Raw genomic sequence first — 223469 nt, 5'->3', positions numbered from 1 at the left:
ACCAGTTTCATTTTTGCGGCACCTCGTCGGCAAAGACATGTTCGGGCGCGGGAAAGCTCCGCGCGCGCACTTCGGCGGCGTATGCCTTGATCGCTTCCTCGCCGTCTACCCCCAATGTGCCAAAGCGTTTGACGAATTTGGGTTTGAAGGCGGTGAACAGCCCCAACATGTCGTCGACAACCAGGACCTGGCCGTCGCAACCCGCGCTGGCGCCGATGCCGATGGTGGGGATGGTGAGGGCCTGGGTGATCTCGTCCGACAGGCCCTCGGGGGTTTTCTCCAGCACGACCGAGAAGGCACCGGCCTCTTCCACGGCTTTCGCATCGGCCATGACACGGTCGCGGTCCTCGCCCCGACCTTGCACCTTGTAGCCGCCCAGCGTGTTGATCGCCTGGGGGGTCAGGCCGATATGGGCCATGACGGGGATGGAGCGCGAGGTGAGGAAGGCGATGGTTTCCGCCATGGTCACGCCACCTTCAAGCTTGACCGCATCCGCGCCGGTTTCACGCATGATCCGGGCGGCGTTGCGGAAGGCTTGCTGGGGGCTTTCTTCGTAGCTGCCGAAAGGCATGTCGATGACCAGCAGAGGCTTTTTCAGCCCGCGACGCACGGCGGCGCCATGCAGGCACATCATCTCCATCGTCACGCCCAGCGTGTCGGGCAACCCGTGCAGCACCATGCCGACACTATCGCCGACCAACACGATGTCGACGTGATCCTCCATCATCTGCGCCATGGGCGTGGTATAGGCGGTCAGCGTGACCAGCGGTTCGCCGCCTTTGCGGGCGCGGATATCGGATGGCGTCAGGGCCGTGATCCGGTTCGAAGCGCTCATGTTTGTCCCTCCCATGGTGCTCTGGGAGCCCTTTATATGCTGCGCTGCGGCAAAAATCAAAGGGACGTTGCGTCAGAGCTTCCCCCTTGCCATGTCGAGCGCGGGGGCGTTTCATACGGGCATACCCGCATGACGGGAACCTGGAGGGAGAGATCATGAAACAGCTGAAACTCACCGCCGCCGCGTTGGCGCTGATTGCGGGCCCGATGTTGGCTGGACCGGTCTGGGCGCAGGACAGCCTGACCCTGGGCATGGTGCTGGAGCCGCCAAACCTGGACCCGACCGGTGGCGCGGCGGCGGCCATCGACGAGGTGGTCTATGCCAACATCTTCGAGGGGCTGACACGGTTTGGACCCGATGGATCGGTGCTGCCCGGGCTGGCGGAAAGCTGGGAGGTCTCGGAGGACGGGCTGACCTATACGTTCCATCTGCGCGAGGGGGTGAGTTTCCACGATGGCACCACGATGGATGCCGAGGACGTGGTCTTTACGCTCGATCGCGCCCGGGCCGAGGACTCGACCAACGCGCAGAAGGCGTTGTTTTCAGGGATAGAATCCGTCACCGCGGTGGATGCGACCACCGTGGCGGTGACGCTGTCCGCGCCCAACGGGAACTTCCCCTTCAACATGGCCTGGGGCGACGCGGTCATCGTCGCACCCGAAAGCATCGGCGATGCGGCGACCAAGCCGATTGGCACCGGGCCCTTCGTCTTTGCAGAATGGGTGCAGGGCGACCATGTGCGCATCACCCGCAATGATGCCTATTGGGGCGAGGCCCCGGCGCTGGCCGAGGCAACGTTCAAGTTCATCTCGGACCCGAACGCGGCCTTTGCGGCGATGATGGCGGGCGATATTCAGGCCTTCCCCAACTTCCCCGCGCCCGAGACCCTGTCGCAGTTCGAGGCCGATCCGCGCTTTGCGGTGATCGTCGGCTCGACCGAGGGGGAAACCATTCTGTCGACCAACAACAAGGCGCCAAACCTGGACGATATTCGCATCCGCAAGGCCATCGCACATGCGATAAATCGACAGGAGATCATAGACGGCGCCATGTTCGGCTATGGCACGCCGATCGGCAGCCACTTTGCGCCGCACAACCCGGACTATGTCGATCTGACCGGCAACTCCGCCCATGACCCGGAGATGGCCAAGGCGCTGTTGGCGGAGGCCGCGCCGGACGGGCTGAGCCTGCGCCTGATGCTGCCGCCTCCGGCTTACGCGCGGCGCGGGGGTGAGATCGTCGCGGCCCAGCTGCGCGCGGTTGGGATCGAGGTGGAGATCAGCAATCTGGAATGGGCGCAATGGCTGGAACAGGTGTTCAAGGGCAAGGATTTCGACCTGACCATCGTCAGCCACACCGAACCCGCCGACATCAATATCTACGCCCGGCCGGAGTATTATTTCCAGTATGACCGGCCCGAGTTCCAGGCGCTGAACGAGACGCTGACGGCAACCTCGGACCCGGCGCAGCGGTCGGCACTGCTGGCCGAGATGCAGCAGATCATCGCCGAGGATTACGTGAACGGCTATCTGTTCCAGCTGGCCAAGACCGGCGTGGCGGATGCGCGAATCCAGGGGCTTTGGGCCAATTCGCCGACCCAGGCGAATGACCTGACCGGGGTGAGCTGGGGGCAGTGAGCTCTGCGGAGAAGGATTAGAGGGGCGCCTGCGGGCGCCCCTTTTGTTTGAGAAGAGGCCGGGCGGCGCCCGACCCTGGGTGGGCGCATTCACAACCTTTGAAGGGCGCAGCCGCTCCGCACAAATCGCAACGGAGGTGTGAGGCGTAAGGGTGGAAAAGCGCCCTCCCGTGGGGAGGGTCGGGCGCCGCCCGGCTTCGCCGTGCGAGGGGGTGCGTGTTACCCCCGCGCCGCATCCCCCGTGCTCGGCGTCACCTGCCGCCGCTTGATCACCGCCTCGCGCCAGGCGATGAAACTGACCGCCGCCATGATCACCACGCCGCCCAGAACCACCCAGCCATCCACCGGCTCGCCAAACACCAGCGCGCCCAGGGTCACGGACCAGACCAGTTGCAGGAAGGTGACCGGCTGGGTCACCGAGACCGGCGCCACGGCAAAGGCGCGGGACATGGAATAATGCCCGGCGGTGGCGAAGGCCGCGACCAGGAACAGCCAGGAGAGTTGCTCCACCGTGGGCGGCACCCAGACCGCGATGGCGAAGGGCGCAAGGCCGATGGTCACGGTGATCGACAACATGGCGACGATCACGGTGGGGCTGGCCTCGGACGCCATGCGCTTGGCGAAGAGATACGAGCCCGCGAAGCTGAAGGCGGTGGCCACCATCGCCAGGTGCCCCGCGTTCAGCTCGCGCACCCCGGGGCGCAGGATGATCAGCGCGCCGACCAGGGCCGCGGCGATCGCCAACAACCGCCGCGCCGCCAGCTTCTCGCCCAGGAAAAGCGCGGCTCCGATGGTGACATAGATCGGCGACATGTAATTCATCGCCGTCACCTCGGCGATGGTAATGCGCGTCATCGCATAGAACCACAGGATCACCCCGCCCGTATGCACAACCCCGCGCAGGGTAAAGAGCCACACGGCCCGTTTGCTCAGATTGGCCTGCATCAGAGGCCGGATCATCGGCACCAGAAACACCACGCCCAACGCATAGCGCAAGAACGCCGCCTGCGCCGCCGGAACCCCAGTGCCAACATGTTTCACCACCGCCGTAACCCCGACAAAGCAGAGACCGGTCACCAGCATCCAGGCGACCCCGTGTAAGGGGCGTTGATTGTCCATTGGGGGACTTGAGCGGATGGGGTGGGGAAAGGCAAGGGGGGTTAGCGACCACCAACTCCGCTAAAGCAGCATCCCTGTTTCTACGATCGCAACACAAGACATCATACCTATACCGACTGGTGGGTCCTTTTCACCGCCCGTTGCTGACTAACAATTAGGGGGCCAACGCTTTCAGTCACATTTTCTGTGCGGAAGTTCTGCATCTTCCGCACCTTTCCCTTGAGCCAGGGAAAGCGGTGTGTGCCGAATACTAAATTCTCAGCAGCTTTGATAATTTCATCATTGATTGCCTCGATCTTCCTATCACCAACCTCTACAAATCTGTGCTTTACCACCTCATTTGCTTCGCTTGCAGTTTCAGTGTGAAAAACCATCCCCAGTTTTGGAGAAAGTGGCAAAAAACGCTGAGCAAATTTTCCCTGTCGGTATCCAAGAACTATTGATGGAAAATCGCTTGTGAGAAACCGCATTCTACCCTTGGGCCTCAGAACCGTGACATCGCTTGAGGCCAAATTCTCCGTTATCCGAAGTAGCTGTGTCGTCGCCATTGCCTGCGGCATTCGCAGATTGATTTCGAGGTCTAGCTTGCCTTCAGATTGGAGCTGCGAGAGACATTTGCCGTCCCAATCTGGTATTTCTGGGCACTTAAAGGGCGTTAGCTCACCCTCCTCCTCAAGTAAGGAGATAGTCCGCTCCAACACGGCGCGAACCATAGGCTCAAACAAACGAAAAGCAGTCGGTGAATAGGTCTGAATGTAGGCTAGGAAACCCGCGAATACCTGGCGTGAATTCAGATCAACTTCACCGCCCTCAATCCGGGACAAACATGGCTCATAAGCTGGCTCAATGCCTTTGAGGAAATCCTCGACTACTCGGTTTTCGGTGAGGAAGTCATTCGTACTGCCTTCCTCTACTCTACAAACGTCCATTGTCCTCGTAGGAAACTCGCAGATATCTGATTTTCGCGTGGCGAGCAGCAACCTTCCATCGGATTGCCGCAAGAACTGTTTCAGATGGACTTGTGATACATAGTGATCAAGTGCCAAGGGCGACTACCTCAGAGAATGCATGGGCTACTGTCGTGAATATCAAGTCTTTCTCTCTTACTGGAATGGGACATAGTCTCACTTGGGCTACCTTTCAAAGCCCAAAAACAAAAAACCCCGACCAACGGCCGGGGTTCTCCATCCTTCCTGACACGCCCGTTCAGAGCTGCGCCAGCACCTCGTCGGAGGCTTCGAAATTGGCCGTGACGCGCTGGATGTCGTCGTCGTCTTCCAGGGCGTCGATCAGGCGCATCAGTTTCTGCATGCCGTCCAGGTCCAGCTCGGTGGTGGTGGTCGGCTGCCAGATGAGCTTGGTCGAGTCCGACTCGCCCAGGGTGGCTTCCAGCGCGGTGGAGACCTCGTTCAGGTCGGTGTCGGCGCAGGTGATGACGTGGCCCTCTTCGGAGCTTTCGCAATCCTCGGCGCCTGCCTCGATGGCGGCCTCGAACACGGTGTCGGCGTCGCCGGCGTCGGCCTTGTAGGTCACCTCGCCCTTGCGTTCGAACATGAAGCCGACCGAGCCGGTTTCGCCCAGGTTGCCGCCGTTCTTCGAGAAGGTCGAGCGCACGGTGGAGGCGGTGCGGTTCTTGTTGTCGGTCATCGCCTCGACGATGACGGCGACGCCGCCGGGGCCGTAGCCTTCGTAGCGGATCTCGTCATAGTTTTCGGCGTCGCCGCCTTGCGATTTCTTGATCGCGCGGTCGATCACGTCCTTGGGCACGGATTGCGATTTGGCTTCCTTGACCGCCAGGCGCAGGCGCGGGTTCTTTTCCGGGTCCGGGTCGCCCATCTTGGCGGCCACGGTGATTTCCTTGGCGAGTTTCGAGAAGAGCTTCGAGCGCGCGGCATCCTGGCGACCCTTGCGGTGCTGGATGTTTGCCCATTTTGAGTGGCCAGCCATGGCGACCTCCGGTTTGTTCCAGTTCGAGCGGTTCAATAGCGCAGGCGGCGGGGGCGGGGCAAGGGTGTGCGGGCGCCTTGCCTTTATGATCAGGTCATGAGGCGGGTGGCGAGGCGGTTTTGCGCTTCGATCACCCGGGGCAGGTCGAGCGTGGTGAGCTGCCCGTCGCGCACAACCTGCCGCCCCTCGACGAAGAGGTTGCGCACGGTGGTGGGGCCCGCGAGCAGCAGGGCGGCGGGATCCCAACTGCCCGCCGCCTCGATGCCCGTCATGTCCCAGACGGCAATATCGGCGCGCTTTCCGGGCGCGATCTGGCCGCAATCGTCGCGCCCCAGCACCTGGGCGCCGCCGCGGGTCGCGATCCAGAGCGCCTCGCGCGCGGACATCTGATCGGCGCCGCGCGCAACCCGTTGCAAGAGCATCGCCTGGCGCGCCTCGGCCACCAGGTTGCCTGCGTCGTTCGAGGCCGAGCCATCCACCCCAAGCCCCACCGGCACGCCCGCGTCCCGCATGGCGCGCACCGGCGCAATGCCCGACCCCAGGCGGCAGTTCGAACAGGGGCAGTGCGCGACCCCGGTGCGGGTGCGGGCGAAGAGGTCGATCTCCGCGCCGTCCAGCATGACGCAATGGGCGTGCCAGACGTCTTCACCGACCCAACCCAGGTCCTCGGCATATTGGCCGGGGCGACAGCCGAATTTCTCGAGGCTATAGGCCACATCCTCGCCGTTTTCGGCCAGGTGGGTGTGCAGCATGACGCCCTTGTCGCGGGCCAGGAGGGCGGCGTCGCGCATCAGCTCGCGGGAGACGGAAAAGGGCGAACAGGGGGCGACGCCGACGCGGCACATCGAGCCTTCGGAAGCGTCGTGAAAGGCGTCGATCACGCGGATGCAGTCACTCAAGATATCGGCTTCACGTTCGACCAGGCTGTCAGGCGGCAACCCCCCGTCGCTCTCGCCGATCGACATGGCGCCGCGGGTGGGGTGGAAACGCAGGCCCACCTCGGCGGCGGCATGAATGGTGTCTTCAAGACGTGCGCCATTGGGGTAGAGGTAGAGGTGATCGGAGCTGAGCGTGCAGCCGGACAGGGCCAGCTCGGCCAGGCCCACCATGGCGCTGACCCGCATCTCATCCGGCCCGAAACGCAACCAGATCGGATAGAGCGTTTGCAGCCAGCCGAACAGCAGCGCATCCTGGCCGCCGGGCACGGCACGGGTGAGGGTCTGGTAGAGGTGGTGATGAGTGTTCACCAGGCCTGGGGTGATCAGGCAGCCAGTTGCGTTGATGGTATCCCCGGTGGTCTCCAACCCCTGCCCCACGTCGGCAATCGCCCCGTCCCGGATCAACACATCCGCCTGCGAGACCTCGCGTCCGGCGTCATCCATGCACAGGATCAGATCGGCGTTTTTCAGAAGTATTTCCATACGTTGTCTCCCTGTGCCCGTTTCGGTGAGACAACATGAGGCGCCGCCAGAAAGGGCAAAGGACACGGCCACCTGCGGCGAGTTTAGCAGGCCGAATTGACCCTGCCAACGGCTTCCCCGTTCCGGTTTCCACCCCGCCGTGGCGGGAAGACTGCCTTTGTTCTTTTCCTTTCGGAAAACATCTCGGGTGAGGCCGTCAGGCCGAGGCACTGGCCGCCAGTGGTCCGTAAGGTCCACGAGAGGTGGCAGCGTTCCTACGCGGGGCTACGCAGCTCTCGCGGTGCAGACACCGCTGCCGCCCTCCGCAAGCTACGCGGCTCTCGCGGGCAAAGCCCGCTGCCGCCCTCCGCAAGCTACGCGACTCTCGCGGGCAAAGCCCGCTGCCGCCCTCCGCCAGTTTCGCAACGCGAAACTGGCTACGCCCAACTTTTGACAAGCCGAAGGCGCGGGCAAAAGGCGGGAGCGCCACCGGCGTTGGAACTCAGGCCTTGGACAGGATCTCCAACGCCGCCGCGTGGATTTCGGCATTTGCGGCGGCAATCACGCGGCCGCCCATGTGGGCCGGGCCGCCCTGCCAGTCGGTGACAACACCGCCAGCGGCTTCGACAACGGCCTGGGGACCCTGGATGTCATAGGCCTGCAGCCCGGCCTCAACCACCAGATCGACCTGGCCCGCCGCAACCAGCGCGTAGCCGTAACAGTCCATGCCGTAGCGGGTCAGGCGCACATGGCCCGCCAGCTCGTGGAAGGCGCGACCCTCGTCGGGGGTGCCGACTTCGGGGAAGGTGGTAAAGAGGATTGCCTCGTCCAGCCCACGCGGGGGCCGGGTGGCCAGCGTCTGGCGCCCGGACGGTCCTTCGACCCAGGCTTCCCCAAAGCCACCGAAGAAGCGTTCGCGAATGTAAGGCTGGTCGACCAGGCCCATGACTGGGCCGCTCTGATCCATCACGGCGATCAACACGCCCCAGGTGGGCGTCCCGGACAGGAAGGCGCGGGTGCCGTCGATCGGGTCGAGCACCCAGGTCAGCCCCGTGCTGCCCTCGGTGGCGCCATATTCCTCGCCCAGGATGCCATCATCAGGGCGCAGACGCGCGAGCACCTCACGCATGGCGCGTTCGGCCGCCTTGTCGGCGACGGTGACGGGATCGAACCCTTCGGAGAGCTTGTTATCCGCCTGCAGCCCGGCGGCGCGGAAATGCGGCAGGATCGCCGCGCGTGCGGCATCGGCCAGCGCGTGGGCGCAGGCCGTCAATTCACTCTTGGTCGTGCTGTCCAACTGCATCGCGTCCTCCGCTTCACATCATGTGAGGCGGTAGCGCGCGGGGCGTGTCAGGTCAATGACCCAGGCGCACGCGGCCCAGTGCACTTAAAGCAATCGGGCCGGGCGCGCGTTCGGCTCAGGCGGCGTCCGACAGGACGCGGGCCAGTTCGAACAGTTGGCGGCGCTGGTTTTCCGGGATCGAATAATAGCTGCGCACCAGTTCCAGGGCTTCCTTGTCCGCCAGGATGTCGCCCGGCAGGGCCTTTTCGCTGGCCATGGCGCTGTCGCCCTCCAGGCCCTCGAAGAAGAAGCTGATCGGCACCGACAGGCTTTCCGAGATATCCCAGAGCCGCGACGCGGAGACGCGATTCATGCCGGTTTCGTATTTCTGGATCTGCTGGAACTTGATCCCGACCTGTTCAGCCAATTGCTGTTGGGTCATCCCGACCATCCACCGACGGTGGCGAATTCGCTTTCCGACATGCACGTCTACGGGATGTTTCATCGGGTGGCTCCTCGTTACTTTCGTTTTGCTAGTGTCACAAACCATGGCGGCCCCCACAACCTCAACCTGTCTTTTTGGTTAGACCGGCAGTAAGGGTTTTTATATAGTATTATCAATTAACTAACTAAATCAACTAACCGTGTGTCGCTGAGTTTACCGGCCCTTGGCTTGGATTTCGTACACCCGCATTGCGTGTTTTGCATTTTGCAATTGCATTTTGCAAAGATCCGCGAGTCGAAGGGAAATACACGCACAAAGCGATAGGTCGCTGGACGCTTCTCCCCTCGCAAAACGCGATGGATCGCCCTAAAAGACAATCGCAATCAGCAAAACCAGCCGAGGGTGCCGCCATGAAAGCATACCAGATTTCCAACTTCGACTCACCTGCAAAGCTGGTTGACCTGCCCGCCCCCACCCCTGGACCGGGCGAGATCGCGATGGAGATTCGCGCCTGCGGGCTGAATTTCGCGGACCTGTTGATGATGCGCGGCAAGTATCAGGAGCGCCCCGAACCGCCGCTGACCCTGGGCATGGAACCGGCAGGCGTCATCACCGCGTTGGGCGAGGGGGTGAGTGATTTCACGGTCGGTCAGCGCATCATGTGTTTCACCACCACCGGCGGGCTGGCCCAGGCGGGCACCTTTCCGGCAGAACGCTGCGTGCCGCTGCCTGACGCCATGTCCTTCGAGGACGCCGCCGCCTTCCAGGTCACCTATGGCACCAGCCATCTGGCGCTGGACTACAAGGCGCGCATGCAGCCCGGTGAGACCCTGCTGGTCACCGGGGCCGCAGGTGGCGTCGGGCTGACCGCCGTCGAGATCGGCAAGCTGATGGGCGCCACAGTCATCGCCAGCGCCCGTGGTGCCGAGAAGCTGGAAATCTGCCGCAAGGCGGGTGCGTCCCACCTGATCGACAGCGACAAGGATGACCTGCGCGAGGCGGTCAAGGCCCTGGGCGGGGCCGATGTGGTCTATGACGCGGTGGGCGGCGATCAGTTCCGCGCAGCGATGCGGGCGACCAACCCGGATGGGCGCATCCTGGCGGTGGGCTTTGCCAGCGGAGAGGTGCCGCAGATCCCGGCCAATCATCTTCTGGTCAAGAACATTGCTGTCATGGGCTACTGGTGGGGCGGCTATCTGAACTTCCGCCCCGAGGTGCTGACGGGCAGCCTGCGCGAGCTTCTGACCTGGTACGAGGACCGCAAGCTGACCCCACATATCGGCGCCACCCTGCCTCTGGATCAGGCCGGGGACGCCTATGAGATGCTGCGCGCGCGCAAGTCCACCGGCAAGGTGGTCGTCACCATGTAACCCCCCTCAGGCCGCGTGCAGGCCGGACAGTTGCATGGCACGGAAGCCCGCACGCACCATCTCGGCCAGGTCGGCAATCGCCGCGCTGTTCTGCGGATCGGCGACATAGAGGTTGACCTGCTGCGAGACCAGCTCGGGCAGGGTTCCGCCATGGGGGATCACCTCCAGGTGGCCCGGCACGGTGCCATCAATGATCGCGAAGACGGCCAGATCCGCGCTGATCGAGGCTTCGATCGTGCGATAGGAATTGCCATCGACCGCGACCTCCCAGGGGATGTTGACCTGATCAAGTGCCCGCTGAACGGTCTTGCGGAACACACAGTCCCCTTCCGAGGCCAGGCGCAGCGGGCGGTTTTTCCAGGCCTGCCCGCCCGGCGCCCCGACCCAGACAAGCGGCAGCACGCAGAGCGTCTCGCCGCCGGCGTCCAGGGTATCTTCGGTGGTCAGGATCATGTCGCATTCACCCTTGGCGAACATGTCCTTCAGGTGATGGGTCATCGACGAGACCAGGTTCACCTTCATGCGCGGATATTCGGCGTGGAAGCGTTTCAGCACCTGGGGGATTGCCGGGTAGACGATGTCATGGGGCACGCCCAGCACGATCTCGCCCTCATAAACATGGTCGGTCAGCCGCGAGAAGACCTCGTCATTCAGGCGCAGCATGCGCTTGGCATAGCCCAGCAGCTGTTCGCCATCCGCGGTCAGGCTGACGCCGCGCCCGGATCGGTCCAGAAGCTCGCGCCCCAGGCTTTCCTCGAGCCGCTTCAACTGCATCGACACGGCCGATTGGGTCAGGTGCAAGAGCCCCGCCGCGCGGGTCACCCCACCGGCCTCGGCCACGGTGGCGAAACTGCGCAGGGCCGTCATGTCCAGATTTCGGGGCATATCACACCTCCTGATGATTCATCTCAAAAACATTCATTTCCTTTATTGAAACCATTTCGGCATAAGGATCAAGGAAATTGATGCAAACGACTCGATCAATCGCGAATGGAAAAGGAGAGACGAGATGACCGCAATGACCTGCACCAATGTTGCCCCGCGTAAGACCTCGGTGTCGCCCTTTGCCTGGGCGGCCCGCGCCCTGGAGGCCCGCCGCGAGCGCAAGGCCCTATCCCGGCTGGACCGCGCGGCGCTGAGCGATATCGGCTTGACCGAAGGCCAGGCACATCGCGAAGCGACCCGCCCGCTGTGGGACGTGCCGGACCACTGGCTCAAGTAAGCCGCCGGAACCACAGGTTGAACCAGAAGTTCCGAAGAACCAATTCGTGAACGCAGTGTTCAACCCTAAATGCCTTGAAAAACCCGCCGCCCTTGCCGATATTGTGTCGCGAGGGCGGTTTCATTTCGATCCCGCCGACGCATGAAATGTATCTGGAGGCTTTGATGGCTGAATATGAGACGCTCCGCGCCGGCGTAGGCGCACGCGCCGCGATCGACGAGGGGCTGCGCGCCCACATGAACAAGGTGTATGGCACCATGTCGGTGGGCCTGGTGGTCACCGCGCTGGTGGCCTGGGCCGTTGGCACCAATGACGCGATGCTGGCGGCGATCTATGGCACGCCGCTGAAATGGGTCGTCATGTTCGCCCCGCTGATCATGGTCTTCGCCTTCGGCGCGATGATCAACCGCCTGTCGGCGGCCGGTGCGCAGCTGTTCTTCTATGTCTACGCGGCGCTGATGGGGGCCTCGATCAGCTACATCTTCGCGGTCTTTACCGGTTTCTCGATCGTGCAGACCTTCCTGATCACCGCGATCGCCTTCGGCGGGCTGAGCCTTTACGGCTACACCACCAAGCGCGATATCTCGGGCTGGGGCGCCTTCCTGATCATGGGCCTGATCGGCCTGATCGTCGCCTCGATCGTGAACATCTTCCTGGGCTCGCCCGCGATCCACTTCGCGATCTCGGTGATCGGTGTGCTGATCTTCGCGGGCCTCACCGCCTATGACACCCAGCGCATCAAGACCGACTATATCGCCCATGCCCACGCGATGGACAGCGAATGGCTGGCCAAGGCCGCGATCATGGGCGCGCTGAACCTGTACCTGGACTTCGTCAACATGTTCATGTTCCTGCTGAGCTTCTTCGGCAGCCAGGAGTGATCAGGCGGCAGGCTAGGCCCTGCGCCAGGCAAACCCGAACCGGGCCGGTCCTTGCGACCGGCCCTTTTCTTTGGGCGCGGGCACTGCTGCGCGGGTGAGGTCCAGCAGCTGACGCCGCAGTGCCTGCAACCCGGTGGCGGGGTCGGAAACATCCACATAGGGCAGGTCCAGCGCGGCGCAGCGGGCCTGGTGGCTGCGCGACAGGGCAATCTGCCGGTCGAGTATCGCCAGGCGGGCGGCGCGGTCCTGGCGGCTGTACCAGTTCCCGCCCTCCGGCGCGGTGGCCATCAGCATCGCGTCACGCGCCGCGGCATCGGCCTGCGGATAGCCACAGAAGAGCGGGCCAAAGGCGGCACCGAAACGGTCGCGCAGGGCGGCGGCGGGTTCGGGTAGAAGCCAGCTGCCCTCGACCAGCCGATGGTGACCGGCGGCAAGCTGCGCCTCGACCGCGGCGACGACGCGTTCACGCCCCTCGGGGATGAAGGCCTCGCCTCTGGCAAGCCCGGCAACATGGCGATCCAGCCCCTCAACCGGCAGTCCGGCCCGGCCTGCCACCCAGCGCGCGGCGGCGCTTTTGCCTGCGCGGCTGACACCGCCCAGAAAAATCAGCGTCATGAAATCATCCCCCGCCGGCACGGTGCGGTGGGCGAGGACCCGACGTCAAGCCCCCGGCGGTCTTTCCGGCGAATTCCCTGCCGCCTAGATAGGGGGCATGATACCCGCTGACACCCTGCTGAAAGCCGCCCTGTTCCCCGTGCTGATTGCCCAGGCCCTGCGCGTGCGCAAGGGGGCGCAGCTGTTGCCGGAGCCGCCCGGGGCGCGGGCGGGTGAGGCGGGCAAAGGGCCGGAGTTGCGGCTGTTGATCCTGGGGGACAGTTCGGCGGCGGGCGTGGGAGCCACGCATCAGGATGGCGCGCTGAGCGGGTGTCTGGTGGCAGACCTGGCGCGGGACCACCGCGTTGCCTGGCGGCTGGAGGCGGTGACCGGGGCGACGACGGGAACGACGCTTGCGCGGCTGGACGGGCTGACCGGTGCGCGGTTCGACATCGTCATGCTGGTGCTGGGGGTCAATGACGTGACCAGCCAGGTGCCCTTGTCGCGTCTTCGCACCCGACGACGGGCGCTGCACGCGCGGCTCAGGGCCGAGTTCGACGCCGGGCGGATCATCGCTGCGGGCATACCGCCGATGCGCGACTTTGCCCTGCTGCCCCCGCCCCTGCGCGAGGTGCTGGGCCTGCAGGCGGCCCGGTTCGATGATGCCTTGGCGGATGACGCGGCGGCAGACGGGGTGGAATACATGCGCTTTGCCCTGCCTCTGGAGCCCCATCTGATGGCCGAGGACGGGTTTCACCCCAGCGCCGAGGCCTATGGCATCTGGGCTGGGGTGGCGGCGGAGCGGATCCGGCAGGGATAGGCGAAAAGAAAAGGCCGCGCCCTGGGGCACGGCCTCTTTCCAGTCAGGAGAGATCAATTACTTGATCTTGCCTTCCTTGTACTCGACGTGCTTGCGCACGACCGGGTCGTATTTGCGCACGACCATTTTCTCGGTCATGGTGCGTGCGTTTTTCTTGGTCACGTAGAAGTGGCCGGTATCCGCGGTCGAGTTCAGGCGGATCTTGATGGTGGTCGGCTTCGCCATTTTACAGCTCCTCGTCGGACGGGCGCACCCCGCCCGGTCAAATCCTTGAAGCCCGCCTTTTAGCGGTCTGTCGCGGCGAGTCAACAGCAATCGCGCGGAAAAGCGCGCCGATCAGGCCGAAACCGCGCAGGTTCAACGGGTTCGGCTTGGCTGGACTGCAGAAAAGGCGGATTTGGCCCCCTCGTCAACGGCGAAATCGCGTGCTAGGCGGGGGCATGATCGACGTATTGCTGCAAACCCTGCCCTTCTTTGCCCTGATCGGGCTGGGATTCGGTGCCGGGCGCAGCGGATTCTTTCCGCCCGAGGCCACCGCCTGGCTGACACGTTTTGTCTTCTATTTCGCGCTGTCGGCGATGCTGTTCCGCTTTGCCGCGAACCTTAGCCTGGCCGAGGTGATCTCGTGGCCGTTCATCTGGGCCTACCTGGTCGGCACCTCGGTTATCTACCTGCTGGCCACCGGCGTGGCGCTGGTGCGGGGCATCGGCGTCGAGGAAGGCGCGGTCGAGGCGCAATGCGCGGTGGTGGGCAACGTGGGCTTCCTGGGCATTCCGATGCTGGCCATGCTGATGGGCGAGGCCGCCGTGGGCCCGGTGATGATGGTGCTGGCGGTGGACCTGATCGTCTTTGGCAGCCTGATCGTGATCATCATCTCGGCGAAACGCGACGGGCGTCTGTCGCCGGGCGTTCTGATCTCGGTCGGGCGGGGATTGCTGAAGAACCCGATGATCGTGTCGATTTCGTTGGGGTTCCTCTGGTCAGCGTCACGCCTGCCGATCCCGGCGCCGATGAATGAGTTCCTGGGCATCCTGGGGGCGGCGGCCACGCCTGGCGCCCTGTTCGCCATTGGCGCCTCGCTGGCCGACAAGTCGGCCGAGCGCATGGTCGTGGCCGGTTGGCTGTCCTTCGCCAAGCTGGTCTTGCATCCGCTGGCGGTGGCCGTCACGGCGCTGATGGTGTTTTCGGTCGCCCCCTACCCCGCAGCCGTGATGATCGCGGCGGCGGCTTTGCCGGTGGCGGGCAATGTCTTTATCCTGGCCCAGCACTACGGCATTGCGCCGCATCGCGCTTCGGCGGCGATCCTGATATCGACCGCGGCCTCAATCCTGACCGTTTCGGCGGTAATCGCATGGGGAACCCAATGATCCTTCTGACCGGCGCCTATCGCCTGTTCTTTCCAGCGGCAGGCCTGTTTGCCGCCGTTGCCCTGCCGCTGTGGCTGGTGATGTACATGGGGGCGGACCTTCTGGACGACCCGATGAGCTGGCACATGCATGAGATGCTGTTCGGTTACCTCGGCGCGGCGCTGGCGGGCTTTTTGTTCACCGCGATCCCGAACTGGACCGGGCGGCCCGCGCTGGCACCGGCGCAGATTGCCGTGCTGTTCGGGCTGTGGCTGGCGGGGCGGCTGGCGATCTTTGTCGCGCCCGAGGCGATGGCCGCGCAGGTCATTACCGCCGCTTTCCTGCCGGTCACCACGGTGCTGGCGGGCCGTGACATCATTGCCTCGCAGAACAAGCGCAACCTGGTGGTGGTGGGCCTCTTGGCGGCGATGAGCCTGGTGCAGGCGGTGTTCCTGTGGCTCGATCCGCAGTGGGCGACGGACGCAGCCTTGGCCCTGTCGCTGGTGCTGATGGCGCTCATTGGAGGCCGCGTGACCCCGGCCTTTACCCGCAACTGGCTGAACCGGCGCGGCGGTGGCAAGGTGCCTCCGCCCTTTGGCCGCGTGGACCGCGCCGGGCTGACCGCGACCGGGTTGGTGGCGGCAAGCTGGGCAGCGACTGGCCTGTCGATGGTCACCGGGGTGCTGGCGGTGCTGGCGACTTTGGCCCTGGCCGCACGACTGACCCGCTGGCAGGCGGCCCGGGTGGCGCAGGAGCCGCTGCTGTTGGCACAACACGCGGCCTATGCCTGGCTGCCCATCGGCACGGCGCTGCTGGCGGCGGCCAGCCTGAGTGACCTGGTGACCCTCTCCCAGATCCGCCATGCCTTCGGCGCGGGGGCAATCGGCACGATGACGGTGATCGTCATGCTGCGCGCGGTGCTGGGCCATTCCGGCCGCCCGATCGAGGGGCGGCTGATCGACTGGATCCTGCTGGCCTGCCTGCATCTGGGCGCTTTGCTGCGGGTGATCTCGGGCGGGATTGGCGACCCGATCCCGGTGTTGCATTCGGCGGGCAGCCTCTGGGCGCTTGGCATGGCTCTGTTCGTGATCCGGACGCTGCCGATTGCGATGGCGCCGCGTCAGTAGGCCCTCTGGCGCAAATTGCACGTTCGATGCCGCGCCCGGCGCTTGCATGTGGTCGCGGCTTCCGGCACGGATGGGGCAAAGTTCAGCGGAGGATCACTGACATGGAAACCCTATCCGAGAACGCCTGTTTCGGCGGCATCCAGGGCGTTTACAAACACGCAAGCAAGGCCACCGGCACCGACATGACCTTTGGTCTGTTTCTGCCGGTTGAGGCGCAGGACGGCCCGGTGCCGGTGCTGTGGTACCTGTCGGGCCTGACTTGCACGCATGAGAACGCCATGACCAAGGCGGGCGCGCAGGCCTGGGCGGCGGAACAGGGCATCGCGCTGATCTTCCCCGACACCTCGCCACGCGGTGAGGGCGTGGCGGATGACGACGCCTATGACCTGGGTCAGGGCGCGGGTTTCTATGTGAATGCGACCGAAGCCCCCTGGGCTGAGCATTTCCGCATGTGGGATTACATTACCCAGGACCTGCCCGAGCTGGTGTTCGAGAACTTCGCGCTGGACGCGGATCGTCAGGGCATTACCGGGCATAGCATGGGCGGTCACGGCGCGCTGACCATCGCGATGACGCTGCCGGAGCGGTTCCGGTCCGTGTCCGCCTTTTCGCCGATCACCAACCCGACGCAATCGGACTGGGGGCGCAAGCAGCTGGGGGCCTATCTGGGCGATGACGAAGCCAAATGGGCCGCCCATGACGCGAGCCTGTTGATGGCCGAGAAGGGCTTTGACGGGCCGATGCTGATCGACACCGGCACCAAGGACCAGTTCATCGACCTGTTGAAACCCGAGGCCCTGGCCGGGGCCATTGCGGCGCGCCGTCAGCAGGCGACCTTCCGCATGCAGCCGGGCTATGACCACAGCTATTTCTTTGTCTCGACCTTCATGGAAGAGCATGTGGCCTTCCATGCGGAGGCGCTCTACGCATAAGGCATGATCTACGTCGATGCAGACGCCTGCCCGGTCAAGGCCGAGGCCGAAACGGTGGCGACCCGGCACAAATGCCGGATCGCCTTCGTCTCGAACGGCGGGCTCAGGCCCTCGCCCAACCCGCTGGTCGAGATGGTGTATGTGGACAGCGGGCCGGATGTGGCGGATATGTGGATCGCGGACCGCTGCACCACCGGCGACGTGGTGGTCACCAATGACATCCCGCTCGCGGCCAAATGCATCGAGGCGGGTGCCCGCGTGGTGCGGCCCAATGGTGAAGCACTGACCCAGGCCAATATCGGGCAACAACTGGCGACGCGCGACCTGATGACGGACCTGCGCGCGGCGGATCCGTTTCGCCAGGGCGGCGGGCGGCCCTTTTCCAAGGCCGACCGCTCGCGCTTCCTGGACGGGCTCGACCGCGCCTTGCGGTTCGCAGCACAGGACAAACCGCAGGGCTGATCCCGGCGCGGTGCCGGATTGCGACATGCCCAAACGTCGCGCGCGGGACAGATCGAAGTGGCGTCACCGGCGACCCTGATCCCATGGAGACGCGCAACACCAACCTGATCGGCATTACCTCGGCCATCACGGCCTCGATGCTGTTTTCGATCAACGACACGACGATCAAGTTCCTGTCGGGTGATTACGCACTGCATCAGGTGGTGCTGATCCGGTCGGCCCTGGCGCTGTGCCTGACCTGCCTCGTGCTGATCCCGCTGTCGGGCGGGTTTGGCCAGTTGCGCACCCGCCGCCTGGGCGTGCATGCGCTGCGTGGCTTCCTGGTGGTCATGGCGAACATGCTGTTCTTCATGGGGCTCGCCGCCCTGCCGATTGCCGAGACCACCGCGATCTTCTTCATTGCCCCCCTGCTGATCACCGGGTTTTCGGTGATCTTCCTGGGCGAACATGTCGGCCCGCGCCGCTGGGCGGCGGTGCTGATGGGGCTGGTCGGTGTGCTTGTGATCATCCGGCCGGGTGCGGCAAGCTTCCAGCCCGCCGCGCTGCTGCCGCTGGCCTCCGCCGTGGGCTACGCGGGGTTGCATATCCTCACCCGCAAGCTGGGCAGCACCGACAGCCCGGTCAGCATGGCCTTCTACATCCAGGTGATTTTCATCCTCGTTTCGGGCGCGTTTGGCCTGGCCCTGGGCAGCGGAGGGTTCGCCAATGGCTCGTCCCCGTCGATCGAGTTCCTCACCCGCGCCTGGGGCAGCCTCAACCCGGGCGACGCAGTCTATTTCGTCATCCTCGGCCTCGCCTCGGGCCTGGGCGGCTGGATGATCAGCCGGGCCTATACGCTCTGCGAGGCGGGGCTGGCCGCACCCTTCGAGTATAGCGCCATGGTGCTGGCAGTGGGCTTCGGCTGGTTCGTCTTCGGCGAATGGCCGGACAGTTGGACCTGGGTCGGTATCGGGTTGATCCTGGGATCGGGGCTGTTCGTGGCCCTGCGCGAGACTCGCACCCGCCCCACCCGCCGCTGACCAGGCGTTGATCGGGGCGCAAATCCCACATTCACGACACGTTAGCGCGAAAGCCTTGCCACTGCGGCCCGGCCTTTGTAGGCAGGGCCGACGCGAAGTTTCATCCGGGGACCAGAGCCATGCCGTACAGCGATCCGAAAACCCTTGTCTCCACCCAGTGGCTGGAAGACCACCTGAAGGACCCGGACCTGCGCATCATCGACGCCAGCTGGTACATGCCCGCCGACGCGCGTGACCCGAAGGCGGAATATGAGGCCGCCCATATCCCTGGCGCGCGGTTCTTTGATATCGACGAGATTTCCGACCTGCGCTCGGACCTGCCGCACATGGCGCCGCCGGTGGAAAAATTCATGTCCCGCATGCGCGCCATGGGCATCGGTGACGGCCACCAGGTGGTGGTCTATGACGGCGCCGGGCTGTTCTCGGCAGCGCGCGTCTGGTGGCTGTTCCGCCTGATGGGCAAGATGGACGTGGCCGTGCTGGATGGCGGCTTGCCGAAATGGCAGGCCGAGGGGCGCCCGATCGAGGACCTGCCCCCGACCGTTCGCGACCGCCACATGACCGTCAGCCGCCAGGCGCAGATGATCAAGGATGTGACACAGGTCGCCGCCGCCTCGAAACTGGGCGATTACCAGATCATCGACGCGCGCTCGGCAGGCCGGTTCGCGGGCACTGAGCCTGAGCCGCGCGAAGGGCTGCGTGGCGGGCATATCCCGAACTCGAAGAACGTGCCCTTCGGCGAGCTGCTGAACGCCGACGGCACGATGAAGGACACGGCGGGGCTGCAAGCTGCCTTTGACGCGGCGGGCGCGGACCTGACCAAACCCGTGATCGCGTCCTGCGGATCGGGCGTGACCGCCGCGGTGATCTGCCTGGGGCTCGAACGGCTGGGCCACGACCGCCACGCCATCTATGACGGCTCCTGGTCCGAATGGGGCATGTATAACGACCTGAAGGTCGCAACCGGAGAAGAGTAAGATGCTCACCAACCTGCAAGCGCAACCCGAAGACAAGATCATGGCGCTGATGGCCGCCTACCGCGCCGATCCGCGTGAGAACAAGATCGACCTGGGCGTCGGTGTCTACAAGAACGCGGCGGGCCAGACCCCGGTCATGCGTGCGATCAAGGCAGCCGAACAGCAGCTGTGGGAAGCCGAGACCACCAAGTCCTACACCGGCCTCGCCGGCGATCCCGCCTATGGCCGCGCCCTTTCGGGCCTGGTGCTGGGCAAATCGGTCGAAGCCGAGCGCCTGGCGCTGGCTGCCCAACCCGGCGGCACCGGCGCGATCCACCAGGCAGCCGAGCTGATCAAGGCCGCCAACCCCGAGGCCACCGTCTGGCTGTCGGCCCCAACCTGGCCCAACCACCCGGCGATCCTGCGCCACGTGGGCCTGGCGATGGGCGAATACCGTTACTTCGACAACGCCACGCGCGGGGTCGATTTCGACGGTATGATCGAGGACATCAAGGCCGGTGCGAAACCGGGCGACGTGGTGCTGCTGCACGGCTGCTGCCATAACCCCACCGGCGCCAACCTGACCCTGCCGCAATGGTCCGAGCTGATCGCGCTGATGCAGGCCCTGGGCCTGATCCCGCTGATCGACATCGCCTACCAGGGCTTCGGTGACGGGCTGGACGAGGACGCCGCCGCCACCCGCCTGGTCGCCTCGGCCATGCCCGAGACCCTGATCGCCGCCAGCTGCTCGAAGAACTTCGGCATCTACCGCGAGCGCACCGGGCTGTTGATGGCGATCTCGGAGAAGGCGGACCAGACCGCGCTGACGCAGCAGAACCTGACGAGCCTGAACCGGCTGAACTTCTCCTTCCCGCCGGACCATGGCGCGCGTCTGGTGACCATGATCCTGGAAGACGACGCCCTGCGCGCCGACTGGATGGCGGAGCTGGAAGAGGTGCGCCTGGGCATGCTGGGTCTGCGCGAACAGCTGGCGCGTGAACTGCGCGAACGCAGCGGCTCGGATCGGTTCGGCTTCATCGCCGAACACCGCGGCATGTTCTCGCGCCTGGGCGCCACCCCGGAACAGGTCGCCAAGATGCGCGACGACCACGGCATCTACATGGTGGGCGATAGCCGCCTCAACATCGCCGGTCTGAACCAGACCACCGTGCCGATCCTGGCCCAGGCGATTGCCGAGGCGGGCGTGTAAGCCACGCCCACAGGACCAATCCCGCAAGGCCGCGCCCTCCCCGGACGCGGCCTTGTGCATTTCATCTTTCCATAAGTATCCCGGGGGAGCGCGGCACGCGCTGGGGGCAGCGCCCCCATAGCCCGAGGAGAAGGCCGCAGGCCGCCGACGAGATATCATGCGTGGCGCAGCCACTCCGCTTGGTAGCGCCACGAAAAAACCCGGGCGCGAACGCCCGGGTCAGGTAACAACAGCTGAAGTAGGAAGCCATCAGCCGTTGGTGAACTCCGGATAGGCCTCCATGCCCAGCTCGGCCATGTCGAGACCGCCCAACTCCTCTTCCTCGCCAACCCGCAGGCCCATCACCGCCTTGATGATGGTGAAGAAGATGAAGCTGACCACGAAGACGAAGATGCCGATGGCGGCAAAGCCCAGGATCTGCGTGCCGAAGGAGGCGCTGTCATTGGTCCAGGCCACGATGAAGGTGCCCCAGAAACCGGCGACCAGGTGCACCGGGATGGCGCCGACCACGTCGTCGATCTTCAGGCGGTCCAGAAGCGGCACCACGAAGACCACGATCGCCCCACCGATGCCACCGATGATCAGCGCCTGGAACAGGCTCGGGGCCAGGGGTTCGGCGGTGATCGACACGAGGCCCGCCAGCGCGCCGTTCAGGATCATCGTCAGGTCGACCTTCTTGTACATCAGCTGGGTCATGATCATCACCACGACGGCACCGGCAGCGGCGGCCATGTTGGTGTTGGCAAAGATACGCGCCACGTCCGAAACGTCCGAAATCGTGCCCATCGCCAGCTGCGAGCCGCCGTTGAAGCCGAACCAGCCCAGCCACAGGATGAAGGTGCCGAGCGTGGCCAGCGGCAGGTTGGACCCCGGCATCGGAATCGTGCGGCCATCCTTGTACTTGCCCAGACGCGGGCCAAGGATGAAGGCACCGGCCAGGGCTGCAAAGCCACCGGCGGCGTGCACCAGGGTCGAGCCCGCGAAGTCCGAGAAACCGGCTTCAGACAGCCAGCCGCCGCCCCACTGCCAGGAGGCTTCGATCGGGTAGATGAAACCGGTCAGCACGACCACGAAGGCCAGGAAGGGCCACAGCTTGATGCGCTCGGCCAGCGTGCCCGAGACGATCGAGGCGGTGGTCGCACAGAACATCAGCTGAAAGAAGAAGTCCGAGGCGCCCGAGGCATAGCCCACGTCGACCGCATCAGCGCCCACGCCCACCGGGTCCAGCGAGGTCACGGCAAAGAACGGGCCCAGCCAGCCTTCGATCAGCCAGTCGCCCGGATACATGATGCCGTAGCCCACCAGCCAATACATGATCGCGGCGATGGAAAAGAGCGCGATGTTTTTGGTCAGCTGCATGGTCACGTTCTTCGACCGCACCAGCCCGGCTTCGAGCATGGCAAAGCCCGCCGCCATCCAGAAGACCAGGAAGCCGCCCACCAGGAACAGGACCGAGGTCAGGATGAATTTCGTATGATCGGCCGCCTCGCCGGGCACCGCGTCCTGCGCCATGGCGAGAGCGGGCAGCGCCGTCGCGGCCATCGCGAGGGGAAGAAATTTCTTGAAGGTCATGATGTGTCCTCTCTGTCTGGCTGCGCTTACAGCGCGTCGCCGTCGGTCTCGCCGGTACGCACGCGCAGGGCGCTTTCCACGTCGAGCTTGAAAATCTTGCCGTCACCGATCTTGCCGGTGCCTGCGGTGGTGCGGATGGTGTCGATGACCTGGTCGGCCATGGCCTCGGCCACGACGATCTCGAGCTTCACCTTCGGCACGAAGTTCACGGCGTATTCGGCGCCGCGGTAGATCTCGGTATGGCCCGACTGCGAGCCGAACCCCTTGATTTCGGTGACCATCATGCCGCGCACGCCGATCGAGGTCAGGGCTTCGCGGACCTCCTCCAGCTTGAACGGTTTGATCGCTGCAATGATCAGTTTCACGTCTTTCCCCTTTCGGTTCCCAGCGGGGTGACCCCGCGTCTTGATGGGGACAGCAGGGCGAATGCTGCGGCGCAGAACAAGGAAACCGGGGGAGCATGACGCCCGGAAAACAGGCAAAATGGCACAATTTTTGCACTTAACGTCGCATTTGCCGTTTTTTTCAGCGCCGGATTTATGGGCAGGGGTCAGGCTTCCCGGTCTCGTCTTTCCGGTCGCGACTCGTTAGATTGCCCTGAAAACAGAGCAGCTCGACAAGAGAGTCCCATGGCTGGATCAGGCAGAAAAAGACCACCCCTGGTGGCCGATAAGCGCTATGGCGCATCCAAACCGGGCGGGCAGAAACCCACCCGCAAGGCCCCGGCCAAGGGCGCCGCGAAACCGGCGCGAAAAGCGGCACGCAAGCCCGCGCGCAAGTCCGCACGCGGGAACAATAGGCGGAAACCCGCGCGCAAGTTGCCGTTTTTCCTGGCCTGGCCTCTGACGCTGATCCGCTGGATCCTGCGGCTGATCTGGAAGCTGTTCTGGCGCGGTGGCGTGGTGGTGGCGCTGCTGATCGCGGTCGGTGTCTTCTATTTCTATTCGACCCTGCCGCCGGTGAACGACCTTCTGGACGGGCGCGCGCGTGGGTCCGTGACGATGCTGGATCGAAACGGCCAGGTCTATGCCTGGCGCGGCGATCAATATGGCGGGATCATCACCACGGATACGGTGGCCCCCGCAGTGAAGAACGCGGTGGTGGCGACCGAGGATAAGCGCTTCTATCGCCACTTCGGCCTGTCCCCGCGCGGCATTGCCTCGGCCATTCGCATCAACCTGCGCGAAGGGCGCGGGCCGCTGTCGGGCCATGGCGGATCGACCCTGACGCAACAGGTGGCGAAGCTTCTGTGTCTGGGCGTGCCGTTTGATCCCGCAAAGTGGGACAATGAGGCCGCTTACGAGCGTGATTGCCGCCAAGGCTCGCTGTGGCGCAAGATCAAGGAAGCGGTCTATGCGATGGCTTTGGAGGCGCGATACTCGAAGGACGAGATCCTGACCATCTACCTGAACCGCGCCTTCCTGGGCTCGGGCAGTTTCGGCTTTGAGGCCGCCAGCCAGCGCTACTTCGGCCATTCGGCCGCGGAGGCGACCCTGCCCGAGGCGGCGATGATGGCCGGTATGCTGACCGCGCCCACGCGCTTTGCCCCCACCAACAACCTGACCCGCAGTCAGGACCGCGCCGCCACCGTGCTGAAGCTGATGCAGGAACAGGGCTATATCTCCATGGCTGAGCGGCAGACGGCCACGGCCAACCCCGCCACCCTGTCGCGCGCCGCCCAGGCCCGCGCGGGCGGGTATTTCGCCGATTGGGTCATGTCCACCGGCCCCGACTTCCTGACCCGCGACACGACCGAGGACGTGCTGATCCGCACCACGCTGGATCAGGACATCCAGAAGGCCGCCGAAGAGGCGCTGGCCTGGGTGTTCGAAAACAAGGTGCGCGAGGGCTCCAAGGCGCAGGCGGCGGTCGTGGTCATGTCCGCCGATGGCGCCGTGCGCGCCATGGTGGGCGGACGCCAGACGCAGGTCTCAGGCGCGTTCAACCGGGCCACACAGGCGAAACGGCAGACCGGGTCGGCCTTCAAGCCCTTCGTCTATGCCGCCGCATTGGACCTTGGTTACAGCTGGAACAGCCTGGTCGAGGACAGCCCGCTGACCATCGACATTCCCGGCTCGGGGCCTTGGACCCCGAAGAACTATACCAACGAATATTACGGCACGGTCACCCTGGCCCGCGCCCTGCGCGACAGCCTGAACATCCCCGCCGTACGCCTGTCCGAGGCCGTGGGGCGCGACATCGTGCGCCGGGTGGCATCCGAGTTCGGCATCGAAAGCGACCTGGCCGCCGGGCCTGCGCTGGCGCTTGGCGCGTCGGAAAGCAGCCTGCTCGAGATGACCGGGGCTTACGCGGGCATCCTGAATGGCGGCTCTTCGGTGACGCCCTATGGGCTGGTGGAACTCAAGCTGATGGGCGACGAGGCACCCTTGATGACGCAATCGGGCGGCATGGGCGAACGGGTGATCCTGCCTGACTCAGCGGCGCAGCTGACCTACATGATGAGCCGCGTGGTCGAGGAGGGCACCGGTCGGCGCGCTCGGCTGGAAGGCCGCGAGGCCGCGGGCAAGACCGGCACCACCCAGGCCGCCCGCGACGCCTGGTTCCTGGGCTTTACCGCCGATTACGTCGCCGGGGTCTGGATGGGCTATGACGACAATACACCCTTGCGCGGTGTGACTGGTGGCGGCCTGCCCGCCGAGATCTGGCGCGAGACCATGTTGCGCGTGCACGAAGGCCTGCCCGCCCGACCGCTGCCGATGATCCATCCGGATCCAAATGCTCTGGCCGATCCGTTCGCGGACCCCGGCGGGCTGGGCGTGCCGGAGCCCACCGGTCGTGGTGGGGGTCGTCCCCGCGGCAACAACAACGTGGGCGAGGTGATCGAGGACATCCTGCGCTCCATCCTGGGGGGCGGCTGACGCTCGCGGGAAAGGTCGCAGACAGACACAAGCAGGACGTGATTTAGATTGCGCGGCGCCTGCCCTTTGGTCCATCATCGCCGGGCAAAAGGGAGGTCGACAATGCGCAAATTCCTCGTGGTGCTGGATGACAGCCGCGAATGTCTGAACGCCATGCGCTTTGCCGCGATGCGCGCATCCAACACCGGGGGCGGGGTGACCGTCCTGTCGATCATTCCGCCAGATGAGTTCAACCACTGGATCGGCGTGGGCAACATCATGCGCGAGGAAGCGCGCGAGGCGATCGTTGCCCATTACGAGGTCTTCGCCAAATGGATGCGCGACCGTCAGGGCGTCGAGCCCGAACTGGTCATTCGCGAGGGCGAAGCGGTGCCTGAAATCCTGGCCCATGTGCGCGAGGACCCGGAAATCGGCGTGCTGGTTCTGGGCGCGGGCGAGGGCAAACACGGCCCCGGCCCCCTGGTCAGCCAGCTGACACGCGCCTCGGCCGACCTGCCGATGCCGGTCACCATCGTGCCCGGCGGCATGTCCAAGGAACGGCTGGAAGCGATTACCTGACCCCCTGCCTGGCTCCCCCCAAGAGGTGTCACGCCCCGGGGCGGGCACCCGTCATGTATGGGGGCCTTCGCTTCCATTCGGTATGGGATGAGGCCGCTTCGGCGCGGCGGGGTGGGGTGGCACCCGGCCATCGCCCACGAAACGCCGCAAAGGGTGGGAGCCGTGGCGAAGCGGCCTCAGCTTCCTAGCTTTTCGGGCGGCGCGGCACGGCGTCGCCTCCCTTGCCGGACTTGGCCGCTTTCGCAGCCGCCGCGCGGGCCTTGTTCTTCTTCGAGTTTGCCTTGCCCTTGGGCGGCGGCGGGCCTTTCGGCTTGTCCGCGCCCTTGCGGCCCGGTTTGCCGTCGGGCTTGTGACGCGGCTTGCGTTCGCTCACCGCACCCTCGTGACGGTCCTCACGCGGGCCGCGATGTTTGGGCGCACCGCCCTTCGGTTCGCCCTTGGGCTTTTTCTTGCGCGGCGCGGGGGCGTCGTCCCAGTCGGTTGGGGCAGCCTTGGGCTTGGCGGGTTTCTCGAACTTGGGCTTGTCTTCACGGGGTTTCTCGTCACGCGGCTTGTCCCACTTGGGTTTCTTGTCCCAATCAGGTTTATCGCTCTTAGAGTAGTCGCCGCGTGGGCCGCCCTGGCCGCGATGCGGCTTCTTTTCGTGACGCGGTTTGCCCTTGAAACCGGGCTTGCCGCCCTTCAGCACCGGCGGCTTGTCCAGACGGGTCAGTTCGGAGCCGGTTTCGATCTCCATCCGCCCATCGAGCGCCTTGATGAAGCCGGCCACAGCGCGTTCGGCGATTTCGACGAAGGTTTCGGTGTCCTGGATGCGGATCGCGCCGATCTCGTCCTTGGTGATGTTGCCCGCCTTGCAGAGCATCGGCATGATGCGGCGCACCTCGGCCCCAGCGTCACGGCCACCGGAGATCGAGAACCACACGGACGGCCCGAAATCGCGGGTCGGGCGCGGGCCAGCCTGGTTCACTTCGCCCAGTTCCTCGGGCGCGGAGTGCTGGCCACGATAAAGCCGCAGATAGGCCGCCGCCAGTTGCTCGGCAGAGAATTTATCCGTCAGCTCAGCAACCGGTGCGGCCTCGCCCTCGCTGACCGGTTCGGACCAGGCGGGGTCGGCCATCATGCGTTCGCTGTCACGGGCCAGAACGGCATCGGCGGAGGGGGCCGGGCCCCATTCGGCTTCGACCTTGGCCCATTTCAGCAGGCGCTGTGCCTTCTTGAAAGCGGACGGCGGCACGATCAGCGCGCTGACACCCTTGCGCCCCGCGCGACCGGTGCGACCGGAGCGGTGCAGCAGGGTCTCGTGGTTCGAGGGCAGTTCGGCATGGACCACCAGGTCGAGTTTCGGCAGGTCGATACCGCGCGCGGCCACGTCGGTGGCGACACAGATCTGCGCGCGCCCGTCGCGCATGGCCTGCAGCGCATTGGTGCGTTCGCTTTGGCTCAGCTCGCCCGACAGCGAGACCACATTCAGCCCCCGGTTCGACAGGCGCGCGGTCAGGCGGGCGACCATGGCGCGGGTGTTGGCGAAGACGATGGCGTTGGGCGCTTCATAGTAACGCAGCACGTTGATGATCGCCTTTTCCGCGTCGCGCGGCATGACGGACAGGGCGTGGTAGTCAATGTCGTCGTGCTGGGTCGCCTCGGCCACGGTGGTGATGCGCACGCTGTCGCGCTGGAAGTTCTTCGCCAGTTTGGCGATCATCGGCGGCACGGTGGCGGAAAACAGCAGCGTGCGGCGCTCTTCGGGCACGGAGGAGAGGATGAACTCCAGATCCTCGCGGAAGCCCATGTCCAGCATCTCGTCCGCCTCGTCCAGCACCACGGCGCGGATGGCGGACAGGTCGATGGCGCCGCGTTCGATATGGTCGCGCAGACGGCCCGGGGTGGCGACGACGATATGGGTGCCACGTTCCAGCGCGCGGCGTTCGTCGCGCGGGTCCATGCCGCCCACGCAGGAGGCCAGGTAGGCGCCTGCCTCGCGGTAGAGCCAGGTCAGTTCCCGGCGCACCTGCATCGCCAATTCGCGGGTGGGCGCGATGACCAGGCCCAGCGGCGCACCCGACGGGCCGAAGGCTTCATCCTCCCCCAGAAGGGTCGGCGCGATGGCCAGGCCGAAACCCACGGTCTTGCCCGATCCGGTCTGGGCGGACACCAGCAGGTCGGCCTCGGCCAGTTCCGGCGCGGTGACCGCTTCCTGGACCTGGGTCAAAGTGTCATAGCCTTGGGCCGCAAGCGCGGCGGAGAGGGCGGTTTTCATGGTCGGGCTTTCCGGAAATGGGGCAATCGGGCGGGCCTACAGGGTTTCGAGGCCCTTGTATAGAGGCTTTTGCTGCGAGTGCACCTGCGACGCAGTCGCAAAGTTTAGAATGGTTCCAATCTTGACAGAGGGCCGGCGGAGGCGCATATGAAATCCGACAGAAAAGGTACGCCACATGTTCATCCAGACCGAATCCACTCCGAACCCCGCCACGCTGAAATTCCTGCCCGGTCAGACCGTGCTGGAAGCGGGCACCGCCGACTTCCCCTCGTCCGAGGCCGCGGGCAAATCGCCGCTGGCGCAGCGGGTCTTTGCCGTGCAGGGCGTGACCGGGGTCTTCTTCGGCACCGACTTTGTCACCGTGACCAAGGCGGAAGAGGTCGAGTGGGATCATATCAAACCCGCAATCCTGGGCGCGATCATGGAACATTACCAGTCGGGGGCTGCGGTGATGGAAGGCGGCGCAACCAAGCCGGCCCATGCCGAACACACCGGCGAGGATGGCGAGATCGTCGAGCAGATCAAGGAACTGCTGGACACCCGCGTGCGCCCGGCGGTGGCGCAGGATGGCGGCGACATTACCTTCCACGGCTTTGACCGCGGCGTGGTCTACCTGCACATGCAGGGCGCCTGCGCGGGCTGCCCGTCCTCGACGCTGACCCTGAAAATGGGCATCGAGAACCTGCTGAAGCACTATATCCCCGAAGTGGTCGAGGTGCGTCCGGTTGCCGTCTGAGGCACCTCCTGCCAGATACACGGGGCGCTGCTATTGCGGCGCCCTTTCGCTTGTTGCGCGGGGCGCGCCGCAGGTCGTGGCCTATTGCCACTGCGCCGATTGCCGCCGTTGGACCGGGGCGCCTGCGCCTGCCTTTGCGGCGTTCGTCGAGGTCACGTTGGAACCGGAAGGGCAGCCCCTGGTCAAGGGTGGTGTAAAGCGCTGGACCTGTGCGAGTTGCGGCTCGGCCATGGCCGCCCAGTTCGACTACCTTCCCGGCCAGACCTATGTGCCGCTGGGCGTGCTGGACCAGGCGGACCAGCTGGCCCCGAGCCTGCATTGCCACGCCGACAAGGCCCTGCCTTGGGTCCTTCACGATGACGGGCTGCCCCGAGTGGAGGGCACCGCCCGCGAGGTTTTGCGCCATGACTGAGACACCGCTGATCCTGAGCTTCGACACCTCCGGCCCGCATTGCGCGGCGGCGATCCTGCGGGGGGGCGAGGTGGTGGTGCATCACCACGAGCCGATGCCGCGCGGCCAGGGGGAGGCCCTGTTTCCCCTTTTGGAACAGGTACTTGTCGGGGGTGGCGTGAGCTGGTGCGACCTGGATGCCATTGGCGTGGGCGTCGGGCCGGGCAACTTTACCGGCATCCGTATCGCGGTGTCCGCCGCGCGCGGGCTGGCCCTGTCGCTGGGCATTCCGGCGGTGGGCGTGTCTTCGCTGGAGACGCAGGCTTATGGCCATGCGCGGCCTGTCTGGTCGCTGGTCGATGCGCGCCGCGGGGCGCTTTATGCGCAGGAGTTGCCGGATGGGGTGCCCAGCATGATCGGCGGTGCGGAGGCCGAGGAGCTTTCCCCGCAGGTCGGGCCTTTGGACGGGTTCGAACCGGCCCCGGCGATTGCACATATCACCGCCGAACGTCTGGCCCGCGGAGAGGACACCCCCCGCCCTGCCCCGCTCTATATCCGCGCCGCCGACGCCGCCCCGCCGCGCGATCCGGCGCCGGTGATCTTGCCGTGACACCGGACAGCCTCGCCACACTTCACGCCGCCGCCTTCACCGAGCAACGCCCCTGGTCGGAACTGGTGTTCGAGACGCTGTTGGCCTCGCCCCATGTGTTTCTGGTGACGGACCCAAAGGGATTCGCCCTGGGTCGGGTCATCGTCGACGAGGTGGAGCTGTTGACCATTGCAACCGCCCCCGAGGCACGCCGACAGGGCATCGGGCGCGCCTTGATGACCGTCTTCGAGGCCGAGGCAAAAGGACGCGGCGCGGTGCTGGCTCATCTGGAAGTGGCGGCCGACAATCTGCCCGCCATGGCGCTGTACCTGGGGGGCGGATGGGTCGAATCCGGGCGGCGCGCGGGCTATTACCCGCGTTCGGACCGTCCGGCCGCCGACGCGATCCTGATGCAGAAAACGCTTACCTAGCGGCAACTTCCCACTATGGTTGTGCTGTGTGGTTGCGCTATCGGCTTTCCGGGCCTCTTTTTGACCCACCGGTCAAAACTTAACTTGACCCGGCCCTTGCCCTGCGTCCTAATTTGCGGATGATCCTGTGCAGCGATCTGCTCGCACAGTCACGGGAATCGCCGGCATTGGGCCGGGAAACCCGAAGGTTAACAAACCGGGAGAAAGTTCATGACCCTGATGCAGAAATTCCTTGGCGCGGCTGCCACCGTGGCCCTGACGGCGGGTGCCGCCGTGGCCGATCCGGCAATCATTTTCGACCTTGGCGGTAAATTCGACAAATCCTTCAACGAAGCGGGTTACACCGGTGCCGAGAAATGGGCGCAGGAGACCGGCGGCAAATACCTGGAAATCGAACTGCAGTCCGAAGCCCAGCGCGAGCAGGCCCTGCGCCGCTTTGCCGAGGCGGGCGCCAACCCGGTGATCACCATGGGTTTCGCCATGTCGACCCCGATCTCGAACGTGGCGCCGGATTACCCGGAAACCACCTTCGTCACCATCGACGGCTGGTCGGACGCGGAAAACGTGCTGAAGTTCATCTTTGCCGAACATGAGGGCTCGTACCTGACCGGCATGATGGCGGCGATGGCCTCGGAATCGAACACCGTGGGCTTCATCGGCGGCATGGACATCCCGCTGATCCGCAAGTTCGCCTGTGGCTATGCCCAGGGCGTGCTGGCGGTGAACGGTGATGCGACCGTGATCGCGAACATGACCGGCACCACGCCTGCCGCGTGGAACGACCCGGTGAAGGGTGGCGAGCTGACCAAGGCGCAGATCAGCCAGGGCGCCGACGTGATCTATGCCGCCGCAGGTGGCACCGGTCTGGGCGTGCTGCAGACCGCCGCGGATGAGGGCGTTCTGTCGATCGGCGTGGATTCGAACCAGAACCACCTGTTCCCGGGCAAGGTGCTGACCTCGATGCTGAAACGCGTGGACGTGGCCGTCTACGAAGCCATGTCGGCGGGCGAAAGCCTGGAGCCTGGCCTGCGCGTGATGGACCTGGCCCATGAGGGCGTGGGCGTCGCGCTGGACGAGAACAACGCCGCCCTGGTGTCGACCGAAATGAAGGCCGCCGTGGACGCCGCCGCCGCCAAGATCATCGCCGGTGAGATCACCGTGCATGACTACATGTCGGACGACAGCTGCCCGGTGCTGGACTTCTGATCCGACCATGAGCGCGACAAGCACAGAGGGGCAACCGGCAACGGTTGCCCCCGCCATCGAACTTCGCGGCATTTCCAAGGCCTTCGGGCCGGTGCAGGCGAACAAGGACATCTCGATTTCGGTGCAGCCGGGCACGATCCACGGGATCATCGGCGAGAACGGCGCCGGGAAATCGACGCTGATGTCCATTCTCTATGGGTTCTACAAGGCAGACGAAGGCCAGATCTTCATCAATGGCCAGGAGACCCAGATCCCCGACAGCCAGGCCGCCATTCGCGCCGGTATCGGGATGGTGTTCCAGCATTTCAAGCTGGTCCAGAATTTCAGCGTGCTGGAAAACGTGATCCTGGGGGTCGAGGAAGGCGCGATGCTGCGCCCGTCGCTGGCCAAGGCACGCAAGAGCCTCAAGGCGCTGGCCGAGGAATATGAGCTCCACGTGGACCCGGATGCCAAGATCGAGGATCTGGGCGTCGGGCTGCAACAACGTGTCGAGATCCTGAAGGCGCTCTATCGTCAGGCGGATATCCTGATCCTGGACGAGCCCACGGGGGTGCTGACCCCGGCCGAGGCCGACCACCTGTTCCGCATCCTCGAAGGGCTGCGCGCACAGGGCAAGACGATCATCCTGATCACCCACAAGCTGCGCGAGATCATGGAGATCACCGACACCGTGTCGGTCATGCGGCGCGGACAGATGACCGCCACGGTCAAGACCGCCGAGACCAGCCCCGAGGAGCTGGCCGAGCTGATGGTCGGGCGCAAGGTGCTGCTGCGCGTCGACAAGGCGCCTGCCAACCCGGGTGATACCGTGCTGGACGTAAAGAACCTGCGCATGGTCGACGACCATGGGGTGGAACGTCTGAAAGGCATCAGCCTCAATGTGCGCGCGGGGGAAATCCTGGGCATTGCCGGTGTGTCGGGCAATGGTCAATCGGAGCTTTTGAAAGTGCTGGGCGGCATTGCCACGGCGACCGGCGAGGTTTTCGTCAAGGGCGAGAGCATTGACCTGACCGGCAAGCATTCCGACGGGCGCAGCCGCCGCGAACGGGGCATTTCCCACGTGCCGGAGGATCGCCACCACGAGGGGCTGATCCTGAACTTCCATGCCTGGGAAAACCTGGCCTTCGGCTATCACCACGCGCCGGAATACCAGAAGAACAAGCTGCTGATGGACAATGCGGGCATGCTGGCGAAGGCGCAGGAGGAGATGGACAAGTTCGACGTGCGTCCGCCCGATCCGATGCTGGCCGCCAAGAGCTTTTCCGGCGGCAACCAGCAGAAGATCGTCATGGCGCGCGAGATCGAGCGGGATCCGGACATCCTGCTGGTCGGCCAACCCACGCGAGGCGTGGACATTGGTGCGATCGAGTTCCTGCACCAGCGCATCGTCGACCTGCGCGATCGCGGCAAGGCGATCCTGCTGGTGTCGGTGGAACTGGATGAAATCATGTCCCTGTCGGACCGTATCGCGGTCATGTTCGACGGGCAGATCATGGGCGAACGCCTGCCGTCCGAGACGGACGAAACCGAGCTTGGCCTGCTGATGGCCGGGGTCAGCGGCGAAAAGGGGGCCGCCTGATGGACAAGATGCCACGCTGGGCGGATGTCGCCCTTATTCCGATCCTGAACCTGGTGATTGCCTTCGCGCTGTCTGCCCTGGTGATCCTGGCCATTGGCGAGGACCCGGTGGAGGCCGTGACCCTGATGGTCAAGGGCGCGCTTGGGTCGACCTATGGCTGGGGCTATACGCTCTATTACACCACCAATTTCATCTTCACCGGCCTGGCCGTGTCGATTGCCTTCAAGGCTGCGCTGTTCAACATCGGCGGCGAGGGGCAGGTCGTGCTGGGCGGTCTGGGGGTGGCGCTGGTCTGCCTTTATATCCCCTTCCCGCATTGGGCGGTGGCGCTGATCGTCGCCATGGCGGGTGGTGCCATCTTCGGCGCGGCCTGGGCGGCCATTCCCGCTTGGCTGCAGGCCAAACGCGGCAGCCATATCGTGATCACCACGATCATGTTCAATTTCATCGCCTTCTCGCTGCTGAACTACCTGTTGGTGAATGTGCTGCGCCCGGCGGGCGAGATGAACCCGGCCACGGCGAGCTTCCCGGAAAGCACGCATCTGCCGACCTTCCAGGACATGTTCTCGACCGCGGACAATATCGTCTTCCGCGGCGCGCCGGTGAACGTGAGCTTCTTCATCGCGCTGGCGGCCTGCGTGGTGGTCTATTTCCTGATGTGGCGCTCGCGGCTGGGGTATGAGATCCGCAGCTTCGGGGAAAGCCCGCAGGCGTCGGTCTATGCGGGCATCTCGCCGGTCAAGATCACCATGATCGCCATGCTCATCTCGGGCGCGATCAGCGGCATGATGTCGATCAACAACACCATGGGCCAGGCCGAACAGCTGATCCTGAACTCGGCCGAGGGCGCGGGTTTCGTCGGCATCGCGGTCGCACTGATGGGGCGCAATCACCCGTTCGGCGTGCTGCTGGCGGCCTTCCTGTTCGGCTTCCTGGCCCAGGGCGGCGGTGAGCTGGCGCTGTGGATGAACATCCCGCGCGAGCTGGTCACGGTGATCCAGGCCTTCGTCATCATGCTGACCGGCGCCATGGACAACATGGTGCGCTGGCCGGTGGAACGTGCCTTCATCCGGGCCGCGAAACGGGGAGAGCGCTGATGGACTTCCTGACCATTTTGCAGATCACCGACAGCGGCATGCGCCTGGCGACGCCCTTGCTGTTCGCCTGTCTCGCGGGGCTGTTTTCCGAACGCGCGGGCATCTTCGACATCGGGCTTGAGGGCAAGATCCTGGTCTCGGCCTTCTTTTCCGCCGGTGTGGCGGCGGCCTTTGGTTCGGTCTGGCTGGGTCTTCTGGCGGGGCTGGCAAGCTCGCTGAGCTTCTCGCTGATGCACGGGGTGGCCTCGATCACCTTCCGGGGCAATCAGCTGATCTCGGGCGTGGCGCTGAACTATTTTGCCTCCGGCATCACGATCCTGATCGGCTCGGCCTGGTTTGCCCTGGGTGGGCGCACGCCGTCGCTGAAGGATGACCAGCGGTTTGGCCCGGTTGAACTGCCCATGTCCTGGACCCGCGAGAACGCGGAAGCGGCGGGCATGAAGCTGAACGAGGCCATTGCCCAGGCCAACCCGGTGCAGCAGATCTACAGCGAGCTTCTGTCGGGCCATACGATCCTGGTCTATGTCGCCATTGCCATGGTGCCCCTGTCCTGGTGGGTGCTGAACCGCACGCGGTTCGGCCTGCGCCTGCGTGCGGTGGGGGAAAACCCCGGTGCTGTGGACACCTCGGGCGTTTCGGTGATCAAACTGCGTTTCGCGGCGATGGTGATTGCCGGGCTGCTCTGCGGCATGGCCGGGACCTATATGGCCACCGGCCTGGGCGCGGGTTTCGTCAAGGAGATGTCGGGTGGGCGCGGCTATATCGCGCTGGCCGCGCTGATCTTTGCCAACTGGCGGCCCTGGCATGCGCTAGGTGCGACCTTCCTGTTCGGCCTCTTGCAGGCCATCGCCAACCGCTACCAGAGCCTGGAGCTGGGCGGCGTGACCATTCCCGTGCAGCTGATGGAGGCCCTGCCCTACATCCTGACCGTGGTGATCCTGGCGGGTTTCATCGGCAAGCCGACCCCGCCCAAGGCCGGAGGCCAGCCCTATGTCAAGGAACGCTGACGAGATCGTTGCCCTCATCCGTGAACGCGCGGGTGAGGCGCCGGTCGAGGTCGGGTTGGTGCTGGGTTCGGGCCTCGGCCACTTGGCCGAGGCGGTCGATGGGGTCGCGATCCCCTATTCCGACCTGCCGGGCTTTCCCGGCAGCGCCGTGTCAGGCCACAACCCGAACCTGGTGATCGGCCAGTTGGAAGGCACCCGCGTCGCCGTCTTCGGCGGGCGGGCGCATTATTACGAACAAGGCCAGGCCGATGCGATGCGCCTGCCCCTGGAGGTGTTGAAGGCCCTGGGGGCAGAGAAACTGATCCTGACCAATGCGGCGGGCTCGATGCGGTCCGACATTGCGCCGGGTGATCTGATGCTGCTGTCCGATCATATCAACTTCTCGGGCCTCAACCCGCTGATCGGCGAACCGACGGATGCGCGTTTCGTGCCGATGACCCATGCCTATGACGGGTCGATGCGTGGGGCGCTGTCGCGGATCGCTGATGAGGAGGGCATCGCCCTCATGGAAGGCATCTATGCCTGGTACTCCGGCCCCTCCTTCGAGACGCCCGCCGAGATCCGCGCGATCCGCACACTGGGCGCCGATGCGGTTGGCATGTCCACCGTGCCCGAGGTGATCCTGGCCCGGTTCCTGGGCCTGCGCGTCGCCGCGATCTCGACCATCACCAACATGGCCGCCGGCATGTCGGACGAGAACATCAGCCACGAGCACACCAAGGCGATGGCACCAGTTGGCGCCAAAAAGCTGGAAAAACTGGTCAGGCGGTACTTAACGCGTGACTAGCCGGGCAATCTGTCGCAAGGTTCAGGGAACGGGGCGGGCGACGCCCCGACCATCAAGAATCGACAGCTGAAACGCCCGCGTCCCATGCAAATTTACCTGCCTATTGCCGAAGTTTCGGTAAATGCCTTTCTTCTTCTCGGACTGGGCGGGATCGTGGGCATCTTGTCGGGCATGTTCGGCGTGGGCGGCGGGTTTTTGATGACCCCCTTGCTGTTCTTCATCGGCATCCCACCCGCCGTGGCCGTGGCGACCGAGGCGAACCAGATCGTCGCCTCGTCTTTCTCGGGCGTGCTCGCGCATCTGAAACGAAAGACCGTGGACCTGAGGATGGGCACGGTGTTGTTGGTCGGGGGCCTCATCGGTGCGGCCCTGGGCGTGCAGCTGTTCAACACGCTGAAGGCCATGGGCCAGGTCGACCTGTTGGTCAAACTGTCCTACGTGGTCTTCCTGGGCATCATCGGCGGGCTGATGTTCTTTGAAAGCCTGCGCGCGATCATGAAGACGCGCGGCGGCGCGGTGGTGACCACGCGGCGCAAGCATTTCTGGGTACACAACCTGCCCTTCAAGATGAAATTCCGTACCTCGGGCCTGTATATCTCGGTCATTCCGCCGGTGCTGGTGGGCGTGCTTGTGGGCATCCTGGCGGCGATCATGGGGGTTGGTGGCGGCTTCATCATGGTGCCCGCGATGATCTATCTGCTGGGTATGCCGACCAAGGTGGTCGTGGGCACCTCGCTGTTTCAGATCATCTTTGTCACCGCCTTCACCACGCTTCTGCACGCCACGACGAACTTTACCGTGGACATGGGGCTGGCGGTGCTTCTGCTGGTCGGCGGCGTGATCGGCGCGCAGATCGGCGCGCGGATCGGCGTCAAGATGAAGGCCGAGCAACTGCGCATCCTGCTGGCGCTGATGGTGCTGGCGGTCTGCGGCAAGCTGGCGCTGGACCTGCTGCTGATGCCGTCCGAGCTGTATGAACTGGGTGCGGGAGGTGGTCACTGATGCTGCGCCTTGCCCTTGCCTTCCTGTTGCTCCTGTCCCTGCCCGCAAAGGCGGAAGAGGTTGTGGCAGGTCTGAGCCAGAACCGCGTGTCGATCACCGCCACCTTCGTGGGGTCCGAGATCCTGATCTTCGGCGCGGTCAAGCGCGACAGCCCACCGCCCGAGGACGATCCCCTGCATGTGGTTGTGGTGGTCGAGGGGCCGTCGGGGCCCGTCACCGTGCGGCGCAAGGCCAAGCGCTATGGCATCTGGGTCAATACGGATGCTGTGGTGGTGGACGAGGCGCCGAGCTTCTATGCGGTGGCCACCTCGGCACCACTGCGTGAGGCTATCTCGCAGATCGACGATCTGCGCCATCACGTGACGATCCCGCAGGCGATCCGGCTGGTCGGCGAGGCGTCGGAAACGGTGAACCCGCGCGACTTTGCCGATGCTGTTGTGCGGATCCGCGCCGACGCCGGGCTTTACAGTGTCCAGGAAGGTGCGGTGGAGCTGGTCGAGGAGACCCTGTTCAACACCCGCATTGCGCTGCCTGCCAACCTGACCGAGGGCGAGTACCGCACCCGTATCTACCTGACCCGCGGCGGCTATGTCGCCTCGCAATACGAGACCGTGATCGAGGTACAGAAGGTCGGGCTGGAGCGTTGGGTGTTCAACCTGGCCCATGAACAGCCGCTGGTCTATGGGTTGTTGTCGCTGTTCATCGCCATTGCGGCGGGATGGACGGCTTCGACGGCGTTCCGGATGCTGCTGCGAAGCTGAGGCGGGGCTGGTCGAGCGTCAGCGAAGACGACTTTTCGCGGGGCGCAGCCACGTGGCGCCCGTTCGTCGGGGCTTTCGCCGCCCCACTGGGGCGACGGTCCCCTCCTCATCCCCACGGGAGGGCGCTTTCCAAGGTCGCAAATCCCACCAGCGTTCCGGGAGTGGCAATCCCCTTACCAAGTAGGCCCGTTGCGAAGCGCCCACCCAGGGTCGGGCGCCGCGTGACTGCTTTTCCAAGCCGCAAACAAAAAAGGGCGCGTACCTCACGGTACGCGCCCCTGCCCTGTCCTTGGGCAAGGCTTATTCCGCTGCGACCGCTTTCGGGTCCACGAGCGTCACGATATCGTCCATGATCACGTTCAGCTCGAAATCCTTCGGCGTGTAGACCTTGGCGACGCCCATGGCGCGCAGGCGGTCGGCGTCTTCGTCGGGGATGATGCCGCCGGCGATGACCGGGACATGGCCCAGGCCGGCAGCCTTCATGCGCTCCATCAGCTCTTCGAGCAGCGGGATATGCGAGCCGGAGAGGATCGACAGGCCGACCACGTGGGCCTCGGTTTCCTTGGCGGAGGCGACCAGTTCCTCAGGCGTCAGGCGGATGCCCTCATAGGTGATGTCCATGCCGCAATCACGCGCGCGGGCGGCGATCTGTTCGGCACCGTTCGAATGACCGTCGAGGCCCGGCTTGCCGACCACGAATTTCAACCGGCGACCCAGGGCGTCGGAGACTGCATCGACACGGGCGCGGATCTCGTCCAGCCCTTCGGTGCGGTTCGAGGGGTTCTTCGACACGCCGGTCGGCGCGCGGTACTGGCCGAAGGTCTGGCGCATGACCTCGCCCCATTCGCCGGTGGTCACACCCGCTTTCGCGGCGGCGATGGAGGCGGGCATGATGTTGGTGCCATCCTTGGCAGCCTGGCGCAGGTCCGCCAAGGCAGTATCGACGGCGGCCTGGTCACGTTCGGTGCGCCAAGCCTCCAGGCGCGCGATCTGGTCGGCCTCGGCTTCGGCATCGGCGACCATGATGGCGCCGTCCCCGGCGGTTAGCGGGCTTTCGGCGGCTTCGGTCCAGCGGTTCACGCCGACGACAGTGGTCTCGCCGCCTTCGATCTTGCCGATGCGCGCGGCGTTCGAGTCGACCAGGCGCGACTTCATGTATTCGATGGCGGAAATGGCGCCGCCCATGGCGTCGATCTGGGCAAGCTCGGCGCGCGCGCCGTCCTTCAGTTCGCCCACCTTGCGTTCGACGGCCGGGTTGTTGTCGAAGAGGTCGTCATATTCCAGAAGGTCGGTCTCATAGGCCATGATCTGCTGCATCCGCAGCGACCACTGCTGGTCCCAGGGGCGCGGCAGGCCCAGCGCCTCGTTCCAGGCGGGCAGCTGCACCGCACGGGCGCGCGCGTTCTTGGACAGGGTCACCGCCAGCATCTCGATCAGGATACGGTAGACGTTGTTTTCCGGCTGCTGCTCGGTCAGGCCAAGCGAGTTCACCTGCACGCCGTAGCGGAAGCGGCGGAACTTGGGATCTTCAACGCCGTAGCGCTCGCGAGTGATCTCGTCCCACAGTTCGACAAAGGCGCGCATCTTGCACATCTCGGTGACGAAGCGGATGCCTGCGTTCACGAAGAAGGAGATGCGACCAACCATGGCCGGGAAGGCCTCGGCCGGGACCTTGGTCTTGAGGTCGTCCAGCACGGCAATGGCGGTGGCGAGGGCAAAGGCGAGCTCTTCCTCCGGCGTCGCACCGGCCTCCTGCAAGTGGTAGGAACAGACGTTCATCGGGTTCCACTTGGGCAAGTTTTCGCGCGTATAGGCGGCGACATCGGTGATCATGCGCAGGGACGGTTTCGGCGGGCAGACATAGGTGCCGCGGCTCAGATACTCTTTGATGATATCGTTCTGAACCGTGCCCTGGAGCTTGGAGATATCCGCGCCTTGCTCTTCCGCCGCCGCAATATAGAGCGCCAGCAGCCACGGCGCGGTCGCGTTGATCGTCATCGAGGTGTTCATCTGCTCCAGCGGGATATCCGCGAACAGGGAACGCATGTCGCCCAGATGCGCCAGCGGCACACCGACCTTGCCCACTTCACCGCGCGCCAGCTTGTGATCACTGTCATAGCCCGTCTGGGTCGGCAGATCGAAGGCCACCGACAGGCCGGTCTGACCCTTGGCCAGGTTGGTGCGATAAAGCTCGTTCGAAGCCTTGGCGGTCGAATGGCCGGCATAGGTGCGGAAAAGCCAGGGGCGGGATTTAGCTGGGCTGGTCATGGGTTCGACTCACGGTTTATGTTGCGCTGCAGCATTTATGCAGACGCAAGATTATTACGCAAGTCGGAAATTACGCGTCAGAAAGTTGCGCTGCGTCAGAAGGGGCCCGAAAGCCCCTCCCACACCCCGGCGCCTGATCACCTGTAGGTAAAGGTGCTCAGCTCGCAAACATTCAAGTGGCGGTCGACCAGCACCTCGCCATCATCGAACACGGCCTTGAAGTCAAAGATGCAGTAGCCGGTGCCATCATCGAAATTCACCCGGAACGACGAACCCGACGGCAGCACATCATTGCCCCAGATGTCTTCCTCCCAGGTCGGCGCATCGCGGTGCGAGGCATAGAATTGCACGATCGTGTAGCCAGAGTTGTTGACGATGGTCACGCGCCGATCCTGTGCATGGGCCCCGGTCGTGGCGATCATGGTGACAAGCGACAGAACCGTCGCGGCAATCGAAAGCTTTCTTAGAAACATGGCAGACTCCCTTCCTTAAATCAGGCTCAGTCTAGGACAGGCCGTGCAAATCTCAAAACGCCTTGCCCCGAAGCCCCGGGAATAGCACCGAAAACCTTTACCTTCCCCGCCAATCCTGAGACGCTGGCGCAATGACTCGTTCGGTGGAATTGCCCCTTTGGCTCCTGGTGCTGATCCTGGCTTTCGCCACGGTGACCTTCGCTTCACATTTCCTGTTCCCTTCGGTGCGCTGGTTCTTTCGTCGGCGGCTGGAGCGCGCGGTGACACAGCTGAATGAACGGCTGACCCGCCCCATCGAGCCGTTCAAGCTGGTGCGACGTTTCGATACGGTGCAGCGGCTGAGCTATGACCCCGAGGTGGCCAAGGCGATTGCCGAACATTGCGCCGAAACCGGCGAACCTGAACAGGTCGCCTTTGAACGCGTGCAGAGATATGCGCGCGAGATCGTGCCGCGTTTCTCGGCCTTTGCCTACTTCGCCTTTGGGATTCGCATCGCGAAATGGATCAGCCGCGCCTTTTACCGCGTGCGCCTGGGCGCTTTCGACGAGGCGCATCTGGAAGCGGTAGATCAGAAGGCCACGGTGGTATTCGTAATGAACCACCGATCGAACATGGATTATGTGCTGGTGACTTGGCTGGCCGCGGAACGCAGCCACCTGTCCTATGCGGTGGGGGAATGGGCGCGGGTCTGGCCGCTGAGGGCGCTGATCCGGTCGATGGGCGCCTATTTCATCCGCCGCCGCTCGCGCAATGCGCTCTATCGCAAGGTCCTGGCGCGCTATGTACAGATGGCGACCGATGGCGGCGTGACCCAGGCGATCTTTCCGGAAGGCGGGCTGAGCCTGAACGGCGAGGTCGGCACGCCGAAACTGGGGCTGTTGTCCTATATAACCGATGGGTTCGTGCCGGGCGAAAGCCGTGATGTTGTCTTCATCCCGGTGGCGATGAACTATGACCGGGTGCTGGAGGACCGGGTGCTGGTGGCCGCCGATATCGGCGGGCATCGCAAGTTCAAGCTGCGCTGGAAATACGTGTTCCGGCACGTGTTCATGCATCTGGGGCAGCGGTTGACCGGGCGGTTTCACCGGTTCGGCTATGCCTCGGTCAGTTTTGGCACGCCGCTGTCACTGACCGAGTTTGCGGCGGAGCATCCGTCAAAGGGGGATGCGCTGACCAAGCCGCTGGCGCAGGAGGTCATGCGGCGCATTCGCAAGGTCGTGCCGGTGCTGCCGGTGCCGCTGGTGGCCGCGATCCTGCTGGAGAAGAGCGCACTGACCCGCGCCGAGATCACCGCACGGTTCAAGGCGCTGGTCGAAGATATGGAGGCAGCAGGCGCCCATATCCACATGCCGCGCGACAATCTGGACTATGCGGTCGAGGTCGGGTTGCGCCTGCTGCTTCTGCGCAAGCTGATCGTAGAAGAGGGCGAGGTGTTCACCGTAAACCCGCCGGATCGCCCGGTACTGGGCTTTTATGCCAACTCGATTGCACATCTGACCGGTAGGATCGAGGCGCGGGAGATTGCAGGGTTGGAGGAGAGCTGAGGCCGTAGCTCGCCACTCATCGGACACATGCCAAATTGTATTTGGCGGTTGTGGAGCCACCCAGTTGCGACGCGCCCGCCCCCCACGGGAGGGCGCGTCACCACTGCCTACCGCACCTCAAATTGACGTCGCGTTTCGTCGCGACATAAAATTACAAAAAAGTCTCAAATGGTGTTGCATTCTTGCGAGCCCGTCCGTAATGCTGCATCAGCAGCCGCAATTCTGCATTGCGGCAATGGAATCAGCAACAGGAGGCCCGCATGGCTCTGGATACCGAAAGCGGCATCGCTCAATACGACGCCCCCGAAAAAGACCTGTATGAAATCGGCGAAATGCCCCCGATGGGTTATGTGCCGAAGAAAATGTACGCTTGGGCGATCCGCCGCGAGCGTCACGGCGACCCGAGCCAGTCGTTCCAGCAGGAAGTCGTGGACACCTGGGAGATCGACAGCCACGAGGTTCTGGTCCTGGTGATGGCCGCGGGCGTCAACTACAACGGCGTCTGGGCCGGGCGCGGCGTGCCGATCAGCCCGTTCGACGTGCATGGTCAGGACTATCACATCGCCGGTTCCGATGCCTCGGGCATCGTCTGGGCCGTCGGCGACAAGGTCAAGACCTGGAAAGTGGGCGACGAGGTCGTGATCCACTGTAACCAGGACGACGGCGACGACGAGGAATGCAACGGCGGCGACCCGATGCTGTCCCCGACCCAGCGCATCTGGGGTTACGAGACCGGCGACGGTTCCTTCGCCCAGTTCGCCCGCGCCCAGGCCCAGCAGCTGATGCGCCGTCCCAAGCACCTGACCTGGGAAGAATCGGCCTGCTATACCCTGACGCTCGCCACCGCCTACCGCATGCTGTTCGGCCACCACCCGCACGAGCTGAAGCCGGGCCAGAACGTCCTGGTCTGGGGCGCCTCGGGCGGTCTGGGCTCCTACGCGATCCAGCTGGCCAACACGGTCGGCGCCAACGCGATCGGCGTGATCTCGGACGAAAGCAAGCGTGACTTCGTCATGGCGCAGGGCGCCAAGGGCGTGATCAACCGCAAGGATTTCAACTGCTGGGGCCAGCTGCCCACGGTCAACAGCCCCGAATACAACACCTGGCTGAAGGAAGCGCGCAAGTTCGGCAAGGCGATCTGGGACATCACCGGCAAGGGCGTGAATGTCGACATGGTCTTTGAACACCCGGGCGAAGCGACCTTCCCGGTCAGCTCACTGGTGGTGAAGAAGGGCGGCATGGTCGTGATCTGCGCCGGCACTTCGGGTTTCAACTGCACCTTCGACGTACGCTACATGTGGATGCACCAGAAACGCCTGCAGGGTTCGCACTTCGCCCACCTGAAACAGGCCGCCGCCGCCAACCAGCTGATGGTCGAACGCCGCCTGGATCCCTGCATGTCGGAAGTTTTCCCCTGGGCCGAGATCCCCGACGCGCATATGAAGATGATGAACAACGAGCACAAGCCGGGCAACATGGCGGTGCTGGTGCAGGCGCCGAAGACCGGCCTGCGCACGCTGGAGGATGCGCTGGACGCGCGCTGATCCAACGTACAGGACATGAGAAGAGCCCTCGGGATCCCCGGGGGCTCTTTCTTTTGCGGCGCCTGGATAACTCCACCTATGGTAGATGATGCGCAGTGATTCGGAGCTGCGAATCACCCCCCTACGGAGGGGTAATTCCCGACCCTGACACCCGAATTGAATGATTTCGGGGGGTTGGAAATCGCGACCTCCCCATAAATGGGGGGGCACAACTCGCGAATTTCATCAAAAAACAACGCATGTCATGGTTGAATTCCCGAAACAACCACGGCGAGGCTTTACATGTCGAACGAATGGATCATTGATGTTCTTACCGACCTGAAGGCGTTTGCCGAACGAAACGGGCTGGAGGCTTCTGCGGACGTGCTGGACGATGCGCGTCTGGTGGTCCTGGCCGAGCTGGCGAGCCATGCGGGCGGCAAGGCGGAGATCGCACTCGGGCATGAAGGCCAAACTGGAAACCATCCTGGCGTCCTTGCAGGACGCAACCACGCTTGAAGGGCTTCAAGCGACCACCGAATCCCTACGTGATCACTTCGGGGTCAGCCATGTGGTGTACCACTGGGTGAACTCCGTCGGCGAACGATTCGGCGCCGGAACCTATTCCCCGGAGTGGGTCGACAACTATCTGGAGAAGAATTACCTCAGCATGGATCCGGTCCTGCTGGGGTGTTTCCAACGCTTCACCCCGGTAAACTGGAAAGAGCTCGACTGGACCTCCAAGGCGGCCAAGTCGATGCTGCTGGACGCACTGGAATTCGGGCTGGGCAACCAGGGTTATTCGATCCCGATCCGGGGCCCTCAGGGGCAGTTCGCCGTGTTCACCATGAACACCCATTGCGACGACAGCGTCTGGGAGAATTTCATCCAGGAGAACGGCCGGGACCTGATGATTTTCGCCCATGAATTCAACAAGAAAGCCCTGAATTTCGAACAGGGGGGCGAAGGCCTTGCCACCCCCACGCTCAGCCCCCGCGAACTGGCCGCCATGTCCTGCCTGGCCAAGGGGATGAACCGCGCCCAGGCGGCCGTGGAACTGGGCATCAGCGAGCATACGCTCAGGGTCTATATCGAGGCCGCGCGGCACAAGCTGGGGGCGCTGAACACGACCCACGCGGTGGCCCGCGCCCTGTCCTCGGGCATCATCATCGTCTGACCCCCAAAAGGGATTGTTTCCAAATCGCGAACGGTGGCTTCGCGGGGTGTTAACCATTTTTGTTCACCTTTGTTCTCGAGCAACACGGCGCCAGATTCTCCCGCTCTGGCCCATCGGACAAAGGAGCCACCCCATGCTGCGTTACATCTACGCCGAAGACCTGCACCGCTTCCCCCGCCTGCGCGACACGATGTTTCGCGACCGGGCCGAGCAGTTCAAGAAACGGCTGGGCTGGGCGGTCTCGGTCAACGAGGCTGGCGAGGAACGCGATGAATATGACGATCTGAATCCGCTCTACGTGATCTGGGAAGACGCGCACGGCAATCACGGCGGCTCGATGCGGTTCCTGCCCACCGTGGGCGACACGATGGTCAATGATCACTTCAGCCACCTGACCGACGGCGTGCGCATCGAAAGCCCGCTCATTTGGGAATGCACGCGGTTCTGCCTGTCACCGGGCGCGGATCGCCGGGTCTCGGCGGCGCTGGCCCTGGGCGCGGGCGAGCTGATGGAGGCCTATCACCTGGAACATTTCGTCGGCGTCTTCGACCCGCGCATGGAACGCATCTATCGCCTGATGGGGCTGGAGCCGGAGGTGATCGGCACCGATGGCGAAGGCAAGGAGAAGATCGGCGTCGGCCTCTGGGCGATGAACGAAGCGGCCTTTGCCCCCACCCTGAAACGCGTTGGCATTACCCGCGACGTGTCCCGGGGCTGGCTGCGTTATTCCATGTCAGGGCGCACCATGTCGCCGAACGGCGGGCTGGCCGAAAGCGCCTGACACAGGGTTCGGGAGGGGGCGAAAATCGCCCCTTCTGACCGCTGGCGCTTCCCTGCCCTCCGGGGTAGGGTCGCGCCATGTCCCTGCCCGAACTGACCTTCTCCGACGACCAGGCCGAAGCCCATGACCGCGTGGCCGATCTGCTGCGCGCCGCGGGCGTCGACCTGGATGACGCCCTGCTGACGCCGATGTCGGACGGCAAGTCCCAGGTCTTCGCAGTGACCGGCAAGGCCGGGTCGGGCAAGACCATGCTGCTGGCCGCGCTCTACAAGGCGCTGGAAGAGGCGGGCGTCGATGTCGTGTCCGGCGATTGGGAGGGCAAACGTAGGCGCGACCGCCGCACCCTGGCCATTCTGGCGCCGACCAACAAGGCGGCGTCCGTCCTGCGCACGCGCGGGGTGCCCGCGACCACGATCCACCGCATCCTCTACACCCCGGTCTATGACCCGGAATATGAAAAGATCGCCGAATGGCTGGCGGGCAATGGCGAAAAGCCCGAGATCGAAGGGCTGACCGACGAGGCGTTGGAACGCGCGCGGGTATTTTACGAGGCCAACAAGTCGATCCCCGGCGCGCTCGCCGCCGCCGGTCTGCGTGGCTCGGATTTCATCACCGGCTGGAAACGCCGCGATGACCCGCTGGACATCGGGTTCGTCGACGAAAGCTCGATGCTGGACGAAAAGCAGTTTGACGACCTGCGTGAGATCTTTCCCACCCTGATCCTGTTCGGCGATCCCGCGCAGCTGGCGCCGGTGGGTCAGTCGGGCAAGATGGTCTTCGACACATTGGGCGACATGCGCAAGATCGAGCTCAGCCGCATCCACCGCCAGGCGGATGACAACCCGATCCTGGACCTGGCCCATGCACTGGCGGACCCGCAGCTGGGGTTCGAGCAGTTCGAACAGATGATCGTTGATGCCGCCCGGCACGATGATCGCGTGGTGGTGGCCCCGCGCGTGAATGCCGACCTGATGGCGCGCAGCCCGGTGCTGGTCTGGCGCAACAAGACCCGCGTGCGGCTGATCCGCGCCTTTCGCGGGGCCTTTGACGCGCCCGACACGGCGCTTTTGCCTGGTGAGCCGCTCATTTGCGACGGGATCGAGCTGCCCCTGAAACACCGCAAGAAACGCATCGACCTTGAGGCGCGCGGGCTGATCAAGGGCGCGCAATGTGTCTACCTGGGGCCGGGCCGCAAGCCGGGGTTCTCAAGGCTTTACGTCTTTGGGGCGGAGGATCCGCAGGTTTCGGCCGCGTCGATCATCAAGATCGAACTGCCCGACGAGGAGGAACCTTTCATCCCCTTCGCCGCCCGCATGGGCGCGGCCTTTCTGCATGGTGCGGCGGTGACGATCCACAAGGCGCAGGGCTCGCAATGGCCCGAGGTGCAGGTCTTTGCCCCCGACATCTACGCGGCCTCGCGCGCCGGGCGGATGGAGGCGGGGCTGCCGCTGTGGAAGCGCCTGACCTATGTGGCAATTACCCGGGCCGAAACGCGGCTGCATTGGTGCACGCGCTATGCGCTGGCCCGCCCGGAAGGGGCGCTTGGTACGGCGGACCTGTCGGCCCCGGCGGCGCCCTTGCAATTGGAGACGCAGGAAGATGGATAACCCGGCGAGCATTCTGATCACCGGCGCCTCGGGCGGCATTGGCCGCGCCACCGCCGAGCTGTTTTTGGACGAAGGCTGGACCGTCGGATTGCTTGCACGGCGCGGTGACAAGTTGGAAGAGGTCGCGGCAGGGCGCACCAACGCGGTGGTGTTGGAGGCAGACGTGACCGACCATGCCGCCGTGGACGCAGCCTTTGACCGATTCCAGGGGGCTGCCGGGCGGCTCGATGTACTGTTCAACAACGCAGGGCTGTTCACGCCCGCGGGCAACATCGACGAGGTCTCGCTGGAGGACTGGCGCCGCGCGATGGATGTGAACCTGACCGGCATGTTCCTTTGTGCCCGCACCGCCTTTGCGCGGATGCGCCAGCAATCCCCGCAGGGCGGGCGGATCATCAACAACGGGTCGATCTCGGCCCATGTGCCGCGCGAGGGTGCGGTGACCTATACGGTGACGAAACACGGCATTACCGGGCTGACCCGTCAGCTCAGCCTGGACGGCCGCCCCTTCGACATCGCCTGCGGGCAGATCGACATCGGCAATGCGCGCACGGATCTTTTGCAGGGTATCGTGGACGAGGCCATGGCGCGGGGCGAGACCCCACCGCCCACCATGGATGTGGGCGATGTGGCGCGGTCGGTCCTGCACATGGCGCGCCTGCCTGCCGAGGCCAACGTGCAGTTCATGACCGTCATGGCGACCAAGATGCCCTATATCGGGCGCGGCTGATCCCCCCTTTCGCCCGCCTGCGTTAGCGCTATTATCGCCCCAAACACAGGAGTATCCCATGACCGTACATATCGGGGCCGAGGTTGGCCAAATCGCTGAAACCGTTCTCATGCCGGGCGATCCCTATCGCGCGAAATGGGTGGCCGAGAATTTCCTGGAGGGCGCCGAATGCATCAACGAGGTGCGCGGCATGCTGGGCTTTACCGGCACCTGGAAGGGCAACCGGGTCACCGTGCAGGGGTCGGGCATGGGCATGCCGTCCCTGTCGATCTATGCCAATGAGCTGATCCGCGACTATGGCGCCAAGACGCTGATCCGTATCGGGTCCTGTGGCGGGATGCAGAAACACGTCAAGGTGCGCGACGTGGTGATCGCGATGACCTGCACCACCGTGGGTACTCCGTCTGACACGATCTTCCGCGAGTTGAACTATTCCCCCTGCGCCGATTATGGCCTGCTGGAGGCCGCCGTGGCCGCCGCACGCACCCGCGATTGCGGCGTGCATGTGGGCGGGATCTACAGCTCGGACACGTTCTATGACGAACGGCCCGACCTGACCGAACAGATGACCCGCCACGGCATCCTGGGCGTCGAAATGGAGGCAGCCGAGCTTTACACCCTGGCCGCGCGCCATGGGGTGCGTGCGCTGGGGATCATGACCGTGTCCGACCACCTGCAAACCGGCGAGGCGCTGCCCTCGGACCAGCGCGAAAAGAGCTTTGGCGACATGGTCGAGATCGCCCTGGAAGCGGCTTTCGCATGAAGATGCGGCGTCTGGGGCGGGACGGTCCCGAGGTCTCGGCAATCGCGCTTGGCTGCATGAGCTTTGCCGGGTTCTACGGCAAGACCACGCGGGAGGAGAGCTTTGCCACCCTGGACGCCGCACGCGCGGCGGGGATTACCTTCCTCGACACCGCCGAATTGTACGGCAAGGGATTGTCCGAGCAGATCATCGGCGACTGGATGGCCGACCGCGGCCACCGGTTCCAGATCGCCACCAAGGGCGGCATCGTCGTGGGCGGCGCGCGGGGGGAGAATGACAACTCCGAACCGCATCTGCGTCGTGCGCTGGAAGGCTCGCTGACCCGGCTGGGCGTGGACCGGGTGGCGCTTTACTACGTGCACCGGCGTGACTGGTCGATCTCGATCGAAGAGGTGACCGAGACGCTGGAGCGCTTCCGCCAGGAAGGGCTGATCGGCGGGTTCGGCTTTTCCGAGATCGCGCCCAACAGCCTACGCCGTGCCGCCCGCGTGGCGCCGGTCATGGCGGTGCAGAACGAATATTCGCTCTGGTCGCGCCTGCCTGACCTGGGTCTGATCCGCGCCTGCAAGGAGCTGGGGACGGCCTTCGTGCCCTTCTCGCCGCTGGCGCGGGGCATGTTCTCGGACCAGCCAATGAGCCTTGAACACGCCCAGGCGATGCCCTTCCTGCACGCCAATCCGCGGTTCGTGGAGCCAAATTTCTCGGCCAACCTGGCGGTGATCGAGCGCTTCCGCGACCTGTGTCGGGTCAAGGACTGGTCCGTGCCCGCCGCCGCGCTGGCCTGGGTGCTGGATCAGGGTGACCACCTGATCCCCATCCCCGGCACACGCTCGGCGGCCCACCTGCGCGATTGGGCGGGCGCGTCCGAGATCACCTTCACCGACGACGAACGTGCCGAGATCGACCTGATCATGCCGCCCGGCTGGGCCCATGGCGACCGCTATTCGGACGCGCAGATCGTCGGGATCGAACGCTACTGCTGAGCCTTAGCGCCCGTGGCTGCGGTCGTAGCCATTGCGCCCGGCGGGGGACCACCCTTCGGGCGCCTGGGCCGGTTTGAACACCTCGACCAGCAGCGGATGACAGGCGGCTGTGTCGGAGCTGTGTTCGTCCCCGCAGTCACCTCCCGGACAGGCGGACAAGCCGCCCAACAGGTCGATTTCGGCAAAGAATTCAAGGTAGTCGCCGGGGCGCACCGGGCTGGCCTTCATGAAATACTGCCCGGTATCGCGGGTAAATCCGGTGCACATGAAGACGTTCAGCACATCATGCACATGGGGTTCGGCCTCTGCCAGGCTCAGACCCGTGTGGTCGGCCAGGGCGCGGGTCAGGTTCGAATGGCAGCAGTGATGATACTGCCCGCCCGCCAGCAGGTTGTGCGTATAGGGATCGCAGCGCGTGCCGATCACGTCATGGACCGAGCCGCCGTATTCGTCGAACCCGTACCAGTCAAGCGTATCCGTGGTCACCGTCGCCATCGGGCGCAGATGCGGAAAGCTCGTCCACATGCGGTCGCCGGTCGACAGATGCGTGCCATGCAGCGCGCGGGTTTTGCCGGAGTAGAAACGCTCGGTCAGATCGGCTGCGTTCCACAGGTTCAGGTCGCCCACCTGCGGCCCCCCGACCGAGGTGATGCGAAAGAAATGCCCGGCGGGCACCTCGAAACAGCGCGCGTCGCGGGCGGGGACCAGGGTCTCGGCCACCTTCTCAGCGCCCTCCCGTACGGCAGCGTATGCGGTCAGATCCGGTGCGGGCAATGTCTCGGGCGGGTAGCAGATGACCGGTTGGACGGCGCGACGGGCGTCGGCATCGGCGGGGGCAACATGGGCGGGGGTTTCGGGTTTCACGGGTTCTCCTGCAAATGGCGGACCAGGCGGGCGACCGGGCCAGTGCCGGTCAGGTCATGGGGCGACGTGAGCACGAGCGGGGCGGGCAAGGCAAGTGCTTTGCCCAACGCGACCAGCCGCCCATCGGCCAGATGCGGGGCGATGAGCGCGCGATGCCCCATCAAAATGCCCGCCCCGGCACAGGCTTCATCCACAGCCAGCGCATAAAGCGAATGCACCGCACCCTTCGGACCGGTATGGTTTTGCTCCATGGAAGACAGCCAGCGCGGCCAATCCTCGTCCCAGGTCGCATCAGACAGGCGCGGCGCATCCCACCCCACGCCAGGCGCAGCCACCGGCATCAGGGCGTCTTCGGTCAGGATCAAGCCGTCCCCTCCGAAAAAAAGCGCCAGATCAAAGGGATCGCGCACCAGGTTCGGCGGGCCCTCCAATGCCGTTACAGACAGGCGCAGGTCGGGCAAGGCCTTGCGCAGGGCGGGCAGGCGTGGCGTCAGCCACAGCTGGGCGATGGCCGGCAGAGCAGCTATTTGCACCTCGCCCCCAGCCTCGGCGCGCAAATGTTGCACGGCCTCGCCCAGCCCGTCGAATGCCTGGGTAAACCGCGCAAGTGCCCCCTGCCCCAACGGGGTCAGCGCCACACCGCGCGCATGGCGGGTGAAGAGCTCCGCCTGAAGGTACTCTTCCAGAGCGCGCACATGCTGTGCCACCGCGCCCGGGGTCACGCAAAGCTCCTCGGCGGCGGCCTGAAACCCGCCCAAACGCGCAGCCGCCTCGAAGGCGCGTAGCGCATTGAGCGGGGGCATGCGGGGTCGGGGCGGGGCAACGGGCATTTACAAGACTCAGTTTTTCTTGGCCTAGAAATTAGCAAATCTGCTTTGCCCTGTCGCGCGTTTTCCGTTCCGATAGGCACAAAGGAGACGACCATGACCCATCTTGCCCCGCGCCCCTGGGTGCCGACCGACGCCCTTGTGCAACGCTACGCCGACTTGGGCGACAGCGCCGGGATTGCCCGGCGCATCGCCTCGTTGACCGAGCAGAACCGGCAGATTCACGAGCGTGACTGCTTCAACCTGAACCCGGCCACCAACGTGATGAACCCACGCGCCGAAGCCGCCCTTGCCAGCGGCCTGGGGACGCGGCCCAGCCTGGGCCATCCGGGCGACAAATACGAAACCGGCCTGGAAGCGATCGAAGAGATCGAGGTCATCGCCGCCGAGCTGGCCGCCGAGGTATTCGACGCCAAGTACGCAGAAATCCGCGTGCCATCGGGTGCGATTGCCAATCTTTACGGGTTCATGGCGCTGTGCCAGCCGGGCGACGCGATCATTGTGCCACCCGCCTCCATCGGCGGCCATGTGACCCATCATGCGGCGGGCTGCGCCGGGCTTTACGGGCTGGTCAGCCACGAGGCGCCGGTGGCAGCGGATGGGTATACGGTGGATGTGGCCGGGCTGGCGGCTCTGGCGCATGAGGTCAAACCGCGGCTCATTACCCTGGGGGGCAGCTTGAACCTGGACGAACACCCGGTTGCCGAGGTGCGCGCCATCGCGGACGCACATGGCGCGAAACTGCTGTTCGACGCGGCACATCAATGCGGCATCATCGCTGGGCGGGCCTGGAAGAACCCGCTGGCCGAGGGCGCGCATCTGATGACCATGTCGACCTACAAGAGCCTGGGCGGCCCGCCATCTGGTCTGATCGTGACGAACGACGCCGAGATTGCCGAACGGCTGGATGCCATTGCCTTTCCCGGCATGACGGCAAACTTCGACGCGGCGAAATCGGCTGCCCTTGCGCTGTCCCTTCTGGATTGGCGCGACTTCGGTGCGGCTTATGCGCAAACCATGATCGATACGGCGCAGGCGCTGGCCGGAGCGCTGGGGAACGAGGGACTTGCGGTCTTCGGCGGCGGCACACAGTCGCATCAATTCGCCCTGGAGGCCGCACCTCTGGGCGGTGGACAGGCGGCGTCCAAACGGTTGCGTATGGCCGGGTTCCTGGCCTGTGGTATCGGCCTACCCCTGCCGGAGGTTCCCAGTGATCTCAACGGGTTGCGCATTGGCACGCCGGAACTGGTACGCTGGGGCATGAAGGCAGAAGACATGCCGAAGCTGGCAAGCCTCATCGCGCAGGCTTTATGCGCAGATGCCCCTGGCACCCTGGCCCCAGAGGTCGCCGAGTGGCGGCGCAGCTTTGATCGGCTGCATTTCATCCACGCTGAATAGGGAGGGGTCAGCGCATCACGAACGGGTCCGGGATCGGCGCGTCCGAGGTGCGCAGCCAGACCGCCTTGACGCGGGTATAATCCAGCGCGGCTTCGATCCCGCCTTCGCGGCCGTGACCGGACAGCCCGTGCCCACCGAAGGGCGCAATCGGGCTGACAGCGCGGTAGGTGTTGACCCAGACGATGCCCGCGCGAATGGCACGGATCATGCGGTGGGCGCGGGTCAGGTTCTGCGTGAACAGGCCCGACGCCAGGCCAAACTGGGTGTCATTGGCGATCTGGACCGCCTCGGCCTCGGTGCTGAAACTGACCACGGACAGGACCGGGCCGAAGAACTCGTTGGACAGGCTCGCGGCATCGGGCACACCGTCGCAATCCAGGATCGTGGGCGGGAAATAGAAGCCCTCGCGGTCCAGAGGCTTGCCACCTGTGATCAGCTTTGCGCCCTGGTCGACGGACCGTGCCACCAGCCGTTCGGCATTGGCGACCTGGCGCGCGGTGCAAAGCGGGCCAACCTCGGTCGTCATATCGTCCGGTGCACCGATCACCACCGCCTCGGCCTTTTCCTTGAGCCGGGCGAGGAATTCGTCCTTGATGCCCGCCTGCACCACCAGGCGTGACCCGGCGACACAGCTCTGCCCGCTGGCGGCAAAGATGCCCGAGACCTGGGCGTTCACCGCGCTGTCCAGATCCGCGTCATCAAAGACGATGAAGGGCGATTTGCCGCCCAGTTCCAGCGAGGTGGAGGCCAGGTTTTCCGCCGAATTTCGCACGATGTGGCGCGCGGTTTCCGGCCCACCTGTAAAGGCAACATGGGCCACCTTGGGGTGGGCGGTCAGGGCCGCGCCGACCTCCGGCCCGCCGGTGATCACGTTCAACACGCCAGGCGGGAAACCGGCCTGATCGCACAGGCGGGCGAATTCCAGCATCGGTGCGGGGCCCTCTTCGGAGGCTTTCAGCACCACTGTGCAGCCCGCCGCCAGGGCCGGGCCGATCTTGACCGCCGACAGGAACAGCTGCGAGTTCCAGGGCACCACGGCGGCAACCACGCCGATGGGTTCGCGGCGCAGCCAGACTTCCATGTCCGGCTTGTCGATGGGCAGATGCGCGCCTTCGATCTTATCGGCAAGCCCGGCGTAGTAGCGGTAGTATTCCGCGACATAGGCGATCTGGGCGGAGGTTTCGCGAATGATCTTGCCGGTGTCACGGGTTTCGAGTTCGGCCAGATGTTGGGCGTTTTCGGCAATCAGATCGGCGAGGCGAAGCAGCAGCTTGCCCCGCGCGGTGGCCGTCATCAGCGCCCAGTCGGGGGAGAAAAAGGCACGTTCCGCGGCCGTGACGGCACGATCTACATCCGCGGGCGTGGCCGTCGGCATCTGCGCCCAGGGGGCGCCGGTGGCGGGGTCGAGACTGTCGAAACTCCCCGCCCCATCCGCGAAGTCACCGTCGATATAGTGCTGAAAACGCTGCATCTTTCCCTCCCCTACCCGGCTCATGCGAAGGCGGGCATGACCTCGTTTATGAACCTCTCCAACGAGGCCTTCTTGCGTTCGAAGCTCATTGAGCTGTCGATCCAGAACGAGTATTCATCATAGCCCAGCGCTTCGTAACCCTTGAGCCGCTCGATCACGGCCTCCGGTGTGCCAATCACCAGGTCACGCTCCATCGCCTCGGGGGAATAGAACGGGTGGGCAGCGATGTCCTCGTCCGTCAGGGGCTCGATCAGCCCCTGGGTGATCTCGCGCTTGTTCATGAACCAGGCGCCGAAATAGCAATAGAAACGGTTCAATTCCTCGGCCCCGCGTTTCACGTCCGCCGCGTCCTCGGCCACATAGGTGTGTTGCAGCAGCATGATCTTCGGGCGCGGCTGGTCGGCGTGCTTTTCGCAAGCCGCGTTGAACTTGCCCATGAGGTCGGCGACCTCCTCATCGCCCTTCCACAGCGGCGTGACCTGCACGTTGCAGCCCTGGGACACGGCAAACTCGTGGCTGTTCGGGTCGCGCGCGGCGATCCAGATCGGCGGGCCACCCTCCTGCACCGGTTGGGGGGCCGAGGTCGTCTTGGGGAACTGGTGGAACTCACCCTCGTGGGCGTAATCGCCCTGCCAGAGCGCCTTGACGGCGGGGACCACTTCACGCAGGCGCTGGCCCGCTTCCCAGGCATCCATGCCGGGCATGAGCCGTTCATATTCGAACTCGTAGGCGCCGCGCGCAATGCCCAGCTCCAACCGGCCTTCGGTAATGATATCGGTCATCGCCGCCTCGCCCGCCAGGCGGATCGGGTGCCAGAAGGGGGCGATGACGGTGCCCGTACCCAGACGTACGTTCTTGGTATGCCGCGCCAAGTCCACCAGGTTCAGCATCGGGTTCGGCGCGATGGTGAAATTCATCCCGTGATGTTCGCCGGTCCAGACCGCGTGCATGCCGCCCCGGTCGGCGATCTTGCACAGCTCGACAAACTCGTCATAGAGCCGCTTTTGATCCTCGGCGGCGGAAATGCGCTCCATATGCGCGAAAAGCGAGAACTTCATGCCTCAACTCCCTGATGTCACGCGGGCGATCTTGCCGGTGACCTGATTGCCAAAATACACCCCGAAATTCCCCATCCGGCTTTCCGTGGCGAACCGTTCGAGCATGGTGCAGATCACGGGATCGGCGACGCTCATCAGGGTCGATTTGGACAGCTCGGTGAACAGGCCCTCACTGGTGGCATCGCTGCCGGCCTGGCACAGGAACGAGATGTGCTGCGTTTCGCGCGCATCGTCTTCGTAGACGGAATAGATGAAGCCGGGTTCGGCGTCCGCGCCGCTTTGGGCGATCAGCCGGGCCAGGGCGGCGGACGCGCCTTCCTTGCCGACATCGGTTTCGGGCAGGGTCAGGCGGCCTTCGCCATCGTCCAGCAGCAGCACCTTGCCCCCGTGTTCAATCAGGGCCGAGATGCGCAGATGGGTGCTGCGGCTCAGCGCCTCGGCCTCGGCTGCGGGGGTCACGTAGGCGCCGCGCGCATAGCCCAGGCCGGGGTGCGGCGTGTTCTCAAACGCTTCGACCTTGCCGATCAGGATCAGGTGGTCGCCAGCGTCGACCGTGTTGAACATGGAACAGTCGAACCAGGCCGACACACCGTCGAACACCGGGGATCCGTGCGGGCCGGGGCGCCAGTCGACGGCGGCGAAACGGTCCTCGACAGGCCGGGCGAAGGTGTTGGAGACATCCACCTGCGTTTCCGCCAGGATATTGACTGCAAAGCCTTTTGCCTGGGACAGGGCCGCGTAGTTGCGCGAGCTGTTGGCTAGGCAGACCAGTACCAACGGCGGGTCGAGCGAGACGGAGGTGAAGGAGTTCGCGGTAAAGCCCAAGGGATTGCCATCCGCATCATGGGCCGTGACCACGGTCACGCCGGTCATGAAAGCACCGAATGCGTCGCGCAGGGCGCGGGGGTCGATCTGGGTCATGTCTTCGCTCCTTCCGTGTCGCTGGCCAACCAATCAGTGAGCGCGGCATTCACCGCCTCGGGGGCCGTCAGGTTCACCATATGGCGGTGGCCCGCGATCACCAAAACCCGTCCCCGGGGCGCAGCGGCCGCAATGGCCCAGGACATGGCGGGGGTGGAATTCGGGTCGCCATCGCCGGTGATGGCCCAAAGCGGGCAGGGAATTGTTCCGATCCGGTCGGCATAGGTCGTATCGCCGCGCGCAAAGGCGCTATAGGCGGTGGCGTATCCGTCCAGGTCCACGGCACCCAGCCACTCCGCGACATCGGCGCGGGCGGCTTGGTCGGCAGAACTGTCACCAAACCAGCGGGTCAGCGGGGTGTCGAGGTCGATCTGTCCCTGCCGGATCTCATCGGCGCGGGCGATGACGGCGGCGCGTGCCTCCGGGCTGCGGCGATAGACCGGGTTCAAAAGGGCCGCGCGTGTCACGCGGTCGGGGTGGGCGGCAGCAAAACCCAAGGTGATGAGCGCGCCCATCGAATGGCCGGCCAGGCTGACCGCCTCCAGCTCCAGCGCATCCAAGGCGCGGGCCAACCAGGCCACGAAGTCGGGCAGGGTTGCGTCAACAGCCAAGGGGCTGGACCCGCCATGGCCCGGCATGTCCAGCGCGATGACCCGGTGGGTCATGGACAGCGCCTCGATCTGCGGATCCCAGGCCGCCGATTGCAGCCCGACCCCGTGGATCAGCACGACCGGCGCCCCCTGTCCCGCCTCGCGGTAAGACAGGGTGGCGCCATCAGACAGCGGCCGGGTTGTCGAGGTCATGCCCCAGCTCCTTCAGGTCCTGGTAACGGTCGCCGATGCGGTGATGCGGCCGCCCACCGACCGAAGCGCCCAGCGCGACGACGATCTCATCCGGCCCCGGCGCATCGGCCACGGACAGCTGGATGGTCAGGTAGTGGCTGCGCCGCCCGCCATCGTTCTTGTCCATCAGCGGGATTTGAAGGGGCGCATTCGCGGGGCCGCGCGTATTGGTGAAGGCGAGATAGGATTTCGCCCCGACCGCCTCGCGGTAATGGTTACCGAAACGCAGGGTGTGGATCAGGGCCGAGGCGTGCTCGACCTCGCCATTCACCCCGACAATGGCGGATTTGCCATAGCCTTCAACGGCCTCACCGCCGCCTGCCGCGTCCAGGATCATTCCGGTCAAAAGCTCGCCCAGGCCGGGGGCGCAATCGTGGATCGCCGGGCGCAGATCCTCGACAAACCCCTGCCCGGCCCAGGGGTTTTTGATCACCGCCACGGCGGCGATCATCTTCAGCGGCGTTTCGGCGCGCTTGCCGCCTTCGATCAACGTGTCTTCGACATGCAGCAGTGTCTTGCGGATTTCAGCGGGCATGGGGCACCTGTGTAGCGATTCTCTGGCTGATAAGATGGTATACCATCATACGATATGTCAATCCGCTTGCTCACACTCGCCGCCGGTTGCTATCAAAGCCCCATGACAGACAGTGTGCTTGGCAAAATCGAACAGCCCCCCGCGACCCTGCGCGACATCGTGCAGGAACGCATGCGGGATGCGATCATTGAGGGGCATTTCAAACCGGGCGAGCGCCTGGTCGAACGGCCGCTCTGCGAGCAACTGGGGGTCAGCCGCACCGTGGTGCGCGAGACGATCCGCTATCTGGAGGCCGAAGGGCTGGTCGAAATCCTGCCCGGGCGCGGCCCGATCGTCGCCCCGATGAGCTGGGACGACGCGCGCCAGATCTATGCCATTCGCCGCATGTTGGAGACCGCCGCCGCCCGCGCCTGTGCCGAACGGATCACCCCCGAACGCGCCTCCCGCCTGCAACAAGCCTTGGCCGCGCTGAAATCCGCCTTGACCGACGACGCGACCGGCGCACTGTTTCGGGCAACTGCCGGGTTTTACGCCGAAATCTTCGACGGCGCCGGGCATAACGTGGCCTGGGAGGTGGTGCAGCGCCTGAACGGGCGGATCAGTCGGCTGCGGCGCATGACCCTGTCGACCTCGGATCGGGATCGGCCGGGACAGGATCACATGCAAGCCATCTGCGAGGCCATCCGCGCGGGCGATCCCGATGCGGCCGAGACCGCCGTGGTACGGCACCTGGAAGACACAACCCGTATCGCCGAGCGGCTTTTGGCCGACGAGCAGCGGTCAGAGGGTTGATATCAAACCGATGGCGACCCGCCGTCCTGGGGATCGCGAACACCAGGCCTGCCCCATTTTTCGCAAATCTCGAGGATAGCGGCCTTTTTAACCGGCTTGCTGAGGAAATCATCCATTCCTGCATCAAGGCAACGGGCCCGGTCCGCCTTGCGCGCATTGGCGGTGAGCGCGACGATCGGGTGGTGGGCTGTGCCGACCTCCGCCTCCCAGGCACGAATGGCGCGGGTAGCTTCGATCCCGTTCATCACCGGCATGGACATGTCCATCAACACGACATCCGGCGGGGCATGGCGAAAGGCCTCGACCGCCAGCTTTCCATTCTCGACGAATTGCGCACGAATGCCCGTTCCCTTCAACATGCTGCGCAGGACAAGGCTGTTGGTCTTGTTATCCTCGGCCACCAGCAACCTGAGCTGCCGCGTGGCCATTGTTGAAGGCTCTGCGGCGTCGATCGCCTTGGTTATGGCCATTTCGGGATGCAGCGCCCGGCCGATCAGCCGTTTCAACTGCCGCGCCCGGATCGGTTTGGCCGCCACGTCACTGATTTTCAGCGCGCGCCGGGCCTCGGGTGCGATGCGCTTGTCAGCGGAGGACAGGATGACCAACGGTGTCTGCGTGCAGCAATCCATCGCCCGCAGATGTTCGGCAACCTTCAGGCCGCTCATGTCGGGCATCTGATAGTCCACCAGGACAACATCGAACTCCTGTCCCCGCTGTCGGGTCTCTTCGAGAATCCGCAGCGCGTCGGCACCGGAGCAGGCCAGGGTCACCTCGGCCCCCCAGTTGCCCAACTGCTCCTGGAAGATGAAGCGATTGACCTTGAGGTCATCGACCACCAGCACCCGCTGCCCGGTCAGGTCCACCTGTGACGGGGCCCGCTTCTGCGCACTGAGATCGGCAAAACCCAGCGGCAGGTACAGGGTGAAACACGAGCCTTGGCCGGGGGTCGAGGTAACTTCGATCCGGCCCTCCATCAACTCAACCAGACGCTTGGAGATCGCCAGCCCCAGCCCGGTGCCTTCGAACTGCCGCGTGTCCGAGCCATCCACCTGTTCGAACGCGCTGAAAATCTTGGAGATCTGTTCCTTCGGAATGCCGATGCCAGTGTCGGTAATGGTCATCACCACATGGGGTTGCCCCCCTTCACAGGAGGTCGAGACATCCATGCAGACATGTCCCTCGCGGGTGAACTTGACCGCATTCCCGGCAATGTTGGTAATGATCTGACGGATACGCCCGCCGTCCCCGACCACGCCTTCGGGCAGGGCCGGATCATAGCGCAAGACGACCTCGACCCCCTATTCCGAGGCACTCAGAGACAGCATGCCGATAATCTCTTCGCAAAGGCGCCGCAGGTTGAAGGGTGCGGGGTCGATATCGAGCTTGCCCGCCTCGATCTTCGAGAAATCCAGGATGTCGTTGATGATCGCCAGAAGCGATGCGCCGGAGTTGGCGATTGTGTCGGCGAAGAGCTGCTGTTCGCCGTCCAGCTCGGTTTCCTGCAACAGCTCCGCCATGCCGATCACGCCATTCATCGGGGTGCGGATCTCGTGGCTCATATTGGCCAGGAACTCGGACTTCGCACGGTTGGCCACGTCGGCGGCCTGGCGCGCCTTCTCCAGCTCGCGCTCCCGTTCATCGCGCTTTTGCAGATTGCTTTCCAGCACATCCACGGAGCCATCCAGCGCGCGGAACTCGTCACTGATGTACCAGGGCACCGCACGAAACGGGCTGGCCACGCCGGCCAGGACATTGGTCATGCGCTGATGCGTGCGGCTGAGCGGGCGCATGACGAACAGATGGGCAAGGATCAGAAACAGCGACGTGAGCGCAGTCACGGTCAGGAACATCTGCACCTGCACTTCATGAACATGCTCCTGGGTCATGGCCTGCATTTCGCGCAGGGACCAGTCGACCTGCATTGTACCGAAATCCAGCCCCTCGAACAGGACCGGATGTTCGTAGGTTACCAGTTCCTGCGGCTCGCGAACCTCGGCGGAGCGCACCTCCGCCAGCGGCTGCCGGTCCGGCGACAATAGGCGAACGGCCATGACCTGGGGATTGCGTGCGATGGTTTCGGACATGCCGGTTTCCAGCACGGGAATGTCCTGCACGATGATATATTCCAGCATCAACCCGGTCAGCAGGGAGACGGTCAGCTCTGCCTGTTCTTGTGCTTCATGCGCATGACGCTCCACCTCGGCATGGCGTTCGAGTTCCCCCATCACAAGGCTGACCGCCGCCGCCGCAACCAGCAGCGAGGCGGTGATCTGAAAATATATGCCCTTGAGGTTCATCGACCGATCCCAGCGCCGGGGCCTCAGAAGGCCAGGCTGCGTTGCATGCCCGCGCGCACAAGGGCATAGTCACTGTCCGCCCCCGCAAGGAAGCCGTGTTTGGCGATCTGCCGCACGACCTCCTCCGTTTCGGACGCCAACATGATGGCGCGGATCGCCTCAGCCACATCGGCGCGCATGTTCGGGTGGGACAGCCAGGGTTTCGTCACGTTTTCAAAGGTGTAGAGCGCGCGCAGGGGAACACCCTTGGCAACCAGCTTGTTGAAGGTGCTTTCCTTCAGCGCCCCCGCGGCAAACCGGCCGGAACCGACCGCCTCGCCCACCAGGTCATGGCGGCCAAGAAACTCATAGGACTCCAGGTCCGAGGAGGAAATCCCCGCCTCCAACAGGCTGGCCTGTGCCAGATAGCGCCCGATGGTCGACAGTTCGCTGCCGAAGGCGAAGGACTGGCCGGAGAGGTCGGACAGCGATTGGTAGGGGCTGTCCGCATGGACCGCAATAATGCCGTTGAACCGCTTGGCCCCACCTTTGCTTTCCATCGCGATGATGGCGATATCGGGGTTCTGGTCCTGCACCAGCACATAGGAGGCTGGGCCGAACCGGGCGAAATCCACCTCGCCATTGGCAAGCTGCGCGATGCCTTCGCCATAGCTGGGGGCGATCTTGATGCGGATCGTGACCGGTTCGCCCAAACGTTCGCTCAGCCCGGCGGCAAGGAAATCGAGAAAAGGTTTGTACTTGCGTACCGTTTCGGTCGGTTTGTCCGCCGCGTAGGTTCCGAATGTCAGGGTAATTTCGGCCCAGGCAAGACCTGGCAGCACCGACAGGATCAAGGCCGCCAGGGCGGCACGAAAGGGTCTTTGGATAAAGTCATACGATAAAGCCACAGCACGCTCCTGTTCCAGGAAAAGGGACCAGCGGGCGATCAGCACAGGGAATCACGCCCTTTAACCAAGGTAGGTGCATTGTCAAAACAAACCCTTAAGCGTCGTAAACAAGCCCTTTCCCCGCCTCAGGCGATGCGCGCAGGGCCGTCCGCCACCCGGTCCTCGAACACCGCCCGTTCCAGCCGCTCGCCGCGCGGGGACACCAGGATGCTGAGCATGCTTTCCAGGGTGAAGTAGCCCCGCATGACGCGAAAGATCAGGTATTCTGGCAGGGCCAGAACCGCGCGGGGAAGCCCATTCAGAAGGGCCGCAACACAGGCGACAAGGGCGGGCGCGCCGATCCCGACGGCCAGCACCGATTGCCAGAGGATCGGGCTGTGGGGATTGAACCGCAGCCCCCATTCCAGCGCGCCGTGGATCAGCAGGGGCACCAGCATCGCCCGGCGCGCGGAATTGACCAGCATATAGGGCAGGATGACCTTGCCCCGCAGGGTGCGGCTGGGCGAATAGATCAGATCCCGACAGCGCGAACTGATGTGATACACGGACCGAAACCAGCGCATCCGCTGTTCGCGCATATGGGCGTAGCTGGACGGCACTTCCGAGACATAGCGAATGCGCGGATCGACCACGGCGTGATAGCCCAGCTCGCCGATGCGCAGGGAAATATCGGTATCCTCGCCATTCATCCCCTCGACAAAACCGCCCAGATAGCGGGGCTGATCGGTGCGATAGACGACGAACATGCCCGGAATGCCCACCACCCCGTTCACCGCTCCCATGGCGACGGAATAGAACCCATGTTTCACCAGCACCTCCAACAGCCGCGCCCGATCGAAGAGCGCGCCGCCGGGCGGGATCGGCACGCCGCCGACCACTCCCACGGACGGGTCGCGAAAATGCGGCATGGCGCGGGTCAGGTTGTCCTCGCCCAGCAGGGTGTCGGCGTCCACACGGACCAGGAACTCGGTCCGGGCCGCGTCCAACCCGGCGTTGAGCGCGTTGGACTTGCCCGGTTTGGGCACGTTGATCACATGGCCCTTGGCCGCCTGACAGGACGCAAGGGTGCGCGTGGCGATCTGTTCCGTCGCATCGGTGGAGTTGTTGTTCATGATCAGGATATGCACCGCGCCACCGTAATGCGCAGCGGCGCGATCCATGGCGCGGATGGTGTTTTCGATGATGTATTCTTCGTTATGGGCGGGCACGATGATCGACAGCGGTGGGGCAAACCGAGCGCGGCCCTGGCGTTCGTCCCAAAGCGCCAGCAGATAGAGCTGACCGAACAGCACCGGCAGGAACAGGAAGACCCCAGGCCCGATCCCACCCAGCAGCGCAACCTGCCGGAGCTGTGTGATCAAGGGCAGTTCCATCGCACCAACGGTAATCGAGGTGCCCGCAGCGATCACAAGTGCCACCCCCAGCCGCAGGATCGCCCGGGTCTGACGGATCGGGCGATGTTCGACCCGAATACGCGCGGGCATGTGGCCACGTTCAAGCAGTTTGAACGAATAGACCGCAAAGCCGTAGATCCCCGTACCAATGGCGCTGAGGTGCAGCGAGAACGCTCGGCCCAGGTGATAATGCGCCAGCACATTGGCCAGGTCGAAAGCCGCACAGCCGAGTGAAAAGATGATCACCAGATCGGCGCCGAAACCCAACCTGTCACGCCAACCTGCAGCGGCGAAGGCGGCAAAACTCAGATAGAAACTGAGGATGAACAGGCGAATGGCGATGACATGGCGGCCCTCATGCGGGGAATAGACCAGATCGCGATTGGGAAAGAGGGCGGCAAGCGGAGGTTGGTTGATCAGCCAGAGCCCCAGCGCCGAGAGGACCGTGAAGGTCAGCAGCATCAAAGGCGCGCGGCGGGGCGAGATCATCCCCGCAAACCGCTTGGGCGCGCTGTCGACCGAAGCGAAGTTGATCGCTTCGCGCTTGTCGCCGCCGTCGGTCATCCGCTTTGCCCCGGGTCGGGCCGGATCAACAGCGCGGCGGAGCCGGTGCGGGCGGGGTGCACGGTGTGCAGGGGGCGCAGGCCCGTGTGGTCCAGCAGCCAGCCCGGCATCTCGACCCAGCGCGACAGATCGTGCCCGCCCCCCACCACCAGAATGCGTGCCCGTTCAGGCCGTACGGCGCGCCAGGCCGTGTCCTTGGGCAGCAGCGCGCCCAGCAGTGTGGCCGCACGGGCAGCGTCAGGAAGGGCCAGCTCCTGCGGCAGGGCAAGGCCGATGGGCGCACCCACCAGGCCTTTGCGCAGGCGCTCCAACGGGTCCTCCTGCCGCATGGCGCCGGGCAGAAGCAAACTGCCGGGCCGAAGCTCCGCCATGAGCTCCGGCCCCTCGTCGCAGAGATGCGGGCGCGGGATATGAGCGTAGGCGGTGACCTCGATCATCGCCGAGGGCGGGGTATTCGCGGGAAGCGGAATATCGCGGGTCAGAGGCCCAGCGGGCGCCGCGACCTCGCGCAGGAGCCGCCCGTCGAGCGTGACGGTGACGGTCCAGCGCGCCTGTGCTGACAGCTGCCCCAGATACAGGTCCAGGCGCAGACGTCCCGACACGCGGCGGTCAGCGGGCTGACCGGCACGAAACCGCCAGCTGGTGGCCCGGTGGAACTGTCTGAGCCCGGCATTGGCCCCCACCGCCACGGGACGCGGCCAGGGGGAAGTGACCGGATCGGCGACCTCGGGCGCGGTTAAGTCGGGCAGCAGATGCAGCACCTCGTCGGCGGCAAGCCCATGGGGAGCGAACCGCACGGGAACGCCCCCCCTCTGCGCTTGACCGGCCGCCATCAGGCGCGCCAGCGCCGCGGCGCGATTGCCCTGGCCGGGCCAACCCACCTGTACCGCCCCGCCCCAGCCGACCACCCGATCGCGCAGGCCTGTCAGCGGGCGATCCAGGGTCAAAGCCAAATGGCTGGTCGTCTCGATCTCGACAATGGCGGGCGTGCCATCCTCGGGGCCACAGGGGGCCTGTGCCGACCTGCCCTGCAAGCTGAACGAGACGACCAGCCGCTCCCGCGACAGATCCAAAGGGGACAATGGAATGCGCAGGGAGCGCCCCGCCCCACCAGACAGCCGATCCGGATGCAGCAAGAGTTCGGCGCGCCGGGTCTTGTCGATCGAGACGCGCAGCACGGCCTCGACCCCGGTCAGCGCCTGCAGGCTTGCGTCGATGTGGAGATATCCGGACAGCGCGCGCGCCTCCACCGGAAGCAGAAAGCTGGCGCTCTGGTAGGCGGGCAGGCCGGACAGGATCAGCGGGCCTTGGGGTGTGGCACGGGGGATCTGTGCCGCAAAGCCCGATGACCCTGCCGGAAGGTCGGTGGTGGACGGGGTTTCGAAGACAAGGCCGGGCGCGCCCGTCACCATGCCCCGCAGCACCTGCCAGCCGCTCGCCCAGAGCCCTTGTTGCCCCAGCAACATGGCAATTGCGGCCAGAAGTGCGGTCATCAATCCGATGCCGATCATGCGCATGATCTGTCCCCTTTCTGTGCGGGCCGATCCCACCCGGCGCGCGCCCCACCTCCACGCGGGGCACGCCGATACCGGACCGGATCAGGTCGCCTTCCTCTCAGGCCACGTCGCCCATATCCACCACGCCGGGCTGCTGCCGGTCGGTCCAGGTCGAGACACAGGGGATCATCTCGGGAATGCAGCGATGGGCATATTTGGCCGCAATGTCGCGAGTCTCCTCCAACAGCCCCGCCTCCAGCGTGATCGGGTTCAGCCCCAGATCCAGGAAGGTGCGGTTGGAGACGCGCAGATCGTTCTCCGCCGCCTCGTTGCGCGGGTTCGAGACGAAAGCGACCCTCGCGTCGGACAGTTTGGCAATGAGCATCGCCAGGTCGCGCACGGTATGGCATTCGGTCATCTGGTTCAGGATCGCCACGCGACCTTCCGGGCGCGGCGGGTTGGCCACCGCCAACGCGATGCATTTCACCGTGTCCTGGATGTGGATGAAGGCCCGGGTCTGCCCGCCGGAGCCATGCACCGTCAGCGGATGCCCGACCACCGCCTGCATCAGGAAACGGTTCAGAACCGTGCCATAGTCGCCATCGTAATCGAACCGGTTGATCAGACGCTCGTCCAGCCGGGTTTCGTCGGTCTGGGTGCCCCAGACAATGCCCTGGTGCAGGTCGGTGATGCGCAACAGGTCGTTCTTGGCATAGAACTGAAACAGCAACTGATCCATCGACTTGGTCAGGTGATAGACGCTGCCCGGATTGGTCGGGTAGAGGATATCGCGCTGCACGATGCGCTTGTCATCGCCCGGCACATAGACGCTCAGGTATCCTTCGGGGATCTCAAGCCCGGCGTCGTCATAGCCATAGACCCCCATGGTGCCCAGGTGCACGATATGCGGGTCCAGGCCCAGCGCGGTGACGGCAGCCAGCAGGTTGTGCGTGGCCGAGATGTTGTTGTCGACGGTATAGCGTTTCTCGGTCACGGTTTTCATCGAATAGGGCGCGGCGCGCTGTTCGCCGAAATGGATCACCGTGTCGGGCCGGATCGAGGCCAGCAGCGCGGCCAGCCGGTCGAACTCCCGCGCGGCATCGATACACTCGAAATGGATCACCTTGCCGGTCGCCTCGGTCCAGGCGGTCAGGCGATCCTCGACCGTCGCGATCGGGGTCAGGCTGTTGGCGCCCAGCTGGGTGTCGATCCAGCGGCGCGAGAGGTTGTCGACGATGGTCACCCGGTGTCCCAGGTTCGACAGGTGCAGCGCCGTGGGCCAGCCGCAAAACCCGTCCCCGCCGATCACGATGATCTTCTTCGGGGTGATTTTCTTGTGCATGTCCGTTCTCCCTTCGATAGGCCGCCGGGCCCTCATGTCCGGCGGAATGACGGGATCAGTCTGCGACAGGGCTACGAAGGGCCGGGTGGGGCGAAAGGGCAGGCCCGCACGCGTTTGGCACAGGCGGCTACCCTTTCGAGCAGGCGCTACGGCTTTGGTTTGGCAGCGACTTCCAGAACCCGGTGCAGCCGCGCCTTTGCCGCATGCCAGCCGCGCTCAATCTCCTCCGCATCCAGCGGCTGCGCACCCAGAAGGGTTTCGAGCTCTGACAAGCCAAGCAACCCGGCGGCGCCCTTCAGCCTGTGCGCCGCTTCGGCGGGGTCATCACCATCAGGCCCGTGCAGGAGAGAGGTAAAGGCCGAAAGCTCCTGTTCGAACCGTGCGGCATGGTGGGCGAGCCTCTCTGCCCCGATGAGGGCGCAGGCTTCCTCCAGCGCGCTGCCCTCCGTCACGGTTTCATCCGCGCGCGCCCCCAGGGTGTCACCCAGGATGTCCCGCAGGGCGGCGAGGCGGATGGGCTTGACGTGATAGGCGGTCATCCCCGCCTGCTGCGCCTCGTGGCGGTGGACGTCATCGCCATGCGCCGTCAACCCGATGATCGGCGTGGCCCGGTTCGGCCCCGGCCCGGCCCGCAGGTGCCGGGTGGCGGCAATCCCATCCATCACGGGCATCGAGATATCCATGAAAATGAGGTCGAAGCCCCGCGCGCGCGCCTGCGTCACACCCGCCTGCCCGTCCACCGCATGGGTCACCTCGTGGCCCAGACCGGTCAGCATGTCCCCCAGCAGGCGGCGGTTGGTATCATTGTCCTCAACCACCAGCACACGTTTGCCGCGTGGGGACGGGGCGCCTGATCCCTCCGTGACGAGCGCGCGTGCCTCCGCCGCGGCCCTGTTCAGAGGCAGCGACAGGGTGAAACTGGCGCCGGTGTCCGGCGGGCTGGTCACGGTCAGATCCCCGCCCAGCCGCCGCGCAATGCGCCGGGCGATGGACAGGCCCAACCCGTCACCACGCCGCTGCCGCCCGCCGGAGGGGGCGAGGCTGCGGTAATCCTCGAAAATGCGATCCAGGTCTTCGGGGCGAATGCCCGGGCCGGTATCGCGCACGGTGAACTCAACCATCCCGCCCGTCCCCGACCCAACCGACAGGGTCACCGCGCCCGAGGGGGTGAATTTCACCGCATTGCCCAGGAGGTTGATCAGGATCTGCCGAATGCGCCCGGCATCGGCTTTGAAATGGCTGGCAAGCTGCTCCGAGACCTCCTGGCGCAGGGCCAGCCCTTTTTCATCCGCAAGTGGCGCAAGCACGGCACAAACACTTTCGATCAGCGCGCGCAAATCGAACACCTGGGGCGAGAGCACCAGCTCCCCCGTCTCGATCCGCGTGATGTCCAGCGCCTCGTTCACATGCTCCAAAAGGATCTCGCCCGAGGCGGCGGCGATATCGACATAGCCCGCCTGCTTGTCCGCAAGCCGTGTCGTGCGCAACAGGTCGAGCACACCAAGGATGCCGTTCAGGGGCGTGCGCATTTCGTGGCTCATGATTGCCAGGAACTCGGACTTGGCGCGGTCCGCCTGCTGCGCCCGGTCGCGCGCCTCGATCAGGCTGGCCTCGGCCTGCTTGCGGTCCGAGATGTCCCGCAGATAGGCGATGAACTCGGTGCCCGCAGGCCCTTCGGCGGAGGTGATGTTCAGCTCGACCGGAAATTCCTCGCCGGATTTGCGCAGGGCGGTGATCTCGATCCGGCCCGCGTCCGACACCCGGCGTTCCCCGGTCGCCAGGAACCGCGCCATGCCCGCGCGATGGGCGGCGCGATGTGTTTCTGGGATCAACGTCTCGTCCATCCGCGCACCCAGGATCTCCTGACGCCGCCAGCCCAGGATGGTCTCAGCCGCCGCGTTGAATTCAACCACCCGGCCGGTCTGATCGGCGATGATGATCGCATCCAGAGAGGCCGCCACGGTGGAGCCGAGCCGCCGGTTCGACAGGCCCAGCGCCCGATCCTGCGCCGCCGCCCGCGTGCGCGCCTGTTGCAGCCGCAGAACCAGCACCGCCAGCGCCACCACCAGAAGGATCGCCACGCCGCCCGTGCGTCGCAGCGTGCGGGCAAAGGCCGCGCGCTGCGCCTCATCCGCCGCCACGCTGAGCTCAACCCCATAAAGCGCCAAGGCCCGGGCGGGCGGGCGAATATCGGCGGTCAGCCGGGTCAGATGGGCCACCGTGGCTGTGTCGAGCGCCTCCGCCCGGTCCAGCAGAGCGCTGATTTCATCGGCATAAGTTTCAAGTGGTTCGACCAACGCAAGGCCCTCGGGGGTGGACTGCAGCATCGCGCCGACCACCCCGGAGGAGACCAGGTTTACCCGGCTCAACGCCACATCGGCGCGCAGGCGCAGCCCGGCATCGGCCTGCGCGCCGGTCCCGTGCCGGGCCAGCATGGTTTCGAGATTTGCAAGTTCGGTTTCAACCTGCGTCAACGTCCAGGTCACATTGTCCCGCTTGGCGGTCGAAAGCCGGTCGAGTTGCACCAGCAGGGTCCAGACCATACCGGCAAGCACCAAGGCCAGGGCGATCAGCCCTGCACCCCAGACCCATCTATGAGACGTCACTGGCACCACGCAAACACCTTCCCGTTCCCGCCCAGTCTAGGAAACGATTTGTTATCAATCCATGACCGTGACGCTGACCAGCTGCCAGATCGAGCGGGAATAGGTGACTTCGGAGCGGTAGATCCCGTCCGCGTCATAGGGATAGACCAGCCAATAGGGTCCCCAGCGCCGCGCGGGCATCGGGGCGCCGTTCATGCGGGCGGCTATGATGGGCGCCTGCGCCTCCAGCTCGGCCACCGGCAGGGTGACCGCATAGTCATTCAGCGCGCGCAGTTCGACCTGGCCCCGGGTCACGCCCAGACTGTCCAGCAAGACCTTCAACGGCACGCCCTCGAAGGCGATCTTGCCGTCGGTCCAGATGGTCGAGGTGGTGAAACCGGTCTGGTCGAACCGCGCCAGATCCTCGGCGGTCACCACCTCTTCCCCTCCTTGATGGGTAATGCGCAGGGTGTCGGCCCGGGCCACGCCCCCTGCAAGACACGCGAGGACGGCGATGATAAGGGCGAATGGTTTGATCCGCGTCGGAGTGGTGCTTGGCATCGTCGCCTCCCTTGCTGCCTGTCCCCTTGATAAGGCACCGAGCGGCGGCGCAGGGTGGTTCAGGCGCATAGGCACCTATACGAAAGGGGTGCCCTGCCTCGCGTTCGACATTTTTTCATGGTTTCGTGGAAACGTGGACAAAGGGGACTTGTGATGACGAACATTCTTATTGCCGACGACCACGAACTTGTACGCGATACGATTGCCGCCTATCTGGAGGCAGCCCAGGGGTTTCGTGTCTTTACCGCCTGCAATCTGGACGAGGCGAATGAGGTGCTGTCAGGCGACTATCCCATCGACCTATTGGTGCTGGACTATCACATGCCCGGGATGAACGGGCTGCAGGGGATGGTTCGGACCTGCCGCGCCTTTCCGCAAACCCGGGTCGCGCTGATGTCCGGCGTTGCCAGCCGCGAGGTCGCAACCGCTGCCATGGAGCAGGGCGCGCAGGGGTTCCTGCCGAAATCCCTGCCTGCGAACAGTTTCGTCAACGCCATCCGCTTCGTTCTGTCCGGTGAACGCTATTTCCCCTTCGATTTCGCCCCCTCCGGCGCGGCGCAGCACCGGTCAGATCAGTTCGGCGCCCTGTCCGACCGCGAAATGCAGACGTTGAAGCAACTGGGACAGGGCCTGTCCAACAAGGAAATTGCCCGCGAACTGGGCATTCAGGAGGTCACGGTCAAGCTGCACATGAAGAACATCCTGACCAAGCTGGGCGCGAACAACCGCACCCAGGCGGCCCTGATGGCACGCGAGGCGCTGCTGATCTGACCCTTATTCCGCCCCCCCCTCGACCAGACCACTGACATAAAGCGCCACCGCATTGATCTCCAGCTCGGTCAGGTTCTTGGCGATCGAATGCATGATCGCGCTGTCATTGGTGCGGGTGCGGTCCTCGAACGCCATCAGCTGTTCGACGACATAGTGCCGGTGTTGCCCGGCCAAACGCGGCAGGTTTGTATCGCCCGCAGCAAACTCGCCGTGACAATCGGCACAGGGCGGGATCTGCGTATATTCGTTGCCCTCGTGGTAGATGTAAAAACCCACCGCCTCCAGCGCGCGTTTCGAGCTGCGCACGCGATGTTTTTCGGCCGGTTGCGTGCTGTAGAACTCCGCCAGGGCCGCGATCTGCGCATCGCTGAGCTCCGCGGCCATGCCGTTCATGATGTCGCTGACTCGCGTGCCGTCGCGAAAATTCAGCAGCTGCTTTTCCAGGTAGTCCCGGTTCTGCGCTGCCAGACGCGGATACATGCGGCTGGAGGCATCGCCGGTCTCACCATGGCAATGGGCACAGACGTCCTGCATCAGCGGGGCAATATCCACCGCCTCCTCTGCCAGGGCAGCGGTGGCCAGAAAAGCGGCGAAGAGGGCAAGGGTAATCTGGCGCATGGCTGGACTCCGGCAAATTGGAACGCGTCGAAGTCTAACAATCCCCACGCCTATTGAGAGCGAGCAAATTGCCGCACCGAAACCGCGTTTGGCCGCCGCGCAAACATGGCGCCGCGCAAACCGGACCGTGGCCTTCAAGGGTCAAGGGCCGTTTCACGGAACAGGAATTTCTTGATACGGGCAAAACCATAGCCGATGTGAATGCGCTGGATATATCCAACCGCCAGGATGTCCTTCTCGATCAGCGCGGTTTCGAGGTCGACAAGCTCGGCCACCAAGGCATCGGCCACTTCGGTGCCCGCGCAATCGACAACCCTGTGCCACGTGCTGGCCGCCTGGTAATAGGCCTGGGTCCAGAAGGACCGTAGAACCGAATTGCCGATCAGATCACTGATCAGCGTATTCAGCTGATCATTCACGATGACATATTGGCGGGAATCGACCTGCCCGCTGAGCTGCCGGGCCTGCGCCAGCAAGCCCCGGGCGCGTTCCAGGTGGCTGTCTTCGATTTGCGCGGGCGCGGTCGTGCCAATCAGCGAGGCCAGATGCAACCGCATTTCATAGACATGCGTGATCTTCTCTGACGGCAGTTCCATCACCACGTTGCCGACCCCGTTGATCGTTTCCACCAGCCCCAGATGATTGATCCGGCTGATGGCGTCGCGCACGGGGGTGCGGCTGACGCCGAACTCCTTGGCCAGCTCTGCCTCCTTCAACCTGTCGCCGGGCGTGTATTCGAGGAAACAGATCCGCTTGAGGATCAGGCGCTGGATATCCTCGACGCCCGGCTTGCGGTCGCCCCAGCCAGGAGGCGTCATGGATGTGGCATCTGCGGACAAGGAGGCTCCCTTTCCTGAACGGCTGCGGTTCCCGAAGTACTAGCAAGGCTGTGTGCAGCAAAGAAGAGCCGATTTCAGTGGTCTCGGAGCAACCGGCCATATCCCCCGATCCGATCGTCGATGCCTGCCAGGCGCAGGACATGCCACATCATTGCCTGGTTGGAGCAGATCACCGGCTTGCCCAGCTGCTGCTCCAGCCGGTCCACAACCTCCAACGACCGCAGCGCGCCGCAGCTGATGAACAATGCATCGCTGTCAGCAGTGTCTGCCTCCCGGGCAAACTCCGCCAGATAGTCCGGGCGGACGCGGATCATGTCGCTGTCCCTTTCCAGCTGCAGCCCCTGGATATTGGCGACGTCAAACCCGGCCTTTTCGAGGTAACGCACTTCCTGGACGTTGATCTCGTCCAGATAAGGGGTCGCCACCGCGATGCGCCTTGCAGCTATCGCCCTGAGCGCGGCAATCACCGCGGCGATCAGGCTGGTGGCGCGGGCCTTGGGCGCACCCTTGTTCAGCTCCGCCGCGACCCGGTCCTCGCCGATGACCAGACTGCCCGAGGTGCAGCCGTAGCAGATCACGTCGAGGCTGCCGTCTGGCAGCAGGCTGTGGGCCGCGCGGGCCAGATCATCGGCGTGGCGCGACAGGGTATCGACGGTAATGCTGTCCTCGATCCAGGCCCGCGCAAAATGGATGCCGACCCCGTCGGGGCGCAGGGTGAACATGTCATCCTCGATGGTCTGTTCGGTCGCCAGAAGGACGAATCCTATCTTTGCGCGTGAGTGTCTTCCCCTGTCAAACATGCGGTTTCCTTCTGATTGCTGTATACACTGATCGCACCTTTCTGTTCAAATTCGGCCATTTGTCAAATTTTTCTGCTTAGCTGTATACAGCATGGCCATTTTATGCCAGTTATCTGCCCACCCCGAAAAGGACGACTCACCAAGATGGAGGATGAAACGGTGACAATCGCAAAACACATCAAGGCAGGCTTTGCCGCTGCGGGCCTGTTGGCCGCCGGCGCTGGCGCAGCGACGGCGGAAGAGATCATCCTGGGCCATGTCATGGACACCCAGCACATCTTCCACGCGGTGTCCGAACAGTTCTCGGCCCGTCTCGAAGAGCTGTCGGGCGGCGAGATGACTGTCGACTATCACCCGGGCGGCGACCTCGGCGACTGGACCTCGATCGTCGAGCAGGTCTCGCAGGGCGCGGTGCAGATGACGATGAGCTGGAACCACTCGGAACTGGACCCGCGCTGGGACGTCTCGGTGCTGGGCTATGTGGCCAGCGACTGGGAGACCGGGCGCCAGGTCTATGGCCCGGGTTCAGTGATGAACGGCGTCTATGACGGCATCATGGCGGACCTGGGCATGGTGCTTCTGGGCACGATCCCGACCGATTTCACCGGTTTCGTCGTACGCAAGGGCGTCGATGTGCCGACCAACTTCCCCGAGGAGGCCCAGGGCTTCAAGATGCGCGTGCCGGGCATGCCGATGGCAATCGAACGCTACCGGGCGACCGGGTTCGCCCCGGTGCCGATGGCCTTTTCCGAGGTGCACACGGCGCTGCAAACCGGCGCGATCGACGGCCGGGCCTATTCGCCGCCCTCTGAAGTGCTGCTCTTCAAGGACGTGGTCAGCGCCTATGTCTTTACCCGCGAGAACTTCGAACACACGTTCTGGACCGCCAACAAGCGCTGGTTCGACGGGCTGAGCGAGGAACAACAGGGCTGGATCCGCACCGCCGCCGACGAGGCCGTGACCTGGGCCTGGGAAAACGCCGAGGCCGAAAGCCCCAAGTGGTTCGACCAGATGCGTGAGGCCGGGATCGAGGTGGTCGAGCTGACCCCCGAACAGCTCGACGCCTACCGCGCCCAGGTGACCGCCGTCGAATACCCCTACATGGAAGGGATCATCGGCGCCGACGTGATGGGTCAGATCAAGGCTGCCGCCGACAACTGATCCCCTCTCTGCGCCCGCTTCTCCCGCGGGCGCAGACCACCCTCATGCATGAACCTGGGAGGAGGCGCGCATGACCAAGGAACTTCTGCACACGGACAGCCTGGATGATGTGCTGGCACCCGAGCCGATCATCCCGGCTGCCCATGACCCGGCCCAGCCGGTCTATCGCGGGCTTGGCGGTTTCTATGCCGTCGAACGCCGCATGGCCTGGCTGATGCGTGTGATCCTGTTCACCGCGATCCTGTCCTTGGGCCTTCTGATGGCCGCGCAGGTCTTCATGCGCTACGTCATCGCCTCGCCCTTCCTGGGGATCGAGGAGCTGGCGCCGATGCTGGCCCTGTGGATCTATTTCATCGGCATGGCCTATTGCACCCGCGAACGCGACCATATCGAGGGCGGCGTGCTGACCCTGATCACGCAGAACCGCAGGACCGTGCTGTCGGTGCGCCTGTTCGGCACGGTGGTCTGCCTGGTGACGGTGCTGGTCTTCGCCTGGTTCGCCTGGGATTTCGCCGCCTACAACCTGTCCCTGAACCGCAAGAGCACCTACATGCGCCTGCCGAAATACATCTGGGATTTCAGCATGGTGTCGGGCTTTGCCCTGATGATCCTCTACCTCACGCTGCAGGCCTTCCTGGAAGCCCGCGCGCTGATCACCGGAAAAGGAGGCGAGTGAGCCATGACCTTCTTCCTGCTGGCCTTTCTGGTCATCGTCATTCTGCTGCTGATCGAGGTTCCGGTCGGCTTCGCCTTTGGTGCCGGCGCGCTGGCCTACGGGCTGATGTCGGGCACGAATATTTCGTTCCACGCCGGTTTCGGCTATTCGCAGGTCAGCGCGTTTTCGCTGCTGGCGATCCCGCTGTTCATCCTGTCGGGCACGCTGATGGGGGCCTCGGGCATCTCCGAACGGCTGCTGAACTTCGTCAACACCTTCGTCGGCCGCACCAAGGGCGGGCTGGGCGCCGTCACCGTGATCACCTGTGCGCTGTTCGGCGCGATTTCCGGCAGTGCTTCCGCCGCGATTGCTGCGATCGGCAAGATCATGGTGCCGCGCATGATCAAGGAGGGCTATCCGCCCGGCCACGCCACCGCCCTGGTCGCCGTGTCATCGGTGCTGGCCCTGATGATCCCACCGTCGATCCCGATGATCGTCTTCGCCATCGCCATCCGCGAAAGCGTGGCCAAGGCCTTTCTGGCCACCATGGGGCCGGGCATCCTGCTGGCACTGACCTATTGCGTGCTGAACTTCATCTTCCTGCGCAAGAACACCACGATCACCGTCGCCCCGAAGATCCCGCTGGCCGAGGTCGCCAAGGAAGCCACCCATACCGGCAAGAAGGCCAGCCTGGCCATCATCATGCCGGTGATCGTGCTGGGCGGCATCTATTCCGGCATCGCGACGCCCACCGAAGCAGGCGCCGTCGCGCTGGTCTATACGCTGATCGTCGGGCTGATCATCTACCGGTCACTGCCGATGCAGGCGCTATTCACCTCGACGGTCGAGGCCGCACGGCTGACCGGTGCCATCCTGATGGTGCTGTTCTTCCTCTTCGTGATGAGCCGCGGCATGGTGCTGGCGAAGGTGCCGACGCAGTTCGCCGACCTGCTCCTGTCGATCTCGGACAACCGCATCGTGATCCTTCTCTTGATCAACCTGTTGCTGCTGATCATGGGCATGATCATCGACGACGTGTCGGGTGGCGTGCTGGCGGCGATCATCCTTCTGCCTGTCACGCAGAAGATTGGCCTGGATCCGATCCACTTCGCCGCCATCGTCGGCACCAACCTGGGGCTGGGCAATATCTCGCCCCCCTGTGCGCCGCTGCTCTACATGGCCGGTGGTGTTACCCGTCAGCCATTGTCGACCTATGTCGGCCCGACGATGAAGTTCCTCATGCTCGGCCACCTGCCCATGGTTCTGATCGTCACCTTCGTGCCGCCGGTCGCGCTTTATCTTCCCGGGCTGCTGGACTGAACCGCCCCGAACCAACACACTGAAACCCACCATCGAAAGGAATGTGGAACATGCTGCAAGAAGCACAGAAACGTACGGCCATCCTGCAGGAACGCATGCGCGACCATGGCATTCGGAAGGCCGTGTTCACCGATGAAAGCTCGATGGCCTACCTGGCGGGCTTCTGGGGCTACCTGGGGATCGAGTTCGGCCGCCCCTCGATGGTGGTCGTGGACGCCGAGGAGGCGCCCATTGTCATCACACCGCTGATGGAAAGCGAGATGGTGGCGGAAATGACCTGGGTCGAGGACGTGCGCACCTGGGAGGATATCGGCCCGAACAGCTGGGGTCGCGCCCTGGCCGGTGCCCTGGGCGAGAAGCCGGCCGAGATCTGGGTCGAGCGCAACACCATCCCCGCCATCGTGCGCAACCACCTGGACGAGACCTACCCGGGCGTGCCGCTCAAGGATATCTCGCCGGTGCTGGGTGCCATGCGCATGATCAAGACCCCGTTCGAGATCGAGGTGATGAAACAGGCCGGACAGATCGCCGGTGCCATGATGGGCGCAGCCCATGACAGCCTGCGTGAAGGGGCGCAGGAATTCGAAAGCGCGCTGGCGGTGATCGACGCGGGCTCGCGCAAGGCGGCCACCTTCCTGACCGACAAGGGTTGGGATCGGTTCGTTTCGCCGATGATCCACAACCTGCAGATCCTGCAAAGCGGCACGGATGCCTCGATGGTGCACCGCCGCGCCAGCGTGAAAGCCTATCAGAAGTTCGACCCGGTCTATTTCTGCTTCTGCAACATGGCGCAGTTCAAACAGTACAAGCTGGGTTTCGACCGCATGTTCCACATCGGCGACGTGACCGACCAGGCGCGTGACGTGCAGGAGGCCGCGATTGAAGCGCAGCAGGCCGCCATCGCCGCCATGCGCCCGGGCGTGCTGGCCGAGGATGTCGCGGCGGCGGCCAACGAGGTTTACCAGATGCGCGGCTATGAGACCGGCTATCGCACCGGGCGCTCCATTGGCGTGGCCTATCTGGAAGCGCCGGAGCTGAAGGCGGGCGACAAGACCGTGCTTCAGCCGGGCATGACCTTCGCCGTGGATGGCGGGATCTCGGTCGATGGGGTGACCGCGGGTCGGATCGGCGACAGCGTGGTCGTGACCGAAACGGGCATCGACTACATCACCAGCTACCCACGTCAGATCCTGCTGAGCAAGGGGTAAGAAATGGGAAACATCCTGAATATCGCGGTTGCCCAAAGCCCTGCGGACCTTGTCGGTCCGCAGGCGCGCCTGGATTGGTTGGCAGGGTGCTTGGCCCGCCTGGACGGGCAGGAGGTCGACCTTCTGCTGCTGCCCGAGCTGTTCCTGACCGGCTACAACATCGGGGACCGTGTGGCGGACTGGGCCGAGCCACTGGACGGCCCTTCGGCCAAGGTGATTGCGGATCTCGCCTATCGCCACAATATCGCGATCCATTACGGCTTTGCCGAACGCGCGGGCGACCGGATCCATAACGCCGCCGCCTGTGTCGACCGCAATGGCAACCTTTTGGCGAACCACCGCAAGTTGCTGCTGCCGCCCGGGTTCGAGGGCGACCATTTTCACCCCGGCACCGGCTACACCCTGTTCGAGATCGACGGCATCAAGGCGGCCACGTTGATCTGTTATGACGCCGAGTTTCCCGAGACCTTCCGCGCCGTGGCCGAAGCCGGGGTCGAACTGGTCCTGGTGCCCACCGCCCTGGGCGCACAATGGGGCGTGGTGGCGAATGCGGTCATTCCCGCCCGCGCCTTCGAAAACGGCATCTATGTCTGCTACGCGAATTCCTGTGGCCATGAGAATGGAATGGATTTCTTTGGCGGCAGCTGCATCATCGCCCCCAACGGGCAAGCATTGGCCCGGGCGGGCAATGGTGAAGAGCTGTTGTGCGCGCAGGCCAGCAAAGCGGCCGTGTCCGCCGCCCAGGCCCGACTGCCGTATCTCGCCGATCGGCTGAGACTACCCAAGCCCTCTGGCTGACCAGCCATGCCCACCCCACGAACGGGTAATGTCTTGTGACCTGAACCCCGGGTTTCCTCCAGCGCGGAGCACCCTTGGGCTTACCTTGACAGCCGTACAGCCGATCATCGCTTTCTCGGAAGAATTCTCGGACGTCACCGAGCGCGGCCTGTGGGTGTTGTACGCCTCCTGCCATACATCCAGCGCCACACGGGCCGCGCCCCTCAGATCACATCGACCTGCCCCAAGGCCACAAGTTTCGAGATGGGGAAGCAGCCGTTCGTTGCGGAAGCGAACCACTCCGGCAGAAAATCTATTAGAAGACTCTCAATAGGAGTACATCCAGAGGGCTGTTTCACACGAGCACGAGCCAGGTTCGTGCCCACAATGGCAAGTATGGCGCCCTACCGGAATTTCTGCTTTGGAGTGGCATGCCTCATAGCCTCATTTGGATTGAGGGGCGCGCTCAGTTGCTGGAGATTGTCCCAAATCGCAGAAGCGACCGGGCCGTTCGCCGCCTCTGACAATCTGAAGGCAAAATACTCCAGATGCAGCAAGAAGTGGCTGAACTGCAGTTCAATGTCGACCAAACGCCCGGCGGCCAGATCGTCCGCTATCAGGTGCTTGGGGAGACGCCCCCACCCAAGCCCTTCCAACAACAGTTTTTTCTTCATATGCAAGTCGCTTACGTACCAGCGCCGTTGGCCTTTCTGGACGCCGAATTCGCGATCGAACATGCCTTCGGAATCCCCGGAATCGCTGACCAGAATCTGGTGGTATCGTCTGAGGTCCGAAATCTTGGTGGCTGAACACATGGCCTCGACCAGCGAGGGCGCGGCGACATTATGCATGGTGGATTGAGAGATCGGCATGAAGTCGAACTCCTCTTCCTCAAGAATGATCGGCAGCATGGGCGCGATTGCTATATCCGCCTCACCATCCTTGATCATTTTGATCGTACCGGAGAGGATTTCGGTTCTCAGGGCCACCCGCGTTTCCGGGTATGCCTGCTGCAGTTTCCGAAAGGAGGGAACCAGCAGGTCCAAATCCGAGTTGTCATCCACGGCAAGAACCACCTTTTCTTCGTTGCCGCGTTCAAAATGCCTGACCAATTGCGACAAGTCAGCGGCTTCGGTCAGGACACGCAAAGACTGCAGGTAGACGCGTCGACCCAAAGGGGTCAATTCCAGTCGATAACCGGAGCGGTCAAACAGGTCGTTGCAACCACCACTGCCTTTCCCGAAAAGGTCGGTCCGCTGGATATTGTGCGGGCCGTGCCCAACCAGGCCACGCAGGCAATCGGTCCGGTGATCTTTCTGGATCACATTCTGGAAAAGCGCTTTGCGCCGGGGGAGATGCCCACCCCGAACGGCAGCTTCGCCCACCCTCATCGTGGAATTGCCACCTTCAGCTATCTGTTGAAAGGCGCGGTGACGCATTTCGACAGCAATGGTGGCCATGGCACCGTCACCGCAGGTGGGGTCCAGTGGATGAACGCCGGCAATGGCATCATCCATGACGAGATGCTGTCCAAGGAGTTGCGTGACGCGGGCGGAGATTTCTACGCCTTTCAGTTCTGGGTCAACCTGCCCGCGAAGAACAAGGCGGAGGCCCCTGACTACATGCCTCTGGCGGCTGAAGAACTGCCGGTCGTGGATCTTGGCGAAGGCAAGGCTGTGCTGAAAGTGCTGCTGGGCGCCTATAACGGTGCAGTTTCCCCGATCCCGACCTTTACCGAACAGTTTATCTGGCATCTTCACCTGGAGGCCGGAGCGCGCATCGACCTGCCCACCGTGGGAGGGCACGAATACGGCGGCTATCTGCCAATTGGCAGGGCCGTGGTGAACGGGGCAACGGTCAGCGACAAACAGTTCCTTCTGTTCGACACGGACGGCGACGGCATCACCGCGGAAAACCCGACGGACGCAGCTCTGGACCTCTTCGTGTTCGGCGGGGCGCCCTATGCGGAACCCATGGTGGCCCACGGGCCGTTCGTCATGAACACCGAGGCTGAAATCCACCAGGCCTATGCCGACGCCCGCGTCGGCAAGTACGGCCGGATCAACTACCACGGCCATCTCGACTGACGATCTGGTCCATTTTTTCGAGGAAACGCGCGCATGAAACATCTTCTTCTGTCCACGGCTGCAGCAACTGTAATGGCTGGTTCACCGGTCTTTGGCCAGCAAACCGCCGACCTGGTCATCCACAACGCGCTGGTGACCACTCAAGCCCTATCCATACAGGGCGCCACCGCCGTTGCGGTGGTGGGCAACCGCATCGAGGCTGTCGGCACGAATGCCGAGATCCTCGAGCTGACCGATGAGGACACGACTGTCATCGACGCCGATGGCCGTCGCCTGATCCCCGGCCTGAATGACGGTCACGTCCATGCCATTACCGGCGGCATGTCCTATGCGCTGAACGTGCAGTGGGATGGTGTCCCGACCCTGGAACGCGCGCTGGAAATGCTGGCCGAACAAGCCGCCCGCACGCCGCAGGGCCATTGGGTCAAGGCCATCGGTGGCTGGTCGCCGCACCAGTTTGAAGAGCGTCGTTACCCGACCCTGGACGAGCTGAATGCCGCGGTGCCGAACCATCCCTATCTGGTGCAGCACGCCTATAACGTGGGCTTTGTGAACCAGATCGCGCTAGACGTCCTGACAGAACACGCGCCCTTCGTGTTCACCCATGTACCGCAGACGCGCTGGGAAACCGACGCGGACGGCAAATACACCGGCGTGGTCTATGGCGAGCCTACCTCATGGATCTTCTGGATCCTCGAAGCGGTCGTGCCGCTGACCCAGGGCGAAGAAACCACCCTGTCGATGCAGCACATGTTCCGCGACATGAACCGCTTTGGCATCACCTCGGTCTCGGACGGGGGTACGGCTGAACTGCACCCGCATCCCGAACGCACGACCGCTGTCTATGACATGGACAAATCGACCGTGCGCCTGTCCTTCCTTGAGATCCCGGCCGAAGGCGTGGAAGCCTCGATCGAGACGATGGCGCATGACCACCCGCTGGCCCCGGGCCAGAACCTGCATCCAGAGCTTGAGGGCGGGTTCCAGTTCGAAGGCATGGGCGAGCTGCTGTTTGCCAGCCTGCAAACGCTGGAATTGGTCTCGGACTGGGAGAACTTCACCCAGCCGATCTATTCGCCGGACCCGGATGTGATCCGCGGGCAGATGTATGCGGATGTCAGCAAGCTGACCGCCGCGGGCATGCCGTTCCGCGTGCATGCCACCTATAACGAGACCATCTCGCCAATGCTGGATGCGATTGAGAAGGTGAATGCGGAAATCCCGCTGAACGGTCTGCGCTGGAGCCTGGAGCACGCCGAGACCATCACCCCGGAAAACATCGCACGGGTGAAGGCCCTGGGTGGCGCGATCGGTGTGCAGAACCGCATGGCGATGCATGGCGATGATTTCGTTGCCACCAATGGTCTTGAGATGGCACTGACCAGCCCTCCGATGCGGGCCATTCTGGATGCCGGTGTGCCGATGTCGCTGGGCACGGACGGGCTGCGCGCGTCGAACTTCAATCCGTGGACCGCAATGGACTGGGCCACAACCGGTCGTTCGGTATCTGGCGAGGTTGTGCTGGGCGAAGAAAACCGCCTGACCCGCGAAAAGGCGCTCTATGCCTACACCGTTGGCAGCGCGTGGCACCAGTTTCAGGAGGAGGAAAAGGGGCGCGTCACACCCGGTCAGCTGGCCGACATGGCCCTGCTGAACGCGGATTACTTTGCAGTGCCCGACGATCAGATCTCGTCCATCCAGTCGGTTTTGACGGTGATGGACGGCGAGGTGGTCTATGGCGCGGAGGAGTTTGAGGCGCTGAGCCCCGAACTGCCCCCGGCCCTGCCGGAATGGGCGCCGATCAACTTCTTCTCGATCTACGAGTGACCCAATGTGCGGGCGCGCCCTGCGCCCGCATTCCCTGTCCTCAAATAAGAACGTCCGCAACAATCAAGGAATTGCGAAATGTCTGAACTTCTTCCTGGTCAAGCCGAAGCCATCGCCGAAGTGAATGCCCTGCGCGAGAAAGTGCAAAAGGCCGATGTCGACACCATGAACCTGATCATGGGGCGGGCGCACACTCATCATGCCTGGACCGACAAGCCGGTTTCGGACGAACTGCTGAAAGAGGCCTATGATCTGGCCAAGATGGGCCCGACCGGCATGAACATCCAGCCGATGCGCATCGTGTTCCTGCGTGACGGCGCCAAGGAACAACGCCTGGTTCCTCTGATGCTGGACAGTAACAAGGCCAAGACCAGCGCCGCACCCGTCACCGCAATCCTGGCCAATGACCAGGCCTTCTTTGAAAAGATGGACCGCATCTTCCCGATCTTCCCGGATGCCGCCGCCATGTTCTCGGGCAATGCCGAAGTTGCGCGTGACAACGCCGAGCGCAATGGCACGCTGCAGGCGGCTTACTTCTTGATGGCCCTGCGGTCTGTCGGCCTGGATGTGGCGCCGATGTCGGGTTTCGACCCGGCGGGCGTGAACAAGGAATTCTTCGACGGCACCAATGTGACCGCCAACTTCATCGTCAACATCGGCTACGGCGACAGCGCCGGTGTTTTCCCCCGCCTTTCCCGTCTCGGTTTCGAAGAGGTTGCACAGATTTTCTGAGGCCATTCTGAAGACAGAAAGGAAAGAACAATGACCGACTATGTAAAGGCCGATGCCACACATATCGACTTCCCGGTGACCAACCGCGAGGAGCGTTTCGAGTGGTGGTATTTCGACGCCCATTTCGACAATGGCGACCACTTCGTTGTGATGTATTCGCTGAACGACACGCGCCTCAAGCCGCGCGAGCCCTCGGTGCGCCTGAACATCTATCCCGAAGGTCAGCCCGACATCTGGAAGATGAAGGTCTATTCCGAGGACGAGGTCACCACCAGCTACGACAAGTGTGACGCGACCTTCGGCGAAGAATATTGCCGCGACATGGGCGATCACCATGAGATCTACACCATGATCGACGGCTATGGGGCCAAGCTGAAGCTGCAAAAGCGCAACCATCCCTTCACCACCGAAGGCGTCGAGTTCCCGCTTCCCTGGACCGTCGCCGTCCCGTCGGGACCCATCGCAGGTGAACTGTACAAGAACGGCGAGACCGTGCAGGTCAAAGGTGTGGGCTATCATGACCACAACTGGGGCACCAAGACCCTCGCCGGGGCCTTCAAGAACTGGTACTGGGGCAAGGTCCACACCACCGACATCTCGATCGACGATGCGATGTTCATGAACAATGACGACAGTGTCGGCATGCCGATCGCGTTGGTCACCGATGCAAACAGCCAGTTGATGACTCCGATCGACCCGCGCGAAGGCGACGGGGCGGTGACCTTCCACGGTGAAGTCAACGACACCATGACCGATGATCAGATGGGGTACACCTTTGCCAAGGAATTCACCCTGAAAGGTGAGAAAGGCGACGTCTCCTTCTCGCTCAACATCAAGCTCGACCACGTCGTGATGGTCGAGAAGGGCGAGCTAATCCCGGGCGAAGACGTCTATCGTTATGTCGGCCAGGAAGAGCTGACCGTCACCCGAAATGGCGAGACCAAGGTCTACACCGAAAGCAGCCTGCACGAGATCGTTTACCTTAAAGCCTGATCTGCAAGGCTCAAACCAACTGGGCACGCATGATCCCGTGCGTGCTCACACATCGGAGGCAAGGACATGAACATCGAACATGAGATTGGGGAAACCAAGGGAAGGTTCCTGACCCATGGTGCTGGCGGTGTAGCGGAGCTTTCGTACTCCATCGCCGGTGAACACATGATCATCATCGACCACACGGATGTTCCCGCCGAGATGAAGGGTCAGGGGATTGGAGATGCCCTGTTCCTGCGCATGGTCGAACACGCGCGCGCGAAAGGCGTCAAGGTCGTTCCCTTGTGTCCCTTTGCGAAATCCCGGTTCGCCAAATACCCCGAAACACGAGATGTGACCTGACCGGTTACGAAGTGCCAGAAATCTGGCTCCGTGTATGCCCCGATCAGTTCCCGAAACGCGCTGGGACCACATCAGCCGGTGACACCTTCATGTGTCCCTGACACCGCAACTTCGCATGAACAGGAAATCCAGATGAGCAAGTTCTCAGTTACCTCTGACGTCATCAACTGCCCGATAGACAAGGCCTTCGACTATGTCAGCAACGTCGATAACCGGCCTGAATGGCAACGCCCACTGGACAAGGTAAACCGCGGTTCCCCGGCGCCCGACGGGGCTGGCACCTTTTGGACCGAAGACTTCAAGATGCTGGGCATGACCCATGTTGCCAGCATGAGCTATACCGAGTTCGACCGCCCCAACGTGTTTGTCGAGGACGCCGATCTGCCCCTGTGCACCGGCCGGATCGACATGATCTTCAAAGAGGTCGACGGGGGCTGCACATTAACCGTGGTGTCGGATGTTAAGTGGAAGGGCCTTTACAAGCTTCTCACCCCGATCCTGGTCGGCACGTTCCGAAAAATGGTTCTGCAGGACCTTCACGACATCAAACGCCTCCTGGAAGCCTCCTGAGCCAGCCCCCTCAACGAAACCTGCCGTTCGTCCGCCCCGCATCTTGCGGCGACGGGATCGGCTCCACCTGATTGAAAAGACAGAAAATGACCAAGACCATCGTTGTAACCGGCGCAACCGGCAACCAGGGTGGCGCAGTTGTGCGTCACCTTTTGAACACAGAGTTCGCAATCAAGGCTGTATCACGCAGCCTGCACAGCCCGGCAGCGCAAAAGCTGCGCGAAATGGGCGTTGAAGTGGTGCAAGGCGATCTGGACAAGCCCGAAACCCTGGGCCCGATCCTGGACGGCGCCCATGGCGTGTTTTTCGGTACAGAACAACTGGACCAGCAGTGTCGAAACCGAGATTGTGCAGGGCAAGGCGCTGGCTGATGCCGCCAAGGCGGCCGGGGTGCAGCACTTCGTCTATTCCTCGGTGGGCGGTGCGGAACGCAACTCCGGCATTCCGCATTTTGACAGCAAGTTCGAGATCGAGCAGCATATCGTCAAACTGGGTCTGTCCTGTACATTCGTGCGCCCGGCCTATTTCATCGCCAACCTGCTGGACGAGGGCCAGATGGGCTTTATCAGCTGGGGCTTGCTGGCCTGGGCCCTGAAAGGGGGCAAGACATTGCAGGTCGTCGATGTCGACGACATCGGTGGTTTTGCCGCGCATTGCTTCTTGAATGCCGATGACGACATGGGCCGGGCGGTCGAGCTGGCTGGCGACGAGCTGACCCACCAGCAGATCAAATCGACCTTTATCAGGGTCATGGGTAAGCCGCCCTTCCACATCACCCTACCTGCCTGGATGTTCAAACCGATGAGCGCCGAGGTCTACACCATGTTCCACTGGTTCAAACTCCACGGCTATCAGGCCGACATTCCCGCGCTCGAGAAAGCCTATCCGCCGCTCAAGAGATACGAACAGGCTTTGCAGGGAATTCGGCAACAGAGGTAGAAGCTACGAAGTTTCCGGGCCGGGGAACTCAGGCGGTTGACATCATGCAGCTCTGGACAGCGGCGATATGGCACGCCTTCAAATTTGTCTCTGAAGCCCCCCATATCAGGTAATACCAAGGGACCTGGACGTTGAACGGGCAATGGCGGACGATTGTCGTTGACCCGCGCAGCAGATATTTCTGGCAGTCGATCAAGGTCCGCTTCGACAGAACGCGTCGCAGCATCTTGAGGCGGCGGTGAAGGTCCGGTTCGGGCCGAACAGAGTTGCATCTAGTTGCCTCAGTTGGCGCGTAGAACCAACATGCATGTACTAGGTGGCTTCTGAAAGTGAGCCTGTAGGTGTTCTTTGCAACGCTTACGATGCAGAGAAGGTCATTGTCGTTGAGCGCGGGCCTCTACGCGCCGACCCTCTGCGGAAGAGGATACTATCCGCCCCACCAACCCAGCCCTCGGCGACAGGCTAACTCCCAGACTTACCTCATTTACTGCAGCGACATACCGCGGAGCTTGCCCAACTCGCCAGCACTCCGAGAAACAACAACACACATTTAGATTGATTGCTTGGCGGGTGCATGGATTACTGAGGGCTACAACCTAGAGCTATCTCTTTAACAAACCCGTTGGCATTTTTTTGGAGAGAAGAAGTAATGCGAGCTTTCTCGAATTTCAGCCTTGTCTGCCTGCTTCTTGTTCTTCTCTCGCTTACCCCTGCGACCGCGCAGTATAGCCAATTCGACCTGAGTGATTACCTGGACCCGCCGATCGACCCGCGAGATACCAAAGCCCTGAACGCAATTGTCGAAAGTCGCCTCGCCTCAAACGCGCCTGTTCTTCCGTGCCTGAGCGATCACCTCTCCGGCCCCTCAGACGCATCCCAGTATCAATCAATCTTTTCGATTTCTTCAACCATGGGATGCGGAAGCAATGGGCACTTAAAAGACACCAAAGCGTTGATCAAGAGCATTGGCTTCCTAGCCTTGGCGCTGGAGTTGAGCGGATCAGGTGTACCCTCATTTGAGGCACAATACCAAATCTTCAACGACGTCGTCGCCCACGGCGTCGATCTGGGTCTGGCAACGCCCTCCATGTCTCTCATCCTCATGAGCCACCCCGATAACACGGATTTCTTCGGTAGCAGAAGCAGCAAGATCCATCGTGCGGCAAGCCTGGCGCTTGCATACCTGGTTGCACCGGACATCCGCGTCAGCCAGAAAAGTGCGTTTTCCCTGATGAATGAAGTGGATTGCAGAGCTTCGTGCGATCAGATCAACACGCATACACCTTGAACAGGAGCTTCGCGACACAAGGGCGGCGATCGTGGAAGCCAGGAAAACGTTGGCTGACGAACGGATAAGGTTGGCAGAGGCCGAAGCGAACCTCAGGCGAGACGAGGACGCTTGGAAGAACGCCGAAGGCGACGCCGATGCGACCCAGGAAGAACGTGTCGCAAAGCAAGATAGCTTCGACAAACGAGATGACGCGCTGAAGGCAAAGCGCAAACAACTGGATGAGGAAGAGAAACGTATCGCCGACACTGAAGCTGCAATTCCGGAACGAGAAGAGGAAATTCGCGCTGCTCAAGCGGCCGAAGAGGCAGCGGCATTGATCGAGGAACGCGAGCGCAAGGAAATGGAGGAAGCGGCGCGGAAACTGGATGCAGGAGAAGAAGTAACCACCTTGGTTGGGGGATGCAGCAACCCCGCTTACGTCATGCGGGAACATCACAAGTGCGTTTTTCGAAACGGCACTTGGGTCGAGGTGTTTGACGAGGCCTCCTTCAACAGGGCGCTATACCTCAGGTACTGCGCCGTTATGCGCCTTGCACCCGGTGCAATCTGTGTCATCCGAGATGGCGCACCGGTGGTTATCTCGCTTGACGAGGCTTTGGAACCCGTCGCGCCCGTCCAGCCCATCGTGAATGGTTGCGCCGCGGTCGAGATCAGCCCGGGGTATATCTGCCGGGAAAGAGGCGGGGAGATCGAGATTGTTCCCGTGTTTGAGATCAGCGACAACACCCCTCCTTTGCTAAATGCCTGTGCGAGCGTCTATGTGGCGCCAGGCTACGAATGTGTGCCCGGAGGGCGATTCGGGTTCACAATCCAACGAATTGATCGATTGGAAGCCATCGACGTGATGGGGGACAACTGGAATCCAACCAACAGCCAGCGTTTCAAGGATCCGTGTGACCCCAGTCTGGATCAGAGTGCGATGCTAAGATGGGCGATGAAAATTGCGGGTCAAGGCCAGCCCCACGGCGCTTCTCGCCCGGTTCCGGAAATGCTTGACGCGCTGCAAACACTCAGGGACTACAGGTCCAGTATTACCCCCTGAGAGACCGTCGTTCTTTCTTGAAAGCGCTGCATACCCAATCTCCGGTGAGCGTCTCATCTACAACGCGCCGATCGTAAGCACGCACTAGATTTCATTCGCAGGAAACCGGGTGGATCCCGTCGCAGTGTCAGAGGTGTGCACCATAAGCCAGGGAAAGCGAACAAAGAAACGGCCGGATCCCCCGGCCGCCTCGTGAAAACTCAAGCGATCAAGATCTCAGAAAGCCTGCAAGATCCTCGGCGGTACAGGTGCTGCCATCTGCGAACTCATAGGTTTCGATGTACTGCCCCATATGGCCGCCGATTGGCGCCTGTCAGAGCAAGTACTGAAGATGACACAGCGGCGCTTGTATTAGCGAATTGGCCGCACTCTGACGGGTGGGTCAGGTTCGTGTGGTGTTCAATTTTGGTGTCAAACGTACAGAATTTTTGCCTTTTGGAACCTCGCACCCAATTGAATTCAATACATATCTTAAATTTGGCACAGTGCTAATGTTACCTTTTCCGTCGACTAAGATTGCCTGCGGAGGAACTCGTGAGAACAGCCTGGCTCCAAGTCGCACTCAACCGAACTAGGAGTTTATCTGACCTGTGATCCTCTGCGCTCACCACAGGGCATGTGGGACCCAGTGGAAACGAAAGCGTCACCCACTAAAACTTTGAACGTTTTGTGCTCCACGATTCACCGGTAGTTCCGTCAGCCTCGCTTCTCTTGAAACGAACGCACGCTATGAACTATGATTTAGACGCGAAAAGTTCGTTCACTCGGACGCCACCTTGATGGAACGGATGGATTTTACCATGCTGGTCGCGTGCTCTTTCCATCCGTTCCTAACTTGAGCGCCCAACACGAAATAATTCCGCGCCAGCTTGTTCGTTCTCTTTATGCCTCGAACAAGATCCGGTGCTGTGGTTCCTCCGCCATAGCAGGGCTTTATGACTTCATTTCAAGAAGCTTGTTTTCGAGCGCCAAGCTCAAGAGCTCCTCAACTTCAGAAAGTCGTATGCCTCGTTCCAGTGTCAGTTCTCGAACTAGCTCTTCAATTCTGGGGTTCTGTGGACCATGCAGAAACCAATCGTTGATCTGGTGTATGTCCGGATGAGAATTCGCACCGGCTATTCGGGCACATTTGTTCTCGTCAGTGCTCATGGGCGGTTCTCCATACCTTCCGCATTGTGCAGAATAGAATAGCCAGTTCCAGGGAGAACCAATGCCAAAACTACTTCCCAAGTGCTAATCAACACAATCGAAATCCAACGTACAACGATGTTACGCTCCCCCTATTGAGCGAAAAGGACAAGCGAACTGTCTCAGTTCAATAGGGCTCAGGCAGATCGATTTCAGAGAACGAAAAGTGTCTTGTATTAATGAGCACGAACTGAGTCTCCGACACGTGCGGATTCGGAAGATGCTGCCAAGAGTTACAACGAAAGCGAGGCGAGCGTCGTCTGTCCTATGGCAAGCAGACGCGATTGTCACAACATGTAGCAGCAATGCGCACAACCATTTAGCGAATATCCGTCAACCATCGCGCGTTAACGTACGATTAACTATGTGTGTTTCTCATGCTGCCACCAACCAGAGTGTGTGTTTCTTGGGGAAGAAAACGGTATGAAGACCAAAGACGCGCTAGCGGGCAAGTCGCTGGAACAGGAATGGGTTGCGGACCTGCAATCTGATTCCGTCAAACCCGGCTCAATTGCCGAAATGATCACACGATTTGCACTGGAGGAGGTCGGCAAACTACCTGCCAACTATCCCAAAGGACGTAAGGAACCGGAGGCAGCATAAACGTCGCAGGCAAAAATCCGCGATCCGCTCTCCGATCCGAGTGCTTGTTAACTGACCATTAACGAATGTGGCCGATTTATGACCCAATGCTAAACGGGGAGTAAACATATGAGCCACCAGCCTGCCGACGCCCAAGCAAAGCTTCAGCAAATCGCGCTGTCTCTGACAAACATCACGTTCGCGATCGACACGATCCTGGACGCGGAAGCCGACGCGATCAGCCCTGCACTGCACCGAGGCTTGAACATGATCCGTGACTACACCGAGGCGAGCTCTGAGCAGATCTATGGCCACGGCGCCCCAAAGCCACCTGTGGATGGCGTGATGAATTTCGGCCAGGTTGCGACAGCGATTGCTGCGTTCAAGTCGATGGCGGCATAGCAGCCATCCATTCGCGCTGAAGAGGAATCTAGCTTAGTCCTATTGGGCGGGATGCAAGTCGCCCAAATTGTGGTTACTTGGGCAAACCTTCTCCCTTTTCTACATCCTACTTGGCTGGGTATTCACTCCGAAAAACCGACGACACTGATCTGCGTGGCGCTCCTCCACCTCTAAGAGAGTGGAAGTCTCTTTCCCCCGGTGTCAATCGGGAGTGTTTTTTTGTCCACATTCACTGATTGGTAAGCATTTTCAACAAATTGTATGGGCATCGAGCGGTCACTAAACTTATCAACATATCCATCAAACTGACCAAACCTGAACATCATACCGCGTGGATGCAGATTCTCGCGCAAACGAAAAAGAAGTGCGTGCCCGGCCCCTGGTCGGGCTATGCATGTCTGATCCCCCACCTCTGTCCGCCAGAACTAGGTCCACGCTCGCGACGTCCAGCTGTTCCGCCAACCACAAGAAGTTACAATGTCGGCCCGCCGCAAATCTCGTCTAACCTGCTCAGAACATTGGCCAACTCCTGCCTAGCAAGCTTGATGCGCTCCGCCAAAAGAACCTCCTGCCTTCCCGCCAATTCCAGAACGACTGCCAAGACGGTATCTGAGTGCCGCATCAGTTCAATCAAGTGTTCACCTGCTGGCCCATAAGAGCCCGATATCCAGTTCTTTGCAGTACGTTCGGTCACATCTGTCCACCTGATAATGGTTTTGGCAGCTCGGCCCGCACCAACCAATTCCTGAGACAGTGCAGCGCTGATTGCCTCTCGATATTCTACCGAAGAAACCGCTCCTTGGCCCGTCCGATGAAATGTGTTGCCCGTTTTGTGAAACATGTTTCCGATCCTCTGCCGCTACAACTATGGAAGGAATCGCGGATCATTTGCGCAGATTTGCGAACTTGAAAAACGGAGGGCCAGAGCATTGAGTTGGCCAAACGACGATTACGACAAGAACAGACGGCGCAATACTGCGGCCCAATATGTTCGAATGTCGACTGAGCATCAGCGCTACTCGACAGAAAACCAGTCGGATGCCATCGCGCGTTACGCAGATGAGCGCGGCTATCGAATTATAAGAACTTACTCGGATGCGGGTAAAAGCGGTTTGCGCATCGAAGGCCGGACCGGTCTGACCCAGCTCATCGAAGACATCGAAGCTGGCCATGCAGATTTCAGGACAGTGCTTGTGTATGACGTAAGCCGCTGGGGCCGTTTCCAAGACGCTGACGAGAGTGCCTACTACGAGTACATCTGCAAGCGGGCTGGCATATCGGTGGAGTACTGCGCTGAGCAGTTTGAAAACGACGGCAGCCCTGTTTCAACTATCGTCAAAGGCGTCAAACGGGCGATGGCCGGCGAATTCAGCAGAGAGCTTTCGCAGAAAGTCTTTGCCGGCCAGAGCCGCCTGATTGAACTCGGTTTCCGCCAGGGCGGCGCGCCTGGCTTCGGCTTGCGGCGCATGCTGATTGATGAAAGCGGACGCCAAAAGGGGATTTTGCAGCGCGGCGAGCACAAGAGTATTCAGACAGACCGTGTGACTCTGGTGCCGGGGCCTGAAGAAGAAGTCGCCATCGTAAATCAGATATTCCGGAACTTCGTGGATCACGGCCAGTCCGAAAAAGAAATCGCAGCAGATCTGAACGCGCGCGGTACCAGAACCGATCTAGGCCGCGAGTGGACGCCGCCGGTCATCCGCCAACTGCTCACCAATGAGAAATACATTGGCAACAACATCTGGAACCGCAATTCCTTCAAGTTGAAGAAGCGCCATGTGCGCAATGAACCGGGCGACTGGGTGCGTGCTGCCGGTGTATTTGAAGCCATCGTTGACGCCGCCCTATTTGCCGCTGCCGGTGCAATTATTGCTTCAAGAGTGCGGCGTTTTTCAGATGAGGAAATGCTGAACGGGCTGCGGGACGCTCTTCAGACCCACGGGTTTCTGTCCGGGATTGTTATAAACGAAGCCCCAGGCTTGCCATCCAGCGGCGCGTACCAAAGCAGGTTCGGCAGCCTCTTGCGCGCCTACAAGCTGGTCGGCTTCACGCCGGATAGGGACTACAGGTACATTGAGATCAACAAGCGGCTCCGCAAAGTCCATTCGAACATCCTGCGTGACGTTGCCGACGGGGTTGAGGCCGCTGGCGGGCATGTTGACCATGACGGAAAAACCGGCCTGCTGACGGTAAACGGAGAGTTTTCCGCATCACTTGTTATTGCCAGGTGCAGACAGACCAGCGCCGGAGCTTTTCGTTGGGTTATCCGCCTGGATACCGGTTTGGTTCCGGACCTTACAATTGTTGCGCGTATGGATCAGGCAAATCACGCAACGCTTGATTTCTACCTGCTGCCGATGTTTGACATTACCCTTCCAAAGCTGCGCTTTTCGGAAAGCAATGGCCTGTCCCTCGACGCCTACCGGTTCGACAATCTCGAACACTTCTTCCGCATGGCTTCGCGTTCTTCGGTTCAGGAGGCTGCATGATGATCGGCACGCAGGAAGAGCACACGGAATTGATTCCGGTCGACGCGGTCACCGTGATCAATCCGCGGGTGCGCAATCAAAAGGTATTCGATGAGATCGTTGCCAATATCGCCGAACTAGGCCTGAAACGGCCAATAACGGTAGCTGCACGCGAGACCGGGCCTGATGAGCAACCTGCCTATGAGCTGGTATGCGGCCAGGGTCGGCTGGAGGCCTTCAAGGCCTTAGGGCAAAAGAAAATTCCTGCTGTCGTTATCACTGCCAGCAGCGAAGATTGCCTTGTCATGAGCCTGGTCGAAAACCTGGCACGAAGGAAGCACCACTCACTGGACCTGCTGAGAGATATCAGGCGCCTCAAGGACAGCGGCTACACCGAACGTGAAATTGCCGGAAAGACGCAGCTCTCAAGAAAATACGTGCATGGCGTCCTCCGGCTGCTTGAGAGCCAAGAACATCGTTTGCTTCGTGCAGTGGAGAGCGGAAAAATCCCGGTCAGTGTTGCCGTTGACATTGCCGAAGCTGATGAAGTCGGCGTGCAGACGGTTCTCAGGCAGGCCTATGAAAAGAACATTCTGCGCGGCAGCCGCCTTATGGCCGCAAAACGTCTCGTCGAGGCCCGACAGCTGCATGGCAAGGGGCGGGCAACAGCTGAAAGAAAGTCGCGAAAGAGCCTGTCTGTCGAAAGCTTGCTCAGAACCTACCAGAACGACGTAGAAAAGAAGAGAATGCTACTGCGCAAAGCGAGCGCAACCCGAAGCGAAATGCTGTTTCTCATGCAGTCACTAAAGGCTCTTCTCTCTGATGAGAATTTCGTCACTCTGCTGCGGGCCGAGGGTTTGGCAAATATTCCGAAAACAATCGCAGACCGCCTGACACGGGCAGAAGGAACTGCGGCATGACACCGAAAGACGAAGTACAGACTGTCGCCGCAGCCTTTGAACGCAAGTTGCTGCATATACCGTTTGCCCAAATCGCACCGCTCTATCTTGTGACGCCTCAGAAGAAAGCCACCGTCAAATTCAAACAGATCGCGACCACCATTCTGGAAACCGGGCTGGTCGAACCTATTGTTGTTGCGCGCGACCGGCAGGATCCGCGTGCCTATACGTTACTGGATGGGCACCTGAGGCTCGAAGTACTGAAAGACCATGGCCAGACGGCAGCAAAATGCCTCGTTTCCACAGATGATGAGGCCTTCACCTACAACAATCGGATCAGCCGCCTAGCAACTATCCAAGAGCATAAAATGATCCTGCGCGCATTGACATTAGGCGTCCCCGAAGACCGTCTGGCGCGGGCTCTCAATATCAACCTTAAAACCCTTCAGGAAAAGAGACGTCTTCTGGACGGGATCTGCGAAGAGGCCGCCGAACTTCTGAAAGACAAGCAGGTTGCCCTTACCAGTTTCCGGATGCTCAAGAAAATGAAGCCGCTGCGCCAGATCGAGGCTGCCAGGCTGATGGTTGCGATGAACAAGTACACGATCAATTACGTACGCTCTCTTTTGGCGGCGACACCTGACAGGCAACTCGTGGCGGAGGCCGCACCGAAGAAAATTAAGGGCATCTCCAGGGAGCAGCTAGACCTCATGGAACGCGAGTCCGCCAATCTTGAGCGCGAGGTCCGCCTCGTCGAGGAAAGCTACGGCACAGATCATCTCGATCTTGTTTTGGCCCGCGGGTATATTTCGAAACTGCTGAGCAATGTGCGGATCGCAAGATACCTGTCGCAGCATCACGAAGAGTTCCTGCCGGAGTTTGAGAAGATAACAGAAACAGGGGCACTTGCGTCTTAAGTCTTGCGGCCGGCGGGCTGCAGCTCGGGGACCCGGACCCATCAAGCGCGGGGACCGCAGGAGACGCCGCACGGAGGGGCGGATCGAGTGCGGCGGTGGGAAGGACGGCGAACCCGTCGGGGCCCATCACGCCGGGCCAAACGCTTGGCAATTTTCAACAGAATGTCTGCGCGCGTCATAATCAAATGTTAGCGCGCGCAGACTGTTTGTCAGTCGGGCGCCAGCCTTGTTCATCAATCAGCTGAATTAGTCTCGATGTGATCTGACACCGCCCCCTTCTCAGCACGCTGAACTGGGGGCGGCGCATCTCTTGAAGGAGATGATGGTTGATCGTTTTGATGGTGGTGCAAACCCAACCGCAAAACGAGGCAACCACAATGCTGAACTCTACTGATAAGATCATCAAACACAAAACCGGTCTGCTGAAACTGGCCGAGGAACTGGGCAACGTCAGCAAAGCCTGCCAGGTGATGGGCTACAGCCGTGACACGTTCTACCGCTATAAATCAGCAGTCGAGGACGGAGGTGTCGAAGCCCTGTTTGAGCGCACCCGGCGCAAGCCTAACTTGGCCAATCGGGTTGACGAGGCGACCGAACAGGCGGTCATCAAATCCGCCACCGATTTCCCGGCCTATGGCCAAGCCCGCACCTCCAACGAGCTGCGCAAACTGGGCATCTTTGTCTCGCCATCCGGCGTCCGGTCGATCTGGCTGCGACATGATCTGGCGAACTTCAAGGCTCGCCTGAAAGCCCTGGAAGCCAAGGTTGCCGAAGAAGGGGGCATCCTGACCGAGGCTCAGGTGCAGGCCTTAGAAAAGAAGAAACTGGACGACGAAGCCTGCGGCGAGATCGAGACTGCTCACCCCGGTTATCTGGGGTCACAGGATACGTTCTATGTCGGCACGCTGAAGGGCGTCGGGCGGGTCTACCAGCAGACCTATGTCGACACCTATTGCAAGGTCGCCCATGCCAAGCTCTATACGACCAAAACCCCGATCACTGCCGCTGATCTGCTGAATGATCGCGTCCTGCCATTCCACGATGAACACGACCTGCCGGTGCTGCGGATCATGACGGACCGGGGCACGGAATACTGCGGCCGGGCCGACAAGCACGACTACCAGCTCTTCCTGGCCATCAATGACATCGACCACACCAAGACCAAGGTGAAATCGCCCCAGACCAACGGCATCTGCGAGCGGTTCCACAAGACCATTTTGCAGGAGTTCTATCAGGTCGCGTTCCGCAAAAAGCTCTACGACAGCATCGGTGCGCTGCAAACGGACCTCGACGAATGGCTGCATAACTACAACCACCAACGCACTCATCAGGGCAAAATGTGTTGCGGCAGAACGCCGTTCCAGACCATGATTGAAGGCAAGCAGATCTGGAAGGAAAAGTTCGTGAACTGAACTTGGCCTGACAGACGCCGCCGGAAAAACGGCCAACTGTCAGATCACATCTGAACCACTACAAATCAGCATCAGCAGATGTTCATCAACAGGCCCGTCGTCATCCATTGGATCAGGTTTACCTAAAATCCGCAGAAGCTTCCGCTACCACAATAACGGGTTGTTTTCTTTTCGACCCGAAGCTGATCGTCCAATGCTTGCGTGAGGTGGTGACATGCTTGACTGTTTTGATGGTGAGGAAACGGCTCTACGCCGCCAATTACTCTTTCGACTATTAAGAGAGTTTGATTTTGACCGGCCAGTTTTCAAACATGAACAAATCTCCGAACCGGTTTCGAATGACCTGCTCTCAGCACAAGCAGATACCTTCGTGTTTTTGTTTGAGCCCGAAACTCGGTAGAGGGGAGAACATTTCCAATTGGGGCAGAATCTATCCTAAACTGGCCGCGCTCTCGCCCTGGCAGGAGATAGAAACCTAAGCTGAAGCTATGGCAGTTCGGTGCATCAATTGACAAAGCCTTTTTCGGCAATCGTCTCCACCCGAAGTTTCATAGCTTGGCGCAGAACTGCAACCAAATCTGGTGCACGGAACGGTTTATCAAGTATCGGCGTGCCCTCCATCTCTGGAAAACCCGCATCCGTCGGTGAAATTGAGTAACCGCTCATCATGACGCAAACAAGGTCAGGCTGAAGTGCCTCCAGTTCGAACTTCACCTGCCATCCATTAGCTTCGGGCATTGTGATATCCACTAGGGCGCAATCAAATGGACCGAAATGGCACAGCGCACTTTTGGCTGTCTCCAAACCTTCAGCCAAAGTCACGTTAAAATTTTGAAGCTTTAGCAGAGCTTCGACCGTTGCTCTCAGGATCGGCTCATCATCGACGACCAAGATCTTTCGGACGTCGCCCGGGTGGGTACTCGCCCCAGCTTTTGGCGTCTCTCGATCATTTGTTTGACGCGGCCTACTGTTCAAAGGGAATGCAACGCGAAAACAGGTCCCCTGATTTTCCCTCGACTCTAAGGAAATGGCTGCGTTATGTCGCCTTACGGTACCAACGACCATCGCCATTCCTAGACCTTTGCCTTCATCTTTCGTCGTGAAGTACGGATCGAAAACTCGCGTTGCGATCTCACTGTTCATTCCAATCCCCTGATCGCAAACCTCCAGGAGCACGCACTCAGTTATTACTTTTCCTGGGCTCACAACGAATTGGTCTTGCTCTTCCCGCGTTAGATGGTGGCACCTGCCTCGAATACTTACAGCACCTTCACGCCCCTGCATCGCCTCAATCGCATTCAGGATCAGGTTCATGAGCATTTGGGAGATTTGCGCATGATCTGCGAGAATTGGCAGTGGCCCCTCAGGAAAGTCCAGACTGAACTCACGAGAGGCTTTTTCTAAGGGTAACAGCCGAATGACCTCTTCAACGACCATCTTCAGATCCAGATACCGCATTTCTGGCGAGGGAGACCCTTTTGCATAGGTCAGTAGCTGCCCAACCAACTCTGAAGACGTATCGAGGCAACTGCTGATAGTTTTGAGGTTTTCGGCCACGGGATGGCTCTCCCTCAGGCCATGCATTGCCAGTTCCGTCTGGCCAATCATCGTAGACAGCAAGTTGTTGAAGTCATGGGAGACACTCCCAGCCAGAAGCCCAAGGCTCTCATTCTTTTTCTTTACAAAAAGAGCTGCCTCGGCTTCGCGATGCCTTTGCTCCGAGCGATGCCGCTGAAGCTCAACCTCAATCCGATCTGTGAGGACGTTTACCAAATCTGTGTCTGCTATTCGAGAGGACATGTTTCGATCACTCTGAACAGCCACGTGGCCAATGAGCTGACCCTGCTTGTCATGGACCGCGACGCCTAGGTAGGATTCAAGCCCGAGCTCCTTGAAATGCGCTTGGTTGGGGAAGAGCCTCCATAGCCTTGTCTCCACCACGGCTTTCTTCTGGCCCAGGAGCATTTTGCAAGGGGTCTCCGAATAGGGAACCAATGCTCCCTCGACGTCATCAATGATCTCGCCCCCTTGACAATAGGAGAGGATCCGAAAGTGGTCCGGCCTTTCTTCGCTGCACTCCGCGATGAACGCGACCTTCGCAGTTAATGCTGACTGGATGTTTTCTGCCAACACCCGAAAGACATCATCCTTGCCTAGGTCACTTCCGGTAATGGCCAGGGCTCTTAGTGTCGAATGGCTCGATGCCGCTTCGAGAGTATGCGAAAGACGGGCCGCAAACTCCGAGAACACTTCGATCGCCTTGTTGGTCGTGTGATTTCCTATTCCACGCTTCCAGCTTGCCTGAACAAGGCCAATGACGTTCCCGCCGGCGTTCTTGAGGGGGTAACCAACATAGCTGTGAAAGCCGAGTTCTTCAAACAGCTCATCATCGGGGTAAAGTCGCTGAAGGTCACATTGAACAACTCTTTGCTGACCAGAGGTAACCACATCGTGGCAGGGGGCGATGCACGTCTCATACTCGAAACCTGCGAGATCCATTTCAGAACAATGGCTTGCAAGAACTGTTACCCGCTCAGTGTCCGCTAGCCGTAGAGCACCGACCGTCAGCAGCTCTGCTTCAAGGTATTGGGCCGCAAAAATAACGAACTCCTCCAGGAATTCGGTTCCAAAAACAGCGGCAATCTGTGCCTTTCCCAAGAGGTAGGTTTCACAATGCCTAAGGTCGTCGGGCCTGGTCCCCATTTCTTTTATTTTTTCGCTCGTAAGTGTGTTTCGTTCCGCGGTCAGCAACACTCAACTCATCAAGCACAACGTCGGATACAACCAGAAGCTGCCCAACCACACGCAAGCATTCCTTAGCGGCCACGGTCAACCCTGCACGCGAGGTTTCTGAAGTCGAATGACACATAATCTGATTAGAGCGGCAAGAAATGTCCTTGTCACTCGTTCGATTCGAGCTTCTAGGGGCATGGCAAGAAGTAGCTTTACAAAAAACTTAAGCCGCCGCCGACTAAGACACAGTCGACGGCGGCTCCTAGTTTCACCTAGCCCTTCGCAAGATTTCGAGTTCTTCTATTGGATCCTCAGGTAAGTCCGCCCACCTATAGATTCTACGCAAACCATCACCTTCAACGACAGGTTTAAGCTTCAGCCGCTCAAGATCAATCACTCGAAGGTTGGAAAACTCGGGATCCTTTTGCCGAAGCATCCCAAGGGAAAAGTAATCGCGCTCAAAGTTCGCCAACGATGCAGGTACAATCAGGTCATTAGTTACGCGTGAAACCGAGCTTCTCACCCGGTGATACTCAAGCAAGCCTTCCTCTCGCAATCTGCGAAGTGTTGCATTGGTGACTAGTAGCCTGCGGCTGACCTCAGTATTGGTGTAACCATTCCGAACTCTGGTTGGGAGCGCCTCTCTCAACTCGGCCTCCCAAAGCAGCAACTTCTTCAGCTGAAAACCTTCACCCAACCGCCCCATGGGTTTCAGTCTGCCATCGAGGACCAGCTTCATGATCTCAGGCACACTGCATTTCACGATCCGCGTGGCACACGGGAGAGTGTGTGCTCCTTCTGGAGCAACATGATGGATTGTGGTGCCCGAAAAGACCTTAGCAAGAAGTTCGGCAAGAAATTCCGCGTCAAACCCTTTCCGTTCCCAACGCCCTTTACCTGTCAAAGGTTGTAGAACCCCTTCACGATGCAATTCTCTGAACATGGTTTCAGTCGCGCCTAAGAAAGTCGCAGCTTCGTCCCTACTCAAAAAGCGGCGCTTCTCACTCTTCAGATCTTCCACGAGTTCAACCGTCAACGGACGATCCAGGACGAAGAGCCCCTCTCTATCCCGATAGCCAATATTTTTCTCTAACAACATTTCCTCCACTAGCTCACGCCGAATTTTCGCCTCTCGACATGCAGATCGCATGGAGTGGATGCGCCTTTCATCCAGCGGTTTGCCAAATACGAGCGCACCTTTCTCCAAGGGATACTTCTCGATCACATATTCGCGCATAAGCTCCCGCATTGGCTCGAGATCGGGGTGGTAGTCGCTCTTGCGCCGTAACAAACGTTGTAACTCGCCATATTGCGGCCCGGGCTGATGACCACGTTTCCGGACCTCTCCAGCGGTAAACCTTGCCAAGGCAGAAACTGTTTGCTCCTTTCCGCCATGCAAAAGGTGGAAGCCGCGCAAGGTGGCTTTCCGGAGCTCGTCTCGCGAAAGGTTGCTTCGCCGCTTTTGTTTTCCATGCAAAAGAGTGATCCCGAGGGCTTCAGCACACCTCCAGAGGGCGGGGATACCCATCCCATCACACCAAGCACCGGTCAGGTTGCCGTAGATACGGTCCGTAAGATAACGATCAAACTCATCGGGCTCTTCCTGACAACTCGCAGCTTGTAGTTGCGCCCAGTGTTTCTGAATGATCACCGTAACATCCAGGCGCGCCGGGCCGTTGTTCTTCTTACCGATCGTGATTAGCCTTTCGCTGTGGATAGTACACCGTTCGATTATTGGGATCTGCCAATGCAGGTGATGCACGATGCCCCAAGTAGCTGTCGAAGCCTCGCTTTGCTCCAACACACACTTTGGACAAACACGGACTTCGCCTCGATTGAGTGTGTCCGTGTCCATGGGCTCTGATCCGAGCAGATATTTCATGGTCGTCGTTTTCGTGATGGTGCTGCTGCGAAATGCGTCTTCCGAAAGTCCGGCCAAACGGCAAAGATACCGAATGGCCTCACTGTCTCCGCGGGAAACAGCCCCTAGGTCGACACCCACGTCCTTGCAAAAGGCATCGATGCGGTCGCTGAAATTTCTAGCGGCCAATCGCGAGAGGTAAGATGTCGGGGTTTCAAATGGTGATACAGCAAGTGTCAAACCGAGCCTGTCCATCTCACACCACCCCTGCCAACAGTTTGCGACAGTCAATCCTCTCGAAGTCCGCTACAACGAACGGGTTGAGGCCATCTAGGCAGCCCGACTTCGTCGAGAATGATGATCGGAAATTCGCAATGCCCAGCTCAGAACTCCCCTGGCGCAGTGCATTCTCAATGGCCAAAATCGTGTATTCGATCATCAAGCCGAACTCCCCGTCTGCGGCTTGAATCAAACGTGCGGCGAAGCTTGGAGTGAGCAAATCATCGCAAACAGGCAACTCTGCGTGTTGTGAGTAGTAGGAGACCGTACACAGGACTTGCTCCGTGTCTTGCACTGCATTCAGCGACGGAAACTCTATTGGGAAAAATCTCCTGGCCAATTGCGGATCATGGTTCAGCATCTCCTTCAGAGCAGGCATACCCGACAAAATCATACCGACGGGCCATTGTTGGTTCTGCATTAGGGATTTGAGTGTGTTGATCACAGACTGCATCTCTCGTGGGGTTTGGTGCGAAGCGAGATCCTGCGCCTCATCAAGATGCAGGAACAGAGTTCGTCGCGCCCGCAGGTGGTCTTTGAACATGTCCCAAATGATGTGCGAAGTCTTGTCCCTGCGCAGCGGATACCCGATTGCCTGCAGCCCTGTTTGACCGACAAACTTCAGCGTGGCAGGAGAGGGAACAGGAAAGCTAAGGACCTCACATGAAGTCCCTTCTCGGTTCTCATTAAGAGGTGAATCCAAACTTCGAATGAGTCGCTTCACCGCCGTCGTCTTTCCCGACCCCGAGGATCCAATGAGAGCGATACCGCGAGCTTCATTTGTGACCCCTGCTGCCAACTCTGCGCGCCGGTGTTCAAGCAGCTGATGGAACCGCTTGTGCAAATCGAAATAGGCTGGGTTATCGGCAAAGATACAACGCAATGCCAGGATCTGCTGCGAAACGGATTTATTAGTCATGGTGGAATCCCCAGGTTTTACGTTGTGTGTTGGGAGTGTCGTTGGTCTGTGAGTTTTCGTCGGGCAAGGACACTGAGATTGAGTCACCGAGCAGCCCCTTACCCACCGGAGCATCCTTTACGGGCGCTTGCGCACGCTCGGGCTTAATTGAGAGAGACATGAACAGATCTCGTTCCGCACGCTCGAGGTCCTCAGGCGTTGCAGAGACCGGCGAAAGCCGACGCAATGCCATCGCATCTGCATTGATTTTCCGGATTTTCGCGCGAGCCCGGCGGACAACGTCTTCCACCAACTCGGCCTCTCTCTTGTGCTTCAAGCGAAGTTGCCGAACGATGCTTTGCCACTCATCAAGCGAAAGCCCCCACACCGCTGAAGAGACCGCTTTTGCGGAGAACCACTCACCGTTCAGAAAAACGGTAACATGGGTAAGGTCGTGGGGGTTAATGCGTACTTCAACCGGCTTAGTGGTGCCTTCTATGTGGGCATCTTCAATTTCAGGAGAGAGGTAGTTTATGCCGAAAGCCCGCACACCGTGCCGGCCAACCTTCCTTTGAACTGGCACACCAAAGACCGAACACCAGGTTGTGGCGTCAGGCGGAGGGGAAACCCCCTCCGCCTTTGCCAAGCGAGCCCAGGCATTTGCCGGCGTCTCCCCAGCGAGGCCTTCGTGCGACGTGTTGTGGTAGATATCCACGATGAAGAGCGTGAACAGCTTGACGAGATCCATGTCTGTTAGGGCCGCCCTTGTTTCGCCAGGATAGTCTCCGCGCTCCTGAGGGTTGGAAAAGGACCGACCTGTAAGCTCAGGCATTAACTGGGACGCAAAGGTACCGAATACTCTTTCAACATGTCCCCTGAGTTCGGGGAACCCAGCGAGAGGTGCGACTCGATTGCATCCCAAATCTGTGACCGCCATCCGGTAGTCATCCGCGATAAACGCGGAACCGGTGTCGGTGGAGAGGGATCCAACCCCCCCAAAGAAGTGCCAACCGCTTTCGCACCCCGCAGCCTCAGCCAGTGGCGTCTTGTCCATGGTTATCAGAGACAGGGTGGAAATCGCGTCGACCGCAGAAGGAGCCTTTGCGATCCGGAAACCCAGAATGCACCGTGTTGCCACATCGATAGCAAGATAGATCCAGCGTCGTCCGACCTCATACTCTACGAGCTCATCATCGGGGACCCCATCCAAAAGCCCGGCGTCGTCCAGAAGGGAGTAAACATCAACCTTCCACTCATCCATTTGCACCCATTGCAGCGGATGGCTGATTGCCAGACCATTTTCATAGAACCCCATCTCACGCCTTGCAGCGGCCGCACCATACCTCGCGGCTTTCCGCTGGAACTTGCCAAACCTATTGATGCGACGGTTGATTTCAGAGGCCGATGGAATGTCCAGTTCATGCAGCCCGTCGCTCTGCCGGCGTTCGTTCTCCTCCTTGAAGCGATCGCGTGTGTCTCGCACCACTTTTGCAACAGTCGCTCGCCCCTCCGCCATATAGTCCCAAATGCACTGGTTCAGGAGCTTAACAACCTCACGGGAGAATTTGGTCGCGTAGCTGTCCTTGGAGCGCTGCTTTCGAAGCAAGGAGAGCGGGCAGTACCCGGACCGCTCATACAGACGGACCCAAGTGAGGAGCGCTCGAGGGCACGGCATCATTCGTGTGACGATTTCACTGCCAGCCTGACCTGATACTCCAAGCAACTGAGATCGTGCACATTGTTCATCAACGCGCTGTTTCAGAACTGGCAGGAGTGCCTTGATCGAGTCTTCTGTGCGGTTGACCTCTCCTTGTTGCTCAGCAACCAAGAACACTTGGCATACTGTTTCCTTCCACAGCGCTTTTTCCCTGGATTTTTTTGGGACCGCAGACATGTATTTCTGCCCACTTCGCAATCGACGTACGGCGCGCTGCTCTGAAAAGAACCCCCTTTTCAACCTAGTGTCCGGGGTCGCCAAGAGCTCGACGATTTCATTATGGGTGAATGACCGAATGACACTCGGGTGGTCAACTTGCTGTAGGACCAGGCCGTGGCCGGATTGCTCTCGGATCAGGTAATCCGCGTTGTTAATCGAAATTGCATCGGTGGGATCGAAGCGAATACGTGGACTCATTGTGCGCCTCCCACAATAATCCGAGTTTGAGGTGTGATATCGCCAGCATCCAACACACGCGCCACGCCTGAGTAGATCAATCGAAATGCTGCTCGAAATCCACGACCGTCCAGCCCCGTGGAGGAAGCCAAATCGCCAATAGTTACCTCGGCTCCGAGGTCCGTGAGCTTATCCGCAACGATTTGATCAGCTTCCTGATCCGGGTGACGCCGGAAGTCATGCAACCGTTCAGCGTTTCGCGCCTCGGAGGCAGTGAATGAACGGTCTGTCACAAGCGCAACATCGTCGGCAAAGTTCAATGGAGTCGACGCTCGGATGAGCTCGAGTTCTTGACGAAAGCCGGTGGCCTCAACAACCGCTGCTGGCTTGATTGCGACGGCCGTCTTGCTGCCGTCACGTTTCGTTAGAAGAAAGTCGTAGAACGCCCAAGTAGGGCGTCGCTCAGCATCGAGATAGCGAATTCTGGGCGGCTGCTCCCATAAATCCCAGGCATCAATCATCGCCATTAGGAGAAAGAGAACTTTCATCTCCAGGATACTCTCGTACCCGACTATTCTGGGATGCTCCCAAGCGGGCAGTTTGCATGAAACTGCTCCTCGCCCACTTCCACGCGAGCGAGCCGAAATTCTCCGCGTTGCCCGGCTTGGGCTAGGCGGACGAAAGGTCCGTGACTTGTTTTTTGTCATTGCTATAAGGCCCTTGACGACAGCCACAAAAGACCGTTCGCCCAAGGGCGTTTCTCCATCTGAGTAAGGAAAAGCCAACCGGCAGCGTGCCGCGCACGGCTCACCGATTGACTTGGTTCGTTTTTTGGGTGATGAAGAAGCATCGAACGCACCAAGCTAATTCGATACTTCTAGGGGGCTTTCGGAAGTTGCCGCTTCCGAAAGCCCTTAGTTCTTCGTGGTCGTCATTTCACCCTCCCCTTGCTCATAACGCTCCGGCCAGATACTGCTAGGCTCAACGCCAAGCGCATCCGCGATGCCCTGTTGAATTCGAAGAGATTGCTTTCGACCTTGTGAGACATGCGTCACAAATGCAGGACTGACACCAACAGTGCGAGCGACTTGAAAAAGCGAACTCCCATTGATCCGAAGCTTGCACTTCGTCTGCTCGTGTTTTTCCAAATCAAAGAACCGCATCAGCTTCCCCCAAAAGCTAGGCCTCCCCGAATCACACTTGAGGTAGCGAATTCTGATTCTCCTGCGCAAGCGAAATCGCCGGAATTCGGTTAAATTTTTTTCCGAACTCAGAGGGCAGTTTGGACTTGAGCAGCATATTGAGGAGCAAAGTAGCATTTGCCCCTCTATATTGTCATTTAAGGGTCAGTATGAGGGTTTTGAGGTCAATATGAATGGTGAGGCCCATTCACCTGGGCACAGGTTGAGTTAAGTTTATTTGCACTGGATACCTCAAAATAGAGCATTAGATGCACTAATTCCTGGGCTCCCATGCGAAGCATTTCGCGCCTCACAGACGGCAAACTGGGCGGGAAGCGGTCCTTCGCCGCGAGAACAAATTTGAATGGTCTAACGACAAGAGCCGACATTGAATTGCTTGCGATCGCAGTCTGCCCCCCACTTTCGTGTTTCCTAACATCTTGGGCGATTTACCTGTCTGTTCAGATTGAATAGTCTCGCCTTAGAATTGTATGCTTGGATGAAAAATTGGAAAACTTTTGGGATGGTGAGCCAATAGGCAAACAAGAGTTGCTGCGCCTGTTGACACGCGATGGCAAGTGGCTTCGCTGGGAGGGTGAGAAGGAAGACCCGGAGGACCCAAACAAGAAACCCAAGGCCGGATGCAAGGATCAGGTCGAAGAAGCCCTGCTGGCGGCGCTGCACTCGACCAATGTCGTGGTGCTGCTGGGGTCCGGGGCGTCCTTCTCGGCCAAGAACGACAGTGGGCCAAATGCGCCGGGGATGGGCGACCTTTGGCATGCCGTGCGTGACGCCGTTTCAGAAGGCAACTTGGTTGACCATAAAGAGTTTGACGATCTTGCGAAGAAGGTAATGGGCGGCCTGCCGCAGAATGACAGTGACGGGAAGCAGAAGGCCGGAGATATCGAAAGCCTTTTGAGCCTCTGCAAAATGCAGATCGAGTTGCTCAGTATTCGGTCAAAGAACGATGCTGATTTCAAAGATCGGCCTTGGATGGAAGAGTTGATCGAGTTCGTTCGCGTTGCTGAGAACACGATCTTGGGCAATGTGGGTTTCGTTGGTGCGGAAACTGATTTGCCAGCACACTGGGCGTTCTTGAAGAAGTTCGCCCGCCGATCACCGGCAAAGCCCAGAGTGAAGCTGTTCACTACGAATTACGATCTGTGTATCGAGACAGCAGGTCTCCGCCTGGGGGTGGTGCTGATCGACGGGTTTTCCCACAGTGTAGAACAGCGGTTCAACCGCGATCACTTCGACCATGATATCGTGCGGCGGGCTGCTTCCAGTACGAAGGCCGACTACCTTGACGGTGTGTTCCACCTCTACAAGCTGCACGGGTCGGTGGATTGGCGGCGACGGTCGGATGAAGTCGTTATTCGAAGCGTCGATGGCCCCGGCGAAGACCGCAAGCCAGTTCTGATCTATCCTCGCTCTTCGAAATATCAGGAGGCGTTCGAAAGCCCCTATCTCGACATGTTCGCTGCGTTGCAGGCCGCCTTGCGGGAACCCGATACAACGTTGATCATCTCCGGCTTCGGTTTCGCAGACGATCACATCAGCGCCCCGATCTGGTCAGCCATCGAAACAAACCTGTCGCTGCGCCTTGTCCTTTGTGATCGTGGGTTCGTCGAGCATCAAAAGCTCTTCGATGAAGAGGCACAGGAGATCGATCTCGATCTGGCTGGACAACGCCCCTATCAGAGCAAGATCGCCCGGCTTGTGCAGCAGGGCGATACGCGCATTACGATGTTGAATGGCCGCTTCGAAGACCTTGCCGACGCCTTGCCGATGATATCGGGCAAGACGGATCGCCAGCTCTTGCAGGATCGGCTTGAAAAGCTGCGCGAGGGTGAGGGTGCATGAACGAGCTTGCCTCCCTGATCGACCCGTCCAAGCGTACAGGAACCGTCACGCGGGTGACGGCAAGTGCCGTGGAACTCACCTTGCCAAATGCTCTTGCAGCCCTTGGTCGGCGCGGGCTGGCCAAAGGCTCCGTAGGCGATTTCGTGTTTGTCGATTGTGACCGCTCTGCGATCTTGGGGCGAGTGACTGAGGTTGGCATTCCAGACAGGCAGCGAAATGTCCTTGAGCACCAGATTGAGGTCGATCCCACGGTAGAGCCGCAAGGGCGCGTCCAGCTGTTGGCGACCGTCAGCAAGACAACTCGGAAAGTGACGCGTGGTATAAACACGCAGCCGAGGGTCGGTGATGGGGTCTACCTCGCAGAGGGCGGGGCGCTGTCCAATTCCATCAAGGATGCCTTGGAAGGCGACGTGAAGGGAGACAGTGCACCGTTACTCGTCGAGCTGGGGCACCTATCCGGGCTGGATGATGCCTCCCTCAGCATACCGCCAGAGAAATTGTTCGGTCGTCATTGCGGGGTGTTTGGCGCGACAGGTGGGGGGAAGAGCTGGACGGTTTCGCGTCTTGTCAATGAAATCGTGCGTATCGGTGGCAAGTGTATTCTGTTTGACCCGACCGGTGAATTCACAGGGAAAGTAGCTGGCGCATGGAAATACTCGTTTAGCGAGAGTGGCGATGAAGATCAGCCCTTGGTGCGGTTCCCGAGTGAGAATTTGTCAGAACAGGACTTAAACGCGCTGCTTACGCCGACCGGCCAAAGTCAGGGTCCAGCCCTCCGTAGCGCAACGAAAAGCCTGCGCATGGCGCGGGTCTTGACGGCTGATGCGGAACGGTTCCCCGTCGAGGTGAAGGGTACCCAGCGAAGTGTTTTAGTTTGTAGGGGCGACGATCCCGTTGGACATGTCGTCATAGAAGAGCAAGGGACCATTGAAAAAGCCAATCAGAGCCGCCTCGCATACGGTCAAGCTGAGTTGATGCTGGCGGATGAGTTGGCAGTTGAAACATGCCAGTTCGATTTCAGCTCCCTGTCACGGCAGGTACGAAACGAGTGTGTGCGGCCAGTGCATAACAATGATGCATCGAGATATGGGCAACTCGACAACAATGCAGTTGGGTATTGCAACTCACTGATCATTCGCATCGAAACCTTTTTGACCTCCCCTGAGTTGGCCTGCCTTTTTTCAGATGATGGCCTGGACATCTGTCAAGAGATTGAGAAATTCTTGGCCAATCCAAATGCCAGAGCAATGGTACTGTCCTTCGAGAAGGTGAGCTTCAAACACAACACCAGAGAATTACTATTGAATGCACTCGGACGATACCTGCTTGGTCTTGCACGGCAAGGCCGGTTTCGCCAGAACCCGCTCGTTTGTTGCTTGGATGAGGCACACCAATTCATTGGTCGGACAGTCGGTGATGAATTCAGTAGCATTAGCCTTGATGCGTTTGGCCTAATTGCAAAGGAGGGCAGGAAGTACGGGCTGACGACAGTGATCGCGACCCAGCGCCCCAGAGATGTACCGCAGGATGTTCTCAGTCAGCTGGGAACTTTGTTTGTTCACAGACTTACCAATGACCGCGACCGAGAGACCATCGAAAGAGCTTGCGGTGATCTGGACCGCAGCGCCGCTGCTTTCATCCCATCTCTGTCACAGGGCGAAGCGATCATCGTCGGCCCCGATTTACCCGCACCTTTACCGATCATGATGAGCAAACCAGAAAAGGGTCAACAGCCGGAAAGCCACGGTCCGAAGTACCAGGAATATTGGGGCGCATCCAAACCAGCACCGTTGACCGAAGAGTCTTGACCAAGAAAGCAGGCCGCGCCGATGTTTGATTTTTATTCAACCGACTACCGTCGAACGCTTTTTCCGATGTCGACAAATCGTTACCTGATCGAAAATGGTCAAAACGAAATCCACGAGTTCTTGAATCGTTGCCTTGATCCCGATCAAGAGGCATTTTCATTCCGTTCACAGACTAGGGTCTATGCTGGCAAGCCCGGCTTTCACCTAAGGCGAACCGTAAAACTAGATCCTGTGGCGGAGTACTTCATATACGATCTCGTCTTACGAAACAGAGCCCGCTTCAGAGCACCCTTCCACGAGCACAAGAAGCATTTTGGCTACCGTTTTCAAGATGGTGAGCCGCTAAATCCTTCGGGTTCTTTTCGGGGGTATAAGGGGGCAATTGCAGCGTATCGGGAGCAATTCCGCTACAGCTTGAGCTTCGATGTCGCTGCCTATTTCAACTCGATTTACCACCATGATCTTGTTTCCTGGTTGTCTAGAACTGGAGCATCCGAACAGGATTACCAAGCGTTTGGCCAGTTTCTTCGAGAGATAAACACGGGTCGTTCAGTAGACTGTCTGCCACAAGGCATTTACCCAACGAAAATGATTGGCAATGATTTTCTCCGTTTCGTCGAACAGTTTCACGGGTTGCGCAGCAATGCTGTTGTCAGGTTTATGGACGATTTTGTCCTGTTCTCCGACTCGCGACGTGATCTTCGCCATGACTTCATTACGATCCAAGGCCTCTTGGGTGAGAAAGGCCTTTCACTGAATCCAAACAAGACCAGCGATGGAGTGCGGGAGAACGTTGAACTTGAGGATGCAATCGAAGACGTAAGGATACAGCTACTTCAACGGCGGCGTGTCGTTGTCACCGACTATGATGGCATCCCCGATGAAGAGGTCGAAATCGAACGAGATTTGTCGGATGAAGAAATGGGTTTTCTGAGAGGCCTACTACAACAAGATGATATCGAAGAAGAGGACGCGGAACTCGTGCTGGCTTTGATGGCCGAGCACGCCGAAGAAGCGATTGACCGTCTTGCAGACATTGCGCGCCGCTTTCCACACCTGTTCAAGAATATTCACTCATTTTGCCTCGAGGCGGACGACCAAGAAGCCATAGCTGCATTTGTGTTAGAATTACTGCGCGACAATGATGCGATGATCTACGAGTTTCAGCTTTTTTGGCTAACCCATATTCTTGAAGATCGGCTTCTGAACACCGCGTCAGCTGCAGAGATCATAGATAGGCTGAACAACCACCCAAACGCTACTTCGATCTCAAGAGCTAAACTACTTGAAATACCCGACTTGAGGTACGGCTTGGTAGAGCTTCGGGATGCTCATTTGGGTGCTGGGCAGTCCGATTGGTTGTCCTGGTCTAGCGCAGTTGGCCACAGAGGATTGAATAGGATCGACCGCCGTCATAGGTTGGGTTACTTCGCCAAAGCGTCAAACTACAACAAGCTCGTTTTTGACATTGTGTCGAAGGATTGAGCGCTCCTTTTGGGAGCACCGGAATTTTTGATCTTGTCTGTGTCAATGAGTTCCTATCAGAGTGTCCGCTCTGGGGAAGCCGCGTCGCAGCATTCGAATATTTCGCCTAGGTCCGGAAAGGGCCGAATAACCAGGCCAGCGACTGGTTGTATGGAACTGCCCTACCCCGATTGCACCCACCTTTTTAAGGCGCAATAGGCCAATATTGCCAGGAGCATTCTTAGAAGGTGGGAGGGCGCGGCAGCACATGGAACGGAAGGCCGCCGCGCCGCAAGCAAGCCCCGAGGGGCAACTCACTACCCTGCTAGGATAGCGGGCTAGGCTTACCTTTCGGTTACCACAAGGCTGCCTCAATCAGATGCCAGATTGACCGCGCGAAGGTAGCCAATAAGGCGAGCCCTGCCCCGATGATCAAAAGGCGGCCTAACCTAATCAACGTTGAAGGGCGACGGTTGTCATTTGCTGGGCGTCTCATTCTCAGCTCCGCATTTGGATTTGTCACCGCCGCAGCGAGGTACGCCTGACAAGACCTGCATTGCGACCAAAAAGCTTGCGTGTGTGCAGCTTGGGACTTCGCGTCGAACAGCGTTTCCCTCCTGGTCGCGCATAACTATCTGCCCCACTTTGTAGAATGGACACCTTGTCGACATCGAAAACTCCCCCCGGGGCCGCGATAAAGCGCAAACGCGGAGAGCAATCAACACTTCGAGTGGAAAAAGGGCACTTGCGTGCCCCGGCTTCGAGGGGTGGGGTGGAGTGATCAGCCGGGGCACAGATGCAAGGGCGTAAAGGAACGATGTTAGGCGCCCTTAACCAATGCTTAGGAAACAGAAGTTAACAGCCGGTTAACCATGTTCCAGCGGCAACAACTGTGTTCGGGGTGGCACAGTTAAGCTGCATATTTTTTTTGGCCGCGGCGCAAACGTCACAGGCCTGAGAAGTATCCATCCACCCGCCGCCAGAAATGCAGGAGATCTCGTGCAAGAGGTAGCTTTCGGCGCATACATTCAACAGCATAGACATCGGCCGCAAGCACCGCTGCCAGCCGATAGGTCCGATCAGCGACGCCGCCGTTATCATCTTCGCTGTCTTGGGAAAGGTTGTCCTCTATGATTGCTGCGGCGGAGGTCAGGGAAAAAATGATCGAAAGGGCTGGCTCGGATGGCCATCTCAGGCACATCCGGCGCACGAGCGTTCGCCGTTGCTCTTTGCTGCCAGACAGCAGCTCTTCCAGCGCGCACTCGATCATCTCATCGATCGGTGTTTCGCGTGCCAAAATGTCACCCACCGCTTCTCACAATAGAAGCCCCGTCAGCGACTATACCAGAAACCACCAATGACGACGAATTGCTCCGCCCCCAGCTATTTGGGAACACCCCCGACCGAAGTCGGGGGTGCAGGTTGAAACAGCCACGGGGCGATTGTGGGTCTGCTCCATCCGGGCGACTGGTTACCCAAATCCCAAAGCGCCCACACCCTGTCTAAATGTTGGGTAAGCGGTGATCGGCCGGATGTTCTGTTTTTGCGCAGCGGCATCTATTTGCCGGGATCGGAATACGGTTAACTCTGCGTTAACCAAATCTGTTTACCCAAATACCAAGGGCAATAGTAGTTTCGTTCGCCCTAGTAATCATGCCCCGGCTGTGTGTCCCACCATTGTCAGCCGGGGCCAGTTCCCAAGGTTTGGGTATCTGATCCCCACGAAGGCAGGCAGCAAGCAAGCCTACCTTCCTTTCCAAGTTCTCGCCAAAATTCTGAGGGTTGAAAAAAGGGCCTCATAACCGCCATTCAATGCGTCTTCCGCGAAAGGCGGCTTAGGGCCGTCATTGTCTGAAAGGTTTTGGCCCTTCAAGGCTCAATTTAAGCCTTTCGATCTGCGTGGACGCGGACTGTGCCTTGGCAATAAATTCACATAGGTCTGAAGTGGTTGGCGCATCAGACTTAGGTTTTGACGCAAGTAGCTCGTTGAGCGTTGTCGAACCTGTTCGCTCAATTTCACTGATGTGCTGTGTTTCTTCCGGTACAGCGAAAATTGAGTGTCCAAAAGAACTACCCAATGTAGGAAAGTGCTGACTCTTGTGATTGTCCCATTCTCGCCGCGTTAGAAGGCAAGCCTCTTGAAGTGATAGGAAACTTCGCTTCGCATCTGAGATACCGTCTTGCGCTTTTACTTGCAGAGCGGTGATGTCAGATTCCTGTGTGGCTTTGATCGCTTGCTTTGAGGCGCTAAACGCAAGTGCCGCGTAGAACAATGCGCCAGCGGCAATCAGGATTGAAACGATCTCGAAAGCATTCTGCACAACAAATTCCAAAAAACGGTTCCCTTCCTAATGCGGTTTCAAATCTTCCTGCTGGGGTGCCCATATCTACAAGTAGATCGGGTCGAACTTGGCTGATTTCAAGGCTATCAGCTTCGCTATTGCGGCTTGAGTAAGCGTCGTGAGTGCACCTTTTGAAAGACAAGCGTGTTCACTCGCCAATGACTGCTTCGAGGAAGCCGCGCAGCAGCACGTTGGCAAACGATCAGAGTCCGGTTAGGGCCGTTCACCGGCACCCAAACTCAGCCTTGTATGCACGAACTCGATCAAGGTTAGCTCTGGAGCTCTGACCACAATGCTTCTCGCATGGCACCCCGTCATTGTCTCCATCCGCGCGCCGGTATCCACACACGCACCATTGGTAAACCGCTTCCCGACAACTACGAACTTTCCCACAAGTCTTTCCGCAAGAATAACTCTGAGCCAGTCGAAATGTATCGAGAAAAGGTGGCGCGAACTCTTGTGAGGTTGCTGGGGTGTTTGAAAGCAACAATAACAACACGGAGAAAAGCGAAATCTGGCGCCACATTTTTTGATCAACCTCCTAGTGTGTTTTGAATGAACTACAAAGGAGATCATACTCTTATTTGGCGAAGATTAAATGCGACTTTCCCGCATATGGATAGGATTGGAGTGGCCTCGTAATCCTATAGGAAGTGAATTGACTGGTGCGGACCAATGGAAGCCGAAGACTTCTTGGTTCGACGCATCGAATGGTAGCTATGGGCTGATCAGGTGTCCTGACCACGTAATTCTGCTTCTCTTCCCCGAAGCAATTCAACCAATACCCCGTTCGACTTGCTTCGGTTCTTTAACGGCCATGACCAATTAGGCTCGCTTCTGTTTTGAAGTGAAGCTTTCAAGCGTTTCAGCCGTCCGTCCTTTCTTGTCTGCTGAAGGGGTGCAAACCGCTTCGAGAGCTCGAATTCGATGGAGTCGCAACAAAGATGGCCGTAGGTCCGACTGACAGTATCGGTATTTGAATGTCCGAGTTGTTTGGCAACGATTGCCAGTGGTGTCCCCGCTTGCACCAATTGACTTGCGTAAGTGTGCCGGAGCCCATGAAACACGAACTCTTCGGGCAAACCAGCGCGCCTTACCGCCTCCTTGAAGAGATGCTTGTGGAGCCCAGCCCATGATCTTTCTGACGCCGTCCGAAAGACAAGCTGCTCGTCTTCGAGTTTTTCGATCTGATCAAGAAAGAAGGTCATTCCCTCATCCGGGAGAATAACATAGCGCCCGCGATAGCTCTTCATTGGTGCGACGTAAACGCCATAGACATTGCCACCAACGTCGCGCGCTTTCATTCTAGCGAGCTCGGACACCCGGCACCCGGTATACAAGGCAGCCTGAACCAGGAGAGCGAGGTCTGGTCGACAGGAGGCGATCAAGCGCTTGGCCTGGGCGCGAGTCAAGAAGAACTGTCGAGGAGCATCCGCGTGAGGAACGCGATGCAATCGCCGCCATGACCGCTCGGACTCCACGTCGCCATTTTCCCAAGCCATCTCGATGGCCGTTCTCAGGATGCCGATCACCGTATTCAGTGTTTTCTTTCGCTTTCGAAGCGCTTCGTGATCCAAATCATGTAACCGAGTTTTTGCTCCCTGGGTTTGGTTCCCGCGCTTTGGAGCTGTTTCCAGGATATCTAAACAGAACTCGGTGAACACCTGCTGGGTCAACTCCTCAACGGGCCGATCACCCAGCCTAGGAATGATGTGACAATTTATGAGCGAAAGGGTGGTTTCAAAATAAGTCGGGGCGGCGGCAATTCGTTTCCATTCCACGAAGCCGTACATCGCATCACCGACTGTGAACCGACTATTGGTTTTTGTGTATTTCAGCTTGGAGTTTATGCCCACCGCGTAGGGTTGGGCCGCAAGGGCGACAATCTGGGCCTGTTTGAACCAGTCGGTAGCAGCCGACAAAGCTTGGTCGTAGGTCAACCCTCCCGCACATTCCAAGCCAACTCTGCCTAGACGTTTCTGTCGGTACTTACCGCCCTTGCACCGGATGCGCGCGACCCAGTGGCATTGCCCGGACGGTAGTTTCGCAACGCCGATGTGTCGACAATACTCAATTATATTCCAGTATGGGATCGTTCGAGCCGGAAGCCGAAGGATGTTCTCGGGGTCAGACAAAGGTGGTGCGTGACGGTTTTCTTGCATCTCAATCTCCTATCTCGGTGGGCCTCCCAGAGACTAAGGAAACCAATCAGGAAAAGTCAGAAGAAGAAGAGATCATCCCCGCGCCCGAAGGAACCTGAAATCCGCGTTGTTTGACTGCATCGGAGCATTGCGCAGGCGGTGTGGGGATCTGGCTTCGGCCGATCGCGAAACTTTGCAAAGTCCGATTTCCGCGGTTGCTGCCGTTCGAGGTCGCAGTAGTGAACGGCAGGTCACCACCCGACATGCCGAAAGGCTATGTACGCTTCAAGCTGGCTCCGGTCATTTCCCGCGACTGCCATGAATGGAAGCTAGGGGCCGGGAGCAGAAACTCACATTGGGGTTGTCGTCTTTTACGCCATGGAGCACGCGACGGTATCTGATCGAGCTATACGTCGCTCTTCACCGAAAAGGCGAAAACAACACCGCAACCAAGGTCACGACGTGCAAAAAAGCAAATTAGTGCCCCAAAAGGTAACATATACTGGCATTTGACATTTGGGCAGGTGGCGGACCGAGGAGGATTCGAACCCCCGACCCCCTGATTCGTAGTCAGGTACTCTATCCAGCTGAGCTATCGGTCCGTGGAGGCGGGGTATAGACTCACCCTTGGGGGGGCGCAAGAGCGAAAAACAGGAAATATGCACCCGTGTGCGATTTTTTGTCCGCGCGCAAACCAGGAGCCGAATTCCCCGGCGCGGCGGGGTGGGATGGCAACCGACCTGCCACCTGCGCCTCGCTTGCAAGGGTGGGAGCCGGGCCGGGGAATTCAGCCCTGCCCGCCGGGTTCAGGGATCGAGCGTCTCGACCCCCTTGGGCAGGTGGATGGCAAAGACCGTACCCTCCGCCCCCGTACGTTCCAGCTCCAGCCGCCCACCGTGGCCGCGGATCAGCTCGGCGGCAATGGCCAGGCCCAGCCCGGTGCCGCCGCGCCGGTTGGTGCCCGCGAAGGGCTGGAACAGCAGTTCCTGCGCCTTGGGCGGCAGGCCCGGCCCGGTGTCCTCGACGCAGATGGTCCATTCCACATCGTTTTCGGTCGCGCGCAGGGAAACTTCACCCGACTTGCCCGAGGCGATGATCGCCTGGCGGGCGTTGCGCACCAGGTTGCCCAGCACGCGGTAGACCTGTTCGGGATCGGCCCGCACCACCATGTTGGCCGGAATGTTCTCGCCGTAGGAGATGTCATGTTCGCCCGACGCCAGCCGTTCGCTGTCGAACACCTCCCCCGCCAGTTCCGCCAGCACCACGCGGGTCAGCATCGGCGCGGGCTCCTCGGCCTTGCCGAAGGCCAGCGTGCTTTCGCACAGGTTCACCGCCCGGGCGATCGAGTTCACCAGCTTGGGGGCGGCCCGTTTCACCCCGGGATCCTCGCTCATCTCCATCCGGTCGGCAAAGAGCTGCGCGGTCGTCAGGATATTGCGCAGGTCGTGGCTGATCCGCGCCACCGCACCGCCCAGCTGGGCCAGACGTTCCTTTTGCTTCAAGGCACCGGTCAGCTGGGTCTGCATGGTCTGCAGCGCCTCCTCGGCCTCGCGCAGCTCGGTCACCCCGGCGGAAGGTTCGATGATCGTGCGCGCGTCCTCCGGTGCCTCGGCATAGGAGGCCATGTGGTCCACCACGCCCTTGATCGGCCGCACCATCAGGCGCCGCACCGCCAGGAACAGCAGCACGGCCGTGAAGACCGAGATCACCAGCGACAACAGGAAGATGTTGCGCCCATAGTCGATCATCGCTGCGCGCAGGGGACCAGTGGCCATGGTGACCTCGATCACCAAACCACCCTCGCGCACCGGCTCTCCAATCACCCGGATCACCTGATCATCGGGCTTGGCCAGCCGGGTCATCGCATCCATGATCAGCGCCCAGGGCATGCTGTCGCGCAGGTCGAAATTTCCCGCCACCGGCCCGGGCAGGGTCGAGCTCAGCATCAGCTCGCGCACCTCATCGCGGCGCAGCACCACATTGAAGACCTCGGCATTCTCCAGCAGCTCGGTTTCCAGCGAGGGGTCGATCATGTCCTCGGCCAGCAGCGCGAGCGAGGCGATCTGCGCCCGTTCCAGACGGTTGCGCAGGTAATCCTCGCGAAACCGCGCCACCGAGGGGACAAAAATCAACACCTCCGCCAACATCACGAAGGCGGTGGTCAGGATCAGGAAACGTCCCGAAAGGGTATTGAGCATATCCGGTCGCACCTTCAGGGGATCAATCGTTGCACAAGTCCCACAATGCGCTTCACCTTGGGATTGTCAAACAGGCGGGGGGTGAAATAGGCCCCCGCCACGCGTTTGTTGATCTCGCCCATCGTGGGATAGGGCGCGACCATGGCGGCCACATGGGACATTTTTAGCCCGTTGGCGATGACCATGGCCCAGAAGTTGATGAGCTCCCCCGCGCCGGGTCCGACGATGGAGACACCGACCGGCTTGCCCTTCACCACCATCGCCTTGACCGTGCCTTGGGTCTGACCGGTGGCAATCGCGCGGTCATTGCCGGAGAAATCGAACCGCACGACCTCCAGCCGGGCGCCATGGGCCTTGCGTGCTTCTGCCTCGGTCAACCCGACCTGCGCCAGTTCGGGCGAGGTATAGGTGGCCCAGGGGATGTGGTGCGTCTTGGCCTTCGACGGCAGGCCAAACAGCATCGAGCGAATAATGATCCCGGCATGATAGCCCGCCACATGGGTGAACTGCAGCCCGCCCGCCACGTCGCCGATCGCATAGACCTTGCGATTCGTCGTGCGCAGGCTTGCATCCACCTTCAGCCCGGTACGGGTAGGTTCGATCCCGGCGGCCTCGATGTTCAGCTTGTCGGTGTTGGCCTGCCGCCCCACGGCGACCAGCAGATGCGAACCCTTGAAGATGCGCCCGTCCTGCGCCTCGACCTCAATGGCGCCTGCCTGGCCACGAACCTCCTTGGCCATCGCACCCTCTTCAATGGCGACGCCCTGGCCGCGCAGACTGTCCAGCACCACACCCGCCAGCTCCGGGTCATCCTTGCCCAGCGCCTTTAGCCCCTCGATCACTGTGACCTCGCAACCCAGCGCGCGATGCGCCTCGGCCATTTCCAGCCCGATGGGGCCGCCGCCGATGATCAGCAGGTGCTTGGGCGCGTCTTCCAGGTCGAAGATCGTTTCGTTGGTCTCGTAAGGCACCCCCTCCAGTCCCGGGATCGGTGGCACGAAGGGGCGCGAGCCGGTCGAGATCACGAAGCGTCGGGCCTGGATCACGTGATCGCCTGCCTGCACTTCCGTGGGGCTGATGAACTGGCCAAACTCGCGAATGACCCGCACGCCCAGCCCTTCGAAACGCTCCTGGCTGTCATGGGGTTCGATCGTGGCAATCGTGGCCCGCACATGTTCATGCGCCGCCTGCCACTCCATCCCCGCGCGCCCGGCATGCAGCAGCGCCTTTGACGGCACGCAGCCGAAGTTCAGGCAGTCGCCGCCCATCTTGTGTCCTTCCAGAAGGACAACCGAGGCCCCCATCTGCACCGCGCCCGCGGCCACGGACAAACCTCCGGCCCCTGCGCCAATGACGCAGACATCCACCTTGATGCGCTCCATATCACGCGCCTTTCTTGAAGAGTTTCAGGACCATGGGCAGGGCGGACAGGGCCGCCAGGCCGAGGATCGGGAAGAGCACATGCGGCTCGAAGATAATGCCCAGATCGGGCGCCTCGCCACGGGCAAAGACCTCGCCCAGCCCGGCACCGACCGAAGTATAGACCAGCCCGCCCGGAATGATGCCCAGGAAGGTCGAGATGGCGAAGCGATAGAGCGGCACGCCGACGAAGGCGGGGATCAGGTTGGCGATGAAGAAGGGCACGGCGGGCACCAGGCGGATCATGAACAGGACGGACCACTGGTTCTGGTCAATCCCATCCTTGATGCGTTTCACCGCGCCGTCGGAATGCTCCATGCGGGCCGCCAGTCGGTCGCCCAGCCCCCAGCGCGCGGCCAGAAAGATGGCAATCGCACCGAGGGTGGCGGCGGTGACATTGAACAACACACCCGGAAAGGTCGCGAACAGGAAGCCGCCGGTCAGGGTCGCGATGGTGGCCCCGGGCAGCGAGAAGGCGACGATCACCACATAGGCGGCCACGAAGACCAGCACCGTCAGCAGGTAGTTGGCATCACGAAACGCCAGCAAAACCTCGCGATTCGCCGCCAGCGTTTCAAAGCTGAGGTAGTCGCGCAGGGTAAAGGCGCCGATCAGGGCGACGGCCAGGATGGTGATCAGCGGCAGGCGCTTCAGCATCGGATGCGCCTCGGCGCCGGTGGGTGTGGTCATGTCGGTCATGGGCTTTCTCGTCTGCGGTTGCAGCCAACATGACGGCTTCATTGCATCTTTCCCACCCACCTCACGTCCGCTTGATCCCCGGTGAGGATATGCTACGAAAGGAGCCCCATTCTGTAACAAAAGCCGCGATTTTCTTTCACGGGGCGTTTGACTTGGACCGAATTGCCGCCTATAGACCGGGCTTCGAATGACACACGCCCCGAATCCACCGGGATTTTGGGCCTTGGACGGAGACGGGCGATGAAACGCACCTACCAACCCTCGAACCTGGTTCGCAAACGCCGCCACGGCTTCCGCTCGCGCATGGCCACCAAGGCCGGCCGCAAGATCCTGAACGCGCGCCGCGCTCGTGGTCGCAAGTCGCTGAGCGCGTAAGCGCCACGATGGTACTCTACGCGAAACCGCCGGAGGTCGCCTTGACCTCCGGCGGTTTCCGTGTGTCTTGGGCACAGTATTTGCCAAAAGCGTTGGTTCGGCACGGCGAAGCCGGGCCACGCCCTCGTCGACCCGTCAGGCGATTGCGGGACGCAATCTGCCGGGAGGGGGGCCTCCCCACGGGAGGGCGTTTTGCTCCGTCTCGACGCGAACTAACGTCGGCTTTTGTTGCACCGCCGTGTACCATAAACCTGTTTCGAAAGCCCTCCCAGGGGAGGGCGCGGCCCTCCGTGCTTGAAGGGGACCATCGCGCATGACCACCACCCGCATTGAGACACTGACCAAACGCCCGGATTTCCTGGCCTGTGCCCGCGCGACCAAGGCTCCGGCCCCGGCATTCCTGCTGCAAGCGCGCAACCGGCGGGATGATGACGACCTGACCCGCATCGGCTTTACCTGTTCGAAAAAGGTCGGAAACGCGGTCGCCCGCAACCGCGCCAAGCGGCGGTTGCGCGAGATTGCGCGTGCCATTCTGCCCGCGCATGGCCAACCCGGCTGGGACTATGTGCTGATCGGCCGCGCTGGCGCCACGGCGACCCGTGACTATATTGAATTGGAAGCGGACCTGGTCCGCGCCCTCAAAAAGGTCCACGGCCCGAAATGACCCCGCTTGCCCATATCGCCGCCCTGCCCGTGCGCGCCTATCGGCTGCTGTTTTCTCCCTGGGTCGGCCATGGATGCCGCTACCAACCCACCTGTAGCGCCTATGCGCTGGAAGCGTTGGAGAAACACGGCGCGATCAAGGGCAGCTGGCTGGCGATCCGCCGGATCGGGCGCTGCCACCCGGTGGGCGGGTCGGGCTATGACCCGGTGCCGGACAAACCCGGCGACGATCACAAACCCTGCGATCACCCCTGAGCCCTACGCGCTCCGTGGCCGCTCGGCCACAGTTCGCGCCGAAGTTGTTCCGCCCTGTTGGCGATAACATCCCGCGCGCCTATACGCGCCCCTGCTCAACAAACAGACAAGGGAGGGCGATCATGACCATTTATGCGACCGTTTCGCTCATCCGTGTTGAGCACATGGGGTATGGCCTCACCGGCAAGTGGCTCCGTCCAGGCGCTGCCTGCTAAGACGCCCCGCCCCGCGCCCGCCAGGGCCTCCTGACATCGCGATACCATGGCTGCTCCACACCCGGAGTCCCACCGCCGCGATGTCCCTACCAAACCTCAACCCCTAGGGACCGGCGTGTCATCACGCCCGGACTGTACCATGACCAATCTGGACCCCCGTGTGGCGCATCTGCGTCCGCACCTGTTGATCGAAGAACTGCTGATCCGCCACGGCGCCTGGAGCGTGCTGCGCGCGCTGGCGACCGCGATGTTGCGGGGTCGGCGCCGCAAGCGGCTGGAGGCCGCTGACCTGTCCAACCACCTGCGCCACGACGTCGGACTGCCGCCAAGCCACCCTCCGCCCGCGTTGCGGGATCTGCATTTCTGAGACAGGGGCGCCGGTCAAGATCCGGCGCCAACTCCCTGACGAAAAATATCCTTGACCTAAAGTTCACTTGAGGTCCGAGGATGCCTGTCGACTCGAGAATTGGAGACACGACATGACCGACCTAACAACTACCCTGCCCGCCGGATTGCAGCTGCGCGAGGCCATCCTGGCGCTGATCCAGCGCCATGGCCGCTGGCGGGTGATGCGTTCCGCGCTCTTTGCCCGCCCGCGACCACGCGCGGATGGGCCCGGCGTTCTGAGTGATCACTTGCGGCGCGACATCGGCCTGCCCGAACACGGCCCGGTCGCCCCCTCACTGCGCCATCTGGTGCCGTGAGCACCCCGGCCCGGGGCCCGCGCGTCCCGGGCCTTACCGCCCGTCCAGGTATTCCTGGAACAGCCGCCGAAACGCCGCCTTTTCCTTGGCACCCGCCCGCATCGCCTCAATCTGCTCGGAAATGTCGGTGACCCCACCGCCATCTCCCACCACGACCAGCAGCGTCATGCCGTAAAGCCCGTGGCGCGCGCAGCGAAACCCATAGACGCCGGGCGTCTCAAAGGCGACCTCGGTGCGTGGGGTATTGGAGATCTTCACCGGCTCGCGATCCTCGGGCCAGAGCTGCGGCACCGAGTGCACCGTGTGTTCTCCGGTGCTGTTCAGCACCACCATCTTGTCGCCCGGTTCCAGCCGCAACACCGAGGGCTGGAAGCTGAACATGCCCGTGGCCGCGGTCGCGCCCGGGTCGGTGATCTGGTCGACCATATGTTCGCCATGGCCGCCGCCGTGGCTCACATCGTGCTGCATGTCCACCACCACATCTTCGGCCCAGGCGGCAGGGGCCAGCATTACAGCGGCCAGCGCCGCAATCACAGTCTTCATCGCACCATCTCCATTTTGCCAGACCCTGCGCCGTTCTGCCCCTTCGGTCAATCCGACAAGTCAAGTCAGGTATTTTCCGCGCAGCGACCCATTGCCGCGCCCCGCCCGCACCGACCCGCGTCTCCCCCTTGCCTGCAAGGCGCAAATCCCCTATTGCGCGCTCATGCTGGACGACCTTGATGATATCCACCCGCTGTTTCACGGCGCCCCCTCGACCACCGAGTTCAAGAAGCTGCGCAAGCGCATCGTGCGCCAGGTGCGCGAGGCTGTGGACCAATACGGCATGGTCGACCGGACCAAGACGAGCGGCAAGCCCGACAAATGGCTGGTCTGCCTGTCTGGCGGCAAGGACAGCTACACAATGCTGGCGGTGCTCTATGAGCTGAAATGGCGCGGGTTGCTGCCGGTCGACCTGCTCGCCTGCAACCTCGACCAGGGCCAGCCGAACTTCCCGGCCACCGTGCTGCCCGAGTTCCTGGAAAAGATGCAAGTGCCGAACCGGATCGAGTACGAGGACACGTTTTCCATCGTCATGGACAAGGTGCCCCAGGGGCGCACCTATTGTTCGCTCTGCTCGCGGCTGAGACGCGGCAACCTCTACCGAATCGCGCGCGAGGAAGGTTGCAGCGCCGTTGTGCTGGGCCACCACCGCGACGACATCCTCGAAACCTTCTTCATGAACCTCTTTCACGGCGGCCGTCTGGCGACCATGCCACCGAAACTGATCAACGAGGAAGGCGATCTGTTCGTCTATCGCCCCCTTGCCCATGTGGCCGAGGCCGATTGCGAGAAGTTCGCGACCCAGATGAACTACCCAATCATTCCCTGCGATCTCTGTGGCTCGCAGGACGGGTTGCAACGCCAGCAGGTGAAGGCGATTCTCGATGGGTGGGAGGCCAATTCCCCCGGTCGTCGCCAGGTCATGTTCCGTGCCCTGATGAATGCGCGTCCCAGCCACTTGCTGGATGAAAAACTGTTCGACTTCATGGGCTTGACCCGACCAAACGCCGCGGAAACCGACAATTAAAACCGTTTTGTCCGGGCCGATTAAGACTCTGTTTCCTCTCTGTTCCTAAGGTTGTGCGTGAACTGGGCGCTCGTGCCCGCTGATCGGAAGGAACAGGCGCATGGCTGCCACCAACGCCGGCCCGAAGGGGACCCAGCTGAAAGAACTTCTGCGTATGGCGCTTGTGGGGCCGCAGCTTGCGGCCTTCATTCCCGCGCTGACGCTCGGGGCTTATTGGTATGGTGGTGAAGGGTTGCTGTTGGTCCTGGCGCTGCTCCTGCCCGCGCTGCTGGCGCTCTCCAGTATCCTGTCGCGCCACAATGCGCAGGCGGATGCCCATGCGGATCCGGTGACCGGATTGCCCGGGCAGTCGGCCATCACCGGAATTGTGCAGGGGGAAGGGCATTTTGCCTGCCTGGTGGTGGAGCTGGACGATCTCTCGGCCATCCGTGCCCAATACGGTCAATCCGTGGCCGAAACCGTGATGCAACGCTGCGCCGACCGGCTGCGCACGGCGATGCGCGACACCGATGTGGTCGCCTCGCTCGACAACGGCTGTTTCGGCATCATGATCGAAAAGAAACGTCGGGTAGACCTGGAGGTGATGATCCAGCTCTCCGGTCGCCTTCAGGCCTGCCTCGGCGACCCGATCGCGGTGGATGGCACCCGCGTGCTGACCACCGCCTCGATCGGGTTCTCCCTACCCGCCCGGGTCGAGGATCCGACCCCCGCCGGCATGCTCGCCGCCGCCGAGGCTGCACTGGCGGAGGCCCGCAAGGCCGGGCCCAGTTCGATCCGCGCCTATGCCATCGGCATGCGGGGGCCCGTGCTGCTCGAAAGCGATGATCATGACGAGCTTGCCGAGGCGCTGGAAACCGGCCAGATCGTACCCTGGTTCCAGCCGCAGATCTCGACCGACACTGGCGAACTGACCGGGTTCGAGGCTCTGGCGCGCTGGGAACATCCCGAGAAGGGCCATGTCGCCCCGGGCAACTTCCTGCCGCAAGTCACCCGTGCCGGGCTGATGGACCGATTGGGTGAGGTCATGCTGTTCCGCTCTCTGACCGCGCTTTGCGAATGGGACAAGGCCGGGCTGAACGTGCCCGGCGTCGCGGTGAACTTCTCGGCCGAAGAGCTGCGCAATCCGAAACTCTTCGAAAAGGTCCGGTGGGAGCTGGACCGTTTCGACGTCGACCCCAAGCGGCTGACCGTTGAGGTTCTAGAAAACGTGGTCGCGCAATCGGACGATGACATCACCACGCGCAACATCGCCTCGCTGGCCAAGTTGGGTTGCCCGATCGACCTGGACGATTTCGGCACCGGCCATGCCTCCATCGCCAACATCCGCCGTTTCGACGTGAACCGGATCAAGATTGACCGCAGCTTCGTGACCCATGTGGACAATGACCGCGACCAGCAGAACATGGTCGCCGCGATCCTGACCATGGCGGAACGGCTGAACCTGGAAACCTTGGCAGAAGGCGTCGAATCGCATGGCGAACACGCGATGCTGGCCCAACTCGGCTGCGGCCACGTGCAGGGCTATTCCATCGCCCGCCCGATGCCGCTGGACCAGACCTTTGCCTGGATTGGCGAGCACCAGCTGAAACTGACCAAGACCACGATCCTGCCGCGCCGGGCCGGATAGGCGCAAACAGCGGCCAAACCCCGCGTGACGGGGGCGTTTTGCCCTAAAATCGCTTGACCTTTGGCCGCCTGCCCTGTTGAACCTCTCTGACCTGAACAGACGAGGGCATGGGCGCGACATGGACGACCAGAACAAGAACCTGATCCTGGCAATGGTACTGAGCCTCCTGGTGATTGGCACCTGGACGCTGCTGTTTCCGCCCGAGCCTGTGGCACCGCCCACTGAACCGGTGACCGCCCAGACCGAGGGCTCAATCGTACCGCCCGCTGCCGACGCAGAAACCAGCGCGCCGGATACTCAGGACTTGGCTGAGGCCGAGGAAGTTGGCCGGGTCGAGATCGACACCCCCGCCCTGTCCGGCACCATCTCTCTGCTGGGTGGGCGCTTCGACGATTTGTCCCTGAAGGGCTACCGCGAGGATCTGGCGGAGGATTCGCCCATCGTCACCCTGCTGCGCGCCCAGGGTCAGGCCCATGCCTATTACGCACTTTACGGCTGGGTGCCTGGTGGCCAAACCGTGTCCGAGGACGTCCCCGGCCAGAACACGATCTGGACCGTCGAACAGGGCGAAACCCTGAGCCCCGACAGCCCGGTGACCTTGAAATGGGACAATGGCAACGGCATGATTTTCCGCCGTACCGTCTCGGTGGATGACAAGTTCCTCTTTACCATTACCCAATCCGTCGAAAACACCGGCGACGCCCCCCAGCGCATGGCCCCTTACGGCGTACTCGCCCGCCACGGCGAACCCGCTGACATGAAGGGATTTTTCATCCTTCACGAGGGCATCATCCGCCAGGGCGATACCGAGCTGGAAGAGATGGATTACGACGACGCCGCCGATCTGACCTATGATGATCGCGAAGGCGCGCGCGCGGATATCCTGACTGTCGAGGAAAACGGCTGGATCGGCTTTACCGATCACTACTGGATGACCACGCTGATCCCGGCCCCGGGCCAGCAGTTCAATGCGGCCGTGCGCTACTCGGAAACACGCGATCAGTACCAGACCCAAATTCGCCTGCCCACGATTGATCTGGCCGCGGGTGATAGCGCCGAGGTGACCACTCAACTCTTCGCCGGTGCGAAGGAATGGGAAGCCATCCGCACCTATCAGAACGAAGGCGGCATCCACCGCTTCCTCGACTCGATCGACTGGGGGTGGTTCTTCTTCCTGACCAAGCCGATCTTCGCCGTGCTGCACTGGTTGAACGGGCTCATCGGCAACATGGGCTGGGCCATCATCGGCCTCACGCTGATTATAAAGGCGCTGCTGCTGCCGCTGGCGTGGAAATCCTATGTCTCGATGGCGAAAATGCGCGAGCTGCAGCCGGAGATGGAGAAGATCAAGGAAAAGGCTGGTGAGGACAAGGCCAAGCTCCAGCAGGAGATGATGGCGCTCTACAAACAGGAAAAGGTCAACCCGGCCTCGGGCTGTCTGCCGATCCTCTTGCAGATCCCGATTTTCTTCAGCCTTTACAAGGTGATCTTCGTCACGCTCGAGCTGCGACACGCACCCTGGGTGGGCTGGATTCGCGACCTCAGCGCGCCGGACCCGAGCTCGATCCTGAACTTCTTCGGCCTCCTGCCCTGGGGCGTACCGGAACTGGGCGTGCTGGGCTTCATCAGCCTGGGCATCCTGCCGATCCTGCTGGGCGTTTCGATGTGGCTGCAACAGAAGCTGAACCCGTCTCCCACCGACGCAACCCAGGCAATGATCTTTGCCTGGATGCCCTGGGTGTTCATGTTCATGCTGGGCACCTTCGCCAGTGGCCTTGTCGTTTACTGGATCGCGAACAATACGATCACCTTCATCCAGCAGTATACGATCATGCGCAGCCACGGCCACAAGCCTGACGTTTTTGGCAATATTCTCAAGAGCTTCAAGCGCAAGCCGAAGGGCACGGAATGACCGCGCGCGTCGCGGAAATCTGGCGACACCCGATCAAGTCGCACGGGCGGGAGAGCCTTGCCCGTGTGACCCTGCGCGAAGGGCGCACGATGCCCTGGGACCGCCGCTGGGCGGTGGCCCATGACGCGGCGAAGGCGGATGGCAGCGAATGGGCGCCCTGCCAGAACTTTTCGCGCGGGGCAAAGGCGCCGCGGTTGCAGGCGATCAGCGCCCGCAGCATCCCGGCAGAGGGCACCGTGACCCTGACCCATCCGGAGCGGGACGAGATCACGATCAACCCGGACGACGCGGCGGATCAGGCCCGGTTCATCGACTGGGTCAAACCAATCAGCCCCACCGACCGCGCCCTGCCGGACCGTATCCTTCGGGTCGAAGATCGGGGCATGACGGATACGGATTATCCTTCAATTTCAATCCTTAACGCCGCATCGCATGCCCAAGTGGCAGATCGGATCGGCCGCGAAATCTCGATCAATCGCTGGCGCGGCAACCTGGTTCTGGAGGGGCTGGAGCCCTGGGCCGAACGGGGCTGGATCGGCCAACGGATCAAACTGGGCGGAGCGGTTCTGGAGGTGCGCGAAGAGATCGTGCGCTGCCTGGCGACGACTGCCTCGACCCGGACCGGGGAGCGGGACGCGGATACATTGAACGCGCTGATGACCGGTTGGGGGCACAAGCAGTTTGGCGTCTACGCCGAGGTGGTGCAGAGTGGCGAGGTTCAGAAGGGCGACCCGCTGGAGATTCTGTCATGATGTTGCCGTTTCCCGAAGCCGAAACACCAGATGATGTGTCCCGCGAGGCGGGGCGCAAGCTGTTTGCCGCGCCGGTGGAGTTCCTGAAAGGCGTCGTCGCAATGGACGGGCTGCCCGCGCCGGACCGGGTAGAGATCTGTTTTGCCGGCCGCTCGAACGTCGGAAAATCTAGCCTTATCAACGCCTTGACCAACCGCAACCGATTGGCCCGCGCGTCGAACACGCCGGGCCGAACGCAAGAAGTCAACTTCTTCACCACCACCGGCGGACCCTATCTGGTCGACCTGCCGGGCTACGGTTTCGCCAACGCCCCGGTGGCCGTGGTCGAGAAATGGCAGCGCCTGCTGAAAGCCTATCTGTCGGGCCGACAGAACCTGCGCCGGGCCTTCGTGCTGGTGGATTCTCGTCATGGAATCAAGGCGGTAGACGAAGAGATCATGACCCTGCTGGACAAGGCCGCGGTCACCTTCCAGGTGGTCATGACGAAGACCGACAAGGTCAAGGAGAAGGACCGCGCCAAGGTCCTGACCCAGGTGCGCGAGAAACTGTCGAAACATCCGGCGGCCTATCCGGAACTGGTGCTGACAAGCTCGGAAAAGGGCCAGGGGATCGAAACCCTGCGCGCGATCATCGCCGGGCTGGATTGAGCGAAACTTTAAAGAGTTTAACGGCTCAGACGGCCGGGTTTTAAACTCTTTAAAGCCCCACAGGACCGGACTTTAAAGTTTGTCGCCGTTTTCCGCGCCGGAAAACGGACCGGAATTTTCGAAAAATCCGACCCGCTCACACGTGCTGCGCGCCGTTCACCTCGATCTCGGCGCCCGAGATGTAGGACGACTGATCCGAGCAGAGGAAGTAGATCGCGTCGGCGACTTCTTCGGGCTGACCGAGGCGTTGCATCGGCAGCTTCTCGACGATCTTCTCGGTGCCCGGGGAGAGGATCGAGGTTTCGACCTCGCCCGGCGCGATGGCGTTCACGCGCACCCCCAATGGGCCGAAGTCATGGGCCATCTCGCGGGTCAAGGCGGCCAGCGCGGCCTTCGACGTGGCATAGGCGGCGCCTGCAAACGGGTGCACGCGGGAACCCGCGATGGAGGTGACGTTGACAACCGAGCCCTTGGCCGCCGCCAGCTCCTCCTGCAGGCCACGGGCCAGCACGACGGAGGCGAAGAAGTTCACGTGAAAGACCTTGCCCCAATCCATCAGGCTGGTGTCCAGCGTGGACAAGCGTTCGCCATTCGGCCCCTTGGGCGAGACGCCCGCGTTGTTCACGAGCGCATCCAAGCGGCCATCCAGCTTCTCTTGAATCAGCCCGACCGCGTTGATCGTATCGGCGGGATCGGACAGGTCCAGCTGAACGTGATCGGCGCGGCCACCGCCCCAGGGACATTCCTCGGGAAAGGGTTGGCGCGAACAGGTGATCACGCGCCAACCTTCGCGGTTGAACTTGCGCACGGTGGCGTGGCCGATGCCGCGGCTCGCACCGGTCAGAAGCAGGGTCTTGCGGTCGTCACTCATGTCACACCTCCGTTTCCCGCGACCCTAACAGCCCGGCGGGTGAGCGCAATCACCCTTGGCACCCTGCGCCCAACCGCGTAACACGGGTGGAACGAGGACTTACGGACCATGAAGACGCAAAAGATGAACCGCGATTGGATCGCCACCGCCCGCACTCTGAGCCAGGCCCTGCCCTACCTGCAACGCTATGCGGGCGCGACAGTCGTCATCAAGTTTGGCGGCAACGCCATGGGCGATGACGAGGAAATGGCGAGCTTTGCCCGCGACATCGTCTTGATGCGCCATGTCGGCGTGAACCCGGTGGTGGTGCATGGCGGCGGGCCGATGATCAACGCGATGCTGGGCAAGCTGGGCGTGGAAAGCGAATGGGTGAACGGCAAGCGCGTCACCGATGAGGCCACGGTCGAGGTGGTCGAGATGGTCCTGTCCGGCCGCGTCAACAAGCGCATCGTGCAAGCGATCAACGCCGAGGGCGGCAAGGCCGTGGGCCTGTCGGGCAAGGATGCAAACCTGATTACCTGCGACCAGACCAACCCGGATCTGGGCTTTGTCGGCACGCCCGCCGAGGTCGACGTGTCGATCCTGCGCGACCTGGCCGCGGCGGAGACCATCCCGGTGATCGCCCCCCTGGGCGCGGGCCGCAATGGCGAGACCTATAATATCAACGGCGACACCGCCGCGGGGGCGATTGCCTCGGCGCTGAAGGCGGATCGCCTGCTGCTCTTGACTGATATCGAGGGCGTAAAGGGCGCGGATGGCGAGGTTCTGACCGAGCTGTCAGCCGCCCATATCCGCGAGCTGACCGCCGAGGGCGTGATCGCCGGCGGCATGATCCCAAAGACCGAAACCGCGCTTGCGGCGGTCGAAGGCGGCGTGCGCGCGGTGGTCATCCTGGACGGGCGCGCGCCCAATGCCTGCCTGTTGGAGCTCTATACCGACCACGGTGCGGGGTCGATGATCCGCGCCTGAATGTCGCGCAGGGACATTGCGCCGCTCAAGCCGTGGCGCATAGTTCTTTCCAGAGGGAAAGGATTTCACCCGTGACGACTCAACTCCATTCTTTTGACCGGCTGTCCCGCACAGCCCACACGGCGCAGCTGGAGGTCTTTGGCGCGCTGCATGACGAAGGCGACACGGTGGTCCTGCTGGGGCCGCATGAGCCCGGGTTCTGGGGGGTCTTCAGCGCCTCACCCGAATATCTGGATGGGCAGCCGGACCCGCTGGACCGCTGGTCGAAACGCATGATCGGCGGCCTGGCCGAAGCCTGGGGCGGGGCGGCGGTGTTTCCCTCGGACGGCCCACCCTATCCGCCGTTCTTCAGCTGGGCACAGGGCAGCGGGCGGTCCTGGCCGTCACCGGTCGCGTTTCTGGTGCATGACCGCGCCGGGCTCTGGGCCAGTTACCGGGGCGCGGTGCGCTTGCCGGGGCATCTGCCCCTGCCCGAGACCGGGGAAAGCCCCTGCGTCAGCTGCGTGGATCAGCCCTGCCAGCGCGCCTGCCCGGTCGCCGCCCTGTCGCACAAGTTTTACGATCTGGAAAAATGCCATGGATATCTGGACACTGCACCCGGGGAGGATTGCATGACGCAGGGTTGTGCGGCACGGCGCGCTTGCCCCGTCAGCGCGAGTTATGGCAGGTTGCCCGAGCAATCCCACTTTCACATGAGAGCTTTCCACAAAACATGACCCTGCGCCTGATCCTGATCCGCCATGCCAAATCCTCCTGGTCCGACCCGATGATGGCGGACAAGGACCGCCCGCTGAACAAGCGCGGCCGGGCAAGCGCGAAGGCGATCGGCCGCTGGCTGGCGACGCGTAGCCATGAGCCGGGGCAGGTTCTGTGTTCCTCGGCCGAGCGTACGCGGGAAACCTGGGCCAAGATCTCGGATAAGCTGGTGGCGCCGCCCAAGGCGGAGTACACCGACGCGCTGTATCTGGCCGAACCGGATGTAATGCTGTCCGAGCTGCGGCTGGCCAAGGAACCGATGGTGATGATGATCGCCCACAACCCGGGCAGCGCCTATATGGCGCAGGCGCTGGTGAAACAGGCGCCGGATCACGGGCGGTTCCAGCACTATCCGACGGGCGCGACGGCGATCATCGACTTCCCGGTCGCCGACTGGTCCGACGTGGGCTGGGGCACGGGCGAAGCGGTAGACTTCATCGTCCCGCGCGAGCTGATCTGAGCGGCGAGGCGGATATCACCCGGGGCGGCTGCCTCTGCGGTCGGGTGCGCTTTGCGGCGACCGGGGAGCCGGATCGGGTTGGCATCTGCCACTGCCTGGACTGCCGCAAGCACCATGGCGCGCTGTTCTATGCGGCGGCGATTTTTCCCAAGGATCAGGTTGAGATCACCGGCGAAACCCGGGCCTATGAGGGTCGGCATTTCTGCCCGAGCTGCGGCGGCTCGGTCTTTGCGGTGACGGGCGACGAGGTGGAGCTGCATCTGGGTGCGCTGGATGACCCGGACCGGTACGCACCAACTTACGAGCTGTGGTGCGACCGGCGCGCGGGGTGGTTACCCGCTTTCCCGGGCACCACCTGTTTTCGCAAGAACCGGGGCTGAGGATCAGTCTTCCAGCGCCATGATCATGTCGACGCGGGTGCCGTGGCGGCCACCTTCGAACTCGGCGTTCAGGTAGGCTTCGACGATGTCGATGGCCAGCCCTTCGCCGACCACGCGGGCGCCGAGCGACAGGATGTTGGCGTTGTTATGGGCGCGGATCATGCGGGCGGAAAAGGCGTCCGAGCAGACGCCGCAGCGGATGCCGGGGATCTTGTTCGCGGCCATCATGATGCCCTGGCCGGTACCGCAGAGGATCACGCCCAGGTCGGCCTCGCCCGATGCCACCTTGCGCGCGGCGTTGGCGCCGTGGTCGGGGTAATGGGTGCTTTCAGGCGTGGTCGGGCCGATGTCGTCGACCTCATACCCCATGGAGGTGATATGGGCTGCGAGCGCCTGGCGCAGCTCGATGGCGGCGTGGTCGCTGGACATGACGATGCGTTTTGCGGACATGGGGGGCTCCGTGTTCAAGGCAGGTTAGCCCTGTACTGCGCGGTTTTGACCTCTGCCGCAAGAGCAAAGCCTAGCTGTCCACGGCAATCCCCAGCCCTCGAGCAAGATCGCAGATGCTGTCCCATGTCGCCTTGGGCAGGCTGATCGGCTGGCCCGCGTTGCGCGCCCGCGCGGCGGCTTCGCGTTCACCGGGCACTTCGACGCGGGTAAACCCCTCGGCGGGCGGGCAGTGGCGCAGCTCGTCCAGGATTTCTTCGGCAATCTCCCGCAATCGCGTGGGCTCCTGGTAGAGGCTGCAATCCAGCGCCAGCATCAGCCAGTTGCATTCGGTGGTGGCAGGGCCAAGCATGGCCTCGGCGATCATTTCGGCCGCCACGGCGAGCGCATAGCCCTTGGGCCCGCCCGCCGTCAGGATCGCGCCGCCGTCGAAATAGGCCTGGGGGTCGTTGCTGGGCTTGCCGTCGCGGTCGATCAGCACGCCGTCGGGCAGGGTTGCCCCGGCAATCTTGGCACCATAGACCCAGCCCGCCGCAGCAGCAGACGTGGCCAGGTCCACCACCACCGGACCCTGTTTTCCGCCAGGAATTCCAATCGCATAGGGGTTGGTGGACATGAGCGCCTTGCGCCCGCCATAGGGGGCCACGAGCCGCCAGTTTTCACGCCCACCGCCGCCGATGATGATCGCCAGGCAGCCCTGCGACGCGGCGTATTCGGCGAAACAGCCCAGCCGCCCAGTGTGGCCGACACTTTGCAGCGCAATGGCGGCAATCCCGCTGTCCTTCGCGCGCGACACCACGTGTTCGATGCCCAGGGTCATGGCCGGAATGCCGATACCGCCATGACCATCCACCAGCCAGGCACCGCGGTCGTTTCGGGTGAGTTCGGGGCGCACGGCGGCGGTCAGATAGCCGCTGTCATAATAGCCCGCGTAGGCGAGCACGCGCCAGACGCCGTGGGATTCGACGCCGGAGAGGTCTGCGCCAATCAGGTGATCGGCGACCGCGCGGGCGATGTCAGGCGGGCAGCCCTTGGCGCGCAGGATGGCCTCGGAAATGCGGTGAGCCTGAGCGATAGGCACGAGGCTGCGCGCGGTGTCAGGGCTGTATTTGCTGGGGTTCATGGGGGCCCTCCCGGTGTTTTCTACAACGGTAGGGGGCGGAGAGCGGCCTGCGCGCCTGTTCGCGACAGCGGCTGATGGCGCGGATGGGCTATGGGCAACCAAAAAGCCCCGCCGATTGGCGGGGCTTTCGGTGTTTTCGGTGTGCAGGTCTCAGAGGATCTGGGACAGGAACAGCTTGGTGCGTTCGCTCTGCGGGTTGTTGAAGAACTCCTCGGGCTCGTTCTGTTCCACGATCTGCCCCGCATCCATGAAGATCACGCGGTTGGCGACCTCCTTGGCGAAGCCCATCTCGTGGGTGACGCAGAGCATGGTCATGCCCTCTTCCGCCAATTCCACCATGGTTTCAAGGACTTCCTTGATCATCTCGGGGTCAAGCGCCGAGGTCGGTTCGTCAAACAGCATGATCCGCGGCATCATGCAGAGCGAGCGGGCGATCGCCACACGCTGCTGCTGACCACCGGACAGCTGGCCCGGATACTTGTTGGCCTGCTCGGGGATCTTGACCTTTTCAAGGAAGTGCATCGCCGTTTCCTCGGCCTCCTTGCGGGGCGTCTTGCGCACCCAGATCGGCGCGAGCGTGCAGTTTTCCAGGATGGTCAGATGCGGGAACAGGTTGAAGTGCTGAAACACCATGCCAACCTCGGAGCGCACCTTGTCGACATTCTTGAGGTCCGAGGTGAGCTCGGTGCCATCGACGATGATCTGGCCCTCCTGGTGTTCCTCCAGCCGGTTGATGCAGCGAATGAGCGTCGACTTGCCCGAGCCCGAGGGCCCCGCGATGACGATGCGTTCGCCCTGGTTCACGGTCAGGTTGATGTCACGAAGCACGTGGAAGTTGCCGTACCACTTGTTCATGCCGTTGATTTCAATCGCAACCTCGTCCGAGACGGACATCTTGGAACGGTCTGCGTGGTGGTCAAGTTCGATGGAAGACATATCAGGTCTCTCCTCTTAACGGTGATCGGTGCGCAGACGGCGCTCCAGATACATCGAGTAACGGGACATGGAGAAGCAGAAGACGAAGAACATCAGCGCGATGACCGCGAAGAGTTCCCAGTAAATGCCAACCCAGTCGGTGTGGGCACGGATGGTGTTCGACAGTCCGAGCGGATCCAACAGGCCAATGATCGACACGAGGGTCGTATCCTTGAACAGGCCGATGAAGTTGGACACGATGCCGGGGATTGAGATCTTCAGCGCCTGCGGCATGATGATCAGCCGTTGCGCCTTCCAGTAATCCAGACCCAGCGCATCCGCCGCCTCGTACTGGCCACGCGGCAGCGCCGCGAGCCCGCCCCGGATCGTCTCGGCCATGTAGGCAGAGGAGAACAGGGTCGCCATGATGATGACGCGCAGGATGATGTCGAAGTTGGTGCCCTTGGGCATGAAGATGTTCAGAAGCGTCGAGGCCACGAACAGGAGCGTGATCAGCGGCACGCCGCGGATGAACTCGATGAAGCCCACGCAGAGCGCCTTGACGATCATCAGGTCGGACTGACGGCCCAGCGCCAGAACGATGCCGATGGGCAGCGAGATCGAGATCGCGACGACGCCGATGGTAAGCGACAGGAGCATGCCCCCGAAGTCACGGCTCTGCACCGCTTCGATGCCGATGGGCAGCACGCCCTGGGCAATGTCGGCGAAACCGGCGGCGGCAAAGAGCCACCACAGCACCGGTACGACGAAGGCCAGGATGGTGGCGCCCAGCGTGCCGATCACGTCTGCCGTCAAGCGCATGGCCGCCCAGCCCAGCACAAAGCCCAGGAGCGCCACGATCGGCATCCACAGGGACCCGCCCCACAGCAGCCAGGGTGCGATGAACGGGTAGAGCACCGAGAAGATCAGCGGGTTCGGAAGGCGTTTTGCCCCGGCCGCGATTTCCTCGGCCCGGTCGGCCTTGTTGGTGGTGACCAGCTTGAAACCGACAAAGGCGGCACCGGCGGCCAGCACGATGGCCAGGATCATGCCCACGACGCCGCCGATCTGCGACGCGCCGAAGGCAAGCACGGCCAGCAGCAGGAACCAGTTCATGCGGCGCGAGATCATGGCGAAGAGCACCGGGATCAGCGCGATGAACAGGAGCACGAAGGCCAGGATCGGCCGCCAGTAGAGCGCCTGCGGGTAGAAGCCGAACAGCAGCTGCTGCCAGCGGTCGCGCACGACGCCCCAACAGGCGCCTTCATGGCCGGTGACGAGCTCCTGACAGTCGCGCAGGTTGGCGGCGGCCCATGTGGGCGAGATCGCCCAGCCCAGGAAGCCCACCACACACCAGACGATGAAGACCACCGACAGGACAGTCAGGACCGAGTTGGTAATGCCGTTGAACAGGTTCTCGCGCATCCAGCCGACAACACCGACGGTCGAGGGCGGCGGCGCCCGTTCGGGCAGCATTTCGGAGCGAACAAAAGACAGGTCGGACATATCAGCGCTCCTTCAGCTTCACGGAATTGTTGTACCAGTTCATCAGCGCCGAGATGGTCAGCGAGATGATCAGGTAGATCAGCATGAGCAGCAGCAGCGTCTCAAGCTCGCGCCCGGTCTGGTTCAGGGTAATCCCGCCAAGCGTGCCGGTCAGGTCCATGTAGCCCACGGCAATGGCCAGCGAGGAGTTCTTGGTCAGGTTCAGGTAGTTGGAGATCAGCGGCGGGATGATCACCCGCAGCGCCTGCGGCAGGACCACCAGCGACATGATGCGGCGCGGACGCAGGCCCAGGGCCCCGGCCGCTTCGCTTTGCCCCTTGGAGATCGCCAGGATCCCCGCCCGCACGATTTCCGCGATGAAAGCCGCGGTATAGAGCGACAGGGCCAGCCAGAGCGCGATCAGCGAGTTGCGCATATGCGTCCCGCCTTCGAACTTGGCAATGCCTTTGGTGGTGACAGCGGGGCGTTCGACCTCAATCGCACGCCCTTCGGTAAAGCCCGCATCGAACATCGCAACGGGTTTGCCGCCGCGCACGCTCTCGGCCACTTCGGCCGCGATGTCCTCCGCGCCGGAGGCATCCACAACCAGCACATCGCATTTGCCTTCCAACAGCCCGGTGCGGGCGGCAGACTGGCTGAAGAAATTCTTGCGACCGAAGTTCACCTCATCCGCCGTCAGGGCGCGAATGCCGTTCAAGGACGCGGCAGAGCCACTGGCATGACAATAGTTGAACTTGCCGTGCTCCTCGATATAGGCGGCGAAATCGGCAGGGTTTTCGACCCCGACCGCAATATAGGCCTGCTGGTTCGAACTGCTGATCGCAGTCAGCGCAAAGTAGGCCAGAGCCGAGGGGACAACGAACACCCCGATGTTCAGCCACAGGGTGTGGGGCCGATCCCCGGTTTGCTCCTGCCGCTTGTCCGCCCATTTGCGGATCATGCGGATTGCGACGAGGGACAGTGCCAGCACCACCAGGATCCACAAACCCAGGTCTGACGGAACCAGACGCGGGATAAAGATGCCCTGGTTGGACACGGCGACACTATCCCCCAACAACATGGAGGCGGTTGCCTCGCCCCCGCCGCGTGGTGGGCGGAAGGATTTCGGCGGATCGAAGCTTTCGATCATGATGGCCATGGCCAGGACGATCCACAGGAGCACCGGCACGTTTCGGAACATCTCGACATAGAAGGCCATGAGGCGCGAGATGATCCAGTTGTGCGACAGGCGGGCCACGCCCACCAGCACACCGATCACCGTGGCCGTGATACAACCGAGAACAGCCACAAGCAGGGTGTTTAGAAGCCCCAGAAGAGCGGCTTTGGCATGTGTGTGCGTGCTGTTGTAATCTAACAGTTTCTGGTTGATGTCATAGCCGGCGCCTTCGGTCATGAAGCCGAAGCTGGGCTCCTTGCCCAGGTCGGCGAGGTTCTGTGCGGTGTTGTTGATCAGCCAGCCGATCAGGGTCAGGAACCCGATCAAGGCGACGATCTGGATGGTCATGGAGCGGTAGCGGCTGTCATAGATCAGCATCGACAGCTTGAACCCGCCCTGAGGATGAGGGTCGGTCATCGTTGTCATATAGGACATTCCCCGTAAGGCCCCGATCTGTTTTCCTGGCGCCGTTTTCGGCTGCCGTCAGGGCTCATTGGTAAATTGGAAAGGGGCGCGGTCGTTGCCGCGCCCCTTCCTGGTGTGCTTAGCGGAACGGCGGCGAGTAGATCAGGCCGCCATCACGCCACTGTGCGTTCAGACCACGCGCCAGGCCGATCGGGGTGTTCTCGCCGATGTTCTTTTCGAACACTTCGCCGTAGTTGCCACCCGCCATGATCGCGGCTTTCGCCCAACCGGCGTCCAGGCCGAGCATCTCGCCCAGGTTGCCTTCGGTGCCCAGCAGGCGGTTCACTTCCGGGTTGTCGCCGGCCGCAGCCGACAGTTCACCGATGTTGGTCGAGGTGATGCCGAATTCCTCGGCGGCGATCAGCGCGTTGAGGGTCCAGCGCACGATGTCGCCCCACTCGTTGTCGCCGTGACGGACCAGCGGGCCCAGCGGCTCTTTCGAGATGATCTCGGGCAGAATGACCGAGGAGGTCGGATCTTCGAAGGTCGAACGGGCAGCGGCCAGACCCGAGGCGTCGGTGGTGTAGACGTCACAGGCGCCAGCGTTGTACTGCTGCAGCGCTTCGGCCTGGGTCTCGATCGGGACCGGCTCGTAGCTCATGTTGTTGGCGCGGAAGAACTCGGCCAGGTTCAGCTCGGTGGTGGTGCCGGTCTGGATGCAGACGGTGGCGCCGTCCAGTTCCTTGGCCGACGAAACGCCCAGATCCTTGGGCACCATGAAGCCCTGACCGTCGTAGTAGTTGACGCCCACGAAGGTGAACTTCAGGTCGACGTCGCGCGACAGGGTCCAGGTGGTGTTGCGGGCCAGCATGTCAATCTCACCCGACGACAGCGCGGTGAAGCGCGTCTTGCCGGTGGTCGGCACGAATTCCACGGCGTCCGAATCACCCAGAACGGCAGCGGCGACAGCGCGGCAGACGGCCACGTCGAAGCCCTCCCAACGGCCGTTCGCATCCGGGGCGGCAAAGCCCGGCACACCGGTGGCCACGCCGCAGTTCAGCTTGCCACGCGCCTTGACGTCATCAAGGGTGGCAGCAGCCGAAGCGCCAGCAGCCAGGCCGGCCACGGTCAGCGCGCCAAGAAAAACGGTTTTTTTCATGATTACCTCTTCCTGATTTTCCGCCCGTCCCCGGGCGTTTCTCTTCCGGCTCTTGCGGCCGGGACGATTGGAGTGACCGGGGACCCCCCGATCAGCGTGCACGAGTTTGGGCGCAATCATGAGATTTCGTCAAGGGTTACATCGGATTTCCTTATGCCTTACGCAGGGGAAATCGACGCCAAGTTCGGCGGTGCTAACGCAAAGGTTGTGACGCTCGCGTCAACGGCACATGGAAAAGAAGCGCATGGCGTGTTCAAACGCCTGTTTTTTCAGGGCCGCCTGGGCGCTGGCCTCTTCGTCCTCACCCCATTGTTCTTCCTGCCAGGCCTCGTCCAGACGGGACAGGTCCCACAGCGCGGCGGCATCCATGTGGCCTTCGGTCGCGGCGAAGCCCAGCACGAGAGAGCCGGAAATCGACACCAGATCGTGAAAGGCCGTGAGTTCGAACGGGGTAAAGGTCGACACACGCGTAGCGAGATTCGCAAGCGCTTGTGCGTCCTGAGGCGCGTGAATGACACCCGAAACCGGGGTCAGCCGGGCCTCCAGCGCCGTGGCCGCCCAGTCGAGCAGCGGGTCCCAGCGCGCGGCCTGCCGGTCGATCAGCGCCTGCGGGCTGGTGGCGCGGTAGCACAGAAGGTCGCTGTCGCCATAGGCGGCCAGCATTTGTGCCACTTCATTGAACTGGTGGGAGACCTTGTCGATCGCCGCATTGGCCGAGCGAGTGACCGGCATGACATTCGGATCGACCTTGTCTTCTTGGGCGTCCCATTCGGCGGCGATGGCCTGGGCCATGGCGCGGGTCGGCACCACCAGCGGGGCCTTGGCGGGGGTGCGCACGCCGCGCCCGTCCAGTTGCACGGTCCAGCCGGTTTCCACCTCAATCGCCGTCGCCTCTTTCCAGAACCGTTTCGCTGCCCAGGTGCTCATGTGATCCCCCAAAGTTCGTCCAAGGCGGGCAGAACGCCCGCGAAAGTGTCCACGATCAGGTCCGCGCCCGCGTCGCGCAGGGCGGTGGTCGGGTGGTAGCCCCAGCTGACGCCCAGGGTGCGAAAGCCCGCGGCGCGGCCCATCTCGATGTCGAAGGTGGTATCGCCGATCATCACCGCATCACCCGCCGCCGCCCCGGTGTCGGCGAGGCATTTGTCCAGCATCGAGGGATGTGGTTTCGACGGGTGATCGTCGGCAGTCTGTTGCGTGAGGAACAGCCCCTGCAGGTCATGCGAGGCAATGGCGTGGTCCAGCCCACGTTTCGCCTTGCCGGTGGCGACGCCCAGCAGAACTTCGTCGCGGGCGGCCAGTTGGGTCAACGCCTCACGCGCGCCCGGGTATAGCGGAGCTGCGGCCTCGCCGCCCTTCTCGGCACGGAGGGCGATGAAGCTTTGCTTGTAGAGATCGGCGGCGTGGGCGACCTCGGCGGGCGAGAGGGCGGGCATCATTTCGGCGATGGCGCGGTCGAGCGAGAGGCCGACGATGGAAAGCACCTGCGCGCGCGTCGGCAGGGTGACGCCAAGGCCACCAAAGGCACGGGTCATCGCCTCGACGATCAGGTCTTGGCTGTCCATCAGCGTGCCGTCGACATCGAAGACGGCGAGTTTGAGGCGGGTCATCGGGCGGGTCCTTGGATGGAGAGAGAAGCGGGGCGGCGCCCGACCCTGGGTGGGCGCCCGCTAGAAGTGAAGTGGGGTGAACCCGCCGCCTCACCCGATACCTTGGTTCGTGTTGAAACGTCGCAAAAGCGCCCTCCCGTGGGGAGGGTCGGGCGCCGCCCCGCTTCGCGGTGCGAAATACCCATCTTCATCAAAGCCCCTCGAAGGGATCGTCTGCCGCCAGATCCTCGGTCCAACCGAAGGTCTCGAAGGTGCGGGCGATGTGGTCAGGCAGATCGGCGGTCACGGTCACGGGCTTGCGGGTGACCGGGTGTTCGAAGGTCATCGAGCGGGCATGCAGGTGCAGCTTCTTCGAGATCTCGCCGCCAATGCCCGCGCCCCAGCCGTCGCCCTGGTTCTCCTGCCCCGAACCGCCATACTTGCCGTCGCCCAGGATCGGGTGGCCGATTTCGGCCATATGGGCGCGCAGCTGATGCGTGCGCCCGGTGATCGGCTCCAGCGCGACCCAGGTCGCCCGCCCGGCGACGCGATACAAGGCGGAATAGAGCGTATGCGCGCGCTTGGCGCCATCGGTATGGGCCACGTCGCGCGGATGCACGCAGAGCATTTTCTCGCCCTGCCCCTTGCCGCCGCCCGGGGCCTTCACCAGGCCATAGCGGATCTCGCCCAGATAGGGCGTCGGCACGCCGGCGACCACGGCCCAGTAGATCTTGCGCGTCTCCTTGTGGCGGATCGCGCCGGTCAGCGCGGAGGCCACGGCGCGGGTACGGGCCAGCAGCAGCACGCCGGAAGTATCCTTGTCCAACCGGTGCACCAGGCGCGGTTTTTCCTCGAAATCGAATTTCAGCGCCTCGGCCAGCCCGTCCACGTGGCGGGTCTGTTTCGAGCCGCCCTGGGTCGGCAAGCCCGGCGGCTTGTTCAACGCGATAATGTGGTCGTCGCGATAGATCACGCAGGATTGGATCAGCTTGGCATCGGCATCGGACACCTTGGGCTTTGGTTGCGCGGTCACCTGGCCGGGTTCGGGCAGCGGCGGCAAGCGCACGTCATTGCCCGGACCGACGCGGGTCGAGGGTTTGACCCGCCCGCCGTCCACCCGGATCTCGCCCTTGCGGCAGGCCTTTTCGATCCGGCCCTGGCCGACATGGGGAAAGACCCGCTTGATCCAGCGATCCAGCCGCTGCTCGGGTTCGCCCGGGCCGATGGTAATGGTCTGAACGCCGCTCATAGGATGCTCCGTGTCAGAAGGATGCCCACGACGATGGCCGCAATCGACAGAACGACCGAGGCCAGCACATAGCCCGCCGCCGCGCCCATCTGGCCGCGTTCAAACAGGGTAAAGGCATCCAGGGAAAAGGCCGAAAAGGTGGTGAACCCGCCCAGCATGCCGGTGATCAGAAGCGGCGCGTAGGCATTGCCGCCCTTCTTCGCCAGCACCACCACCAGCACCCCCATCAGCATCGAACCCAGAACGTTCACGGTGAGCGTCGCCCAGGGGTAGCCATGCCCCATGATCCGCGTCGCGGTCACGTTGGTCAGATAGCGGGCCGAGGCGCCGATCGCGCCGCCCAGGGCAACTTGCAGTAGGGGTGTCATCATGGGGCCTGACTGAGGCCCCGGGGCCTTGTTGTCAAGGCTGGTCGGACCCGCTCAGCGCTGGTCGGGGTTTTGGCGCACCGCTTTCCAGCCGGTGATCATCGGGCGCACCAGGTCTTCGCGCTTCCAGGTCTTGTAGAAGAGGATCGCACCGACATGCAGAACCACCAGCGCCAGCAACACCAGCGAGCCGCGGTAATGCCAGCCCAATGCCATGCGGGCCGTATCGGTGCTGACCTGATTGGCCAGGGGGCCGACATTTATGAAATCCTCGGGGTCGGCAAACAGGCCGGTCAGCACCTGAAACCCCAAAAGCCCCAGCAGGCCGAAGGCCGCCAGCGCACCCATCGGGTTATGGCCGGGCCAGTAGGAGGGCTCGCGCCTGCCAACCTTGGACATGTAGCTGAGCGTGGTGCGCGGGCCGAAGAGGAAATGGGAGAACCGCGCTGGTGCCGGGCCGAACAGGCCCCAGACGAGCCGGAAGGCCAGCAGGCCGATCACCGCATAGCCCAGGTAGAAATGCAGCGTCATGATGTTGGGCCCATACCGGCCCAACACCCAGGTCGTGACGACACAGATCACCAGCGCCCAGTGGAACAGGCGCAGGGCCGGATCCCAGAGTTTCACGCGGGTGACGCCCTCGGGCAGCTCGTGATCCATGTCTTTCATCGCATCCGCTCCGACTTACTTGGCGCGATAGGCGTCGTGGCAGCCCTTGCAGGAGCCGCCGAGGGCGCCGAGCGCACCGGCCATCTCACCCTTGCCGGCACCGGCCACTTCCTGCATCGCCATCGCCGCCTTCACATAGGCCGCGCCCTTTTCCTGCACGCCCGGGAAGTCTTCCCAGATCTTCGCCAGCGCGCGGGTCTTGTCCGAATCGTCGGCCGAGGTGCCGGGCACATAGAGGTGGCCCAGGTTGTAGGAGGTCAGCGTCACCATGTTGTCGGCAGCGGTCTGTGCCGAGCTGGAGTCATAGTCGATCTCGCCCTTGGCCATGCCGGCGAGCACGCCCATGTTGGCGCCCAACAGCTTGTAATAGCCCTGCCGCGCGGCGATCGTGTCCTCGACCATATCGGCGGCGAGGCTGGTGGTGGGAATGGCCAGAATGGTGGCGGCGAGAATGGCAAAACGCATGACGTGGCTCCTTTGGCTGCGTTCAAATCGACTGGTATGATCCTCTAACGGACAGGGATCACCCTTCCGTCGAAGATTCTTTATTTTCAAATCAAGAGTATGTCAGCGGCGTTTTCTGCGCAGATTTGCAAAGTAATCTGTGCGTTTTTTCAGCTCGCGTTCGAAGCCGCGTTCGACCGGCACGTAATAGACCCCGCGCTTCATCTCGTCGGGGAAATAGTCCTGGCCGGAAAACCCGTCGGGCGCGTCATGGTCATAAGCATAACCGGCGCCGTAGCCCTGATCTTCCATCAGCTTGGTGGGCGCGTTCAGGATGTGTTTGGGCGGCGGTTCCGAGCCGGTCTTCTTCGCGGCCTTCATCGCCGCCTTGTAGGCCACGTAATTGGCGTTGGATTTGGGCGCCAGCGCCAGGTAGATCACAGCCTGCGACAGGGCCAGCTCACCCTCCGGGCTGCCCAGGCGTTCGTAGGTTTCCCAGGCATCCAGGCAAACGCGTTGGGCTTGCGGGTCGGCCAGGCCGATATCCTCGACCGCCATGCGGGTCAGGCGGCGGCCCAGGAAACGCGGGTCTTCGCCGCCGGTTAGCATGCGCGCGAACCAGTAAAGCGCCGCGTCCGGGTCCGAGCCGCGTACGGATTTGTGCAGGGCCGAGATCAGGTTGTAATGCTCATCCCCCGACTTGTCGTAGTTGACCGCGCGGCGCATCAGGCGGGTGCCCAGATCCTCGGTGCCGATCTTGGCGTCGAGCCCCCAGGCCATGACCTGTTCGATGAGGTTCAAGAGCGCCCGCCCGTCGCCATCGGCCATCTCCAAGAGCGCCTCGCGGGCGGGGCCGGTCAGAGGGAGCGGGCGGTCCAGCTCCTTTTCCGCCCGTTGGGCCAGCCGTTCCAGGTCGGCAAGGTCGAGCCGGGTCAGCACCAGCACCTGCGAGCGCGACAGCACAGCGGCGTTCAGCTCGAAACTGGGGTTCTCGGTCGTGGCGCCGACCAGAAGGATGGTGCCGTCTTCCATATGAGGCAGGAACCCGTCCTGCTGCGCCTTGTTGAAACGATGGATCTCGTCCACGAACAGCAGCGTGCCCTGGCCGTTCTGGCGTCTGAGCTTGGCGGCCTCGAAAACCTTCCTGAGCTCCGGAACCCCGGTAAAGATCGCGCTGATCTGCACGAAATGCAGGTCGGTCTCATCCGCCAACAGCCGGGCGATGGTGGTCTTGCCGACCCCGGGCGGGCCCCAGAAAATCAGCGATCCCAAGCTGCCCGCCTTGAGCATCACGCCCAGGGGCGCCTCGGGGCCCAGCACCTGTTCCTGGCCGATCACCTCGCCCAAAGTTTTCGGCCGCAGCCGGTCCGCCAGGGGGCGCGGCGCGTCGGGAATGTCTTTGGTTGCGTTGTCGAACAGGTCAGCCATGGGGCGACATTAGGCGCCGTTGATCCGGGATGCTAGAGCAGGTTGTATTCCTGCGCGCGCTGCACGGCTTCAGCCGTGGTGCGCACCATCAGCCTGTCGCGGGCCGAGCGCAGCCGCGCCTTGAGCGCGCTTTCCGAAATGCCCAGGATCGCCGCGGCCTCGGCGTGACGCGAGCCCTTGGCGATCAGGCGCAGGGCCATGCGCTGCGCGGGCGTCAGCTGATCGGGCGGGGTCGAGGCATTGTGCAACACGCGTACCACCGCCTGAATCTCGTTGATCTCGTCATCGGTGAACTCGCGATCCTCGCGGGCGAAACCGCCAATTGTCCGCGAGGAAATCGGCCCGCAGGAGACCACGACGCCATAGTTCAGCCCGAACACACGGGCCTGTTCCAGGATGCCATGCTGATCAGGCAGGCCGACCTCACTCCAGCGCCGGGTCCCTTCGTTGCCGAAGCCCCAGAACACGGTGGGGTCGGCCAGCATGTAGCCATTTTCGGTATAGGTCTCGGTCCAGCGCGGGTCATAGGTCTGAAACATCAGATGCGCAGCGGCGTAACGAATGTGCAGTCCCAGCGCATAGCCTTTGGGGGACAGGTCCGACAACCTGGCCAACCCCTGGTCCAGCCCCTGAGTGTCTGTCATGCCCGTGTTTCTCCACACACCCTGCACAGCGCAGTCTATCCTTTTAGACAAGTTGATATAATTAGCATCAACTCTAAATTGTAAACACACAATACTCGAAAAATCGAGGGACAAAAGTGCGAAACAGGGACGCCGATCTGGTGGAGAAATTGAACGACCTGTCAGAGCGTGACCGGGAAGCCTTGATTGATTTCATGGGCTTGTCGGACTGCGGGCGGGATCGGACCGGACATTTGATGGAGCGGCTGCATGCCTCGATGCTGCTGCACCGCCGGGCGCGGGCGGAAAAGATAAACTGAGCCCTGCCCCAGATATGAAAAAGCCCCGCCGATTCGGCGGGGCTTTCGCGTTTCCACTTGGGGTGGAAATTATTCTTCGGCCAGCTCGGCGGCTTCTTCTTCGGCCAGGCGGGCACGGTCGGCGGCGCCTTTGGCTTCCGGATCGCGGTCCACCAGCTCGATGATCGCCATCGGGGCCATGTCGCCGTAGCGGAAGCCGGCCTTCAGCACGCGGGTGTAACCACCGTTACGCTCGGCGTAGCGCGGGCCCAGAACTTCGAACAGCTTGGCGACGTCCTTGTCCTGCTTCAGCTGAGCGGCAGCCTGACGGCGGGCGTGCAGATCGCCGCGCTTGCCCAGGGTGATCAGCTTGTCCATGACGCGCTTGAGTTCCTTGGCCTTCGGCAGGGTGGTCTTGATCTGTTCGTGCTCGATCAGCGAGCCAGCCATGTTCGAGAACATCGCCTTGCGGTGTTCGTGGGTGCGGTTGAGGCGACGGTAGCCCTTAGCGTGACGCATTTTGTTCTTCCTTCATTTGGTGCCCCCGATCGTGATGCCGGTGGGCTTTGCTTTGTCCGTGAACCGATGCGTGTCGGTCCCTCTCCTTGGGGCAGGATTGCCCTGATCGTCCCTGCTATTGCAGGAATTGAGGCGGGGTGAGACGCGCCACCCCGCCGAATTGTTTAGAACTGGTCTTCGAACTTCTTGGCCAGCTCTTCGATGTTCTCCGGCGGCCATTCCTCGACGTCCATGCCCAGGTGCAGACCCATGCCCGACAGCACTTCCTTGATCTCGTTCAAGGACTTGCGGCCGAAGTTCGGGGTGCGCAGCATCTCGGCCTCGGTCTTCTGGATCAGGTCGCCGATGTAGACGATGTTGTCGTTCTTCAGGCAGTTGGCCGAACGCACCGACAGTTCCAGCTCGTCCACTTTCTTCAGCAGAAGCGGGTTGAACTCCAGACCGTCGTCCTCGTCCTGGCGACCGGCGGCTTCGGGCTCTTCGAAGTTCACGAAGATCGACAGCTGGTCTTGCAGGATGCGGGCGGCGAAGGCGATCGCATCGTCGGGGGTGACCGAACCGTCGGTCTCCACCTTCATGGTCAGTTTGTCATAGTCCAGCACCTGGCCCTCGCGGGTCGGCTGCACGTCATAGGACACTTTCTTGACCGGCGAGTAGATCGCGTCGACCGGGATCAGGCCAATCGGCGCATCTTCCGGCTTGTTCTTGTCGGCGGCGACGTAGCCCTTGCCGGTGTTCACGGTCAGCTCCATGAACAGGTCGGCGCCATCGTCCAGGTGGCAGATCACGTGATCCTTGTTCAGGACCTCGATACCGGCCGATTCCGAGATGTCACCGGCGGTGACCACCAGCGGACCCTTGGCCGAGATCGACAGGCGCTTGGGGCCTTCGACTTCCATCGCCAGGGCGACGCCCTTCAGGTTCAGGATCACGTCGGTGACGTCTTCGCGCACACCGGCGATCGAGCTGAACTCGTGCAGAACGTTGTCGATTTGCACCGAAGTGATCGCGGCACCTTGCAGCGAGCTCATCAGCACGCGGCGCAGGGCGTTGCCAAGCGTCAGACCGAAGCCGCGTTCCAGCGGTTCGGCAACGACGGTCGCCTGGCGCGCCGGGTCATTGCCCGGTTTCACGTCAAGCGACGTCGGCTTGATCAGTTCGGCCCAGTTCTTGTGGATCATGCGTCCCTCCATTCCTGTTCTGCCTCATGTCCGAAGGCAAAACGCCCGAGGTTGTAAAATGACGGACTCGGGCCGTGGGGAAATCCACGGCCCGAGCAATTCGAAAAATCAGACGCGGCGGCGCTTCGGCGGGCGGCAGCCGTTGTGGGCGATCGGGGTCACGTCACGGATCGAGGTGATGTTGAAACCGATCGCGGCCAGGGCGCGCAGAGCCGATTCACGACCCGAACCGGGGCCCTGAACTTCGACTTCCAGCGTCTTGACGCCGTGTTCCTGAGCCTTCTTGCCGGCATCTTCGGCGGCCATCTGGGCAGCATAGGGGGTCGACTTGCGCGAGCCCTTGAAGCCCATGGTGCCAGCCGACGACCACGAGATGGCGTTGCCTTGCACGTCCGAGATCAGGATCTTGGTGTTGTTGAACGAGCTGTTCACGTGGGCAACGCCCGACGCGATGTTCTTACGCTCTTTACGCTTGGTGCGGGATTTATCACGAGCCATTGGTCGAACCCTCCCTTATTTCTTCTTGCCGGCGATGGGCTTCGCCGGGCCTTTGCGCGTGCGCGCATTGGTGTGGGTACGCTGGCCGCGAACCGGCAGGTTGCGACGGTGACGCAGGCCACGGTAGCAGCCCAGGTCCATCAGGCGCTTGATGTTCAGCTGGGTTTCACGGCGCAGGTCGCCTTCCACCAGGTAGTTGGCGTCGATGTGCTCGCGAATGGCCAGAACTTCGGCGTCCGACAGTTCGTTCACACGACGGGTCGCTTCGATGTTCACGGCTTCGCAGATGGCGGCGGCCGAAGTATGGCCAATACCAGTGATGTAAGTGAGGGCGATCGGGACCCGTTTGTGGGTCGGGATGTTCACGCCGGCAATACGTGCCAAGTGTCTTTTTCCTTTTCGTTGCGGTTCCGTAGCACCGGAACCTTTTTTCACAACACAAGCCCGCGGGATTTTCGTCCCTACGGGCTTCGCTATGGTCTCTGGTCTGTGGCTTCGGGGAGCGACCCCGACTCACACGATTCCCTTTCGGGATGGCGTGACGTATCCGGGAATGGGCGGGGCGTCAAGGGGGTGTTAACGGGGCGGTCAGGGAAAGCCGGTTTCTACCACCCGGAGCGGCGCAGCGTCATGCTGGAAGCATGCCTCTGGCATGACGCGCCCGACCCTCCCCACGGGAGGGCGCATTTCCAACGTTCCAACCCATACCGGCGTCCGACGCGTGGCAATCCGTTCGCGATGAAAACCCGTTCAGAAGCGCCCACCCAGGGTCGGGCCCGTCGCGGCTGCTCACCCTCGCCGTCAAAAACAAAACGCCCCCCGGCTTGCGGAGGGCGCTTCAATTCGTTCCCGTCAGTCCTCAGCCCAGAACCGCGGCAATCGCGCCTGCAACCTCGTCGATCTCGGCCAGGCCGTCGACCGACTTCAGGTCGCCCTTGGCGTAGTAGTAGCCAATGAGCGGCGAGGTCTTCTTGTAGTACTCCATCAGGCGGGTACGCAGGCTTTCCTCGTTGTCATCGGCGCGGCGTTTGAATTCGGAGGCGCCGCAGTTGCCGCATTTGCCGTCGGCTGGGATCGGTTTGGACAGGTCGTTGTAGACCTCGCCACAGTTGCCGCAGGTCGAACGCGCGGTAATGCGGGCCACCAGGGCGTCGTCATCCACCTGCATCTCGATCACCGCGTCCAGGGTGGCGCCGTGTTTTTCCAGCAGCGCGCCCAAAGCATCGGCCTGGGGCAGCGTGCGGGGGAAGCCGTCGAAGATGAAGCCGCCGCCGTGGTCGCCGTTCAGCTTTTCCTCGATCAACCCGATGACGATCTCGTCGGTGACCAACTCGCCCGCGTTCATGATCGCGGCGACCTTCTGGCCCATCTCGGACCCGGAAGCCATCGCATCGCGCAGCATGTCGCCGGTGGAGAGCTGGACCATGCCCCGCTCGTCAACAAGTTTGCGGGCCTGGGTGCCCTTCCCCGCGCCGGGCGGGCCAAGCAGAATGATGTTCATCGACGTGCAGGTCCCTTCTTGCCACGCTTCTTGCCGCGCAGCTGCGACTTTTCGATCAGGCCTTCATACTGGTGGGCCAGCAGGTGGCTTTGCACCTGGTTGATCGTGTCCATGGTGACCGACACGACGATCAGCACCGAGGTGCCGCCGAAGTAGAACGGGATCGCCAGCTGGCTGCGCAGGATCTCCGGCAGCAGGCAGACCAGGGCCAGGTAGCCGGCGCCCAGCACCAGGATACGGGTCACCACATAGTCCAGGTATTCGGCGGTCTTCTTGCCGGGGCGGATGCCGGGCACGAAACCGTTCTGGTTCTTCAGGTTGTCGGCCACGTCATCGACCTTGAACGCGACTTCCTTGGTGTAGAAGAAGGTGAAGAAGACGATCATGCCGGTGAAGAACAACAGATACAGCGGCTGGCCCGGGCCGAAATAGGCCAGGATGGTGGCCATGATCGGGCCGGTCTGACCGGTCGAGAAGGTCGAGATCGTCGTCGGCAGCAGCAGAAGCGCCGAGGCGAAGATCGCCGGGATCACGCCCGCCGGGTTGACCTTGACCGGCAGGTGCGAGCTGCCACCGTCATAGACTTTCATGCCGACCTGACGGCGCGGATACTGAATGTGGATCTTGCGCAGGGCGCGTTCCATGAACACCACGAAGGCGATCACGGCCACGACCATGACGATCACACCGATGATCACGGCAGGGCTGATGGCACCCGAACGACCAGAGGCCAGGAACTGACCCAGGGCGGCGGGGATTTCGGCCACGATGCCGACGAAGATGATCAGCGAGATACCGTTGCCGATGCCGCGCGCGGTGATCTGTTCACCCAGCCACATCAGGAACATGGTGCCGCCGACCAGGGTGATGACACAGGCGGCGATGAAGAACATGGAGGGCAGATCGGCCTGCACCAGGTCGCCCGCCAGCAGCGAGTTGGCCAGCGCAAAGGCCTGGCCGGTCGCCAGCAGCACGGTGCCGTAGCGGGTGTACTGGTTGATCTTCTTGCGGCCCTGTTCGCCTTCCTTCTTCAGCTGCTTCAGCGGCTCCCACATGGAGGACAGAAGCTGCACGATGATCGAGGCGGAGATATAGGGCATGATGCCGAGCGCAAAGACCCCCATGCGGCTGAGCGCGCCGCCGGTGAACATGCCCAACACGCCGGCAATGCCCGACTGCGCCTGGTCCATGAACTCCCGCAACGCGTTCGCGTCGATGCCCGGCACCGGGATATAGGTGCCGATCCGGTAGATGATCAGAAGCCCGATGGTGAAGAAGATCCGCGAGCGCAGTTCGGTCGCCTTGCCAAAGGCGCCCCAGCTCATGTTCGCGGCCATTTGTTCTGCTGCAGATGCCATCAAAGGCTCCCTGTCTTATAAATGAAACGCCGCCGGACCGTGCCCGGCTCCAGCGGCGTTCGGAACTGTGTGTCTATGTAAGGGGCGCTGGGGCCCCGAACAAGCGCTTATTCAGCAGCTGCCGCAGCCGTGATGGTCAGTTTACCGCCAGCTTTCTCGACCGCTTCCACGGCGGCTTTCGAGGCGCCGGTCACGGTGATGTTCAGCTTCGAGGTAACCTCGCCCTTGGCCAGGACGCGCACACCGTCCAGCTTGCGGCGCACGACACCGGTTTCGACCAGCAGGTCCTCGGTGATCTCGGCTTTCGCGTCCAGGGTGCCGGCTTCGACGAATTTCTCGATCAGGCCCAGGTTGATGACGGCGAACTTCTTGCGGTTCGGCTTGTTGAAGCCACGCTTGGGCAGGCGCATGTAGAGCGGCATCTGGCCGCCTTCATACCCGTTGATCGACACACCCGAACGGGATTTCTGACCCTTGATACCACGGCCACCGGTCTTGCCGGTGCCGGAGCCGGGGCCACGGCCGATGCGTTTTTTCGGTTTGGTCGCGCCCGGGTTGTCGCGCAGTTCATGCAGTTTCATGTCGCTTCTCCTTGCCGGATGTGACCCCTGAAGCGTAAGCGGGCCAACCTCGGCGTTTCTTGATTGTGATTCTGGACCCACAGAGGGCCACCGGGGGCGTATAGACCCTGCGCGGGTCTGTTGCAAGGCCCGCAGGGACAAAGCGCAGCGAGGCCGCCCCAGGCCCGGGTGGGCGCCTTACCGGCCCGCTGAAACGCAAAACGCCCCGCCCAGATCAAAAAGAAACGGGCCGAGGCGTCTGCGGTCGGGCGATTGCCCGGCTTATTTCTTGTGGCAGTCGCCCAGGTACTCGGTCCAGGTCGGCACCGGCTCGGACGCCAGGAAGGCGCGGATGCGGGCGTCGGCTTTGGAGATCAGCTCGGCGATGGCTTCGGCGAGCGGCGAGATCGGGGTCACAAAGGCGTTCATGTGTCTGGTCCTGTGCGCGGGTTCATGTGTTGGCGCTCTCATAGGCGCGCGCAGAGAGTCGGACCACCGCTCGTTGATCAATGCCGCATTGCAGAAAGCGCAAGGCTTGGGCAGAGCTTGGATGGAGTGCCCGGGGATTGGGCAAAAGAAAACGCCCCGGCCGCTGGGGCACGGGGCGTTCTGTCAGTTGGCCGGGTACTCAGCGACCGTAGACGGATTCCTGGGCGATTTCGTGGATCTGCCAGGGGGCGATGCCGATGTCGTCCAGCTCGCGGGGGCCAAGGGCCTCCAGCTCGCGCACCATCTTGTTGTAATCAATGCGGTTCTTGACCGCAGTGGCGACGGTGTCGATGGCAGTATTGAGCGCGTCGGCAATGACATGGGCGAGGCCGTGAGTGGCGGAGATTGCGTAAGCCATGATGTGATCCTTTGGAAGGCCGGAACGCATTTTCCGGCGGGGTTTGGTTTGACTTCCTTCTGTGACCCCTATGTGGGAGGTATCGACGGGTAGCGCCCCACTGACCGGCAGGTGCGTGCTTGCACGCACCGAGAGGTGACCCTCTCCTTGGGAGGGCGCTGCCCGTCGGTGCCGGCCTGTGTAGGCGATACAACTTCCCTAGGAGTCTTTCCCGCGAACTAAATCCGCGTTCCAAACCCCAACTTCTTCCGCCTTACTCAGACTTTCCATCCAGCCTTGTACCAAATACCTAGCACCATCAGCGGAGTCCGCAATTGTGAAACTGTCGCTGTAGTAGAATCCTGTGAACTCAAGTTAGGTTGCGACATTTCTTGTTATCCAAGTTTTCTCAGTTCTTCGGTGAATGCTTCTGTTGGCGTTCGCCACCCAAGACATTTCCTTGGTGTTCCGTTCAGGCGGTCACAAATCGCCTTCATGTCGCGATTTGAGAGCGCCGCGATCGGGGTATCGCGCGGCAAATACCTTCGAGCCCGTTTGTTCAGGTTCTCAACCGAGCCTTTTTGCCATGGGGCCTGCGGATCACAGAACCAGGCGCTCGTTCCAATTCCTGATTCCAGCTTTCGCCATCCCGAGAACTCAATTCCGCGATCAAAAGTAATAGACTGGCGCGCGATCTGGGGCAGGGGTTCCATTACGTTCATGAGTTTCGCCATGAAGTGTTTCGAACTGCGATCATTGTTGCGGAACAAGACTGCAAAGCGGGTCTTCCGTTCGACCAACGATGCGACGTTTGCTTTCCCGTGCTCTTGCCGGAAAATCATAAGATCACCTTCCCATTCCCCAAAAGTTGAACGTTCTTTTATGTACTCAGGCCTGTTGTGGATCGATCTTTCAAGCGGGAACATCATGCCGCGAGGTGTGCGAGAATAGCGCGGTTTTCGCTTCTTCCGCCGTTCTGGAAGGTAACGTGCCAACGCCTGTGATTGACCGTCTGGGCTGTAGACATAGGCGTAAATCGTCTCATGACTGACGGTCGTTGCATGACCTTCAAGCTTTAGACGACCTGCAATCTGTTCCGGTGACCAACCTTCTTGGAGCCGTCCTATCACAGCTTCCCGGAGTTCAGGAATACGCACCAGTTTGCGACGTCTTGCACGGCGATCAGCCGCCGATTTCTGGGCAAGCATCCCGTAGTAGCCATTGAGCTGAGGCAACTCTTCATCCTTGAAGAAATTGCGTTTGATCTCACGATAGACAGTCGCACGGTGGCGATTGATCTGGCGCGCAATCTCGGCGACTTTTACCTTCCTATGCAAAAGGTCCTCGATTTTGCGCCGTTCGGCTAGATTTAGCTCGGTTCGTTTCATAAACTGTTCTCCTGACTTTCCAGTAGGATAGAGGAAAAGTCGCTTCCCAGTTTAGAATGTGCCTCCTGCTCCCGCGCTGGGCCGATAAGTGTGTGAGTACCGGATATTGAATCGCCCTGCGCTCGGGCCTTCACTTACTTCGGCCACGCAATCAAAGACTTCTCCCGAATGTTCATTTTGAATGCATGCCCAATAACGGTCCACTACTTTGTAGAACTCAACCATTCCTATCCTCGCTATCCATCTCACACCTATTTGGTGTGTCCGAAACGGGTTTCAAGCAGGCTTCAAATCAAAACGCCCCGGTCTTTTCAGACCGGGGCGCTTCAACTCTCAGGACGGGGCTGGGATCAGCCCTTTTCCTCGATGATTTCGACCATGTGCGGGATCTTGGCGATCATGCCGCGCACCGCGGGGGTGTCTTCCAGCTCACGGGTCTTGTGCATCTTGTTCAGGCCCAGGCCGATCAGCGTGGCACGCTGGTCTTGGGGGCGACGGATCGGCGAGCCGACCTGCTTGACGACGATGGTTTTAGCCATGGGTCAGATCTCCTTACGCGTCTTCGGAAGCGGGGGCTTCCGATTTGTTGCCCAGGATGTCGGCGACTTTCTTGCCGCGACGCTGAGCCACCATGCGCGGGCTCGACTCCTTGGTCAGGCCGTTCAGGGTGGCGCGGATCATGTTGTAGGGGTTCTGCGAGCCGATCGACTTCGACACAACGTCCTTAACGCCCAGCATCTCGAACACGGCACGCATCGGACCACCGGCGATGATCCCGGTACCTTCCGGAGCGGTGCGCATGATCACCTTGCCGGCACCGTGACGACCTTCGATGTCGTGGTGCAGGGTACGGCCTTCGCGCAGCGGCACGCGGATCATCTGGCGCTTGGCTTGCTCGGTGGCCTTGCGAATGGCCTCGGGGACCTCTTTCGCTTTACCTTTGCCGAAACCAACGCGGCCTTTCTGGTCGCCAACCACGACGAGCGCAGCAAAGCCGAAGCGCTTACCACCCTTCACGGTTTTCGACACGCGGTTGATCGCAACAAGACGATCGGCGAATTCCGGGGTTTCTTCTTCGCGGTTGCGGCCGCGACCCCGACGGTTTTCACGTTCTGCCATCTGGACAGTCCTTTTCATGGTGGCACCAGAGGTGCCGATAAAACTCAATCCTAGTGGCCCCGGGGAGCCCTGGATCATCGGGGGGGCAGCCTGGCCGCCCCCCTCGTTCTTGTGTCGCGCAGCTGGATCCGAAAACCGGTTCCCACTTTTCGGGCTGCGCTCAGGCCTTTAGAACTTCAAGCCACCTTCACGCGCGGCGTCGGCCAGGGCCTTCACCTTGCCGTGGAACAGGAAGCCGCCACGGTCGAAGTAGCACTCTTCCACACCGGCTTTCTTGGCACGTTCGGCGATCGCGGCGCCGACTTTCGCGGCTGCCTCGACGTTGTTCTTGCCAACCACGCCCAGATCCTTCTCGAGCGAGGAGGCGGCGGCCAGGGTCTTGCCCTGGACGTCGTCGATCAGCTGAACGCTGATGTTCTTGGACGAGCGGTGAACCGACAGGCGGAGCTTGCCGACATTCACCTTGCGTTGCTTGTTCCGGACGCGCAGGCGGCGCTTGAGGAACAGGGTCCGTTTGCTGTTTGCCATCTGTCTGGTCCTTACTTCTTCTTGCCTTCCTTGCGGAAGATATACTCGTCGACGTATTTGATGCCCTTGCCCTTGTAGGGCTCGGGTTTACGCCAGGCGCGGATGTTGGCCGCGGTCTGACCGACGAGTTGCGGGTCGATGCCTTCGACGATGATGACGGTCGGCTTCGGAGCGGTCACGGTGACACGCCTCCGGAGCGCAACGAAGTCAACGTCGTGCGACAGGCCCAGGTTCAGCTTCAGGGTGTTGCCCTGCATCTGAGCGCGGTAACCCACACCGTTGATTTCCAGCTCTTTCTTGAAGCCTTCGGTCACGCCGGTGACCATGTTACCGATCATGGTGCGCGACATGCCCCACTGCTGACGGGCGCGCTTGGACTTGCCGCGCGGCTCGACAGTAACGGAGCTGTCTTCGATCGAGATGGTGACATCATCGGTCGCGGTGAAGCTGAGGGCGCCTTTCGGGCCCTTCACTTCGACGGTCTGGCCCGACAGGGATCGCGGAGACACCCGAGGGAAGCTCGACCGGGCGTCTTGCCAATACGAGACATACCAGACCTCCTTAGAACACGGTGCAAAGCACTTCGCCGCCAACATTCTGGCTGCGAGCGTTTGCGTCCGACATGACGCCTTTCGGCGTGGAGACGATCGACACACCCAGGCCCTGACGGACGACGGGGATGTCCTTGACGCCCATGTACACGCGGCGGCCGGGGGTCGAAACCCGCTTCAGCTCGCGAATGACAGGGGTGCCTTCGAAGTATTTCAGGCCGATTTCCAGGGTCGGGTGACCACGTTCGTCGGTGCCTTTTTCATAGCCACGGATGTAGCCTTCGTCCGCCAGCACGTCCAGAACCCAAGCGCGCAGCTTGGAGGCCGGGGTGGAAACGGTCGACTTACCGCGCAGCTGCGAGTTGCGGATGCGGGTGAGCATATCGCCGATAGGATCGTTCATATCTGTCTCTCCCTTACCAGCTCGATTTCACCATGCCGGGGATCTGACCTTGCGAGCCAAGCTCACGCAGCGCGATCCGCGACACTTTCAGCTTACGGTAGTACGCATGGGGACGACCGGTCAGCTGGCAGCGGTTGTGCAGACGGGTTGCCGAGCTGTTGCGCGGCAGTTTCGCCAATTTCAGACGCGCCTTGAAACGCTCTTCCATCGACTTCGATTCGTCATTCGCGATCTCTTTCAGCGCGGCACGTTTGGCGGCGTATTTCTCCACCAGCGCCTGACGCTTCTTCTCGCGTTCGATCATTGCTTTTTTAGCCATGTCTCTCTTTCCTCCCGGCGCTTAAGCGTTGAAGGGCATGTTGAAGTGCTTCAACAGGCTCTTGGCTTCCGCGTCGGTGTTCGCGGTGGTGGTGATCACGATGTCCATGCCCCAGGTCTCGTCGACCTTATCAAAGTCGATTTCCGGGAAGACGATGTGTTCCTTGAGGCCGGTGGCGAAGTTGCCACGACCATCGAAGCTGGGCTTGATACCACGGAAGTCGCGGATGCGGGGCATCGCGATGGTGATCAGGCGGTCCAGGAATTCATACATGCGGTCGCCACGCAGGGTGACTTTCGCACCGATGATCATGCCTTCACGCAGACGGAACGGAGCGTGCGACTTGCGCGCCTTGGTCCCGACGGCCTGTTGGCCGGCGATCTTGGTCAGATCTTCGATGGCCGATTTGGCCTTCTTCGAATCCTTCACGGCTTCGGCGCCACAGCCGATGTTCAGAACGATCTTTTCCAGAGCAGGGATCTGCATGTCGTTCTTGTAGCCGAACTCTTCCTTCATGGCGGCGCGGATGGTTTCCTGGTACGCGGCCTTCAGGCGAGGGGTGTAGGTAGCAGCATCCAGCATCAGACGGCCTCCCCGGTGGTCTTGGCGAAACGCACCTTCTTGCCGTCTTCCATGCGGAAGCCGACGCGGGTGGCTTTGCCGTTGGCGTCCAGAAGGGCCAGGTTCGACAGGTCGATCGGCATCGCCTTGGGGATGCGGCCGCCCTGCGAGGTCTGGCTCTGACGGGTGTGACGGATGGCGATGTTCACGCCTTCCACGACAGCTTTGCCGGCTTTGGGGTCGACCGACGAGATCTCGCCTTCCTTGCCCTTGTCCTTGCCGGCCAGCACGACGACCTTGTCGCCTTTTTTCAGCTTAGCAGCCATCTTACAGCACCTCCGGAGCCAGCGAGATGATCTTCATGAAGTTCTTCGCGCGAAGTTCGCGAACAACCGGGCCGAAGATACGGGTGCCGACGGGCTCGTTGTTGTTGTTCAGGATGACGGCAGCGTTGCGGTCAAACCGGATGGCGGTACCGTCTTCACGACGGACCTCTTTGGCGGTGCGCACGACGACGGCCTTGCGGACGTCCCCCTTTTTCACGCGGCCGCGCGGGATGGCTTCCTTCACCGAGACGACGATGATGTCGCCCACGGAGGCGTATTTACGCTTGGAACCACCCAGAACCTTGATGCACTGAACACGGCGCGCGCCGCTGTTGTCAGCAACATCCAGGTTGGTCTGCATCTGGATCATGTGGTGTCTCCCGACCTATGGGGCGCCGATGCGTGGCGTGATCCCCAGGGTTTCGACTTTGTTGAAGTCGTCCGGGAAGGTAAGCGGGTGCTTAGCCTTCCAGAACTTCCCAACGCTTGGTTTTCGAGCGCGGTGCACATTCGATGATGCGGACCACGTCGCCAGCCTTGTAGGCATTCTTTTCATCGTGAGCCCGGTATTTCTTGGACTTACGGATGGTTTTCTTCAGAACCGGGTGGGTGAAGCGGCGTTCGACGCTCACGGTGACGGTCTGTTCGTTGGCGGCCGAGGTGACGGTGCCTTGCAGGATACGTTTGGGCATCTATCAGGCCTCCTCTTACTCGGTCGCGGCCGCGGCGGCGGCCTTCTGGTTCAGCACGGTTTTCACACGGGCCGCGTCACGGCGAACCTTGCGCATCTGCGCGGTGTTCTCCAGGGCGCCGGTGGCCTGCTGGAAACGCAGGTTGAAGCTTTCCTTCTTCAGCTCGGCGAGCGCATCGCGCAGCTCTTCCGGGCTCTTGTCGTTCAGTTCCTTGGCGTTCATCCGCCTCTTCCTTTCGCTACACTCACCAGCAGGCCCCCGACTTTTGCTCAGGGTCACCCGTATCCTGGTGGATGAATGACAAAACACACGAATCCCGTTGCCGGGAATCCGTGAGATGCGCCTCTATAGGGGGGAGTCCGGTGGGGGGCAAGGGAAACTTGACACGCTCAAGTAAAAGTAGCGCACGGTCGACCAAGCCCTCCTCAATAGCTGGAGTGCAAAACCTGCTATCAGCGAAAGGAGATTTCCATAAAGTATGAATTCAAAGGTAGTTCGATCAGAGAAGCCGTTGCCAAGTCTGTGAGGAAGCAACAACCGCCCCTCTCCACCAAGTCCACGACGACCATCTCCGCTGGCATCAACAGCTACGCCTATGAGCGCGTGTCTGTTTCGGTGGAACAAGGCGAGAGGTACTCTATTTCCTGGTCGGCCGACAATCCCGCTGACGAAGACACCGTCTATGCAATTGAAATCAGCTCCTACGATACCCACGGCTCCTACAGTGAAACCTTCCGTCGCCGGGGAAGCTGGTCTTTCAAGGCGAGGACGACCGGCGAAATCAAGTTCGCAATCGGGGTCAGCATCAGTGGAGGGAACGTTTTCAGCCGTTGGGGCGGGGCCTATGATGTGGATATCGACATCAGTTGAACAGCCTCAGCTCCTCATACCCCGGCAGATGGTTAAAGTGATACACCGGATAGGGGTCAAACTGGCCGAGGAGCTGTAGGAAACCCGTCAAGACCGGGTAGTGCAACTCATGGGCCATTCCCAGGCAAAGTAGAGTCACCACCGCGATGCCCGGATTGAAGGCGCCCCGGCGCCAGGCAGTCCAGGCCAGAACCACGCCCGCGCCGTAGGTCCAAAACCATTGCCCCGCTGTACCCAGTATGGCGGGCACCCAACCCGCATCGAAAACCGCCCGTTGAAAAAACACGCTGTAGATTAGCGCCTGGTGCAGGTGGAAACCCACGAAGGACAGGACCAAAACGGCCATGACCCAGGTCAGGTTCGACCAGCCAGAGGGAAGGAATCGCTGCATCATTCCGCCAGCCTATCCCGCGCGCCTGAAGCCGGGGTTAACGCTCGCCTCCCTGCCCCACTTCCGCTATCACCCGGATATGGCACAGATCGAATCCCTCTTCGTCACCCGCATCTATCGCGCGAACCTCAATGATTTCGGCCCGGGGGTGGACCCCGAGGAGGTGGAGGCGAACTGTTGGGGCATTGCCGAGGATGACGAGGCCGGGCAGCAGTGGTGCGAGGACAATGGCTATCCGGGCTACACCTCCTACGCCTCGCTGACCGACCTGCCCTGGCGCAACCCGCTGTTTGCCGACATCAAACAGGCGCTGGACGCGCATGTCGCCGCGTTCGTAAAGGACCTGGAGTTCAATCTGGATGGGCGCGAGCTGGTGCTGGAAGACCTGTGGATCAACATCCTGCCGCCGGGCGGATATCACTCGGCCCACATCCACCCGCATTCGGTCATTTCCGGCACGACCTATGTCGCCATGCCCGACGGAGCCTCGGCGCTGCGGTATGAAGACCCCCGCCACGCCCGCATGATGGCCGCCCCCCCGCGCCGCAAGGACGCACGCCGCGAGCAGCAGAGCTTCATCTACTTCGCCCCCGACGTGGGCGAGGTGCTGCTCTGGGAAAGCTGGCTGCGCCATGAGGTCATGCTGAACAAGGCCGAGGAAGACGAGCGGATCTCGGTGAGTTTTAATTACAAGTGGGGCGAGTGAAACGTGCAAGATTGGATGCGGCACACCGACAAGATGTCGAGCATCTACAATGTCATTCTCGGTGAAAGCGAACGTGGCGCGATTCTCCTAGCTTGTCACATCGTCGACAACTTTCTTCTTCAGAAGATTTCGGAAAACAAGAACCCCAAGGCGAGTCAGCGTGTTCTTAGGGATACGACCAATTTCGGAGGCGCATTCGGAAGCTTGTCGATGAAAACGAAATCGCTCTTTGTTCTCGGAATTCTATCCGAACAAGTTTTCAACGCAGTGGAGAGTCTCAGAGGAATCCGCAACAAGGCGGCACATTCCGAAAACGCCTTTTCACTAGCCACGCGGGGGCCTGGGGATCAAATGCTTGGCGCAAATCTTCACTACCCCTTGGTCAGACAACCCGAAATCCTCGGCAACCTTGGTCATCGGCTTTGACCAAACCAGTTCGTAGAGCTCAGCCCGGGTCATTTCACGCATCGTAAGCGACAGCCTATAAATAATTTCAGAGGCTTACCCTATGGAATTGGTTTCGCGCGGCGTCAACTCTCGGCGATCTGAGTTTGTCGTTATCACCTGCAATGCACCGCCCAAGCGGTGCTCCCGCGCGGACAGCGCCGGTCCGGCGGTGGGGCAGGGGGCCTGTCCTTCTGCCCCGCCGCCGGACAATTTAAGGGTTTCGTGTTGGGTGGGAGCCTCGAGACAAAAAAGGACCCCGCCGAAGCGGGGCCAGTTGGTCCTTCCCACGAAGGAGAGGTCAGGTGCAGTCGGGCACCCATTTGTCGAGCTTGACCTTCTGTTCCGGTGTCATCCCCATCAGCTTCTGAGTGGTGGGGTCTGCCAGTATTCACTGGCGTCGATCCCATGGCCTGCTCCTTTCGTGGTTAGAGCGGCGCGGTGCTTTTTCTTGTCCCGACCCTTCGGCCAGCCTCTGGTATCCGGGGTTTGTTCACCTTGAGCGCTCCCCGACCCTCACCACTCCGCCAGTGGCGGAGGCCTCGGCTGATCTGTCAGCCCGAAAAGCCCCCGTGCTTTTCGGCTGGACAGAGCAGGAGAGGGCGACAGCCCGTCCTGCGGCCGGGCGGCGCCCAGACACAGGGGGCCGAAGCGGTGAAATCGGGAGGGACCCGCACGAGCCGTGCGGGAGGAACCGGATTTCTCCGGTGAAAGCTGACGCGGAACGCGGCACCAGAGCCCCTGTTCGGGGCGACGGCCGGATGGCAGGCGGACCTCAGCTCATTTGGAAACTGCCAGCTGGGTCAGAGCAGAGCGGAGACCCGGCTGACCACTGAAACAATTGATCGTGGCCTCGCCCACGATCGCATTTAAGACATGCACGAAGGATCGTTTCCCGAAGAGGCGAAGACGCATGGCGGCTTCGGGCAAAGCCAAGAGCCTGGTCGGCGCCCCCGCGCTGACGTGCCCAAAAGGCAGTCACAAAAAAACAACTGCGAATGTCCTCGTGTTCGGCACCATTTTGGGTTAGATCACCGAAGGAAAGTCATTGATCGCCGAAAACCGCTCGAAGCGACCTTTCAGAATTGACTTCCCGCAAGACTTCCATAGACTTCCAGCGCAACGGCAGGGGGTCTAATGAGCGGTAATTTCTATAATTTTGCAGCCATACGTGGCGTCCAGGCTGGAACCGAGTATTATGTGATCATGGTCCCACTTAAGATGGTGCCAAAGATTTTTGAGTTTGACAGTCAGGAATTGCCAGCGGACCTGCGCGCTCAACGCGTATTGTCAAACGTCCGCGTTCCGCAAATCGCATCCTACCTCTCGGAAAACTTCGAGGAATATACGCTCTCGTCTCTCTGCGCGTCCGTGGATGGTGATCTTGAGTTTACCCCAGCCAGCGATGGTCTTCAGTTCCGTAATGTAGGCGAGCTACGGCTTTCGATGACAGCACGCATCATTCTAAACGACGGTCAGCATCGTCGCGCCGCTATCGAAGAAGCCCTCAAGACACGACCCAAACTGGAAAACGAAACCATCTCGGTTGTGCTTTTCGTCGATGAGGGGCTGGAGCGCTGCCAGCAAATGTTCGCTGACCTCAACAAGAATGCCGTACGTCCGTCCGGGTCGTTGAACGTCCTCTATGACCGCAGAAATCCTTTGGCGCGTCTGAGCACGCGCGTGTTAGAGGACATTCCGTTCTTCCAAGAATTCACCGAGCTCGAAAAGACATCTCTTTCGAACCGAGCCAAGAACCTCTTCACCTTGTCCAGCCTGAATCAAGCCAACAAATGGCTCGCCGGACAAGACGCAAACCGGTTCGGTGAAAACACTGAAAGCACCGTGATCGCATATTGGCGTCAGGTTTCTGAGGTCATCCCGGACTGGCAGAAACTGATGCGCGGCGCGACCACAGCGGGTGATTTGCGCAAAGAAACCGTTCATGCGCATGGCGTCATGTTGCAGGCGTTTGGTGTCTTAGGGGCAAGACTGATTGCAGCTAAGCCGGATGGATGGGCGGAAAGCCTGGCTCCGCTCGCGGAGATCGATTGGAGCAAGCGCAATGCCCAGCTCTGGCGTCCACGCGTCATGGGCGCACGCGGCATGGATGGCAGTGTGAAATCCGTACATCTGGCGGCCAACCTCCTAATTGGGGCTGTGGGCTTGCCACTCAATGACAAAGAACAAGCGAATGAAGACGACTACCTGGCGTCATTGGCTGAGGAGAAAGTCGTCGCATGACATCAAATAATGAAACCGACCAAACAAAGAGAGCAGGGATCGATCTTGTCGCTCTGCAGGAACATATCCGCATCGTTTACGCGGCGGACGACCGGCCGTGGGTAATCGGGTATAGCGGCGGAAAGGATTCAACCTGTGCTTTGCAGCTGATCTGGAGTGCCATTCGTGCGCTCCCGGAAGAGGCGAGACGCAAGCCGATTTTCGTCCTCAGTTCCGACACGCTTGTCGAAACGCCCGTGATCGTAAACTACATCGACGAGACCTTGGCAGCGATCAACGCGGCAGCGGCAGACCAGAACATGCCCATCACCGCACAAAAGGTGGTTCCGGAGATCTCAGATAGCTTCTGGGTGAACCTGATTGGTCGCGGATATCCTGCACCGTCAAAGCGCTTTCGCTGGTGCACGGAACGGTTGAAGATCGATCCGGCCAATGCCTTCATCAAGAACCGCGTTGCCGAATATGGCGAGGTGGTCATGGTTCTGGGCGTCCGGTCCTCGGAAAGCGCGACACGCGCGCAAGTGATGTCACTGCACAAGATCGATGGGATGGCTTTGTCTCGCCATTCGACCTTACCCGGCGCTTTCGTCTTCACGCCGATCGAGACTTTCAGTGTGGATGATGTCTGGGCTTTCTTGCTGCAAAATCAGTCACCTTGGGGATCGGACAACCGCGATTTACTTGCGATGTATCGAAACGCGCAAGCTGGCGAGTGCCCACTTGTGGTCGATAAGCAAACCGAAAGCTGTGGGAATTCCCGCTTTGGCTGTTGGGTGTGCACGGTTGTGACAAAAGACAAGGCCATGGAAGCGCTTGTTGAGAATGGCGAGGAATGGCTTGAGCCTTTGCTTGATCTCCGTGACGAGCTGGCTGAAACACAAAATCCCGAGCGGAAGCGGGAGTTTCGGGATTTTCGCAGACGGGACGGCTCTGTGACCTTTGTGGGCGATGCAGAGACATCCATTCCGGGCCCCTATCTTTTCGAATACCGCAAAGAGCTCTTGAGAAAACTTCTGGAGGCGCAAGAGCAGGTAAATGCCAATGCGCCGCCTGGGGAGAAGACCGACCTCATTCAGGTCGAAGAACTGCGGGAAATCCGTAGAATCTGGCGCAGCGAGCAGGGTGACTGGGGCGACGCTGTTTCAGAGACCCTCAAAGCTGTGACGGGCAAAGAACTCCCAGCCGATGCGACCGACGGATTTGAATTCCAAGCCGATGACGCCAAGGTCTTGGCGGATGTCTGCGCCGCGCATGATGTGCCGCCACGTCTCTTGGCCCAGCTCCTGGAGGCAGAGCGTTCTGTGCGGGGTCTGAAGCGCCGGACACTTATTCACCGAAAGATCGCTTCGATCCTGGAGCAAGAGTGGCGAGACGAAACGACAGTCCTGAACGAACGCAAAGCGCGATTGAAAGATCGCGAGGCATCTTCATCTGACCCTCTATTTGAGACTGAGTCATGATCTTACAGTCGCTACGCCTCATCAATTTTGGTCTTTATGGCGGTGAGCACCGCTTTGATCTTGCACCCGAGCCAGACGGGCAAAAACCTGTGGTTTTGATTGTTGGCCATAATGGTGCCGGGAAGACAACGTTCTTGGAGTCTGTACGTTTGGCGCTCTACGGCAAACGCGCCCTCGGCGCGCGTGTTGGGCAGGCTGAATATGAGCGGCATCTCCTTAAACGGATCAACAACTTCGCCAAGGACCGCAGAGCCTCCGTCGAACTGGCCTTCAAGAGCCAACACCTCGGCAATGAGGACCTCTACACCGTGCGGCGATCTTGGGCGGCCCGCGGTGCCAGCGTCATTGAAAGCCTTGAGTTTGAACGCAATGGCGCACGGGTAGAGGACATCCCAAGCGAGGATTGGAACCACTATCTTGAAGACACTATTCCAGCTGGGGTGTCGCAGCTTTTCTTTTTTGATGGAGAGAAGATCCAAGACATTGCTGACGATCAGGAAAGCACAGGGCTGACAGATGCAATCAAATCCTTGCTGGGGATCGATATTCTCGATCAGCTACGGGGCGATCTCGCCCTCTACAAATCACGCAGCTTGGACCGGGACGGTGACACCGACTTAGAAGGTCTCCGGCGCGACCTAGAGATCGCAAAGTCTGATCTGGTCTTGGCGGAAGAGGCGATTGGATCGCTATCAGCAAAGCGCACCCAGCTTGCGCGGCGAAGCGAGGCGTCGCAGAAAGTCTTTGAACAAGAGGGGGGAAGCATCGCGCTCAGCCGTGACACCCTATCAGAGGAGCTAAAGCGTGTCGAAGCGGATCTGACCAAGCAAACCAACGCGCTAAAGTCGCTTGTAAACGGCGTCGCGCCTTTTGCCCTGGCTCCAAAACTTCTCGAATGGTTCTCAGCAGACCTGGAGAAGGCGCGCGGGCAGCAAAGCGTGACAGCAATCGAAGCCTTTGTCTCGAGTTTTCAGGCAGCCGTGGGCAACGACGACAAGACATGGACGAAGACGCATTTTGCGCAGCTCAAAGACTTCGCTCGGAACAGCCAAAGCACCGGGCCCAAATTGGCTCTGAGCACGGAACCGGACTGGGTCTTGGCCAAACTTTCTCAGGTTGCGGATGAACGGGTGAAGGTGGCCACATTGGCTGCGCAACTGGCCGAGCTGCAAAAGCAACGCGCAACCTTGAAGGATCAGTTGAAGAACTTCCGTCCCGGTGCTGCCTCCGGTGCATTTGAGGAGTTGAAGAAAGCAGAGTTCGAACTCGGCGCCGTCGAAACTGAGCTCAATCGCAAGCAAGGCGAGGCGACCCAGGCACGTGCACTGATCGAACGGCTGGAGCGCGAGTTGCGTAAGTCCCAGGACGCCGTCTTCGCACTTGCAAGGGCCGAAGAGAAACGAGACCTGGCGACGCGAGCACAGGCCGCGCTCAACGAGTATGAGGAGCGGATTGTTAAGCTGCGCCTCGCCTCGCTGTCCAAGCATTTCATCGAGGCATTCAGCGGCCTGGTTACGCGGAAGTCGCTCGTGCATGACGTCATCGTCGACCCCAACAGCTTTCAGCTGAAGCTCATGGGCAAAGAGGGCAGAGAGATTACGCCGTCCGAACTCTCCGCCGGCGAGCGGCAGCTCTTTGCGATCTCGATGCTATGGGCGCTTGGCCGAACAAGTGGGCGCGAATTACCGATGATCATCGACACGCCGTTGTCACGTCTGGATCGGAAGCACCGTACAAACTTGATGGCAAATTACGTGCCGCGCAGCTCGGCGCAGGTCGTCATGCTGTGCACGGACACCGAGTTGACCCCGGATTTGTCGAAAATCATCAGCCCTTATGTGAGCCGACGTTTTGAGATTGGTGCTGTGGGTGGTGGACAACGCACGGAGATCACGGTGTTGAGTACCGAAGTGGATGCACAGGTTCTGGAGACAACCGATGCACATTAACAAGTTTCGGATCTCATCGACGGCAACGGGGCAGGTGCGGATCATTTCACAAAGATCAGGTCTGACACCCAACCTCGTTTGCCGCATGGCCATGTTGTCGTCCTTTGAAGCCGGGCCCATATCCGGCACAGCCGATGACGCGGGAGAGGGCCAAGAATTCAATGCCTATACGCTCTTTGGGGACTTCCAGCCTCTCTTCATCGACCTTCTGAAATACGTCGAGTTTGGAGCTGAGGAGATCGAAACCGACGACAGTGATTTGCTGGCGCGCTTGCGATTGCACATCGATCGTGGCGTGCGGCAACTCTCGGTCCGGCTTAAATCCCCGGCGGATGCGGCCGAACTGATCGCGGGGAGTGCGTGAAGCGATGTCGGCACCGATTTACCTGGACCACAACGCTTCTACTCCGATTGATCCGGATGTTTTGGAGACGGTTATACGTGTCAGTCGGGACGTATATGCGAACCCATCAAGTGTTGAGCATAGCCAAGGTTCAGCGGCTGCTCGGGTTGTCGAGACTGCGCGCGAGCAGATTGCGGGTCATCTCAATTGCAGGGAAACCGAACTCGTCTTCACAGCCGGGTCCACGGAAGCCAACAATCTTGCGATCCTTGGAGCGTTCCCTCGCCTCCAGGAGGCAGGACGCACGCATCTGATCACCAGCAAGATCGAGCACCCATCTGTTCTGGCCTGTTTCGACCATCTCGAAACCCAAGGCGCGCGGGTAACGCGATTGAGGGTAGATGAAGGTGGCCAGATTTCTCTCGATGAGCTGGCCCAGTCTTTGACAGATGAGACCGGACTGGTGTCCATCATGGCTGCCAACAATGAGACGGGCGTTTTACAACCCATCTTGGAGGCCGGCCAGCTTGCCGAAGAGGCTGGGGCGCTGTTTCACACGGACTTCTCGCAAGCTTCGGCTTTTGTGCCACTTGATCTCAAGAACGCCCCCATCCATCTGGCGAGCTTTTCAGGACACAAGGCCTATGGACCGAAAGGGGTAGGGGCCCTTTACCGGTCGATCCGAAAACCTCGGGTCAACCTAGCGCCAGTGATGTTTGGTGGCGGGCAGGAAAAGGGTTTGAGGGCAGGGACCCTGAACACGCCTGGTATTGCAGGTCTTGGACATGCATTTGAGCTCATCTCAAAAAACATAGACCATGACCGGGATCGGATTGGGGCCCTGCGAGATCAGCTTCAAATGGAACTACAAGAGTCCTTAGCGGTGCAGGTCAATGGCAACACAGAGGCGCGGTTGCCAAACACGATGTCGCTCACAATCGACGGCGTTGTACCACAAGCGCTGATGCAGAAGCTAAGAAACGACATCTGCTTCTCCGCATCGAGCGCCTGCGCCACGGAACATGTCGAAACCTCTCACGTTCTGCTCGCCATGTTCGGAGACACTCCTAGAGCGCGTAATGCCTTCCGGCTAGGTCTGGGTCGGCAAACGGGCCGTGAAGATATGTCGATGATCGCCAAATTCTTCATCAATGCGTCGGCTGAATTACTGTTGTTGGCTACTGCGTAGACCGGTTTTGCAAATCTCGATCGAGCACGTCGAGCGTGCGACAGGTCATACCGGACAACTGTTTCAGGTCCTTATGATTTTCATGGCAAAGGTCTTCCTGGGTCTCGCTGCTTTTCTAGCCTTACCAGCTTCCTTGAGACCAGTGTTGCTGCTACAAATGGCGGTAACTAGGCCGCCGCTCAACAAACCTTTGTATTGAAAAATCAAGCCAGTATGCCCCTTCGAGAGTTACCTACCCTTCCGTCACTAAATACTTCAACGAACGGAATGATTTCGGAATTCTATGGACCAGCCCTGGCTGCAGCAAATCAATATGACCGTGGCGTAGGATACTTTACATCAAACTGGTTGCGCCTGGCTGCGTCAGGACTGGCGGTCTTTGCCGGCAGCGGGGGAAGAGCGAGGTTTGTAGTAAGTCCATACATGGGGGCAGAAGATTGGGCTGCACTCAATCAAGGCGATCAAGCTAAATCAGACCAGCTGCTTTACGAGAGCTTAAGGACCGTTATCGACGACCTTCCGAGCGCGCTTGAAACCCAAACGCTTGCGGCGCTGTCATGGATGATAGCCGACGGTCTGTTGGACATACGCATTGCATTGCCCAGAGGAGAACTAGACGGCGATTTTCACGATAAATTCGGAATATTCTCCGATGAGCTTAGTGATAGAATCGCTTTCCATGGGTCGCAAAATGATAGCGCCAAGGCTTTCCGAAACTATGAGTCCATTAGTGTGTTTTATTCTTGGATAGACGGACGAGAGGCTGAAAGAGTTTCAGAACACCAGCATCGATTTGACAAGCTTTGGAACAACCAAGATCCGAATGTGCGCGTATTCCAGTTGCCAGACGCCATAAAGAAAAATTTGATCCAATTCACAAGCACTTTTGGTAGACCCTACAACGCACCCAAAGCCCCAAAGGTCAGCAAAGAACCGAGTAAGTGGATTCACCAAGACAAAGCCGTAGAGACGTTTCTAGAGAAGAAAAATGGCGTCTTGGAAATGGCGACCGGAACTGGAAAAACGAGGACGGCCTTCAAAATAATCGACGAACTCACAGAGCGGTGCGCAATAAACTCGGTCGTGATAACAATGTCCGGTACAGACTTGCTTACACAATGGCACAAATCAGCGATCATGAGTTCGGATTTGGCCGTGTTCCGGCATTTTGGAAGATGGAAGGAAGCCTCTTCCTTTCTGTCTTGTCGATTACCAAAAGTGCTAATTATCGCACGCCAACAACTCAGCAACGTCTTACCTTTCCTTGAAGATGAAGACGTTAGTAAGGCGCTACTTGTCTGCGATGAAGTTCATGGAATGGGTTCACCTTCGATGGTGCGCGACCTGACTGGACGACTGAGCAGATTCAAGTATCGGCTTGGATTGAGTGCCACACCCGAAAGAGAGTATGACAGTGAGGGCAACGATTTCATTTCGGCTGAGATTGGGCCTGTCATTTTCGAGTTTGGGCTCGAAGATGCAATCAGAAAGGGCATCCTCTGTGGTTTCGAGTACACCGCGCTGAGCTATACACTGTCCGACGAAGACAAGGCTGAAATCCGTCAAAAAATCAAGCGACACCATGCCAAACGAGCAGCGGGTGAAACTGTGAGCGACGAGGCTCTGTACCGCGATATTGCTCGCGTCCGAAAAACCACAAAAGAGAAAATCGAGCCTTTCAACGAATTCCTCAGCGAGCAACCAGAACTATTCAAGAGATGCCTCATTTTTGTCGAAACCGCAGCTTTTGGCAGAGATGTTCAATCACTGCTCATGGAAGCTCGCATACCGTACCATACTTACTTTCAGTCCGATGAGAGTGCGAACTTAGAGCGTTTTGCGGAAGGCAAACTAGAATGCTTGGTAAGTTGTCACCGCCTATCAGAAGGAATCGACATTCAGTCCGTCCAGAACATCGTTTTGTTCTCCTCATCCCGAGCCAAACTCGAGACAATTCAAAGACTGGGCCGATGCCTTAGGACCGACCCAGAAAACCCATCCAAGAGAGCACATGTGTTGGACTTTGTTGACTTCACCAACCAAGATGCGGTCGACGGCTCTGCCGACGTAGACCGATTCAACTGGTTCACACAACTATCAAACGTTGCTCCGGAACAGGACGAAAGAGAATGAACAACGAGAACGCTATCGACCCGGAGGTCTTGGATGCCATTGCAGACGCCCTTCGCGAGCGCGGGTTGGAAGATACGCCCTATGCACGAAAATTCGAAAAGCGCATTGTGAACAAGTTGGTCGGTCAATTTCACGAATCTGATCTACTCGATTTAATCAATGATATGCCGAGCAAAGAGTAGGGCCGAGCCGGATGAGAGTTCAGATCACTGGCTGGCGTGCCAAAAACCTTCGTGGCTACCTTAGAGATGTTGATATCGATTTTTCTAGCCATCCCAAGCGCTGGACTCTTCTCCAAATGCCGAACGGCACGGGGAAAACGACAACCATGCGTCTTTTCCGAGATGCCCTAACGGGTAAGAGTCTTACGGCGACAGACATCAATTCCCTAAAAGTTGACGACAGTGTCGAAGCTGGGTTCTTCGAACTAGCGCTAAGGATTGATGATGATCCTTGGAGAGTTCGAATGGACTTCGACTTTCGAAACGGTCGATGCACCTTCACTACAACATCCGTGAGCGATGTTGCGGGCGGGGATAAGCCTGGGCATCGCTTGCCTCCATTGTTACGCGACACTCTTGAAGACAAGATAACCCAGCTGTTCGTTTTTGATGGCGAACTAGCATCAGAAATAATCGAGCAGGGAGCAGATCGTGCGGATAGCTCCATCAGGGCACTCTACAAGCTCGATCAGCTACGAGAGCTTGCACTTGAAATAGATGCGCTAGCCAAGAAGCGCCAGCGAAGCGCAGCATCCATCTCCTCCGCAGCTACCAAGAACTCCATTGAGCGTTTCAAAAATGAACTCGAAGAGGTTCTTAACACTTTAGCTCAACTTGAGCGCGACGAACGAAGTCTGAAATCTGAGAAGAAGGAAAGCGAACGGGCAGTTGGCGAACTGAACCAGCGGATCGATGAACTTACCGGACAAAACACTCAGTATGCAGATGAGCTTAAGGAGATCGAGGGTGAGATTCTACGTTCTAGCAACCTCATCTCAAACCTGACGGCGCAGTCGATCCAGCTATTCAGATCACCACCTTTGCTCCACGAGACTGTATTCCATCGTCTGGAATCTCTTGGCGGGACCATGCAAACACTCAAACTTCCGCGCACCATGTCAGAAGAGTTTTTCCTTCAACTTGCCGAACAACCAAAATGTGTTTGTGGATCGACAATTGGAGCAGAAGAACGTCAAACCATTCTCTCAACAGCGAAAGACTATCTGGGCAATGACCAAATTGCCGTCATAAACCAGATGAAACTGGCGCTGCGAGACGTAGACCAAGAACGGACCTCGCTTGGAGAAGCTTTGGGTCAGCTTGGGATGGCGCGAGACGCGCTGCAGTTAGCTAGTCAAAGAAAGCTAAGAATTGAAGCAGACCCCAATGCACCAAGATTTGAAGAAATTGAGAAGTGCAAAGCTGAACGAGCAAGGATTCTGAGTCGGCTCGCGACGGTGGATGAATCTATTGAGAAGCTCACTGCGGACTATCTCGGCTCAACCGATACGGCATGGCAGAACAATATTCCGGCCTGCAAACGAGAGCGCCATGCACGCCAAAGGAAACTTGATACTGTCTCAGGTACATATGATTTCATGCAAAAAACTGAAGCACTCAAGGCTTTGGTTAAGAGTACTGAACTTGGTGCGGTCAAGAGACTAAGAACACGGATCAGAGACAAGACCAACAAGAACCTCGAGAGCATACTTCCGAATGAACAGCTACGAGTTTCTTCGATTGAAGGAAGCCTGCGCCTGACGACGGACTCTGTTCAGGTCAAGACTTCAGTGAGTGAAGGTCAGAAACTTGCAGTGTCTTATGCTTTTCTTACGGCCTTGCTTGCTCAAGCACCACACAAGCTGCCCTTTGTCGTAGATTCACCTGCAGTTTCCTTGGACATCGAAATTCGCAGAACAGTCGGTGAACTGATACCTCCACTGTTCGAGCAGATGATCATCTTTGTTATCTCGAGCGAGCGTGAAGGTTTTTCCGATACATTCTTCGAAAGAGACGATGTCGAGTATATCACAATATCGATTGATGGGATCACTGGGCGCCCAAAAGTTGAGAATGGAATTGATGCATTCCAGAAGTTCCACGCGACTGTAGGAGCTAAAGGATGAGTTTTTTGCTACACAAGGGCGTTAGGTCGTATTTTGGTTATCGAGACCAGAAGATGTTCTCAAACACCCCTCGGGATGACGATAGGGGTCGCGATTTCTTGCTGTTCGATGCATTCTATGCGTGCCTTATGGTTGGCACATGTACTTCCAGAATGGGTCGTGAAGACGATTTGGAAGGAAGCACCTTCTTTCCGGGTGGCTACCCAGAAGTATTTCGCGAATCCAAAGAGTTCATCGCGGGTCTCGTCGTAGAAGCTGAGCTACGACGACTGGACACAGAGCACTATTCCAGCCGAGATTTTGAGCGAGAGATTGCAAAACTGCTCGATGTGAACTCGCCAACTCGGCTGAGTGAAACTGCTGGGATGGACAAGGCAAACCTGTATGCAGCGGGCGGTTTTGATTATCTTGAAGAGCACCTCCAACCAAAACCCACTAGTGTGCAAGATTTCCTCCTACGATTCCACGAAATGTGGAGTCGGCGAGTGCCAGCTTGACGACAAAATCGGCGGATTAAATGCAGGATTCTCTCAACCTTCGTTCGGCACAAACAACGGTTTCCTCTTTTCTCGGAGGCTTCTGCACCTTGGCGGTGCCACATTTTCAGCGAGACTATGCTTGGGACAAAGCCGCAGTATCTCTTTTTTTGGGAGATGTTGACCAATGCAGAAGGAAACGGGTTACAGCAGCACCCAGACCTCACTTTCTTGGAGCAATTGTAACATCGCCAGGAGAGATTCCCGGCACTTCTCGCCCACATCAAATCGTCATTGATGGACAACAACGCCTTGCAACTGTTTATATGTTCCTCTGTGCGTTAAGGACCAAATATCAAGAGACTGCTGAAAACGCGGCGGCCCTCGGCGATGCGCAAGAGTTTGCAGACTTTTTCGCTGCAAGAGCTGAAAACCTGATTCATACATTCGAACGAACCAGTGATATCGAGTTCAAGTCACAGAAGTCGATCCGAAAGCTTCTGCTCAACAAAGTGGACGATCCATATTTCGAGCGCCTATTAACGGGACAAGACCGTGAAGCATCAAGGGTTTCACATGATAGGCTAGAGCAGGCAAACGCTGCAATCGTAGAGTATCTGCAAAGCCTTTTTGAGCGGGCTCAGGACAATCAAGACGCCCATAGAATTCTGGAAACACTATATGCGGTTTTCCTGAATGATCTCATCATTGTTCATTTATCCGCTGGATCCAGTAGCCAAGCGAACCACATCTACAGAGTACTGAACAGCCGGGGTGTGCCTGTATCCAACTGTGACCTTCTAAGAGCGTCTACACTGGAATTTGCGTCGCCCAGACTGGGTAGTGGTGAAGTCGGGTCGATGGAACAGGCTTGGGATAATGTCCTGTCAGGCGGAAACCTGAAACCTGATGAAGCCCTTGAAGCTGCGTTTACATCTCGAACAGGGATACACCGGAAGCGACACCAGCCTGTCGACCAGATAGAAGAAGTCCTGTTTTCAAGCGTTCAGAGCGACGAAAAAGCGACGGAAGGTGAAGCCAAGGGGATCTTGCAAGCTGTTCAACAACTAGAGCAAGACGTGGTTGCCATTCAAAAGATCGCTGGTGGGGAAATTTGTGTTGCGGAACACCCAAGTTTCACTCCGGTTTTTAAATCGCGCTTTGAAGCTATCACCAAGGTCCTTCGTCAAGAATATTGCTTTCCTATGCTTCATGCCGCGTCCGTGCTAAGCCCCGGCAACTTTGTGCAGGTCGCCGACCTCGTTGAGCGTTTTGCGTTTCGACATGGTGTGGTAGTCAAAGCACCTATCTATCCAGTCAGCGCAATATTCGAGAAACATATCCAAATAATACGGGAAACGCCCGATCAGTTTAGTGTCGGTGATCTTAGGAACGACCTAGCGACCGTAGTCTCTGATTTTGCTGGAGACGATGTCTTTCGAGAGCGACTCAATGCATTGGAGTACGGACAAGATAATAACAAAGCCATTCGCTATGGACTTGTCATGATGGAGCTCATGAAACGCTGGTTTGACGATGGTGCCCAGGGGAAACCTGTGTGTCGGGATCCTACGCGCGTTGTGGATTTTAACACAGTTACGCTAGAGCACATAGAGGCACAAAACGCAGCTAACATGGACCCTAAGCTCAGGCCTTTCATAAACTCAATCGGCAACTTGACCATAATGAGCCAAGGAGAGAACGATGCCGTAGCCAATAGAGAGTTTGCAGCAAAGCGAGCAGCGTTTGCGCAATCGGACCTAGCGATAAATAGGGATATTTCACAGAACGAAACTTGGGATATCAACAGTTTTCAAGATCGCCGTGGCGATGTCGTGGCAAAATTGTTTAGGATCTTTCAGATCTAGCAAGCATCAAACCTATGTTGATTTGCGCACAAAGTAGAGAGCGCCGAGGCGCACACTTGCGGCGGCACAGAAACGTGACGGGCACAAGGCAAGCAAAGACACTAAACATCAGATGGTAAAAAACTCAACGGTTCAGGTTGCATTCATGACCAAAGATTTACTGCTTGAATTCTTATGCGATAGAATGTCAATGACTGATGTTTATCAGCCAGTTGTCCTTAAAGAACTACTACTCAACAAAGGGGTACGGACAAAAGCACAACTGGCGACGGCCTTGGCAGGTTATGACATTTCTGTCCAAGAGTATTACGAACGGATCGTAATGCGGTGGCCAAAATCCACTCTGACAAAGCATGGCATGGTGGAGTATGAGCGTAAGGGCTCGAAGTTTCGGCTCGTAACCTATCCAACGAACCAACAAGCTCTAGACCGAGCATTGGCCATTTGCGACGAAAAAATCATAGACTGGATCGAGAAGAAAAAGACGCGAGAAAGGGCACCAGAAGCAGGTGCGTCGGTCCGCTATGAAATACTAAGGTTGGCGGGTGGAAAGTGCCAACTATGCGGGATCTCTTCTCAGGTTCGCCCGATTGATATTGACCATATTGTTCCCCGCTCAGCCGATCCGGTGCGACGTTCAACGCACGATGTAAATTATCCGGACGGGCAGCTGGCTTGGCGAACCTGTCGTTATAGCGCTCCATGAAGCGAGGGAGGAAGGCATTTGCGGCCTTCATGTCCGAGATGCCTGCGATGCGCAGCTCTTTGACCAGGCGATCCTGTAATGTCCGGTTCGCACGTTCCACGCGGCCCTTGGCCTGGCTGGTATTGGCGCAGAGAATCTCGATCTGCAGTTCTGCCAGAGCACGTCCGAACTGGGTCATGCCGGTCATGTGCTCGCTGGGTTTTGGCACGCGAAAGACCGTGTGTTTGTCGCTGTAGAACGCAACGGGGCGGCCATGCGTCGTCAGATAGCGCTCCAATGCTTCGAAATAGCTGAAGGTGCTCTCTGACCTGACGAAGCGCAGTTCCATGAGCGTGCTGGTGGCATCGTCGATGAAGACGAGCAGGGTAAGCGATCACACCTCGGAACTTGAAAAAGCACAAAGCGCGTTTGGAGAACTTCACACAGTCCATAACTTCTCTCTAGAGCTCGCTTTCGTGAATTTTTTGGAAAAGATGAAGGCACTAGGGCCTGAACTTGAAACAAAACTTGGCAAAAACCCATTCCCTGACGACGACACCGCACTGGCCAGAAAACGCATTCGCGTTTTCGACCTTACCAGTCCTCGCGGACCACGATGCGCGATTTGATCGGCAGCTTCATCGCGGCCAGGCGCAGGGCCTCGCGGGCGACGTCGTCGTTCACACCGTCGATTTCGAACATCACGCGACCGGGCTTGACCTTGCAGGCCCAATAGTCGACCGAACCCTTACCTTTACCCATACGGACTTCGGTGGGTTTCGAGGTCACGGGGGTGTCCGGGAAGATCCGGATCCAAACGCGACCTTGACGTTTCATGTGACGGGTCATTGCACGACGGGCAGCTTCGATCTGACGCGCGGTGACGCGCTCGGGCTGCAGGGCTTTCAGACCATAGGACCCGAAGTTCAGGTCCGATCCACCCTTGGCCAGACCCTTGATCCGGCCCTTGTGCATCTTGCGGAATTTAGTGCGCTTCGGTTGCAGCATCTGTCATGCCTCCCTTAACGACGGCCGCCGGCGCCACGGGGCGCGGGACCTTCTTGGAGCTCAGCCTGACGACGGTCACGCGCGGCGGGATCATGTTCCATGATCTCACCTTTGAAGATCCAGACCTTGATGCCGATGATACCATAGGCGGTCAGAGCTTCCTTGTGCGAGTGATCGATGTCGGCGCGCAGGGTGTGCAGGGGCACACGACCTTCGCGGGTCCATTCGGTACGGGCGATCTCGGCACCACCCAGACGACCGGCGCAGTTGATCCGGATACCCAGGGCACCCATGCGCATGGCGTTCTGAGCCGCACGTTTCATCGCACGACGGAAACCGACACGACGTTCCAGCTGCTGAGCGATCGATTCCGCGACCAGGGCAGCGTCCAGTTCCGGCTTGCGGACTTCGACGATGTTCAGGTGCAGTTCCGAGTCGGTGATCTTGGCAATCTTCTTGCGCAGGACTTCGATGTCCGCGCCTTTCTTGCCGATGATCACGCCGGGACGGGCGGTGTGGATCGTGACGCGGCACTTCTTGTGCGGACGTTCGATGATCACACGGCTGATGCCGGCCTGCTTGCATTCGTCATGAATGAAGTCGCGAATTTTCAGGTCTTCCAGCAGAAGGTCCCCGTAATCCTTGGTGTCGGCGTACCAGCGGCTGTCCCAGGTGCGGTTCACCTGCAGGCGCATGCCAATCGGATTTACTTTGTTACCCATTAGGCTTGCTCCTCAACTTGACGCACCTTGATGGTGAGTTCCGAGAACGGCTTGATGATCTTGCCGAACCGGCCACGAGCGCGCGGACGACCGCGTTTCATGGTCAGGTTCTTGCCCACATAAGCCTCGGCCACGATCAGCTCGTCGACGTCCAGGTTATGGTTGTTTTCGGCGTTGGCGATGGCGGACTGAAGGCATTTCTTCACGTCCTGCGCGATCCGCTTGTTCGAGAAGGTCAGATCGTTCAGAGCGGTCTCGACCTTCTTGCCACGGATCATGCCAGCGACCAGGTTCAGTTTCTGCGGGGACGTGCGAAGCATGCGGGTTTTCGCCATTGCTTCGTTGTCGGCCACGCGGCGGGGATTTTTCGTCTTACCCATGGCTCTTACTTCCGCTTCGCTTTCTTGTCGGCAGCGTGCCCGTAGTAGGTACGGGTCGGCGAGTACTCACCGAATTTCTGACCGATCATTTCCTCGGTGACGTTCACGGGGATGTGCTTTTTCCCGTTGTAAACGCCGAAGGTCAGGCCCACGAACTGGGGCAGAATGGTCGAACGACGCGACCAGATCTTGATGACCTCGTTTTTGCCCGACTCGCGGACTTTCTCAGCCTTCTTGAGGACGTAAGCGTCAACAAAAGGGCCTTTCCAGACAGAACGTGCCATATCTTACCGGCCCTTCTTCTTGGCGTGACGCGAGCGGATGATCAGCTTCGACGACGCCTTGTTCTTGTTGCGGGTGCGCGCACCCTTGGTCGGCTTGCCCCACGGGGTCACCGGGTGACGACCACCCGAGGTCCGACCTTCACCACCACCATGGGGGTGATCGACCGGGTTCATGACCACACCACGCACCGAAGGACGGATGCCCTTGTGGCGGTTGCGGCCGGCTTTACCGAGGTTCTGGTTCGAGTTGTCGGGGTTCGACACGGCACCAACGGTGGCCATGCATTCCTGACGCACCATGCGCAGTTCACCCGAGCTCAGGCGGATCTGGGCGTAGCCACCGTCACGACCAACGAACTGGGCGTAGGTGCCAGCGGCACGGGCGATCTGGCCGCCTTTACCGGGCTTCAGCTCGATGTTGTGAATGATGGTGCCGATCGGCATGCCCGAGAAGGGCATCGCGTTGCCGGGCTTGATGTCGGCCTTTTCCGAGGCGACGACGGTGTCACCGACGGCCAGGCGCTGCGGGGCCAGGATATAGGCCTGCTCGCCGTCTTCGTACTTGACCAGTGCGATGAAGGCGGTGCGGTTGGGGTCGTATTCGATCCGTTCCACGGTGGCTGCGACATCAAACTTGTTCCGTTTGAAATCGACGATACGATAGAGACGCTTCGCCCCGCCGCCGCGGCGGCGCATCGTGATCCGTCCGGTGTTGTTCCGGCCGCCCGATTTGGTCAGACCCTGGGTAAGGGATTTGACCGGACGTCCTTTATACAGCTCCGAACGGTCGATCAGAACCAGCCCACGCTGGCCCGGCGTCGTCGGTTTGTACGACTTGAGTGCCATGCTTTCTGTCTTCCGTTGTAGCGAGCGGACCACCGAGTTTTCCCGGCATCCCCGCCCTATGTTAAGCCCCCTGCAGGTTCGCAGGTGACCAGAGTATAGGCCCCCGAAGGTGCCCGAATTCCAAAACGTCACAGGCCCCGGAACGAATCCGGGGCCAAGCGACTGGCGGGATGTAACAGGGATGGGGGGGCGTGTCTATAGGAACTGTCCTATTTCCTTGGCGCTGGACGCAGGCTCAGGAGTGATGCCCCTTCCCCGGATCGCTCCAATTTTCCATATCCTTTCCACAAAACCGCCTTAGTTCCAGAGCAGGCTGAGGGTCATGCCCAGTGGTGGGGCGCATTTTTGGTACGTTCTCAAGTTTGGGAGGGACGAAACATGGAATACGGACGCCTTCAGCCAATCAAGGGCGTGTCCGGTCGCGAGTCGACGGCTTTTACGAAGAGGACCATCAAGGAGCTTCTGGAAGAGGAAGCCGCAGCCATGGTCGCGGGTGAGGATCCGACTGTCGCCCCCACCGATCTGCCCGAAGAGCCCAGCTCAGAACCCGTGCGCCCGACCGCTCCCCCGGCGGCGGACCCGGAGAAAACCCAATCCCCGTCCGCGCTGGCAAGCTCCTGGCTGCGGCAACCGCCGCACCTGCAAGACACTGGGCAGGACAGCTCGTCAGACCGCCCGAAGGACTATGCCCCGAAAGCCGACGCCGTTCAGCCGGAGGCCGCGCCCTCCGAGAAGCCCAAATCCTTCCTGCGCCGCCTGATCGGCGGCTGAACGGGCGGGTATCCGGGCCTAGACCTTCTTCACGAACTGCGACTTCAGACCCATCTTGCCGATCCCCGGGATCTTGCAGTCGATGTCGTGGTCGCCATCGACCAGGCGGATGCCGCGCACCTTGGTACCGACCTTGACCGTGGAGGACGAGCCCTTGACCTTCAGGTCCTTGATCACGGTCACGGTATCCCCATCCGCCAGCAGATTACCCACACTGTCGCGTATCTCAGGCCCGGTGTCGCCCGCGTCCTGGGCAGACCACTCATGCCCACATTCGGGACAGACCAAGAGCGCGTCCATCTCATAGGTAAAGGCGGAGGCACAGGCGGGGCAAGGCGGCAGGGTATCGGTCATGGAGGAGCTATAGCGCCAGGGTGGGTCGGATGCCAGCGCCCTGCAAAGGTCTTCGAACCGCGATATGGGGCTTTCCAAAAAACCGTTTGCCAAAACACTTTGACGCTAGTCTTATCCCAAGGATCGTCGCTGCTTGGAAATCTCCCGAAGCATTAGAGGAAGCCTTGCAGATAGACAGAACGCCAGAATGCCAACAAAAGCTGCCCCGCTGGCAAGAATTTTGGTCCCCATTGCATCAAAACAAACTACCTCTGCGGAGATCTGCCATTTGAAAATCAGCGATAGTCCCAAAGATATCAGGTAAACCCAAAACAGAAGAAGTTGCCCATCGGCAAATGCATCATCATCCTGTTTGACGAGCTTCGTCATTCTCGCTGCTTCATCACAATCTTTCGCCTCTCTGTCTGTCACTGAGAAAGGTGAACTCAATACGGCAATAACCGCCAGCGAAACACCGATCAGGATTGACACGACTGTAGCAAGCAGATCAACGACACCCGAAAAACGCGCGGGGTCCGAAAAAGCAGAAAAGCCAGCGGTTGCCGCCAGCGCAAACGAAGTGGGGAGCCACAATAGTGAAACCATCCTCATTGCGCTACGCACCTAGCGATCCGTCATTTCTCAGTTTTTCATACCAGTTCGCAAGTTCCATTTTAGCACGCTCAAACGAAAAACTGTTAGCGTGCCTGGGTAGCCGAACAGATTGTGTCTTCTTAAGCATCGAGTTTGACACCGTTGTCTTGTCTTCCAGCACGATTTTGAAGCTCTCAGAGGACCCAGCAATCATCAGTTCCTTTCCAATGTCGGTGAGCCATTGGTCCTTCTGCACTTCGTCTTTCTTAAATCTGCCCCGCTTCAGAACCATGCGGCCAATTGCATTAGCGCGCTTTCGGAGCACTTGTTTCTGGGAAGGTAGCCCAAAGATCATTCGCATAACCCTCGTTCCAGCCTGCTGCCCGGTTGAGATATCTAGGCTCTCCATGAAAGACGTGATTGAGAAATCAACTTCCCTGACGCCGACCTCTTGAATTCTTTCCAACGTGGTCGCGTCTGGAACATCCGCGATTCTCATCCTGACATCTTGGCCCAGCACATCCGCCTTGTGAGCCAATTGTAGCACGCTTCCAGCAAGAGTTCCATGTTTGTTCTTCAGATTGCACGCTACGATGTGATCCCGAACAACATATAGTACCATCTCGTCCTTGAGAAAATCTTGCCGGTTGGGATGAAAAAACTCTTCTACCGCCGCACTGTTGTCGGTTGTATCTAGATTGATTACGCCGATGGCCCCTTGTTCAAACTCCAATGCGCGAACAAACACCCCTTCGCCACTTCGAGCCTCCTCAAAGCTGGCGAAAAGCTGATTTGATAATAGGTCAAGTTCTACGATCCGGTCTTGAGCTTTGGGAAGTTTGAGAAAAGCACTTCGTAGCGTGTTCTCAAGAGTTCCATTGAAGCCTTCGTTGAAATAGGCACGCTGCAACGACAGCGTTTTTGTTCTGAATGACATGCCGCTCTACTCTTGGTGGTACATCTTATTGCGCACACTCTGACAACGAGAGATACCAGTCAAACAGAAAAGCCCCCCGGTTCACACCGAGGGGCTTCTCAAATTCACCTGACGGGTCTGATTACAGACCGGTCGAGACGTCGATCGTGTTGCCCTCTTCCAGGGTCACGTAGGCCTTTTTCACGTCTTTCCGCTTGCCCATCTGGCCGCGGAAGCGCTTGACCTTGCCTTTGGTGATGGTCGTGTTCACGGCCTTCACCTTGACGCCGAACAGGGTTTCCACAGCTTCTTTGATCTGCGGTTTGTTGGCGTCGATGGCGACTTCGAAGACGACCGCACCGTTTTCCGACGCCATGGTCGATTTTTCGGTGATGATCGGCTTGCGGATCACGTCGTAGAGTTCAGCTTTCGCGCTCATTTCAGTCGAGCCTCCAGAGCTTCGACACCCGCCTTCGTGATCACCAGGGTGTCACGCTTCAGGATGTCATACACGTTGGCGCCCATGGTCGGCAGGATGTCCAGGCCTTCGATGTTCTTCGCGGCACGCGCGAAGTTCTCGTTCACCTCGGCACCGTCGATGATCAGCGCGCGCTTCCAGCCCAGGTCCTTGACCTGCTTGGCCAGGGCCGAGGTCTTGCCTTCGGAGGACGCGTCTTCGATCACCACCAGTTCGCCCGCTTTCAGCTTGGCGGACAGGGCGTGTTTCAGACCCAGCTTGCGGAATTTCTTCGGCAGGTCGTGGGCGTGGCTGCGCGGGGTCGGGCCCTTGTAGATACCACCTTTACGGAAGATCGGCGCGTTGCGGTCGCCGTGACGAGCGCCACCGGTGCCCTTCTGGCGATAGATCTTCTTGGTCGAGTAGGAGGTTTCCGAGCGGGTCTTGACCTTGTGGGTGCCGGCCTGGGCGCGGTTGCGCTGCCAGCGGACCACACGGTGCAGGATATCGGCGCGCGGCTCCAGGCCGAACAGGGCCTCGTCCAGGTCAACCGAACCGGCCTTGCCGCCGTCGAGTTTGATTACGTCGAGTTTCATTCTTCACCACCTTCCGCGGGGGCCTCTTCGGCCGGGGCTTCAGTAGCAGCCGATTTCAGAGCGGCCGGGAACGGAACGTTCTCGGGCAGCTTCTTCTTCACGGCGTCTTTCACGGTGACCCAGCCACCCTTGGAGCCCGGGACAGCGCCCTTGATGAACACCAGGCCACGATCGGCGTCGGTCTTCACGACTTCCAGGTTCTGGGTGGTAACACGGGCAGCACCCATGTGACCGGCCATCTTCTTGCCCTTGAACACGCGGCCCGGTTCCTGACACTGACCGGTCGAACCGTGCGAACGGTGGCTGATCGACACACCGTGCGTGGCGCGCAGACCACCGAAGTTGTGGCGCTTCATGGCACCGGCGAAACCCTTACCGATCGAGGTACCGGTCACGTCAACCTTCTGGCCGTCAACGAAGTGCTCGGCCGAGAACTCGGCGCCGACTTCAACCAGGTTGTCTTCGGAGACGCGGAACTCGACCAGCTTGCGCTTGGGCTCGACCTTGGCAGCAGCAAAGTGGCCACGCATGGCTTGCGAGGTGCGTTTGGCCTTGGCGGTGCCGGCGCCCAGCTGAACGGCGGTATACCCGTCGCGCTCAGTAGTGCGGTTGTCGACAACCTGCAGACCTTCGAGGGAAAGAACGGTCACAGGGATCTGCTTGCCGTCTTCCATGAACAGGCGGGTCATGCCCACCTTCTTGGCGATGATACCGGAGCGCATCTGGATACCCTCCTTACACCGAAATCTGGACGTCGACGCCGGCGGCCAGGTCGAGCTTCATCAGCGCGTCCACGGTCTGCGGGGTCGGATCCACGATGTCGAGCAGACGCTTGTGCGTGCGGATCTCGAACTGATCGCGGGATTTCTTGTCGACGTGAGGACCACGGAGAACCGTGAACTTCTCGATCTTGTTGGGCAGCGGAATCGGTCCGCGCACCTGGGCACCCGTGCGTTTGGCGGTGTTGACAATCTCTTGCGTGGAGGCATCCAGCACGCGATAGTCAAACGCCTTCAGACGGATACGAATGTTTTGGCCTTGCATAGCATTCGCCCTTTCAGGCTTGGTGTTGATAGGACGACGGGTGGCTCATTCCACCCGCCCTCGTCGAACCCAAAAAGCGGGACCGAATCCCGCCCTGGCTTCTATCGCAGAAGCGAACTCGCGCGATATAGAGGGGTTTGGGGGGTGTGGCAAGGAGTTTTGTATAGGCCGAGTTGTTTAACGGACTCAAAACTGCAAAGCTCAAGTTCAAAGATATGCAGGATCAAATTGTTGTTCGGTCTATTCAAAAAGAAGCAAAGCAAGTTGCACCCGCTTGAATTCTTTCAAGCCCATCACGCCGTTGATGCTCCCTACCTTCAGGACATCAAGGGTAGGCGTACAACCGACGCCTCCGTTCAAGCAGAAATTGAACGTATGGTAGATCTCGCTTGCTCTGGCGCACATATAGCAAAGGCTCAGCAAGTCCTCTCTGGGCGCTCGATAGAGCTCTACAACAAGTTCGAAGTCGGATACGTCTTCGGCTGTTTGGATGTTTACAAGACGTTTGTGTGGGGCGTCACTGACTTCAACCGGTCATTTTTTCACTGCGGTTTCTTGAGTTTCTTTGGATCTATGGAGCTTGCAAACGAAGCCATGGTTAGTCTCGGAGTATTCTTGGTCGAGGAGGACCAAGGCTTCTTGAAAGGCGCTACCGTCGGCAAGAAAGACGCCATCGCTTTTGTGAATGATGGAACGCATCCCTCCGGTCTATTTCTTAACACCGCCGATCAGGAATGAAGTCTTCTTTTCTAGCCACCATAGTGCGGCAGAAGGAATGTGTCTTGGAGCCGCGCAGCGGCGACGCGCCCGACCCTCCCCACGGGAGGGCGCTTTTCTGAGGTTGCGGCGTACACCGGCGTATCGGTTGGGGCGGGTCGGTTGCCAAGAATGACGGTTGTGGGAGCGCCCACCCAGGGTCGGGCGCGTCTCCGCTGCTGGTGTTGTGCCTTACTCAAAGCAAAAGGGGCCGCCTGTTGGCAGCCCCTTTCGTATTATCTTCACCGGGGTGGTTCTCGGGAGCTTTCAAGCGAGCTTGAAAGCCCCTGTCGCCTGGCCAGAACTTTCGTGCCGAAAGTTCGACCTTACTCAATGATTTTGGAAACCACGCCCGAACCGACGGTGCGGCCGCCTTCGCGGATGGCGAAGCGCAGTTTTTCTTCCATCGCGATCGGGGCGATCAGTTCGACGTCGAACTTCAGGTTGTCGCCCGGCATCACCATCTCGGTGCCTTCCGGCAGGGTCACGGTGCCGGTCACGTCGGTGGTGCGGAAGTAGAACTGCGGACGGTAGTTCGCGAAGAACGGGGTGTGACGACCGCCTTCTTCCTTGGTCAGGATGTAGACCTCGGCTTCGAACTTGGTGTGCGGGTTCACGGAACCCGGCTTGCACAGCACCTGGCCGCGCTCGACCGAGTCGCGATCCACACCACGCAGCAGCGCGCCGATGTTGTCGCCGGCTTCACCGCGATCCAGCAGCTTGCGGAACATTTCCACGCCGGTGCAGGTGGTCTTCGAAGTGTCCTTGATGCCGACGATTTCGATCTCGTCGCCAACATTGATCACGCCACGTTCGACACGACCGGTCACAACGGTGCCGCGGCCCGAGATCGAGAACACGTCTTCGATCGGCATCAGGAAGTCGCCGTCCACGGCGCGTTCCGGCTGCGGGATGTAGCTGTCAACAGCCGCCATCAGCTCCTTGATCTTCTCTTCGCCGATCTCCGGGTTGTTGCCTTCCATGGCAGCCAGGGCCGAACCCGCGATGATCGGAATATCGTCGCCCGGGAATTCGTACTCGGACAGCAGCTCGCGGACTTCCATTTCCACCAGCTCCAGCAGCTCTTCGTCGTCGACCTGGTCAACCTTGTTCATGAAGACGACCATGGCCGGGATGCCGACCTGACGACCCAGAAGGATGTGCTCGCGGGTCTGCGGCATCGGGCCGTCAGCAGCGTTCACAACCAGGATCGCGCCGTCCATCTGGGCAGCACCGGTGATCATGTTCTTCACGTAGTCGGCGTGGCCGGGGCAGTCGACGTGGGCGTAGTGACGCGCCTCGGTCTCGTATTCCACGTGCGCGGTCGAGATCGTGATGCCGCGAGCCTTCTCTTCCGGCGCGCCGTCAATCTGGTCATAGGCCTTGAAGTCACCGAAATACTTGGTGATCGCAGCGGTCAGGGTCGTCTTGCCGTGGTCAACGTGACCAATCGTGCCGATGTTGCAGTGCGGTTTGCCGCGTTCAAACTTTTCCTTAGCCATGATGGCCTCCTTTTAAGTCAGGTCCGGGCGAGGCGTTCCCCCCCGCCCGGAAATTTCGATCAGGCGTATTTGGCCTGGATTTCTTCCGACAGGTTCTGCGGAACCGGGTCGTAATGCGAGAACTGCATCGTGAACTGCGCGCGGCCCGAGGACATCGAACGCAGGGTGTTGATGTAGCCGAACATGTTGGCCAGCGGCACGTTCGCGTCGATCGCGATGGCGTTGCCGCGGGGCTCCTGGCCGGATACCTGGCCACGACGCGAGGTCAGGTCGCCGATGATACCGCCGGTGTATTCTTCCGGGGTGATCACTTCGACCTTCATGATCGGTTCCAGCAGTTTGGCGCCAGCCAGACGCATGCCTTCACGCATGGCCATACGGGCAGCGATTTCAAACGCCAGGACCGAGCTATCCACATCGTGGAACTTGCCGTCGACCAGGGCGACCTTGAAGTCGATGACCGGGAAGCCGGCCAGCGGACCGGAGTCCATGACCGACTGGATGCCTTTTTCGACGCCGGGGATGTATTCCTTCGGCACCGCACCACCGACGATGCGGCTCTCGAACGAGTAACCTTCGCCAGCTTCGGTGGGCATGATTTCCAGCTTGACCTCGGCGTACTGACCCGAACCACCCGACTGTTTCTTGTGGGTGTAGGTGTGCTCGATCGACTTCGAGATGGTCTCGCGATAGGCAACCTGCGGGGCACCGATGTTGGCCTCGACCTTGAATTCGCGCTTCAGGCGGTCGACCAGGATGTCCAGGTGAAGTTCGCCCATGCCCTTCATGATGGTCTGACCCGACTCGAGGTCGGTTTCGACGCGGAAGGACGGGTCTTCGGCGGCCAGACGGCCCAGACCCTGCGACATCTTCTCCTGGTCGGCCTTGGTCTTCGGCTCGACCGCGATCTCGATCACCGGATCGGGGAAGGTCATGGTTTCCAGGACAACCGGTTCGCCGGTGGAGCACAGGGTGTCCCCGGTGGTGGTGTCCTTCAGACCGGCCAGCGCGATGATGTCGCCCGCGAACGCTTCGGTGATTTCCTCACGATCGTTCGAGTGCATCATCATCATACGACCAACGCGCTCTTTCTTGCCCTTGGTCGAGTTCAGCAGGGTGTCGCCCTTGTTCAGGGTGCCCGAGTAGATGCGGGTAAAGGTCAGCGAACCGACGAAGGGGTCGTTCATGATCTTGAACGCCAGAGCCGAGAAAGCCATCTGATCGTCCGCGCGGCGGGCGATGTTACGCTCTTCGGTTTCGTCACCCGGCTTGAAGCCCATGTAATCGACAACGTCCAGCGGGCTGGGCAGGTAGTCGATCACGGCGTTCAGCAGCGGCTGCACACCTTTGTTCTTGAAGGCCGAACCGCCCAGAACCGGAACGAAGTCCAGCGCCAGGGTGCCCTTGCGCAGCAGGGCGCGCAGGGTCGGCACGTCGGGCTCGTTGCCTTCCAGGTAGGCTTCCATCGCGTCGTCGTCTTGCTCGACGGCGGCTTCGATCATCTTCTCGCGCCACTCGTTGGCCATGTCCGACAGGCTGTCGCGGATCGGAGCCTTGATCCACGAAGCGCCAAGGTCTTCACCCTGCCACAGCCATTCTTCCATGTTCACCAGGTCGATCAGACCTTCCAACTCGGTTTCGGCACCGATCGGAATACCAACCGGAACGGCGCGGGCGCCGGTGCGGTCTTCGATCATGTTGACGCAGTTGAAGAAGTCGGCGCCGATCTTGTCCATCTTGTTGACGAACACCATGCGCGGAACCTTGTAGCGGTCAGCCTGACGCCACACGGTTTCGGTCTGGGGTTCAACACCGGCGTTGGCGTCCAGCACGCAGACGGCACCGTCGAGCACGGCCAGCGAACGTTCGACTTCGATGGTGAAGTCCACGTGGCCGGGGGTGTCGATGATGTTCATGCGGTGCTTGGGCGTCTGGGCGGTTTCACCGTCTTCGGTGCGTTCCCAGAAGGTGGTGGTCGCAGCCGAGGTGATGGTGATGCCGCGTTCCTGCTCCTGCTCCATCCAGTCCATGGTGGCCGCACCATCGTGCACCTCACCAATGTTGTGGGACTTGCCGGTGTAGTACAGGATACGCTCCGAACAGGTGGTCTTGCCGGCATCAATGTGCGCCATGATGCCGAAGTTGCGGTAGAGTTCCAGCGGATATTCGCGTGCCATTGGTCTAGGTCCTCTAGCTTACCAACGATAATGGCTGAAGGCTTTGTTCGCCTCGGCCATCTTGTGGGTGTCTTCGCGTTTCTTGACCGCAGTGCCGCGCGACTGAACAGCGTCCAGAAGCTCGCCGGCCAGGCGCTCTTCCATGGTGTTCTCGTTGCGGCCGCGCGAGGCGGTGATCAGCCAGCGGATGGCCAGGGCTTCGCGGCGCTCGGGGCGCACTTCGACGGGAACCTGGTAGGTGGCACCACCCACACGGCGCGAACGAACTTCGACCGAGGGTTTGATGTTGTCCAGGGCTTCGTGGAACACCTCGACCGGCGCGCGCTTGATCTTGCTTTCGATGCGATCCAGGGCGTTGTAGACGATCTTTTCCGCGACCGACTTCTTGCCGTCGATCATCAGGTTGTTCATGAATTTGCTCAGCACGCGATCGCCATATTTGGCGTCGGGCAGGATTTCGCGCTTCTCGGCAGCGTGACGACGGGACATATCTGTATCCTCTTACTTGGGGCGCTTGGCGCCGTATTTCGAGCGACGCTGCTTACGGTCTTTGACGCCCTGGGTATCCAGAACACCGCGCAGGATGTGGTAACGGACACCCGGAAGGTCTTTCACACGGCCGCCACGGATCAGAACCACCGAGTGCTCCTGAAGGTTGTGGCTTTCACCGGGGATGTACGAAATCACCTCGTAGCCGTTGGTCAGGCGGACCTTGGCCACTTTACGCATGGCCGAGTTCGGCTTCTTCGGCGTGGTGGTGTAAACGCGGGTGCAAACACCGCGCTTCTGGGGGCAGTTCTCCAGGTGCTGCGACTTGGAGCGTTTCACTTTGGGCTGACGCGGCTTGCGGATCAGCTGCTGAATGGTGGGCATTTGGTTCTTTTCCCGTTTCTCAACACATGTGTCTGCGTGGGTGTCCCCGCGCGGTTTCATTTCCTTCACCTTGCGCGTCCGCAAAGCGAAAATCCGCGACCGTTTCCGTTCCGAGGCAAACGACGCGGTTGGTTCACAGAGGATCGGCGCTTCAAAGTAGCCCCGACCTTGATCCCTCAATTCTGGCAGGCCGGGGATTTCACCCGGCTGGATGGGCGCGCTATACGGGCTTTGCGCCCTTGTGTCAACAGGGCCATCCCTGCCCCCTCTCCCGCCTTGATTGAGCCTGGGCGCCCTCTTAGGGTGGCGGCGTAACAGCTGGGTGACACAGCCGAATTTGGAAAGGGGCCGTCGTGCAGGGCAGCCTGGCCTATACCACGGTGCGAAACGAGGGGCCATTCCTGCTGGAATGGATCGCCTGGCAGAAGATGCTGGGCTTTGAACGCATCCTGATTCTGTTCAACGATTGCACCGATCATTCGCCGCAACTGCTGCGTCTGCTGGAACGTGCGGGCGAGATCGCCTGCAAGCGCCATTTCCCGGACCGCGAGGGCCTGCCCCCGCAACCCTCGGCCCTGAAAGCCTGCCGTAACCACCCGTTCGTCAAGGACTGCGAGTGGATGTTCAACTGCGATGTCGACGAATACCTCGTTATTCACAAGGGTGACGGCACGATTGGCGCTCTGCTGAACAACGGTGACGTGCCCTTCGTCGGCCTATCAGTCCACTGGCGCATCTTCGGGTCGAACGGCATTCGCGCGTGGGAAGACGGGTTCGTGCACCGGCGCTTTGCCCGCTCGGCGCCCAGTGACGCGCCGCAGAACAACTGCGTGAAGACCTTCCTGCGCCAGCCCCTGCGCTTCGGCAAGTTGCGCACCCACACGCCGCGCTTCTGGCAAGGTGAAGGCGCCTGGAACGAGGACGACAACCACCTGGTCCTGTCGGACGGGCGGGTCTGGGGCGACTTCGACCCGGACACCAACCTCTTGAACGGCACCGCGCAGGAACTGGTCACCCATAAGGTTGCCGAGCTGAACCACTATATCCTGCAGACCTGGGAACAGTACGAACACAAGCGCGGACGACCCTCGGCGGCGGAAGGGTTGGATCGCTATACAGAACGGTTCTTCAAGCGATTCGACCACAATTCCACGCCGAATGACACGGTCACCGCCTATGCTGATCGGTTCGACGCGGAATATGCCCGGCTCTGCGCCATCCCGGGGGTGATGCGCCTGCACCACCTATGCTGCGCCGACTACGTTGAGGAGATGCGTGCAAAACGCGGGCGAGACCCCCGCGACGACCCACGCTGGCAGCACCACCGGGCCGAGGCTAAGCGGCTTTCGACGCCTTCCGCCTCTGCGCCAACTGACGTTCGCGAAACAGGGTAAACAGCCCCATCGCCACGACAACCCCGGCCCCCGCCAAGGTCAGCGCATCCGGCCAGTCGCCGAAGAACAGCCAGCCCAGCACCAGCGCCCAGAGCAGACCGGTGTAGCGGAAGGGCGCGACAAAGCCGATCTCGCCCACCCGCATCACCGCGACCGAGGCCAGGTAGCCGCCCAGGATGAACAGCGCCGCGAGCAGGAGGATTGCGCCCTCGCGCAGCCCGATCGGCGCCCAGACCTCGGTCATCGAGGCCACACCACCGGCCAGGCAGATGCCGATGGCGGCAATCAGGGACACGGTCAGCGACGGTGTGTCCCGGGACAGACGCCGCGCCGCCAGGTCGCGCATGGTGATGAAGGCGACGGCGACCAAAGCATAGAGGCTCCAGACCGTGAACCCGTCGCCGCCCGGTTGCACGATCAGCATCACGCCGACGAACCCGGCCAGGATCGCGCCCAGGCGCCGCCAGCCCAGCGGCTCGCCCAGGAACAGGGCGGCGGCCAGGGCCACGGTCAGGGGCAGCGCCTGCAGGATGGCGGTGACATTGGCGATCGGCATGTTGAACAGCGCCACCAGAAAGCAATAGGTCGCCCCCAGCTCGCCCAGGGTGCGCACCGCGATCAGGCCCCAGTCCCGGCGCGGAAGATCAAATCGCAACGCCCCCAGGTGGCGCGCCAGCAGGTAGATGAAGAGCGAGGCGAAGATGCCGCGCAGGAACACCGCCTGAAACAGCGGCACCTGGCCCGCCAGCGCCTTCATGCAGATATCGTTGAACGTATAGCCCGCCATCGAGGCGGTCATCAGCGCGGCGCCGCGCATGTTCGACTGGCTGTGATCAGTGCTCATCGGCAAGTTGTCGGCAGGATCGGCGGAAATTGCAATGGGTCTTGCAATGTTCATGGCACATTCACCATGGGCGCGATAAACCTTCCCCATGACCGAGTTGATCCTGCATATCGGACACCCCAAGACCGGCACGACCGCATTGCAGCGCGGCTACCTGCGTCAGCGCCGCGAACTGGCGGCCAAAGGGGTGCTGTACCCGTATCTGAACAAGGAAAGCGACCGGCATACGACGCTGGTCCCCGCCCTGATCGGCAAGGAGCTGGTGACGGGCGATGTCGCCTTCTACCCGCATTGGCCCGGCGGTAACGTGATGGGCCAGTCGCTGCATATCTGGCAGGACGTCCAGGCACAGATCGCGGAACACCAACCCAACAAGGTGGTGCTGAGTGGCGAGGGATTCTTTCAACTGCGCCGACGCTGGCAGATGGAAGCGATGTGCGAACGTCTATCTGCCGTGTTCGACAAGATCACCGTGGTCGCCTATCTGCGCAGCCCGCAGAGCCGCCATTTGAGCTCGTATCAACAGGGGCTGAAAACGGCCGGAAACCGCGCCTTCCTGCCGTCCCAGCCCTACATGCCCGTCGTGTCGGTCTGGTCGCGCTTCGGCCCCGGCCCACTGGACCTGCATATCTTCGACCGCAAGGCGCTGATCAGCGGCGATGTGGTCGAGGATTTCGCCACCCGTTACACGCCCGAGGTTCTGGACGAGATCCGCGCGCGTCCCAATCGGGAGCTGAACACCAGCCTCTCGGCCGAGGCCATGGCGGTGCTGGAGACCCATATTCACCGGGTGGACGAGCTGACCGGCGCCGAACGCCGCGCCGCCTGGCAACCGCTGCGCGAGATCATGCTGCAGCTGGATCAAAGCGTGCCGGGCTTCACCCGCCCCCGATTGACGGTGGAGGCCAGCCTGAAGATACAACGCCGGTCGCTGGACATCCGCTGGCTGCAAACCGATCACGGCATTACCTTCGAGGATGTCGACTACGGCGTCGTCTCGACCGAAGAGACCGAAGACAGATGGCGTCCCACGATCGCCGAGCTCTGCACGGTGGATGCGGCCCGGCGCAACGCCCTGGCCGAGGCACTGGAACAGGAACTGGCCCGCCCCACCGTGCGCTCGGCCAACTGGGTCACCCGCGTCTTGCGCCGGATGGTGCGGGGTTGATCGCTTTACGTTTCGGTAGATCTGCTCTTGTTGACTGGCCCGGCGATCCGTTCATATTTGCGGTATGAAATGGGTGAGCCTGACCTTTGGCATCGTGTCGTTTCTTGCCGGATGGGCAACCGTCCAGATTGGCAAGGGTGTGGCTTTCACCCATGGGAATTTCACGGTTTGGAATGACGCCTTCCTAGACGGCTACAACAGCTGCTGCCTCTTGACGGACCTGCGAACAGCGACGCCTTTCTTCCTTCTCGGAACCGGCCTGATCGCCTTCTCACTCTGGCGTTTCTTAGCTCGGAGATAGTAGGCAACGCCTGCCCCAAACGAAAAAGCCCCACCTTTCGGCGGGGCTTTCCAATTTCAGATCAGAGCCGATCAGGGCTGTTCGTCACCGGACATTTCCGGCGTGTCGACCAGACCGAAATCATCCTCCTCGGCCACGTCGTCACCGAACACGTCATTGGCCGTTTCCGTCGGCGCGGCCAGGGCGGCGGCGGCTTCGGCTTCGGCGCGGGCCTGTTCGATCACCACGTTGTCGCGCTTCTGCGCGATGGCGCGCACGCGCTGGGTGGCGCCGCCGGTGCCGGCGGGGATCAGGCGACCCACGATGACGTTTTCCTTCAGGCCGACCAGCTTGTCGCGCTTGCCCTGAACCGAAGCTTCGGTCAGCACGCGGGTGGTCTCCTGGAAGGAGGCCGCCGAGATGAAGCTGCGGGTTTGCAGCGACGCCTTGGTAATGCCCAGAAGGATCGGCTCGCCCGAGGCCAGACGACGGCCTTCGCTTGCTGCCTTCTCGTTCGCGGCGTCGAACTCGGCCTTGTCCACATGCTCGCCCTTGAGCAGCGTGGTCTCGCCCGAATCCTGGATCTCCCACTTCTGCAGCATCTGGCGAACGATCACCTCGATGTGCTTGTCGTTGATCTTCACGCCCTGCAGACGATAGACGTCCTGGACTTCGTCGATCATGTAATCCGCCAGCGCCTCGACACCCATGATGGACAGGATGTCATGCGGCGCGGGGTTGCCGTCCATGATGTAGTCGCCCTTCTGAACGAAGTCGCCCTCGGCCACCGGGATGTGCTTGCCCTTGGGCACCATGTATTCCACGGTCTCCATGGTCTCATCCGCGGGTTCGATCGCGATGCGGCGCTTGTTCTTGTAGTCGCGGCCAAAGCGCACGTAACCATCGATTTCGGCGATGATCGCGTGATCCTTCGGACGGCGCGCTTCGAACAGTTCGGCCACACGCGGCAGACCACCGGTGATGTCCTTGGTCTTGGCGCCTTCACGCGGGATACGCGCGACAACGTCACCGGCTTTCACCGACTGACCATCTTCCACAGACAGAATGGCGTCCACCGACATCGGATAGGTCACCGGGTTGCCCGCATCGTTGCGGACCGGTTCGCCATCTTCGCCGACCAGGATGATCTCCGGCTTCAGCTCGTTGCCCTTGGGCGCGGAACGCCAGTCGGTCACGATCTTCTGGGTCATGCCGGTCGCATCGTCGGTCTCGTCGCGCACCGAAATGCCCGAGATCAGGTCGACGAACTTGGCCGTCGCGCTCTTCTCGGCGATGATCGGCAGGGTATAGGGGTCCCATTCGAACAGCTTGTCGCCGCGCGCGATGGAGGCCCCGTCCTTGACGTGCACCTTCGAGCCATAGCCGACCTTGTAGGCCGAGCGCTCTTCGCCGTTGTCGTCCATAATCGCCAGGACCATGTTGCGGCCCATGACCACCTGGTCGCCGTCGCGGTTTTCCAGCAGCGCGGCATTGCGGAATTCCACGCGGCCTTCCTGCGCCGCTTCCTGGAACGACTGCTGACCACCCTGGGCAATACCGCCGATGTGGAAGGTCCGCATCGTCAGCTGGGTGCCGGGTTCACCGATCGACTGCGCCGCGATGATGCCGACGGCCTCGCCGACGTTCACCTGCGTACCGCGGGCCAGGTCGCGACCGTAGCACTGAGCGCAGACGCCTTCCTCGGCCTCACAGGTCAGCGGGCTACGCATGCGGATCGTCGCAATGCCAGCCGCCTCAACGGCATCGGCCTTGCGTTCGTCGATCAGCTCGTTCTTGGCGACGATGACTTCACCGGTGTTCGGATCCACCACGTCCTCGGCCGCGACACGACCCAGGATGCGTTCGGCCAGCGAGGCAACGACTTCACCGTCGTTCACGGCGGCTTCGGCCGTGATCGAGTTCTCGGTGCCGCAGTCACGTTCGCGCACGATGCAGTCCTGCGCCACGTCGACCAGACGACGGGTCAGGTAACCCGAGTTCGCGGTCTTCAGCGCGGTATCGGCCAGACCCTTACGGGCGCCGTGGGTGGAGTTGAAGTACTCCAACACGGTCAGGCCTTCCTTGAAGTTCGAGATGATCGGCGTCTCGATGATCTCACCGGACGGCTTGGCCATCAGGCCGCGCATCCCGCCCAGCTGCTTCATCTGCGCCGGCGAACCACGCGCACCGGAGTGCGACATCATGTAGACCGAGTTGGGCTCCATTTCCGCACCGGTGTCGTCTTTGCGCATGGCCGAGATTTCGCCCATCATCGCATCGGCGACCTGGTCCGAACATTTCGACCAGGCATCAACCACCTTGTTGTACTTTTCACCGGTGGTGATCAGGCCGTCCATGTACTGCTGTTCGTACTCCTTGACCTGCTCGCGCACGCCATCGACGATGGTCCATTTCTCGTCCGGGATGACCATGTCATCCTTGCCGAAGGAGATACCGGCCTTGAAGGCTTCCTTGAAGCCCATCGACATGATCTGGTCACAGAAGATGACCGATTCCTTCTGACCACAGTAGCGGTAGACGGTGTCGATGACCTGCTGCACTTCTTTCTTGCGCAGCAGGCGGTTGACCAGGTCGAACGGCGCCTTGGCGTTCATCGGCAGAAGCGCGCCCAGGCGGATACGGCCGGGGGTGGTGTCGAAGCGCTGATAGACTTCGTTGCCTTCCTCGTCGATCTGCTTGATGCGGGCCTTGACCTTGGCATGCAGGTGCACTTCGCCCGAGTCCAGCGCGTGCTGAACCTCGTCGACATCGGCAAAGACCATGCCTTCGCCCTTCATGCCTTCGCGTTCCATGGTGATGTAGTAGAGACCAAGGATCATGTCCTGCGAGGGAACGATGATCGGCGCGCCGTTCGCGGGCGACAGCACGTTGTTGGTCGACATCATCAACACGCGCGCTTCCAGCTGGGCTTCCAGCGAGAGCGGCACGTGAACAGCCATCTGGTCACCGTCGAAGTCGGCGTTGAAGGCCGAACACACGAGCGGGTGCAGCTGGATGGCCTTGCCTTCGATCAGCGTGGGTTCGAACGCCTGGATGCCCAGACGGTGCAGGGTCGGCGCGCGGTTCAGCATGACCGGGTGTTCGCGGATCACCTCGTCGAGGATATCCCAAACCTCCGGACGCTCCTTCTCCACCAGCTTCTTGGCCTGTTTCACGGTGCTCGAAAGCCCCTTGGCTTCAAGACGCGAGTAGATGAAGGGCTTGAACAGCTCCAGCGCCATCTTCTTCGGCAGACCACATTGGTGCAGCTTCAGCTCCGGACCGGTCACGATGACCGAACGGCCCGAGAAGTCGACGCGCTTGCCCAAGAGGTTCTGACGGAAGCGGCCCTGCTTGCCTTTCAGCATGTCGGACAGCGATTTCAGCGGACGCTTGTTGGCGCCGGTGATCACGCGGCCGCGACGGCCGTTGTCGAACAGAGCATCCACCGATTCCTGCAGCATGCGCTTTTCGTTACGCACGATGATGTCGGGCGCACGCAGTTCGATCAGACGCTTCAGACGGTTGTTCCGGTTGATCACGCGGCGATACAGATCGTTCAGATCCGAGGTCGCGAAACGGCCACCGTCCAGAGGCACCAGCGGGCGCAGCTCGGGCGGGATGACCGGGATCACGGTCAGGATCATCCATTCCGGGCGGTTGCCCGATTCAATGAACGATTCAACGATCTTCAGACGCTTGATGATCTTCTTCGGCTTCAGCTCGCCGGTGGCCTCGGCCAGGTCGGCGCGCAGCTGTTCGGCTTCGGCCTCCAGGTCGATCGCCGACAGCATTTCGCGGATCGCTTCGGCGCCGATATTGGCGGTGAAAGCGTCCATGCCGAAGGTGTCCTGGGCGTCCATGTACTCTTCTTCGGTCATCAGCTGACCGTAGGTGAGGTCGGTCAGGCCCGGCTCGATCACCACGTAGTTTTCAAAGTACAGGATGCGCTCCAGATCGCGCAGGGTCATGTCCAGCATCAGGCCGATGCGCGAGGGCAGCGACTTGAGGAACCAGATATGCGCCACCGGCGCGGCCAGTTCGATGTGGCCCATGCGTTCGCGGCGCACCTTTTGCAGCGTCACCTCGACACCACATTTCTCGCAGACAACGCCGCGATACTTCATGCGCTTGTACTTGCCGCAGAGGCATTCGTAATCCTTGATCGGGCCAAAGATACGGGCACAGAACAGACCGTCGCGCTCGGGCTTGAAGGTCCGGTAGTTGATGGTCTCGGGCTTCTTGATCTCGCCATAGGACCACGAGAGGATCCGTTCCGGGCTGGCCAGCGACACCTTGATCTCGTCAAAGACCTTCGGCGGGGTCAGCGGGTTGAACGGGTTGGTCGTCAGTTCCTGGTTCATTTTGCGTTCCTTACGTCAGAGGAAGGGGTGGGGAGGGTAAGGCGGGCGCCTTACTCCTCGCCCTCCGCATCCAGGAGTTCCATGTTGAGGCCGAGGCCGCGGACTTCTTTCACGAGCACGTTGAAGCTCTCGGGCACGCCCGCTTCGAAGTTGTCCTCGCCCTTGACGATCGACTCATAGACCTTGGTCCGGCCTGCCACGTCATCCGACTTCACGGTCAGCATCTCTTGCAGGGTGTAGGCGGCGCCATAGGCTTCCAGGGCCCAGACCTCCATCTCACCGAAGCGCTGACCACCGAACTGCGCCTTACCGCCCAGCGGCTGCTGGGTGACCAGCGAGTACGGGCCGGTCGAACGGGCGTGGATCTTGTCGTCCACCAGGTGGTGCAGTTTCAGCAGGTATTTCACACCCACGGTCACGGGGCGCGAGAACTGCTCGCCGGTGCGTCCGTCGAACAGGACCGACTGGCCCGAGGTGTCGAACCCGGCACGCGACAGCGCGTCATTCACGTCGGCTTCCTTGGCGCCGTCGAAGACCGGGGTGGCGATCGGCACACCGCGGGTCACGTTGCCTGCGGCATCGACCAGCGTATCCTCGTCCATGCCGGCGATGCCTTCTTCGTAGACATCTTCGCCATAGGCGATGCGCATGGCTTCGCGAACCGGGGTCAGGTCGCCGGAACGACGATATTCACCCAGCGCCTCGTCCACGTTCAGACCCAGACCGCGTGCGGCCCAGCCCATGTGGGTTTCGAGGATCTGACCGACGTTCATGCGCGAGGGCACGCCCAGCGGGTTCAGGCAGAAGTCGACCGGGGTGCCATCGGCCAGGAACGGCATGTCTTCCATCGGTACAACCTTGGAAATGACACCCTTGTTCCCGTGGCGACCGGCCATCTTGTCGCCCGGCTGAAGCTTGCGCTTCACGGCGATGAAGACCTTGACCATCTTCATCACACCCGGCGGCAGGTCGTCGCCGCGACGGACCTTCTCGACCTTGTCCTCGAACCGGTGTTCCAGGGCGCGTTTCTGCGCCTCGAACTGTTCGTGCAGGGCCTCGACGATCTTCGCGTCGTCCTCGTCCTCCAGCGCCAGCTGCCACCACTGACCACGCGACAGGCTGTCCAGCAGCTCCTCGGTGATCTGGCTGTTCGCCTTGACACCTTTCGGGCCCTTGACGGCAACCTTGCCCAGCACCATGCCCTTCAGACGGGCGTAGATGTTGCGCTCCAGGATGTGCAGCTCGTCGTCACGGTCGCGAGCAAGGCTTTCGACCTCTTCGCGCTCGATCTGCAGGGCACGTTCGTCCTTTTCCACACCGTGGCGGTTGAAGACGCGGACCTCGACAACAGTGCCGAAGTCGCCCGGCTTCACGCGCAGCGAGGTGTCGCGCACGTCCGAGGCCTTCTCACCGAAGATGGCGCGCAGAAGCTTTTCTTCCGGCGTCATCGGGCTTTCGCCCTTCGGGGTGATCTTGCCGACCAGGATGTCGCCCGGTTCCACATCGGCGCCGATGTAGACGATACCGGCCTCGTCGAGGTTGCGCAGGGCTTCCTCGCCGACGTTCGGAATATCGCGGGTGATCTCTTCCGGACCCAGCTTGGTGTCACGGGCGGCAACCTCGAATTCCTCGATATGGATCGAGGTAAAGACGTCGTCACGCGCGATGCGCTCGGAAATCAGGATCGAGTCTTCGTAGTTGTAGCCGTTCCAGGGCATGAAGGCGACGACCACGTTCTTGCCCAGAGCCAGTTCACCCATGTCGGTGGACGGACCGTCGGCAATGACCTCACCTTTCGAGATCTTCTGACCCACTTTCACCAGCGGACGCTGGTTGATGCAGGTGTTCTGGTTCGAACGCTGGAACTTGCGCAGACGGTAGATGTCCACGCCCGCATCGCCCAGGGCCAGGTCTTCGGTGGCGCGGATAACGATCCGGGTGGCATCCACCTGGTCGATCACGCCGCCGCGCTTGGCCTGGATCGCAGCACCGGAGTCGATGGCGACCTTTTCTTCGATACCGGTGCCCACGAAGGGGGCCTCGGCACGCAGAAGCGGCACCGCCTGACGTTGCATGTTCGAGCCCATCAGAGCGCGGTTGGCGTCGTCGTTTTCCAGGAACGGGATCAGCGAGGCGGCGACCGAGACCAGCTGTTTCGGCGACACGTCGATCAGGTCGACGCTGTCACGGGCAGCCATGGTGTATTCGCCCGACTGGCGGGTGTTCACCAGCTCGTTCTCGAACTTGCCCTCGGCGTCCAGATGCGCGTTGGCCTGGGCCACGGTGTGACGCATCTCTTCGGTGGCGGACATGTAGTTGACCTCATCGGTCACCTGGCCGTCCACGACCTTGCGATAGGGGGTTTCGATGAAGCCGTACTTGTTCACGCGGGCGAAGGTGGCCAGCGAGTTGATCAGGCCGATGTTCGGACCTTCCGGCGTTTCAATCGGACACATGCGACCGTAGTGGGTCGGGTGCACGTCGCGCACCTCGAAGCCCGCACGCTCGCGGGTCAGGCCGCCCGGGCCAAGCGCCGAGAGACGGCGTTTGTGGGTAACCTCCGACAGCGGGTTGGTCTGGTCCATGAACTGCGACAGCTGCGAGGAGCCGAAGAACTCGCGCACCGCGGCTGCGGCGGGCTTGGCGTTGATCAGGTCCTGCGGCATGACGGTGTCGATCTCGACCGACGACATGCGCTCCTTGATCGCGCGCTCCATGCGCAGCAGACCGACGCGGTACTGGTTTTCCATCAGCTCGCCGACCGAACGCACACGACGGTTGCCCAGGTGGTCGATGTCATCCACGTCGCCCTTGCCGTCGCGCAGTTCCACCAGCGCCTTGATGCAGGCGATGATGTCTTCGCGGCGCAGGGTGCGCTGGGTGTCTTCGGCGTCGAGCGCCAGGCGCATGTTCATCTTCACGCGGCCAACGGCCGACAGGTCGTAGCGCTCGCTGTCGAAGAACAGGGTGTCGAACAGGGCCGAGGCCGCTTCGACGGTGGGCGGCTCACCCGGGCGCATGACGCGGTAGATGTCCATGAGCGCGGTCTCGCGGCTCATGTTCTTGTCTGCGGCCATGGTGTTGCGGATGTAGGGGCCGACATTGACGTTGTCGATGTCCAGAACCGGGATATCGTTGATGCCCGCATCCAGCAGTTCCTTCAGCGAACCGCCGATCAGCTCGCCGTCCTTGTCGTATTCCAGCGTCAGCTCGTCACCGGCCTCGACATAGATCGCGCCGGTTTCCTCGTTGATGATGTCCTTGGCGACAAAGCGGCCGACGATCGAATCGAAGGGCACCAGCAGATCGGCAACCTCGCCCGATTCCATCAGCTTCTTGACGGCGCGCGGGGTGACCTTCTTGCCGGCCTCGGCAATCACGTCGCCGGTCTTGGCGTCGATCAGATCCTGCACCGGGCGGGTGCCCGCCACACGCTCGGGGAAGAACTTGGTGACCCAACCCTTGTTCTTCTTGAGCTTGAAGTTGACAGTGTCGAAATAGGCGTCGCAGATGCCTTCCTGGTCCAGACCCAGCGCATAGAGCAGGGTGGTCACAGGCAGTTTGCGGCGACGGTCGATCCGGGCAAAGACGATGTCCTTGGCGTCGAATTCGAAGTCCAGCCACGAGCCGCGGTAGGGGATGATGCGGCAGGCGAAGAGCAGCTTGCCCGACGAATGCGTCTTGCCCTTGTCGTGGTCGAAGAACACGCCGGGCGAACGGTGCATCTGCGAAACGATCACACGCTCGGTGCCGTTCACGATGAAGGTGCCGTTCGGGGTCATCAGGGGCATGTCGCCCATGAAGACGTCCTGTTCCTTGATGTCCTTGACGGACTTCGCACCGGTGTCCTCGTCCACATCAAAGACGATCAGGCGCAGGGTGACCTTCAGCGGAGCCGAATAGGTCAGGTCGCGCTGCTGGCATTCCTCGACGTCGAACTTCGGCGTCTCCAGCTCGTATTTCACGAACTCAAGCACGGCGGTTTCGTTAAAGTCCTTGATCGGGAAGACCGACTGGAACACGGCATTGATGCCTTCGCCGTCCATCGGCTCGGGCTGATCGCCGGAGTTCAGGAAGAGGTCATAGGAGCTCTTCTGCACCTCGATCAGGTTCGGCATCTCCAGCACTTCGCGGATTTTGCCGTAGTATTTACGCAAGCGTTTCTGGCCAAGATAGGTCTGCGCCATAAGGTAATTACCTTTCATGTCTCACCTGAGCCGTCAGCCGCTGGGTCATCGGCGACGCCTCGTACGAGATGGGGGGAGCGGACCAATTCCCGGAAACCTGCCCAAGGGTTTCCTCCCGTCCGCGAACCTTTCCCAGGAGAGGGGTCAGGGGCGTGGCCCCTCTCCAAGACAGGTTCGGCTGGACCCGGATTTCTCCGGGCCCAGCCTGTTCACATGGGCCGTCAGGCGGCCCGAAAGCGCAAGGCTTAGGCCAGCTCGACTTCGGCGCCAGCTGCTTCCAGCTTGGCTTTGACGTCTTCGGCTTCGGCTTTGTCCACGCCTTCTTTGATCTTGCCACCGGCTTCGACCAGCTCTTTGGCTTCTTTCAGGCCCAGACCGGTGATGCCGCGGACTTCTTTGATCACGTTGATCTTCGAAGCGCCGGCGTTCTTCAGAACGACGTCGAATTCGGTCTTTTCTTCTTCAGCAGCACCGCCGGCGTCGCCACCAGCAGCCATGACAACAGCGCCACCAGCGGCGGGCTCGATGCCATATTCATCCTTCAGGATGGTTTTCAGTTCTTGAGCTTCGAGCAGGGTCAGACCCACGATCTCTTCGGCAAGTTTCTTCAGATCAGCCATTGTACTGTTTCCGTTCAGTTTTGATGTGTTCCAACGTGCGGGAGCTTTCCCTACGCCGGTATTTCAGATTGCTCAGGCAGCCTTTTCCTCGATGGTCTCGAGGATGGATGCGATGTTCGAAGCAGGTGCGCCAATGGCGCCGGCGATGTTCGAAGCAGGCGCACCGATGCAGCCAACGATCGAAGCAATGAGCTCCTCACGCGACGGCATGGCGGCGACAGCTTTGACACCGGCCGGATCCAGAGCCGTATCGCCCATAGCACCACCGAGGACTTCGAGTTTCTCGTTGTCCTTGGCGTACTTGTCGACCACCTTGGCAGCAGCCACGGGGTCTTCAGAGTAAGCGAGTACGGTCATGCCCGTGAGCAGATCGGCGATCGAAGCCGCCGGTTTCCCCTCCAGGGCGATTTTGGCGAGCCTGTTCTTGGCAACACGCACCGACCCGCCAGCTTCGCGCATTTGCGACCGCAGGTCCTGCATTTCGGCAACTGTCATACCCGCGTAGTGGGCAACCACCACGACGCCAGAGCTTTCGAAGATTTGGCCGAGTTCCTCGACCACTTTCTCTTTCTGGGCTCTATCCACAGTTTCACTCCAAGTGTGGGAGGCTGTCGCCCCCCGGCTCTTATTCACCGGGCCAGGCCCGGCATGAAGTCCGTTTACGGGGCATCGCCAAAATCACCCGAGGTCGGAACCCCGGCGAGAATGTCGTTTCCCGTCTCAGGCAGGAATTATGGAACCAGGATTGGCGCCACCCACCGTCTAGGACGAAACGCAAAACAGCGCACGACGAATCGCACGCTGGCTTGCAAGAGCGTATCTAGTGACATTTTACCCCTTTTCCAACCCCCTTTCCGAGGGCCGGGCCGAAAAGGATGAAGATCCCCTGAACGGCGCGGGCGTTGCCTTACCCTAGCACAAATGCCCCGGCCGAAAAAGCACCTTCACGATGCGGTCAGCGGCGCAGCTCGGACAGGATCTCATCGACGATGCGCCGGGCGGCCGGGCGGTTCGGATCAATATCCACATGCGCCTCCAGGAAGGGGGCCGGATCGTAACCTCCCTGCCCCGCCTGCCAGCGCCGCAATTGCCCGGTCAGCTCTGCGCCGGTCAGGGCGATGGGAAAGGCGCCGCGCGGATCGGCGAATTCCACCTGACCCTCACCCCGGGTTGGCATCAGGAACGGCTGCGCCCCGGCCACCAACGCCTCGTAGATCACCGTGGACGGTCGGCTGATCACCACTGGCAGCTCGGCACAGAGTTGCGCCACCGGGCGCGGATCGAATTCGACATCGAACCCGTCGCACAGCACCGGGTGGCCGCTGAGCACCGGCGTCAGGCCCGTTGCAGCGCAGGCACCCAGCACCTCGTCCAGCCAGGTGGCCCGGGCCGGTTCATGGCCGCGGAACTTCACATTGATCAGCGCCTTCGCGGGACGCGCAGCCAGCGCCGGGCCACGCGGCGCGGCCTCGATCACCGGGGAGCCGACAATGCGCAGCTGCCGCCCCGCCACTCGCGCAGACGGCCCCCAGCCCAGAAAAGGCACATCGGGATGGGTCAGCCCGGGGAAGTTGAAGCGGCAGCCCTCGGACAGCTGCAACAGGCGCACGCCGCGCCCCAGCAGCGACGCAATGCGGTCCTGATCGCGCATCCAGGACACCAGAAAGAAGATCGCGACATCGCCCGCCTGCAGCACCTCGAGCTTCTTGGCCGCATTGCGCAGCGGCAACCCGCGCTGTTCAATCGCCTCACGGGCCCGCGCACTTTCCGGCAGGCCGGTGACCAGCCAGACTTCCGGCTTCAGCCCGGCCACCTCGCAGGCCGGGCGAATCAGGTCGAGAATGCCCAGGTGGTTCGGCGTCTGCACAATGAAGACCAGCCGCCCCCGTTTGCGCCGACGCCCGAACATCAGGAGGGGTCGACCAGGTAATCCGCCACCACCTGCGGGCGGGGGCGGACCTCGATCATGGTTTTCACCAGTTCGAAATCCTCACCGTCATTGATGTCCATGCCGGTAATTGCGTGATCGACGATCGGCATGATGCGTTTGCCCATGTAGCCCGAGCCCCAGCGCTCCCAGTTGCGATGCCTGAGCAGGTCGAGGTTGAAGGGCGAATAGGCCTCGGGGAATTCGGTGCGGCGCATGACGGATCGGTTCGGATCCCAGATGTCCGGCAGGATCGGCTCCAGGAACCCTTCGTCATTCTGCACCACCAGCCGACAGTCGGCCTTGGACACGATGCGCACCGAGTCGATGCAGTCGTCCTCTTCCAGCAGCGTCAGCGCCCGGCGCACGGTGTCGGGTTTGCGAAACGGGTTGGTGGGTTTGAGGCGGATCCAGACGTCAGGCAGGTCGATCCCAAGGGCGGGCAGTTTCTGGGTGAGATCGGCGATGATTTCCTCTTCCATCGAGGTGTCGCCGCTGGCCTCAGGCGACCGCAGCCCGGGGCAGAAGGCGCCGTAGCTTTCGGCGATTTCCTTGTATTCGGGACTGTCGGTCGAGACGATCACCTGATCCACCCCCAGCGCCTTGCCGAAGGCCACCGCATAGGCCAGCAAAGGATGCCCATCGATCGGCTTGATATTCTTGTGCGGCAATCCCTTGGAACCCGAACGGGCGGGAATGAATGCATAGGCCTTCATGGTGCTCTCCCTCAAATCGAGGGCAGAGTGGCGTGGAGGGAGGTCGGGTGCAATGGGAAAGCGTGAGTGACGCCTCAGCATCGCGAGAAGCAGGCCGGGCCACGCCCGACCCTGGGTGGGCGTTTCGAAACGGATGTGTGGCGAAAGGGCGTCGCCCAATCAACTGACGCAGGTGAGATTTGCTACGTCGCAGAACGCCCTCCCGTGGGGAGGGTCGGGCGTGGCCCGGCCTGCGGCCGTGCCGGGTTCGGACCCTTGCTAACGCGCGCTTCTGAGAAAGCGCACGTGGCAAATGAAAAGGGCGAGGCCAGCGGCCCCGCCCTTCAATCATCTCGCTACCGGTGCCGGACGCGCCCGCAAGCGGACGCTTTCCCGGCTGGACAGAACGCTTGCGCGTTCGCCCTTAGTTGCCCGTCGCGTTGTCGATGTCCACGGTGACGCCCGGACCCATGGTCGAGCTCAGCGCGATTTTCTGCATGTAGGCGCCCTTGGCACCGGTCGGCTTGGCTTTCTGAACGGCACCGACGAAGGCGCGCACGTTCTCGACCAGCTTGGCTTCGTCGAACGAGGCCTTGCCGACACCGGCGTGCACGACGCCGCCTTTTTCGGCCTTGAACTGAACCTCACCGCCCTTGGCGGCTTCGACAGCGGCTTTCACGTCCATGGTGACGGTGCCCACTTTCGGGTTCGGCATCAGGTTGCGCGGGCCCAGGATCTTGCCCAGACGACCGACGACCGGCATCATGTCCGGGGTGGCGATGCAGCGATCGAAGTTGATGTTGCCGCCCTGGATCTGCTCCATCAGGTCTTCGGCACCGACGATGTCCGCACCGGCGGCCTGGGCTTCTTCAGCCTTCGGGCCACGGGCAAACACGGCGACGCGCATGGCTTTACCGGTGCCGTTCGGCAGGCCGATCACGCCACGGACCATCTGGTCGGCGTGACGGGTGTCGACGCCCAGGTTCAGCGCGATCTCGATGGTTTCGTCGAACTTGGCGGTGGCGTTGCTCTTGACCAGGGCGACGGCCTCTTCGACCGACAGGTTTTCCTTGCCAGCAACGGCTTCGCGGGCGGCTTTGGTGCGTTTTCCGAGTTTCGCCATCTTACTTCACCTCGATGCCCATGGAGCGGGCAGAGCCCAGGATGATCTGCATCGCGGCTTCGATATCGTTCGCGTTCAGATCTTTCATCTTCGCTTCGGCGATCTCTTTCACCTGAGCGGGGGTCACCGAACCCACGGTCTCGCGACCCGGGTTGTTGGCGCCCGATTTCAGCTTGGCAGCCTTACGCAGGAAGTAGGACGCGGGCGGCGTCTTGATGTCCATGGTGAAGGACTTGTCCTGGTAGTAGGTGATCACGGTCGGGCACGGCGCGCCGGGCTCCAGTTCCTGCGTCTTGGCGTTGAACGCCTTGCAGAATTCCATGATGTTGATGCCGCGCTGACCGAGGGCCGGACCGACGGGCGGGGAGGGGTTGGCTTGACCTGCAGGAACCTGCAGCTTCATGGTGCCAGCGACCTTCTTAGCCATCTGGTATTTCCTTTCAACAAGGGTGAAACGCGTTCCACCCGGAGATGTGTTGCGTGGTCGGACGGCATATCGCGATACACCAATCTCCCACGAGAGAATCTCGCCCGAAGACGATAAGGGAGGCGTTTACGCGCGTGGAGCGGATTTGGCAAGCCCTGTTCGCCTTGCTGGCAAAGGCTTTCAGCCGGTGCCGAGCCGGTCGAGGATCCAGGCCAGTTGCGCGCGCCAGTCATCGCGCGGCTTGCTGCCCTTGCCCATTGCCTTGTGACCGAAATAGAGGTGCAGCACCAGATCGGCCGTATTGTCGAGCTTGGCGTCATCCCGGCTGACCTCAAACCGGACCAGCACGCCGCGAATGGCACGGCGCAGGCGGTCGGACATGGCGGCGGTCCTTTCGGCCACGCGCGGGTTCTCGGGCGCCAGTTCGACCATCGCATTGCAGATGAAACAGCCCCGCTTGGCATCCGGGTCGGCGTCAAAGAAGGCGACCAGGCAGTCCTCGGCCCGCGGCCCCGGGCAATTGGCCAGCATCGCCTATTTCACCCTGGGCGAACCCACCGAGGGCAACTGGAAGATCACCAGCGCATACAACGGCGCGACCTATCGCTTCGCCAGCGAAGAGCACAAGGCCGCCTTCGAGGCCGATCCCGAAGCCTACCTGCCGCAATACGGTGGCTTCTGCGCCTTCGGTGCCGCCATGGGCTTCAAGTTCGACGGCGATCCGGAGCACTGGAAAGTGGTCGATGGCGAGCTGTTCCTGAACATCTCGAAAGACGTGCAGGAACGCTGGGTCACGGACATCCCGGGCTACGTCCAGAAGGCCGACGTGAACTGGGAAACCATCGAAGACAAGGCCCCGGAAGAGCTTCAATAAGCCTTCGCGATCTCCTGCCCCGCCCGCTGCATCGGGCGGGGCCCCTGGCGCGCCCTGCACCTGTCCCGCAGGGCGCGCCTTTTTGGGCAACCGCCCGGGCTTCACAGTACAAGACACCATCCCTATGTCCTGTCCAGACCATGGAAAGGACACCCGATGCGCCGCCTGTTCGCCTTGAGCCTTCTACTCCCCCTTGCCGCCTGTATCGCAGCCGCCGACGAGGCGAGCCTGCGCCTGATCCCCCAGGAAGACCGGTTCATCGCGCGTGGGGTGATCGACGGATCCACCCCCGAAGTCGTGCGCCGCGCCCTGGCGGCCCATCCGGAGCTGCGCACGGTGGTGATGGAATACGTACCCGGGTCGCGCGACGATGACGCGAACCTGCTGGCGTCGCGCATGTTGCGGCAGGCCGGGGTGACAATGATCGTGCCAGAGGGCGGGTTGGTTGCCTCGGGCGGGACCGACATGTTCCTGGCGGGCGTGGAGCGGCGCACCGGTCCCGGCGCCTGCCTGGGGGTGCACAGCTGGGCCAGTGGCTTCGGTCCGTTCGGAACCGAGGGCCGCGACCTACCACGCAACGATCCCGAACACCGGCCCTATCTGGACTATTACGCCGACATGGGGGTGGATGCGGCATTCTACTGGTACACGCTGGAGGCCGCCGATGCGGCCGACATCCATTACATGAGCCCCGCCGAGCTGCACCGCTTTGGCATGACCACCGCGCCGGTGCCCACAGGCGCGGCCAGCTACGACCGCTGCGAAGCCCTGCATCTTGCGCAATGAAGGCGGCCGCCTGCGGGGAAGCGGACGGCCTGATATTTACGGCAAGTGACCGGATCAGCAGGCACGCAGGAGGGAGGGGCGGGCGTGTGCGAGCGTTTGATATGGACGACTCGGTCAGGCATCATGGCCGCGCGTCATGCTCTCCACACGGAGGCGCCGATGATCGAGGACATCGAGGACTATTTCACCCTTGGCTGCGGCCGCTGTGCACGGTTCGCGACGCCGGACTGTTCTACCCGTCGCTGGACCAGCGGGCTGCTGGCGCTGCGCCGGATCTGTCTGGGGATGGGGTTGGAAGAACGCCTGAAATGGGCGCACCCCTGCTACATGCACGCCGGACGCAACATCTGCATCATCGGCGCCTTTCGCGACGATTTCCGGCTGAGCTTCTTCGATGCGGCGCTGTTATCGGACCCCGAAGGGCTGCTGGAACGCCCCGGGCCAAACACACCACAGCCGGACATGATCCACTTTGGCGATGTGGCTCAGGTCGCGGCACGGGCAGCGACCCTGCGCGCCTACCTGCGGGAGGCGATGAACCATGCCGAGGCGGGCATTCGGCTGCCGAAACAGGCGGCCACGTTCGAGCTGCCCGATGACCTGACCCAGGCGCTGGATGCCGACCCCACCCTGGCCGGTGCCTTTCACGCCCTGACACCCGGGCGCCAGCGCAGCTATGTCATCGACCTGAGCCGGGCAAAGAAAAAGGCGACCCGATTGCGTCGGATCGCCGGATATCGTGATCGGATTCTCGCAGGCAAGGGCGCGCAGGAGCGCTAGCCCCGGTCAACACCGTGCCCGGTTAGCTCTGCTTCGAAACCTGGGTGTAGTCCAGCTCGACCGGGGTTTCGCGGCCGAAGATCGACACGGCCACCTTCAGGCGCTGACCGTCCTCGTCCACTTCCTCGACCAGACCGTCGAAGCCTTCGAAGGCGCCGTCGGTCACGCTGACCTTCTCGCCCACTTCGAAGCTGATCACGGTGCGCGGCGCCTCGACGCCTTCCTCGACGCGGTTCAGGATCGCGTTCACCTCTGCGTCGCGCATCGGCATCGGGCGGCCCTGCGGGCCCAGGAAACCGGTGACGCGGTTGATCGAGTTGATCAGGTGATAGCCCTCGTCCGACATCTCCATATGCACCAGCACATAGCCGGGCATGAAGCGACGCTCGGTCGAGACCTTCTTGCCGCGACGGATCTCGATCACCTCTTCGGTCGGCACCAGGACCTCGTCGATCTCGTCCTCAAGACCCTTTTCCACGACCGAAGCCTTGATCTGTTCGGCAATCTTCTTCTCGAAGTTCGAGAGCACGCTCACCGAATACCACCGTTTCGCCATAGCCAAACCCGTTCCTTGTTTCGCCCGCGCGGGGCTGTTTCCTCATGTCCGACAAGAGCGACGAGCCGTCTCGATTCGATGTTCGCGATGTCAGGGATTGAAACCGGGCTTACCGCGCGCAGAGGCGGGTTTCAAGCCCCAATGGTCTGGGGGACAACCAAACAAACGAAACCACACCGGCGTAAGACCGGTGCGACGGAACCAGAACCTCGCCCCCGTGGGCGAGTTAAGACTGCCTTGAAAGCCGAAGGGGGCCTTAGCCGATGATATAGCCCAGGCCGGTGCGGATCAGAAGATCCACCAGCGAGAAGAACAGCGCGGTCAGCGCGGCCATGACAAAGACCATGCCGGTGGTCAGCAGCACTTCGCGACGGGTCGGCCACACGACCTTCGACACTTCGGCGCGCACCTGCTGGATGAATTGGAGAGGGTTCGTCATAGCCATGTTCATGCTTCCTTGAAGGATCAGGGGGTCAGATACGCGATGCGCGCGGCGCTTTCAAGCCCACGCGCGTCACGTTGCCGTGGTACGGCCCGTGGTTCGGCCCGTACCCCAGCCTGCGCCCTACTGCCCGGAGCGCACCTGTGCGGCCAGCTTGTCGAAGGGATCGGAGGACAGTTTGGCGCGGGTCGCGGCGGTACGGTCGCGTTTGACGGTGCCGCCTCCCTTGGTGCCGCTCTTGCCCTTGAACAACCCGTTCAGCGCGGAGCCGCCTTCGCGGCGCACCTTCTTGGTGCGGGTGATGTTCATCCCGGCGACCTTGGCAACGGTGTCGGTCTGCTCTTCGACCCCGCGCAGGGCGTCGATGCCTTTCGACAGCTTGCGGTTCACCTTGTACATGAGGAACCAGAGCCCACCGACGAAGGCCAGGGGCAGCACGGCCATCGGCAGGAACGCCAGACCCGGCACCATCTGGCTGAGCGCGATCAGCACCACGCCGACGATCAGCAGCTTGGGCAGCGCGCTTTCCAGCCCGGATTTCTTCTTGGCGGCGGCGGCGGGGGCCTCGCCCAGCAGCGGCGCGGGTTCGGCCGCTGCGGGCGGTGGCATCAGCGCGGCCTGTTCGGCGGCCAGCTGTTCCTGCTGGCGGCGCTTGATCCGGCCCAGGGGCGTGTCATCGGTAATGCTGTCCGCCATCACGCTGCCCGGTTGCGCCATCGCCATCGGGGGGGGCATCGAGGGGGCCATCGACGGGGAGGCGGGCTGCGTTGGCGCGGGCGCTGCGGCGCCAGCAATCGGGCCACCGGCAAAAGGATCCTGTTTCGGCACAGCGGGTTTCTTGCGGCGCTTGGCGGCGAACTTGGCCAGCGCGACCATGGCAAACACGGCGGCGGCAATCAGGAAATAGCCCAACACGCGGATCGGCTCTCCGGTCGCCGTCAGCGCCACCTGGCGGCCATCCAGGAAGGGTTCGATAAAGACGAAGTTCGGCGCGCGGGTCAGCCCCTCGTCGCGAAAGGCGTCATAGACCATCGAAGAGTAGCCATCGCCGCTGCCCTCGAACCCGTTCAGCCCGATCACCAGCCCTTCGTCGGTGTAATCCACCGCATAGTCGAATATCTCGTCCACGAACCGGTCCTTGTCCGCCTCGCTAAAGATGATGGCGGCGCGAGCCATTCGGCTGGTCGCATCGTCTTCGGACCCGAACAGCACGAACATGAAGCGCGACCCGGTGCGCACACCGTTGGTGCGCTTGATCAGTTCGTAATTGTAGTCGGTGTTGATCCAGCCTTTCACATGCAGCTCATCCGCCGGGGCCACGTCACGGGACCGGTCGAAATCGGACAGGTCGACAACCTCAGGCATAGGTGCCGCGGCCTGGGCCTGGCGCTCGGCGAGTTTCTCCTGCTCCATCTGATAGGCCTGATAGCCCAGCCAGACGACACCGCCAGAAGCACCAAGATAAGCCCACCAGGGCAGGGCGAAGAGAATGAAGAGGATAAGACGCTGCACGGCAAGGCTCCGGATCGGACAGGGTAAATGCGCCTCAACCTGACCGGGAAATCAGGGCGGCTTTGTGGCAGCGTCGGGAAAATTTGGGGGAAATGGGGGCAAGGCCCCAAAGGGGCTTGCCGGTACATCCATGTTCGGGAGGGTGGCTTGGCAGGGGCACCAGGGTTCGAACCCGGGACCTACGGTTTTGGAGACCGTCGCTCTACCAACTGAGCTATACCCCTAAAGCCGGGCTTCCGAATATGGCATGCGCGCGGGGTTTTCAAGTGGCTTTCTGCCCCTTTGGCCGCTAGCCTTCACAAAGTTTTCGAAGGCAGGACCAATTGACCATGCGTGACAGTGCCGAGTTTGACGGAGCCCCGTGGAAAAGCGTCGAAATCGAAGGGTTCGCGGCGACGGCGGCGGTGCCGACCATGCTCGCGGACGAGGAACAGGCGCTTTATGCCTGCTGACCGGGGTCTGGATGGAGGATATCGGCGACGTGGTCGACCTGGGCTGTTTCGTTGGCGGATCGACCGCGCGCCTGGCGGCAGGCTTGGCGGCGGGCAAGCGCCGCGCACATCTGCATGCCTATGACCGATTCGGCTGTGACGAGGCGCTGAAGGCACGGCTGCTTTATCCTGCGGGCATCGCCCCCTTCGAAGGCACGGACACCCTGCCCCTGGTGCGCAAGCTGCTCGCCCCCTGGCAGGACCGCATCACGCTGCACCCCGGCCAGATCCAGGACACCGGCTGGTCCGGCGGGCCGATCGAGCTGCTGTTCATGGATGCCTCGAAAAAGGTGCCCTTGATGGACCGCATGGCGCAGCAGTTCTTTCCCGCACTCATCCCCGGCAAATCCCTGGTGATCCAGCAGGACTACCTGCATTGGCGTACCCCTTGGGTGCCGGTGCAGATGGAAGCGATGGCAGACTGGTTCACGCCAGTCGCCTTTGCGCCCAAGGACACGGTGGTGTTCCTGAACACGCGCCAGATTGACGAGGCGGCGCTGGAGGCGGGCCAGGTGGCCCGGATGACGCCGAACGCCCGCCTCTCGGCCCTGCGCCGGGCGCGCAAGGCGGGCGACAGCCTGGGCTATGGCAAGCGGCTGGCGCAATCGGTGCAGGCGATGAAAGCCAACCCTGACTGCGAGGTAGCGTTCAAGATGCAGTCCCCGGCCTGATGGTCGGGGCGATCACCTTTACCGCGAAGATCCTGCGCAAGCAGGACGACCTGCCGCGCTATGTGGTCATCAAACCCGAGTTGATGGCGGGGGCCACCGCCAGCTTTTCGGCACAGGTCACCCTGAACGACAGCGCCCCCTTTGCGCGCAAGATCCACCCCTGGGGCAAGGGCTCGGACGCTTGGTTCTTCAACCTAACCCAGGTGCAGTGCCACAAAGCCGGGGTGGAGACCGGCGATCTTGTCGCGGTGCGAGTCGTTCCCGACGTCTGAACGGGGCGCATGACCGGTCACGGCCGTTCACGCGAAGGAGCGATGGCTGAAACAGCGCTGAAACCAGCGCGGGAAACTTCTTTGTGATCTGCGCTGTTTCTCACATCCCGTTCGCGCCCCGGTGAGACTGACCCGGGGCCAGCCCCGCCCCAATCGGCCGGATTTCTGCGCATTTTTCCCATCCAACCCACCCGGTGCGTCTGCCCATAAATTCAAGGGCACATGCGCGTGAGCTGGGCGGATCGCTTCGTGATTTCAAACCCGGCCCATCCGCCCATACCTTGATTGGTGTCGGACAGACAGCCCGGCACAGACAAGTTCTAAACCGGGTCCCCCGACCCGCCACTCAACCGAAGGAACCCAACATGAAACGCATCATCGCCACCGCCACCCTTGCCGTCGTGACCCTGACCGGCGCCGCCCATGCCACCTCGGTTTCGATGGCCGATCTTGGCGCGCTGCGCGGCTATGTCTCGCAGGTGGAAGCCGAAGCCCTGTCGCCGACTGACGTGCGCATCATTCTGAACTTCATCCATTCGGGCGACAGCGAAGGTGAAAAGCGCCAGAAGGTACGTGCTTTCCTGAAATGAACCCTGATCGAGCCTTACCACGCGCCCTTCTCCCAGGCGCGTGGTAACAAAGAAAGGGCCGCCCCACGCCGGGGCGGCCCTTCCTGTATTCGGCTGCCCCCCACCCGTCGGGACTATTTCGCGCAACGCCCGGGAACTTCGCCACCCCGCGCTTGTTGCGCTTGATGACAAGGTCGGCAACGGTCCAGCCGCTGGGGCACAGGGCGGCAAAGGCGTTGCTGGTGTTGTGCCTTACTCAAAGCAAAAGGGGCCGCCTTTTGGCAGCCCCTTCGCTAGATCTTCACCGTCTTGGCTCTCGGGAGCTTTCAAGCGAGCTTGAAAGCCCCTGTCGCCTGGCCAGAACTTTCGTGCCGAAAGTTCGACCTTACTCAATGATTTTGGAAACCACGCCCGAACCGACGGTGCGGCCGCCTTCGCGGATGGCGAAGCGCAGTTTTTCTTCCATCGCGATCGGGGCGATCAGTTCGACGTCGAACTTCAGGTTGTCGCCCGGCATCACCATCTCGGTGCCTTCCGGCAGGGTCACGGTGCCGGTCACGTCGGTGGTGCGGAAGTAGAACTGCGGACGGTAGTTCGCGAAGAACGGGGTGTGACGACCGCCTTCTTCCTTGGTCAGGATGTAGACCTCGGCTTCGAACTTGGTGTGCGGGTTCACCGAACCCGGCTTGCACAGCACCTGGCCGCGCTCGACCGAGTCGCGATCCACACCGCGCAGCAGCGCGCCGATGTTGTCGCCGGCTTCACCACGATCCAGCAGCTTGCGGAACATTTCCACGCCGGTGCAGGTGGTCTTCGAAGTGTCCTTGATGCCGACGATTTCGATCTCGTCGCCAACATTGATCACGCCACGTTCGACACGACCGGTCACAACGGTGCCGCGGCCCGAGATCGAGAACACGTCTTCGATCGGCATCAGGAAGTCGCCGTCCACGGCGCGTTCCGGCTGCGGGATGTAGCTGTCAACAGCCGCCATCAGCTCCTTGATCTTCTCTTCGCCGATCTCCGGGTTGTTGCCTTCCATCGCGGCCAGGGCCGAACCCGCGATGATCGGAATATCGTCGCCCGGGAATTCGTACTCGGACAGCAGCTCGCGGACTTCCATTTCCACCAGCTCCAGCAGCTCTTCGTCGTCGACCTGGTCAACCTTGTTCATGAAGACGACCATGGCCGGGATGCCGACCTGACGACCCAAGAGGATGTGCTCGCGGGTCTGCGGCATCGGGCCGTCGGCAGCGTTCACAACCAGGATCGCGCCGTCCATCTGGGCGGCACCGGTGATCATGTTCTTCACGTAGTCGGCGTGGCCGGGGCAGTCGACGTGGGCGTAGTGACGCGCCTCGGTCTCGTATTCCACGTGCGCGGTCGAGATCGTGATGCCGCGAGCCTTCTCTTCCGGCGCGCCGTCAATCTGGTCATAGGCCTTGAAGTCACCGAAATACTTGGTGATCGCAGCGGTCAGGGTCGTCTTGCCGTGGTCAACGTGACCAATCGTGCCGATGTTGCAGTGCGGTTTGCCGCGTTCAAACTTTTCCTTAGCCATACGCCTTGTAAGCCTTGTCTGTTGGGGGGCCCGGGAGAGCCCAGTTCATCATCGCGCGCTCGTTACTTCTTTGCGCGGGGAAAATCAAGCGAGACTTGCCGTCAGCCCGCCTCTAACCGTCTTGTGAAGGGGGTTATGACCCGGTTTCGGCCGGATCCGTGATCGGTTCGCCGGTTTCCGGATCGACCGGCACGTTCACGGTGGACAGGTCAATCTCGGGCTCTTCCTCTTCCACCAGGCCTTCGATCGGCTCGCCACCGAACCACTCGGGGTGTTTCAGCATCCAGGCATGGATCTTCTTGGCCAGATTGCGCGCCAGGTTGCGCCGCTGGGTGTGGCGGTTCTGGGTCAGGCCCGACGACAGGAAGGTCTCGGGCGAGGCACGTTCGAACACGGTGAAGCGTTTGGGCTCTTCATTGATCTTGCTCTGGGTCTCATCATCCCAGATCGTCACACCGGCGATCATAACGGATTTCGGGTTTGCCACCAAGGGGATACCCGGCAGGGCCAGCACGAAGCCTTCGACCTTGACCGCGATGTGATAGTAGTGATCGCCATCATAGCGACCAAAACGCTCGTCGATCGCGGCGGTGATGCTTTCCTGCCACTCCTCTTCCGTGGCCGGGCGGGTCAGCGGCCCCGGCACCGGGTCCGGTGCCACAACGATATTGTGGCCCAGCAGGAAATCTCCCATCGGTTCGGGCGCCTCCTGCAGGTCCTTGAAATCTCCACAGGCGCTCAGAGTGACGAGCAGCGCCAGCGCGGCCAGAAAACGATACATGGAAAACTCCCCCTCGATCGGTCAGGGCAGGAATAGCGCGCCCTGCCGTCCAGCGCAAATGTGTGATGTGCGCGATCATTGCTCTGGGCGCGCCCACGCGCATAGACTGCCCCAAGGAGGAGCCCCGATGCACGCCAGCCTGCCTGTCTCCGTAACCCTGTCGACCCGCGAACGCGGCTTTCTGCGTGTGCTGGCCGAAGCACGCCGGAACGCGCTGGCAATCATCCCGGCACTGTGCCTGAAACAGCCCATCGTCTCTGGCAAGGTGGTGCGGCGGTTTCACATGGTGCAGGACCCGGAAAGCCTGCGCATGATCCTGCGGGATCGGGTCGATCAATATCCGAAATCGCCTGAGGTCGGCGCGATCCTGCGCCCGGCCATCGGGCGGGGTCTGTTCACCTCGGACGGCGATCACTGGCGCTGGCAGAGGCGCGCCGCGGCCCCGGTGTTTTCCCGCCGCAACGTCGAGACACTCGGCCCGGTGATGACCCGCGCGGCCCAGGCCGTATCCGCGCGGCTCGATGCCGCGCTGGACGGCACCCCGGCTGCAGAACTCGACATGGCCGACCAGATGCTGCTGACCGCCTTCGACGTGATCGGCCAGGTCTGTTTCTCGCATAATGACGGCATCCCGCATGACCTCGCCCGCCGTGCCATCGAACGGTATCTGGCGGGCGCCGGGCGGGTGTCACTGTTCGATTTCCTGGGCCTGCCGGAATGGGTGCCACGCCTGGCCCGGCTGATGGTGGGCAGCGACCTCAAGCGCCTGAAAACCGCTGCCGTTGCCGCCATCGAGGCACGGCGTGAGATGCAGGTGGACAGCCCGGACCTGCTGGACATGCTGATGGCCTCGGAAGACCCCGACACCGGCCGCCGCATGACCACGGAGGAGCTGCGCGACAATGTGCTGACCTTTCTGGTGGCGGGGCATGAGACCACTGCACTGGCGCTGTCCTGGTCGCTCTACCTGCTGGCCTTCGACCCCGCGGTGCAGACCCGCGCCCGGGCTCAGGCACGCGACGTGCTGGGCGACCGCTGCGCGACGATGGAACACGTGCCCGCCCTGCCCTATATCCGTCAGATCATCGACGAGGCGATGCGGCTTTATCCGCCCGCCGCCCTGCTGACCCGCACGGCCTTGGCCCCCGACCAGCTGCGCGACCGCGAGATACGCGTGGGCGACACGGTCATGCTGCCGATCTACGCGCTGCACCGGAACCGCGAGCTGTGGGAGGATCCGGATCGGTTCGACCCGGACCGGTTCGAAGACCGGCGCGCCATCCCGCCGTTCCAATACCTGCCCTTCGGCACCGGGCCACGGGTCTGCATCGGCATGAGCTTTGCAATGCAGGAGGCGGTGATCATCCTCTCGACCCTGCTTGCGCGGTATCGGTTCGAAGCGATACCCGGCCGCGATCCGCGCCCCGAGATGGTGCTGAGCCTGCGGCCTGCGGGCGGGGTCTGGCTCAAGGTCAGCCCGGCCTGATTATCCCGCTGATCACTTCTTCGATCCACCCTCGGCGCCATTGCCCGTTTGCGCGCCGCTATCGACAGGTGCCCCCTCGGCCTGGCCCTTGCCCCCTTTGTCGGGGGCTTCACCGGCCCCCTCAAGGATCTCGCCGATCTCGCGCCCGATCTCTTCGAAGGTTCGACGCGGGGCATCACCGCAAATCCCACGCAGAGCTTGCCAGTCACTGTCCGAAATCACCGGCGTCGCGGTAATCCCGGCCACCGCTTCGGCCTCCAACGCCGCCTGGATGCGTTCCTCATGCGTGGGGTGGGAGGCGAAATGGGCGACGATCCCTTCGGCATCGCCATATTTCTCGCGCAAGCGTTCGAACATGTGGCCCAGGGCGGCCGGGTTGACCTCGGCATTGGTCAGCACCTCATGGGCGAACTCATCCGCGCGGGCCTCGGCCGCCTGGGAGTAATTCGCGTTGATCAGGCTCTGCGCCATCATCAGGACCACGGTGCCGCCTGCAAAATCACCAAACAGCAGGCCCAGAACCCCGATCGAACCCGCCGTGCGCAGCGCGCCGCGGGTGGGGTCGCGGTGGGCGACATGGCCGATTTCATGAGCCAGTACGGCGGCAACCTCATCCGGGCTTTCGGCCTCTTCGATCAGTCCCCGGAACAGGATCACATGCCCGCCCGGCAGGGCGAAGGCGTTGACCATCTCGTGGTCCAACACGTGGAGTTGCAAGGGATAGGGCAGGTCCTCTTCCGCATTCAGCCTGGTGCGCATGGCCTGCAGCGCCGCATCGCCCTCGGGGCTGGAACAGGCGGGCAGCGGGGTGGTGCCGAACTCGTTCAGCGCCACGCGGATCTGGTTCAACGTCGCATCGCCCAGCGCCTTTTCCCCCTCGGGCGGCAGCAGGGTCGCCAGCTGCGTGGCCAGCACCGGCACCAGGCCGAAGATGATCAGCGCGACCGAGGCCACGGCGGCCACCGACCATTTCATCAGGCGACCCAGGTTCTCGGCCGGCGGGCGGCGTTCCAGATTGGGCGCAATGTGGCGGATATGGGCCACGATCTCGGGCCCGCGCAGCATCAGCCGGGCAGGATCCTTGCCCTCGAGCCGCAGCACGATAGAGGCCTTCGCCCCCGCCTGATCCTTCAGCGCGCGCAGATCCTCCAGCGGCCAGTCCAACCGGCTGCCATCGGGCAGGGTCAAGCGCAGCCGGTCCGGGCGGGTGCCGCCCTTGGGCGTGGCCAGGCCAACCTCAACCCGCTGCCAGCGCGCATCGTTGCCATCCACATACCAGGCAAACAGCCGGTTGCGGTCGGGCGGTTCGGGCCTGGGCGGCTCGGACGGCGGCGGGGGCGGCGGTTCGGGCAGGATGATCTCGCTCATAGCGCGGCCCCCACATCCAGGGCGTCGGCAAAGCCTTCGGCCTCGGCAAACTCATCCCTCGCGCGCTGGTCGATCGCGCCCAGCGCCTCGGGGTTCAGCAAAGCGGTTTCCTCGGCGAAATGTTTGATCAGCGGCAGGGTGAAAAACACCTGACGCAGCACGGACCATGTCAGGAAGATCGAGAAATAGCCCACTATGCCGACCAGGATCTGAACCCAGGCGGGTTGGCGGGCCAACTGGGTCTCCAGATCCCAGGAGCCGCCACCGCCGATCACACCAACCCCGAACAGGGCCATCACGATCGCAAAGAGAAACCCAACCAGCAGCGCCGTCATGCACAGCTGGATCAGAAGCCCGCCAAGCATCCAGATGCCGAAGATCCGGCCACTCCGCGGGCTTGACTGAAACTTGAGACCGTCCAGACGTTTGCCCTCGGCCAGGATGCGGAAGCTTCCGGCCTGCCAATAGGCCAGGCCATAGACACCCCAGGGCAGACCAATGATCAGGTAGAACAGAACGGAACTCATGCCATTCGCCACGCCAATTGCCATGAGCACCGCAAAGATCACACCATTCCACAGCAGGTGCTTCATCGCCGGATAGAGGTCCTTCCAGCTGCCCGTCTGTTCGAACCGGGCCGACCCGAAATGTGTGCGGTCCACGCGGTATTTCTCAAGCCGGAAGGCCTTGAGCGGGTAAAGCAGCCCCAGCGACACGATCGCCAGCGCCCAGTAAAGCGCTGCGCGCCAGGCATAGCCCCAGGCACCGGGTTCCAGCCCGAAGCGAATGCCGCGCCAGCGGGTGCGGGCCAGGATATAGCGTCGCGCGCGATATTGGGCGAAGAAGATGATCGGCAGCACGCCGACGAAGCTCAGCGCATAGGCCGTGATATTGCCCTGGAATAGCGAGAAGCTGACAAACATCAGGATCAGGTTCACGACCCCGATATAGAAGGCCATGATCACCACCGCGACCAGGAAGCCCAGCAGTTTCTCCAGCGGCTGACCGGTGTATTCCAGCGGCGCGCCACCGGGGCGGATCGCGCTCCAGTAATAGCGCCTGAGCCGGGTCTTCATCCAGAACCGGTAGAAGCCGAGCGTGAGAACCGTCAGCACACTCGTCTTCAGGGCCAGTCGGAACAGTGCCCCCTTTTCACCGACATATTCCGTTGCAAGGGGGGTCATCTGTTACTCGAACTTGTTGTTGCGCGGAAATCCGTAGGGCGGCGCCTTGCCCACGCCCGCACGTTTGCCGATCCAGGGCGACATGTCCACCTCTGTCCGGGTGCGATCGCCGGCGGCGGGCCAGCTGAGCCCCTCTTCGAGGTTGAAGGTCTTGGCGTCGGCCAGACCACCGTCCAGTTCCAGCACCCCCTGTTTGCCGCGCGCCGAGTTGTATTTCTGCAGGCGCACACCCTTGCCGCGGCCCATTTCGGGCAGCTCGGACACCGGGAAGACCAGCATCTTGCGGTTTTCCGACATGATTGCCACGTGATCGCCGGTGATCGGCACGCAGAGCTTGGCGGTATCGTCGCCCACGTTCAGCACCTGTTTGCCGGTGCGTGTCTGCGCCAGCAGATCGCTTTCCGCCACCACAAAGCCGTTGCCCGCATTCGACGCGACCAGGCGCTTTTGCCCGGCGGTGTGAATGAAGAGATCGACGATCTCCGCCTCGTTGGGCAGGTCCACCATCAGGCGCAGGGGTTCGCCCATGCCGCGCCCGCCGGGCAGGTTCGCCGCCGAAAGCGTATAGAATCGCCCGGTCGAGGCGAACACCAGCAGCTTGTCGGTGGTTTCCGCGTGGAAGATGAAGCGCGGGCCGTCGCCGTCCTTGAACTTCAACTCGCGGGTCAGGTCGATATGGCCCGACATGGCGCGGATCCAACCCATTTGCGAGCAGACCACGGTGATCGGTTCGCGTTCGATCATCGCCTCCAGCGGCACCTCTTCAGCCTCGGCGGCCTCGGCGAATTGCGTACGCCGCGCGCCGCCTTCCCAATCCTTGCCGAACTTCTTCTTGGCCTCTTTCAACTGGTCGGCAATGCGGGTCCATTGCAGGTCTTCGCTGGCCAAGAGGTCCTCGATCTCAGCCCGCTCGCGCATCAGCTCTTCCTGCTCGCGCTTCAGCTCCATTTCCTCAAGCCGACGCAAGCTGCGCAGGCGCATGTTGAGGATGGCCTCGGCCTGGACCTCGGTCAGCTCACCTTCACCCGGGGCCGGGCTGCGGTAATCGGCTTCCGAAGTGGCGCGGGCATGAGTCAGCCCCCAATCCTCGCGCATCAGAGCCGCCTTGGGATCGTCGTCATAGCGAATGATGTCGATCACACGGTCCAGGTTCAGGAAGGCGATGATGAACCCTTCCAGCACTTCCAAACGCTTGTCGATCTTGCCCAAACGGTGGCGCGAGCGGCGGCCCAGCACATCGCGGCGGAAGTCGAGGAAGGCGCGCAGCACTTCCTTCATCGAACAGACCTTCGGCGTGACCCCGTCGATCAGCACGTTCATGTTCAGGCTGAACCGCGTTTCCAGGTCCGAGTTGCGGAACATCATGTTCATCAGAAGCTCGGGATCGACGTTCTTCGACTTCGGCTCCAGCACCAGGCGGATGTCATCGGCCGATTCGTCGCGCACATCGCCCAGGATCGGGATCTTCTTGAGCTGGATCACCTCGGCGATCTTTTCGATCAGCTTCGATTTCTGCACCTGGTAGGGGATTTCCGTGACCACGATCTGCCATTGGCCGCGGCCCAGATCCTCGACCTCCCATTTGCAGCGCAGGCGGAAGCTGCCCCGGCCCGTGGCATAGGCCTTGGCGATGTTTTCCTTGGGTTCGACAATGATGCCGCCGGTGGGGAAATCCGGACCGGGCACATAGTTCAAAAGCGTGTCGTCACGCGCGTCCGGGGTCTTGATCAGATGCAGGCAAGCGTCGATCAGCTCGACGATATTATGCGGCGGAATATTGGTCGCCATGCCCACGGCGATGCCCGCCGCGCCATTGGCCAGAAGGGTCGGAAACTCGGTCGGCAGCACCACCGGCTCGGTCAGGCGACCGTCATAGTTGTCGCGAAAATCGACCGCGTTTTCGTCCAGACCCTGCAACATCGCCTCGGCGATGAAGGTCATGCGCGCTTCGGTGTAGCGCGAGGCGGCCGGGTTGTCGCCGTCGATATTGCCGAAGTTGCCCTGGCCGTCGACCAGCGGGTAGCGCACCGCGAAATCCTGCGCCAGACGCGCCATGGCGTCATAGATCGCCGCATCGCCGTGGGGGTGGAAATCCCCCATCGTATCACCGGAAATCTTCGCCGATTTCAGGAACTTGCCGTTCGAGGCCAGTTTCAGCCGATTCATCGCGTAAAGGATGCGCCGGTGTACCGGTTTCAACCCGTCGCGCGCGTCCGGCAGGGCCCGGTGCATGATCGTCGACAGGGCATAGGTCAGGTATCGATCGCCAATCGCACGGCGCAGGGGCTCGGCGGTTTCGCGGATGTGGTCGTTGTTATCGCTGCTCTCACTCATGGGGGCGTTTTACCGGGCCGCGCGGGGCCGAACAAGCGGGCGCGGGAAAACATCGCGCCTTTTTCCCCGCAACGTCGCCCGGCGTCCCCGGGTAAATTCCTCTCAGTGAGGGAGTATCCATGCGTATCATTCGACTGACAGCTTTGACCATGGGGGGCCTGACGGCCGCCATGATGTACTTTGGCCGCGACGAGGGGTTGGGCGCGGACCGGATCGGCCGCGAACCTGAGCCCGTGGTGGCCACGGTCTTGCCAGACCCGACACCCGCGGCAGAACCGGTCGAACAGATCGCCGCAGAGCCCAGCAGCCGGCGCATTCCGCCTGCCCGCGTGCTGACCCGCCTGTCGGTGATGGAACCCCTGCCCGGCAGCGCCGAGGCCTTTCCCCTGACCGCCCGCCCGTAACCCTTGCCCACCGGGCTTGCCCATGGGCCCGGCCTGTCATAGGTCAACCCCATGACACAGCGCAGCCTTTTGATCACCGGATGCTCCTCGGGCATCGGATATGACGCCGCCCATGGCATGGCGAAACGCGGCTGGCGCGTCTTTGCCACCGCGCGCAAACAGGCGGATGTCGACCGGCTGGGCGAAGAGGGGCTGGAGGCGCTGCGGCTGGACTATACCGACCATGATAGCATGGGCGCCGCCCTGGACGAGGTTCTGACGCGCACCGGCGGCACGCTGGACGCGCTGTTCAACAATGGCGCCTTCGGCCTGCCCGGCGCGGCCGAGGACCTGCCGACGGACGGGCTGCGTTCGATCTTCGAGACCAACGTCTTTGGCGTGCACGAACTGACCCGCCGGGTGATTCCCGTGATGCGCAAGCAGGGTCACGGGCGCATCGTGCAGAATTCGTCCGTGCTGGGCTTTACCACCTACAAATGGCGCTCGGCCTATGTGGCGACGAAATACGCGCTGGAGGGGCTGACGGACACGCTGCGCATCGAGATGCGCGACACGCCGATCAAGGTGATCCTGATCCAGCCCGGCCCGATCCCCACCCGCATCCGGGAAAACTCGCGCCCCCATTTCGAACGCTGGATCGACTGGGAGAACTCGGCCCGCCGCGAGCAATACAAGGACACGCTGCTGAAACGGCTCTATGACGAGAAGCTCGGCCCCGATCCGTTCGAACTGCCCGCCTCGGCGGTGACCGAGAAACTGATCCACGCGCTGGAAAGCCCGCGCCCGCGGGCGAAGTACTTCGTCACCAAGGCCACCTGGATTGCCGCCATGGGCAAGCGTTTCCTGCCGACCTGGGCGATGGATGCGCTGATCGACCGCAGCTGAGCTTTGCAAATCCATCCGCCCGCGCTATCACGGCGGTCAAGAAACGCGCGAAAGGACCGGACATGTTCCAGGACCCCCTCTTCATCCTCGTCGTCATCGCCGTCCTGGCGGTGCTGGTGATCCTCATGCTCGGCATCGGCACCTTCGGCGCCGGCGGCGAGCTCGCGCGCAAGCATTCAAACCGGATGATGCGGTATCGCGTGATCGCCCAGGCCATCGCCATCGCCGTCATCCTCTTGTTCATCTACATGCGTGGAGGCTCCTGACATGGTCGTTCTGAACCGGATTTACACCCGCAAGGGGGACAAGGGCGAAACCTCGCTCTCTGACGGCTCGCGAGTCGCCAAACACTCGCTGCGCGTCGACGCCTACGGCAATGTCGACGAGACCAACGCGACCATCGGTCTGGCACGTCTGCACTGCGCTGCCGAAGGGCAGGACGCGATGGACGAAGCCCTGGGGCGGATCCAGAACGACCTCTTTGACGTGGGTGCGGACCTGTCGCGACCCAATATCGACAAGGACGGTGAGGCCAAGTTCACACCGCTGCGCACCTTCGCCAGCCAGGTCGAGCGGCTGGAGGCCGAGATCGACGAGATGAACGAGAAGCTCGCCCCACTGACCAGCTTTACCCTGCCCGGCGGCACCCCGCTGGCCGCCCATCTGCACCTGGTGCGCACCGTCTCGCGCCGGGCTGAACGCATGGCCACCCAGCTGGCCGAGGCCGAACCGGGCGACGTAAACCCCGAGGCGGTGAAATACCTCAACCGCCTGTCCGACTGGGCCTTCGTCGCCTCGCGCATTGCCAATGGCAACGGCGAGACGGACGTGTTGTGGGTTCCGGGCGCGAACCGCTGAAAGCGTCTGGACGCTGAGCAGGCCGGGCCACGCCCGACCCTGGGTGGGCGTTTCGAAACCGGATTTAGGCGCGGTACAGGCCCAGAATCGCTGACGTTTAAGCATGACGAGACGCTGCAAGACGCCCTCCCGTGGGGAGGGTCGGGCGTGGCCCGGCCTGCGGCCGTGCCGATTTCGAAGCCTCGCTTGCGCTTTCTCAGCCCTTCACCGGCACCCAAATCTCATAGCGCATGACCATGCCCGCCTCGTCCGAGGCATCGCAATCCGGGTCCTCCGGATAGCATTCGAACACCGGTCCTTCGGCCAGCTCCACACCCGCCCCCGGCATCCAGTCATTGAAGATCGCCTCGAACAACTGCGGGATTTCCATCACCGGGCCGCGATGCCGGAACACCGCGTAGCGCCCGGCCACGGTGCCGATGCGGCAGGCCCCTTCCGGCACTGCACCGTTGCCCGTCACCTCAACGGCCACGGCGTAGTCGAACCCTTCCGGCGCCGAATTGTAGGAAATGCCGAACAAAGCCCCGCACAGCCCATGTTCGGGGCAGAACTGCGCCTGGAAGAACCGTTCGTAAAGCGCCGGGATCTTGCCCACGGTGTCCTTCGTGAACCGGTCGGACAGGCCGACGAAACAGCGCGCGGGGGCGTCGACGAATTCGGGACTGGGCAGGGCGACCATCACGCATCCCCCTCCGGCTGCCACAGCTCGATCGGGTTGCCCTCGGGATCGTGGATGCGGGCAAAGGCGCCGATGCCCTCCATCTCAACCTCATCCTCGACCTGCACCCCTTGGTCGCGCAGCTGCGCCACCATCGCCGCCAGGTCGGCGACACGGAAGTTCAGCATGAACTGCTTGTTTGGATCGCCAAAGTAATCCGTATCTTCGGGAAAGGGCGCAAATACGGTCGCACCGCCTCCCGTTTGCCAGGGCTGTTCCTCGACCGAGGTCGGCACCGGGTTGATGCCCAGATGTTTCTCATACCAGGCCGCCAGCAGCCCGGGGTTGGCCGCCCGAAAGAAAAATCCGCCGAATCCCTGCACCTTTTGCATGCCTGCACTCCTTGTTCGCGCTACCAATTTCCGCCGAAGACGCGAAACGCGACGTCGCGGCGCAATTTCCTGTCGATTTTGCCCTGTTTTCCGACGGGATGAAACGCTAAACGAGACGGGAGAGCATGACCGCCCCTCGGGGCAAAACTGGGAGAGATCCGCAAATGAAGGTACTTGTGCCTGTCAAGCGCGTGATCGACTACAACGTGAAGGTTCGCGTCAAAGCGGACGGAAGCGGCGTCGATCTTGCCAACGTTAAAATGTCGATGAACCCCTTTGACGAGATCGCCGTCGAAGAGGCCATCCGCCTGAAGGAAGCCGGCAAGGCCGACGAGGTCGTCGTCGTCTCGATCGGCGTCAAGCAGGCCCAGGAAACCCTGCGCACCGCGCTGGCCATGGGCGCCGACCGCGCCATCCTGGTCAACGCCGCCGATGACGTGCACACCGACATCGAGCCGCTGGCCGTCGCCAAGATCCTGGCGAAGGTCGTCGAAGAAGAGCAGCCGGGCATCGTTCTGGCCGGCAAGCAGGCGATCGACAACGACATGAACGCCACCGGCCAGATGCTGTCGGCGCTGCTGGGCTGGTCCCAGGGCACCTTCGCCTCCGAGCTGGACATCGACGGCGACAAGGCCGTTGTGACCCGCGAAGTGGACGGCGGCCTGCAGACCATCAAGGTGAACATGCCCGCCATCATCACCGTCGACCTGCGCCTGAACGAGCCGCGCTACGCTTCGCTGCCCAACATCATGAAAGCGAAGAAAAAGCCGCTGGACGAGAAAACCGCCGCCGACTACGGCGTCGACGTCACCCCGCGCCTGGAAATCGTCTCGACCACCGAGCCGGAAGCCCGTGCCGCCGGCATCATCGTCGGTTCGGTTGACGAGCTGGTCTCGAAACTCAAAGAAGCGGGGGCTGTGTAATGGCTGTTCTTCTTCTCGCCGAAGTCAACAACGGTGAACTGGCGCTGGACGCCACCGCCAAGGCTGTTGCCGCCGCGAAATCGCTGGGCGACGTGACCGTTCTGGCCGCTGGCGCCTCGGCTGCTGCCGCGGGCGAAGCCGCCGCCAAGATCGACGGTGTCGCCAAGGTGCTGGTCGCCGAGGACGCCTCGCTGGGTCACCGCCTGGCCGAACCCACCGCCGCGCTGATCGTGTCGCTGGCCGGTGACTATTCGCACATCGTGGCGCCTGCGACCACCGACGCCAAGAACGTCATGCCGCGCGTCGCCGCGCTGCTGGATGTCATGGTGATCTCGGACGCCACCGCCGTGGTCGACGCCGACACGTTCGAGCGCCCGATCTACGCGGGCAACGCAATCCAGACCGTCAAGTCCTCGGATGCCAAGAAGGTCGTGACCTTCCGCACCGCGTCGTTCGACGCCGCCGGTGAAGGTGGCGCGGCCGCCGTGGAAACCATCGGTGCTGCAGACAACCCCGGCCTGTCCGAATGGGTTGAAGACAAGGTCGCCGAATCGGATCGCCCCGAACTGACCTCGGCTGGCGTGGTCGTGTCGGGTGGTCGTGGCGTGGGCTCGGAAGAGGACTTCGCGCTGATCGAGAAACTGGCCGACAAGCTGGGCGCCGCCGTC

Annotated in this window: 230 protein-coding genes, 2 tRNA genes and 3 pseudogenes (2 of these 235 running past the window's edge); 109 read left to right on the top strand and 126 right to left on the bottom strand. The window is 61.4% G+C overall.

What is annotated here, in order from left to right; genetic code table 11:
- Together panC and panB are read right to left on the bottom strand one after the other, a co-directional pair.
- Window positions 1-11, bottom strand: partial view of a pantoate--beta-alanine ligase gene (panC, locus tag ACO07D_RS10300; protein WP_421702850.1) — the 5' portion only. Its footprint begins 826 nt before the window's first position; 11 of the gene's 837 nt are visible here — the first part of the coding sequence; it begins with the start codon at window positions 9-11; its stop codon lies beyond the left edge, outside the window.
- Window positions 8-835: a 3-methyl-2-oxobutanoate hydroxymethyltransferase gene (gene panB / locus ACO07D_RS10295; protein WP_421702849.1), complete on the bottom strand. Its 828-nt coding sequence runs from the start codon at window positions 833-835 to the stop codon at window positions 8-10. Before panB ends, panC begins: the two co-directional genes overlap by 4 nt.
- Window positions 836-990: 155 nt before the next feature.
- Here panB and ACO07D_RS10290 point away from each other — a divergent pair, with 155 nt between their 5' ends.
- A complete protein-coding gene (locus ACO07D_RS10290; RefSeq protein ID WP_421702848.1) occupies window positions 991-2472 on the top strand; it encodes an ABC transporter substrate-binding protein in 1482 nt (493 codons plus the stop codon).
- Between the two features lie 218 nt (window positions 2473-2690).
- Here ACO07D_RS10290 and ACO07D_RS10285 read toward each other — a convergent pair whose 3' ends face one another.
- The 6 genes from ACO07D_RS10285 to ACO07D_RS10260 form a co-directional block, all read right to left on the bottom strand.
- The gene (locus tag ACO07D_RS10285; protein WP_421702847.1) at window positions 2691-3590 is read right to left on the bottom strand and encodes a DMT family transporter; all 900 of its coding nucleotides are present in this window, start codon (window positions 3588-3590) and stop codon (window positions 2691-2693) included.
- A 107-nt stretch (window positions 3591-3697) separates the two neighbouring features.
- Window positions 3698-4636 (bottom strand): DUF4238 domain-containing protein, encoded by a 939-nt coding sequence (locus tag ACO07D_RS10280; protein ID WP_421702846.1) that lies wholly within the window; start codon window positions 4634-4636, stop codon window positions 3698-3700.
- A gap of 160 nt (window positions 4637-4796) precedes the next feature.
- Window positions 4797-5537, bottom strand: a complete 741-nt coding sequence (locus ACO07D_RS10275) for a YebC/PmpR family DNA-binding transcriptional regulator (protein ID WP_421702845.1) — start codon at window positions 5535-5537, stop codon at window positions 4797-4799.
- Window positions 5538-5626: 89 nt separating this feature from the next.
- The gene (locus ACO07D_RS10270) at window positions 5627-6958 is read right to left on the bottom strand and encodes an 8-oxoguanine deaminase (RefSeq protein WP_421702844.1); all 1332 of its coding nucleotides are present in this window, start codon (window positions 6956-6958) and stop codon (window positions 5627-5629) included.
- Between the two features lie 481 nt (window positions 6959-7439).
- The gene (gene hisN / locus ACO07D_RS10265; RefSeq protein ID WP_421702843.1) at window positions 7440-8240 is read right to left on the bottom strand and encodes a histidinol-phosphatase; all 801 of its coding nucleotides are present in this window, start codon (window positions 8238-8240) and stop codon (window positions 7440-7442) included.
- 115 nt (window positions 8241-8355) lie between these two features.
- Window positions 8356-8724: a helix-turn-helix domain-containing protein gene (locus ACO07D_RS10260; RefSeq protein WP_421702842.1), complete on the bottom strand. Its 369-nt coding sequence runs from the start codon at window positions 8722-8724 to the stop codon at window positions 8356-8358.
- A 350-nt stretch (window positions 8725-9074) separates the two neighbouring features.
- Between ACO07D_RS10260 and ACO07D_RS10255 the strand changes: the two genes are divergently transcribed.
- Window positions 9075-10034, top strand: a complete 960-nt coding sequence (locus tag ACO07D_RS10255; protein WP_421702841.1) for an NADPH:quinone oxidoreductase family protein — start codon at window positions 9075-9077, stop codon at window positions 10032-10034.
- 6 nt (window positions 10035-10040) lie between these two features.
- On the opposite strand, the gene ACO07D_RS10250 is transcribed toward ACO07D_RS10255, so the two are convergent.
- A complete protein-coding gene (locus ACO07D_RS10250) occupies window positions 10041-10919 on the bottom strand; it encodes a LysR family transcriptional regulator (RefSeq protein ID WP_421702840.1) in 879 nt (292 codons plus the stop codon).
- A gap of 124 nt (window positions 10920-11043) precedes the next feature.
- Between ACO07D_RS10250 and ACO07D_RS10245 the strand changes: the two genes are divergently transcribed.
- Window positions 11044-11256: a DUF1127 domain-containing protein gene (locus tag ACO07D_RS10245; RefSeq protein WP_421702839.1), complete on the top strand. Its 213-nt coding sequence runs from the start codon at window positions 11044-11046 to the stop codon at window positions 11254-11256.
- Between the two features lie 164 nt (window positions 11257-11420).
- Window positions 11421-12137, top strand: a complete 717-nt coding sequence (locus tag ACO07D_RS10240) for a Bax inhibitor-1/YccA family protein (protein ID WP_421702838.1) — start codon at window positions 11421-11423, stop codon at window positions 12135-12137.
- A gap of 12 nt (window positions 12138-12149) precedes the next feature.
- On the opposite strand, the gene ACO07D_RS10235 is transcribed toward ACO07D_RS10240, so the two are convergent.
- Window positions 12150-12752, bottom strand: a complete 603-nt coding sequence (locus ACO07D_RS10235) for a hypothetical protein (RefSeq protein WP_421702837.1) — start codon at window positions 12750-12752, stop codon at window positions 12150-12152.
- Between the two features lie 97 nt (window positions 12753-12849).
- On the opposite strand from ACO07D_RS10235, the gene ACO07D_RS10230 reads away from it, so the two are divergent.
- The gene (locus ACO07D_RS10230; protein ID WP_421702836.1) at window positions 12850-13551 is read left to right on the top strand and encodes an SGNH/GDSL hydrolase family protein; all 702 of its coding nucleotides are present in this window, start codon (window positions 12850-12852) and stop codon (window positions 13549-13551) included.
- 57 nt (window positions 13552-13608) lie between these two features.
- Here ACO07D_RS10230 and rpmG read toward each other — a convergent pair whose 3' ends face one another.
- Window positions 13609-13776 carry a 50S ribosomal protein L33 gene (gene rpmG, locus ACO07D_RS10225; protein WP_058261865.1) on the bottom strand — a complete coding sequence of 56 codons (168 nt, stop codon included), beginning with the start codon at window positions 13774-13776 and terminating at the stop codon, window positions 13609-13611.
- A 215-nt stretch (window positions 13777-13991) separates the two neighbouring features.
- Between rpmG and ACO07D_RS10220 the strand changes: the two genes are divergently transcribed.
- From ACO07D_RS10220 to ACO07D_RS10190, 7 genes are all read left to right on the top strand, one after another.
- Window positions 13992-14918: an AEC family transporter gene (locus ACO07D_RS10220; protein WP_421702835.1), complete on the top strand. Its 927-nt coding sequence runs from the start codon at window positions 13992-13994 to the stop codon at window positions 14916-14918.
- A complete protein-coding gene (locus ACO07D_RS10215) occupies window positions 14915-16024 on the top strand; it encodes an NnrS family protein (protein WP_421702834.1) in 1110 nt (369 codons plus the stop codon). Before ACO07D_RS10220 ends, ACO07D_RS10215 begins: the two co-directional genes overlap by 4 nt.
- Window positions 16025-16125: 101 nt before the next feature.
- Window positions 16126-16956, top strand: a complete 831-nt coding sequence (gene fghA / locus ACO07D_RS10210; RefSeq protein ID WP_421702833.1) for an S-formylglutathione hydrolase — start codon at window positions 16126-16128, stop codon at window positions 16954-16956.
- Between the two features lie 3 nt (window positions 16957-16959).
- Complete coding sequence (locus tag ACO07D_RS10205; RefSeq protein ID WP_421702832.1) at window positions 16960-17418, top strand: YaiI/YqxD family protein; 459 nt, start codon at window positions 16960-16962, stop codon at window positions 17416-17418.
- 83 nt (window positions 17419-17501) lie between these two features.
- On the top strand, window positions 17502-18437 hold the full coding sequence (locus tag ACO07D_RS10200) for a DMT family transporter (RefSeq protein ID WP_421702831.1): 936 nt from the start codon (window positions 17502-17504) through the stop codon (window positions 18435-18437).
- Between the two features lie 119 nt (window positions 18438-18556).
- Window positions 18557-19414: a 3-mercaptopyruvate sulfurtransferase gene (gene sseA / locus ACO07D_RS10195; protein ID WP_421702830.1), complete on the top strand. Its 858-nt coding sequence runs from the start codon at window positions 18557-18559 to the stop codon at window positions 19412-19414.
- Window position 19415: 1 nt separating this feature from the next.
- Window positions 19416-20603 (top strand): aromatic amino acid transaminase, encoded by a 1188-nt coding sequence (locus ACO07D_RS10190; protein WP_421702829.1) that lies wholly within the window; start codon window positions 19416-19418, stop codon window positions 20601-20603.
- A gap of 249 nt (window positions 20604-20852) precedes the next feature.
- On the opposite strand, the gene amt is transcribed toward ACO07D_RS10190, so the two are convergent.
- Together amt and ACO07D_RS10180 are read right to left on the bottom strand one after the other, a co-directional pair.
- Window positions 20853-22175, bottom strand: coding sequence for an ammonium transporter (amt, locus tag ACO07D_RS10185; RefSeq protein ID WP_421702828.1), 1323 nt, complete (start codon window positions 22173-22175; stop codon window positions 20853-20855).
- A gap of 26 nt (window positions 22176-22201) precedes the next feature.
- Window positions 22202-22540, bottom strand: a complete 339-nt coding sequence (locus ACO07D_RS10180; protein WP_421702827.1) for a P-II family nitrogen regulator — start codon at window positions 22538-22540, stop codon at window positions 22202-22204.
- Between the two features lie 264 nt (window positions 22541-22804).
- Between ACO07D_RS10180 and ACO07D_RS10175 the strand changes: the two genes are divergently transcribed.
- Both ACO07D_RS10175 and ACO07D_RS10170 read left to right on the top strand, forming a co-directional pair.
- Window positions 22805-25054, top strand: coding sequence for a transglycosylase domain-containing protein (locus tag ACO07D_RS10175; protein ID WP_421702826.1), 2250 nt, complete (start codon window positions 22805-22807; stop codon window positions 25052-25054).
- 102 nt (window positions 25055-25156) lie between these two features.
- Window positions 25157-25612 carry a universal stress protein gene (locus ACO07D_RS10170; protein ID WP_421702825.1) on the top strand — a complete coding sequence of 152 codons (456 nt, stop codon included), beginning with the start codon at window positions 25157-25159 and terminating at the stop codon, window positions 25610-25612.
- Window positions 25613-25796: 184 nt separating this feature from the next.
- Here ACO07D_RS10170 and ACO07D_RS10165 read toward each other — a convergent pair whose 3' ends face one another.
- Window positions 25797-27869, bottom strand: coding sequence for a DEAD/DEAH box helicase (locus tag ACO07D_RS10165; RefSeq protein WP_421702824.1), 2073 nt, complete (start codon window positions 27867-27869; stop codon window positions 25797-25799).
- Between the two features lie 175 nt (window positions 27870-28044).
- Between ACO07D_RS10165 and ACO07D_RS10160 the strand changes: the two genes are divergently transcribed.
- From ACO07D_RS10160 to ACO07D_RS10110, 11 genes are all read left to right on the top strand, one after another.
- Window positions 28045-28605: a NifU family protein gene (locus ACO07D_RS10160; protein ID WP_421702823.1), complete on the top strand. Its 561-nt coding sequence runs from the start codon at window positions 28045-28047 to the stop codon at window positions 28603-28605.
- Window positions 28606-28681: 76 nt separating this feature from the next.
- A complete protein-coding gene (locus ACO07D_RS10155) occupies window positions 28682-29017 on the top strand; it encodes a GFA family protein (RefSeq protein WP_421702822.1) in 336 nt (111 codons plus the stop codon).
- Window positions 29010-29606: a tRNA (adenosine(37)-N6)-threonylcarbamoyltransferase complex dimerization subunit type 1 TsaB gene (tsaB, locus tag ACO07D_RS10150; RefSeq protein ID WP_421702821.1), complete on the top strand. Its 597-nt coding sequence runs from the start codon at window positions 29010-29012 to the stop codon at window positions 29604-29606. The genes ACO07D_RS10155 and tsaB overlap by 8 nt, the downstream gene beginning before the upstream one ends.
- Window positions 29603-30016 carry a GNAT family N-acetyltransferase gene (locus tag ACO07D_RS10145; protein WP_421702820.1) on the top strand — a complete coding sequence of 138 codons (414 nt, stop codon included), beginning with the start codon at window positions 29603-29605 and terminating at the stop codon, window positions 30014-30016. The genes tsaB and ACO07D_RS10145 overlap by 4 nt, the downstream gene beginning before the upstream one ends.
- 210 nt (window positions 30017-30226) lie before the next feature.
- On the top strand, window positions 30227-31222 hold the full coding sequence (locus ACO07D_RS10140; RefSeq protein ID WP_421702819.1) for a BMP family ABC transporter substrate-binding protein: 996 nt from the start codon (window positions 30227-30229) through the stop codon (window positions 31220-31222).
- A gap of 7 nt (window positions 31223-31229) precedes the next feature.
- Window positions 31230-32801, top strand: a complete 1572-nt coding sequence (locus tag ACO07D_RS10135; RefSeq protein ID WP_421702818.1) for an ABC transporter ATP-binding protein — start codon at window positions 31230-31232, stop codon at window positions 32799-32801.
- A complete protein-coding gene (locus ACO07D_RS10130) occupies window positions 32801-33898 on the top strand; it encodes an ABC transporter permease (protein ID WP_421702817.1) in 1098 nt (365 codons plus the stop codon). The genes ACO07D_RS10135 and ACO07D_RS10130 overlap by 1 nt, the downstream gene beginning before the upstream one ends.
- Window positions 33898-34905 carry an ABC transporter permease gene (locus ACO07D_RS10125; RefSeq protein ID WP_421702816.1) on the top strand — a complete coding sequence of 336 codons (1008 nt, stop codon included), beginning with the start codon at window positions 33898-33900 and terminating at the stop codon, window positions 34903-34905. Before ACO07D_RS10130 ends, ACO07D_RS10125 begins: the two co-directional genes overlap by 1 nt.
- Window positions 34889-35692 (top strand): purine-nucleoside phosphorylase, encoded by an 804-nt coding sequence (locus tag ACO07D_RS10120; protein ID WP_421702815.1) that lies wholly within the window; start codon window positions 34889-34891, stop codon window positions 35690-35692. The genes ACO07D_RS10125 and ACO07D_RS10120 overlap by 17 nt, the downstream gene beginning before the upstream one ends.
- Window positions 35693-35776: 84 nt before the next feature.
- Window positions 35777-36694 (top strand): sulfite exporter TauE/SafE family protein, encoded by a 918-nt coding sequence (locus ACO07D_RS10115; protein WP_421702814.1) that lies wholly within the window; start codon window positions 35777-35779, stop codon window positions 36692-36694.
- Complete coding sequence (locus tag ACO07D_RS10110) at window positions 36694-37455, top strand: TIGR02186 family protein (RefSeq protein WP_421702813.1); 762 nt, start codon at window positions 36694-36696, stop codon at window positions 37453-37455. Before ACO07D_RS10115 ends, ACO07D_RS10110 begins: the two co-directional genes overlap by 1 nt.
- A 300-nt stretch (window positions 37456-37755) precedes the next feature.
- Here the strand turns inward: ACO07D_RS10110 and ACO07D_RS10105 are convergent, their stop codons facing one another.
- Together ACO07D_RS10105 and ACO07D_RS10100 are read right to left on the bottom strand one after the other, a co-directional pair.
- Window positions 37756-39723 carry a methylmalonyl-CoA mutase family protein gene (locus ACO07D_RS10105; protein ID WP_421702812.1) on the bottom strand — a complete coding sequence of 656 codons (1968 nt, stop codon included), beginning with the start codon at window positions 39721-39723 and terminating at the stop codon, window positions 37756-37758.
- 137 nt (window positions 39724-39860) lie between these two features.
- Entirely contained in the window at window positions 39861-40196 is a 336-nt protein-coding gene (locus ACO07D_RS10100; protein ID WP_421702811.1) for a hypothetical protein, read from the bottom strand.
- 131 nt (window positions 40197-40327) lie between these two features.
- On the opposite strand from ACO07D_RS10100, the gene ACO07D_RS10095 reads away from it, so the two are divergent.
- The 9 genes from ACO07D_RS10095 to ACO07D_RS10055 all read left to right on the top strand — a co-directional run bounded on the left by ACO07D_RS10095 (window position 40328) and on the right by ACO07D_RS10055 (window position 49304).
- Window positions 40328-41740: a 1-acyl-sn-glycerol-3-phosphate acyltransferase gene (locus ACO07D_RS10095; RefSeq protein WP_421702810.1), complete on the top strand. Its 1413-nt coding sequence runs from the start codon at window positions 40328-40330 to the stop codon at window positions 41738-41740.
- 260 nt (window positions 41741-42000) lie between these two features.
- Window positions 42001-43284: a crotonyl-CoA carboxylase/reductase gene (gene ccrA / locus ACO07D_RS10090; RefSeq protein ID WP_421702809.1), complete on the top strand. Its 1284-nt coding sequence runs from the start codon at window positions 42001-42003 to the stop codon at window positions 43282-43284.
- A 282-nt stretch (window positions 43285-43566) separates the two neighbouring features.
- Complete coding sequence (locus tag ACO07D_RS10085; protein ID WP_421702808.1) at window positions 43567-43782, top strand: hypothetical protein; 216 nt, start codon at window positions 43567-43569, stop codon at window positions 43780-43782.
- A complete protein-coding gene (locus tag ACO07D_RS10080) occupies window positions 43727-44440 on the top strand; it encodes a helix-turn-helix transcriptional regulator (RefSeq protein WP_421702807.1) in 714 nt (237 codons plus the stop codon). Before ACO07D_RS10085 ends, ACO07D_RS10080 begins: the two co-directional genes overlap by 56 nt.
- A 133-nt stretch (window positions 44441-44573) precedes the next feature.
- Complete coding sequence (locus ACO07D_RS10075; RefSeq protein ID WP_421702806.1) at window positions 44574-45221, top strand: acyl-homoserine-lactone synthase; 648 nt, start codon at window positions 44574-44576, stop codon at window positions 45219-45221.
- A gap of 77 nt (window positions 45222-45298) precedes the next feature.
- Window positions 45299-46828, top strand: a complete 1530-nt coding sequence (locus ACO07D_RS10070) for an ATP-dependent DNA helicase (RefSeq protein ID WP_421702805.1) — start codon at window positions 45299-45301, stop codon at window positions 46826-46828.
- The gene (locus tag ACO07D_RS10065) at window positions 46821-47558 is read left to right on the top strand and encodes an SDR family oxidoreductase (RefSeq protein WP_421702804.1); all 738 of its coding nucleotides are present in this window, start codon (window positions 46821-46823) and stop codon (window positions 47556-47558) included. The genes ACO07D_RS10070 and ACO07D_RS10065 overlap by 8 nt, the downstream gene beginning before the upstream one ends.
- 58 nt (window positions 47559-47616) lie before the next feature.
- Window positions 47617-48321, top strand: a complete 705-nt coding sequence (gene deoD / locus ACO07D_RS10060) for a purine-nucleoside phosphorylase (RefSeq protein ID WP_421702803.1) — start codon at window positions 47617-47619, stop codon at window positions 48319-48321.
- On the top strand, window positions 48318-49304 hold the full coding sequence (locus tag ACO07D_RS10055; protein WP_421702802.1) for an aldo/keto reductase: 987 nt from the start codon (window positions 48318-48320) through the stop codon (window positions 49302-49304). The genes deoD and ACO07D_RS10055 overlap by 4 nt, the downstream gene beginning before the upstream one ends.
- A 3-nt stretch (window positions 49305-49307) precedes the next feature.
- Here ACO07D_RS10055 and ACO07D_RS10050 read toward each other — a convergent pair whose 3' ends face one another.
- Together ACO07D_RS10050 and ACO07D_RS10045 are read right to left on the bottom strand one after the other, a co-directional pair.
- Window positions 49308-50168 (bottom strand): urea carboxylase-associated family protein, encoded by an 861-nt coding sequence (locus ACO07D_RS10050; protein ID WP_421702801.1) that lies wholly within the window; start codon window positions 50166-50168, stop codon window positions 49308-49310.
- A complete protein-coding gene (locus ACO07D_RS10045) occupies window positions 50165-50971 on the bottom strand; it encodes a LysR family transcriptional regulator (RefSeq protein ID WP_421702800.1) in 807 nt (268 codons plus the stop codon). Before ACO07D_RS10045 ends, ACO07D_RS10050 begins: the two co-directional genes overlap by 4 nt.
- Window positions 50972-51091: 120 nt before the next feature.
- On the opposite strand from ACO07D_RS10045, the gene glyA reads away from it, so the two are divergent.
- Window positions 51092-52393, top strand: coding sequence for a serine hydroxymethyltransferase (gene glyA, locus ACO07D_RS10040; RefSeq protein WP_421702799.1), 1302 nt, complete (start codon window positions 51092-51094; stop codon window positions 52391-52393).
- A gap of 7 nt (window positions 52394-52400) precedes the next feature.
- On the opposite strand, the gene ACO07D_RS10035 is transcribed toward glyA, so the two are convergent.
- The 5 genes from ACO07D_RS10035 to ACO07D_RS10015 are packed head-to-tail and all read right to left on the bottom strand — an operon-like array spanning window position 52401 to window position 57220.
- On the bottom strand, window positions 52401-53864 hold the full coding sequence (locus ACO07D_RS10035; protein ID WP_421702798.1) for an aldehyde dehydrogenase: 1464 nt from the start codon (window positions 53862-53864) through the stop codon (window positions 52401-52403).
- A 20-nt stretch (window positions 53865-53884) separates the two neighbouring features.
- Window positions 53885-54922, bottom strand: coding sequence for an LLM class flavin-dependent oxidoreductase (locus tag ACO07D_RS10030; protein WP_421702797.1), 1038 nt, complete (start codon window positions 54920-54922; stop codon window positions 53885-53887).
- Window positions 54923-54925: 3 nt separating this feature from the next.
- Window positions 54926-55843: a flavin reductase family protein gene (locus ACO07D_RS10025; protein WP_421702796.1), complete on the bottom strand. Its 918-nt coding sequence runs from the start codon at window positions 55841-55843 to the stop codon at window positions 54926-54928.
- Complete coding sequence (locus ACO07D_RS10020) at window positions 55840-56646, bottom strand: alpha/beta fold hydrolase (RefSeq protein ID WP_421702795.1); 807 nt, start codon at window positions 56644-56646, stop codon at window positions 55840-55842. The genes ACO07D_RS10025 and ACO07D_RS10020 overlap by 4 nt, the downstream gene beginning before the upstream one ends.
- On the bottom strand, window positions 56618-57220 hold the full coding sequence (locus ACO07D_RS10015; RefSeq protein WP_421702794.1) for an amino acid synthesis family protein: 603 nt from the start codon (window positions 57218-57220) through the stop codon (window positions 56618-56620). The genes ACO07D_RS10020 and ACO07D_RS10015 overlap by 29 nt, the downstream gene beginning before the upstream one ends.
- A gap of 102 nt (window positions 57221-57322) precedes the next feature.
- On the opposite strand from ACO07D_RS10015, the gene ACO07D_RS10010 reads away from it, so the two are divergent.
- Window positions 57323-58012, top strand: coding sequence for a GntR family transcriptional regulator (locus ACO07D_RS10010; protein ID WP_421702793.1), 690 nt, complete (start codon window positions 57323-57325; stop codon window positions 58010-58012).
- 2 nt (window positions 58013-58014) lie between these two features.
- Here ACO07D_RS10010 and ACO07D_RS10005 read toward each other — a convergent pair whose 3' ends face one another.
- From ACO07D_RS10005 to ACO07D_RS09970, 8 genes are all read right to left on the bottom strand, one after another.
- Window positions 58015-59295 (bottom strand): response regulator, encoded by a 1281-nt coding sequence (locus ACO07D_RS10005; RefSeq protein ID WP_421702792.1) that lies wholly within the window; start codon window positions 59293-59295, stop codon window positions 58015-58017.
- Between the two features lie 15 nt (window positions 59296-59310).
- Window positions 59311-60309: a histidine kinase dimerization/phospho-acceptor domain-containing protein gene (locus ACO07D_RS10000; protein WP_421702791.1), complete on the bottom strand. Its 999-nt coding sequence runs from the start codon at window positions 60307-60309 to the stop codon at window positions 59311-59313.
- Between the two features lie 23 nt (window positions 60310-60332).
- Entirely contained in the window at window positions 60333-61196 is an 864-nt protein-coding gene (locus tag ACO07D_RS09995; RefSeq protein ID WP_421702790.1) for a PhnD/SsuA/transferrin family substrate-binding protein, read from the bottom strand.
- Window positions 61197-61321: 125 nt separating this feature from the next.
- Window positions 61322-63154, bottom strand: a complete 1833-nt coding sequence (locus ACO07D_RS09990; RefSeq protein ID WP_421702789.1) for a glycosyltransferase — start codon at window positions 63152-63154, stop codon at window positions 61322-61324.
- Complete coding sequence (locus ACO07D_RS09985) at window positions 63151-64671, bottom strand: hypothetical protein (RefSeq protein WP_421702788.1); 1521 nt, start codon at window positions 64669-64671, stop codon at window positions 63151-63153. The genes ACO07D_RS09990 and ACO07D_RS09985 overlap by 4 nt, the downstream gene beginning before the upstream one ends.
- A gap of 97 nt (window positions 64672-64768) precedes the next feature.
- The gene (locus ACO07D_RS09980) at window positions 64769-65992 is read right to left on the bottom strand and encodes an NAD-dependent epimerase/dehydratase family protein (protein WP_421702787.1); all 1224 of its coding nucleotides are present in this window, start codon (window positions 65990-65992) and stop codon (window positions 64769-64771) included.
- Window positions 65993-66138: 146 nt separating this feature from the next.
- Complete coding sequence (locus tag ACO07D_RS09975; protein WP_421702786.1) at window positions 66139-68604, bottom strand: ATP-binding protein; 2466 nt, start codon at window positions 68602-68604, stop codon at window positions 66139-66141.
- Window positions 68605-68652: 48 nt separating this feature from the next.
- On the bottom strand, window positions 68653-69063 hold the full coding sequence (locus ACO07D_RS09970) for a molybdopterin-dependent oxidoreductase (RefSeq protein WP_421702785.1): 411 nt from the start codon (window positions 69061-69063) through the stop codon (window positions 68653-68655).
- A gap of 228 nt (window positions 69064-69291) precedes the next feature.
- Between ACO07D_RS09970 and ACO07D_RS09965 the strand changes: the two genes are divergently transcribed.
- The gene (locus ACO07D_RS09965; RefSeq protein WP_421702784.1) at window positions 69292-69909 is read left to right on the top strand and encodes a LuxR C-terminal-related transcriptional regulator; all 618 of its coding nucleotides are present in this window, start codon (window positions 69292-69294) and stop codon (window positions 69907-69909) included.
- Between the two features lie 3 nt (window positions 69910-69912).
- Here the strand turns inward: ACO07D_RS09965 and ACO07D_RS09960 are convergent, their stop codons facing one another.
- The 3 genes from ACO07D_RS09960 to ACO07D_RS09950 all read right to left on the bottom strand — a co-directional run bounded on the left by ACO07D_RS09960 (window position 69913) and on the right by ACO07D_RS09950 (window position 72166).
- Window positions 69913-70527 (bottom strand): c-type cytochrome, encoded by a 615-nt coding sequence (locus ACO07D_RS09960; protein ID WP_421702783.1) that lies wholly within the window; start codon window positions 70525-70527, stop codon window positions 69913-69915.
- A 134-nt stretch (window positions 70528-70661) separates the two neighbouring features.
- A complete protein-coding gene (locus ACO07D_RS09955) occupies window positions 70662-71345 on the bottom strand; it encodes a GntR family transcriptional regulator (protein ID WP_421702782.1) in 684 nt (227 codons plus the stop codon).
- A 95-nt stretch (window positions 71346-71440) separates the two neighbouring features.
- Window positions 71441-72166, bottom strand: a complete 726-nt coding sequence (locus tag ACO07D_RS09950) for a maleate cis-trans isomerase family protein (RefSeq protein ID WP_421702781.1) — start codon at window positions 72164-72166, stop codon at window positions 71441-71443.
- 159 nt (window positions 72167-72325) lie between these two features.
- Between ACO07D_RS09950 and dctP the strand changes: the two genes are divergently transcribed.
- The 5 genes from dctP (at window position 72326) to ACO07D_RS09925 (ending at window position 77308) form a co-directional block, all read left to right on the top strand.
- Window positions 72326-73327 (top strand): TRAP transporter substrate-binding protein DctP, encoded by a 1002-nt coding sequence (gene dctP, locus ACO07D_RS09945; RefSeq protein ID WP_421702780.1) that lies wholly within the window; start codon window positions 72326-72328, stop codon window positions 73325-73327.
- A 70-nt stretch (window positions 73328-73397) separates the two neighbouring features.
- On the top strand, window positions 73398-74003 hold the full coding sequence (locus ACO07D_RS09940) for a TRAP transporter small permease (protein WP_421702779.1): 606 nt from the start codon (window positions 73398-73400) through the stop codon (window positions 74001-74003).
- 3 nt (window positions 74004-74006) lie between these two features.
- Complete coding sequence (locus tag ACO07D_RS09935; RefSeq protein WP_421702778.1) at window positions 74007-75302, top strand: TRAP transporter large permease; 1296 nt, start codon at window positions 74007-74009, stop codon at window positions 75300-75302.
- A 50-nt stretch (window positions 75303-75352) separates the two neighbouring features.
- Window positions 75353-76510, top strand: a complete 1158-nt coding sequence (locus ACO07D_RS09930) for a M24 family metallopeptidase (RefSeq protein WP_421702777.1) — start codon at window positions 75353-75355, stop codon at window positions 76508-76510.
- A 3-nt stretch (window positions 76511-76513) separates the two neighbouring features.
- Entirely contained in the window at window positions 76514-77308 is a 795-nt protein-coding gene (locus ACO07D_RS09925) for a carbon-nitrogen hydrolase family protein (RefSeq protein ID WP_421702776.1), read from the top strand.
- 383 nt (window positions 77309-77691) lie between these two features.
- On the opposite strand, the gene ACO07D_RS09920 is transcribed toward ACO07D_RS09925, so the two are convergent.
- Window positions 77692-78612: a LysR family transcriptional regulator gene (locus tag ACO07D_RS09920; RefSeq protein WP_421702775.1), complete on the bottom strand. Its 921-nt coding sequence runs from the start codon at window positions 78610-78612 to the stop codon at window positions 77692-77694.
- Between ACO07D_RS09920 and ACO07D_RS09915 the strand changes: the two genes are divergently transcribed.
- The 10 genes from ACO07D_RS09915 (at window position 78553) to ACO07D_RS09870 (ending at window position 87110) form a co-directional block, all read left to right on the top strand.
- On the top strand, window positions 78553-79374 hold the full coding sequence (locus ACO07D_RS09915) for a pirin family protein (RefSeq protein WP_421702774.1): 822 nt from the start codon (window positions 78553-78555) through the stop codon (window positions 79372-79374). The genes ACO07D_RS09920 and ACO07D_RS09915 overlap by 60 nt on opposite strands.
- A gap of 33 nt (window positions 79375-79407) precedes the next feature.
- Window positions 79408-81201, top strand: a complete 1794-nt coding sequence (locus ACO07D_RS09910; RefSeq protein WP_421702773.1) for an amidohydrolase — start codon at window positions 79408-79410, stop codon at window positions 81199-81201.
- A gap of 78 nt (window positions 81202-81279) precedes the next feature.
- Complete coding sequence (locus ACO07D_RS09905) at window positions 81280-81933, top strand: malonic semialdehyde reductase (protein WP_421702772.1); 654 nt, start codon at window positions 81280-81282, stop codon at window positions 81931-81933.
- A 30-nt stretch (window positions 81934-81963) separates the two neighbouring features.
- Complete coding sequence (locus ACO07D_RS09900; RefSeq protein WP_421702771.1) at window positions 81964-82926, top strand: hypothetical protein; 963 nt, start codon at window positions 81964-81966, stop codon at window positions 82924-82926.
- 66 nt (window positions 82927-82992) lie between these two features.
- Window positions 82993-83268, top strand: a complete 276-nt coding sequence (locus ACO07D_RS09895) for a GNAT family N-acetyltransferase (RefSeq protein ID WP_421702770.1) — start codon at window positions 82993-82995, stop codon at window positions 83266-83268.
- Between the two features lie 132 nt (window positions 83269-83400).
- A complete protein-coding gene (locus ACO07D_RS09890) occupies window positions 83401-83838 on the top strand; it encodes an SRPBCC family protein (protein ID WP_421702769.1) in 438 nt (145 codons plus the stop codon).
- A gap of 86 nt (window positions 83839-83924) precedes the next feature.
- Window positions 83925-84209: an NmrA family NAD(P)-binding protein gene (locus tag ACO07D_RS09885; RefSeq protein ID WP_421702768.1), complete on the top strand. Its 285-nt coding sequence runs from the start codon at window positions 83925-83927 to the stop codon at window positions 84207-84209.
- On the top strand, window positions 84133-84777 hold the full coding sequence (locus ACO07D_RS09880) for an NmrA family NAD(P)-binding protein (protein WP_421702767.1): 645 nt from the start codon (window positions 84133-84135) through the stop codon (window positions 84775-84777). Before ACO07D_RS09885 ends, ACO07D_RS09880 begins: the two co-directional genes overlap by 77 nt.
- Window positions 84778-85426: 649 nt before the next feature.
- On the top strand, window positions 85427-86065 hold the full coding sequence (locus ACO07D_RS09875; protein ID WP_421702766.1) for a hypothetical protein: 639 nt from the start codon (window positions 85427-85429) through the stop codon (window positions 86063-86065).
- Between the two features lie 31 nt (window positions 86066-86096).
- Complete coding sequence (locus ACO07D_RS09870; RefSeq protein ID WP_421702765.1) at window positions 86097-87110, top strand: hypothetical protein; 1014 nt, start codon at window positions 86097-86099, stop codon at window positions 87108-87110.
- 933 nt (window positions 87111-88043) lie between these two features.
- On the opposite strand, the gene ACO07D_RS09865 is transcribed toward ACO07D_RS09870, so the two are convergent.
- On the bottom strand, window positions 88044-88259 hold the full coding sequence (locus tag ACO07D_RS09865; protein ID WP_421702764.1) for a hypothetical protein: 216 nt from the start codon (window positions 88257-88259) through the stop codon (window positions 88044-88046).
- 462 nt (window positions 88260-88721) lie between these two features.
- Here ACO07D_RS09865 and ACO07D_RS09860 point away from each other — a divergent pair, with 462 nt between their 5' ends.
- The gene (locus ACO07D_RS09860; protein WP_421702763.1) at window positions 88722-88901 is read left to right on the top strand and encodes a hypothetical protein; all 180 of its coding nucleotides are present in this window, start codon (window positions 88722-88724) and stop codon (window positions 88899-88901) included.
- 108 nt (window positions 88902-89009) lie between these two features.
- The gene (locus tag ACO07D_RS09855; protein WP_421702762.1) at window positions 89010-89282 is read left to right on the top strand and encodes a hypothetical protein; all 273 of its coding nucleotides are present in this window, start codon (window positions 89010-89012) and stop codon (window positions 89280-89282) included.
- Window positions 89283-89754: 472 nt separating this feature from the next.
- Here ACO07D_RS09855 and ACO07D_RS09850 read toward each other — a convergent pair whose 3' ends face one another.
- The gene (locus tag ACO07D_RS09850) at window positions 89755-90123 is read right to left on the bottom strand and encodes an XRE family transcriptional regulator (protein ID WP_421702761.1); all 369 of its coding nucleotides are present in this window, start codon (window positions 90121-90123) and stop codon (window positions 89755-89757) included.
- Here ACO07D_RS09850 and ACO07D_RS09845 point away from each other — a divergent pair.
- From ACO07D_RS09845 to ACO07D_RS09830, 4 genes are all read left to right on the top strand, one after another.
- Window positions 90122-91771 carry a recombinase family protein gene (locus ACO07D_RS09845; protein ID WP_421702760.1) on the top strand — a complete coding sequence of 550 codons (1650 nt, stop codon included), beginning with the start codon at window positions 90122-90124 and terminating at the stop codon, window positions 91769-91771. The genes ACO07D_RS09850 and ACO07D_RS09845 overlap by 2 nt on opposite strands.
- A complete protein-coding gene (locus tag ACO07D_RS09840) occupies window positions 91768-92670 on the top strand; it encodes a ParB/RepB/Spo0J family partition protein (protein ID WP_421702759.1) in 903 nt (300 codons plus the stop codon). The genes ACO07D_RS09845 and ACO07D_RS09840 overlap by 4 nt, the downstream gene beginning before the upstream one ends.
- Complete coding sequence (locus ACO07D_RS09835; protein WP_421702758.1) at window positions 92667-93566, top strand: plasmid partitioning protein RepB C-terminal domain-containing protein; 900 nt, start codon at window positions 92667-92669, stop codon at window positions 93564-93566. The genes ACO07D_RS09840 and ACO07D_RS09835 overlap by 4 nt, the downstream gene beginning before the upstream one ends.
- Before the next feature lie 377 nt (window positions 93567-93943).
- Window positions 93944-94978 carry an IS481 family transposase gene (locus tag ACO07D_RS09830; protein WP_421705010.1) on the top strand — a complete coding sequence of 345 codons (1035 nt, stop codon included), beginning with the start codon at window positions 93944-93946 and terminating at the stop codon, window positions 94976-94978.
- Window positions 94979-95482: 504 nt separating this feature from the next.
- Here the strand turns inward: ACO07D_RS09830 and ACO07D_RS09825 are convergent.
- The 6 genes from ACO07D_RS09825 to ACO07D_RS09800 all read right to left on the bottom strand — a co-directional run bounded on the left by ACO07D_RS09825 (window position 95483) and on the right by ACO07D_RS09800 (window position 104025).
- Entirely contained in the window at window positions 95483-97732 is a 2250-nt protein-coding gene (locus ACO07D_RS09825) for an ATP-binding protein (RefSeq protein WP_421702757.1), read from the bottom strand.
- A gap of 247 nt (window positions 97733-97979) precedes the next feature.
- Window positions 97980-99827, bottom strand: coding sequence for a TniQ family protein (locus ACO07D_RS09820; protein ID WP_421702756.1), 1848 nt, complete (start codon window positions 99825-99827; stop codon window positions 97980-97982).
- Window position 99828: 1 nt separating this feature from the next.
- Complete coding sequence (locus ACO07D_RS09815; protein WP_421702755.1) at window positions 99829-100770, bottom strand: ATP-binding protein; 942 nt, start codon at window positions 100768-100770, stop codon at window positions 99829-99831.
- The gene (locus ACO07D_RS09810) at window positions 100763-102883 is read right to left on the bottom strand and encodes a Mu transposase C-terminal domain-containing protein (RefSeq protein WP_421702754.1); all 2121 of its coding nucleotides are present in this window, start codon (window positions 102881-102883) and stop codon (window positions 100763-100765) included. The genes ACO07D_RS09815 and ACO07D_RS09810 overlap by 8 nt, the downstream gene beginning before the upstream one ends.
- Window positions 102880-103410 (bottom strand): hypothetical protein, encoded by a 531-nt coding sequence (locus ACO07D_RS09805; protein ID WP_421702753.1) that lies wholly within the window; start codon window positions 103408-103410, stop codon window positions 102880-102882. The genes ACO07D_RS09810 and ACO07D_RS09805 overlap by 4 nt, the downstream gene beginning before the upstream one ends.
- 366 nt (window positions 103411-103776) lie before the next feature.
- Complete coding sequence (locus tag ACO07D_RS09800) at window positions 103777-104025, bottom strand: helix-turn-helix domain-containing protein (protein WP_421702752.1); 249 nt, start codon at window positions 104023-104025, stop codon at window positions 103777-103779.
- A 513-nt stretch (window positions 104026-104538) separates the two neighbouring features.
- Between ACO07D_RS09800 and ACO07D_RS09795 the strand changes: the two genes are divergently transcribed.
- Genes ACO07D_RS09795 through drt5 form a run of 3 tightly spaced genes read left to right on the top strand, consistent with a single transcriptional unit; the run spans window position 104539 to window position 109199 of the window.
- Window positions 104539-105906, top strand: a complete 1368-nt coding sequence (locus ACO07D_RS09795) for an SIR2 family protein (protein WP_421702751.1) — start codon at window positions 104539-104541, stop codon at window positions 105904-105906.
- Window positions 105903-107714, top strand: a complete 1812-nt coding sequence (locus ACO07D_RS09790; RefSeq protein WP_421702750.1) for an ATP-binding protein — start codon at window positions 105903-105905, stop codon at window positions 107712-107714. The genes ACO07D_RS09795 and ACO07D_RS09790 overlap by 4 nt, the downstream gene beginning before the upstream one ends.
- Before the next feature lie 21 nt (window positions 107715-107735).
- Window positions 107736-109199, top strand: a complete 1464-nt coding sequence (drt5, locus tag ACO07D_RS09785) for an antiviral reverse transcriptase Drt5 (protein ID WP_421702749.1) — start codon at window positions 107736-107738, stop codon at window positions 109197-109199.
- Window positions 109200-110124: 925 nt separating this feature from the next.
- On the opposite strand, the gene ACO07D_RS09780 is transcribed toward drt5, so the two are convergent.
- The 7 genes from ACO07D_RS09780 to ACO07D_RS09750 form a co-directional block, all read right to left on the bottom strand.
- Window positions 110125-110487, bottom strand: a complete 363-nt coding sequence (locus tag ACO07D_RS09780) for a hypothetical protein (RefSeq protein WP_421702748.1) — start codon at window positions 110485-110487, stop codon at window positions 110125-110127.
- A gap of 535 nt (window positions 110488-111022) precedes the next feature.
- Window positions 111023-111511 carry a hypothetical protein gene (locus ACO07D_RS09775; RefSeq protein WP_421702747.1) on the bottom strand — a complete coding sequence of 163 codons (489 nt, stop codon included), beginning with the start codon at window positions 111509-111511 and terminating at the stop codon, window positions 111023-111025.
- A gap of 737 nt (window positions 111512-112248) precedes the next feature.
- Window positions 112249-113460: a tyrosine-type recombinase/integrase gene (locus ACO07D_RS09770; RefSeq protein WP_421702746.1), complete on the bottom strand. Its 1212-nt coding sequence runs from the start codon at window positions 113458-113460 to the stop codon at window positions 112249-112251.
- Between the two features lie 726 nt (window positions 113461-114186).
- Window positions 114187-114263 (bottom strand) — tRNA-Arg (locus tag ACO07D_RS09765).
- Between the two features lie 204 nt (window positions 114264-114467).
- Window positions 114468-115859, bottom strand: coding sequence for a sensor histidine kinase (locus ACO07D_RS09760; protein WP_421702745.1), 1392 nt, complete (start codon window positions 115857-115859; stop codon window positions 114468-114470).
- A 14-nt stretch (window positions 115860-115873) separates the two neighbouring features.
- Window positions 115874-117241: a dihydrolipoyl dehydrogenase family protein gene (locus ACO07D_RS09755; protein ID WP_421702744.1), complete on the bottom strand. Its 1368-nt coding sequence runs from the start codon at window positions 117239-117241 to the stop codon at window positions 115874-115876.
- Window position 117242: 1 nt separating this feature from the next.
- Window positions 117243-117977, bottom strand: a complete 735-nt coding sequence (locus tag ACO07D_RS09750) for a TVP38/TMEM64 family protein (RefSeq protein WP_421702743.1) — start codon at window positions 117975-117977, stop codon at window positions 117243-117245.
- A gap of 240 nt (window positions 117978-118217) precedes the next feature.
- On the opposite strand from ACO07D_RS09750, the gene rpmH reads away from it, so the two are divergent.
- The 5 genes from rpmH to ACO07D_RS09725 all read left to right on the top strand — a co-directional run bounded on the left by rpmH (window position 118218) and on the right by ACO07D_RS09725 (window position 120189).
- Window positions 118218-118352: a 50S ribosomal protein L34 gene (rpmH, locus tag ACO07D_RS09745; RefSeq protein ID WP_048599009.1), complete on the top strand. Its 135-nt coding sequence runs from the start codon at window positions 118218-118220 to the stop codon at window positions 118350-118352.
- Window positions 118353-118665: 313 nt separating this feature from the next.
- Complete coding sequence (gene rnpA, locus ACO07D_RS09740) at window positions 118666-119016, top strand: ribonuclease P protein component (RefSeq protein ID WP_421702742.1); 351 nt, start codon at window positions 118666-118668, stop codon at window positions 119014-119016.
- Window positions 119013-119270, top strand: a complete 258-nt coding sequence (gene yidD, locus ACO07D_RS09735; RefSeq protein ID WP_421702741.1) for a membrane protein insertion efficiency factor YidD — start codon at window positions 119013-119015, stop codon at window positions 119268-119270. The genes rnpA and yidD overlap by 4 nt, the downstream gene beginning before the upstream one ends.
- A 354-nt stretch (window positions 119271-119624) precedes the next feature.
- A complete protein-coding gene (locus ACO07D_RS09730; protein WP_421702740.1) occupies window positions 119625-119852 on the top strand; it encodes a hypothetical protein in 228 nt (75 codons plus the stop codon).
- A gap of 112 nt (window positions 119853-119964) precedes the next feature.
- A complete protein-coding gene (locus ACO07D_RS09725; RefSeq protein WP_421702739.1) occupies window positions 119965-120189 on the top strand; it encodes a hypothetical protein in 225 nt (74 codons plus the stop codon).
- A gap of 33 nt (window positions 120190-120222) precedes the next feature.
- Here the strand turns inward: ACO07D_RS09725 and ACO07D_RS09720 are convergent, their stop codons facing one another.
- Window positions 120223-120732: a plastocyanin/azurin family copper-binding protein gene (locus tag ACO07D_RS09720; protein ID WP_421702738.1), complete on the bottom strand. Its 510-nt coding sequence runs from the start codon at window positions 120730-120732 to the stop codon at window positions 120223-120225.
- Between the two features lie 163 nt (window positions 120733-120895).
- Between ACO07D_RS09720 and ttcA the strand changes: the two genes are divergently transcribed.
- From ttcA to yihA, 5 genes are all read left to right on the top strand, one after another.
- Window positions 120896-121759: a tRNA 2-thiocytidine(32) synthetase TtcA gene (gene ttcA / locus ACO07D_RS09715; protein WP_421702737.1), complete on the top strand. Its 864-nt coding sequence runs from the start codon at window positions 120896-120898 to the stop codon at window positions 121757-121759.
- Window positions 121760-121859: 100 nt separating this feature from the next.
- Window positions 121860-123386: a putative bifunctional diguanylate cyclase/phosphodiesterase gene (locus ACO07D_RS09710; RefSeq protein ID WP_421702736.1), complete on the top strand. Its 1527-nt coding sequence runs from the start codon at window positions 121860-121862 to the stop codon at window positions 123384-123386.
- A gap of 118 nt (window positions 123387-123504) precedes the next feature.
- Window positions 123505-125298 carry a membrane protein insertase YidC gene (gene yidC / locus ACO07D_RS09705; RefSeq protein WP_421702735.1) on the top strand — a complete coding sequence of 598 codons (1794 nt, stop codon included), beginning with the start codon at window positions 123505-123507 and terminating at the stop codon, window positions 125296-125298.
- Complete coding sequence (locus tag ACO07D_RS09700) at window positions 125295-126050, top strand: MOSC domain-containing protein (protein ID WP_421702734.1); 756 nt, start codon at window positions 125295-125297, stop codon at window positions 126048-126050. The genes yidC and ACO07D_RS09700 overlap by 4 nt, the downstream gene beginning before the upstream one ends.
- Window positions 126047-126697 (top strand): ribosome biogenesis GTP-binding protein YihA/YsxC, encoded by a 651-nt coding sequence (gene yihA, locus ACO07D_RS09695; RefSeq protein WP_421702733.1) that lies wholly within the window; start codon window positions 126047-126049, stop codon window positions 126695-126697. The genes ACO07D_RS09700 and yihA overlap by 4 nt, the downstream gene beginning before the upstream one ends.
- A 136-nt stretch (window positions 126698-126833) precedes the next feature.
- On the opposite strand, the gene ACO07D_RS09690 is transcribed toward yihA, so the two are convergent.
- Window positions 126834-127568, bottom strand: coding sequence for an SDR family NAD(P)-dependent oxidoreductase (locus tag ACO07D_RS09690; RefSeq protein ID WP_421702732.1), 735 nt, complete (start codon window positions 127566-127568; stop codon window positions 126834-126836).
- Between the two features lie 108 nt (window positions 127569-127676).
- Here ACO07D_RS09690 and argB point away from each other — a divergent pair, with 108 nt between their 5' ends.
- From argB to ACO07D_RS09670, 4 genes are all read left to right on the top strand, one after another.
- Window positions 127677-128537, top strand: coding sequence for an acetylglutamate kinase (gene argB / locus ACO07D_RS09685; protein ID WP_421702731.1), 861 nt, complete (start codon window positions 127677-127679; stop codon window positions 128535-128537).
- A 71-nt stretch (window positions 128538-128608) separates the two neighbouring features.
- Window positions 128609-129253 carry a ferredoxin gene (locus ACO07D_RS09680; protein ID WP_421702730.1) on the top strand — a complete coding sequence of 215 codons (645 nt, stop codon included), beginning with the start codon at window positions 128609-128611 and terminating at the stop codon, window positions 129251-129253.
- Entirely contained in the window at window positions 129250-129753 is a 504-nt protein-coding gene (locus ACO07D_RS09675) for a SixA phosphatase family protein (RefSeq protein ID WP_421702729.1), read from the top strand. Before ACO07D_RS09680 ends, ACO07D_RS09675 begins: the two co-directional genes overlap by 4 nt.
- Window positions 129754-129797: 44 nt before the next feature.
- A complete protein-coding gene (locus tag ACO07D_RS09670; RefSeq protein WP_421702728.1) occupies window positions 129798-130133 on the top strand; it encodes a GFA family protein in 336 nt (111 codons plus the stop codon).
- A gap of 3 nt (window positions 130134-130136) precedes the next feature.
- Here the strand turns inward: ACO07D_RS09670 and rpiB are convergent, their stop codons facing one another.
- The 14 genes from rpiB to ACO07D_RS09600 form a co-directional block, all read right to left on the bottom strand.
- A complete protein-coding gene (rpiB, locus tag ACO07D_RS09665) occupies window positions 130137-130583 on the bottom strand; it encodes a ribose 5-phosphate isomerase B (RefSeq protein WP_421702727.1) in 447 nt (148 codons plus the stop codon).
- A gap of 70 nt (window positions 130584-130653) precedes the next feature.
- Complete coding sequence (locus ACO07D_RS09660) at window positions 130654-131703, bottom strand: Ldh family oxidoreductase (protein WP_421702726.1); 1050 nt, start codon at window positions 131701-131703, stop codon at window positions 130654-130656.
- Between the two features lie 150 nt (window positions 131704-131853).
- The gene (locus ACO07D_RS09655; RefSeq protein WP_421702725.1) at window positions 131854-132639 is read right to left on the bottom strand and encodes an amino acid ABC transporter ATP-binding protein; all 786 of its coding nucleotides are present in this window, start codon (window positions 132637-132639) and stop codon (window positions 131854-131856) included.
- 15 nt (window positions 132640-132654) lie between these two features.
- On the bottom strand, window positions 132655-134124 hold the full coding sequence (locus tag ACO07D_RS09650) for an amino acid ABC transporter permease (RefSeq protein ID WP_421702724.1): 1470 nt from the start codon (window positions 134122-134124) through the stop codon (window positions 132655-132657).
- A gap of 1 nt (window position 134125) precedes the next feature.
- Window positions 134126-135715, bottom strand: a complete 1590-nt coding sequence (locus ACO07D_RS09645) for an amino acid ABC transporter permease (protein ID WP_421702723.1) — start codon at window positions 135713-135715, stop codon at window positions 134126-134128.
- 109 nt (window positions 135716-135824) lie between these two features.
- Window positions 135825-136844 carry an amino acid ABC transporter substrate-binding protein gene (locus ACO07D_RS09640; RefSeq protein WP_421702722.1) on the bottom strand — a complete coding sequence of 340 codons (1020 nt, stop codon included), beginning with the start codon at window positions 136842-136844 and terminating at the stop codon, window positions 135825-135827.
- A 219-nt stretch (window positions 136845-137063) separates the two neighbouring features.
- Window positions 137064-137771: an ATP12 family chaperone protein gene (locus tag ACO07D_RS09635; RefSeq protein ID WP_421702721.1), complete on the bottom strand. Its 708-nt coding sequence runs from the start codon at window positions 137769-137771 to the stop codon at window positions 137064-137066.
- On the bottom strand, window positions 137768-138451 hold the full coding sequence (locus tag ACO07D_RS09630; RefSeq protein ID WP_421702720.1) for an HAD-IA family hydrolase: 684 nt from the start codon (window positions 138449-138451) through the stop codon (window positions 137768-137770). Before ACO07D_RS09630 ends, ACO07D_RS09635 begins: the two co-directional genes overlap by 4 nt.
- A gap of 190 nt (window positions 138452-138641) precedes the next feature.
- The gene (locus ACO07D_RS09625; RefSeq protein WP_421702719.1) at window positions 138642-139679 is read right to left on the bottom strand and encodes an RluA family pseudouridine synthase; all 1038 of its coding nucleotides are present in this window, start codon (window positions 139677-139679) and stop codon (window positions 138642-138644) included.
- On the bottom strand, window positions 139676-140050 hold the full coding sequence (gene crcB / locus ACO07D_RS09620; protein WP_421702718.1) for a fluoride efflux transporter CrcB: 375 nt from the start codon (window positions 140048-140050) through the stop codon (window positions 139676-139678). The genes ACO07D_RS09625 and crcB overlap by 4 nt, the downstream gene beginning before the upstream one ends.
- A gap of 51 nt (window positions 140051-140101) precedes the next feature.
- Window positions 140102-140716, bottom strand: a complete 615-nt coding sequence (locus ACO07D_RS09615) for a cytochrome b/b6 domain-containing protein (protein WP_421702717.1) — start codon at window positions 140714-140716, stop codon at window positions 140102-140104.
- A gap of 15 nt (window positions 140717-140731) precedes the next feature.
- A complete protein-coding gene (locus tag ACO07D_RS09610) occupies window positions 140732-141181 on the bottom strand; it encodes a c-type cytochrome (protein ID WP_421702716.1) in 450 nt (149 codons plus the stop codon).
- A gap of 102 nt (window positions 141182-141283) precedes the next feature.
- Entirely contained in the window at window positions 141284-142588 is a 1305-nt protein-coding gene (locus ACO07D_RS09605; protein WP_421702715.1) for a replication-associated recombination protein A, read from the bottom strand.
- A gap of 32 nt (window positions 142589-142620) precedes the next feature.
- Window positions 142621-143232, bottom strand: coding sequence for an autoinducer binding domain-containing protein (locus ACO07D_RS09600; RefSeq protein WP_421702714.1), 612 nt, complete (start codon window positions 143230-143232; stop codon window positions 142621-142623).
- 140 nt (window positions 143233-143372) lie between these two features.
- Between ACO07D_RS09600 and ACO07D_RS09595 the strand changes: the two genes are divergently transcribed.
- A complete protein-coding gene (locus ACO07D_RS09595; protein WP_421702713.1) occupies window positions 143373-143531 on the top strand; it encodes a hypothetical protein in 159 nt (52 codons plus the stop codon).
- A gap of 69 nt (window positions 143532-143600) precedes the next feature.
- On the opposite strand, the gene rplQ is transcribed toward ACO07D_RS09595, so the two are convergent.
- The 21 genes and pseudogenes from rplQ to rpmC all read right to left on the bottom strand — a co-directional run bounded on the left by rplQ (window position 143601) and on the right by rpmC (window position 156062).
- A complete protein-coding gene (rplQ, locus tag ACO07D_RS09590; RefSeq protein ID WP_421702712.1) occupies window positions 143601-144029 on the bottom strand; it encodes a 50S ribosomal protein L17 in 429 nt (142 codons plus the stop codon).
- Between the two features lie 164 nt (window positions 144030-144193).
- On the bottom strand, window positions 144194-145210 hold the full coding sequence (locus ACO07D_RS09585; protein ID WP_421702711.1) for a DNA-directed RNA polymerase subunit alpha: 1017 nt from the start codon (window positions 145208-145210) through the stop codon (window positions 144194-144196).
- Window positions 145211-145318: 108 nt separating this feature from the next.
- Window positions 145319-145708: a 30S ribosomal protein S11 gene (gene rpsK, locus ACO07D_RS09580; protein ID WP_421702710.1), complete on the bottom strand. Its 390-nt coding sequence runs from the start codon at window positions 145706-145708 to the stop codon at window positions 145319-145321.
- A 15-nt stretch (window positions 145709-145723) separates the two neighbouring features.
- Window positions 145724-146092, bottom strand: a complete 369-nt coding sequence (gene rpsM / locus ACO07D_RS09575; protein ID WP_421702709.1) for a 30S ribosomal protein S13 — start codon at window positions 146090-146092, stop codon at window positions 145724-145726.
- Between the two features lie 475 nt (window positions 146093-146567).
- Entirely contained in the window at window positions 146568-147209 is a 642-nt protein-coding gene (locus tag ACO07D_RS09570; protein ID WP_421702708.1) for an adenylate kinase, read from the bottom strand.
- Entirely contained in the window at window positions 147206-148567 is a 1362-nt protein-coding gene (gene secY / locus ACO07D_RS09565) for a preprotein translocase subunit SecY (protein ID WP_421702707.1), read from the bottom strand. Before secY ends, ACO07D_RS09570 begins: the two co-directional genes overlap by 4 nt.
- Before the next feature lie 107 nt (window positions 148568-148674).
- Window positions 148675-149148, bottom strand: coding sequence for a 50S ribosomal protein L15 (rplO, locus tag ACO07D_RS09560; RefSeq protein WP_421702706.1), 474 nt, complete (start codon window positions 149146-149148; stop codon window positions 148675-148677).
- Window positions 149149-149409: 261 nt separating this feature from the next.
- A complete protein-coding gene (locus tag ACO07D_RS09555) occupies window positions 149410-149556 on the bottom strand; it encodes a hypothetical protein (RefSeq protein WP_421702705.1) in 147 nt (48 codons plus the stop codon).
- A 199-nt stretch (window positions 149557-149755) separates the two neighbouring features.
- Window positions 149756-149974 carry a DUF1127 domain-containing protein gene (locus tag ACO07D_RS09550; RefSeq protein ID WP_421702704.1) on the bottom strand — a complete coding sequence of 73 codons (219 nt, stop codon included), beginning with the start codon at window positions 149972-149974 and terminating at the stop codon, window positions 149756-149758.
- A 374-nt stretch (window positions 149975-150348) separates the two neighbouring features.
- Window positions 150349-151341 carry an IS30 family transposase gene (locus ACO07D_RS09545; RefSeq protein ID WP_421701032.1) on the bottom strand — a complete coding sequence of 331 codons (993 nt, stop codon included), beginning with the start codon at window positions 151339-151341 and terminating at the stop codon, window positions 150349-150351.
- Window positions 151342-151691: 350 nt separating this feature from the next.
- Complete coding sequence (gene rpmD, locus ACO07D_RS09540; protein ID WP_133484938.1) at window positions 151692-151880, bottom strand: 50S ribosomal protein L30; 189 nt, start codon at window positions 151878-151880, stop codon at window positions 151692-151694.
- A 13-nt stretch (window positions 151881-151893) separates the two neighbouring features.
- Window positions 151894-152460: a 30S ribosomal protein S5 gene (gene rpsE, locus ACO07D_RS09535; RefSeq protein ID WP_300518934.1), complete on the bottom strand. Its 567-nt coding sequence runs from the start codon at window positions 152458-152460 to the stop codon at window positions 151894-151896.
- 168 nt (window positions 152461-152628) lie between these two features.
- Window positions 152629-152988: a 50S ribosomal protein L18 gene (gene rplR / locus ACO07D_RS09530; protein WP_421702703.1), complete on the bottom strand. Its 360-nt coding sequence runs from the start codon at window positions 152986-152988 to the stop codon at window positions 152629-152631.
- An 11-nt stretch (window positions 152989-152999) separates the two neighbouring features.
- Window positions 153000-153538 (bottom strand): annotated as a pseudogene (rplF, locus tag ACO07D_RS09525) (50S ribosomal protein L6).
- Window positions 153539-153549: 11 nt separating this feature from the next.
- Window positions 153550-153942 (bottom strand): 30S ribosomal protein S8, encoded by a 393-nt coding sequence (gene rpsH / locus ACO07D_RS09520; RefSeq protein WP_300518926.1) that lies wholly within the window; start codon window positions 153940-153942, stop codon window positions 153550-153552.
- Between the two features lie 13 nt (window positions 153943-153955).
- Window positions 153956-154261: a 30S ribosomal protein S14 gene (gene rpsN, locus ACO07D_RS09515; RefSeq protein ID WP_421702702.1), complete on the bottom strand. Its 306-nt coding sequence runs from the start codon at window positions 154259-154261 to the stop codon at window positions 153956-153958.
- Window positions 154262-154282: 21 nt separating this feature from the next.
- Complete coding sequence (gene rplE / locus ACO07D_RS09510) at window positions 154283-154843, bottom strand: 50S ribosomal protein L5 (protein ID WP_421702701.1); 561 nt, start codon at window positions 154841-154843, stop codon at window positions 154283-154285.
- Window positions 154843-155148, bottom strand: a complete 306-nt coding sequence (gene rplX / locus ACO07D_RS09505) for a 50S ribosomal protein L24 (RefSeq protein ID WP_421702700.1) — start codon at window positions 155146-155148, stop codon at window positions 154843-154845. Before rplX ends, rplE begins: the two co-directional genes overlap by 1 nt.
- A 1-nt stretch (window position 155149) precedes the next feature.
- Window positions 155150-155518 carry a 50S ribosomal protein L14 gene (rplN, locus tag ACO07D_RS09500; RefSeq protein WP_005621870.1) on the bottom strand — a complete coding sequence of 123 codons (369 nt, stop codon included), beginning with the start codon at window positions 155516-155518 and terminating at the stop codon, window positions 155150-155152.
- A gap of 91 nt (window positions 155519-155609) precedes the next feature.
- A complete protein-coding gene (rpsQ, locus tag ACO07D_RS09495) occupies window positions 155610-155840 on the bottom strand; it encodes a 30S ribosomal protein S17 (RefSeq protein ID WP_275394167.1) in 231 nt (76 codons plus the stop codon).
- A 15-nt stretch (window positions 155841-155855) separates the two neighbouring features.
- Complete coding sequence (gene rpmC / locus ACO07D_RS09490; RefSeq protein WP_421702699.1) at window positions 155856-156062, bottom strand: 50S ribosomal protein L29; 207 nt, start codon at window positions 156060-156062, stop codon at window positions 155856-155858.
- A 300-nt stretch (window positions 156063-156362) separates the two neighbouring features.
- Here rpmC and ACO07D_RS09485 point away from each other — a divergent pair, with 300 nt between their 5' ends.
- A complete protein-coding gene (locus ACO07D_RS09485; RefSeq protein ID WP_421702698.1) occupies window positions 156363-156710 on the top strand; it encodes a hypothetical protein in 348 nt (115 codons plus the stop codon).
- Here ACO07D_RS09485 and ACO07D_RS09480 read toward each other — a convergent pair.
- Window positions 156703-157104: a hypothetical protein gene (locus tag ACO07D_RS09480; RefSeq protein ID WP_421702697.1), complete on the bottom strand. Its 402-nt coding sequence runs from the start codon at window positions 157102-157104 to the stop codon at window positions 156703-156705. The genes ACO07D_RS09485 and ACO07D_RS09480 overlap by 8 nt on opposite strands.
- 76 nt (window positions 157105-157180) lie before the next feature.
- On the opposite strand from ACO07D_RS09480, the gene ACO07D_RS09475 reads away from it, so the two are divergent.
- From ACO07D_RS09475 to ACO07D_RS09420, 12 genes are all read left to right on the top strand, one after another.
- Window positions 157181-157807 carry a TIGR02466 family protein gene (locus ACO07D_RS09475; protein WP_421702696.1) on the top strand — a complete coding sequence of 209 codons (627 nt, stop codon included), beginning with the start codon at window positions 157181-157183 and terminating at the stop codon, window positions 157805-157807.
- Window positions 157808-157822: 15 nt separating this feature from the next.
- Window positions 157823-158233 (top strand): hypothetical protein, encoded by a 411-nt coding sequence (locus ACO07D_RS09470; protein WP_421702695.1) that lies wholly within the window; start codon window positions 157823-157825, stop codon window positions 158231-158233.
- A 1155-nt stretch (window positions 158234-159388) separates the two neighbouring features.
- Window positions 159389-160495 (top strand): DNA sulfur modification protein DndB, encoded by a 1107-nt coding sequence (gene dndB / locus ACO07D_RS09465; protein WP_421702694.1) that lies wholly within the window; start codon window positions 159389-159391, stop codon window positions 160493-160495.
- A complete protein-coding gene (gene dndC / locus ACO07D_RS09460) occupies window positions 160492-161955 on the top strand; it encodes a DNA phosphorothioation system sulfurtransferase DndC (RefSeq protein ID WP_421702693.1) in 1464 nt (487 codons plus the stop codon). Before dndB ends, dndC begins: the two co-directional genes overlap by 4 nt.
- On the top strand, window positions 161952-163904 hold the full coding sequence (gene dndD, locus ACO07D_RS09455; RefSeq protein ID WP_421702692.1) for a DNA sulfur modification protein DndD: 1953 nt from the start codon (window positions 161952-161954) through the stop codon (window positions 163902-163904). Before dndC ends, dndD begins: the two co-directional genes overlap by 4 nt.
- A complete protein-coding gene (gene dndE / locus ACO07D_RS09450; protein ID WP_421702691.1) occupies window positions 163894-164268 on the top strand; it encodes a DNA sulfur modification protein DndE in 375 nt (124 codons plus the stop codon). Before dndD ends, dndE begins: the two co-directional genes overlap by 11 nt.
- Before the next feature lie 4 nt (window positions 164269-164272).
- Entirely contained in the window at window positions 164273-165436 is a 1164-nt protein-coding gene (locus tag ACO07D_RS09445) for a cysteine desulfurase family protein (protein WP_421702690.1), read from the top strand.
- A 267-nt stretch (window positions 165437-165703) separates the two neighbouring features.
- A complete protein-coding gene (locus ACO07D_RS09440; protein ID WP_421702689.1) occupies window positions 165704-167569 on the top strand; it encodes a DEAD/DEAH box helicase family protein in 1866 nt (621 codons plus the stop codon).
- Complete coding sequence (locus tag ACO07D_RS09435) at window positions 167566-167751, top strand: hypothetical protein (RefSeq protein ID WP_421702688.1); 186 nt, start codon at window positions 167566-167568, stop codon at window positions 167749-167751. Before ACO07D_RS09440 ends, ACO07D_RS09435 begins: the two co-directional genes overlap by 4 nt.
- Before the next feature lie 11 nt (window positions 167752-167762).
- Window positions 167763-169697, top strand: a complete 1935-nt coding sequence (locus ACO07D_RS09430) for an AAA family ATPase (RefSeq protein ID WP_421702687.1) — start codon at window positions 167763-167765, stop codon at window positions 169695-169697.
- 152 nt (window positions 169698-169849) lie between these two features.
- A complete protein-coding gene (locus tag ACO07D_RS09425; protein ID WP_421702686.1) occupies window positions 169850-170194 on the top strand; it encodes a hypothetical protein in 345 nt (114 codons plus the stop codon).
- A gap of 20 nt (window positions 170195-170214) precedes the next feature.
- A complete protein-coding gene (locus ACO07D_RS09420) occupies window positions 170215-172041 on the top strand; it encodes a DUF262 domain-containing protein (protein WP_421702685.1) in 1827 nt (608 codons plus the stop codon).
- Between the two features lie 614 nt (window positions 172042-172655).
- Here ACO07D_RS09420 and ACO07D_RS09415 read toward each other — a convergent pair.
- Window positions 172656-173114, bottom strand: a pseudogene (locus ACO07D_RS09415) (ISNCY family transposase); the annotation flags it as partial.
- On the opposite strand from ACO07D_RS09415, the gene ACO07D_RS09410 reads away from it, so the two are divergent.
- Window positions 173074-173355 (top strand): hypothetical protein, encoded by a 282-nt coding sequence (locus ACO07D_RS09410; protein WP_421702684.1) that lies wholly within the window; start codon window positions 173074-173076, stop codon window positions 173353-173355. The pseudogene ACO07D_RS09415 and the gene ACO07D_RS09410 sit on opposite strands and share 41 nt — an antisense overlap.
- Here ACO07D_RS09410 and rplP read toward each other — a convergent pair.
- Genes rplP through rplB form a run of 5 tightly spaced genes read right to left on the bottom strand, consistent with a single transcriptional unit; the run spans window position 173321 to window position 175966 of the window.
- Window positions 173321-173734, bottom strand: coding sequence for a 50S ribosomal protein L16 (gene rplP, locus ACO07D_RS09405; protein WP_421702683.1), 414 nt, complete (start codon window positions 173732-173734; stop codon window positions 173321-173323). The genes ACO07D_RS09410 and rplP overlap by 35 nt on opposite strands.
- 14 nt (window positions 173735-173748) lie before the next feature.
- A complete protein-coding gene (rpsC, locus tag ACO07D_RS09400; protein WP_421702682.1) occupies window positions 173749-174456 on the bottom strand; it encodes a 30S ribosomal protein S3 in 708 nt (235 codons plus the stop codon).
- A complete protein-coding gene (gene rplV, locus ACO07D_RS09395) occupies window positions 174456-174836 on the bottom strand; it encodes a 50S ribosomal protein L22 (RefSeq protein ID WP_421702681.1) in 381 nt (126 codons plus the stop codon). Before rplV ends, rpsC begins: the two co-directional genes overlap by 1 nt.
- Before the next feature lie 5 nt (window positions 174837-174841).
- Window positions 174842-175120 carry a 30S ribosomal protein S19 gene (rpsS, locus tag ACO07D_RS09390; protein ID WP_421702680.1) on the bottom strand — a complete coding sequence of 93 codons (279 nt, stop codon included), beginning with the start codon at window positions 175118-175120 and terminating at the stop codon, window positions 174842-174844.
- Between the two features lie 3 nt (window positions 175121-175123).
- On the bottom strand, window positions 175124-175966 hold the full coding sequence (gene rplB, locus ACO07D_RS09385) for a 50S ribosomal protein L2 (protein WP_421702679.1): 843 nt from the start codon (window positions 175964-175966) through the stop codon (window positions 175124-175126).
- Between the two features lie 378 nt (window positions 175967-176344).
- Between rplB and ACO07D_RS09380 the strand changes: the two genes are divergently transcribed.
- Window positions 176345-176737, top strand: coding sequence for a hypothetical protein (locus ACO07D_RS09380; protein WP_421702678.1), 393 nt, complete (start codon window positions 176345-176347; stop codon window positions 176735-176737).
- 18 nt (window positions 176738-176755) lie between these two features.
- Here the strand turns inward: ACO07D_RS09380 and ACO07D_RS09375 are convergent, their stop codons facing one another.
- The 7 genes from ACO07D_RS09375 to rpsJ all read right to left on the bottom strand — a co-directional run bounded on the left by ACO07D_RS09375 (window position 176756) and on the right by rpsJ (window position 180677).
- On the bottom strand, window positions 176756-177091 hold the full coding sequence (locus ACO07D_RS09375) for a zinc ribbon domain-containing protein YjdM (RefSeq protein WP_421702677.1): 336 nt from the start codon (window positions 177089-177091) through the stop codon (window positions 176756-176758).
- 111 nt (window positions 177092-177202) lie between these two features.
- Window positions 177203-177682 carry a hypothetical protein gene (locus tag ACO07D_RS09370; RefSeq protein ID WP_421702676.1) on the bottom strand — a complete coding sequence of 160 codons (480 nt, stop codon included), beginning with the start codon at window positions 177680-177682 and terminating at the stop codon, window positions 177203-177205.
- Window positions 177683-177686: 4 nt separating this feature from the next.
- On the bottom strand, window positions 177687-178601 hold the full coding sequence (locus ACO07D_RS09365) for a hypothetical protein (RefSeq protein ID WP_421702675.1): 915 nt from the start codon (window positions 178599-178601) through the stop codon (window positions 177687-177689).
- A 121-nt stretch (window positions 178602-178722) separates the two neighbouring features.
- Window positions 178723-179019 carry a 50S ribosomal protein L23 gene (locus tag ACO07D_RS09360; RefSeq protein ID WP_300518891.1) on the bottom strand — a complete coding sequence of 99 codons (297 nt, stop codon included), beginning with the start codon at window positions 179017-179019 and terminating at the stop codon, window positions 178723-178725.
- A complete protein-coding gene (gene rplD, locus ACO07D_RS09355; RefSeq protein ID WP_421702674.1) occupies window positions 179016-179633 on the bottom strand; it encodes a 50S ribosomal protein L4 in 618 nt (205 codons plus the stop codon). Before rplD ends, ACO07D_RS09360 begins: the two co-directional genes overlap by 4 nt.
- The gene (rplC, locus tag ACO07D_RS09350) at window positions 179630-180355 is read right to left on the bottom strand and encodes a 50S ribosomal protein L3 (RefSeq protein ID WP_421702673.1); all 726 of its coding nucleotides are present in this window, start codon (window positions 180353-180355) and stop codon (window positions 179630-179632) included. The genes rplD and rplC overlap by 4 nt, the downstream gene beginning before the upstream one ends.
- 13 nt (window positions 180356-180368) lie before the next feature.
- On the bottom strand, window positions 180369-180677 hold the full coding sequence (rpsJ, locus tag ACO07D_RS09345) for a 30S ribosomal protein S10 (protein ID WP_421702672.1): 309 nt from the start codon (window positions 180675-180677) through the stop codon (window positions 180369-180371).
- Window positions 180678-180908: 231 nt separating this feature from the next.
- On the opposite strand from rpsJ, the gene ACO07D_RS09340 reads away from it, so the two are divergent.
- Window positions 180909-181415 (top strand): hypothetical protein, encoded by a 507-nt coding sequence (locus ACO07D_RS09340; protein WP_421702671.1) that lies wholly within the window; start codon window positions 180909-180911, stop codon window positions 181413-181415.
- Window positions 181416-181759: 344 nt separating this feature from the next.
- Here ACO07D_RS09340 and tuf (ACO07D_RS09335) read toward each other — a convergent pair whose 3' ends face one another.
- Genes tuf (ACO07D_RS09335) through rpsL form a run of 4 tightly spaced genes read right to left on the bottom strand, consistent with a single transcriptional unit; the run spans window position 181760 to window position 185985 of the window.
- Window positions 181760-182935 (bottom strand): elongation factor Tu, encoded by a 1176-nt coding sequence (gene tuf, locus ACO07D_RS09335; protein WP_421702648.1) that lies wholly within the window; start codon window positions 182933-182935, stop codon window positions 181760-181762.
- Window positions 182936-182994: 59 nt separating this feature from the next.
- Window positions 182995-185112 (bottom strand): elongation factor G, encoded by a 2118-nt coding sequence (fusA, locus tag ACO07D_RS09330; protein ID WP_421702670.1) that lies wholly within the window; start codon window positions 185110-185112, stop codon window positions 182995-182997.
- 18 nt (window positions 185113-185130) lie between these two features.
- On the bottom strand, window positions 185131-185601 hold the full coding sequence (gene rpsG / locus ACO07D_RS09325; RefSeq protein WP_300515396.1) for a 30S ribosomal protein S7: 471 nt from the start codon (window positions 185599-185601) through the stop codon (window positions 185131-185133).
- A gap of 12 nt (window positions 185602-185613) precedes the next feature.
- Entirely contained in the window at window positions 185614-185985 is a 372-nt protein-coding gene (gene rpsL, locus ACO07D_RS09320; RefSeq protein WP_222492150.1) for a 30S ribosomal protein S12, read from the bottom strand.
- Between the two features lie 353 nt (window positions 185986-186338).
- On the opposite strand from rpsL, the gene ACO07D_RS09315 reads away from it, so the two are divergent.
- On the top strand, window positions 186339-187379 hold the full coding sequence (locus ACO07D_RS09315; protein WP_421702669.1) for a glycosyltransferase family 2 protein: 1041 nt from the start codon (window positions 186339-186341) through the stop codon (window positions 187377-187379).
- Here the strand turns inward: ACO07D_RS09315 and ACO07D_RS09310 are convergent.
- Entirely contained in the window at window positions 187321-188223 is a 903-nt protein-coding gene (locus ACO07D_RS09310) for a DMT family transporter (RefSeq protein WP_421702668.1), read from the bottom strand. The genes ACO07D_RS09315 and ACO07D_RS09310 overlap by 59 nt on opposite strands.
- 88 nt (window positions 188224-188311) lie before the next feature.
- On the opposite strand from ACO07D_RS09310, the gene ACO07D_RS09305 reads away from it, so the two are divergent.
- Window positions 188312-189391: a hypothetical protein gene (locus ACO07D_RS09305; RefSeq protein ID WP_421702667.1), complete on the top strand. Its 1080-nt coding sequence runs from the start codon at window positions 188312-188314 to the stop codon at window positions 189389-189391.
- Between the two features lie 64 nt (window positions 189392-189455).
- Window positions 189456-189692 carry a hypothetical protein gene (locus ACO07D_RS09300; protein WP_421702666.1) on the top strand — a complete coding sequence of 79 codons (237 nt, stop codon included), beginning with the start codon at window positions 189456-189458 and terminating at the stop codon, window positions 189690-189692.
- Window positions 189693-189763: 71 nt separating this feature from the next.
- On the opposite strand, the gene rpoC is transcribed toward ACO07D_RS09300, so the two are convergent.
- From rpoC to ACO07D_RS09255, 9 genes are all read right to left on the bottom strand, one after another.
- Window positions 189764-194035, bottom strand: coding sequence for a DNA-directed RNA polymerase subunit beta' (rpoC, locus tag ACO07D_RS09295; RefSeq protein ID WP_421702665.1), 4272 nt, complete (start codon window positions 194033-194035; stop codon window positions 189764-189766).
- A gap of 50 nt (window positions 194036-194085) precedes the next feature.
- Entirely contained in the window at window positions 194086-198222 is a 4137-nt protein-coding gene (gene rpoB, locus ACO07D_RS09290; RefSeq protein WP_421705018.1) for a DNA-directed RNA polymerase subunit beta, read from the bottom strand.
- 245 nt (window positions 198223-198467) lie between these two features.
- Window positions 198468-198842, bottom strand: coding sequence for a 50S ribosomal protein L7/L12 (rplL, locus tag ACO07D_RS09285; protein WP_421702664.1), 375 nt, complete (start codon window positions 198840-198842; stop codon window positions 198468-198470).
- Between the two features lie 72 nt (window positions 198843-198914).
- Entirely contained in the window at window positions 198915-199427 is a 513-nt protein-coding gene (rplJ, locus tag ACO07D_RS09280; RefSeq protein WP_421702663.1) for a 50S ribosomal protein L10, read from the bottom strand.
- Between the two features lie 370 nt (window positions 199428-199797).
- Window positions 199798-200751, bottom strand: a complete 954-nt coding sequence (locus ACO07D_RS09275) for a hypothetical protein (RefSeq protein WP_421702662.1) — start codon at window positions 200749-200751, stop codon at window positions 199798-199800.
- Window positions 200751-201485, bottom strand: coding sequence for a cytidylyltransferase domain-containing protein (locus ACO07D_RS09270; RefSeq protein WP_421702661.1), 735 nt, complete (start codon window positions 201483-201485; stop codon window positions 200751-200753). Before ACO07D_RS09270 ends, ACO07D_RS09275 begins: the two co-directional genes overlap by 1 nt.
- Window positions 201486-201888: 403 nt before the next feature.
- A complete protein-coding gene (gene rplA / locus ACO07D_RS09265) occupies window positions 201889-202587 on the bottom strand; it encodes a 50S ribosomal protein L1 (protein ID WP_421702660.1) in 699 nt (232 codons plus the stop codon).
- A 1-nt stretch (window position 202588) separates the two neighbouring features.
- Entirely contained in the window at window positions 202589-203014 is a 426-nt protein-coding gene (gene rplK / locus ACO07D_RS09260; protein ID WP_421702659.1) for a 50S ribosomal protein L11, read from the bottom strand.
- Window positions 203015-203194: 180 nt separating this feature from the next.
- The gene (locus ACO07D_RS09255; protein WP_421702658.1) at window positions 203195-203545 is read right to left on the bottom strand and encodes a hypothetical protein; all 351 of its coding nucleotides are present in this window, start codon (window positions 203543-203545) and stop codon (window positions 203195-203197) included.
- Here ACO07D_RS09255 and ACO07D_RS09250 point away from each other — a divergent pair.
- From ACO07D_RS09250 to ACO07D_RS09240, 3 genes and pseudogenes are all read left to right on the top strand, one after another.
- A pseudogene (locus tag ACO07D_RS09250) lies at window positions 203544-203888 on the top strand (YHS domain-containing (seleno)protein); the annotation flags it as partial. The gene ACO07D_RS09255 and the pseudogene ACO07D_RS09250 overlap by 2 nt on opposite strands.
- A gap of 156 nt (window positions 203889-204044) precedes the next feature.
- Window positions 204045-204674 carry an alpha/beta hydrolase gene (locus ACO07D_RS09245; protein ID WP_421702657.1) on the top strand — a complete coding sequence of 210 codons (630 nt, stop codon included), beginning with the start codon at window positions 204045-204047 and terminating at the stop codon, window positions 204672-204674.
- Between the two features lie 159 nt (window positions 204675-204833).
- On the top strand, window positions 204834-205454 hold the full coding sequence (locus ACO07D_RS09240) for a YdeI/OmpD-associated family protein (RefSeq protein WP_421702656.1): 621 nt from the start codon (window positions 204834-204836) through the stop codon (window positions 205452-205454).
- 22 nt (window positions 205455-205476) lie between these two features.
- On the opposite strand, the gene nusG is transcribed toward ACO07D_RS09240, so the two are convergent.
- From nusG to ACO07D_RS09220, 4 genes are all read right to left on the bottom strand, one after another.
- Window positions 205477-206010: a transcription termination/antitermination protein NusG gene (gene nusG / locus ACO07D_RS09235; protein WP_421702655.1), complete on the bottom strand. Its 534-nt coding sequence runs from the start codon at window positions 206008-206010 to the stop codon at window positions 205477-205479.
- Window positions 206011-206266: 256 nt separating this feature from the next.
- A complete protein-coding gene (gene secE / locus ACO07D_RS09230; RefSeq protein ID WP_421702654.1) occupies window positions 206267-206455 on the bottom strand; it encodes a preprotein translocase subunit SecE in 189 nt (62 codons plus the stop codon).
- A 120-nt stretch (window positions 206456-206575) separates the two neighbouring features.
- Window positions 206576-207964 carry a hypothetical protein gene (locus ACO07D_RS09225; protein ID WP_421702653.1) on the bottom strand — a complete coding sequence of 463 codons (1389 nt, stop codon included), beginning with the start codon at window positions 207962-207964 and terminating at the stop codon, window positions 206576-206578.
- Window positions 207965-208112: 148 nt separating this feature from the next.
- Window positions 208113-208188: transfer RNA gene (locus ACO07D_RS09220), tRNA-Trp, on the bottom strand.
- Between the two features lie 105 nt (window positions 208189-208293).
- Here ACO07D_RS09220 and ACO07D_RS09215 point away from each other — a divergent pair.
- The 4 genes from ACO07D_RS09215 (at window position 208294) to ACO07D_RS09200 (ending at window position 209988) form a co-directional block, all read left to right on the top strand.
- Window positions 208294-208416, top strand: coding sequence for a hypothetical protein (locus ACO07D_RS09215; protein WP_421702652.1), 123 nt, complete (start codon window positions 208294-208296; stop codon window positions 208414-208416).
- Between the two features lie 11 nt (window positions 208417-208427).
- Window positions 208428-209126, top strand: a complete 699-nt coding sequence (locus ACO07D_RS09210) for a hypothetical protein (RefSeq protein ID WP_421702651.1) — start codon at window positions 208428-208430, stop codon at window positions 209124-209126.
- Window positions 209126-209398 carry a DUF1905 domain-containing protein gene (locus tag ACO07D_RS09205; protein ID WP_421702650.1) on the top strand — a complete coding sequence of 91 codons (273 nt, stop codon included), beginning with the start codon at window positions 209126-209128 and terminating at the stop codon, window positions 209396-209398. Before ACO07D_RS09210 ends, ACO07D_RS09205 begins: the two co-directional genes overlap by 1 nt.
- 365 nt (window positions 209399-209763) lie before the next feature.
- Window positions 209764-209988, top strand: coding sequence for a hypothetical protein (locus tag ACO07D_RS09200; protein ID WP_421702649.1), 225 nt, complete (start codon window positions 209764-209766; stop codon window positions 209986-209988).
- A gap of 364 nt (window positions 209989-210352) precedes the next feature.
- Here the strand turns inward: ACO07D_RS09200 and tuf (ACO07D_RS09195) are convergent, their stop codons facing one another.
- Together tuf (ACO07D_RS09195) and ACO07D_RS09190 are read right to left on the bottom strand one after the other, a co-directional pair.
- Complete coding sequence (tuf, locus tag ACO07D_RS09195; protein WP_421702648.1) at window positions 210353-211528, bottom strand: elongation factor Tu; 1176 nt, start codon at window positions 211526-211528, stop codon at window positions 210353-210355.
- A 133-nt stretch (window positions 211529-211661) separates the two neighbouring features.
- Complete coding sequence (locus tag ACO07D_RS09190) at window positions 211662-212309, bottom strand: hypothetical protein (protein WP_421702647.1); 648 nt, start codon at window positions 212307-212309, stop codon at window positions 211662-211664.
- 127 nt (window positions 212310-212436) lie between these two features.
- Between ACO07D_RS09190 and ACO07D_RS09185 the strand changes: the two genes are divergently transcribed.
- Window positions 212437-213795, top strand: a complete 1359-nt coding sequence (locus tag ACO07D_RS09185; protein WP_421702646.1) for a cytochrome P450 — start codon at window positions 212437-212439, stop codon at window positions 213793-213795.
- Between the two features lie 12 nt (window positions 213796-213807).
- Here the strand turns inward: ACO07D_RS09185 and ACO07D_RS09180 are convergent, their stop codons facing one another.
- Genes ACO07D_RS09180 through ACO07D_RS09170 form a run of 3 tightly spaced genes read right to left on the bottom strand, consistent with a single transcriptional unit; the run spans window position 213808 to window position 218681 of the window.
- Window positions 213808-215163 (bottom strand): M48 family metallopeptidase, encoded by a 1356-nt coding sequence (locus ACO07D_RS09180; protein ID WP_421702645.1) that lies wholly within the window; start codon window positions 215161-215163, stop codon window positions 213808-213810.
- Window positions 215160-216347, bottom strand: coding sequence for a YjgN family protein (locus ACO07D_RS09175; protein WP_421702644.1), 1188 nt, complete (start codon window positions 216345-216347; stop codon window positions 215160-215162). Before ACO07D_RS09175 ends, ACO07D_RS09180 begins: the two co-directional genes overlap by 4 nt.
- Before the next feature lie 3 nt (window positions 216348-216350).
- On the bottom strand, window positions 216351-218681 hold the full coding sequence (locus ACO07D_RS09170; RefSeq protein WP_421702643.1) for a DNA topoisomerase IV subunit A: 2331 nt from the start codon (window positions 218679-218681) through the stop codon (window positions 216351-216353).
- Between the two features lie 119 nt (window positions 218682-218800).
- On the opposite strand from ACO07D_RS09170, the gene ACO07D_RS09165 reads away from it, so the two are divergent.
- From ACO07D_RS09165 to ACO07D_RS09150, 4 genes are all read left to right on the top strand, one after another.
- Entirely contained in the window at window positions 218801-219085 is a 285-nt protein-coding gene (locus ACO07D_RS09165; protein ID WP_421702642.1) for a hypothetical protein, read from the top strand.
- A 51-nt stretch (window positions 219086-219136) separates the two neighbouring features.
- Window positions 219137-219970, top strand: coding sequence for an SDR family NAD(P)-dependent oxidoreductase (locus tag ACO07D_RS09160; protein WP_421702641.1), 834 nt, complete (start codon window positions 219137-219139; stop codon window positions 219968-219970).
- Window positions 219971-220032: 62 nt separating this feature from the next.
- A complete protein-coding gene (locus ACO07D_RS09155; protein ID WP_421702640.1) occupies window positions 220033-220236 on the top strand; it encodes a twin transmembrane helix small protein in 204 nt (67 codons plus the stop codon).
- Between the two features lies 1 nt (window position 220237).
- On the top strand, window positions 220238-220828 hold the full coding sequence (locus ACO07D_RS09150; protein WP_421702639.1) for a cob(I)yrinic acid a,c-diamide adenosyltransferase: 591 nt from the start codon (window positions 220238-220240) through the stop codon (window positions 220826-220828).
- A 196-nt stretch (window positions 220829-221024) separates the two neighbouring features.
- Here ACO07D_RS09150 and ACO07D_RS09145 read toward each other — a convergent pair whose 3' ends face one another.
- A complete protein-coding gene (locus ACO07D_RS09145) occupies window positions 221025-221507 on the bottom strand; it encodes a GyrI-like domain-containing protein (protein ID WP_421702638.1) in 483 nt (160 codons plus the stop codon).
- The gene (locus ACO07D_RS09140) at window positions 221507-221878 is read right to left on the bottom strand and encodes a VOC family protein (protein ID WP_421702637.1); all 372 of its coding nucleotides are present in this window, start codon (window positions 221876-221878) and stop codon (window positions 221507-221509) included. The genes ACO07D_RS09145 and ACO07D_RS09140 overlap by 1 nt, the downstream gene beginning before the upstream one ends.
- A gap of 164 nt (window positions 221879-222042) precedes the next feature.
- On the opposite strand from ACO07D_RS09140, the gene ACO07D_RS09135 reads away from it, so the two are divergent.
- Together ACO07D_RS09135 and ACO07D_RS09130 are read left to right on the top strand one after the other, a co-directional pair.
- Complete coding sequence (locus ACO07D_RS09135) at window positions 222043-222801, top strand: electron transfer flavoprotein subunit beta/FixA family protein (protein ID WP_421702636.1); 759 nt, start codon at window positions 222043-222045, stop codon at window positions 222799-222801.
- Window positions 222801-223469 carry the 5' portion of an electron transfer flavoprotein subunit alpha/FixB family protein gene (locus tag ACO07D_RS09130; protein ID WP_421702635.1) on the top strand. 258 nt of this gene lie beyond the right edge of the window, so the window shows 669 of its 927 coding nt (coding positions 1-669); its start codon is at window positions 222801-222803; its stop codon lies beyond the right edge, outside the window. The genes ACO07D_RS09135 and ACO07D_RS09130 overlap by 1 nt, the downstream gene beginning before the upstream one ends.

The organism is Aliiroseovarius sp. (assembly GCF_965228805.1).
Classification (GTDB): Bacteria; Pseudomonadota; Alphaproteobacteria; order Rhodobacterales; family Rhodobacteraceae; genus JASBTN01.
The sequence above is the reverse complement of the archived record's forward strand: the minus strand, read 5'-3'. Positions and strand labels throughout refer to the sequence as shown.

What these genes read in the sequence shown, in the direction of transcription:
- ACO07D_RS09610 (WP_421702716.1), bottom strand. Translation starts at nt 141,181, where the DNA reads ATGCGTTTTGCCATTCTCGCCGCCACCATTCTGGCCATTCCCACCACC.
- ACO07D_RS09165 (WP_421702642.1), top strand. Translation starts at nt 218,801, where the DNA reads ATGCGTATCATTCGACTGACAGCTTTGACCATGGGGGGCCTGACGGCC.
- ACO07D_RS09910 (WP_421702773.1), top strand. Translation starts at nt 79,408, where the DNA reads ATGAAACATCTTCTTCTGTCCACGGCTGCAGCAACTGTAATGGCTGGT.
- ACO07D_RS09175 (WP_421702644.1), bottom strand. Translation starts at nt 216,347, where the DNA reads ATGACCCCCCTTGCAACGGAATATGTCGGTGAAAAGGGGGCACTGTTC.
- ACO07D_RS09555 (WP_421702705.1), bottom strand. Translation starts at nt 149,556, where the DNA reads ATGAACGCCTTTGTGACCCCGATCTCGCCGCTCGCCGAAGCCATCGCC.
- amt (WP_421702828.1), bottom strand. Translation starts at nt 22,175, where the DNA reads ATGACCTTCAAGAAATTTCTTCCCCTCGCGATGGCCGCGACGGCGCTG.
- ACO07D_RS10205 (WP_421702832.1), top strand. Translation starts at nt 16,960, where the DNA reads ATGATCTACGTCGATGCAGACGCCTGCCCGGTCAAGGCCGAGGCCGAA.
- ACO07D_RS10020 (WP_421702795.1), bottom strand. Translation starts at nt 56,646, where the DNA reads ATGACCTCGACAACCCGGCCGCTGTCTGATGGCGCCACCCTGTCTTAC.
- rpmC (WP_421702699.1), bottom strand. Translation starts at nt 156,062, where the DNA reads ATGAACGCCAAGGAACTGAACGACAAGAGCCCGGAAGAGCTGCGCGAT.
- rpsL (WP_222492150.1), bottom strand. Translation starts at nt 185,985, where the DNA reads ATGCCCACCATTCAGCAGCTGATCCGCAAGCCGCGTCAGCCCAAAGTG.
- ACO07D_RS10025 (WP_421702796.1), bottom strand. Translation starts at nt 55,843, where the DNA reads ATGACCCAGATCGACCCCCGCGCCCTGCGCGACGCATTCGGTGCTTTC.
- hisN (WP_421702843.1), bottom strand. Translation starts at nt 8,240, where the DNA reads ATGCAGTTGGACAGCACGACCAAGAGTGAATTGACGGCCTGCGCCCAC.
- ACO07D_RS09940 (WP_421702779.1), top strand. Translation starts at nt 73,398, where the DNA reads ATGACCAAGGAACTTCTGCACACGGACAGCCTGGATGATGTGCTGGCA.
- rnpA (WP_421702742.1), top strand. Translation starts at nt 118,666, where the DNA reads ATGACCACCACCCGCATTGAGACACTGACCAAACGCCCGGATTTCCTG.
- ACO07D_RS09190 (WP_421702647.1), bottom strand. Translation starts at nt 212,309, where the DNA reads ATGTATCGTTTTCTGGCCGCGCTGGCGCTGCTCGTCACTCTGAGCGCC.
- glyA (WP_421702799.1), top strand. Translation starts at nt 51,092, where the DNA reads ATGACCCATCTTGCCCCGCGCCCCTGGGTGCCGACCGACGCCCTTGTG.
- tsaB (WP_421702821.1), top strand. Translation starts at nt 29,010, where the DNA reads ATGACTGAGACACCGCTGATCCTGAGCTTCGACACCTCCGGCCCGCAT.
- rpsG (WP_300515396.1), bottom strand. Translation starts at nt 185,601, where the DNA reads ATGTCCCGTCGTCACGCTGCCGAGAAGCGCGAAATCCTGCCCGACGCC.
- ACO07D_RS09135 (WP_421702636.1), top strand. Translation starts at nt 222,043, where the DNA reads ATGAAGGTACTTGTGCCTGTCAAGCGCGTGATCGACTACAACGTGAAG.
- sseA (WP_421702830.1), top strand. Translation starts at nt 18,557, where the DNA reads ATGCCGTACAGCGATCCGAAAACCCTTGTCTCCACCCAGTGGCTGGAA.
- yidD (WP_421702741.1), top strand. Translation starts at nt 119,013, where the DNA reads ATGACCCCGCTTGCCCATATCGCCGCCCTGCCCGTGCGCGCCTATCGG.
- ACO07D_RS09895 (WP_421702770.1), top strand. Translation starts at nt 82,993, where the DNA reads ATGAACATCGAACATGAGATTGGGGAAACCAAGGGAAGGTTCCTGACC.
- ACO07D_RS09625 (WP_421702719.1), bottom strand. Translation starts at nt 139,679, where the DNA reads ATGAGCGGCGTTCAGACCATTACCATCGGCCCGGGCGAACCCGAGCAG.
- ACO07D_RS09475 (WP_421702696.1), top strand. Translation starts at nt 157,181, where the DNA reads ATGGCACAGATCGAATCCCTCTTCGTCACCCGCATCTATCGCGCGAAC.
- ACO07D_RS09180 (WP_421702645.1), bottom strand. Translation starts at nt 215,163, where the DNA reads ATGAGCGAGATCATCCTGCCCGAACCGCCGCCCCCGCCGCCGTCCGAG.
- ACO07D_RS10245 (WP_421702839.1), top strand. Translation starts at nt 11,044, where the DNA reads ATGACCGCAATGACCTGCACCAATGTTGCCCCGCGTAAGACCTCGGTG.
- ACO07D_RS09860 (WP_421702763.1), top strand. Translation starts at nt 88,722, where the DNA reads ATGAAGACCAAAGACGCGCTAGCGGGCAAGTCGCTGGAACAGGAATGG.
- ACO07D_RS10000 (WP_421702791.1), bottom strand. Translation starts at nt 60,309, where the DNA reads ATGAACCTCAAGGGCATATATTTTCAGATCACCGCCTCGCTGCTGGTT.
- ACO07D_RS09890 (WP_421702769.1), top strand. Translation starts at nt 83,401, where the DNA reads ATGAGCAAGTTCTCAGTTACCTCTGACGTCATCAACTGCCCGATAGAC.
- ACO07D_RS10115 (WP_421702814.1), top strand. Translation starts at nt 35,777, where the DNA reads ATGCAAATTTACCTGCCTATTGCCGAAGTTTCGGTAAATGCCTTTCTT.
- ACO07D_RS09470 (WP_421702695.1), top strand. Translation starts at nt 157,823, where the DNA reads ATGCGGCACACCGACAAGATGTCGAGCATCTACAATGTCATTCTCGGT.
- ACO07D_RS10130 (WP_421702817.1), top strand. Translation starts at nt 32,801, where the DNA reads ATGGACAAGATGCCACGCTGGGCGGATGTCGCCCTTATTCCGATCCTG.
- ccrA (WP_421702809.1), top strand. Translation starts at nt 42,001, where the DNA reads ATGGCTCTGGATACCGAAAGCGGCATCGCTCAATACGACGCCCCCGAA.
- ACO07D_RS09275 (WP_421702662.1), bottom strand. Translation starts at nt 200,751, where the DNA reads ATGTTCGGGCGTCGGCGCAAACGGGGGCGGCTGGTCTTCATTGTGCAG.
- ACO07D_RS09725 (WP_421702739.1), top strand. Translation starts at nt 119,965, where the DNA reads ATGACCGACCTAACAACTACCCTGCCCGCCGGATTGCAGCTGCGCGAG.
- ACO07D_RS09630 (WP_421702720.1), bottom strand. Translation starts at nt 138,451, where the DNA reads ATGACCCGCCTCAAACTCGCCGTCTTCGATGTCGACGGCACGCTGATG.
- ACO07D_RS09855 (WP_421702762.1), top strand. Translation starts at nt 89,010, where the DNA reads ATGAGCCACCAGCCTGCCGACGCCCAAGCAAAGCTTCAGCAAATCGCG.
- rplP (WP_421702683.1), bottom strand. Translation starts at nt 173,734, where the DNA reads ATGCTGCAACCGAAGCGCACTAAATTCCGCAAGATGCACAAGGGCCGG.
- ACO07D_RS10235 (WP_421702837.1), bottom strand. Translation starts at nt 12,752, where the DNA reads ATGACGCTGATTTTTCTGGGCGGTGTCAGCCGCGCAGGCAAAAGCGCC.
- ACO07D_RS09140 (WP_421702637.1), bottom strand. Translation starts at nt 221,878, where the DNA reads ATGCAAAAGGTGCAGGGATTCGGCGGATTTTTCTTTCGGGCGGCCAAC.
- ACO07D_RS09810 (WP_421702754.1), bottom strand. Translation starts at nt 102,883, where the DNA reads ATGAGTCCACGTATTCGCTTCGATCCCACCGATGCAATTTCGATTAAC.
- ACO07D_RS09305 (WP_421702667.1), top strand. Translation starts at nt 188,312, where the DNA reads ATGACCGAGTTGATCCTGCATATCGGACACCCCAAGACCGGCACGACC.
- ACO07D_RS10220 (WP_421702835.1), top strand. Translation starts at nt 13,992, where the DNA reads ATGATCGACGTATTGCTGCAAACCCTGCCCTTCTTTGCCCTGATCGGG.
- ACO07D_RS09700 (WP_421702734.1), top strand. Translation starts at nt 125,295, where the DNA reads ATGACCGCGCGCGTCGCGGAAATCTGGCGACACCCGATCAAGTCGCAC.
- ACO07D_RS10045 (WP_421702800.1), bottom strand. Translation starts at nt 50,971, where the DNA reads ATGCCCCCGCTCAATGCGCTACGCGCCTTCGAGGCGGCTGCGCGTTTG.
- ACO07D_RS09205 (WP_421702650.1), top strand. Translation starts at nt 209,126, where the DNA reads ATGGTCGGGGCGATCACCTTTACCGCGAAGATCCTGCGCAAGCAGGAC.
- rplO (WP_421702706.1), bottom strand. Translation starts at nt 149,148, where the DNA reads ATGAAACTGCATGAACTGCGCGACAACCCGGGCGCGACCAAACCGAAA.
- ACO07D_RS09270 (WP_421702661.1), bottom strand. Translation starts at nt 201,485, where the DNA reads ATGAAGGCCTATGCATTCATTCCCGCCCGTTCGGGTTCCAAGGGATTG.
- rpmD (WP_133484938.1), bottom strand. Translation starts at nt 151,880, where the DNA reads ATGGCTAAAACCATCGTCGTCAAGCAGGTCGGCTCGCCGATCCGTCGC.
- rpsH (WP_300518926.1), bottom strand. Translation starts at nt 153,942, where the DNA reads ATGAACGATCCTATCGGCGATATGCTCACCCGCATCCGCAACTCGCAG.
- ACO07D_RS09375 (WP_421702677.1), bottom strand. Translation starts at nt 177,091, where the DNA reads ATGACCGATACCCTGCCGCCTTGCCCCGCCTGTGCCTCCGCCTTTACC.
- rpsN (WP_421702702.1), bottom strand. Translation starts at nt 154,261, where the DNA reads ATGGCTAAAAAAGCAATGATCGAACGCGAGAAGAAGCGTCAGGCGCTG.
- ACO07D_RS09840 (WP_421702759.1), top strand. Translation starts at nt 91,768, where the DNA reads ATGATGATCGGCACGCAGGAAGAGCACACGGAATTGATTCCGGTCGAC.
- tuf (WP_421702648.1), bottom strand. Translation starts at nt 211,528, where the DNA reads ATGGCTAAGGAAAAGTTTGAACGCGGCAAACCGCACTGCAACATCGGC.
- ACO07D_RS09300 (WP_421702666.1), top strand. Translation starts at nt 189,456, where the DNA reads ATGAAATGGGTGAGCCTGACCTTTGGCATCGTGTCGTTTCTTGCCGGA.
- rplQ (WP_421702712.1), bottom strand. Translation starts at nt 144,029, where the DNA reads ATGCGTCACGCTAAGGGCTACCGTCGCCTCAACCGCACCCACGAACAC.
- argB (WP_421702731.1), top strand. Translation starts at nt 127,677, where the DNA reads ATGAAGACGCAAAAGATGAACCGCGATTGGATCGCCACCGCCCGCACT.
- ACO07D_RS09985 (WP_421702788.1), bottom strand. Translation starts at nt 64,671, where the DNA reads ATGCGCATGATCGGCATCGGATTGATGACCGCACTTCTGGCCGCAATT.
- ACO07D_RS10065 (WP_421702804.1), top strand. Translation starts at nt 46,821, where the DNA reads ATGGATAACCCGGCGAGCATTCTGATCACCGGCGCCTCGGGCGGCATT.
- ACO07D_RS09170 (WP_421702643.1), bottom strand. Translation starts at nt 218,681, where the DNA reads ATGAGTGAGAGCAGCGATAACAACGACCACATCCGCGAAACCGCCGAG.
- ACO07D_RS10055 (WP_421702802.1), top strand. Translation starts at nt 48,318, where the DNA reads ATGAAGATGCGGCGTCTGGGGCGGGACGGTCCCGAGGTCTCGGCAATC.
- rpoC (WP_421702665.1), bottom strand. Translation starts at nt 194,035, where the DNA reads ATGAACCAGGAACTGACGACCAACCCGTTCAACCCGCTGACCCCGCCG.
- ACO07D_RS09435 (WP_421702688.1), top strand. Translation starts at nt 167,566, where the DNA reads ATGAACAACGAGAACGCTATCGACCCGGAGGTCTTGGATGCCATTGCA.
- rplX (WP_421702700.1), bottom strand. Translation starts at nt 155,148, where the DNA reads ATGGCTGCTAAGCTGAAAAAAGGCGACAAGGTCGTCGTGCTGGCCGGC.
- rplK (WP_421702659.1), bottom strand. Translation starts at nt 203,014, where the DNA reads ATGGCTAAGAAGGTCGCTGGCACCATGAAGCTGCAGGTTCCTGCAGGT.
- ACO07D_RS10170 (WP_421702825.1), top strand. Translation starts at nt 25,157, where the DNA reads ATGCGCAAATTCCTCGTGGTGCTGGATGACAGCCGCGAATGTCTGAAC.
- ACO07D_RS10125 (WP_421702816.1), top strand. Translation starts at nt 33,898, where the DNA reads ATGGACTTCCTGACCATTTTGCAGATCACCGACAGCGGCATGCGCCTG.
- ACO07D_RS09960 (WP_421702783.1), bottom strand. Translation starts at nt 70,527, where the DNA reads ATGCGCCAGATTACCCTTGCCCTCTTCGCCGCTTTTCTGGCCACCGCT.
- rplL (WP_421702664.1), bottom strand. Translation starts at nt 198,842, where the DNA reads ATGGCTGATCTGAAGAAACTTGCCGAAGAGATCGTGGGTCTGACCCTG.
- ACO07D_RS09830 (WP_421705010.1), top strand. Translation starts at nt 93,944, where the DNA reads ATGCTGAACTCTACTGATAAGATCATCAAACACAAAACCGGTCTGCTG.
- crcB (WP_421702718.1), bottom strand. Translation starts at nt 140,050, where the DNA reads ATGATGACACCCCTACTGCAAGTTGCCCTGGGCGGCGCGATCGGCGCC.
- ACO07D_RS09880 (WP_421702767.1), top strand. Translation starts at nt 84,133, where the DNA reads ATGGCGTGTTTTTCGGTACAGAACAACTGGACCAGCAGTGTCGAAACC.
- ACO07D_RS09160 (WP_421702641.1), top strand. Translation starts at nt 219,137, where the DNA reads ATGACACAGCGCAGCCTTTTGATCACCGGATGCTCCTCGGGCATCGGA.
- ACO07D_RS10175 (WP_421702826.1), top strand. Translation starts at nt 22,805, where the DNA reads ATGGCTGGATCAGGCAGAAAAAGACCACCCCTGGTGGCCGATAAGCGC.
- ACO07D_RS10215 (WP_421702834.1), top strand. Translation starts at nt 14,915, where the DNA reads ATGATCCTTCTGACCGGCGCCTATCGCCTGTTCTTTCCAGCGGCAGGC.
- dndD (WP_421702692.1), top strand. Translation starts at nt 161,952, where the DNA reads ATGATCTTACAGTCGCTACGCCTCATCAATTTTGGTCTTTATGGCGGT.
- ACO07D_RS10105 (WP_421702812.1), bottom strand. Translation starts at nt 39,723, where the DNA reads ATGACCAGCCCAGCTAAATCCCGCCCCTGGCTTTTCCGCACCTATGCC.
- ACO07D_RS09440 (WP_421702689.1), top strand. Translation starts at nt 165,704, where the DNA reads ATGATTTCGGAATTCTATGGACCAGCCCTGGCTGCAGCAAATCAATAT.
- ACO07D_RS09720 (WP_421702738.1), bottom strand. Translation starts at nt 120,732, where the DNA reads ATGAAGACTGTGATTGCGGCGCTGGCCGCTGTAATGCTGGCCCCTGCC.
- rpsK (WP_421702710.1), bottom strand. Translation starts at nt 145,708, where the DNA reads ATGGCTCGTGATAAATCCCGCACCAAGCGTAAAGAGCGTAAGAACATC.
- ACO07D_RS10010 (WP_421702793.1), top strand. Translation starts at nt 57,323, where the DNA reads ATGACAGACAGTGTGCTTGGCAAAATCGAACAGCCCCCCGCGACCCTG.
- ACO07D_RS09935 (WP_421702778.1), top strand. Translation starts at nt 74,007, where the DNA reads ATGACCTTCTTCCTGCTGGCCTTTCTGGTCATCGTCATTCTGCTGCTG.
- ACO07D_RS09545 (WP_421701032.1), bottom strand. Translation starts at nt 151,341, where the DNA reads ATGAAACGAACCGAGCTAAATCTAGCCGAACGGCGCAAAATCGAGGAC.
- rpsC (WP_421702682.1), bottom strand. Translation starts at nt 174,456, where the DNA reads ATGGGTAACAAAGTAAATCCGATTGGCATGCGCCTGCAGGTGAACCGC.
- rplE (WP_421702701.1), bottom strand. Translation starts at nt 154,843, where the DNA reads ATGCTGGATGCTGCTACCTACACCCCTCGCCTGAAGGCCGCGTACCAG.
- rpsE (WP_300518934.1), bottom strand. Translation starts at nt 152,460, where the DNA reads ATGGCAGAACGTGAAAACCGTCGGGGTCGCGGCCGCAACCGCGAAGAA.
- ACO07D_RS09615 (WP_421702717.1), bottom strand. Translation starts at nt 140,716, where the DNA reads ATGAAAGACATGGATCACGAGCTGCCCGAGGGCGTCACCCGCGTGAAA.
- ACO07D_RS10275 (WP_421702845.1), bottom strand. Translation starts at nt 5,537, where the DNA reads ATGGCTGGCCACTCAAAATGGGCAAACATCCAGCACCGCAAGGGTCGC.
- ACO07D_RS09660 (WP_421702726.1), bottom strand. Translation starts at nt 131,703, where the DNA reads ATGAACCCCAGCAAATACAGCCCTGACACCGCGCGCAGCCTCGTGCCT.
- ACO07D_RS10260 (WP_421702842.1), bottom strand. Translation starts at nt 8,724, where the DNA reads ATGAAACATCCCGTAGACGTGCATGTCGGAAAGCGAATTCGCCACCGT.
- ACO07D_RS09845 (WP_421702760.1), top strand. Translation starts at nt 90,122, where the DNA reads ATGTTTCCGATCCTCTGCCGCTACAACTATGGAAGGAATCGCGGATCA.
- nusG (WP_421702655.1), bottom strand. Translation starts at nt 206,010, where the DNA reads ATGGCGAAACGGTGGTATTCGGTGAGCGTGCTCTCGAACTTCGAGAAG.
- deoD (WP_421702803.1), top strand. Translation starts at nt 47,617, where the DNA reads ATGACCGTACATATCGGGGCCGAGGTTGGCCAAATCGCTGAAACCGTT.
- ACO07D_RS10095 (WP_421702810.1), top strand. Translation starts at nt 40,328, where the DNA reads ATGACTCGTTCGGTGGAATTGCCCCTTTGGCTCCTGGTGCTGATCCTG.
- ACO07D_RS10030 (WP_421702797.1), bottom strand. Translation starts at nt 54,922, where the DNA reads ATGAAGTTCTCGCTTTTCGCGCATATGGAGCGCATTTCCGCCGCCGAG.
- ACO07D_RS09835 (WP_421702758.1), top strand. Translation starts at nt 92,667, where the DNA reads ATGACACCGAAAGACGAAGTACAGACTGTCGCCGCAGCCTTTGAACGC.
- ACO07D_RS09805 (WP_421702753.1), bottom strand. Translation starts at nt 103,410, where the DNA reads ATGAAAGTTCTCTTTCTCCTAATGGCGATGATTGATGCCTGGGATTTA.
- tuf (WP_421702648.1), bottom strand. Translation starts at nt 182,935, where the DNA reads ATGGCTAAGGAAAAGTTTGAACGCGGCAAACCGCACTGCAACATCGGC.
- ACO07D_RS09410 (WP_421702684.1), top strand. Translation starts at nt 173,074, where the DNA reads ATGAGCGTGCTGGTGGCATCGTCGATGAAGACGAGCAGGGTAAGCGAT.
- ACO07D_RS09380 (WP_421702678.1), top strand. Translation starts at nt 176,345, where the DNA reads ATGGAATACGGACGCCTTCAGCCAATCAAGGGCGTGTCCGGTCGCGAG.
- rpmH (WP_048599009.1), top strand. Translation starts at nt 118,218, where the DNA reads ATGAAACGCACCTACCAACCCTCGAACCTGGTTCGCAAACGCCGCCAC.
- ACO07D_RS09955 (WP_421702782.1), bottom strand. Translation starts at nt 71,345, where the DNA reads ATGACGCCTCCTGGCTGGGGCGACCGCAAGCCGGGCGTCGAGGATATC.
- rplB (WP_421702679.1), bottom strand. Translation starts at nt 175,966, where the DNA reads ATGGCACTCAAGTCGTACAAACCGACGACGCCGGGCCAGCGTGGGCTG.
- yihA (WP_421702733.1), top strand. Translation starts at nt 126,047, where the DNA reads ATGATGTTGCCGTTTCCCGAAGCCGAAACACCAGATGATGTGTCCCGC.
- ACO07D_RS10120 (WP_421702815.1), top strand. Translation starts at nt 34,889, where the DNA reads ATGTCAAGGAACGCTGACGAGATCGTTGCCCTCATCCGTGAACGCGCG.
- ACO07D_RS09850 (WP_421702761.1), bottom strand. Translation starts at nt 90,123, where the DNA reads ATGTTTCACAAAACGGGCAACACATTTCATCGGACGGGCCAAGGAGCG.
- ACO07D_RS09875 (WP_421702766.1), top strand. Translation starts at nt 85,427, where the DNA reads ATGCGAGCTTTCTCGAATTTCAGCCTTGTCTGCCTGCTTCTTGTTCTT.
- ACO07D_RS09145 (WP_421702638.1), bottom strand. Translation starts at nt 221,507, where the DNA reads ATGGTCGCCCTGCCCAGTCCCGAATTCGTCGACGCCCCCGCGCGCTGT.
- ACO07D_RS09655 (WP_421702725.1), bottom strand. Translation starts at nt 132,639, where the DNA reads ATGTCTTCCATCGAACTTGACCACCACGCAGACCGTTCCAAGATGTCC.
- ACO07D_RS09365 (WP_421702675.1), bottom strand. Translation starts at nt 178,601, where the DNA reads ATGTCATTCAGAACAAAAACGCTGTCGTTGCAGCGTGCCTATTTCAAC.
- ACO07D_RS10100 (WP_421702811.1), bottom strand. Translation starts at nt 40,196, where the DNA reads ATGTTTCTAAGAAAGCTTTCGATTGCCGCGACGGTTCTGTCGCTTGTC.
- ACO07D_RS10135 (WP_421702818.1), top strand. Translation starts at nt 31,230, where the DNA reads ATGAGCGCGACAAGCACAGAGGGGCAACCGGCAACGGTTGCCCCCGCC.
- rpiB (WP_421702727.1), bottom strand. Translation starts at nt 130,583, where the DNA reads ATGTCCGCAAAACGCATCGTCATGTCCAGCGACCACGCCGCCATCGAG.
- secY (WP_421702707.1), bottom strand. Translation starts at nt 148,567, where the DNA reads ATGGCATCTGCAGCAGAACAAATGGCCGCGAACATGAGCTGGGGCGCC.
- ACO07D_RS09730 (WP_421702740.1), top strand. Translation starts at nt 119,625, where the DNA reads ATGACCAATCTGGACCCCCGTGTGGCGCATCTGCGTCCGCACCTGTTG.
- ACO07D_RS09310 (WP_421702668.1), bottom strand. Translation starts at nt 188,223, where the DNA reads ATGAGCACTGATCACAGCCAGTCGAACATGCGCGGCGCCGCGCTGATG.
- ACO07D_RS09675 (WP_421702729.1), top strand. Translation starts at nt 129,250, where the DNA reads ATGACCCTGCGCCTGATCCTGATCCGCCATGCCAAATCCTCCTGGTCC.
- ACO07D_RS09865 (WP_421702764.1), bottom strand. Translation starts at nt 88,259, where the DNA reads ATGAGCACTGACGAGAACAAATGTGCCCGAATAGCCGGTGCGAATTCT.
- ACO07D_RS09925 (WP_421702776.1), top strand. Translation starts at nt 76,514, where the DNA reads ATGGGAAACATCCTGAATATCGCGGTTGCCCAAAGCCCTGCGGACCTT.
- ACO07D_RS09790 (WP_421702750.1), top strand. Translation starts at nt 105,903, where the DNA reads ATGAACGAGCTTGCCTCCCTGATCGACCCGTCCAAGCGTACAGGAACC.
- ACO07D_RS09750 (WP_421702743.1), bottom strand. Translation starts at nt 117,977, where the DNA reads ATGACCGACATGACCACACCCACCGGCGCCGAGGCGCATCCGATGCTG.
- ACO07D_RS10140 (WP_421702819.1), top strand. Translation starts at nt 30,227, where the DNA reads ATGACCCTGATGCAGAAATTCCTTGGCGCGGCTGCCACCGTGGCCCTG.
- ACO07D_RS09815 (WP_421702755.1), bottom strand. Translation starts at nt 100,770, where the DNA reads ATGACTAATAAATCCGTTTCGCAGCAGATCCTGGCATTGCGTTGTATC.
- ACO07D_RS09420 (WP_421702685.1), top strand. Translation starts at nt 170,215, where the DNA reads ATGCAGGATTCTCTCAACCTTCGTTCGGCACAAACAACGGTTTCCTCT.
- ACO07D_RS09760 (WP_421702745.1), bottom strand. Translation starts at nt 115,859, where the DNA reads ATGCTCAATACCCTTTCGGGACGTTTCCTGATCCTGACCACCGCCTTC.
- ACO07D_RS10160 (WP_421702823.1), top strand. Translation starts at nt 28,045, where the DNA reads ATGTTCATCCAGACCGAATCCACTCCGAACCCCGCCACGCTGAAATTC.
- ACO07D_RS10200 (WP_421702831.1), top strand. Translation starts at nt 17,502, where the DNA reads ATGGAGACGCGCAACACCAACCTGATCGGCATTACCTCGGCCATCACG.
- ACO07D_RS09150 (WP_421702639.1), top strand. Translation starts at nt 220,238, where the DNA reads ATGGTCGTTCTGAACCGGATTTACACCCGCAAGGGGGACAAGGGCGAA.
- ACO07D_RS09240 (WP_421702656.1), top strand. Translation starts at nt 204,834, where the DNA reads ATGATCGAGGACATCGAGGACTATTTCACCCTTGGCTGCGGCCGCTGT.
- ACO07D_RS09605 (WP_421702715.1), bottom strand. Translation starts at nt 142,588, where the DNA reads ATGGCTGACCTGTTCGACAACGCAACCAAAGACATTCCCGACGCGCCG.
- ACO07D_RS09185 (WP_421702646.1), top strand. Translation starts at nt 212,437, where the DNA reads ATGCACGCCAGCCTGCCTGTCTCCGTAACCCTGTCGACCCGCGAACGC.
- rpsQ (WP_275394167.1), bottom strand. Translation starts at nt 155,840, where the DNA reads ATGCCCAAACGTATCCTGCAAGGCACCGTCACCTCGGCCGCCAACGAA.
- ACO07D_RS10250 (WP_421702840.1), bottom strand. Translation starts at nt 10,919, where the DNA reads ATGCCCCGAAATCTGGACATGACGGCCCTGCGCAGTTTCGCCACCGTG.
- ACO07D_RS09820 (WP_421702756.1), bottom strand. Translation starts at nt 99,827, where the DNA reads ATGGACAGGCTCGGTTTGACACTTGCTGTATCACCATTTGAAACCCCG.
- ACO07D_RS09640 (WP_421702722.1), bottom strand. Translation starts at nt 136,844, where the DNA reads ATGAAAAAAACCGTTTTTCTTGGCGCGCTGACCGTGGCCGGCCTGGCT.
- fusA (WP_421702670.1), bottom strand. Translation starts at nt 185,112, where the DNA reads ATGGCACGCGAATATCCGCTGGAACTCTACCGCAACTTCGGCATCATG.
- ACO07D_RS10240 (WP_421702838.1), top strand. Translation starts at nt 11,421, where the DNA reads ATGGCTGAATATGAGACGCTCCGCGCCGGCGTAGGCGCACGCGCCGCG.
- ACO07D_RS09980 (WP_421702787.1), bottom strand. Translation starts at nt 65,992, where the DNA reads ATGCACAAGAAAATCACCCCGAAGAAGATCATCGTGATCGGCGGGGAC.
- ACO07D_RS10255 (WP_421702841.1), top strand. Translation starts at nt 9,075, where the DNA reads ATGAAAGCATACCAGATTTCCAACTTCGACTCACCTGCAAAGCTGGTT.
- ACO07D_RS09990 (WP_421702789.1), bottom strand. Translation starts at nt 63,154, where the DNA reads ATGACCGACGGCGGCGACAAGCGCGAAGCGATCAACTTCGCTTCGGTC.
- rplR (WP_421702703.1), bottom strand. Translation starts at nt 152,988, where the DNA reads ATGGCAAACAGCAAACGGACCCTGTTCCTCAAGCGCCGCCTGCGCGTC.
- panB (WP_421702849.1), bottom strand. Translation starts at nt 835, where the DNA reads ATGAGCGCTTCGAACCGGATCACGGCCCTGACGCCATCCGATATCCGC.
- ACO07D_RS09710 (WP_421702736.1), top strand. Translation starts at nt 121,860, where the DNA reads ATGGCTGCCACCAACGCCGGCCCGAAGGGGACCCAGCTGAAAGAACTT.
- ACO07D_RS09690 (WP_421702732.1), bottom strand. Translation starts at nt 127,568, where the DNA reads ATGAGTGACGACCGCAAGACCCTGCTTCTGACCGGTGCGAGCCGCGGC.
- ACO07D_RS10190 (WP_421702829.1), top strand. Translation starts at nt 19,416, where the DNA reads ATGCTCACCAACCTGCAAGCGCAACCCGAAGACAAGATCATGGCGCTG.
- rplV (WP_421702681.1), bottom strand. Translation starts at nt 174,836, where the DNA reads ATGGGTAAGACGAAAAATCCCCGCCGCGTGGCCGACAACGAAGCAATG.
- ACO07D_RS09600 (WP_421702714.1), bottom strand. Translation starts at nt 143,232, where the DNA reads ATGACAGACACTCAGGGGCTGGACCAGGGGTTGGCCAGGTTGTCGGAC.
- ACO07D_RS10110 (WP_421702813.1), top strand. Translation starts at nt 36,694, where the DNA reads ATGCTGCGCCTTGCCCTTGCCTTCCTGTTGCTCCTGTCCCTGCCCGCA.
- ACO07D_RS09550 (WP_421702704.1), bottom strand. Translation starts at nt 149,974, where the DNA reads ATGGCTTACGCAATCTCCGCCACTCACGGCCTCGCCCATGTCATTGCC.
- ttcA (WP_421702737.1), top strand. Translation starts at nt 120,896, where the DNA reads ATGCTGGACGACCTTGATGATATCCACCCGCTGTTTCACGGCGCCCCC.
- ACO07D_RS09200 (WP_421702649.1), top strand. Translation starts at nt 209,764, where the DNA reads ATGAAACGCATCATCGCCACCGCCACCCTTGCCGTCGTGACCCTGACC.
- rpsS (WP_421702680.1), bottom strand. Translation starts at nt 175,120, where the DNA reads ATGGCACGTTCTGTCTGGAAAGGCCCTTTTGTTGACGCTTACGTCCTC.
- ACO07D_RS10075 (WP_421702806.1), top strand. Translation starts at nt 44,574, where the DNA reads ATGCTGCGTTACATCTACGCCGAAGACCTGCACCGCTTCCCCCGCCTG.
- ACO07D_RS09155 (WP_421702640.1), top strand. Translation starts at nt 220,033, where the DNA reads ATGTTCCAGGACCCCCTCTTCATCCTCGTCGTCATCGCCGTCCTGGCG.
- ACO07D_RS09900 (WP_421702771.1), top strand. Translation starts at nt 81,964, where the DNA reads ATGACCGACTATGTAAAGGCCGATGCCACACATATCGACTTCCCGGTG.
- ACO07D_RS10070 (WP_421702805.1), top strand. Translation starts at nt 45,299, where the DNA reads ATGTCCCTGCCCGAACTGACCTTCTCCGACGACCAGGCCGAAGCCCAT.
- ACO07D_RS09215 (WP_421702652.1), top strand. Translation starts at nt 208,294, where the DNA reads ATGCGTGACAGTGCCGAGTTTGACGGAGCCCCGTGGAAAAGCGTCGAA.
- ACO07D_RS09645 (WP_421702723.1), bottom strand. Translation starts at nt 135,715, where the DNA reads ATGTCCTATATGACAACGATGACCGACCCTCATCCTCAGGGCGGGTTC.
- ACO07D_RS09255 (WP_421702658.1), bottom strand. Translation starts at nt 203,545, where the DNA reads ATGCTGGCCAATTGCCCGGGGCCGCGGGCCGAGGACTGCCTGGTCGCC.
- ACO07D_RS10270 (WP_421702844.1), bottom strand. Translation starts at nt 6,958, where the DNA reads ATGGAAATACTTCTGAAAAACGCCGATCTGATCCTGTGCATGGATGAC.
- dndB (WP_421702694.1), top strand. Translation starts at nt 159,389, where the DNA reads ATGAGCGGTAATTTCTATAATTTTGCAGCCATACGTGGCGTCCAGGCT.
- ACO07D_RS10085 (WP_421702808.1), top strand. Translation starts at nt 43,567, where the DNA reads ATGTCGAACGAATGGATCATTGATGTTCTTACCGACCTGAAGGCGTTT.
- rplD (WP_421702674.1), bottom strand. Translation starts at nt 179,633, where the DNA reads ATGAAACTCGACGTAATCAAACTCGACGGCGGCAAGGCCGGTTCGGTT.
- ACO07D_RS10035 (WP_421702798.1), bottom strand. Translation starts at nt 53,864, where the DNA reads ATGCAGCGTTTTCAGCACTATATCGACGGTGACTTCGCGGATGGGGCG.
- dndC (WP_421702693.1), top strand. Translation starts at nt 160,492, where the DNA reads ATGACATCAAATAATGAAACCGACCAAACAAAGAGAGCAGGGATCGAT.
- rpoB (WP_421705018.1), bottom strand. Translation starts at nt 198,222, where the DNA reads ATGGCGCAGACCTATCTTGGCCAGAAACGCTTGCGTAAATACTACGGC.
- ACO07D_RS09905 (WP_421702772.1), top strand. Translation starts at nt 81,280, where the DNA reads ATGTCTGAACTTCTTCCTGGTCAAGCCGAAGCCATCGCCGAAGTGAAT.
- ACO07D_RS10080 (WP_421702807.1), top strand. Translation starts at nt 43,727, where the DNA reads ATGAAGGCCAAACTGGAAACCATCCTGGCGTCCTTGCAGGACGCAACC.
- ACO07D_RS09755 (WP_421702744.1), bottom strand. Translation starts at nt 117,241, where the DNA reads ATGGAGCGCATCAAGGTGGATGTCTGCGTCATTGGCGCAGGGGCCGGA.
- secE (WP_421702654.1), bottom strand. Translation starts at nt 206,455, where the DNA reads ATGGCTATGACGAACCCTCTCCAATTCATCCAGCAGGTGCGCGCCGAA.
- ACO07D_RS09585 (WP_421702711.1), bottom strand. Translation starts at nt 145,210, where the DNA reads ATGATCCACAAGAACTGGGCCGAACTGATCAAGCCGACGTCGCTTGAC.
- ACO07D_RS09445 (WP_421702690.1), top strand. Translation starts at nt 164,273, where the DNA reads ATGTCGGCACCGATTTACCTGGACCACAACGCTTCTACTCCGATTGAT.
- ACO07D_RS10285 (WP_421702847.1), bottom strand. Translation starts at nt 3,590, where the DNA reads ATGGACAATCAACGCCCCTTACACGGGGTCGCCTGGATGCTGGTGACC.
- ACO07D_RS10015 (WP_421702794.1), bottom strand. Translation starts at nt 57,220, where the DNA reads ATGCCCGCTGAAATCCGCAAGACACTGCTGCATGTCGAAGACACGTTG.
- rplN (WP_005621870.1), bottom strand. Translation starts at nt 155,518, where the DNA reads ATGATCCAGATGCAGACCAACCTGGATGTTGCTGACAACAGCGGCGCG.
- ACO07D_RS09800 (WP_421702752.1), bottom strand. Translation starts at nt 104,025, where the DNA reads ATGCGGTTCTTTGATTTGGAAAAACACGAGCAGACGAAGTGCAAGCTT.
- dndE (WP_421702691.1), top strand. Translation starts at nt 163,894, where the DNA reads ATGCACATTAACAAGTTTCGGATCTCATCGACGGCAACGGGGCAGGTG.
- ACO07D_RS09650 (WP_421702724.1), bottom strand. Translation starts at nt 134,124, where the DNA reads ATGTCCGACCTGTCTTTTGTTCGCTCCGAAATGCTGCCCGAACGGGCG.
- ACO07D_RS09245 (WP_421702657.1), top strand. Translation starts at nt 204,045, where the DNA reads ATGCGCCGCCTGTTCGCCTTGAGCCTTCTACTCCCCCTTGCCGCCTGT.
- ACO07D_RS09950 (WP_421702781.1), bottom strand. Translation starts at nt 72,166, where the DNA reads ATGTTTGACAGGGGAAGACACTCACGCGCAAAGATAGGATTCGTCCTT.
- yidC (WP_421702735.1), top strand. Translation starts at nt 123,505, where the DNA reads ATGGACGACCAGAACAAGAACCTGATCCTGGCAATGGTACTGAGCCTC.
- ACO07D_RS10290 (WP_421702848.1), top strand. Translation starts at nt 991, where the DNA reads ATGAAACAGCTGAAACTCACCGCCGCCGCGTTGGCGCTGATTGCGGGC.
- ACO07D_RS09210 (WP_421702651.1), top strand. Translation starts at nt 208,428, where the DNA reads ATGGAGGATATCGGCGACGTGGTCGACCTGGGCTGTTTCGTTGGCGGA.
- ACO07D_RS09930 (WP_421702777.1), top strand. Translation starts at nt 75,353, where the DNA reads ATGCTGCAAGAAGCACAGAAACGTACGGCCATCCTGCAGGAACGCATG.
- drt5 (WP_421702749.1), top strand. Translation starts at nt 107,736, where the DNA reads ATGTTTGATTTTTATTCAACCGACTACCGTCGAACGCTTTTTCCGATG.
- ACO07D_RS09885 (WP_421702768.1), top strand. Translation starts at nt 83,925, where the DNA reads ATGACCAAGACCATCGTTGTAACCGGCGCAACCGGCAACCAGGGTGGC.
- rpsJ (WP_421702672.1), bottom strand. Translation starts at nt 180,677, where the DNA reads ATGCAAGGCCAAAACATTCGTATCCGTCTGAAGGCGTTTGACTATCGC.
- fghA (WP_421702833.1), top strand. Translation starts at nt 16,126, where the DNA reads ATGGAAACCCTATCCGAGAACGCCTGTTTCGGCGGCATCCAGGGCGTT.
- ACO07D_RS09360 (WP_300518891.1), bottom strand. Translation starts at nt 179,019, where the DNA reads ATGAGCGCGAAAGCTGAACTCTACGACGTGATCCGCAAGCCGATCATC.
- rplC (WP_421702673.1), bottom strand. Translation starts at nt 180,355, where the DNA reads ATGCGCTCCGGTATCATCGCCAAGAAGGTGGGCATGACCCGCCTGTTC.
- ACO07D_RS10165 (WP_421702824.1), bottom strand. Translation starts at nt 27,869, where the DNA reads ATGAAAACCGCCCTCTCCGCCGCGCTTGCGGCCCAAGGCTATGACACT.
- ACO07D_RS09425 (WP_421702686.1), top strand. Translation starts at nt 169,850, where the DNA reads ATGGGTCGTGAAGACGATTTGGAAGGAAGCACCTTCTTTCCGGGTGGC.
- ACO07D_RS09370 (WP_421702676.1), bottom strand. Translation starts at nt 177,682, where the DNA reads ATGAGGATGGTTTCACTATTGTGGCTCCCCACTTCGTTTGCGCTGGCG.
- rpmG (WP_058261865.1), bottom strand. Translation starts at nt 13,776, where the DNA reads ATGGCGAAGCCGACCACCATCAAGATCCGCCTGAACTCGACCGCGGAT.
- rplA (WP_421702660.1), bottom strand. Translation starts at nt 202,587, where the DNA reads ATGGCGAAACTCGGAAAACGCACCAAAGCCGCCCGCGAAGCCGTTGCT.
- ACO07D_RS09480 (WP_421702697.1), bottom strand. Translation starts at nt 157,104, where the DNA reads ATGATGCAGCGATTCCTTCCCTCTGGCTGGTCGAACCTGACCTGGGTC.
- ACO07D_RS10230 (WP_421702836.1), top strand. Translation starts at nt 12,850, where the DNA reads ATGATACCCGCTGACACCCTGCTGAAAGCCGCCCTGTTCCCCGTGCTG.
- ACO07D_RS09965 (WP_421702784.1), top strand. Translation starts at nt 69,292, where the DNA reads ATGACGAACATTCTTATTGCCGACGACCACGAACTTGTACGCGATACG.
- ACO07D_RS09430 (WP_421702687.1), top strand. Translation starts at nt 167,763, where the DNA reads ATGAGAGTTCAGATCACTGGCTGGCGTGCCAAAAACCTTCGTGGCTAC.
- ACO07D_RS09635 (WP_421702721.1), bottom strand. Translation starts at nt 137,771, where the DNA reads ATGAGCACCTGGGCAGCGAAACGGTTCTGGAAAGAGGCGACGGCGATT.
- ACO07D_RS09570 (WP_421702708.1), bottom strand. Translation starts at nt 147,209, where the DNA reads ATGAACATCATTCTGCTTGGCCCGCCCGGCGCGGGGAAGGGCACCCAG.